Source organism: Streptococcus mitis, assembly GCF_001281025.1.
In the GTDB taxonomy this organism is placed as follows: domain Bacteria; phylum Bacillota; class Bacilli; order Lactobacillales; family Streptococcaceae; genus Streptococcus; species Streptococcus mitis_AK.
This window is the reverse complement of record NZ_CP012646.1, coordinates 215,001-445,686: the sequence shown is the minus strand read 5'-3', so window position 1 is coordinate 445,686 and position 230,686 is coordinate 215,001. Positions and strand designations below refer to the sequence as shown.

Here is a 230,686-nt window from a genome sequence, read left to right as displayed (position 1 = left end):
GTCCAGTCATAGAATCGTCCCATTTCATCCAAAACTGGCTCAACGATGCTATCCAAACTATCACGCATAAAGAGCATGTGGTTGGTACGACGAAGGAGGAAGTCAACTGGGCTCAGAGCCAACTCATTGCGCATTGCATAGTGAAGGGACAAGGTATCTGCCAAGCTGAGTCCTGGTGCTTGTTCTAAACTATGAGCAAGAGCAAAGACTTTCGGTGCATTTGAACCATAAAGATTTGCTAGGTAATGAGCTTCCTTGCTATCCAAACCACGTGACACTCCAAGTTGCGCAAAGGCTTCGATTTCTGAGTCCACATTTGCTGGGTTCAATTCCCCACCTGAAACAGGGTAAGTCTTAGAATTGATGAGTTTAAAGCTACGGTCAAATTCTGCTTTGAGGATGTCAACCACGCGCTCCATAGCTCCTTCAGCCATCTTACGGTAGTCTGTGATTTTACCACCAGCAAGGGTCAAGAGACCATTATCATCTCGGTCCAAGCTAGAACCACGAGAAACTGCAGATGGGTCCAAATGTTTCTCAGAGGTACTGCTTTCAAGCTTGCTAACAGCAGCCTCTACATCTTCACGAGTTTTTTCTTTAGAGAGATAAGATTCAACAGTCGTAATCAAGTTGTTAAAGCTTTCATCACTGATGGTTCCGTTATTTCCTCCATTGTAGTCAGAAGCGCTATTGCCTGCGATCAATGGACGAAGACCTGCCCAGCTGCTTTCGATATCATCAATAGTAATGTTGGCTTCTGGGAAGCGGTTATTGACAATGCCAAGTAGGTAATCTACATCTTCCTGCGTCACTTTTGGATGTTCCAAATCACCTGTGTAGTCTGTATCCGTTGTACCGAAGTAAGTCTTGTTTTCACGTGGGAGAACAAAGACCATACGGCCATCACCCAAACCTGTATCAAAGTAAACTGGCTGTGAAACCTTGATCTTGCTTGAATCCACTACCAAGTGAACTCCCTTAGTTGGACGCATTTGTGAGAATTGTGTTCCCTTATTAGACAAATTGCGCACCTTGTCGCTCCAAGGACCTGTTGTGTTAATAACCAGACGGGCCTTGATTTCAAAGACTTGGTCTGTCAAGAGATCACGAGCTACAACACCTGTAATCTTGCCACTTTCGTCAAATAGGAAGCCTTCTGCCTTCACGTGGTTAGCAATGAGGGCACCGTCCTGGTTGGCACGTTTGATGTTTTCGATCACGAGACGAGCATCGTTGTTACGGAAGTCAAGGTAAACCCCACCTCCTACCAAACCTTCTTTCTTCAAGTTTGGCTGGCGTTCCAAGACTTCTTCCTTACTCAAAACCTTGTTAGCAGCTGGTGTGTTGTTGACACCTGCCAAGAGGTCGTAAAGATCCATAGCTACTTTAAGACGGAAGAGGCTAAAGGTCGCTCCATCTTCATCGTAAACTGGCAAGAGCATTGGGTCTGGTTTCGGAATGTGTGGAGCGATTTGTTGAACCACTGCACGTTCAGAAACTGTATCTGATACCACTTCTACATCAAATTGCTTAAGGTAACGTAGTCCTCCGTGAACCAGTTTTGTTGAACGGCTGGATGTTCCTTCTGCGAAGTCCTGCATTTCAATCAAACCTGTATCTAGACCACTAGCTGCCGCCTGCAAGGCTACACCAGCACCAGTGATTCCTCCACCGATAATCAAGAGGTCCAAGGTACGTTCCTGCATTTTTTGAATTGATAATTCACGTGTTTTCTTTGAAAATTCCATATTTACACACTTTCTAACTGAGTCGCTTTATTCTTCCAGTATTAGTCGTCTACTTCCGCAAAGACTTGGGTTGCTTTCACAGCTTTCTTCCAGCCCTTGTAGAGTTGTTCCTTGCGAGATTCGTTCATAGATGGTTCAAAGAGTTCTCCTGTCTCGTTCAAGAGTTTCAACTCATCCAAGTCTTTCCAGTAACCTACTGACAAACCTGCTAAGAAGGCTGCTCCCAAAGCTGTTGTTTCTAAGTTTTTGGCGCGTGCGATATCGATTCCCAAAATGTCAGCTTGGAACTGCATGAGGAAGTTGTTCATAGCTGCACCACCGTCTACTTTCAAGACTTGGATAGCTGTTTGAGCATCCACTTGCATGGTGTCGATGATGTCACGCACTTGATAAGCGATAGATTGAAGAGTTGCCTTGATAAAGTCTTCTTTAGTTGTTCCACGAGTTAAGCCAAAGACAGAACCGCGAGCGTTTTGGTTCCAGTATGGAGCTCCTAGACCTGTAAAGGCTGGAACAACATAAACTTCATCGTTGTTGTGAGAATCACGGGCATATTTTTCAGATTCTGGTGAATTTTCAACCATGCGAAGACCGTCACGAAGCCATTGAATGGCACTTCCTGCGATGAAGATAGAACCTTCTAAGGCATAGTAAACCTTGCCATTGATACCGTAACCAATGGTTGTCAAAAGATTGTTCTCAGACAACTGCATCTCTTCACCAGTATTCATGATGATGAAAGAACCTGTTCCATAAGTATTCTTGACCATACCTGGTTCAAAGGCCAACTGCCCAAAGAGGGCTGCCTGTTGGTCCCCAGCCATACCTGAGATTGGAACTTCTCCACCATAGAAGTGGAATGGCGCTGTTTTACCGTAGATTTCAGAGTTAGAACGAACTTCAGGCAACATTGCTTTAGGAATATTGAGGATTTCTAAAATCTCATCATCCCATTTGAGTTCTTTAATGTTATAAAGCATGGTACGAGCTGCGTTTGAGTAGTCCGTCACGTGAGCCGCACCGTCAGTCAATTTCCAAACCAACCAAGTATCAATGGTACCAAAGAGCAATTCCCCTTTTTCTGCTCGCTCTTGAGCGCCTTCTACATGGTCCAAAATCCAACGAACCTTAGTCGCTGAGAAGTAAGCATCGATAATCAAACCAGTCTTTTCATGGAATTTTTCCACATAACCTTGGTTTTTTAGTTGCTCAGCCAAAGGGGCTGTTTGGCGAGACTGCCAAACGATAGCGTTGTAGATAGGGAGCCCTGTTTTCTTATCCCAGACAACAGTTGTTTCACGTTGGTTGGTAATTCCGATTGCTTCGATTTGACTTGGCTTGACACCACTTTCGATGAAAGCACCCGCAATAACTGACTGGACTGAGTTCCAAATTTCATTGGCATTGTGCTCTACCCAACCTGCCTGAGGGAAAATCTGGGTAAACTCTTTTTGACTCGAGCTGACCTTTTCTCCTTTTTTGTTGAAAATAATGGCACGAGAGCTTGTAGTCCCCTGGTCAATGGCCATGATGTATTTTTCTTGTGACATGTGCTGTCCTCCTGATAAAGATCTTGAGGATGTTTCCTCTTTACACTTACTAGTATACAAAATAAAGCGCTTTCTTGTTTATCAACTTTTTTTAATTTTTTAAAAAATGTGAGGAGATTGTGTGAATTTCACAAAAAAGACCTGGAACGACCAAGCCTTTTAAGTGAATAATAACTGACGAATAGCCGCCAAATCTTCCATATCCAAGTCATTTTTTAAATAATAGACTGGTGTTTGTTCCTTCTTATGAATCGGGTTATTGGTAACCAGCAAATCATAATATCGAGTTCGGTCATAGGCTTCAATGGTAATAAAACGATTGTATTCCAAATATCGTTTCAAAATGGATGCCATCCTTGAAAAGACAAGAAAACCAGATGTCAAATCCAGACCAATCCGCATATGCTGACCACCATTTTCAGCCATATATTCCATTAACTGAAGCCATTCCCAGAGAATCTTCTTATCCAAATCCGTCCCCTGATGAAAGGCAGGCAAGGCACGAAAAATCTCCTCTGCCGTTCCCCTAAAATCATGTTCCATCAGCAAATAGGGATGACGATTCTCCAACTGGTACTTGTAGCGGTCCTGTAAAATATAGCCCTTATAGAGATAGACTTGAGCACAAAGCTGACTGAGTTCATAAGTGACATGGTCCTCTGTATAGTCCCCCAATAGTTCCTCCTTCTTCATTTCTTGAATCAATTGCGTCAGCAAATCTGCCAACTGCCCTCCAAAACCAAGGATATACTCCATAGTATGAAGAGGAAGAATGCGATGAGATAGGAGGAAAGAGAAGAAAATCATCATCTCCCCATCCTCAGTTCCTAGAGGAAGGTGTTGTCCAGCGAAAAATGACGGAGCCTTTCGATGCAAACGAAGGTAGAAAATATTGTCAAAATACCCCCGCATTTTCTCTTCTATCACTTGAAACTGACAAGCATTGACCCGAAGACGCTGTTGACTAATGTGAGCCCAGAGAACCAAATCCAATTTCTGCCCCGAAGACAAACTCGCACCGCAGATTTCCTCTAAAGTGGCAATCTCCTGTTTTCTCTCTGGTTTCTGCATGTGACCTTCCCATTCCTGACTGGACCAAACCTTGCGAAAAAGACAGAAATAGAAATAGCGAATCTGATGCTCTGGACCTCGCCAACGACCATTTTGGATGGATAAGTCAAACTCTGACAAAATATGATTCAAGCTAGCTAAGTGACGACCAAGTGTAGCCTCGCTAATCATCAATTCTTGAGCCAGCTGATGGGCTAAAAACTGTTGGTGGTAGAGAAGATAGACCAAAATCTGGTATTTAACAGCATTCTCCAAAAATAAGCTTCGGATATCTCTTCCCTTGGTAGTTGCACCGATCGATAGACGCAGATTTTCATCTTCTAAGGAGATGTTTAGCTCTAAACCACTGTCCGAAGCCTTATCATTGAGCAGGGTGACATATTTGGTTAGGGTTGCTTTTGAAAATCCTGTTTCCTCCATTACAGCCTTGACAGTCGTCTGAGACTCTTGTAATAGAAAGGAAAGGATTGAAAATTGGCCAGATTCAGCCTTTTCCATCAAATCTCCTAAATACATTTGTTACCCCTTTCATTTTCTACCTTAAGCATAGCATAAATCTTACAAATGCTGAAATAATCTGTTTCTCTTTTTATTTTCATGCTGATTTCCTGGTCCATTATCCTGAAAATCAGCAAACACACGGCTCCCCCTTTGGGCATTTTTATGCTAAAATAGTAGCTATGGATAAAATTATTAAAACTATATCAGAAAGCGGAGCCTTTCGTGCTTTTGTCCTTGACAGCACAGAAACAGTCCGCACTGCTCAAGAAAAACACCAAACCCAAGCTAGCTCAACTGTAGCACTTGGTCGAACTCTTATCGCTAGCCAGATTCTCGCAGCCAATGAAAAAGGCAATACCAAACTAACAGTGAAGGTACTGGGATCTAGCTCTCTAGGTGCTATCATCACCGTTGCTGATACCAAGGGGAACGTCAAAGGCTATGTTCAAAATCCTGGTGTTGACATCAAAAAGACTGCAACTGGTGAAGTCCTAGTCGGACCTTTTGTCGGCAATGGCCAATTCCTCGTTATCACAGACTACGGTACTGGAAATCCTTACAACTCTATGACTCCCCTCATTTCTGGGGAAATCGGTGAAGACCTTGCCTTTTACCTGACTGAAAGCCAACAAACGCCTTCTGCAGTCGGCCTCAATGTCCTTTTGGACGAGGAAGACAAGGTCAAGGTTGCGGGTGGTTTCCTAGTTCAGGTCTTGCCGGGAGCCAAGGAAGAAGAGATTGCTCGCTTTGAAAAACGCATCCAAGAAATGCCAGCTATCTCAACCCTTCTGGAAAGCGACGACCATATCGAAGCCCTCCTCAAGGCAATCTACGGTGACGAGGCTTATAAGCGTCTTTCTGAAGAAGAAATCCGTTTCCAATGTGACTGTAGCCATGAGCGCTTTATGAACGCTCTTGCCAGCCTTCCAAGTTCAGACCTACAGGAAATGAAAGAGGAAGACCATGGGGCAGAAATCACTTGTCAATTCTGCCAAACAACTTATAACTTTGATGAAAACGACCTGGAGGAACTCATTCGTGACAAATCTTAATACACCCTTTATGATTGGCAATGTTGAGATTCCCAATCGTACCGTTTTAGCACCCATGGCTGGCGTGACTAACTCAGCCTTTCGTACTATCGCAAAAGAGCTCGGAGCTGGACTCGTTGTCATGGAAATGGTCTCTGACAAGGGAATCCAATACAACAATGAAAAAACCCTGCATATGCTTCATATCGATGAAGGCGAAAACCCTGTCTCTATCCAACTATTTGGTAGTGATGAAGACAGCCTAGCACGCGCAGCAGAATTCATCCAAGAAAACACCAAAACCGATATTGTTGATATCAACATGGGCTGCCCAGTTAACAAAATCGTGAAGAACGAAGCTGGCGCTATGTGGCTCAAGGATCCAGATAAGATTTACTCTATCATCAACAAGGTCCAATCTGTCCTTGATATCCCCCTTACTGTCAAAATGCGTACAGGCTGGGCTGACCCGTCTCTTGCAGTAGAAAATGCCCTCGCTGCTGAAGCTGCAGGCGTTTCTGCCCTCGCCATGCATGGTCGTACCCGTGAGCAAATGTATACAGGTCACGCAGACCTTGAGACCCTTCACAAGGTCGCTCAAGCTTTGACCAAGATTCCATTTATCGCTAACGGTGACATCCGTACGGTCCAAGAAGCCAAACAACGCATCGAAGAAGTTGGTGCTGACGCTGTCATGATTGGACGAGCTGCTATGGGCAATCCTTACCTCTTCAACCAAATCAACCATTACTTTGAAACAGGAGAAATCCTGCCTGATTTGACCTTTGAAGATAAGATGAAAATCGCCTACGAACACTTGAAACGCTTGATTAATCTCAAGGGAGAAAATGTTGCAGTACGTGAATTCCGAGGACTCGCTCCTCACTACCTCCGTGGAACATCTGGTGCTGCCAAACTTCGTGGAGCCATTTCACAAGCTAGCACCCTAGCAGAGATTGAAGCCCTCTTACAATTGGATAAGGCTTAAAATGGTTCATACTGCTCTACTGATTATCGATATGCAAAAAGCATTTAATAGACCTATCTGGGGAGAACGGAACAACCCTCAAGCTGAACAACAAGCATTGAGGGTACTGGCGTACTTTCGTAAACACGCTCTTCCAGTCTTACATGTTCAACACATATCTGACAATCCCCAGTCGCAATTTCATAACAAACAAAATCAGGTGTTTAAAAGTGGATTTGAACCGATCACCTCAGAACCTGTCTTTCAAAAAACGGTTAATAGCGCCTTTATTGGAACAAATCTTGAAACATATTTACGAAAAAAACAGATTTGTCATTTAGTCGTTGTTGGTTTGACTCTGCCTCATTGTATATCCACTACGACACGAATGGCAGCAAATCTTGGTTTTGAAGTCACTTTACTAGCAGATGCCACTGCCAGTTTTACCCTATCTAACAAAAACGGTCAGACCATCTCTCCTGAGACTATCCATGAGATTAATCTCCTTTCTCTACAAGATGAGTTTGCTCAAATTCTTACTACAGAAGAATTTTTAACCCAAGTACAAGTATAAAATAATCCGTCAACTCTTATTGAGCTGACGGATTTTGAATGCAGTAATGCAGTGAACCGAAACACAAATAGATAAATTTGGACCTTATACTCTTCGAAAATCTCTTCAAACCACGTCAGCATCGCCTTACCGTAGGTATGGTTACTGACTTCGTCAGTTCTATCCACAACCTCAAAACAGTGTTTTGAGCTGACTTCGTCAGTTCTATCTACAACCTCAAAGCAGTGCTTTGAGCAGCCTGCGGCTAGCTTCCTAGTTTGCTCTTTGATTTTCATTGAGTATTAGAACTGATGATTAACAATTATTCATAAATGTCTATAGATTCACTCATAACTGACCATACTAGTCTACCCCCTTTAGAGCACTAATCATGTCAATCTTTCTCATACGAAGACTAATAAAATAAGCAGTCCCTAAAGATGTAAACCAAACCAATAACGTAGCAGAAGCAAGGACATACATACTGACATAAGCGGTATACTCAATTCGAATCGTCGAAAATGTTGCTACATATTCTTTCAAAAACCATATGCCTAAAGGAATTCCTATTATCCACCCAATAAAGGTAGTTAGTATAGTCTCAAAAAGAGTTACCATCTGTAGATATTGATTAGAAAATCCTAATACTTGTAATGTAGCATAGTCTCTCATTCTCTCTACAAAGTTTAAAGAACCTAGATTATATAGAACAATAATAACAAGTAATAAAGCAAAGCCAATAATCATTAGAAATACACTCATCAAACTAGATACAAAATCATAGGCATTTTTTTCTTGGCTCCCTTTTTCAATGACAGATAGAACACCTTTGTCTTGCTTAATAGTATCTTCGTCCACCTCCGGCCCAACTAATAAAGTATGTGGAGTAAAATCTCCCCCTGCTTTTTCAAAGACTCTAGCATGAAGATAAGCCCCTTGATTGGTTTCACTTGTGACAATCCCTTTTACTTCAAACTTGTAAGTATGACCATCTTGATAGGGAGTCACATTTAAAAAATCTCCGACTTTAATACCTGCTAAACGGGCAAATGATCTAGTTACATACAAACCATCATCTTTCAAAGAATCAGCACTCTCTGTTTTTGCTTGAATCATATCTCCATCATCAAATATAATCAATAAACGATTGTAACCATCATCTGGATTAAAATGTGCTTGTGAAATTTGTACACCTTGCCCACCATATCTGGACTTAGAAGTGGTATAATCCGCTACGGTCAGTCGTTTTGAATAAGAAAAATCTTCATTATATGCCTTATCAACAAGATGATTCATGGACACAGGCATACCAATTCCAGCAATCAGTAACATCATACTTCCTGCAACTCCCACGATTCCCATCAAAACTCGAATACGATTAAACGAGGCATCCCGAATTGCCCATCTTGAAGGATAAGAAATCCGTTGCCAGATAGAGGAAAATCTTTCCACAAAGACAGATTTAGCAACTTTTTCTTTACCTCTTAAAAATATTGCTGGTAAGCCTCTAGCTGACTCTCTAGAAGCTAAATAGGCAGCTAAAATACAAATAATAATGACTACAATACCAACGACTATTGATGAAGATGAATAAGAGATTTGCCAATTTGGAAGTGTAAACATTGACTTTTGAGTTTCTAGTACAAACCATGACATCAAGGGAGATATAGTAAATCCTGTGAAACTTCCTAATAAACTCACTACTAAGCCAAATAAAATATAATGTAAACTGATAGCCTGATTTGAAAAACCTAAAGCCTTTAATACAGCAATCTCTTTTGTTTGGCCATCAATCAAACGCTGAATAGTTGTAAACATAGCCAAAATAGCTAACAAAATAAAGATAAAAGAAAATAAGTAAGATAAGTTTCTAATTTGCCCAACTCGATCGGTAGCTTCTGATATTTCAGTTAAACTTTTTTGATCTTGATAAGAAACTAAATCGCCCCCAAAAATAGACTCTAAATCTCCTCGCAAATCTATCTTAGAGCCATAAATTTCTAAGGCATTATCTGACGATAAACCCAGAATTCCTTTTGCAATTTCATTATCTGCAATATAACCATAGGCATCATTGTCAGGATTTGGAGCTATATATTCCATACTACCTGTAAAATAAATCTTATCTGTTGCCTGAACAAATCCTACAATTTCTAAATCTATCTGTTTCCCCCTTGATGAAATAGAAATTGAATCTCCAATCTGTAAATGATTCTTCTTCGCATAATTCCCATCAATCCAAATCGAATCTTGTTTTCCCTCAGAAAAAGGACTTCCTTCTGTTACTGTAACCAGTTGATTATCTGTAATCGTTTCAAGATTGATTCGTCCGTCAGTCTTGTCTAAACGAACAATATTAGCAAAGCCTTTCTTTTTACTGACAACTTTTTCAACAGAAGATAATTGTTCAACCTGCTTGATTTTTGATTCAGCAATCTGTCTCGCTTGAACCCAAACAACAGGAAGTTCAGATTGTTTCAAATAACTCTCTAGACTCTTTTCAAGTCCATGCCAAGCTCCTTGTAGACCTACAAAGATTAATACACTTAATAGAGACATCAGAAAAACAGAGAAAAATTGTTGCCAATTTTGCCGGAGATCTCTTAATAATTTTATATGAAGATACCTCATCCCAACACCTCTTCATTATTCTCTATTTTTTCAATACTTCCATCTTTCAAATATATAACTCGATCTGCAAATTTAGCAAACTCTCTATTGTGTGTAACCATTACAACTGCAGCATTCCCATTTCTAGAAACTTCCTTCAATAAAGTTAAAATACTATCGCCTGTCTTTGAATCTAACGCTCCTGTAGGTTCATCACACAATAATAGACTAGGCTCTTTAGCCAATGCCCTTGCAATTGATACACGTTGCATTTCACCTCCAGAAAGTTGATTAGGAAAATTATTTTTTCTATGAAGTAAACCAACTTGATCTAAATACATATCAATTTCTTTATTGTTTTTCACTAAATTTGCTGCAATACCTATATTCTCCTTGGCTGTTAAACTTGGAACTAAGTTATAAAATTGAAAAACAAAACCAATTTTATCTTTTCGATAAGCAGATAATTCCTTGTCTGTAAATTTTGTTACTAGTTCCTCATCAAATATAAAGGTTCCCGATGTCGCACGATCCATCCCACCAAGTAAATTTAGTAACGTACTTTTCCCTGAACCTGATGGACCTAAAATAACTGTAAATTTCCCTTTCTCAATGGAAAAACTAACTTGATCTAAAGCACGAACTTCTTGCTCCCCCACCTTATAAATCTTACTAACATTTTGAAACTGAATCATACATACTCCTAATATCTTGTCATAAATTTTATTTTTTCCTTTAATGTAGGCTCTTCATACTGCTCTATGATACGTTTAGATACCGCTTCCCTGTTTTCTCGTATAACCTTTTCAGCTAAGGAAATAGCCTCATCTACTGGAACAACTATTGGCAACCTATAATGTTGAATGATCTGATTTAACCGTTCTTTCTGACTACCTTTTACACAATAAGGTGTTATACCTAAATTCCTATAAGCTTCATATAATTCCTCATCTGATAAATTTCGATACTCTTCAGATACTGGTCTATGCCCATCTGGATCCATTGCAAACTCTACTGGTAAATGAACAACATCTGTATACCACAATTTCGCATGATTCTTAGAGACAACCCCATAGGCAGTCAAATATTTTTTGAAAAATCGTCGACCTGGAATACCTAAAATAGATTTCATCAATCGATGAATGAATGCTGATCCTGGGTTAATTCCTACCCTCATTCGAACAGTCCCGTAAATCCATTCATTCAATACTGAACCATCTGATAGAAAACTTCCATGTTCCTTGTATAAAATTCCTTCCGTACGAATTCTCTCTTCAAAACGCTTTAGCCCTAGTGCCATTAATTCGGTTGATGACATATCCTGAAATCTTCTGCCAGGATATAAATCTGTCAAAATTTCCCTCGCAGATAAAGCGTCAATTAAGGGAAGTCCCGTTGCAATCGAAAGAGCTGTAGCAGTTGTTGTCTTACCTGTAGAATAAGTTCCTGATATGACTAACCTTAATTCTCTATTTCCCATCACTGTCCCCCTCCATCAGGTAATTTTTGAGCTATTTTACTTTTAAAGACTACCTTATGATCTATATCATATCCGGACATTTCGTAGACTTTCCAATACTCTTCTCTAATTTTTAATAATCTATTTTTTGAAACACTACCACTAAGCTCTACTACTCCGTTCAAAATTGGTGAATTCAAGTCTGCACTCACTTGCTTCATCCACATGGTATTGCTCTCTTCTCGAGATATCTCTTCTATATGGTAGGCCAACATCTCTGCCATTTGAGAAAAAATAATCAGAAGTTCTAACAAACTATAATAATTCTTTTCTAGACTACCTACACCACTATATTCAATATCTTTGATCAATACTTGCTCTGCTTTACAAGATATACTACTATCTGAAAACTCAACATCGTATATATCATGTTGTCTATCTCTCAAATGAGTTGATAAAAAATCTCTACCTTGTTCTCCTATAGCAGCTACATTTTCCATACATTCTAATAATTGATATCCTAAACAAACTTTCATATCCATTACCAAGCAATCAAATTCAATTACTTGGTTCGTCATTTTGAAATTTTGTAATTCTAATTTTAAATTTACCAATTCTTCTATAGCTTTTATCCCTGACTTTATCTCAAAATGGCTTAACCTATACTGATTTAAGCTCACTCCCATTCTTTTCAGTATTTCACTTCCAAATAAATGTGCTAATACTATTCCATCTAATGTACTCAGGTGCTGCTGTATAATTTCAGATTGTTTACTAGACCACAAACCTTCTTGATGAAGAGACCCAACCCCTTCTAAAATATTTTTCAACTTAACTTCATAAATCGTTCTCTTATGTCCTCTACCAAAATAGCGATTTTTATTGTCTCCAAGTAAATAATCTACTGTTAGCATATCCTTCTCCAATCTGTTAAACTTACTCTATATTAAACAAAAAAAGACAAGAAAGAATCCGTAATTTACGAAAACCTTCTTGCCTTTTTAGGATAAAATTATAAAGACACTAGATTTAATCGAATAGCCTCACGTACAGCTCCAACTCTACTCGTCACTCCCAACTTTGAACAAATATTTGAAACATGGGTATCTACTGTTCTCCTGCTGACAAATAAACTATTTGCTATCTTTTCATTAGAATATTCTTTTACAATAAGTTCCAATACACTTAACTCCGTATCTGTCAATAGATTATTTTCTTGCTTTTCTAACAAACCATCTGGGATAACATGATTGCCCTTATAAACAGCATAAATTGCACTTTTAACATCCAAATAAGAACTTTCTTTGGGTAAAAAAGCTTGAATCCCAAAGTCCATCGCTCTCTTATGTAACAAAGTGTCATAAAATCCTGATAAAAGAACTATCTTGGGAACTGTATTCAGAAATCTATTTATTTGACTAATAACATCAAATGCCGTTACTCCTTTCAGCATAAAATCCATAACTAGCACATCTACCTTTTCATGCTTGAGACAAAGAAATAAATCTGCTACTTCTGTATAGGAACCAACAATTTTAAAGTCATCTTCCTTTAAAAAATAGTTCTCCAATCCTTGTAATACTAAACTGTGATCATCAATCAAAACCAAACGAATCATTTTTCTTCCCTTCTATAGGTATTCGTATCTTCACACTTGTAGGTTCTATATTTATCTGAACAGTTCCCCCCAATAAATGAACCTTCTCTACAATTCTATTTAAACCAAAATGATATTCATTAGACTGATAGTTTCCCTTAAAAATACCATCATCTATAACTACAATTGATAAAATCTTTTCTTTTGTAGATAAATCTACAGCAATTTCTCTAGCATTCCCATGAAGAATACTATTATTTACTAGTTCTTTAACTGTCCTTAATATAAACGTGCCCACTTTATCATTAACTTTTTCTTCATCTATTGAAAAAGTTGTCATAATCGAAACAGTTTCCATCTTCATGAATTGGTTTAATATGCTAGTAATAGATTCTTTCAGCCCTAATTCATGCACCATTAAGGGATAGATATTGGAACATAAATCTCTTAATTCAAAGACAATATCATCCAACATCTCTAATAAAGCTACCCTATTAATTTGTTCACTAATTTCTAACTGCTTTTTATAATAAATAACCTTCTGAATTGTAGTATCATGTATAAACGTTGCAATTTCTTCCCTCTCCAATTCAGTAGCTACAAAAGTATGAAAACTACTAAAGATTCCCTCCATTTTATGACTAATCAACATCATTTTTCTTATTTCAGGTAACAAAGCTAGCGAAAAAAGAAAAGTGTAAAGAACGAAAAAAATTGGAGAAAATTCTCTTAATAACAGACTAAAAAGAATAATTAAACTAGTAAAAAAAACGGCAAATATCAAGTTATATATGAACGGGTTCCACTTCCAAGCAACATATATCATTCGCTCTAGTATCAAGTTATTTACAATAGAGAACAAAATAAGCAACAATAGAGGAATACTATAAATAAACGAAACTTCCTTACCAATCGGAAAAATATATCCAAAAAATAGAGGAAATAAGGCAAGAACTGCTAAAAATAAGGTATGAATTGGCAACATTTCTCTTATCTGAGAGTAACTTATAAGCATCTTTAACAGCAGGATAACTAAAAAGAAAAATACTAAATAAAATACCCCCCTAGAAAAAAAGATAGTCAAAAAATCAATGGGCTGTATAAGATTATAAACAAACAAAAGTTGAGTGATGAGTGAATAGCCCAGTATAATACGAGAAAAGTTAGAAATGGTTGAACCTTTTATCTTCAGGACTAACACTCTAATGAAAATATCCATGAATAATGGAAATAAAGTCAAGTATGAAATTAATAGACTACGACCAAATACATCTCCTATACTTGATGGAATAATCGATAATAACATCAGACTAGTATAAATAATAAAATAAAAATATCGTTTTCCAGTTTTTCCTCTACTTCTCCCTTTTATGTATAAGCGAAATAACAGTAGAATCAGAAAAGCAATGATTGATAAAACAAGAAAGATAATTTGGCTTGATTTCCCAGATTCTATTATTAAATTCTTTGAAATTCCTCTATCTAACACTGTCACAGAATGAAGCGGTTCAACAATTAAAAATCGAGATAATAAGAAATTACTATCTGGACTCTGACCGTCTATTTGTATAATTGATGACCCTATTATCTCTTGATGATTTGCAAAGCTTCCCAGATTATGGACTTGTCTAACTATCCACTCATTATCATGTTTATCTACGGTGATTCCACTGTACGTTCGGTTAAATATTGAAAACGAAAAATAAAAAAAGAAAATAAATAACAAAACAAAATAAAATCGAAACATTTTTGACTTCATTGTTTGCAACACTCCACATTTCACTTGATATTGATGTTTATTCTACCATTTTTTCATTCAATAAAACAGGTTTTATAGTTAAATTTATTCTTTTTTCTTTCGAAATATAACTGATACAATCTTCTAGTAGGTAAAATCCTACCTGATTTGACCTTTGAAGATAAGATGAAAATCGCCTACGAACACTTGAAACGCTTGATTAACCTCAAAGGAGAAAACGTCGCAGTTCGTGAATTCCGTGGACTCGCTCCTCACTACCTTCGTGGAACATCTGGTGCAGCTAAACTCCGTGGAGCCATTTCACAAGCTAGCACTTTGGCAGAAATTGAAGCCCTCTTGCAATTGGAGAAAGCATAGTCTCACATCTACAACTCACAAAAACGGCAAAGCTCAAAAAGAATCTTGCCGTTTTTTATATGTTTTCATCTTGTAAATCTAATTGCTTCACTCTAGCTATATAGTAGGACATAATCAAAAACAAGTTGATACTGATAATCCAAACAGACCATTCATGAAGAAAATGCATCAATACAGCCAAGCTGATTGCCCCCACTATGAAACTTCCCACAACAATCCCATAATTTAAGGCTTGACGACGGTATTCTTGGATATTTCCTTCTCTTCTAGCAATGCGATACAAAGCGGTCAACATCTTTCGGTAATTTCCAGACGTCATAAAAATGACATAGGGATGATCTTCAATCAAGCTACCTGTAAATGTTAGCATCATCATTCCTGTTCCAAAAGCGATGAAAGGAACTTCTAATAGAGGAAATCGTGAAAAGAAAGGCAAAATAAGTGTCCCAATAAATAAAGGAAGCAACATCTTAACCCGCCAGTAGGCCGTTTTGCGGTATTCTTTCATGTGTAGGGCAAACAGAAATCCTAGAGAAAAGAAGATAATTGAGCAGAATCGTAGCATCGTATTAATAACATTTGAGTCATGCCAATCAGATATAAGTAGGAGAATATTCCCTGTCTGTGTCGCTACCAAACTATGGTATTGAATATGGCAAAACACATCCAAAGAACCACCTACAAATCCAAGAAATACTCCCATCAGTCGTGTGTTTTGAGGTAAGATTAATTTGTCCGCCATGTATTATCACTCGTTTTCCTTTGATTTTTTTATTATACCACTTTCTCTTGGAGAAACTAAGTGAAAAACAGTTGGCTCACTCTTTTACAGCACGATTTCTAGTAAAAGTTAAAGCACCAAATTTTATTATTGACTCAAAGCAACACTGGAAACCTTACCATCCGCTCCTGTTGTAATTTGGATGACTTTTCCTCCACCAATTTTGGCATTATACTTACCATCATCAAGAGTATAAGAATAGCCTTTGATAGAGTAATTTTCTTTCTTTCCATCTGCAGATTCTACTGTAAATTGACCACCTGATGAAACTGTGATGGTTTCGCCATTGGCTCCCTTCCAATTGCCCGCTGCAGCTGAGAAATCACCATCTACCATGGTTAAAACACCCTTGTAGCGTTTATTTTGCTCTGCTTGCTTGTCTTGAAGTTTGCGGTCAGTTGTAGGATCATAGCTTGATTGGTTAGACTGGGCTTGAGGAGCTTGTTGAGTTGAAGGAGTCTGAGCAGGAGTTTGTTGACTAGCCGCCTGTTGATTAGCCACTTCTTGACCTTGTCTTTGTTCTGGTGCCGCTTGTGATGGCGTTGCAGTTGCTGAAGATTGATCAGTAGACGCCTTGGCCTTTTCAAATGAAGCTGAACTTGAGGATTTCTGAGTCTTGCTTTCTTTGCTAGCAGAAGCTGCTTTAGAACTTGAGGATTGGCTTGTCTTAGCAGAACTGCTTGCTTGAGTTGTTTCCTTTTTATTTCCACAAGCTCCTAATAGCAAGGTTGAAGCCAATACAGTTGCTGTCATAAATTTGATATAGGTTTTCTTTTTCATTTTTCTACTCCTTTGTAATGTTTTAGAAATATAAAGAAATCTTTTTGTAATATAATTGTAACACTGGGATTTAAATATGTCAACAATTTATCTAAACTATTTTAAAAATCTTAAATACTTTAGATACATTTACTCCTCCTACTCTTCTATTCGTAATAAAACGGAAAAGCAGGAGATTTTCCTATTAAAAATTTGAATTTATTTTTGTGTAATCGCTTGCACCTTTAAGTGCAAAGGAATATAATAACATTGAAATAGAATATAGGAGGTGCACTCTTATGCTAAATAAGTATTATAAGTATCTTCCTTGGTTGATTTTGGGAGCAATTGGCTCTTATCAATCAGCCGCTTACTATGCGCAAACTGCATTTGATGTGTTTTATCTGACTACAATCTTTTTGATTGTTTATATCGCCTTGTTATTTTTACATGAGAACTATCTCAAGTATCGATACAAAGACTTCTTTACTCACATGTTGAGCAATTCTAAGAAAGATGGCCATCCCTAAAACAGTCGCAACAGCAAATCAAACTAATAAAGGCAAATAAAGAGGTCGGGAAAAGTTCCCGACCTCTTTATTTCAATCGATAGGTTTTTCTTGGTTTCTTTTTAGGCACTCGTTTGAGTCCAACTTCTTCTACATATTCTCCGTATTTTACGAGAAAGTTATTGCTGACGATTGGACGACCGGGGTTGATAAGATTGACCAGTTCAGTTCCTTCGTAGACAGTGAACTCCTCCTCCAGAAGATAAAGGAAGGTCGGATTCCAGTCGAGACGGCCTTGGATTCGTTTGATGGATTCTTGGATAATGGCATAATGATCAAAAGCGAAGGCTTGCTCCTCCAGCTCCACTCCCTCTAGATAGCATTTGCCTGTCTGAAAATCAACATCTACGAAAACGATATCCTTGGCATCATCTCCTGCCTGAACAAGGTCTAATGCACGACTAGGCAAATAAACCAAGTGGGCAATGGTCACTGTCCAGCCCCGTGGGTCACGGCCGGGAATCGATACGGTCATCAATTGCTCAATTTTTTCCAAAGGAAGATCGAGATTGACTTCTTCTCTCACCTCACGCTGACAGGCATGCGCAGCATCTTCGCCCTTGTCCATAAATCCTCCAACTAGCGCTAAACAATTTTGATATGGATGAGCCTTGCGACGAATTAATAAGAGTTTGATCTTTCCTTCGACAAAGCAGTAGGCTACCATATCCACCGTCACACTTGGTTTTTCGTATTGAGGGAGTTCCTGCTTGTAGTACCAGTCTAAAAACTCTTCCTGACTTGCATGGATTTCAAAATATTCTCTCTCTGTCATCCCTTCTGGAATCATCGTGTCCGCCATTTTATGCCTCCTTACGAACTGCCTTGGTCCATTGGTACCAACCTACTAGACTATTGAGTGTGTAAACCCAGTACATCCCTTGGATGTGGATGTTTTCACCCCACCAGAGGTAAATACTAAAGAGATTAGTTGCAATCCAGAAAATCCATTGCTCACGGTAGAGACGTGTCATCAAGAGCTGACCGACACCATTGGTCGCATCGGTAACACTATCGCGGAAAGGGCGAGCACTATGGATACTTTGGTAAGCTAAGCCCATACCAATCCAAATGATAGCAGTCAAGGCCAAGTACTTGAGCCAGTCAAGCACAGATAATTTCTTAGCTTCAAAATGAGATTCTTCTACTTTTCCTTGGTCATTGATACGGTTGGACAGCCAAGCATAGAGACCAATCGGCTGCATGACAAAGAAGTAAACTGTCGTCAAAACTTCGCCATAAAAAGTCGCATTCATGGCCAAAACCAAATAGATAGCTGAGTTAATAGCCCCAAAAAGATAGTTGCTTGCACGACCTTCTGCCACCAAGATAACACAGACAATCCCAGTCCAAGATGCAAACAAGCTAAGCCAGTCATGACTTTCCGTATTTTGCGTGAATTCCAAGATCAAGGGAACACTTGACAAGGCAATGAGATACAACCACTGGAAAAGACTGCGACCGACAAAGAGATCTTTCCATAGCAAGCGCATGATTCCTGCAAAACCAATTTTACGAGCTTCTGCATGGACATTTTTAAAGTTTTCGATAAATTGTGTGATTTTTTTAGTTAGTTTTTTCATATTTTTCTCCTAATCTGCTTGGTAAATAGCATCAATAGCCACTTTTGCTGCTTCATAATTGCCTAGGTAATCTTCAGCTAGATAAACTAGTGGAATGGTGGTTAAATATCGCTCTCTCATCTGGTCCAAATGCTGGGAAAAACTATGACGAATATGGTCTTCTGCCATAGTCATATCTCTAAATCCGTCATTGACATAGGAACCGACAGGTTGCACAAAGAGAATCAAGTCCCATTTCTCCTTAGCCAAGATTGAGGCAAAGAGATTATCAAAAGTCTCTCCTGATAAATCCCCTTGGTCCTCAGTCTCCATATAATAATCATAGTAGCCCTTGGTTACTAAGGAGTTGGTGTCTGCTATCACCAGTCCCCTATTGGCATTGCTATCAATTAACTTAGAGGTCTGGTCATACTGCCCCAACAGGAGATAATAGTAATCTTTTGGAGTCAATTCATCGTCGCGGACATTGTTTTTGATCTGGTACTCACGTGCGTATTCCAAACTAACTGGTGCATCGTAATACCTAGCCAAATCCTTAGCCAGAGTGGTCTTCCCATTGCTAGCACTTCCCATAATCAACACTTTCTTTGTAAACTGACGTCGGAAGGGTTGAGCAATATATTTCCAATATTTGCTTGGATTTTCTCGAATCATAGTCGCTGAGATACCAAACTTTCTTTCTTGCAAGACTGTCTCAAAGCCACGATTAGACAATTCTTGCTGATAGTCTGCTTCTCCTACAAAGAAGATGAGTTCCTGCTGGGTTTCATCATAGGAAATCTCCGCTAACATCTGGTCCAACCACTCCTGCCAGCCTATAGGATAACGGGGAAGGTTAGTCTCATCCAGCTTGCAGACAGAGGTTAACTCGTCATCCCGAAAAGCCTCTCGGATATAGCGAAATCGTTTTTGAAGCGTTAAGCCTACCTGCTCCCCTCGGTCTCCCTCGTAGCCTGAAACGACTACCCAGACCTGGTCACACTGACGTTTCGCTCGCTGGATCAGATCGATATGGCCTTGATGAAGCGGAGCAAAGGTTCCAAATACCACTGCTGTTTTCTTTTCATAAACGCATCACCTTTTTATATTTTTTGATATTTTTATTATCTATGTTTTTATTATAAACTATATTTTTGTTTTGTCAATAGTTTTTTATCATTTTTTATAAAAAGATTGCAAAAAAAGAATCAAGATTGCTCCTGATTCTCTTTTTTATGCAATATCAAATTTTAACTGGCCTGCTTTGACACCAATCTTAAGTGTACTACCTGCCACTAATTCTCCCTTGAGAAGAAGTTCTGCCAACTTATCCTCCACTTCTGTTTGCAGGGTTCTGCGAAGTGGACGAGCTCCCATCTCTGGGTCATATCCTTGATTTGCCAACAATTTCAGTGCTGAAGTTTGTAATTTCAAGTCAATACCTTTTTCAGCCAAACTTGCCACTAAAGGTTTAACCATAATCTTCACTACTTCCTGCATATGGTCGCTAGACAAGCTATGGAAGACCACCTTTTCATCAATACGGTTGATGAATTCCGGTCTATAAGCCTTTTTCAGCTCTTCAAACATGCGTTTTTCCATATTTTCCTGGTCAAAACGAATATCCTTAGCCCCAAAGCCGACTGTTTTATCATCACGAAGGGCTGTCGCACCCAAGTTTGACGTCATGATAATAATGGTGTTTGAGAAGTCAACCTTGCGACCTTTACTATCTGTCAAGACACCATCATCCAAGACCTGCAAGAGAACATTAAAGATGTCTGGATGGGCCTTCTCTACCTCGTCAAAGAGGAGAACAGAGTATGGTTTGTTGCGAACCTTCTCGGTCAGCTCCCCACCTTCTTCGTAACCCACATAGCCTGGAGGAGCTCCGTTGAGACGACTGGCTGCAAATTTCTCCATATACTCACTCATATCAAAGCGGATAAGGGCTGATTCGTCATCAAAGAGAACTTCTGCCAAAGCCTTGGCTAATTCGGTCTTACCGACACCTGTAGGCCCTAGGAACATAAAGGAACCAATCGGACGCTTGTGACTGCGAATCCCTGACTGGTTGCGGCGAATGGCACGGCTAATGCTTGAAACAGCTTGATCTTGACCGATGACACGTTTATGGAGTTCTGTTTCCAAGTTCAAGTATTTCTTAGCATCTGTTTGTGTCAATTTTTGAACAGGGATACCTGACAAACGACTCAAGGTGGTCAAAATATCAGACTCTGTCACCAAGTCTTTATAGACAGGCACTTCCTCTTCTTTAGCAATTAGTTGAGTAGCTTGTTTCCACTTACCATCCATTAAGGCCTTGTCAGCTGGACTCAAACCTGAATCGTCTGATTTTACATGCTTTACCTTATTTTGCACTGTTGCTGCCGCCTCATCTAAGAGATCGATAGCAGAGTCTGGCAAGTGACGACTAGTCAAGTAACGATGGGCCATCTTGACAGCTGTTTCAACCGCTTCATCTGTGATTTGCACACGATGGTGCTTCTCATAAGTCGCCTTCAAACCTTGCAAAATGATCATGCTGTCTGCAACACTTGGCTCTTCAATCGTCACTTTCGCGAAACGACGAGAAAGGGCCGCATCTTTTTCGATATGTTTTTGATATTCTTCCTGAGTAGTCGCACCAACCGTTCTCAAAGTTCCACGCGCCAAGGCTGGTTTCAAGATATTGGCCGCATCCAGAGTTGAGTCAATTCCACTACCAGAACCCATGATGGTGTGGAGTTCATCGATAAAGAGGATTACTTGGCCATCTTCTTCAATATCCTTGATGATATTATTCATGCGCTCTTCAAAGTCACCACGGAAGCGTGTCCCTGCAACGACATTCATCAAATCAAGCTCTAACACGCGCATCTTAGCCATTTCCGCAGGTACATCACCACTAGCAATACGCTGGGCAAGACCAAGCGCCAGAGCAGTTTTCCCGACACCAGCATCCCCAACCAAGACAGGATTGTTCTTGGTCTTACGACTCAAAATTTGAATCATACGCGAGATTTCCTTGTCCCGACCGATGACTGGTTCTAACTTGCCAGAACGCGCTTGCTCTGTCAAATCATGCGTATAGTCCTCGAGACCTCCGCTCGGAGTCTGGGGCATACCCATCATATTAGCCATAGAATTTTGCTTGTCAGCTACTGTACGATGGCGTTGGCGTAGAGCCTTGAGGTCTTCACGAGTCCAACCTGCTCGTTCTTCTAGATTTCGACGTAGGGCAGCAATCTTGACCTGATCTTTCTTGTCTTCATAAGAAAAACCAGCTCTCTCCAAGATACGAGTCGCCAAGGCATTGCCATCATGCAAAATCGCATAGAGGACATGCTCTGTCCCTAGCACCTTAGCATGGACCACTGACGCTACATACTCTGCTTCGTCAAAAAGGACCTGCAAACGATGAGAAAACGGCAATTCCGTAAAGGTTTCATCCTGGCTATAGTCCGTTTCAGTCAGTTCCAAAGCGACCTCTTCTAAACGGTCCATCTCATATGGATAATCATTTAAAGTCGCCCCTGCCACACTATAACTGTGATTAGACATGGCAATCAACAAGTGCCAAGACTCTAGGTAACGAGCTCCAAAATGGCCAGCCACCATGTAGGCACTTTCGATACATTCATTCAATGCTTTTGAATAGTTCATCTTACTTCCCTTTTCTATCTACCTCTTGTATGACCTGTCGTAGCATGTTTGCACGAACAACTGGAGCTTCTTCTCCTAGAACGCGATCTAAAGCTACTGCCACCAGCAAATTCATCTCCTGCTTGGTCATCAATTCCTGCTCAACCAAAAGCTGCAGAATATCCTCATAAATTTCTTGACTGACCCGCTCACCAATCGAGTAAAGCAAATCGCGGAGCATTTCATGATGACTAGAAAACTCAATCCGTCCTATGCGAATGTAGCCTCCGCCACCACGCTTACTTTCAACCAAGTAACCTCTACTTTCCGTAAAGCGTGTCTTGATCACATAGTTAATCTGACTAGGAACAACCTGAAAAGTATCTGCCAACTGACTCCGTTGCAACTCCACAATTCCAGATTGATCTAAAATCGCCTTGATGTAGGCCTCAATATGATCCGATGTATTTTTAAATCTCATTACAAACCCACCTCTCTCTTTAAACCTTGACTATCTTTGACTATTATACCGAAATTTTCTCATTTTTAAAAGAAAAAGGGCGCTGGTAAAGGATAATCTTCACCAACTCCCTATTTTTTTACTTATCTAAGCCTAATTCTACCAAAATTTGACGTTTATAGGCAATCTTTTGGACTTCTTTGTCCTCATCTTCAGACCAATCTAGTTTAATTTCTGAAACAATCTGCCCAGGGCGATTTTTCAAGATATAGATGCGATCGCTGAGACTGAGGGCCTCCTCGATACTATGCGTGATGATCAAGGTTGTTAACTGCAACTGCTTGTGAATCTCAAGATACCAAACGTGGAGTTCCATCTTGGTCATCTCATCCAAGGCGCTGAAGGCCTCGTCTAAGAGAAAGAGTTTGTGCCCGAAAAGGTAGGTTCGGAGCAAGGCTACACGCTGGCGCATCCCACCACTGAGTTCATGAGGGTATTTATCTCTTACAGCTGTCAACTGGAAGGTCGCAAGAATTTCATCTGCGCGAGCAATAGCTTCTGCCTTATCCACCTTTTGAATCAAGAGGGGCAGAATGATATTACCAAGCACCGTCTTGTGTTCCAAGAGCAGATCCTTTTGCAACATATAACTCACGCGCCCCTTGGGATTTTCTTCACCATCAAGGACAATTCTCCCTGACTGAATTTCTAAAATCCCCGCAATTAAGTTGAAAAGCGTAGTCTTACCAACACCACTTGGGCCTAAGATAGAAACCACTTCTCCTGAAGTCACCTGCAAGTTAATGTCCTCTAAAATCCTCTCCTGACCATAGGCATAACTGACGTGTTCTAGTCTAATTTCTGTCATTATTTCACAAATTCGTTGGTGAAGCCTTTGTCTGTCAAGTCTTCTTTAAGGATACCATTTTCTTTATCCCATTTGTAGAAGGCATTCCAGCGAGCTGCATCAAATTGCCCCCATTTTTCCTTGTCGCTTGCGTATTCTTTTGACAAGTATTTTTGAGATTCGATGACAAAGTCACGTTTTTCCTTGAGTTCAGGTGCATTTTTGATGAGGATATCAGCTGCTTCTTCTGGATGCTCCATGGCATATTGGTAGCCTTTTTTGATAGCTTGGATGACTTTACGAGCTTCTTCTTTATTGTCTTTAAGGTAGTCGTTGTTTGCGATGATAACTGGTGAGTAGTAGTCAAACTCCTTGACGTAGTCTTTCAAGTACATGAAGTTAGCCTCTACACCTTGAGATTTAGCAAGGATACCATCCCAACCGTAGTAGATCCAAGCAGTGTCAAAGACTCCATTAGCAATCGGTGTGATAGAGTTTGAGTCGTTATTTGGTACTTTTTCAACCTTCTCAAAATCTCCACCTTGAGATTCTACCAAAGTTTTCAACATAGCAAGTTCAGTTGGGTCATTCCAAGTTCCGTATTTCTTACCAACCAAGTCTTTTGGACTGCTTACATTGTCAGATTTACGAGAAATGATTCCTGATGTATTGTGTTCTACAATAGCTGCAACGGCAGTAATTCCTGCTCCTTTTTCCAATTTTTTAGCCATATAGTCTTGGAAATAGACTGCAAATGGTGCCTTACCGTTAATAACCAAGTCAGAAGAACTTTCTTCTGGTGGCAATTTCAAATCAACATCCACTCCAGCTTCTTTGAAATAACCTTTTTCCTTGGCAACATAAAGCCCTGTGTGGTTAGTATTTGGTGTCCAGTCTAGGATAAAGTCAATCTTCTTAAGTTCTGCCTCTTTGTTGTCTTTAGAAGCAGTTCCTTGACCACAGGCCACAAGCACAACAGCTACAAGAGCTGTTAAAACAGTTAAAAACACTTTCCATGTTTTTTTCATTTTGATTTCCTCTTTTCTTTTTCAGAAACATTCTTATTCTACGAACGTTTCCATTTAATAACATATTTTTCACTGACATCAACCAGTTTCATACCAAGAAGGCTGATAATCGATACCAGAATAATAATAGCAAACATGGTATCATACTGAAACAGTTTCTTGGACTGAATCATATAAACACCAAGACCCTCAAAGCCTCCCAGCCACTCAGATACCACTGTTGTGATGAAGGCGTAGGAGACACTGACCCTCAGACCTGCATAAAAGTAAGGTAGGCTGACTGGGATTTTAAAATGCCACAGGATTTGCCAAGGTTTGGCCCGCATCAGACTAAACAAGGTCAGCATATCCTTGTCACAATGCCTAAAACCGTCCAAAATGCTGACGATGATAGGAAAGGTTGTCGTTAAGATAATCAAGACAATCTTGGGCAAAATCCCATAACCGAGCCACAAGACCAGGATAGGAGCTATGGCAATGGTCGGAATGGTCTGAACAACCACCATCATAGGGTAAATCAGATCGTTAAGCCAAGTCAAACTGTCCATGAGCACAGCCATGAGACAGGCAATCAAGACTCCTAGAACCAACCCCAGCAAAGCCACTCTCAAGGTCGCCCAGCTATGGTGCCAGAGAAATTCTCTATCACGCACAAAGGCCTGGAGAATTTCAAGAGGTGTCGGCAGGATAAACTTGGGGAGAAGTTTAAGAAAACCTGCTAGCTGCCAGATTGACAAGACCCCTAGAAAGCCCAATAGACTAATGTGTCGTCTCAGTATACTTTTCAAGTTTCTCATCAATACTTAAAATCTCTCCTACATTTATTTTGACATTAGCAAAGACATTATCTGCCTCCTGCCCTGCCACCTCTAGCGCTTCTTTGAGAATGCGCATAAGCTCATCAAACTCCCCTTCCAAGACCGTTTCAAATGGTGTCACCACCATAGTCACTTCTTGAGCTTTCAGATAAGCAATGACTTGATCGATAACAGCAATCCGATCAATTCCCTGTGATAGGGGTAAAACTTGCAAGGCAATGCTTGCTTTCATAAGAACCTCCTCTTCTCGTTTTCCTTTGACAACAAGAAAAACCTTTACCATATATGGAAAAGGTCAATAATAGACTAAGTATCGTTCCCTACGCTGGCATTACCCAGATCAGGTGCGGTCGAAGTTTAACACTTCCTCTCAGACTGTACACAGACTCCCATATATTATATGGACATATGATAGCGTAAAACAAAAAAATGTCAAGGAAACTGCTTACAGAAAAGAGTAGGAAATTTTCCTACTCCCATTTTCTATACTCGTACTCCATCACTATTTACTCTGTAGCCATCCACTGTCGTATTGACAGCTAAGGCGCCTGAAGAGTAAGAATAATACCACTTACCAGAGACTTGATACCACCCCGTTTTCATTGCCCCTGAACTATCTAAATAATACCACAGACCATTTTCCTTTAACCAGCCTGTCTGCATTTCACCAGATGATTTCAAATAATACCAACTAGATCCGTCTTTCAGCCAACCCGTTGATTTAGACCCATTTGATTTGAAATGATACCAACTACCATTTATTTTCTTCCAACCAATAGTCAATCCATTATTGGATCCATAGTTAGAACTATTCCCTGATTGATTCTGTGAAGAGGTTACTCCCTCTAGCTGGATATAGCGACGACTTCCGTTATAAGCCGTATAACTCAACCACTTGTATCCATCTTTTTCGAGAATTTGATCATAATGAACATTCTCCCCAGGATAATAGTAATCAATCGCAGTTGCGCTAGCTAGAGGCTGATTTTTGATAGCAGCCTTAGTCTTAAAATAATGTGTTCCTCCTGTTGAAGCTGAGGATTGACTATTCCCAACACTGCCACCAGCTAAATCTTTAAAATGAATAAACCCCGTCATAGTATTTGCCTTCACGATGCGCTTGTTGTAAGATTCCCTTATTCCATAATTGTATTCTTCAATCTCAATCTCATCTCCTATTACATTTGACACCCAAGCAACATGACCATAAGTTCCTGCAGTAGACCAAGCAATAGAGCCAATCGTTGGTGTATTATCGACACGATAACCTTCACGACGAGCACGATAGCCCCATTCATTCGCATTCCCATAAGCAGCCGGAATCTCAAAACCATTGACATTACTCAAACGAAAGGCTGCAAAAGAAGTACACTGACGAGAATACATGCGCCACTTATCAATCTCCTGGCTCCCATTTTTATAATGAGCAGGATAATCATCCCCACGCGCAATCGATCCATTTCCTCCGGAATAGGCATATACACTATTACCCGCTGCTAACATCAATCCTACTACTAAAAAGGGAACAACCTTTTTAGCTGATTTTCTGAAAGAAAATCTTGTCTCTGCTACTTTAAATGGTGAAATTTTCATTCTTCCTCCTTGAAAAATAATATAAATCGAAGATTACCTTCACTTAAACTATTCGGAGAAAAAAAGAAAAAGTGAGAAAATTTCTCACTTTAGTCAAGATAATGAATCAAATTCTTTTCTGTAAGGATATCTGAGTAAGTAAAGGATTCAACGTAAACATTAGCTTGTTTATCTCCTTCAACGTTTCCAAATTCAACGATAAATAGGGATGGATAAACCTCAATTAGCTTACCCAATCTATTTTTTTGGCGCTTACGACCATTCTCCAAAGTCATTTCTACGACTTGACCCTCATGTGCCTTGATTTCTTCTTTGATTTTTTTCATCTTGGCTACATCTGTAAATGCATCTGACATCTTATGCCTCCCTCTTTGAGATACTTGAAAATTTATTGTATTCTTTTTGGAAAATTAATTCCACCGTTCCACGAGCTCCACTACGGTTTTTCTCGATAATAACTTCTACCTTATTATTCGGCATTCCTTCCTCTTCTTCACCACCACGCTCATAGTAATCGTCGCGATAAAGAAAGGCTACAATATCAGCGTCCTGCTCAATAGACCCAGATTCACGAATATCAGACAAGACCGGTCTCTTATCCTGACGTTGTTCTACACCACGAGAAAGCTGACTTAGAGCGATTACTGGAACCTTCAGTTCCTTAGCTAAAATTTTCAACTGACGTGAAATTTCTGAAACCTCTTGTTGACGATTTTCCCGACCAGTTCCCGTGATAAGCTGCAAATAGTCTATTAAAATCAAGCCAAGATTTCCAGTTTCTTGAGCCAGTTTACGAGAACGAGAACGAATCTCTGTAATCCGAATCCCTGGCGTATCATCGATATAGATACTTGCATTAGCTAGATTTCCTTGAGCAATGGTATATTTTTGCCACTCCTCATCAGTCAATTGACCCGTACGGATAGAATGCGATTCTACCAAACCTTCTGCCGCTAACATACGGTCCACTAGACTTTCCGCACCCATTTCCAGTGAAAAAATAGCAACTGTTTTGTCCAACTTAGTCCCAATATTCTGAGCAATATTCAAGGCAAAGGCTGTCTTACCAACAGCTGGACGGGCTGCTAGGATAATCAACTCCTCCTCATGAAGTCCAGTCGTCATATGATCCAAGTCACGATAGCCTGTCGCAATACCTGTAATATCGGTCGTTTGTTGCGAGCGAGCTTCCAGATTTCCGAAGTTGATATTCAACACATCTCGAATGTTCTTAAATCCACTTCGATTTGCATTTTCGCTGACATCAATCAGGCCTTTTTCTGCCTGAGCAATGATTTCATCAGCTGGTTGCGAAGCCTCGTAAGCTTGATTGACAGACTCTGTCAACTTGGAGATTAATCGACGTAGCATGGCCTTCTCTGCAACAATCTTAGCATAATACTCCGCATTAGCAGAAGTTGGCACAGAATTGACAATCTCAACCAAGTAAGACAGGCCACCAATATTCTGTAAATCACCTTGATTATCAAGAATGGTACGAACCGTTGTTGCATCTATAGCATCGCCACGATCGGATAAGTCGACCATAGCTTGGAAAATCAAACGATGGGCATACTTAAAAAAGTCCCTAGACTCAATATATTCTCGCACAAAAACAAGCTTACTCTCGTCAATAAAGATAGCCCCTAAAACGGATTGCTCAGCTAAGATATCTTGAGGTTGTACTCGTAACTCTTCTACTTCTGCCATCAGACTTCCCTTCCTTTTACAATCTTGTCAAGAAAGTGTAAATTTACCCTTCTTTCACACGAAGATTGATTACACTTGTAATATCTTGATAGATTTTCACTGGTACATCAATCAAACCAACTGCTCGAATCGGAGCTTGTACTTGGATATGACGTTTATCAATCTTAATTCCAAATTGCTTTTGCAATTCTTCTGCAATTTTCTTATTGGTAATGGAACCAAAGGTACGACCATCTGGACCAACTTTTTCAACAAATTCTACAATAGTTTCCTCTGCTTCTAGTTGAGCTTTAATTGCTTTTGCTTCTGCAATCATCTCAGCATGAGCTTTTTCTTCAGATTTTTGTTTACCACGAAGTTCACCTACAGCTTGAGCAGTCGCTTCTTTGGCTAGACTCTTTTTGATAAGAAAGTTTTGCGCATACCCTGTTGGTACTTCCTTAATTTCGCCTTTTTTACCTTTTCCTTTAACATCTGCTAAAAAGATTACTTTCATTCTTCTTTCTCCTTTTCCTTTATTTCATTTAATACAATTTCTGTCAGTTTTTCCCCTGCTTCTGACAAGGTTGAATCCTTAATTTGAGCTGCTGCCAAATTAAAGTGGCCTCCACCTCCCAGCTCTTCCATAATCCGTTGTACATTCAGCTTACTACGACTGCGAGCTGAGATAGAGATAAATCCTTGTGTATTCTTCGCAAGAACAAAACTCGCTTCAATACCTGACATAGCTAACATGGCATCTGCTGCCTTACTAATAACAACTGTATCATAGCATTTCGAGTCCTTAGCCTCTGCTATTAGTACATCTGAACCTAATTTACGCCCCTGTAAAATCAGTTCATTGACCTCACGATATTCTTCAAAATCTGTCGCAGCAATTTCTTGGATAGCAATACTATCACTTCCTCTCGTTCTGAGATAGCTAGCAACATCAAATGTCCGACTAGTCACTCGTGAGGTGAAATTTTTAGTATCCAACATCATACCAGCCATCAAGACACTTGCTTGCATACGACTCAAACGATTTTTCTTAGAATTCTGGAACTGAATCAATTCCGTTACCAACTCACTGGCACTACTTGCACCACTTTCGATATAAGTAATAACCGCATTATCTGGAAAATCCTGATCCCGTCTGTGGTGGTCGATGACGATGGTTTGGGTAAATAAATCATAAAAAGCTTTTGATAAAGTTAAGGCTGTCTTTGAATGGTCTACAAGAATCAACAAAGAACGATTGGTCACCATCCCCATTGCATCCTTAACAGACAACAACTTCGTAACTCCTTCTTTTTCTAAGAATGAAACAGCTCGTTCAATATCCGGAGACATCTGATTTTCATCATAAAGAGCATAACTATTTTCTGTCACATTACTAGCAAATAACTGCATACCTACAGCAGAACCCAAAGCATCCATATCAAGATTTTTGTGACCAACTACAAAAACCTGATCTACACTTCTAATTTTATCTGAAATAGCTGTCATCATAGCGCGCGTACGTGTCCTTGTACGCTTGATTGACGCCGCAGATCCACCACCAAAATAAACGGGATTTTTCGTTTCGTCATTCTCCTTGACAACCACCTGGTCGCCACCACGTACTTCAGCCAAGTTTAAGTTGAGCAATGCAACTTTCCCTATCTCATCATGATTTCCATCACCATAAGAAAAGCCCATACTTAAGGTCAATGGCAACTGTCTCTGTTTCGACTCTTCTCTGAAAGAATCAATAACAGAAAATTTATCGTTCATCAATCCCTCAAGCACCGTGTAGTCCGTAAATAGATAAAAGCGATCCATACTTACTCGACGGGAGAACATGGCATGTTTACCAGCAAATTCTGAAACAAAATTGGCTACAAAACTATTGATATGACTGATATCAGACTCCGATGTTTCATCTTCTAAATCATCATAGTTGTCAACGGAAACGACCCCAATCACAGGTCGACTCGTTACTAACTCAACAGTCGCTTCGTATTCTCCAGACACATCAAAGAAGTAAAGAACTCCAGACACCTTGTCCATATGAACCGAATAGCGGGTCTCACCCAAGGTAGCATAAGAACCTGGATTTCCTACCGATGCCTTGATAATTGTTTGAATTAATGCAACATCAATCTCGCCCACTTCATTAGTCAAAATCAATTCAGCATAAGGATTAAACCATTCAACTTCACCTGACGACAAGTCTAATTTAATAACTCCGACAGGCATCTGTTCTAACAAGGTTGTCAAACTTTCTTCAGCTTGGTGGTTTACATACTGGATTTGTTCTACTTCACTCTTTGAGTAGTAGTCTCTCTGATGGATGAATAATAAACTATATGAACCCAAAATAAGTAGCAAAAGAAATAGCGTTACCAGTGTATTCGTTACAAAAACAAGTTGCACAGATAGCACTCCGAACGCCACTATTCCTAATATTAAGGGGAAAATAGGACTTACATAAAATTTTTTCATTCCAAACCTCTTGGCACCCATTATACCATAATAACCACCAAAAAGCGACTTTTTAAAGGTGTAATCAGTAATTCTATCAATTATAAGAAAAAGGAGGTTTACAATTCAGTAAACCTTCCTTTACACATATTGAAATTAAGATTCTTTAACTTCTAACAAACCAATTTCGCCATCCTCACGACGATAAATCACATTGGTTGTCTGATCTTCAACATCCACATAGATAAAAAAATCATGTCCCAACAAATCCATCTGTAGAATAGCTTCTTCCAAATCCATTGGTTTTAAATCAATTTGTTTTGAACGAACCACTCTAGATTGGACAACATTTGTATCTTCCACCAAAGCATCTGTAAATAATTGACTAGTTGCTACCTTGTTTTTATTTTTACGCTCGATTTTTGTTTTATTTTTACGAATCTGACGTTCAATTTTATCAGTTACAAGGTCAATTGAACCATACATATCTTGAGACACATCTTCTGCACGAAGAGTAATTGAGCCAAGCGGAATCGTCACCTCCACTTTAGCCGTTTTTTCACGATACACCTTCAAGTTAACTCGAGCATCCAACTCTTGTTCAGCTTGAAAATACTTTTCGATCTTTTCGAGTTTAGAAACTACATAATCACGAATTGCTTCTGTTACTTCTAGGTTTTCACCACGGATACTATATTTAATCATATGAGTACCTTCTTTCTAAACATTTTTGTTTTTCTGATTTCATTATAACGCTTTCATTTTAGTTTTGCAAATTTTTTCCTCATCTTACAAGGGAAAATGTTTTTACATCTTCAGCACCAGCCTCTTCCAACAGTTTCTTCACACGATTTATAGTTGTTCCAGTAGTGTAAATGTCATCTATAAGTAGGATTTTTTTAGGAATAGTGACTCCCCTTTTAATAAAGAAAGGAAGTTCTGTCCCCAAGCGTTCTGAACGATTTTTAGAAGAACTGGCCCGCTCTTCTCTCTTCTCTAGTAAGTCTTGAAAAGAGAACCCTGCTGCTTCAACTAAACCTTCAACCTGGTTAAATCCCCTCTCAAGTAATCTTTCAGGACTTAGGGGAATTACGACAAATTGATACTCTTTGTACTTTTTCAACTCCTCACTTAAAAATGAAGCAAAAACTTTTCTTAAAAGGAAGTCTCCATCAAACTTATACCGACTGAAAAAATCCTTCATAGCTTGATTGTAAGTAAAAATCCCTCTATGACTGACTTCAATTCCTTCTTTACACCAAAATTGACAATCTTGACACTTTGTTGACAATCCTGTTTTCATACAGTTTGGACAGTACTCTTCTCCAATTTTCTCAAAAGTAGAATCACAATCTAAACAAAGACATGAGACATCATTCCTCAGAAGTAAGAGACTACTAAAAGTTAAAACAGCCTTCATAGTCTGCCCGCACAATAAGCACCTCATAGACCCGCTTCCTTATTCATCTGCTGAATTTCCTTAATTGCCTTCTTGATTGAAGTATTTAACCCATCATGGAAGAAAAGCAAATCTCCTGTCGGTCTGTCCATACTCCGACCGACACGTCCTCCAATCTGTATTAAACTAGACTTGGTAAAAAGACGATGATTGGCCTCTACTACAAAAACATCCACACAAGGGAAGGTAACTCCACGCTCCAATATTGTCGTACTGATAAGTATTGTCAGTTCTCCATCTCGAAAAGCTTGTACCTGTTCTAATCTATCTTCTGTTACAGAAGATACAAAGCCAATTTTCTCATTTGGAAATTGCTCCTGTAAGATTTCTTTTAACTGCTCCCCTTTCTTAATTTCTGAAGCAAAAATGAGTAACGGATAAGCTGTCTTTCTCTGCTTCTCAATATAGGACTTTAACTTTGGTGACAACCGATTTTTCTCTAAACAGTGATTAAAATCGGATAACCAGACAGGTTTAGGAATAATCAACGGATTTCCATGAAATCGTCTTGGCAAACTCAATCGTTTTAGTTCTCCTATGCGAACCTTTCTATCTAACTCATCAGTCGAAGTCGCTGTTAAAAAGATTCTCAGTCCATTCTCCTTTACACTATTCTTGACAGCATGGTAAAGCTTGGGATTGTCAACATAAGGAAAGGCATCTACTTCATCCACTATCAGCAAATCAAAAGCTTGATAAAACTTCAATAACTGATGGGTCGTCGCAACAACTAGTGGTGTTCGAAAATACGGCTCTGATTCTCCGTGTAGTAAAGATATCTCGCAAGCAAAATCATCTTGCAGGCGCTTGTACAGCTCCAAACAAACATCTATGCGAGGACTAGCCAAGCATACTGCACCACCCGCATTGATCACTTTAGCTACTACTTGATAAATCATTTCTGTCTTTCCAGCTCCTGTTACAGCGTGAACCAAGGTTGGTTCCTGCTTGTCTACAGCTTGAATTAGTCCCTCTGACACCTTCTCTTGAAAAGGAGTTAATTGACCGCGCCATTTGAGAATATCTTGCTTCGCAAAATCCTCCTGCGGAAAATAGTATAAAGCTTGATCACTCCTGACTCGCTTCATCAGTAAACACTCCCTACAATAATAAGCACCGATGGGCAAATACCATTCATCTAAAATAGCACTATCACAACGTTGACAGAAAAGTTTCCCTTTCTCCTTTCTCATTGCTGGAAGTTTCTCCGCCAACTGACGTTCCTCTTTTGTTAATTCATTCTCAGTAAACAAACGACCGAGATAATTTGGATTTACTTTCATACTTCTTTATTCGTAAAAACCTAGCGCTTTAGATGATTTTTTAGTACAATTAAATCATGGAATTTAGAACAATTAAAGAGGACGGTCAAGTCCAAGAAGAAATCAAAAAATCACGCTTTATCTGTCATGCCAAGCGTGTTTATAGCGAAGAAGAGGCTCGAGACTTTATTACTACCATCAAAAAAAAACACTACAAAGCTACGCATAACTGCTCTGCCTTCATTATTGGGGAACGTAGTGAAATCAAACGTACAAGTGATGATGGTGAGCCCAGTGGGACTGCTGGCGTTCCCATGCTTGGGGTACTAGAAAATCACAACCTCACCAATGTCTGTGTGGTCGTGACACGCTACTTTGGTGGTATAAAACTAGGCGCTGGAGGACTGATTCGTGCTTACGCCGGCAGTGTTGCCTTAGCCGTCAAAGAAATTGGCATCATTGAAATAAAGGAACAGGCGGGCATTGCTATTCAAATGTCTTACGCTCAGTATCAAGAGTACAGTAACTTCCTTAAAGAACATAATCTCATGGAACTGGATACAAACTTTACAGATCAAGTCGATACGATGATTTATGTTGATAAAGAAGAAAAAGAAAATATTAAAGCTGCACTGGTGGAGTTTTTTAATGGAAAAGTTACTTTAACTGATCAAGGTTTACGAGAAGTTGAAGTTCCTGTAAATTTAGTGTAAACAAAGGAGAAAAATATGGCATTTGGTAAATTCATTCAAGGACTTGCTGGTAACTTTAGCGAGCAAAACAAAGAAACTCTTATCAAAGAATATGGACAATATCTACTAGAAAATGAAGAAATTCAAAGTGGATATAAACTGATTCGTGACTCAATTATATTTACAAATATCCGCATTATCTTTACAGATAAACAAGGCGCTACCGGTCGTAAGATGTCTATTAAATCAATCTTTTTGATGAACATTGTTAACGTTGAAATGGAAACTGCAGGAGCAGGTATAGATGATAGTGAAATTACTATTACTTATTTAGAGAATGTCTTTCTAAAAGCACATAATGAACATTTTAGTTCTCATAAATTTGAATTTCCTAAGAAAACGGATATCGTTCCACTTTATACCTATTTATTAGAATTAGCTTATCACAATCGCTTGAAAATTAATGACTTGGACCTGTGATATAAAAAAATCCTATCACTTCGATAGGATTTCTATATTTTACAAATGATATAGATAGCGTTATACTAGAAATATCTTATACAAAGAGGTATTCATATGTCTATTTATAACAATATTACTGAATTAATCGGTCAAACTCCGATTGTTAAACTCAACAACATCGTACCAGAAGGGGCTGCGGACGTCTATGTAAAGCTTGAAGCATTCAACCCTGGTTCTTCTGTAAAAGATCGTATTGCTCTTAGCATGATTGAAAAAGCTGAACAAGACGGTATTCTGAAACCAGGTTCTACAATTGTTGAAGCAACAAGTGGAAACACTGGTATTGGACTTTCATGGGTAGGTGCTGCTAAAGGGTATAAAGTCGTCATCGTTATGCCTGAAACTATGAGTGTAGAACGACGTAAGATTATCCAAGCTTATGGTGCTGAACTCGTCCTAACTCCTGGTAGTGAGGGAATGAAAGGCGCTATTGCTAAGGCTCAAGAAATCGCTGCTGAACGTGATGGTTTCCTTCCTCTTCAATTTGACAATCCAGCTAATCCAGAAGTACACGAAAGAACAACAGGAGCTGAAATACTAGCTGCTTTCGGTAAAGATGGACTAGATGCCTTTGTTGCTGGAGTGGGTACCGGTGGAACGATTTCTGGTGTTTCTCATGCACTCAAATCAGCAAATTCTAACATTCAAGTTTTTGCGGTAGAAGCAGATGAATCTGCTATTCTATCTGGTGAAAAACCTGGCCCTCACAAAATTCAAGGTATCTCAGCTGGATTTATTCCTGATACACTTGATACAAAAGCCTATGATGGTATCGTTCGTGTAACATCAGACGATGCTCTCGCACTCGGCCGTGAAATTGGTGGAAAAGAAGGATTTCTTGTAGGGATTTCTTCAGCTGCAGCTATCTACGGAGCCATCGAGGTTGCCAAGAAATTAGGTACAGGTAAAAAGGTTCTTGCTCTAGCACCAGATAACGGTGAACGTTATCTCTCTACAGCACTTTATGAATTTGAAGTGTAGTCTCCTAAATGCACTTAGCCCTTTTTATAGGGCTTTTTATTTATATCTTGAAAAGTAGAATTCTTTCCCTATAGGAATCTACTGCATAGAAAAAAGGAAGCACTTCAGCTTCCTTTTTATTATTAGTTATTCAAGGCTGCTGCCATTGTAGCTGCAACTTCAGCTTCGAAGTCGTTTGCAGCTTTTTCGATACCTTCACCAACTTCAAAGCGAGCGAACTCAACTACTGAAGCGTTAACTGATTCAAGATATGCTTCAACTGTCTTGCTGTCATCCATGATGTATACTTGTGCAAGAAGTGTGTAAGCTTGGTCAACTTTAGTGTTGTCAAGCATGAAGCGGTCCATTTTACCTGGGATGATTTTGTCCCAGATTTTTTCTGGTTTGCCTTCTGCAGCCAATTCAGCTTTGATGTCAGCTTCAGCTTGGGCAATCACTTCATCAGTCAATTGAGCTTTTGATCCATACTTCAAGTGTGGAAGAGCTGGTTTGTTAACCATTGCACGACTTTCGTTGTCTTGGTCGATAACGTGGTTCAATTGTGCCAACTCATCTTTAACGAATTGCTCATCCAATTCTTTATAAGAAAGAACTGTTGGTTTCATCGCTGCGATATGCATTGACAATTGTTTAGCAAGTGCTTCGTCTCCACCTTCAATAACTGAAATAACACCGATACGTCCACCGTTATGTTGGTAAGCTCCGAAGTGTTGTGCGTCTGTTTTTTCAATCAAAGCAAAGCGACGGAATGAGATTTTTTCTCCGATAGTTGCTGTTGCAGATACATATGCAGCTTCAAGAGTTTCACCTGAAGGCATTGTCAAAGCAAGTGCTTCTTCATTATTAGCAGGTTTTCCTTCAGCAATAACTTTAGCTGTAGTATTTACCAATTCAACGAATTGAGCGTTTTTCGCAACGAAGTCAGTTTCAGCATTTACTTCAATAACTGCTGCAACATTACCGTTAACATAAACACCAGTCAAACCTTCTGCAGCAACACGGTCAGCCTTCTTAGCTGCCTTAGCCATACCTTTTTCACGAAGCAATTCAATCGCTTTTTCGATGTCACCGTCTGTTTCTACAAGCGCTTTTTTAGCGTCCATAACTCCGGCACCAGATTTTTCACGCAACTCTTTTACAAGTTTAGCTGTAATTTCTGCCATTTTGATTCTCCTATATTTTTTAAAAATAGGAGAGCTGGGCTAAGCCCCGCCCTCCTAGGTAATTACTATTTATATGAATTAAGCGTTGTCGCCTTCTACAACTTCAACGATTTCTTCAATTGAATCGGCTTGAGCTTCAGAAGCTGCAAATTCTGCTTCAACTGCTACTGCATCTTCACCTTGACGTCCTTCGATGATAGCATCAGCCAATTTAGCTGTAATCAATTTAACAGCGCGGATAGCGTCATCGTTAGCTGGGATGATTACATCGATATCATCTGGATCAGTATTTGTGTCAACCATCGCTACAACTGGGATTCCCAATTTCTTAGCTTCTTTAACAGCGATTTGCTCTTTATGTGGGTCAACTACGTACATAACATCTGGGATACGAGGCATATCTTCGATACCACCCAAGAATTTTTCAAGACGTGCGCGTTGTTTGTTAAGAAGTGCAACTTCTTTCTTAGGAAGAACTTCGAAAGTTCCATCTTCTTCCATACGTTTGATTTCTTTCAAACGAGCGATACGTTTTTGGATTGTTCCCCAGTTTGTAAGAGTTCCACCCAACCAACGGTGGTTGATGAAGTATTGACCTGAACGTACTGCTTCTTCAGCAACTGCATCAGCCGCTTGTTTCTTAGTACCAACGAACAATACAACTGCATCGTTAGCTGCTGCATCACGCATGAAGTCGTATGCTTGGTCAGCGTATTTTACAGTTTGTTGCAAGTCGATAACGTGGATTCCGTTACGCTCAGTGAAGATGTACTTAGCCATCTTAGGGTTCCAGCGACGAGTTTGGTGACCAAAGTGTACACCAGCCTCAAGAAGTTGTTTCATTGAAATTACTGCCATGAGTATTTCTCCTTTTTGTTTTTTTCCTCTTCTTGACTTCAACTCGCAAAACGACCCAAAGGCAACTGTTTCACAATTCATCAAGAATGAGTATTATCGTTCACACGACAGTTTTCATTTTACCATACTTTTTCAATATTTTCAAGCGATTTTAGTAGATTTTTAAAGTAAGTTAACTATATAAATCATAAAAGAGACTCAAATCGAGCCTCTTCGTTTTATTCATTAGTTTGGATAGATATATGTTACAAAACCTTCTGAAGTTGTAGTAGGATTGAACCAACCACGTTTATTTCCGATTGTACGATTTCCACCATAGTTTGATTCAGATACTTGGATACTTGTTGATGATGAAACAGCTGTAACCACGGCTACGTGTCCATATCCACCATCATTCCAACATGCAATAGCACCAACTTGAGGTGTAGATCCTGTACGGAATCCTGCTGCAGCTGCACTTGTAGCCCACTGTGCCCCATTACCCCAGTAATCTCCAGCCCAAGGTGCCAATGTTTTAGCTCCCCATGTACACTCACCAGTTGGATAACTTGAAGCGTTTGTACTGTATGTTGGACGATGTTTTACTGGTGCAGGAGTGTAGTTTGAAGATGATTCAGATGAACTAGATACTGCTTGAACTTCTGCTGTAAAAGTTGTATTTCCAGAAGCAACTACTGTTTGTTGTTGACTTGCTTGTTTAGCTTTGTAGGCTGCTTCTGCTTCTGCAGCTGCTTTAGCTTCTGCTTCCGCTGCAGCTTTTTTATCAAGTAAACTTGCTTTTTCATCCTCTGCAGTAGCCTTTTCAGCAGCAAGATTCAATTCTGCAGCTTTCAACTCAGCTTGTTTTGTAGTTAATGATTGAGCATCATCAGCTAGTTTTTGCTGATTTGCAATAACTGTATTAATCGCATCATTGTTTGCTACTTGTTTTTCAGAAATAGCTTTTTTATCTGCTTTTTGTTGTTCCAACATTTTGTTGTTTGCAGATACGATTTCACTCATTGCAGCAACACGTGAAATAGCTTCTGTAATTGATTTTGAGTTTACAATTGTATTGATGTAATTTGTTGCAGCTCCATTTGTTTGAGCACTACGAGCTTGTTTTTGCAATGAATCATTGCGAGATACAATATTCTTAGAAAGTTCTGTAATTTCACCCTCAAGCTTTTTAGATTCTGCTTGTAGTCTATCATTTTCAGATTGCAAGTTTGATTGCTCTGTTTGAATAGCAGATACTTGCTCCTGAATTTGATCAACTTGTTTTTGGGCTTCTTGTTGTTGTGCTGTTAAGTTACTAATTTTATTATCTTGAGCAGCAATTTTGTCATCAGTCGTTTCTGCATGCGCAGTTGTTAAAACAGCTACTTGAGAAACCATTACTGTACTTAGTAAAAGTGACGCTAAGATTTTTTTCTTCATATTTCGTAGATACTCCTTCTTTTAAAGACACTACTAGTATACCAAAAAAAGGCCTAATGAATATTACGCCTTTGTTACATTTTTATTTCTTTCTTATAGGTAAATCTTTTCAAAAATAAGCTGAAAAATAATCATCCATATAAGGTTCAAAATCATTGATGGTACTAAACTATAGACTATAAATAAAGACATACCATCCACAGTTAAACCTACCACTAATGCAAGTATATAAGCTCCCATCTCAAATAGAAAAGTCATGACAATAATTGCCAACATTCTCGTCCAACGATTCAATAAAATAACACTATTAAATTTATGGAGAAATACTCCCAACAAGACGAACAACAAAGTTGCAATCCCTATCAAGTGGAAAAAGTAAATGTCATAAACCAAACCCACTACAAAACAATAAGCTAAATAGAAATACTCTGATACTTCAATCGTCTCAAATAAGAGAAACAGAAATAGAAAATGACTAGCCAACTGAACGTGGGGGAAAAATGAGCCCAGAAGCTGGCTAATATGGGCATCAATTAGAACAAAGAAAGGAAGCAATAAAAATACTCCAACTCGCTTCAACTGTCTCATTATGAATTCCCCACTAATTCTATCACACTCATATTATGAGTATCTGCACTCAATTTAACTGTTACTTCTCGTGTCAAGTAGTCTGTACTATGCGTTGTGGCAACCACTTCACCAACAGTAATATCAGCAACGTTAAAGTTTCCTAATCCACCAGTGGTCACCTTATCTCCCGCACTAATATCGCTATTACTATTTAATTGGCTAATTTTAAGAACTTCATTTTCTTTGTCATAGCCAACAATAATCCCATAAATTGTAGTAGAACCATGTTGAATTTTAACAGAAATCTTATCAGCATTTTCCGTATTTGTCAGAAGGTTGACCATAGTAGAGTTCTCCTCCACTTTTGAGACACTCCCAATCAAGCCACCATTTGCAATGGCTAACATGTTCTCAGAAGCCCCTTTTGATTTACCTGCATCCAGAGTCAATTCCTGCTTCCAAGATACCGGAGAACGCATAATAACATCTGCTGCTAAAGTCTTTGTGGCTTGCAACTTGGACTTCATATCAAGCAATTGACGCAGTTGTTCATTTTCCGTCTTTAAACTTTCCGCCTCATTTGATTTAACTTCTAATTGGTAAATCTGTTTCTTCAAACTTTCATTTTCATTATAAGTTCGTGTCAAATGAGCCAAATCTGATTTGACAGAATCAAACCACTGAAAAGGTTTTTGTACAACCCTATCAACCAATGAGATTCCATCTCCTAATTTTGTCACAATTGTACTTGAATAAGTCGTCGCTAAGAGAGCTGAGACAAGCAGAACAGTGACAAAAACAATAATGACATATTTTGATTTTTTAAAACGGTTCATATCCCTACCTTTATATCAAAAACTGTTACAGTAACTTTTTTATCAATTCCTGAAATCTACTAAGATTTTAAGAAAAATAAACAACAACCAAGTACGAGAACAACAAGAATGGTCAGCGTATCCTTTCGAGTCCATTTCAATTGTCTGTATTGACTTCTGCCTTTTCCCCCCTGATAACCACGCGCTTCCATAGCGATAGCCAAGGAATCCGCACGTTTTAAACTTGTTGCAAAAAGAGGAATCAAAATAGGAATCATCGCCTTTACTTTTTGAACAATGCTTCCTTCTCCAAAATCCACTCCACGCGCTTTCTGCGCATTCATAATCCGCGTCGTATCATCCATCAAGGTCGGGACAAAACGCAAACTCATGGACAGCATTAAGCCAATTTCATGAACCGGAACTTTCACACGCTTTAAAGGTGCTAATAAAGCTTCGACAGCTGATGCCAAACTTAAGGGCATGGTCGTTAAGGTTAACAAAGTTGAAAAGAAAATAATCAATACGAAGCGACAAAAAATAATTCCAGCTTGTTGCAAAGCATAATCCGTGATTCTCACAAACGAAAACTCAAATAAAACATTCCCATTAGAAATGAAAAACAGTTGGAAAATAGTTGTGAAGGCAATCAAGAAAAACATAGATTTCAAGCCCTGAATAAAGAATGAAAGAGATACTCCTGACAAGGCAATAAATATTCCTGTCGCTATAAAAAGAATTAGATTCGTCAAGGGATTATTAGCCCAAAAAACGATCAAAATCAGTAGCATCATGGCAAGCAATTTGCTGCGTGGATCCAATCGGTGAACTATCGAATCCCCTGGGATATAACGCCCCAAAATCATACTATCCATTTAGTGACTCCTTGAACTCATCTATCTTAATCGGTAATCGTTTAAATGACACGCCTCTATCAGCCAATCGTTTACAAAAGGCTGTAATTTTAGGTACTCCCAACTGCACTTCTTCCATAAAGACAACATCTTGAAAGACATCACTTGGTTTACCACCCTTAACTAAACGTCCCTTTTCCATCACATAGACTTGATTTGCATATTCAGCAACATCATCCATCAAATGCGTTACCAAGACAATGGTCATCCCTGACTGGTGGAGTTTTTTGAACAAATTCATCAGCTCTTTTCTTCCCAGGGGATCTAGGCCTGCTGTGGGCTCATCTAAGACTAATATGGCTGGTTCCATGGCAAGTATGCCTGCAATGGCGACACGTCTCATTTGTCCACCTGATAGCTCAAACGGACTACGATTAAAAAGTGATTCATCAATTCCAACTAGAGCCAGTTTCTCACGCGCAATCTTCTCCGCATCTTCTTCAGAAACTCCAAAATTTTGCGGTCCAAAAGCAACGTCTTTCAAAACCGTTTCTTCAAAAATCTGATTTTCAGCAAACTGAAATACCAAGCCAACCTGTTTTCTAATTTGACGAATATCTTTATTTTTAGAAGTCGAGGTGATTAAGGTATCAAAAACTCGCACACTCCCTTGACTTGGCACCAATAAACCATTTAATAGTTGCAAAATGGTTGATTTACCACTACCTGTGTGGCCAATTAAAGCCGTATAAGAACCATCTTTAATCGTCAAAGAAACATCCGACAAAGCTGCTGAAGCTAAGGGAGTCCCTTCTTGATATGTAAAACTCACATTTTCTAGAGCAATTCCCATAGCTTATCCTCTAGCTCACTTTCTGTCAAATAATTTTCAGGCAAATCATAGCCATTCTGGCTCAAAGAATGTTTTAATTGATTAGCAAAAGGATCGTCTAATCCAATTTGATCCAAATCATTTCGAGAGAAAAGCTCCCTTGGACTACTAGTTGATTCAATTGACCCTTTTTTCATAATCAACACACGATCACTCATGGCAACTTCTTCCAAATCATGTGTAATGGAAATGACCGTCATATCATAGTCTTTCCGAATTCCTTTTACTGTCTCAATCAATTCTCTACGTCCCTCAGGATCCAACATACTCGTTGCTTCATCTAAGATTAAAATAGCTGGTCTTAGGGCTACAACACCTGCAATAGCCACACGTTGCTTTTGGCCACCTGATAGACGCGCTGGCTCTCTCTTTTTAAAGTCCAACATGCCAACCAAATCCAGAGCTTCTTCCACTCTCTTTTTCATTTCTTGACGAGAAAGTCCCTGATTTTCCAAACCAAAGGCAACATCATCTTCAACAGTCGCTCCAACAAATTGATTGTCTGGATTTTGAAAAACCATACCGATTTGACGACGTATATTCCAAACATTTTCCTCAGTCAAACGTTGACCATCAATTACAATCTCTCCAGATTCTGCTTCCAGTAAGCCATCAATTAATCGAACCGTCGTTGATTTACCACTACCATTATGACCTACAATCGAAAGCCATTCTCCACGTTTCACGTGAAACGTAATATCCTTCACATCGTAGTATTCCTGACTTTCCTTATAACGAAAAGAAAGATTTTTTACATCAATTATTGATTTCATTTCGAACCAAATGTCCCTTTAAATACATAGGCACTACCCTTGAAATAATCATAGCCAGAGTAGATAGTGAAAAACAAGGCTACATAAAGTAGAACTTGACCAAGCAAAGTCCAATGTAATAGCAAGAAAATAATCGCAAACATCTGACTGAAAGTTTTAATTTTTCCAGGCATGGCTGCTGCTAAAACTGTTCCACCAGTTTCAACTAATAAAAGTCTTAAACCTGTCACAGCCAACTCACGACAGATGATCACTGCAACAATCCAAGCTGGAGCCATACCTAACTCAATCAGCATAATAAAAGCAGACATAACTAGTAGCTTATCCGCCATAGGATCTGCAAATTTACCAAAATTACTGACCACATTCCATTTACGAGCTAAATATCCATCTAAGTAGTCTGTGATACTGGCAATAGCAAAGATAATAGCTGCCACAATATGACTCTCTATCGAATTTCCTATCGTTAAAATAAAGATAAAAATAGGTATAAAGAGAATTCGACCTATTGTTAAGAGATTTGGAATTTGTTCTTTTTTCATTCGTTTTTCCTTAATTTTTAGTAAAGGTTACAGTGATTTTTCCAGTCTGAGCTGTTAATTTCGATAAGTCAACAGTCTGATTATCTACTGTTAAAGCGACACCTTTGACAACACCTAAAGTAATGATTACAGAATTTTTAGTTGAAACTGTTGTTTCCGCACTTTTATTATCCGGTGATAAGGTCACACCACCCTCAAGCTCACTTTCTGAAACACTAACCCAACTTCTAGCATCTGAGACTGATAATTGCAATTTTGCAGTTTCCTTGCTCGTTTTATAAGCAACTTCTACTCTATTTCCTTCACCTGATACCGTTATAGCTGGTTCCATATTCGAAGAACTACTGCTTGAAGATGAAGTTACAGAACTAGTCGAGCTTATTGCTTGGACCACACTATAACTAGACGCAGACGAACGCTCCGGTTGAGTCTGGAGATAATTCCAAACATAATAAGTCACAAATATTACAATCGATAGGGCAAAGAGTAAAAAATAAAATAAAGGTAAAAATGATGTCTTATTTTTCTTACTTGAACGTCTCCTACCTGTCAACTCCTCTTCATCAACATCTACTTCCTCATAAGTAATCATGCTCCCAGAATCATAAGCATCCAAGACAATTCGCTCATCAAGTTCAACTGCCCACGCATACTTTCTCAAAAAAGAACGAGTATAAAATGGACTAGGAAGTTGATCAAAATCATCATTTTCCATTGCCTCCAACATATCCAACTGAATTTCTGTTTTTTTATGCAATTCATCTAAACTCAATCCCTGATTGATTCTAGCTAATCGTAAAACCTCACCAATTGTTTTTTTCCTCATACTTGTCATCCCTTCTTTCTAGTGTCTATTATGATAGGTTACTACGATGGGAATATTGTAAAATCAACTATGTCACCATCATCTATTAAATGATGTCCAGCATCAAGGACATCCTCTAAAGTAATTTCCTGTAAAATCTTTGGTAAATCAAAAATTGTCTCACCTTGTCCAAAAGCATCATATTGCGTTGCAATAAATTCAAGAGAGTTCATGCTACTGAAAAATTCTCCAAACATCTCTCTTTTGATAATGTCTAAATGATCCTCTGTAATATCTAAATCCTTTGTAAAATTACGAATAGCCTTTTTAAACTGATGGGATAAAGCAACTGGCTCTTTTGTATCCATTGTCAACATAACAAAATGAAAGCGACTTGTTACTTCAACTTCCAGAGATAAGGAAGCATCTATCTTACCTGATTCATATAATTTTTGAAAACGATTCGAAGTCCAACCAAACATCATTGCAAACAATAATTTTAATAAAATATGATGTCGATAGCAATCCGCCTCAGCAACTTCTCGCTTACCTCTAATCCCAATCGCTAGTTTGGGAGAAGATACTTCCATTCTCATACTGTCTGTTGACTTCACATTTTGTAAAAGTAACTTTTCTTTTGATACTTCCTGAACATCTGAATCTTTCAGTTCTTTTCTTTCGAAATAGTCCTGTACTCGCTCCACATCAAAATTACCAACTAAAAACAGAGACATATTTACAGGTTTGTAAAACTTTGTAAAATTTTCTTGCAAATTAGTTAAATTTATTTGGGAAATCGATTTCTCACTTCCAACTATATCAGTTGCTAAAGATGTACCAGGATACAAATTCGCTAAAGTCGAAAAGAATAAACACGAATCTGGATCATCTTGATACATTTCTCGTTCTTGCTGAATAATATCCTGCTCTCTTAAAATGGAATCTTCAGTAAAATGTGCCGATGTTACCAATTCATCAAGTAAATCTAAATTCTCTAAGAGATAATCCGTAGATGAAAAAAGATAGTTTGTTTTTGTAAAGCTTGTAAAGGCATTGCTATCTGCACCTAGACTCGTAAAAGCCGACATCAAATCGCTAGAATCTTCTCTCTCAAATAATTTATGTTCAAGAAAATGAGCAATTCCCGCAGGATATTCTTTTACATCTCTGTCAACTTCTGTGACAAGCGTATCCACCGAACCAAACTGAACAGTGACACTCCCGTAAACCTCTTTAAATTCCTTTTTAGGTAGAAGAGCTACTGTCAATCCGTTTGCCAAACGAGTTCGATAAACCATTTCTTTTACAGCTGGATAGTATTTTTCTTCAAAAATAACCTTTGTCATTCTATTCCTTCCATAAAGTAAATTGCCTGTAGCTTCACATTATTAGCTGCTCTACAAATAGCGTCTTTGTCAATTTGTTCGAGTTTTTCAATCCAACTTTTAAAGTCTGTTGAAGATTTTCCAAGTAAGGCATTTTGATAAGCACGTTCAATCAATGAAGATTGATTATCTTGAGAAAGCAACAAAGACCGACGAATCATTTCCTTGGTCTGTTCTAACTCAAAGTCTGTAAAATAACCTTTTTTTAAATCAAGCAGTTGATTATTCATCATTTTTCGAGCCTGATTCCGATTTTCTCGATCAATGCCAGCATACATCCTTAAAAATCCACTAAATAAATCAAGCTGACTTGAAATGGTATAAGCTAATCCAGCATTTTCACGGACATTTGTAAAGAGCTTAGAATGAGCAAATCCACCCAGTAAACCATTCATTACAATCATGGGTAAATGTTGCTCATCACCATATTCAGCAGAGCAATGATAGCCCAACTCTAAAATAGACTGTCCCACATTTTTCCGAACCATGCCTTCCTGAAGGATATTGGAATAAGGTTGGCAATATTGAATCTTCACATCCACTTCTCGACCTTTAAAACCAAATGATTCTAATACATTTAGAATTTCAACCTCATTAAAATCACCTAGGAAAAAGAAATCTATTCGATCATTGGCCAAAAATTCTTGGAAACAAGAATAAGAACTTTGTGGAGTTTCAGCTAAAATACGATTTCGTAAATCACTATACTCCAATTGGAGACATTCGTCATGAAAAAATAATTTGTCTAATTCTTTATGTGAAAAATAAAAAGAATCATCCATATCAGCTGCTAAACTTGCTAGCAATTGCTTTTTCTCAATTTCAAATAAGGCCGGATCAAATCCATTATCAACTACCACGGGTGAAAAAAGAGTTTCTTTTACTAGTCCCAAAACCTGAGCAGTTAGCACATTTTTCCTACTTAAAAACTCATCACAAACATAAGTAAATGTCAATTCTACAATGTGACTTTGCCCTCTTCTGAAACAATTGGTTGACATATCTGTACCGTATAGACTGGCCAAATGTCTTCTCAAATCTTGAGAAGTGGGGTACATCTGATTAGCAGTCTCTAGCATACTCGTACTCAACATGCGACCTGCAATCGTATCAAGAGATAATGGAGCTGTAAAACGCACGGTTATTTTGTTCGTTTTAAACTTTTTTGATTGGATAAAATGTGTTGAAATTCCATGCACTAACTCCATGATTTACCTCCTTATATACAGAATTCTATTATATCACGAAAACCTGAAATTTTCTTGTTCCCTGTAACACTTTTGAAATAAAAATCGCTTACATTTTTCCCAGTTTCTCTCACTATTTTTAGGAAAATATGGTATAATACCAAAGATTGAGGTGAATTATGGAATACAAATTATTTGAAGAATTTATTACCCTCCAAGCACTACTCAAAGAACTTGGAATTACACATAGCGGAGGAGCTATCAAATCATTTCTCTCTGAACATTCTGTTTACTTTAATGGGGAGTTAGAAAGTCGTCGTGGTAAAAAACTTCGCATTGGTGATAAAATTGACATCCCTGACATGAATATTGACATCTTGTTGACACAACCTACTTCTGAAGAACAAGATGAATACCAAGCTGATAAAGTTGAAAAAGAACGGATCGCTAAACTTGTAAAGGAGATGAATAAGGGAGTTAAAAAAGACAAATCCAAACCTACTTCATTACCCAAAAGCAAACAAGCTCCACGATTCCCTGGTAGATAATCATGTGGCTACAACACCTATCTCTCAAGACTTTTCGTAACTATAAAGAGACGAAAATAGACTTTAATCCTAAATTAAATGTCTTTTTAGGACGCAATGCGCAAGGTAAAACAAATATGTTAGAGGCTATCTATTTTTTAGCCTTAACACGTAGTCATCGGACTCGGACAGATAAAAATCTTATTCATTTTGACGAGGAACAACTTCATCTTTCAGGTCTTGTTCAGAAACAAACGGGATCCATTCCTCTCGAAATCGAACTAACACAAAAAGGGCGTGTGACAAAAGTTAATCACTTAAAACAGGCACGACTTTCAGATTACGTAGGACACATGAATGTTGTCTTATTTGCTCCGGAAGATTTACAACTAATTAAAGGAGCACCTTCAGTTCGACGAAAATTCATTGATATGGAGCTTGGACAAATTAAGCCCATCTATCTATCAGATTTAACCAATTATAACCATATCCTTAAGCAAAGAAATACCTATCTAAAATCAGCTCAAAAAATAGATGAAACCTTCCTTTCAGTTTTAGATGATCAGCTAATTGATTATGGATGTCGTGTAATGAATCACCGCTTAGATTTCATAAAAAAACTAGAATCATTTGGTCGTAAGAAACATTTTGAACTCTCTAATCAGATTGAAGAGTTGTCAATATCCTATCAATCTTCTGTCAATATAACTGACAAAGAAGACTTATCAGAATCTTTCAAAATTGCTTTAGAAAAAAGTAGGTCCAGAGATTTATTTAAAAAGAACACTGGTGTTGGTCCTCATCGGGATGACATTTCTTTTTATATAAATGGGATGGATGCTAGTTTCGGAAGTCAAGGCCAACATCGTAGTCTCGTCCTTTCTATAAAATTAGCAGAAATCGAGTTAATGGAAAGTATTACTACAGAATCTCCGATATTATTGCTTGACGATGTCATGAGTGAACTTGACAACACTAGACAACTAAAATTATTAGAAACGATTTCTCACTCAATCCAAACCTTTATTACAACAACAAGCTTAGATCATCTTCAAAATCTGCCAGAAAATCTAAGTATCTTTACTATTCAGGATGGTAAAGTTTCTGTAAATCAAAATTGACAACATCGTAAAAGAACTCCTGTTTTCACGGGAGTTCTTTCTATTGTTTTTACATAGAATAATTTGGTGCCTCATTAGTAATTTGTACATCATGAGGATGGCTTTCTTTCAAACCAGCACCAGACATTTCAATAAATTGAGCATTATCGTGTAGTTCTTTAAGGTTAGCTGCACCACAGTAACCCATACCAGAGCGAATACCACCAATCATTTGGAAGACAATATCAGCTGCCGCACCTTTATAAGCAACACGACCTTCAATTCCTTCTGGAACAAGTTTGTTTGCTTCATTGACAGAACCTTGGAAGTAACGATCGCTTGAACCTTTCTTCATAGCAGCAATTGATCCCATACCACGGTAAGTCTTAAACTTACGTCCTTGGAAGATTTCAGTTTCGCCTGGAGCTTCATCAGTTCCAGCAAACATTGATCCAAGCATAACAGCATTTCCACCAGCCGCAAGTGCTTTTACAATATCTCCAGAATACTTGATTCCACCGTCAGCAATGATCGTTTTACCATATTCACGCGCAACAGCTGCAGCATCATAGATAGCTGTTACTTGTGGAACACCAACACCTGCAATCACACGAGTAGTACAGATAGAACCTGGCCCAATACCAACCTTGACAACGTCTACACCTGCTTCATAAAGGGCACGTGCACCTTCAGCAGTAGCAATATTTCCAGCAATCAATGTACGGTCTGGGAAATGAGCACGAATCTCAGCAATTTTACGCAAGACACCTGCAGAATGACCATGCGCAGTATCAATAACAATCGCATCCGCTCCTGCCTCAAAAAGAGCCTCTGCACGTTCAAATGTATCTGAAGTAACCCCTACTGCACCTGCAACTAGAAGACGACCAAACTCATCTTTAGCAGCATTTGGAAACTCAATAACTTTTTCAATATCTTTGATAGTAATCAAACCAGAAAGACGACCTTCTTCATCTACCAAAGGAAGCTTTTCAATACGGTGTTCTTGAAGAATACTCTCAGCTGTTGCAAGATCTGTACCCACAGGAGCAGTAACAAGATTTTCACTAGTCATATGGTTTGAGATTGGTTGGTTATAGTCTGAAATAAAACGAAGATCTCGGTTTGTCAAAATACCAACCAATTTGCGATTTTCAAGTGTTTCAACAACTGGAACACCACTGATGCGGTAACGACCCATAAGCTCATCTGCTTCAGCAATTGTATGTTCAGGCGTCAAGAAGAACGGATCAATAATAACTCCATTTTCAGAACGTTTTACCTTACGAACCTCTTCTGCTTGTTGAGCAATTGACATGTTTTTATGGATAACTCCGAGACCACCTGCACGAGCAATAGCAATGGCCATTTGACTCTCTGTAACTGTGTCCATGGCAGCGGTAATAATTGGGATATTTAAAGTCAAATTATCTGCCAATTTAGTTGTTAAATCTGCATCGTTAGGCAACACATGACTTTCAGCTGGAATAAGCAATACATCATCAAAGGTAAAACCTTTTTTCAAAAATTTAGTGTCCCAATTAGACATTCGAAGTTTCCTCTTTTCTTTATTTTTGAGCTTGACTCTTTTTATATTGTATCTATCATACCATTCTATAAAAATTTGTCAAATGTTACAGGGGTAAATAAAAAACTATCTTTTCTTCGAGATAGAAATGATAGTTTCTTGTAAAATAAACTTAGTTAAAGTAATGAAGTCCCATTGCTCCTTTAACCTCAGATAGGGTTTGACCTGCAACTTCACGCGCTCTTTCACTACCTTTTTGAAGCATATTATAAACTTCTCCCATATCCTTAGCAAATTCAATACGGCGCTCACGAATAGGACCAAGTTCACGTTCTAATATTTCAAGTAGATAACGCTTGGTCTTCACATCACCAAGACCACCTCGTTGATAATGTTCTTTCATGTCAGCAATTTCTTGAGCATCTTCTGGACGACCAAAAACATCTAGATAATGGAAAACCATATTTCCTTCAATTTTACCTGGATCCTCAACGCGGATATGATCTGGATCTGTATACATACTCATCACTTTTTTACGCAAAGTATCCGCATCATCAGCTAAATAAATACCATTATTGAGTGATTTAGACATTTTAGCATTTCCATCTAAACCAGGCAAACGCCCTGCTCTCTCATTTTCTGGATAAATACCTTCCGGCTCTACCAAGACATCACAGTTATATGCGTTGTTAAAAGAGCGAACAATTTCACGAGTTTGCTCAATCATTGGTTTCTGATCTGTCCCAACAGGAACATAATTAGCCTTGAAAGCTGTGATGTCAGCTGCTTGAGCAATTGGATAGACTAAGAATCCTGTCGGAATACTCTCTCCAAAGCCTTTCTGAGCAATTTCTGTCTTGACTGTTGGATTGCGCTCCAAACGTGCTAATGAAACTAGATTCATATAGTACATAGATAGTTCAGCCAATTCTGGAATTTGGCTTTGAATAAAAATAGTTGATTTACTCGGATCCAATCCAACTGCAAGATAATCCAAAGCAACATTTCCGATAGACTCTACAATTGTTTGAGGGTCTTTAGCATGATCTGTCAAAGCTTGTTGGTCAGCCAAGAACACAAACATATCATACTTATCCTCTTCCTGTAATAAAACTCTATTTTTGAGACTTCCAACATAATGTCCAATATGCAATTTTCCTGTTGGACGGTCTCCTGTTAAAATAATGGGTTTAATCATTTTATTCTCCTTCGATATAGTCCCTTCAATTATAGCATTTTTTTAATGAAATAACCGTAATTTATCAAAATAAATCAGTCTTGCTATTTACGGATTCGTGTAAAGTATACTGTAAATCTAATTTACACAAAATTGACAGATAAAAATTTGAATATTTCCGTATTTTCTAGTAGAATAAATATATTACACATATAGGAGAAAAACATTGCTTACAGTATCTGATGTTTCACTACGTTTTAGTGATCGCAAACTTTTTGATGATGTCAATATCAAATTTACAGAAGGAAATACTTACGGATTAATCGGTGCTAATGGTGCCGGAAAATCAACCTTTTTAAAAATTTTAGCTGGAGATATTGAACCTACTACTGGTCACATCTCTCTTGGTCCAGATGAACGTCTCTCTGTTCTTCGTCAAAATCACTTTGACTATGAAGACGAACGTGCCATTGATGTCGTTATCATGGGAAATGAAAAACTTTATAGCATCATGAAGGAGAAAGATGCCATCTACATGAAGGAAAATTTCTCAGATGAGGATGGAGTGCGTGCTGCCGAACTCGAAGGAGAGTTTGCCGAGCTTGGAGGTTGGGAAGCAGAAAGTGAAGCCTCTCAACTCCTTCAAAACCTAAACATTCCAGAAGAATTGCACTATCAAAACATGAGCGAATTGGCCAACGGTGAAAAAGTAAAAGTTCTCCTTGCCAAAGCACTTTTTGGTAAACCAGATGTGCTTCTATTGGACGAGCCTACCAACGGTTTGGACATCCAATCGATTACTTGGTTAGAAGACTTCTTGATTGACTTTGATAACACCGTTATCGTAGTATCCCACGACCGTCACTTCTTAAACAAAGTATGCACTCACATGGCCGACCTTGACTTTGGAAAAATCAAACTCTATGTCGGAAACTATGACTTCTGGAAGGAATCTTCTGAGCTCGCTGCTAAATTGCTAGCAGACCGTAATGCTAAAGCAGAAGAAAAAATTAAGCAATTGCAAGAATTCGTAGCTCGTTTCTCTGCTAATGCTTCCAAATCAAGACAAGCAACATCACGTAAAAAAATGCTTGATAAGATTGAGCTAGAAGAGATTGTGCCATCTAGTCGTAAATATCCATTTATCAACTTTAAAGCGGAGCGTGAGATTGGTAATGATCTCCTGACAGTAGAAAATCTAACTGTAAAGATTGATGGTGAGACTATTTTAGATAATATCAGTTTTATCTTGCGTCCAGGTGATAAGACAGCTCTTATTGGTCAAAATGACATCCAAACGACTGCATTAATTCGTGCAATCATGGGGGACATTGACTATGAAGGAACTGTCAAGTGGGGAGTTACTACTAGCCGTTCTTACTTGCCAAAAGATAACTCGGCCGATTTTGCAGGGGGAGAGTCAATCCTTGATTGGTTGCGTCAATTCGCAAGTAAAGAAGAAGATGACAATACTTTCCTACGTGGCTTCCTTGGCCGTATGCTCTTCTCTGGAGATGAGGTTAACAAACCTGTAAATGTCTTGTCAGGGGGAGAAAAAGTTCGTGTCATGCTTTCAAAACTCATGCTCTTAAAATCAAATGTCCTTGTACTTGATGATCCAACCAATCACTTGGACTTGGAATCTATCTCAAGCTTGAATGATGGATTGAAAAACTTTAAAGAATCAATCATCTTTGCTAGCCATGACCACGAGTTTATTCAAACTCTAGCTAACCATATCATTGTCTTGTCTAAAAATGGCGTCATTGACCGTATCGATGAAACCTATGATGAATTCCTAGAGAATGCAGAAGTACAAGCAAAAGTTAAAGAACTTTGGAAAGACTAAAATCTTCAAAACTCAGTTGGGTTAACCAGCTGAGTTTTCTAACATTTTATGAGGTAACATGAAATTATTTTTTAAAACATATTGGACCTATTTTGTTTCTTTCATCATTCCCATAATCATTATGATAGGAGTATATCTATCTCAAGGTATCTACTGGAATAGCGATACATCTCCACTATTAGGAGATGGGTTTCATCAATACGTTATTTTTGATATAGCTCTAAGAAATATCCTACATGGAAATGGTAGTCTGTTTTACACCTTTACAAGTGGCCTCGGATTGAATTTCTATGCCCTATCTAGTTATTACTTGGGTAGTTTCCTTTCACCACTAGTTTACTTTTTTGATCTAACGAATATGCCAGATGCTTTCTATCTGACAACTCTCTTAAAATTTGGATTGATTGGTTTGTCAACTTACTTTAGTTTAAATAAATTATTTCAATCGATTCTTAAACCTTTAAAAATAGCTTTATCTACTTCCTATGCTCTGATGAGTTTCACTGTCAGTCAATTAGAGATAAAAACCTGGCTAGATGTTTTTATCTTGATTCCTTTAATTATAACTGGTTTACATCTGCTTATCACTGAAAAAAAAATCCTATTATACTTTACAAGTCTGTCAATTTTGTTTATTCAAAATTATTATTTTGGCTATATGACAGTATTGTTTCTTATTCTCTGGTATGTCTGTCAAATTTCTTGGGACTTTAAAACTCGAAAATCATCTTTTCTTGATTTCATAATCACCTCCGTTTTAGCTGGTATGGCTAGTTTGATTCTGACTCTTCCTACTCTATTTGATTTACAGACACATGGGGAAAAATTAACTGAAATTACAAAGTTTCAAACTGAAAGTAGCTGGTATCTTGATCTCTTTGCTAAACAATTCATCGGTTCCTTTGACACAACAAAGTATGGGGCCATCCCAATGATTTTTGTTGGACTACTTCCCTTTATTTTGACCATTTTATTTTTTACGCTGAAATCTATTAAGTTTCACGTGAAACTTATCTATGCAATCTTCTTTGCATTTCTAATTGCCAGCTTTTATATAGAAGCTCTTGATTTATTTTGGCAAGGTATGCATACTCCAAATATGTTTTTACATCGCTATTCTTGGATTTTCTCTACCTTGTTAATTTACACAGCAGCGGAAGTCTTAAAGCGTCTGAAAGAACTTAAAGTCTGGAATTTTTTAGTTTCACTTTTTCTTCTAGTAACAGGGGTTTTAACTACCATCTATCTAAAATCGCATTATTCTTTTTTAACAGATTTGAATATTCTACTTACTCTTGAATTTTTGGTTGTCTATTCGCTTTTACTCCTTGCAGTTATCAAAAAGTTTATCTCTGTAAAACTGTTTGCCATTCTAATCTCTTTATTTATAATGGTTGAAATAAGTTTAAATGCTTCATCTCAAATGGACGGAATTGCTAAAGAATGGGGCTTTGCTTCTCGAAGTGCATATAATCGAGATATCCCAGCTATGGAATCTTTCTCAATATATATTGGAAATCAATTTACTCGTACTGAAAAACTACAAACTCAGACAGGAAATGACAGTATGAAATTCAACTACAATGGAATCTCTCAATTTTCATCTGTTCGAAATCGTTCAGCAAGCTCTACTTTGGATAAACTTGGGTTTAAATCCTCTGGGACCAATCTCAATCTCCGTTATGCCAATAATAGTATTTTGGCTGATAGTTTATTTGGAATCCAATACAATATCTCAGAAAGTCCTATTGATAAGTATGGTTTCCAAGATGTATATCAAAAAGATAATCTTACCCTATATGAAAATCAATTCTCTCTTCCGATTGCATTTGCTAGTCAATCTGTTTACAATGATGTCAAGTTCAATGAACACACTTTAGATAATCAAGCCTCGTTTTTAAATCAACTTGCTAACGTCGATTTTGATTATTTTTCTCCAATCCCTTATGAAAAAACTGAAAATACTAATGATTTGATTAGTGTCACAAGTTCTTCAAATGAGGATGCAGCAATCCAGTATCAAATTGAGGTTCCCGAAAACAGTCAAGTTTATCTTTCTTTCACAAACCTTCACTTTTCTAATGACAAACAAAAGAAGGTTGACATCCTTGTCAATGGAAAAAAGAAAACTTTTACAACTGATAATGTCTTCTCCTTCTTTAATCTAGGCTATACAAAAGAGAAAAAAACTTTCAATATCAATGTTAGTTTCCCTGGAAATTCACAAGTATCATTTGAATCTCCTACCTTCTATCGTTTAGATACTAAAACTTTCACCGACGCAATTCAAAAAATTAAAGAACAACCTGTCACAGTATCAACTTCTAAAAACAAGGTCTTTGCTAGATATGATGTCCAACAAGATACATCTATTTTCTTCACCATTCCTTATGACAAAGGTTGGTCTGCCTACCAAGATGGTAAGAAAATAGAAATTAAACAAGCTCAAACTGGCTTTATGAAAGTTGATGTTCCTAAGGGGAAAGGAACTATTACACTTTCCTTCATTCCCAATGGTTTTATTACTGGAGCAATCTGTTCCTTTACTTCTCTCTTACTATTTGGAATCTATAATCACAGACGAAAGTTATCTAAGGCTTAAAAAATCGACCGGTTGGTCGATTTTTTTAATATTCTTCCATTTTCTTAGGTTGATAGGCTAGCATACCTAAACCAATAAATAGGGCTAATATCACAACAAGGAAAATGACTTGATGATGAATATTTCCTGTCATAGAGATTGTTTGTCGTAATCCCGAAACTGAATAACTCATTGGTAACCAAGGATTGATGGCTCTAAAGAAATCATTTGTCAAAGCAAGTGGGTAAGTACCTGCACTTGATGCTAACTGTAATAAAAGCAAAATAAGAGAAAAGAAAGCTCCTATACGGCTATTCCATGTTGTTAAAGCGGTCACCATAGACATGAATACTAAACTTGTTAGGATAATGAGAATAAATGTTCGCATTTCATGATTAGCAGTTAGACCAATAAGATGAACTCCTCCATATACCAAAATCCCTGCTAAAACAGCTATAATACCATTTATTTCAGCTCGAGATTTCAACCAAGCCCAACGGCTCTCTGGATGACGCCCTGAAGGCAACTTCGCAAAGATCATATTCGTTGATATTGCTGCAACAAAGAGAGCAACTGATATCATATAAGGAGCCATTGCAATTCCATTTACAGGAACTTGGTCATTGTCAGTTTTGGAGAGACTGAGAGGATTTGACAAAATCTCTGCATTTTTAGATTCTGTTGATGCTGACTTGAGTTGATCACTAGCATTACTTAGTCCTTGTCCTAAAGAAGCAACTCCTGTCTGTAAACCTTCCAATCCAGAAGTTAACTTTGTTCCACCTTCTGCTAGTTTCCCAGCTCCATCTGCCAATTTATTAGCTCCACTTTCTAATTGAGAAGCACCTGAAATTAACTGACTGGATTTGTCAGCTAGTTGGCTAGAGCCTGACTGCAATTTATCAACTCCTGCTATCAATTCTTGACTCTTTTGATTCAATTGGTTAGAGCCAGTTGATAATTTTTCAATACTAGACACTAATTCTGGAGTTTTTTCAACTAATTGACCAACTCCTGCTGTCAAGTTAGAAGATTTTTGTGTCAAGGTAGTTGAGCCTGAAACTAATTGGTTCAAACTACCTGTCAAGGTGGAATTCTTTTCACTTAGTTGACTTGCGCCTTGAGAAACTTTATCAACACCTGCAGTATATGCATTTACCCCCGATGTAATCGACTGACTAGCAGGAACTAATTTGCTAGAAACAGCTCCTTGTATCTCTGTTAATCCATTTGACAATCCTGTCAAAGAAGTAGAAGCAATAGGTAATACTTGATTAGCTTGATTTTTTAATGTCGAAAGATTTGAAGATTGATTTTGTAAGTTTTCCAAACTTCCCTGTAAACCTTGTACTAAAGCTACAATTGACTGAGCCGATTGAATACTATCAGTCGAATTTTGAGATACAGAGGCACTTATTTCAGCTTGTTGCTCACTTGTCAAAGATTGATAAGCTACTGTCGATTGAATATTGGCTAATGTAGTCGCTTTATCAGACTGAGCACTTGCTAACATTTGATTAGAAAGAGATACTATACTTGATAAAACAGAATCTAATTGTTTTGTATCTCCAACATCAATATTTTGAATAGCTTGATTTAACTGATTCAAACCAGAAGATAATTGATTAATTTGATCTTTTTGCTCAGACGAAGCATCTAACTTGCTAGAAAGTTGTTGAATTCCTTCACTTAATTGCTCCACACCCATTCGAAGTGTAGCTGATTGATTAGATAACTGATTAGCACCTGCTGCAAGACTTCCCACTCCATTAGTGTAGGAACTAACACCAGATGAAAATTGATTAAGACCAGCATTAAGCTTAGAAACACCGTCAGTATAGGACTCTACACCAGTATATAACTGATTGATTCCCCTTACTAATTCAGGACTTTTAGAAGATAATTGACCTAATCCGCTATCTAATTGACTCACTGCACCAGTATATGTAACTAAACCACTATTAAAATTCCCTAAGCCAAGATGAAGTTGTTCAACACCAGAGACATAAGAGAATAATCCTTTAGTAAACTGCTCCGTTCCATTTGAAAATGTTAAACTTGAATCGGCTAAAGAGTTTAGGTTAGTAGTTAATGTTTGACTTCCTGCCACTAACTGATTCGCTCCATCAGTTAATTTTTCACTACCAGAAGCTGCTTGACTCATACCATCCTTTAAATCGACCATTTTGTTGAATAAAGCTTTAGTATAAGTCTCGGTTACATTGGTAGAAACATTCTGCTTTAATTGTGTCATTGCAGAATCACTCATCTTGCTTGCAATAAAGCTATGACCACTTGAAGTCTGATAATCGATTTGCATTTGCTCTGGATGCTCCGTTAAAATAGAAGCTGCTTTTTCAGATAAATCACTTGGTAAAGTTACTACCATATAGTAATCGCCATTTTCTAAACCCTTCTTACCTTCTTCTTCATCTACAAAATGAAAATCCAAAGTTTTATTTTCTTTTAAATTGGACACCATGTCTTTTCCTATAGACATGCTATTACCATTATAGGAAGCCTCTTTATCATTATTGACAACTGCCACAGGTAAGTCAGACACTTGACCATATGGATCCCACATTGAGGATAAAAATATGATGTTATACAGAGCTGGAATAAGAGAAATCCCTATCATGACAATAATAAAGGTTGGTTTTTTAAAAATTGCTTTCCATTCTTTAAACATAGTTTCTCCTTTTTTAAACATATTGTCTAAAATTTTGATATAATAGATTATACAATAAAAAATCTAAATTACAAGATAAAAAATCTATTTTTAGACATATAGTCTAATTTGTTTACAAGGAGGAAGTATGCAAGAAAGTAATAAACGATTAAAAACAAAGCGAACTATTGAAAATGCTATGGTACAATTACTAATGGAACAGCCATTTGATCAAATTTCTACTGTCAAGTTAGCAGAAAAAGCCGGAATTAGTCGTTCCAGCTTCTATACTCACTATAAGGATAAGTATGATATGATTGAGCACTATCAAAGCAAGCTATTTCATACATTTGAATATATTTTCCAAAAACATGCTCATCACAAAAAAGATGCTATTTTAGAAGTCTTTGAATATCTAGAGTCAGAACCACTTCTGGCTGCCCTTCTTTCTGAAAATGGGACTAAAGAAATCCAAAATTTCTTACGAAATAAACTTCATATCATGCTCAGCACAGATTTACAAAAACGCTTTATGCAACTGAATCTCAATACCACTGAATTAGAATATAGTAGCATCTATCTAACTCACGCACTTTTTGGTGTCTGCCAAACTTGGATTGCACATGGAAAAAAAGAAAGTCCTCAAGAAATAACAGACTTCCTTATGAAAATGCTTGGTGATACAAATTGATACAAAAAGAGGAACACAGTTGTGTTCCCTTTTACCTATACTCCGCCAGTAGGACTCGAACCTACGACATCATGATTAACAGTCATGCGCTACTACCAACTGAGCTATGGCGGATAAAATAGTCCGTACGGGATTCGAACCCGTGTTACCGCCGTGAAAAGGCGGTGTCTTAACCCCTTGACCAACGGACCTTCTATCTGTAGCAGATATAACCATTATATCAATTTCTTGCTAATTGTCAATTACTTTTGAGATTTTTTCTCTAGAATATCTTTCAATTTTCTAATTTTTAATCTTGAAATAGGACAACGATGGTCTTCATAGAAAACAATTTCTAGGTTTTTTCGATCAATTTCTCTGATATTGCCTATATTTACCAAAAATGACTTATGAGGAGAATAAAATCGCTGAGTATGTTTGTCCTTTTCCTGAATATCTGTCATGGTACCATAAAATTCTTTTGCAAAATTCTTACCAATAATGCGCAATTTATGAGAAACTCCTGTCGTTTCAATATACAGAATGTCATGATAAGGAATTTTTAAATCATTTCCCTTGTAATTGTAGTCAAAATAATCTACCACATCTTCATTTTCAAGTAACATACTCTTCGTGTAGAAGATATTTTGCTCAATTCTCTTCTTAAATAACTCATCATTAATATCCTTATCAACAAAATCTAGAGCTGATACCTGGTATTTATAGGTTAGAGTAGCAAACTCTGATCGACTTGTGATAAAGACGATAATAGCGTAAGGATTGTGATGACGAATAAACTGAGCAACTTCAAACCCTTTTTTCTCAATTCCATGAATATCAATATCTAGAAAATAAAGCTGGTTTACTTCATCATTTTCGATATATTCCTTAAATTCACGAACTTTTCCCGTTGTCTTGTATGATATTGGAATATTCGATTCTTTCGAAATTTCATCCAATATTCTCTCTAGTCTCACTTGATGTTCAATAACATCTTCTAAAATCAAAACTTTCATTCAAATTCCCTCTTAAATCTAATGATTTGTCTAAATGTACTGCCTTCCATCTCTGTTTCTAAAATAATATTATTGTACTTATCTAGTAGTTCTTTCACATTATTTAATCCTACTCCGCGATTTCTTCCCTTAGTAGAGAATCCTAAAGCAAATAGATCTCCTGAAGGAGTCATCGTCATTTTACATGAATTCTGAATCACAATCACTGTTTCAGTTTCCATCTTAATAACTGCTACTTCCATCTGCTTTTTATAACTATCAGCCGATCCTTCGACAGCATTGTTCAATAAAACGCTCATGATACGAACCAAATCCAATAATTCAATTGGGAGCTTGGTAATCGTATCTTTTACTTCCAGTGTAAACTCTACACCATTATTTCGAGCATAGACAATGGACTGAGCAACCAAACTTCGTAAAGCTGAATCTTCTATATTGTTTAAATCAAAGTAAGTGTACTTATCTGAACGCAATTTGTGATTTGCTTTGACCAAAACTTCATTGTAAACTCTGTCAATTTCCTGTAAATCACCACTGTCAATTGCCATTTGCATACTGACAAGCATCCCAGCATAATCATGTCGAAAACCACGGATTTCATTATACAGACCGACAATTTCATCTGTATAATTCTGTAAATGTTTCTGTTCAAATTTCTTCTGCTTCAAAGCAATCTCTTTCTCCATTTGAACTTTATGAGAATTCATTGCAAAGAAGGTCAAAAGTAAAGAGATAAAGACAATAGATGATAAAATACTTCCAAAGCTATTCAAATGTTTAATCGTACTTACCATATTTGAAACGAAAGATACAATATGGAGCAGTAGTAAAGCAAAAAATACTTTTTTCAAGAAAGGATAAAGGTAGTCCTTGTCAAAATAGGCTAGTTCCAAATGGAAATAATGAATGATTGTTACGATAACGACATAAGTCAATACCGTTACAACGAAAAAGAATAGGCCATAATATTGTAAAACAAAATTGTCTCCTGTTATAGAGGAGAACGTTACGGACAGAAAGTTATGAGTGCTCTCATATAAAAGAGATAGTAGTAAACTTAGGAATAGTCCTCTATCCCTCTCATACTGTTTAATCCATCGAAAATAGGAATATAAGCCCAAAGGAAATAAAAATCTTGCAATCCCTAACCCATCTAAATTTAGAAGATAGAAGGGAAGGCCAAGTACTACTTCTACTAGTAATGTATAAGCACCAAAAAAGAATAATTCTTTTCTATTTATTTGACCTTTACAAATTAAATGGTAACTGTGACTAATAATAAAAAAATATAATATAAAATCTACTACTAAGAAAAAATTCATTCTGCTACTCCTTTATATTCTTCTTAAGAAATTAAAGAAATTATTATTTGATTTCCTCATCTCCCCACCTTGAATCTTTTGCAAGTCTTTTTCCTTCAAGGCTACAAACTGTTCCAATTTAACTGTGTTTTTCATAATAAAATCTCCTCAATGTTTTTTTCTTGTAAGCTAACTTACAAAAACTATTATACAAAATGGAATTTCGTTTTAGATAAAATTCTCTCAACTGTCATTTTTTTCTCCCAAAGTGTACTTTTTTAAGAAAAAAGCCGGGAAAATTCCCAGCTTTGCTATTATATTGATCCCAGCAGGATTCGAACCTGCGACCGTTCGCTTAGAAGGCGAATGCTCTATCCAGCTGAGCTATGAGACCTAATACAATTATTCTACCAAAAATTCAATTGAAAGTCAATTTTCTATTTATGATAGGGCGAGCCCTGCTGTATTGTAAAAGCCCGATAGATTTGTTCAACAAGGACTAGTCTCATTAACTGATGGGGCAAGGTTAAACGGCCAAAACTAACAGAGAGATTGGCTCTCTTTTTTACATCCTGTGCTAATCCCAGACTCCCCCCAATAATAAATGTAAGAGTAGAAAATCCTTTTATAGAAGCTTCTTCTAGCTGCTTACTAAATTCTTCTGAGGAGAAAGTTCTCCCTTCGATAGCCAACACAATCACGAAATCACGGTCACCAACTTTTGATAAAATTCTCTGACCTTCTATTTCTAAAATCTTTTGATTTTCTGATTCACTGGCCTTATCTGGTGTTTTTTCATCTGCTAGCTCTATCATTTCAAGCTTAGCAAATCGAGAAATTCGTTTTGAATACTCTGCAATACCATCTTTTAAATACTTTTCTTTCAGTTTCCCAACTGTTACAACTTTAATTTTCATGACTCTATTCTAACATATTCTCTATTTTTTCACATCTTATTCACAAAATAAAAGGTTAATTTTAGCCGAGAAAACCACAGATTTTTGAAAGTTATCCACAATCTGTGAAAAACTTTTTGTGTTTAAGTTATAATTAAGTTAGTCAGTTTATACTTTCAGTAATTCAAAAATATGGAGGCAAATATGAAACATTTAAAAACATTTTACAAAAAAGGGTTTCAATTATTAGTCGTTATCGTCATTAGCTTTATTAGTGGAGCCTTGGGTAGCTTTTCAATAAACCAACTAACTCAAAAAAGTACTGTAAGTACCTCTAACAACAATAGTACTATTACACAGACTGCCTATAAGAATGAAAATTCAACAACACAGGCTGTTAACAAAGTAAAAGATGCTGTTGTTTCAGTTATTACTTATTCAGCAAACAGACAAAATAGCGTATTTGGTAATGATGATACTGACACAGATTCTCAGCAGATCTCTAGTGAAGGATCTGGGGTTATTTATAAAAAGAATGATAAAGAAGCTTATATTGTCACCAATAATCACGTTATAAATGGCGCCAGCAAAGTAGATATTCGTTTGTCAGATGGAACTAAAGTACCTGGAGAAATCGTCGGAGCTGATACTTTCTCTGATATTGCTGTCGTCAAAATCTCTTCAGAAAAAGTGACAACAGTAGCTGAATTTGGTGATTCTAGTAAGCTAACCGTAGGAGAAACTGCTATTGCCATTGGTAGCCCGTTAGGTTCTGAATATGCTAATACTGTCACTCAAGGTATCGTATCTAGTCTTAATCGAAATGTGTCCTTAAAATCTGAAGATGGACAAGCCATTTCTACAAAAGCCATCCAAACTGATACTGCTATTAACCCAGGTAACTCTGGTGGTCCACTAATCAATATTCAAGGACAGGTTATCGGAATTACCTCAAGTAAAATTGCCACAAATGGAGGAACATCTGTAGAAGGTCTTGGTTTTGCAATCCCTGCAAATGATGCTATCAATATTATTGAACAGTTAGAAAAGAACGGAAAAGTAACGCGTCCAGCTTTGGGAATTCAAATGGTCAATCTCTCAAATATTAATACAAGTGATATTAGAAGACTGAATATTCCAAGCAATGTAACATCTGGTGTAGTTGTTCGTTCTGTGCAGAGCAATATGCCTGCCAATGGTCACCTTGAAAAATACGATGTTATTACAAAAATAGATGATAAGGAGATTGCTTCATCAACAGATTTACAAAGTGCTCTTTACAATCATTCTATCGGAGACACCATTAAGATAACTTACTATCGTAACGGTAAAGAAGAAACTACATCTATTAAACTTGACAAGAGTTCAGGTGATTTAGAATCTTAATTGACATCTATGTAAAGAAAGCTTTACATAAGTGAAAAGATGTGTTAGTGTAGAATCATGGAAAAATTTGAAATGATTTCTATCACAGATATACAAAAAAATCCCTATCAACCTCGAAAAGAATTTGATGGAGAAAAACTACATGAACTAGCACAGTCTATCAAAGAAAATGGGGTCATTCAACCGATTATTGTTCGTCAATCTCCTGTTATTGGTTATGAAATCCTTGCAGGAGAGAGACGCTATCGGGCTTCACTTTTAGCTGGTCTAAGGTCTATCCCAGCTGTTGTTAAACAGCTTTCAGATCAAGAGATGATGGTCCAGTCCATCATTGAAAATTTGCAAAGAGAAAATTTAAATCCAATAGAAGAAGCACGCGCCTATGAATCTCTTGTAGAGAAAGGATTTACCCATGCTGAAATTGCAGATAAAATGGGCAAGTCTCGTCCTTATATCAGCAACTCTATTCGCTTGCTGTCCTTGCCAGAACAGATCCTCTCAGAAGTAGAAAATGGCAAACTATCACAAGCCCATGCGCGTTCTCTAGTTGGGTTAAATAAGGAACAACAAGACTATTTCTTTCAACGGATTATATATGAAGACATTTCTGTAAGGAAATTAGAATCTCTTCTGACAGAGAAAAAACAAAAGAAACTTCAAAAAACGAATCATTTCATACAAAATGAAGAAGAACAGTTAAAAAAACTACTCGGATTAGATATAGAAATAAAATTGTCTAAAAAAGACAATGGAAAAATTATTATTTCTTTTTCAAATCAAGAAGAATACAGTAGAATTATCAACAGCCTGAAATAAGGCTGTTCTTTTATTTTCTTATCTCACAAGGTTATCCACTATTTTTTCCAATAAAAAGCTTAATAAATCAATAGTTTCTGATTTTATCCCCAATCTGTGGATAATACTTGATAACATTGTGGATTATTTTTCACAGCTTGTGGAAAAATCTTTCTATCTATGGTAAAATAAGTCTAGCATTAAACTTTTAGATAGTAAAGGAGGAAAAAGAATTGAAAGAAAAACAATTTTGGAATCGTATATTAGAATTTGCACAAGAAAGACTGACTCGATCCATGTATGATTTCTATGCTATTCAAGCTGAACTCATTAAGGTAGAGGAAAATGTTGCCACTATATTTTTACCACGATCTGAAATGGAAATGGTCTGGGAAAAACAACTAAAAGATATCATTGTAGTAGCTGGTTTTGAGATTTATGATGCTGAAATAACTCCCCACTATATTTTTACCAAGCCTCAAGATACGATTATCCCACAAGTTGAAGAAGCTCCAAATTCAACTCTCTATGACTATAGTCCAAAGTTAGCATCTATTCCTTATTCGGATACTGGATTAAAAGAAAAGTATACCTTTGATAATTTTATCCAAGGGGATGGAAATGTTTGGGCAGTATCAGCCGCCTTAGCTGTCTCTGAAGATTTGGCCTTGACCTATAATCCTCTTTTTATCTATGGAGGACCTGGGCTTGGTAAGACTCACTTACTCAATGCCATTGGGAATGAGATTTTGAAAAATATTCCTGATGCGCGTGTGAAGTACATTCCTGCTGAAAGCTTTATAAACGACTTTCTTGAACACCTGAGACTGGGTGAAATGGATAAGTTCAAAAAAACCTACCGTAGCCTCGATCTCTTGTTAATTGATGATATTCAATCGCTGAGTGGAAAAAAAGTTGCAACTCAAGAAGAATTTTTTAATACTTTCAATGTTCTCCATAGCAATCAAAAACAAATTGTTCTGACTAGTGATCGTAGTCCTAAACACTTAGAAGGCCTTGAAGAAAGACTTGTCACGCGCTTTAGCTGGGGCTTGACGCAAAACATCACACCACCTGACTTTGAAACACGTATTGCCATTTTACAAAGTAAAACAGAGCATTTAGACTACCATTTCCAAAGTGATACCCTAGAATACCTAGCTGGCCAATTTGATTCAAACGTTCGAGAACTTGAAGGAGCAATCAACGACATCACTTTAATTGCCAGAGTGAAGAAGATTAAGGATATCACTATCGATATCGCTGCAGAAGCCATTAGAGCTCGCAAACAAGATGTTAGCCAAATGCTCATCATCCCAATTGATAAAATCCAAAATGAAGTTGGTAACTTTTATGGTGTCAGTGTCAAAGAAATGAAGGGAAGTAGACGCCTTCAAAATATTGTTTTAGCCCGTCAAGTAGCCATGTATTTATCTAGAGAACTAACAGATAATAGTCTTCCAAAAATTGGGAAGGAATTTGGTGGAAAAGACCATACAACAGTTATTCATGCCCATGCCAAAATTAAATCTTTGATTGATGAAGACGATAATTTACGTTTAGAAATTGAATCCATCAAAAAGAAAATTAAATAACTTGTGGATAACTTTTACTTTATTATCTTTTTTATCCACATTTTTTAAACAAGCCAAAAAACTTGATATGACTTGTTTAAAGTCTGTTTTCCACAGATTTCACAGACTCTATTATTACTATTATCCTTCTAATACTAAAAATAAATAAAGGAGAATCCATGATTCATTTTTCAATTAATAAAAATTTATTTCTACAAGCATTAAATATTACTAAGAGAGCTATTAGTTCTAAAAATGCCATTCCTATTTTATCAACTGTCAAAATTGACGTGACCAATGAAGGTGTTACTTTAATTGGTTCAAATGGTCAAATTTCAATTGAAAATTTTATTTCTCAAAAAAATGAAGATGCTGGTCTATTAATTACTTCTTTAGGTTCGATTCTTCTTGAAGCTTCTTTCTTCATCAATGTGGTATCTAGTCTACCTGATGTGACTCTTGATTTTAAAGAAATTGAACAAAATCAAATTGTTTTAACCAGTGGAAAATCAGAAATTACCCTAAAAGGAAAAGATAGCGAACAGTATCCACGAATCCAAGAAATTTCAGCAAGCACTCCTTTGGTTCTTGAAACAAAATTACTCAAGAAAATTATCAATGAAACAGCATTTGCTGCAAGTACACAAGAGAGTCGTCCAATTTTGACAGGTGTTCATTTTGTATTGAGTCAACACAAAGAGTTAAAAACAGTTGCAACAGACTCTCATCGTCTAAGCCAGAAAAAATTAACGCTTGAGAAAAATAGTGATGATTTTGATGTCGTGATTCCTAGCCGTTCTCTACGCGAATTTTCAGCGGTATTTACAGATGATATCGAAACTGTAGAGATTTTCTTTGCCAATAACCAAATCCTCTTTAGAAGCGAAAATATTAGCTTCTATACTCGTCTCCTCGAAGGAAACTATCCTGATACAGATCGTTTGATTCCAACAGACTTTAATACTACTATTACTTTTGATGTTGTAAACTTACGCCAGTCAATGGAACGTGCTCGTCTTTTATCAAGTGCTACTCAAAATGGTACTGTGAAACTTGAAATAAAAGATGGGGTTGTTAGCGCTCATGTTAACTCGCCAGAAGTTGGTAAAGTAAACGAAGAAATCGATACTGATCAGGTTACTGGTGAAGATTTGACAATTAGTTTCAACCCAACTTACTTGATTGATTCTCTTAAAGCTTTAAATAGCGAAAAAGTGACCATTAGTTTTATCTCAGCTGTTCGTCCATTTACTCTTGTGCCAGCAGACACTGATGAGGACTTCATGCAGCTCATTACACCAGTTCGTACAAATTAAGTGAAAGAGGTTGAGCCTGGCTCGCCTCTTTTATGATATAATCGAAAAAGAAAAGGAGAGTAGTATGTATCAAGTTGGAAATTTTGTTGAAATGAAAAAACCACATGCTTGCACAATCAAGTCAACAGGAAAAAAAGCTAATCGTTGGGAAATTACACGTGTAGGAGCAGATATCAAAATCAAATGTAGCAATTGTGACCATGTTGTCATGATGGGACGCTATGATTTTGATCGAAAAATGAATAAAATTATTGACTGAAAACCCTTAGTTAGAGGGTTAGCAAGTTTTCCCTTTTTGTGTTATAATATTAGGGATTGAAATGAAAACGGAGAATGAGAAAATATGGCTTTAACAGCAGGTATCGTTGGTTTGCCAAACGTTGGTAAATCAACACTATTTAATGCAATTACAAAAGCAGGAGCAGAGGCAGCAAATTACCCATTTGCGACGATTGATCCAAATGTTGGAATGGTAGAAGTTCCAGATGAACGCCTACAAAAACTAACGGAAATGATTACTCCTAAAAAGACAGTTCCAACAACATTTGAATTTACAGATATCGCAGGAATTGTAAAAGGAGCTTCAAAAGGAGAAGGGCTAGGGAATAAATTCTTGGCCAATATTCGTGAAGTAGACGCGATTGTTCACGTAGTTCGTGCTTTTGATGATGAAAATGTCATGCGCGAGCAAGGACGTGAAGACGCCTTTGTGGATCCACTGGCAGATATTGATACTATTAACCTAGAGTTGATTCTTGCTGACTTAGAATCAGTTAATAAGCGCTATATGCGTGTAGAAAAGATGGCACGTACGCAAAAAGATAAAGAATCAGTAGCAGAATTTAATGTTCTTCAAAAGATTAAACCTGTTCTTGAAGATGGAAAATCAGCTCGAACTATTGAATTTACAGATGAGGAACAAAAGGTTGTCAAAGGTCTCTTCCTGTTAACGACTAAACCAGTGCTCTATGTTGCTAATGTGGACGAGGATGTAGTTTCAGAACCTGACTCTATCGACTATGTTAAACAAATTCGTGAATTCGCAGCGACAGAAAATGCTGAAGTAGTCGTTATTTCTGCGCGTGCTGAGGAAGAAATTTCTGAGTTAGACGAAGAAGACAAGCAAGAGTTTCTTGAAGCACTTGGGTTGACAGAATCAGGCGTTGACAAGTTGACTCGTGCAGCTTACCACTTGCTTGGACTGGGAACTTACTTCACAGCTGGCGAAAAAGAAGTTCGCGCTTGGACCTTCAAACGTGGTATGAAGGCTCCTCAAGCAGCTGGTATTATCCACTCAGACTTTGAAAAAGGATTTATTCGTGCAGTAACTATGTCATATGAGGATCTAGTGAAATACGGATCTGAAAAGGCTGTAAAAGAAGCTGGACGCTTGCGTGAAGAAGGAAAAGAATATATCGTTCAAGACGGCGATATCATGGAATTCCGCTTTAATGTCTAAAAAAATTAATGAATAGTGTCAATTAGGTTGGAAAAAAATTCCAACCCTTTTGGCTTTTGAAAGGAAAAATAAATGACCAAATTACTTGTAGGCTTGGGAAATCCAGGAGATAAATATTTTGAAACAAAACACAATGTTGGCTTTATGTTGATTGACCAACTAGCGAAGAAACAGAATGTCACTTTTACACACGATAAGATATTTCAAGCTGACCTAGCATCCTTTTTCCTAAATGGAGAAAAAATTTATCTTGTCAAACCAACGACATTTATGAATGAAAGTGGAAAAGCGGTTCATGCTTTATTGACTTACTATGGTTTGGATATTGAAGATTTACTCATCATTTATGATGATCTTGACATGGAAGTTGGAAAGATTCGTTTAAGAGCAAAGGGATCCGCAGGTGGTCATAATGGTATCAAGTCTATTATTCAACATATTGGAACCCAAACCTTTAATCGTGTTAAGATTGGAATCGGAAGACCTAAAAATGGAATGTCAGTTGTTAACCATGTTTTGAGTACCTTTGACAAGGATGATTATATTGGTATTTTACAGTCTATTGACAAAGTTGACGATTCTGTAAACTACTATTTACAAGAGAAAAATTTTGAGAAAACAATGCAGAGGTATAACGGATAAATGTTAACCTTATTAGATTTATTCTCAGAAAATAATCAGATAAAAAAATGGCATCGAAATCTGACAGATAAGAAAAGACAATTAATGTTAGGCTTGTCAACTTCTACAAAAGCTTTAGCAATTGCTAGTAGTTTGAGACAGGAAGATAAGATTGTGTTATTGACGTCAACTTATGGAGAAGCAGAAGGACTTGTTAGTGATCTTATATCTGTCTTGGGTGAGGAACTTGTCTATCCATTTTTAGTAGATGACTCCCCTATGGTCGAGTTTTTGATGTCTTCACAAGAAAAAATCATTTCACGGGTTGAAGCCTTGCGTTTTTTGACTGATTCATTTAAGAAAGGGATTTTAGTTTGTAATATCGCAGCAAGTCGATTGATTTTACCGTCTCCCAATATATTCAAAGATAGTATTGTAAAAATAACAGTTGGTGAAGAATATGATCAACACACGTTTATCCATCAGTTAAAGGAAATAGGTTATCGCAAAGTTACGCAAGTACAAACTCAAGGTGAGTTTAGTATTCGAGGAGATATTTTAGATATTTTTGAGATGTCTCAGTTAGAACCTTTCCGAATCGAGTTTTTTGGTGATGAAGTAGATGGAATTCGGACTTTTGAAGTAGAAACACAATTATCAAAAGAAAATCAAACAGAACTCACTATCTTTCCAGCAAGTGATATACTTTTGAGGGAAAAGGACTATCTACGAGGGCAGTCAGCTTTAGAAAAGCAAATTTCAAAGACCTTATCACCAATTTTAAAATCATACTTGGAAGAGATTTTGTCAAGTTTTCATCAAAAACAAGTACATTCAGATAGTCGAAAGTTTTTATCTTTATGTTACGATAAAACATGGACTATATTTGATTATATTGAAAAAGATACACCAATATTCTTTGATGATTACCAAAAATTGATGAATCATTATGAAGCCTTTGAAAGAGAGTTAGCGCAATACTTTACAGAAGATTTACAGAATGGTAAATCATTTTCTGATATGCAGTATTTTGCAGATACAGAACAAACCTATAAAAAACAAAGTCCAGTTACCTTTTTCTCCAATCTCCAAAAAGGGTTAGGAAATCTCAAGTTTGATCACATTTATCAATTTAATCAATTTCCCATGCAGGAGTTTTTCAATCAATTTTCTTTTCTTAAAGAAGAAATTGAGCGATATAAAAAAATGGACTACACCATTATTCTGCAGTCTAGCAATTCAATGGGAAGTAAAACATTGGAGGATGTTTTAGAGGAATATCAGATTAAATTGGATTCCAGAAATAAGTCAAGCGTTTGTAAAGAATCTGTAAACTTAATCGAGGGTAACCTCAGACATGGTTTTCATTTTGTAGATGAAAAAATTCTCTTGATCACTGAACATGAGATTTTTCAAAAGAAATTAAAACGTCGTTTTCGAAGACAACATGTTTCAAATGCAGAGCGATTAAAAGATTATAATGAACTTGAAAAAGGGGACTACGTTGTTCACCATATTCATGGAATTGGTCAATATCTAGGCATTGAAACAATTGAAATCAAAGAGATTCACCGTGATTATGTCAGTGTTAAATATCAAAATGGGGATCAAATCTCCATCCCAGTTGAGCAGATTCAGTTACTGTCAAAATATGTTTCAAGTGATGGGAAAGCTCCAAAACTTAATAAATTAAATGATGGTCATTTTAAAAAGGCTAAGCAAAAAGTTAAGAACCAGGTAGAGGATATAGCTGACGATTTAATCAAGCTTTATTCTGAGCGTAGTCAGTTGAAGGGGGTTGCTTTCTCAGCTGATGATGAGGATCAACATGCTTTTGATGATGCCTTCCCTTATGTTGAAACGGATGATCAACTTCGTAGTATTGAGGAAATCAAGAGAGATATGCAGGATTCTCATCCCATGGATCGACTTCTAGTTGGAGATGTTGGTTTTGGGAAGACTGAAGTTGCAATGCGTGCAGCCTTTAAGGCGGTCAATGATCATAAACAAGTTGTCGTTCTAGTTCCGACGACGGTTTTAGCGCAACAACACTATACAAATTTTAAAGAGAGATTCCAAAATTTTGCAGTTAATATTGATGTGTTGAGTCGTTTTAGAAGTAAAAAAGAGCAGACTGAAACACTTGAAAAATTGAAAAAGGGTCAAGTTGATATTTTGATTGGAACCCATCGTGTTTTGTCAAAAGATGTTGTGTTTGCTGATTTAGGCTTGATGATTATTGATGAGGAACAGCGATTTGGTGTCAAGCATAAGGAAACCTTGAAAGAACTGAAGAAACAAGTGGATGTCCTAACTTTGACCGCTACTCCAATCCCTCGTACCCTCCATATGTCTATGCTGGGAATCAGAGATTTGTCTGTTATTGAAACTCCGCCGACTAATCGCTATCCTGTTCAGACCTATGTTTTGGAAAAGAATGATAGTGTGATTCGTGATGCTGTTTTACGTGAAATGGACCGTGGAGGTCAAGTTTACTATCTTTACAATAAAGTTGACACAATTGATCAGAAGGTTTCAGAATTACAGGAGTTGATTCCAGAGGCTTCGATTGGGTATGTTCATGGGCAAATGAGTGAGATTCAGTTAGAAAATACTCTACTGGGTTTCATTGAAGGTCAGTATGATATCTTGGTGACAACTACCATTATTGAGACAGGGGTGGACATTCCAAATGCCAATACTTTATTTATTGAAAATGCGGACCATATGGGCTTGTCAACCTTGTATCAGTTAAGAGGAAGAGTCGGTCGTAGTAATCGTATTGCTTATGCCTATCTCATGTATCGTCCAGAAAAATCAATCAGTGAAGTCTCCGAGAAGAGATTAGAAGCGATTAAAGGATTTACAGAATTGGGCTCTGGATTTAAGATTGCAATGCGAGATCTTTCGATTCGCGGAGCAGGAAATCTTTTAGGAAAATCCCAGTCTGGTTTCATTGATTCTGTTGGTTTTGAATTGTATTCGCAGTTATTGGAGGAAGCTATTGCTAAACGACATGGTAATGGGAACACAAGAACCAAAGGAAATACCGAATTGATTTTACAAATTGATGCCTATCTTCCTGATACCTATATTTCTGATCAACGACATAAGATTGAAATTTACAAGAAAATTCGTCAAATTGACAATCGTGTCAACTACGAAGAATTACAAGAAGAGTTGATGGACCGCTTTGGAGAGTACCCAGACGTGGTAGCCTATCTTTTAGAGATTGGTTTGGTTAAGTCTTATCTTGATAAGGTCTTTGTTCAACGTGTGGAACGAAAAGAAAATAAGATTACAGTTCAATTTGAAAAAATTACTCAGCGATTGTTTTTGGCTCAAGATTATTTTAAATCTTTATCCGCAACGAATTTAAAAGCAGCCATAACTGAGAATAAGGGATTAATGGAAGTTGTATTTGATGTCCAAAATAAGAAGGACTATGAAATTTTAGAAGGTCTGCTCATTTTTGGAGAAAGTTTATTAGAGATAAAAGTATCGAAAGAAGGCAATTCCCTTTAACATTTTTCTTCTATAAAATAGATAAAAATGATACAATAATAATTTGAGGTAATAAAAATGAGATTAGACAAATATTTAAAAGTATCACGAATTATCAAGCGTCGTACAGTCGCAAAAGAAGTAGCAGATAAAGGAAGAATCAAGGTAAATGGAATCTTGGCCAAAAGTTCAACGGATTTGAAAGTTAATGACCAAGTTGAAATTCGCTTTGGCAATAAGTTGCTACTTGTAAAAGTACTAGAGATGAAGGATAGTACAAAAAAAGAAGATGCAGCAGGAATGTATGAAATTATCAGTGAAACACGGGTAGAAGAAAATGTCTAAAAATATCGTACAATTGAATAATTCTTTTATTCAAAATGAACACCAACGTCGTCGCTATCTGATGAAAGAACGACAAAAACGTAATCGTTTCATGGGTTGGGTTCTTATTTTGATGATTTTATTGTTCATTTTACCAACTTATAATCTTGCTCAAAGCTATCATCAATTACTCCAAAGACGTCAACAGTTATCAGACTTGCAAACTCAGTATCAAACCTTGAGTGAGGAAAAGGAGAAAGAGACAGCTTTTGCCACAAAGTTGAAAGATGAAGATTATGCTGCTAAATACATGCGTGCAAAATATTATTATTCTAAGAATCGGGAAGCTGTTTATACGATTCCTGACTTGCTCCCAAGGTGATAAAATGGAAAATTTATTAGATGTAATAGAGCAATTTTTGAGTCTATCGGAAGAAAAGCTGGAAGAGTTGGCTGATAAAAATCAATTATTGCGTTTACAAGAAGAAAAGGAAAGGAAGAATGCGTAAATTCTTAATTATTTTGTTGTTACCGAGTTTTTTGACCATTTCAAAAGTCGTTAGCACAGAAAAAGAAGTAGTCTATACTTCGAAAGAAATTTATTACCTTTCACAATCTAACTTTGGTATTTATTTTAGAGAAAAATTAAGTTCTCCCATGGTTTATGGAGAGGTTCCTGTTTATGCGAATGAAGATTTAGTAGTGGAATCTGGAAAATTGACTCCCCAAACAAGTTTTCAAATAACCGAGTGGCGCTTAAATAAACAAGGAATTCCGGTATTTAAGCTATCAAATCATCAATTTATAGCTGCGGACAAACGATTTTTATATGATCAATCAGAGATAACTCCAACAATAAAAAAAGTATGGTTAGAATTTGATTTTAAACTGTACAATAGTCCTTATGACTTAAAAGAAGTGAAATCATCCTTATCAGCTTATTCTCAGGTATCAATCGATAAGACCATGTTTGTAGAAGGAAGAGAATTTCTACATATTGATCAGACTGGATGGGTAGCTAAAGAATCAACTTCTGAAGAAGATAATCGGATGAGTAAAGTCCAAGAAATGTTATCGGAAAAATATCAGAAGGATTCATTTTCTATTTATGTTAAGCAACTGACTACTGGAAAAGAAGCTGGTATCAATCAAGATGAAAAGATGTATGCAGCTAGTGTTTTGAAACTCCCTTATCTTTATTATACGCAAGAAAAAATAAATGAGGGGATTTATCAGTTAGACACGACTGTAAAATACGTATCTGCAGTCAATGATTTTCCAGGTTCTTATAAACCAGAGGGAAGTGGTAGCCTCCCTAAAAAAGAGGATAATAAAGAGTATTCTCTCAAGGACTTAATAACGAAAGTATCAAAAGAATCGGATAACGTAGCTCATAATCTGTTGGGATATTACATTTCAAACCAATCTGATGCCACATTTAAATCCAAGATGTCTGCTATTATGGGAGATAATTGGGATCCAAAAGAAAAATTGATTTCTTCTAAAATGGCTGGGAATGTTATGGAAGCTATTTATAATCAAAACGGATTTGTATTGGAGTCCTTGACCAAAACAGATTTTGATAATGAGCGCATTGCCAAAGGTGTTTCTGTGAAGGTAGCTCATAAAATTGGAGATGCGGATGAATTTAAGCATGATACAGGTGTTGTCTATGCAGATTCTCCATTTATTCTTTCTATTTTCACTAAAAATTCTGATTATGATACGATTTCTAAGATAGCCAAAGATGTTTATGAGGTTCTAAAATGAGGGAACAAGATTTTTTAAATCATTTTCTCAAGAAGGGATATTTCAAAAAGCATGCTAAGGTGGTTCTAGCTCTTTCTGGTGGATTAGATTCTATGTTTCTATTTAAGGTGTTATCTACGTATCAAAAAGAGTTAGAAATTGAATTGATTCTAGCTCATGTGAATCATAAGCAGAGAGTAGAATCAGATTGGGAAGAACAGGAATTAAGGAAGTTAGCTGCTGAAGCAGAGTTTCCTATTTATATCAGCAATTTTTCAGGAAAATTTTCAGAAGCGCGGGCTCGACATTTTCGTTATGATTTTTTTAAAGAGGTCATGATAAAGACTGGTGCGACAGCCTTGGTAACTGCCCACCATGCTGATGATCAGGTGGAAACTATTTTAATGCGTTTGATTAGAGGAACTCGTTTGCGCTATCTATCAGGAATTAAGGAGAAGCAAGTAGTCGGAGAGATAGAAATCATTCGGCCCTTCTTGCATTTTCAGAAAAAAGACTTTCCATCAATTTTTCACTTTGAAGATATATCAAATCAGGAAAATCATTATTTTCGCAATCGTATTCGAAATTCTTATTTACCAGAATTAGAGAAAGAAAATCCTAGATTTAGAGATGCAATCTTAAGCATCGGCAATGAAATTTTAGATTATGATTTAGCTATAGCTGAATTATCAAAGAATATTGATGTAGAAAATTTAGATCAGCTATTATCTTACTCTGAGTCGACACAAAGAGTTTTACTTCAAACTTATCTGAATCGTTTTTCAGATTTGAATCTTACAAAATCTCAGTTTGCTGAAGTTAGACAAATTTTAAAAACTAAAAGCCAGTATTGTCATACGCTTAAAAATGGTTATGAATTAGTAAAAGAGTATCAACAGTTTCGGATTTGTAAAATCAGTCCTCAGTCTGATGAAAAGGAAGATGAACTTGTGTTACACTATCAAAATCAGGTATCTTACCAAGGTTATTTATTTTCCTTTGGAATTCCATTAGAAGGTGAATCAATTCAACAAATACCTGTTTCACGCGAAACATCCATACACATTCGTCATAGAAAACCAAGAGATTTTTTGATTCAAAATGGGCATAGAAAAAAACTCAGACGTCTATTTATTGATTTGAAAATCCCTATGGAAAAGCGAAAATCAGCTCTGATTATTGAGCAATTTGGTGAAATTGTCTCAATTTTGGGAATTGCGACCAGTAATTTGAGTAAAAACACGAAAAATGATATAATGAACACTGTACTTTATATAGAAAAAATAGATAGGTAAAAAAATGTTAGAAAACGATATTAAAAAAATCCTTGTTTCACACGATGAAATTACAGAAGTTGCTAAAAAATTAGGTGCCCAACTAACTAAAGACTATGCAGGAAAAAATCCGATTTTAATTGGGATTTTAAAAGGATCTATCCCTTTTATGGCTGAATTGGTTAAACATATTGATACACATATTGAAATGGACTTCATGATGGTTTCTAGCTACCATGGTGGAACAGCAAGTAGTGGTGTCATTAATATCAAGCAAGATGTGACTCAAGATATCAAAGGAAGACATGTTCTGTTTATAGAAGATATCATTGATACAGGTCAAACTTTGAAGAGTTTAAGAGATATGTTTAAAGCAAGAGAGGCTGCTTCTGTTAAAATTGCAACCTTGTTGGATAAACCAGAGGGACGTGTTGTAGAAATTGAGGCAGACTATACCTGCTTTACTATCCCAAATGAGTTTGTAGTAGGTTATGGTTTAGACTACAAAGAAAACTATCGTAACCTTCCTTATGTTGGAGTATTGAAAGAAGAAGTATATTCAAATTAGAAAGAACAATTTTTAATGAAAAAACAAAATAATGGTTTAATTAAAAATCCTTTTCTATGGTTATTACTTATTTTTTTCCTAGTTACAGCTTACCAGTATTTTAGTACAGGTAGTGTTGCAGGGAAAAGTGAGCAAATTAATTATACAGAATTGGTAAAAGAAATTACCGATGACAATGTAAAAGAATTGACTTACCAACCAAATGGCAGTGTTATCGAAGTTTCAGGTGTCTATAAAAATCCTAAAACAAGTAAAGAAGAAACAGGTATCCAGTTCTTTTCTCCTTCTGCTACAACAGTAGAGAAATTTTCAAGTATTATTCTTCCTTCAGATACTACAGTATCAGAATTGCAAAAACTTGCTTCTGACCATAAGGCGGAAGTAACTGTTAAGCATGAAAGTTCAAGTGGTATGTGGATTAATATTCTTGTATCCATTGTGCCATTCGGTATTCTATTCTTCTTCCTATTCTCTATGATGGGAAATATGGGAGGAAATAATAGCCGTAACCCAATGAGTTTTGGACGTAGTAAGGCTAAAGCCGCAAATAAAGAAGATATTAAAGTAAGATTTTCAGATGTTGCTGGAGCTGAGGAAGAAAAACAAGAACTAGTTGAAGTTGTTGAATTCTTAAAAGATCCAAAACGATTTACAAAACTTGGGGCCCGTATTCCAGCAGGTGTTCTTTTAGAGGGACCTCCGGGGACAGGTAAGACCTTGCTTGCTAAGGCAGTTGCTGGAGAAGCAGGTGTTCCATTCTTTAGTATCTCAGGTTCTGACTTTGTAGAAATGTTTGTCGGAGTTGGAGCTAGTCGTGTTCGTTCTCTTTTTGAAGATGCCAAAAAAGCAGCACCAGCTATTATCTTTATCGATGAAATTGATGCTGTTGGACGTCAACGTGGAGTCGGTCTTGGCGGAGGTAATGACGAACGTGAACAAACCTTGAACCAACTCTTGATTGAGATGGACGGTTTTGAGGGAAATGAAGGGATTATTGTCATCGCTGCGACAAACCGTTCAGATGTACTTGACCCTGCCCTTTTGCGTCCAGGACGTTTTGATAGAAAAGTATTGGTTGGCCGTCCTGATGTTAAAGGTCGCGAAGCAATCTTGAAAGTTCATGCTAAGAACAAGCCTTTAGCAGAAGATGTTGATTTGAAATTAGTGGCTCAACAAACTCCAGGTTTTGTTGGTGCTGATTTAGAGAATGTATTGAATGAAGCTGCTTTAGTCGCTGCTCGTCGCAATAAATCAATAATTGATGCCTCAGATATTGATGAAGCAGAAGATAGAGTTATTGCTGGTCCTTCTAAGAAAGATAAGACAGTTTCACAAAAAGAACGTGAATTGGTTGCCTACCATGAGGCTGGACACACCATTGTTGGTCTAGTCTTATCGAATGCCCGTGTTGTTCATAAAGTTACTATCGTACCACGAGGCCGTGCAGGCGGTTATATGATTGCACTTCCTAAAGAGGATCAAATGCTTCTATCTAAAGAAGATATGAAAGAGCAATTGGCTGGCTTAATGGGTGGACGTGTAGCTGAAGAAATTATCTTTAATGTCCAAACGACAGGAGCTTCAAACGACTTTGAACAAGCTACTCAGATGGCGCGTGCAATGGTTACAGAGTACGGTATGAGTGAAAAACTTGGCCCAGTACAATATGAAGGAAACCATGCTATGTTTGGTGCACAGAGTCCTCAAAAATCAATTTCAGAACAAACAGCTTATGAAATTGACGAAGAAGTTCGTTCATTATTAAATGAAGCACGAAATAAAGCTGCTGAAATCATCCAATCAAATCGTGAAACTCACAAGTTGATTGCAGAAGCATTATTGAAATACGAAACATTGGATAGTACACAAATTAAAGCTCTTTATGAAACAGGAAAGATGCCTGAAACAGTCGAAGAGGAATCACATGCACTATCCTATGATGAAGTAAAGTCAAAAATGAATGACGAAAAATAACCCCAAGAGAGGCGTGTCCTCTCTTTTTTGTGCAGTTTAGACGGTGTAGGGAACAGAATGGGGGAAATGGGACAAAAGTGTTTCTGAATCTGTTAAACTGTATCTAGAAAGGGGAACGTTATGTTTAAAGAATTGTATAAAGAAGTCCAGGGAATTGTATATAAAAGTAGAAATGAATATTACCTTCATTTATGGGAGCTATCGGATTGGGACCAAGAGGGAATGATTTGCTTACATGAATTGATCAGTAGAGAAGAAGAGCTAGTAGAAGATATTCCTCGTTTAAGGAAATATTTTAAGACTAAGTTCCGTAATCGAATTCTAGACTATATCCGTAAGCAAGAAAGTCAAAAACGAAGATATGATAAAGAACCGTATGAAGAAGTAGGTGAGATTAGTCATCGTATCAGTGAGGGAGGTCTGTGTCTAGATGATTATTATCTCTTTCATGAGACACTAAGAGATTATAGAAGTAAACAAAGTAAAGACAAACAAGAAGAGTTAGAACGGGTCCTAAGACATGAACGCTTCCGAGGGCGTCAAAGAGTATTAAAAGACTTACGTATTGTGTTTAAGGAGTTTGATATCCGTACTCGGTAAGAAGCTATGCAAAAAAAAGAAAAAAACAGAAAAAGTAGTTGACAAAGTTTGAAAAGTCGGTATAATAGTAAGAGTTGAAAATAACAACTCTGGTCCGTTGGTCAAGGGGTTAAGACACCGCCTTTTCACGGCGGTAACACGGGTTCGAATCCCGTACGGACTATGGTATGTTGCGGTTGAGGCACTTGATGAAAAAAAGATTAAAAAAGTTTCAAAAAAGTGTTGACAAGCGAAAGCACCTGTGATATACTAATATAGTTGTCGCTTGAGAGAAGTGAGTGACAAAGACCTTTGAAAACTGAACAAGACGAACCAATGTGCAGGGCACTACAACTAAGGTTGTAGTACTGAACAATGAAAAAAACAATAAATCTGTCAGTGACAGAAATGAGTGAGAACTCAAACTTTTAATGAGAGTTTGATCCTGGCTCAGGACGAACGCTGGCGGCGTGCCTAATACATGCAAGTAGAACGCTGAAGGAGGAGCTTGCTCTTCTGGATGAGTTGCGAACGGGTGAGTAACGCGTAGGTAACCTGCCTGGTAGCGGGGGATAACTATTGGAAACGATAGCTAATACCGCATAAGAGTAGATGTTGCATGACATTTGCTTAAAAGGTGCAATTGCATCACTACCAGATGGACCTGCGTTGTATTAGCTAGTTGGTGGGGTAACGGCTCACCAAGGCGACGATACATAGCCGACCTGAGAGGGTGATCGGCCACACTGGGACTGAGACACGGCCCAGACTCCTACGGGAGGCAGCAGTAGGGAATCTTCGGCAATGGACGGAAGTCTGACCGAGCAACGCCGCGTGAGTGAAGAAGGTTTTCGGATCGTAAAGCTCTGTTGTAAGAGAAGAACGAGTGTGAGAGTGGAAAGTTCACACTGTGACGGTATCTTACCAGAAAGGGACGGCTAACTACGTGCCAGCAGCCGCGGTAATACGTAGGTCCCGAGCGTTGTCCGGATTTATTGGGCGTAAAGCGAGCGCAGGCGGTTAGATAAGTCTGAAGTTAAAGGCTGTGGCTTAACCATAGTACGCTTTGGAAACTGTTTAACTTGAGTGCAAGAGGGGAGAGTGGAATTCCATGTGTAGCGGTGAAATGCGTAGATATATGGAGGAACACCGGTGGCGAAAGCGGCTCTCTGGCTTGTAACTGACGCTGAGGCTCGAAAGCGTGGGGAGCAAACAGGATTAGATACCCTGGTAGTCCACGCCGTAAACGATGAGTGCTAGGTGTTAGACCCTTTCCGGTGTTTAGTGCCGCAGCTAACGCATTAAGCACTCCGCCTGGGGAGTACGACCGCAAGGTTGAAACTCAAAGGAATTGACGGGGGCCCGCACAAGCGGTGGAGCATGTGGTTTAATTCGAAGCAACGCGAAGAACCTTACCAGGTCTTGACATCCCTCTGACCGCTCTAGAGATAGAGTTTTCCTTCGGGACAGAGGTGACAGGTGGTGCATGGTTGTCGTCAGCTCGTGTCGTGAGATGTTGGGTTAAGTCCCGCAACGAGCGCAACCCCTATTGTTAGTTGCCATCATTCAGTTGGGCACTCTAGCGAGACTGCCGGTAATAAACCGGAGGAAGGTGGGGATGACGTCAAATCATCATGCCCCTTATGACCTGGGCTACACACGTGCTACAATGGCTGGTACAACGAGTCGCAAGCCGGTGACGGCAAGCTAATCTCTTAAAGCCAGTCTCAGTTCGGATTGTAGGCTGCAACTCGCCTACATGAAGTCGGAATCGCTAGTAATCGCGGATCAGCACGCCGCGGTGAATACGTTCCCGGGCCTTGTACACACCGCCCGTCACACCACGAGAGTTTGTAACACCCGAAGTCGGTGAGGTAACCGTAAGGAGCCAGCCGCCTAAGGTGGGATAGATGATTGGGGTGAAGTCGTAACAAGGTAGCCGTATCGGAAGGTGCGGCTGGATCACCTCCTTTCTAAGGAAAAGGAACTGCGCATTGGTCTTGTTTAGTCTTGAGAGGTCTTGTGGGGCCTTAGCTCAGCTGGGAGAGCGCCTGCTTTGCACGCAGGAGGTCAGCGGTTCGATCCCGCTAGGCTCCATTGGTGAGAGATCACCAAGTAATGCACATTGAAAATTGAATATCTATATCAAATAGTAACAAGAAAATAAACCGAAAACGCTGTAGTATTAATAAGAGTTTATGACTGAAAGGTCAGAAAAATAAGGTTAAGTTAATAAGGGCGCACGGTGGATGCCTTGGCACTAGGAGCCGAAGAAGGACGTGACAAACGACGATATGCCTTGGGTAGCTGTAAGTAAGCGATGATCCAGGGATTTCCGAATGGGGGAACCCAACAGGTACTACCTGTTACCCACATCTGTTAAGGATGTGAGGAGGAAGACGCAGTGAACTGAAACATCTAAGTAGCTGCAGGAAGAGAAAGCAAAAGCGATTGCCTTAGTAGCGGCGAGCGAAACGGCAGAAGGGCAAACCGAAGAGTTTACTCTTCGGGGTTGTAGGACTGCAATGTGGACTCAAAGATTATAGAAGAATGATTTGGGAAGATCAGCCAAAGATAGTAATAGCCTCGTATTTAAAATAGTCTTTGTACCTAGCAGTATCCTGAGTACGGCGGGACACGTGAAATCCCGTCGGAATCTGGGAGGGCCATCTCCCAACCCTAAATACTCCCTAGTGACCGATAGTGAACCAGTACCGTGAGGGAAAGGTGAAAAGCACCCCGGGAGGGGAGTGAAATAGAACCTGAAACCGTGTGCCTACAACAAGTTCGAGCCCGTTAATGGGTGAGAGCGTGCCTTTTGTAGAATGAACCGGCGAGTTACGTTATGATGCGAGGTTAAGTTGAAGAGACGGAGCCGTAGGGAAACCGAGTCTGAATAGGGCGAATTAGTATCATGACGTAGACCCGAAACCATGTGACCTACCCATGAGCCGGTTGAAGGTGCGGTAAGACGCACTGGAGGACCGAACCAGGGCACGTTGAAAAGTGCTTGGATGACTTGTGGGTAGCGGAGAAATTCCAAACGAACTTGGAGATAGCTGGTTCTCTCCGAAATAGCTTTAGGGCTAGCGTCGACATAAAGATTCTTGGAGGTAGAGCACTGTTTGGGTGAGGGGTCCATCCCGGATTACCAATCTCAGATAAACTCCGAATGCCAATGAATTATGGTCGGTAGTCAGACTGCGAGTGCTAAGATCCGTAGTCGAAAGGGAAACAGCCCAGACCACCAGCTAAGGTCCCAAAATAATTGTTAAGTGGAAAAGGATGTGGGGTTGCACAGACAACTAGGATGTTAGCTTAGAAGCAGCTATTCATTCAAAGAGTGCGTAATAGCTCACTAGTCGAGTGACCCTGCGCCGAAAATGTACCGGGGCTAAAACAATTTACCGCAGCTGTGGATACCTTTATAGGTATGGTAGGAGAGCGTTCTATGTGTGATGAAGGTGTACCGTGAGGAGTGCTGGAACGCATAGAAGTGAGAATGCCGGTATGAGTAGCGAAAGACAGGTGAGAATCCTGTCCACCGTAAGACTAAGGTTTCCAGGGGAAGGCTCGTCCGCCCTGGGTTAGTCGGGACCTAAGGAGAGACCGAAAGGTGTATCCGATGGACAACAGGTTGATATTCCTGTACTAGAGTATGTAGTGATGGAGGGACGCAGTAGGCTAACTAAAGCAGACGATTGGAAGAGTCTGTCTAAGCAGTTAGGTGTGATATGAGTCAAATGCTTATATCTGTAACATTGAGCTGTGATGGGGAGCGAAGTTTAGTAGGGAAGTTAGTGACGTCACACTGCCAAGAAAAGCTTCTAGCGTTTAAACATACTCTACCCGTACCGCAAACCGACACAGGTAGTCGAGGCGAGTAGCCTCAGGTGAGCGAGAGAACTCTCGTTAAGGAACTCGGCAAAATGACCCCGTAACTTCGGGAGAAGGGGTGCTGACTTTAAGTCGGCCGCAGTGAATAGGCCCAAGCAACTGTTTATCAAAAACACAGCTCTCTGCTAAATCGTAAGATGATGTATAGGGGGTGACGCCTGCCCGGTGCTGGAAGGTTAAGAGGAGTGCTTAGCGCAAGCGAAGGTATGAATTGAAGCCCCAGTAAACGGCGGCCGTAACTATAACGGTCCTAAGGTAGCGAAATTCCTTGTCGGGTAAGTTCCGACCCGCACGAAAGGCGTAATGATTTGGGCACTGTCTCAACGAGAGACTCGGTGAAATTTTAGTACCTGTGAAGATGCAGGTTACCCGCGACAGGACGGAAAGACCCCATGGAGCTTTACTGCAGTTTGATATTGAGTGTCTGTACCACATGTACAGGATAGGTAGGAGTCTATGAGATCGGGACGCCAGTTTCGAAGGAGACGATGTTGGGATACTACCCTTGTGTTATGGCCACTCTAACCCAGATAGGTGATCCCTATCGGAGACAGTGTCTGACGGGCAGTTTGACTGGGGCGGTCGCCTCCTAAAAGGTAACGGAGGCGCCCAAAGGTTCCCTCAGAATGGTTGGAAATCATTCGCAGAGTGTAAAGGTATAAGGGAGCTTGACTGCGAGAGCTACAACTCGAGCAGGGACGAAAGTCGGGCTTAGTGATCCGGTGGTTCCGTATGGAAGGGCCATCGCTCAACGGATAAAAGCTACCCTGGGGATAACAGGCTTATCTCCCCCAAGAGTTCACATCGACGGGGAGGTTTGGCACCTCGATGTCGGCTCGTCGCATCCTGGGGCTGTAGTCGGTCCCAAGGGTTGGGCTGTTCGCCCATTAAAGCGGCACGCGAGCTGGGTTCAGAACGTCGTGAGACAGTTCGGTCCCTATCCGTCGCGGGCGTAGGAAATTTGAGAGGATCTGCTCCTAGTACGAGAGGACCAGAGTGGACTTACCGCTGGTGTACCAGTTGTCTTGCCAAAGGCATCGCTGGGTAGCTATGTAGGGAAGGGATAAACGCTGAAAGCATCTAAGTGTGAAACCCACCTCAAGATGAGATTTCCCATGATTTTATATCAGTAAGAGCCCTGAGAGATGATCAGGTAGATAGGTTAGAAGTGGAAGTGTGGCGACACATGTAGCGGACTAATACTAATAGCTCGAGGACTTATCCAAAGTAACTGAGAATATGAAAGCGAATGGTTTTCTTGATTTGAATAGATATTCAATTTTGAGTAGGTATTACTCAGAGTTAAGTGACGATAGCCTAGGAGATACACCTGTACCCATGCCGAACACAGAAGTTAAGCCCTAGAACGCCGGAAGTAGTTGGGGGTTGCCCCCTGTGAGATATGGAAGTCGCTTAGCTTTAATCCGCCATAGCTCAGTTGGTAGTAGCGCATGACTGTTAATCATGATGTCGTAGGTTCGAGTCCTACTGGCGGAGTAGTTAAGAAAAAGAGGTTTAGGCCTCTTTTTTTATATAATTAATAATCTATTTTGAGTTATTTGGTGTGAGATATTTTTTGCTGAGTAAAGTTTCATAGCCCTCCGTTTTCGAGCAAGGAGATCTTTTTAGTACTTTAATCGAGGGTAGCGAAGAGGCTAAACGTGACGGACTGTAAATACGCTCCTTCGAGGGTTCGCATCCTTCCGCTTCCATTATCTTAATTTTTGAAATTTAGGTAGTAGATTTCTTCCTATTCTGTCAACTTTTCCTATTTATTATCTTTTTGAGGTTAGTATTTGAGCAATTCAGGATTTAATAATAACTGTTTATAATTTTTTGTTAGAATAAGCTTATAAAAAGTAAAGGAGTGTATGCTTATGCTACAAAATATTTATGATCAGATGACTGATTTCTATGACAGTATCGAAGAAGAGTATGCTACTTTCTTTGGTAATAGTTGGGACTGGGAACATTTTCATTTTAAGTTTTTGATTTATTATCTTGTCCGATATCGTATTGTGAGCTATCGGGATTTTATTGTTTACCATTATCGTGTTGCTTATCGTTTGTATCTTGAAAAATTGATAATGAAACAAGGTTTTGTTGCTTGTTGAGACAGTATGAGTTAATTTCCGAACAAATTTAACTTTTTGTAGGAATATAATGATAAATAGCCGGAATTATTTCTAAATCATTTTTTAATAGTTGGAAATAGCAAATCTTTCTATTGTTTCTTCTTGATAAAAAGGCGATTTTTTCTTATAATAAATTGTAAGATATAATTGCAGGTGAGAGTCCTGCCATGTATGTGAGAAAGGAAGAGCCTGAGGGCTCAGACAAGATTATGACTTCAGTTGTTGTTGTAGGTACCCAATGGGGTGATGAAGGTAAAGGGAAGATTACAGACTTCCTTTCAGCGAATGCAGAAGTGATTGCACGTTACCAAGGTGGTGATAATGCAGGTCACACGATTGTGATTGATGGTAAGAAATTTAAGTTGCACTTGATTCCATCTGGAATTTTCTTCCCTGAAAAAATCTCTGTTATTGGGAATGGTATGGTTGTAAATCCTAAATCTCTTGTAAAAGAGTTGAGCTATCTTCATGAGGAAGGTGTTACAACTGATAACTTGCGTATTTCTGATCGCGCGCATGTCATTTTGCCTTATCATATCGAGTTGGATCGTTTGCAAGAAGAAGCTAAGGGCGATAATAAGATTGGCACTACAATCAAGGGAATTGGTCCAGCTTATATGGACAAGGCTGCTCGTGTTGGGATTCGTATCGCCGATCTTTTAGATAAAGATATTTTCCGTGAGCGCTTAGAACGTAACCTTGCTGAAAAGAATCGTCTTTTTGAAAAATTGTATGACAGTAAAGCGATTGCTTTCGATGATATTTTTGAAGAATATTATGAATATGGTCAACAAATCAAGAAGTATGTGACAGATACATCTGTCATTTTGAATGATGCGCTTGATAATGGAAAACGTGTGCTTTTTGAAGGTGCACAAGGTGTTATGCTAGATATCGACCAAGGTACGTATCCATTTGTTACGTCATCAAACCCTGTGGCTGGTGGTGTTACGATTGGTTCTGGTGTTGGTCCAAGTAAGATTGACAAGGTTGTTGGTGTATGTAAAGCCTATACGAGTCGTGTAGGAGACGGTCCTTTCCCAACTGAGTTGTTTGATGAAGTGGGAGAACGCATTCGTGAAGTAGGTCATGAGTATGGTACAACAACTGGTCGTCCACGTCGTGTGGGTTGGTTTGACTCAGTTGTGATGCGTCATAGTCGTCGTGTTTCTGGTATCACTAACCTTTCATTGAACTCTATCGATGTTTTGAGTGGTTTAGATACAGTGAAAATCTGTGTGGCCTATGATCTTGATGGTCAACGTATTGACTACTATCCAGCTAGTCTTGAGCAATTGAAACGTTGCAAGCCTATTTATGAAGAGTTACCAGGTTGGTCAGAAGATATTACTGGAGTTCGTAATTTGGAAGATCTTCCGGAGAATGCGCGTAACTATGTTCGTCGTGTGAGTGAATTGGTTGGCGTTCGTATTTCTACTTTCTCAGTAGGTCCTGGTCGTGAACAAACAAATATTTTAGAAAGTGTTTGGTCCTAAGAGATTTTTAAGATTTGTTTAAGATAGGTCGGGTATACTATAGACAGTTACAAGAAGACCTCCTAACTTGTTGTAACAAATATCCTAAACTTTTCTTTTTCATAATAATCTCCCTATAAAGTCACCGCATTCGGTGGCTTTTTTTGTCTTGGGATTCATGATATAATAATAAAATCGACAAGTAGGAAAAGGGAAATTGATGAATTATACAGTTGAAGAAAAAGAAGTCTTTATGAGAGAGGCATTGAAAGAGGCTGAGATTGCTCTTGAACACGATGAAATTCCAATTGGTTGTGTGATTGTCAAAGATGGCAAAATCATTGGCCGTGGGCATAATGCGCGTGAGGAACTGCAGCGAGCGGTTATGCATGCGGAGATTATGGCCATAGAGAATGCGAACCTGAGTGAGGAGAGCTGGCGCTTGCTTGATTGCACGCTTTTTGTGACCATTGAGCCTTGTGTCATGTGTAGTGGGGCGATTGGACTTGCCCGTATTCCAAACGTGGTCTATGGGGCTAAAAACCAGAAATTTGGCGCTGCTGGGAGTTTGTACGATATCTTGACAGATGAGCGTCTCAATCATCGTGTGGAGGTTGAAACGGGAATTTTGGAAGATGAATGCGCAGCTATTATGCAGGACTTTTTTAGAAATAGACGGAAAAAATAATTTTGCTTTTAAAATGAATAGGAATGTGATATAATAAATAGTGGAGCAACAGTTCTGCGTGAAGCGGGTCAGGGGAGGAATCCAGCAGCCCTAAGCGATTTGAATTGTGTGCTCTTTTTTTCGTGCTTTTTCCGAATAAATAAGATAGAATAATCTAGAATGAATGATAATAGAAAAGAGAAGATGATGAAAATTCGTGGTTTTGAATTGGTTTCTAGTTTTACAGATGAAAATTTATTGCCCAAGCGTGAGACAGCGCATGCGGCTGGTTACGACTTAAAGGTTGCTGTGCGTACAGTTATTGCACCAGGAGAGATTGTCTTGGTTCCGACAGGGGTTAAGGCTTATATGCAACCGACTGAGGTTCTTTACCTTTATGATCGTTCTTCAAACCCTCGTAAGAAGGGTTTGGTTTTAATTAATTCAGTTGGGGTCATTGATGGGGATTATTATGGAAATCCTGGGAATGAAGGACATATTTTTGCGCAGATGAAGAATATCACAGACCAAGAGGTTGTTCTTGAAGTTGGGGAACGTGTTGTCCAGGCTGTCTTTGCTCCTTTCTTAATTGCAGATGGAGATGCAGCTGATGGCGTGCGAACTGGTGGATTTGGATCGACAGGGCACTAGAATGAAGATTATCTTTGTACGTCACGGGGAGCCAGATTATTGTGAGTTAGAGGAGCGTTCTTATACGGGATTTGGGATAGATTTGGCACCCTTGTCTGAGAAGGGACGGCAACAAGCCCAGAAACTGAGCACCAATCCTTTACTCCCTTCAGCTGAAATAATCATATCTTCTGCAGTCACAAGAGCTTTAGAGACGGCTTTTTATGTGGCTTGTGTTACTGAACTTCCTTTGAGAGTGGAGCCATTATTGCATGAATGGCAGGTCTATGAAAGTGGCACAGATAATTTTGAAAAAGCTCGTACTATGTTTCTAGAAAATAAGGGGGAGTTACTTCCTAATAGTACTATTCAATATGAGACAGCTACGGAGATGAAGTCTCGTTTTCTAGAATGCATGGCTAAGTATCGAGATTACCAGACCGTGATAGTGGTAACTCACAACATGCTCATGCGCCAGTTTGTGCCAAATGAGAAGATTGATTTTTGCCAAGTAATTGAGTGTGAGTTAGAGATATAGAAAGAGGTTTATCATCGCAAAGAAAAAAGCGACATTTGTATGTCAAAATTGTGGGTATAATTCCCCTAAATATCTGGGACGATGTCCTAACTGTGGGTCTTGGTCTTCCTTTGTAGAAGAGGTTGAGGTTGCCGAGGTCAAAAATGCGCGTGTGTCTTTAACAGGTGAGAAAACCAAGCCCATGAAACTGGCTGAGGTGACTTCTATCAACGTCAATCGAACCAAGACGGACATGGAGGAATTCAACCGTGTACTTGGAGGCGGAGTGGTACCGGGAAGTCTCGTTCTTATCGGTGGGGATCCTGGAATCGGGAAATCAACCCTTCTCCTACAAGTTTCAACCCAGCTGTCTCAAGTTGGGACTGTTCTCTACGTCAGTGGGGAGGAGTCTGCCCAGCAGATTAAACTACGTGCAGAGCGTTTGGGTGATATTGATAGCGAGTTTTATCTCTATGCAGAGACCAATATGCAGAGTGTTCGAGCTGAGGTGGAGCGCATCCAACCAGACTTCCTCATTATTGACTCTATCCAGACCATTATGTCTCCTGAGATTTCAGGGGTGCAGGGGTCTGTTTCTCAGGTGCGTGAAGTGACAGCTGAACTTATGCAGCTGGCCAAAACCAATAACATTGCCATATTTATCGTAGGGCATGTAACCAAGGAAGGAACCTTGGCTGGGCCTCGTATGTTGGAGCATATGGTGGATACGGTGCTTTACTTTGAAGGGGAGCGTCATCATACCTTCCGTATTTTGAGGGCGGTCAAAAATCGTTTTGGTTCTACCAATGAGATTGGGATTTTTGAGATGCAGTCGGGCGGTTTGGTTGAGGTTCTCAATCCGAGTCAAGTTTTCTTAGAAGAGCGTTTGGATGGGGCGACTGGTTCTTCTATCGTTGTGACTATGGAGGGGACGCGTCCGATTTTGGCGGAGGTTCAGGCTTTGGTTACACCGACTATGTTTGGAAATGCCAAGCGTACGACGACAGGACTTGATTTTAACCGTGCTAGTCTGATTATGGCTGTTTTGGAAAAACGGGCAGGTCTTCTCTTGCAAAATCAGGATGCTTACCTAAAATCTGCTGGCGGTGTCAAATTGGATGAACCTGCCATTGACTTAGCTGTTGCTGTTGCCATTGCTTCGAGTTATAAAGACAAGCCTACCAATCCTCAGGAATGTTTTGTAGGAGAACTAGGTTTGACTGGAGAAATTCGGCGCGTGAATCGTATCGAGCAGCGCATCAATGAAGCTGCTAAACTGGGTTTTACTAAAATTTATGTACCTAAGAATTCCTTGACAGGAATCACTTCGCCTAAGGAAATTCAGGTTATTGGCGTGACAACGATTCAGGAAGTTTTGAAAAAGGTCTTTGCATAATCCGTGACAAATCTTCTTAAAAATGATAAGATAGGAGAAATATTTGACTATCAAATTTTCAAGGAGGGAATCGTGTCGTATTTTGAACAGTTTATGCAAGCCAATCAGGCTTATGTTGCCCTACATGGGCAGTTAAATCTGCCACTTAAACCCAAAACAAGAGTGGCTATTGTGACCTGTATGGATTCACGTTTGCACGTGGCGCAAGCTCTGGGCTTGGCACTTGGGGATGCTCATATCTTGCGGAATGCAGGTGGTCGAGTGACTGAGGACATGATTCGTTCGCTAGTTATTTCCCAGCAACAAATGGGGACAAGAGAGATTGTGGTATTGCACCATACAGACTGTGGTGCTCAGACCTTTGAAAATGGGCCTTTTCAGGAGTATTTAAAAGAGGAACTAGGTGTCGATGTGTCAGACCAGGACTTCTTGCCCTTTCAAGATATAGAGGAGAGTGTACGTGAGGACATGCAACTCCTTATCGATTCTCCCCTAATACCAGATGATGTCATTATCTCTGGTGCTATTTACGATGTGGATACAGGAAGTATGACAGTCGTAGAATTATAAATACTTCATATAGAAAGAAAGTGTATGAAGAAAAACAGCATTTTATTTATTTTTATTTTATTGCTATGTATTGGTTTGCAGTATGAAACAATCTACTATACGGATGGTTCGATGTCAGGTGCAGAATATGGCCTAATGGGAGTTTCTATCTTTCTAGCTCTCTTTTACATGATTCCGGCTCTTTATTTCCTTTTCCGTATTGGGAAAAAATGGGAATTGTCAAAGAATGCCTTGATTCTGTCTTTATTGGGTGGGATGTTCCTTTCAGGTTGGTTGTCTAGCTTTGCTAATACCTATATCCATGATTTATTGGAGGTTCTTTTCCCAGATAGTGCATTTTTAAATGCCTTTGAAAGTGCGATTGTGGCTCCTTTGGTAGAAGAACCCTTGAAATTGTTGCCACTTGTCTTTGTTTTAGCTTTGATTCCTGTGCGAAAATTAAAATCTTTGTTTTTACTTGGGATTGCTTCTGGTTTGGGATTCCAAATGATTGAGGATATTGGCTACATTCGTACAGATTTGCCAGAGGGCTTTGACTTTACTATTTCGAGAATTTTAGAGCGTATCATCTCAGGAATTGCCTCTCACTGGACTTTTTCAGGTTTGGCGGTAGTAGGTGTTTACTTGCTTTACAGAGCCTATAAAGGACAGAAGGTTGGCAAGAAACAGGGGCTTATTTTCCTAGGTTTGGCCTTGGGAACTCATTTCTTGTTTAACTCTCCTTTTGTAGAATTAGAGACAGAGTTGCCACTAGCGATTCCAGTGGTTACGGCTATTGCTCTCTATGGTTTTTATCAGGCTTATCGCTTTGTTGAGAAGCACAATGAGTTGATGAACTAGAATATTTTTCAAAAGAATGATGCAAGGGTACAAATATGGTACCCTTCTTTTATTTTTGATTGAAAAATAGTGCAAAAAGCGCTACAATGGTAGATGGAAAAATCTTGTGAAAAGCACAAGCGATACATATATACCGGAGGAAATCATGTCTTTTTCTGATTTAAAGCTGTTTGCCCTTTCTTCTAATCAAGAATTGGCAAAACGTGTAGCGCAGGAGATTGGGATAGAGTTGGGGAAATCAAGTGTTCGCCAATTTTCAGATGGAGAGATTCAGGTCAACATCGAAGAATCAATCCGTGGGAAACACGTCTTTATCCTACAATCAACTAGCTCGCCTGTAAATGACAATCTGCTTGAAATTTTGATTATGGTGGATGCTTTGAAGCGTGCGAGTGCAGAATCTGTCAATGTTGTCATGCCTTACTATGGGTATGCACGTCAGGATAGAAAGGCGAGAGCGCGTGAGCCAATCACTTCAAAACTTGTCGCAAATATGCTTGAAGTAGCTGGAGTGGATCGTCTATTGACCATCGACTTGCATGCTGCGCAGATTCAAGGGTTCTTTGATATTCCTGTGGATCATTTGATGGGAGCTCCTCTGATTGCGGATTATTTTGAGCGTCGTGGCATGGTTGGTTCTGACTATGTGGTTGTCAGCCCAGACCATGGAGGGGTGACTCGTGCCCGTAAGTTGGCAGAATTTTTGAAAACATCTATTGCTATCATTGACAAACGTCGTAGTGTTGATAAGATGAATACCAGTGAAGTCATGAACATCATCGGTAAGGTCGAAGGCAAGACTTGTATCTTGATTGATGATATGATTGATACTGCTGGAACGATTTGTCATGCGGCAGATGCCCTTGCAGAAGCTGGTGCTGTTGAAGTCTATGCGAGCTGTACGCACCCAGTTCTTTCTGGTCCTGCTATGGACAATATCCAAAAATCAGCTATTAAGAAATTGGTTGTTTTGGATACCATCTATCTGCCAGAAGAGCGTTTGATTGATAAGATTGAGCAAATTTCAATCGCTCATCTCCTAGGAGATGCTATTGTACGTATCCATGAAAAACGCCCACTTTCTCCACTTTTCAGTATTGAGAAAAAGATTTAATGACCAAGCCTGAGATGATTCTCAGGTTTTTTTCATCTCTTTTCCGAATAAATAGATAGAACCAGAGAATCTAGGAAACCTAGATTTAAAACTGTGGTATAATAAAAGGAGGAAGAGGATGATTCTAAGACATCCGGGCATTAGCCCGACCAATGATTTGGTTGCTAAGAAAATCTTTAGCAATCCAGAAATCACTTGTCAATTTATTCGCGATATGCTGGATTTACCAGCAAAAAATGTGACCATTTTGGAGGGAAGCAATATTCACGTATTACCCTCCATCCCTTATTCAGCGCAGGATTTCTATACCAGTATAGACGTCTTGGCAGAGTTGGACAATGGCACGCAGGTTATTATCGAAATCCAAGTTCATCATCAGAATTTTTTCATCAATCGCCTGTGGGCTTACCTGTGTAGTCAGGTCAATCAAAATCTTGAAAAAATTCGCCAGTAAGAAGGCAATACTCATCGAAGTTACAAACACATCGCACCAGTATATGCTATCGCAATCGTGGATAGCAATTACTTCTCAGATGATTTGGCTTTCCATAGCTTTAGTATGCGCGAGGACACAACAGGTGAGGCTTTAACAATTACAAACAATGGACAAGAAAACCATCTGGTCAAGATGGCGTTCTTAGAACTAAAAAAATACAGAGAAACCAGCAAAGACGAGGTTCGCAAACCGTGGTTGGAGTTTTTTGGGAATAAACCCTTTACCCAAGAACCAGAGCGAGCTATCAGCCAAGCAGACCAACTGCTAGACTACAAAAGCTGGTCCGAGGAGGACAGGAAAATGTTTAGTCAACTACGTATGCGAGAAGAACAAGCCTTGTTAGCACAGGACTATGCCTTGGAAACCGCTAGAGCCGAAGGTATTGAACAAGGTTTAGAACGTGGTCTTGAACGTGGTCGCGCAGAGGGCATTGAACAGGGACTGGAGCGTGGGAAAGTTGAAGGAAGTTTGTCTATGCTACTAAATCTCGTTCGCCAAGGTCTTCTGACACCTGAGGTTGCCAGCCAGCAATTAGGTATGACGGTCGCAGAGTTTGAGGACTTGCTATAAGGTCACATTTTAAATAGTAGAAAGTTTATAAAATGGCAAGTTATTATCAAAAAACTTGTCATTTTTGCTTGACATTTCGAAGGGGTTATAGGATAATACTACAGAAGTGAGTTCTGTCCAACTGTCTATGTGGATTAGATATGAATGATTTTACTCAAGGATCAAAAAATTGTGAGATTTTCACTTGAATATAGGATATTTTAAGCGTATTCACTCTCGCAAAGTTGTTTTTTTCACCTTTTTTTCTAAAAATGGGTAAAAACTTTAAAAAGTAGAAGAAAACCCTTGACAAATCCTGCAAATATTTATATACTGTATGGTAGTAAGATAGTCTTACGAAAAATATTTTAAAGAAAAACAAAGGAGATAAAACGATGAAAAAAGTTTTATTGACAAGCGCAGTCGCTCTTGCAGCATTTGGTGCTGTACAAGCTGTTTCAGCTGATGGTAACAACGGTTATAGTACTGGTCGTGTAAACCCACTTACTGGTAAAATCGACCAAGCTAACTATAGCGGAAACACAGTTGTTTCAGCTCACACTGGTGTAGTTGCTGATGCTGACCAATACAAACCAGCAACTCCAGCTACAAACCCATACGCTGTAAGAAATCGTATCGGTAAAGATGGTAAGGTTTTACCAGATGTATTTGGTAATGGTACTCATGTTCGTGTACATGTTAAAGATGTCCAAGGTAACCCTGTAGCAGGTGTTAAAGTAGCTGCTTTAGTATACAAAACACCAGAAGACTTTGACAACTACAAAAAACCAGCTTTAATTGAAGGAACTACTGACGCAGCAGGTGATGTTGAGTTTGCTGTTGAAAACGGTGGTTATGTAGTTTACCGTGTTGATCAAGCTCCAAAAGGTTACTTTGTTCCTGCTAATCTTACAGTAGGTACTCTACTTGATGCAGAAGAAGTTGTACGTGAAGGTTCAGACATGTTTGTTAACGGTGAGTTGACAATCGAAAAAACTGACACTTATAACGTTGCTCGTACTGAGTGGGTTCAAGGTGAAAACGGATGGCACTACTTCGACAACAACAAACAAGCTACTGGTTGGAAACAAGTTGACGGTAAATGGTACTTCTTTAACGCTGAAGGCGTAATGCAAAAATGGTGGGTTAAAGATGGTAACACTTGGTACTACCTAAACGGTTCAGGTGCTATGGAAACTGGTTGGTTGCAAGACGGTGGCAAATGGTACTTCCTTGAAGCATCAGGTGCTATGAAAGCTAGCCAATGGTTTGAAGTTGCTGGTAAATGGTACTACGTTGACGGTTCAGGTGCCCTTGCAGTTAACACAACTGTAGGTGGATACACTGTAAACGGAAACGGTGAATGGGTTAAATAATCTAGTTTAATCAAAAAAGCAGAAGATTTCTTCTGCTTTTTATTTTTTACATAAAAAGTTCAGTTTTTCTTAGAATTTTTTTAAAAAATAAGATACAATAAAGCTAGGTTTATCACCTAAATTTTTAAAAATGGAGAATATTCAAATGAAGAATAAAAAAGCTTTAGCTCTAGCATTAGCTAGTCTAACAATGGCAAGTGCAGCAGTTTTGACAAGTTATTCTGCTACTACTGCTAGTCCAGTAAGTGCGGAAGAAGTTGTTTATAGAACTGAGTGGGTCACAGTGATTAATGGGCGCTCACAGGAGCGTAAGACAGTTTTTTATGAAGATGGTAATCAACCTATTTCAAAACATCCATCAATTGATGGTTTTGAATACCAACGTACTTTTGTTGAAGGTGGGAGAAAATATTACCTATTTGTTGAAAAAGGAACAAAGATTGAAGATCATGTAAATGATCCAGATGCTCCAGTTAGTGAATTAAATACTCAGGGTTATAAGACGTCTGACAAGGATGTAAAATGGCGTGAGTCAGCTGGGAATCGTTATCTTTACTATAAAGGAAACCCTGTAAAAGGTTGGGCAAATGTTGATGGTAAAACTTACTATTTTGATAGTGAAGGTGTTATGGCTCACGGAGTACTTGAAAACACCTCTGAACGTTACTATCTAGATGGACAAGGTGTTAAGAAAACTGGTTTCATTAAAGTAGGAGAAAAAACCTATTATTTTGTGTCAGATGGAGCTCGTAAGACAGAAGTTGTTACCGATAATGGTAAAACTTATTTTGTCAAAGATGGTGTTGTGACAACTGGAGCTCATAAAGTTGGGGCAAAATGGTACTTCTTTGCTGAAGATGGCACAACCAAGTCAGGTATTGTAAAAGACAGTGCTGGTAAATGGTATTACATCACAGCAGAAGGTGAACGTAAGACTGGTCTTATCAAGGATGCTGGAGATAAGTATTACTATGTTACTGAAGAAGGTGAGCGTAAGTTCGGTGAAATCACTGTTGATGGTAAAACGTACTTCTTGACAGATGATTCTGATACTAAAGCTGGCTGGAACAAAGTTGACAATCATTGGATTTATGTAAATAAAGAAGGTAAACGTCAAGTTGGTTGGCTTAAAGATGGTGGTAAATGGTACTATTTTAACGCTGAAGGCATCATGCAAAAATGGTGGGTTAAAGATGGCAACACTTGGTACTATCTAAATGGTTCAGGTGAGATGCAAACTGGCTGGTTGCAAGATGGTGGCACTTGGTACTACCTAAATAGTTCAGGTGCTATGCAAACAGGTTGGGCTAAAGTAGGTGATTCATGGTACTACCTCAAAGGCTCAGGTGCTATGGTAACTGGTTGGTTCCAAGTTGGTGGTAAATGGTACTATGCTTATAGTTCAGGTGCCCTTGCAGTAAGTACTACAGTCGATGGCTACTATGTAAATGCCAACGGTGAATGGGTATAAAATAACAAAGAGAGTGGTTTGAACTGCTCTCTTTTTGTTACTCTTAAATATTTCTACACTTTTTATGTTTTTTATTGCATTTATTATAGGAAAGGGATATAATTTAGATAAATTTATTATCTTAATACAGGAGGATTTTTTCTATGAGAAAAACACTAACAGGTATCTTGCTAGCTACTTCAGTGCTAGCGATGGCTACGGTCCAACAAGTAAAAGCTGCTGAAACAGGGGCAACAACGACTTCAACAACTTCTACGGTTAAAGAAGTCCACTATGCAACATTTAAAAATGGTGGACCTGTAGATATCAAAACTGCACTAACAGGATCTGCTGTGACAGCTGCATCTATTGAGAATCACCCTGAAATTGCAAATTATATCTATACTTCTAGTAGAGAAGAGAATGGTATTATGTATCATATGTATGCGCCAACTGCTACAACAGGTACTACGAATTCTGGTACTCAGACCAATCCATACCATAGAGATAACAACCAAAACAATGGTAGCACTAGTAATACTAATGGGAACAATAACCAAAATGGTACTGGTACAAACAATAATAGTGGCTCAACAACTTCTAACTCTTCTGTCAAAGCAGTTCGTTTTGTAGAATATAAACCTGGTAGTGATGTTCCAGTTGATATTAAAGATCCACGTACAGGATCTGCAGCTTCTGATACCAGTCGTCTGGATATTGCCAACTATACTTATGTTAATGGTGAATTAAAAGGTGATACACTTTACCATATTTATCGTTCAAATTCAACGACTAATACTAACCAAAATAATAGTAATAATCAAAACCAGTCTACTTCTGCAGGTCAATTCAAAACGGAGAACGGGAAGGTCTACTATATTAAGGACGGCAAAAAGGTTACCGGCTGGCAAAAAATTGATGGTAAGACTTACTACTTTGAAGCTGATGGAGCTATGAAAAAAGGTCTATTGACTGCAGGTGATAAGCAATACTACCTAGATGAAAAAGATGGTTTCAAACAGTTAGGATTTGTAAAAGTTGCTGATAAGGTTTACTATTTTGTTGAAAATGGTGATAAGAAAACTGGCTTTATCAAAATTGATGATAAAACTTACTATCTAAAAGAAGGTGTTCGTCTAACAGGGGATATTACAGTAGACGGGAAACATTATTTCTTAGATGAGGAAGGTGTCCTTAAACCAGGTATTGTTTTAATTGATGGTAAAAAATTCTTCATCGATGATGAGGGAAATCGTCATGTTGGATGGAAGAAAATTGGACTGGATTGGTATTATTTCTCTAAAGAAGATGGAATGAAGACAGGTTGGGTCAAAGATGGGTCATGGTATTACTTGGATGAAACTGGTGTGATGAAAACTGGCTGGAAACAAGTTGATGGTAATTGGTACTATCTTAACGGCTCAGGTGCTATGGAAACTGGCTGGAAATTTATAAATGGCAGCTGGTATCATTTTGATAGTTTAGGTAAAATGGGTACTAGATGGATAAAAGACAATGGTACATGGTATTATCTTGACGGTTCAGGTGCTATGCAGACAGGCTGGAAATTTGTAGATGGCAATTGGTATTACCTCAATGCTTCAGGTGCTATGCAGACAGGTTGGTTGAACCAAGGTGGAACATGGTATTATCTTGCTAGTTCAGGCGCTATGAAGACAGGTTGGTTCCAAGTAGCTGGTAAATGGTATTATTCATATTCTTCAGGAGCTTTGGCAGTTAATACTACAATTAATGGGTATACTGTGAATGCTAATGGTGAATGGGTTTAATTTTAAGTAATTAAATCAAAGCAGGGGAGAAATCTCCTGCTTTTTAGCTTTTTTGGCTCTTTGTCAACTGTAGTGGATTGAAGAAAAGATAAGATTTAGAAAGGATAAATTTTTCCAGTTTAAATGAATTAAAAGGGTTTATTTATATTGCTTGCTTATGACATTAAGAAACGTTATAATGGAAAGGAATATATTATAAAAAAGAGGTTTTTAAAATGGATAAAAAGAAAATAATTTTAACTAGCTTGGCTAGTGTTGCTATGTTGGGATCCGCATTTATTGCTTCTCAACCGTCAGTTGTAAAAGCTGCAGAAGAAACTACAGCTCAAAATGAAATTTTAGCTAATTTTGATCAAGCTTTAGAAGAAACTATTAAAGAATTAGAAGAAGAAGCAAAAAATGATCCAGGATCAGCTGAAAGTATTAAAGAGACAATTGCAAAATTAAAAGCAGAAGCAGCTAAAGAGAGAGCTAAAATCGAGGATGGGTTCAAGACAGGGAAAACCGCAGAAGCTACTGAAAATGAAATAGAAGAAATTGCTAAAAAAGAGGAAGCAGAAGAGGAAGAAGCAGCTAAAGCAGAGGAAGCAGCTCAAAAAGAATTTTTAGCGAATTTTGATAAAGCGTTAGAAGACGCAATTGCAGAATTAAAAAAAGCGGATACTCAAAATAATCCTGAATTAGCAAAACAAGTTGCAGAGGCCATTACAAAATTAAAAGCAGAAGCAGCTAAACAGAAAAAAGAAATCGAGGATGGTTTCAAAAATGGTTTAACTGTAGAAGAAGCTGAAAAAGCAATTGATGATGCAAATAAAAAAGCTGCGGAAGAAGCAAAAGCAGAAGCAGAAGCAAAAGCAAAACAAGACGAGTTCTTAGCAAATTATGATAAAGCATTAGAAGAGGCTGTCAAAGAATTAGAAAAAGCTGAAACGAATAGTCCAGAAGAAGCAAAAGCAAAAGCTGACACAATTGCAGCGTTAAAAGCAGCATCAGACGCAACAAGAAAACAAATCGTAGAAGGCTTCAAAAAAGGCTTAACTGCAAAACAAGCCGAAGAATTAATCGATAAAGCGAATGAGAAGGCTGCAGAAGAAGATAAAGAAGCGGCAGCTAAAGAAGAAGCAGCGCAAAAAGAATTCTTAGCTAATTATGATGCGGCATTAAAAGCAGCAATTGCAGAATTAGAAAAAGCTGATACGAAGAATGATCCTGAATTAGAAAAACAAAAACAGGAAGTAATTGAAAAATTAAAGGAAGAAGCAGCTAAAAAGAGATCTGACTTTGTGAAACGATTCAAAGAAGGCTTAACTGCAAAAGAAGCAGAAAAAGAATTAGATGCGGCAAATAAAAAAGCTGAAGAAACTACAAATCCCGCTCCTGCTGAGGAAAATAAACCAGCTGAACAACCTAAATCAGAAAAAGGTGAAGCTTTAGTTCAAGAAGAACTTCCAGAGTATCCTGAAATTAAAAAAGTAGGTGATAGTACTGGTAGCCCAACTAAAGAAGAAGGTAGACAAAGTGATAACACAGCTGTAAATGAACCTGCACTTGTATCAAAAACACCATCAGCTTCTGGAACAGATGCTCCAGCAGCAACACCAGCAGATGCTCCAGCAACTCCTGCGGTTGCACCAACTGTAGCAGGAACTAGCCAAGACAATACTTATCAAGCCCCAGCTGCAAAAGCAGATGATAAGAAAGAACTTCCAAATACTGGTGGAAAAGATAATGTTGCAATTGCATCATTAGGATTCCTTGGATTGCTCCTTGGTGCCCTTCCATTTGTGAAACGCAAAAACTAATTAGTTGAAGATATAAAAGAGAAGGATTTATGACCTTCTCTTTTTGTGATATGGCCGATAATGAGAGTTCTATTGGAAGAAGAAAAAAGTAAACAAAACGATGTTTCAGCTTTGTTCACTTTTATGTTATTCTATAAACTTACAATAGTTCTTCAAATTCAGAGACAGTTATTCCCAACTGCTGACTGGCAACCTCGGAAGTCAGAATACCTTGGTGGACCATGTCTAAGAAGGCAAAAAGTTTCCCTTCTTCCCTTCCTTCAACTTTCCCACGCTCTAAGCCTTTTTCTTCAGCTTGTTCCAAGGCATAATCCTGTGCTAACAAGGCTTGTTCTTCACGCATACGTAGTTCACTAAACATCTTCCTGTCCTCCTCGGACCAGCTCTTGTAGTCCAGCAGTTGGTCTGCTTAGCTGATAGCTCGCTCTGGTTCTTGGGTAAAGGGTTTATTCCCAAAAAACTCCAACCACGGTTTGCGAACCTCGTCTTTGCTGGTTTCTCTGTATTTTTTTAGTTCTAAGAACGCCATCTTGACCAGATGGTTTTCTTGTCCATTGTTTGTAATTGTTAAAGCCTCACCTGTTGTGTCCTCGCGCATACTAAAGCTATGGAAAGCCAAATCATCTGAGAAGTAATTGCTATCCACGATTGCGATAGCATATACTGGTGCGATGTGTTTGTAACTTCGATGAGTATTGCCTTCTTACTGGCGAATTTTTTCAAGATTTTGATTGACCTGACTACACAGGTAAGCCCACAGGCGATTGATGAAAAAATTCTGATGATGAACTTGGATTTCGATAATAACCTGCGTGCCATTGTCCAACTCTGCCAAGACGTCTATACTGGTATAGAAATCCTGCGCTGAATAAGGGATGGAGGGTAATACGTGAATATTGCTTCCCTCCAAAATGGTCACATTTTTTGCTGGTAAATCCAGCATATCGCGAATAAATTGACAAGTGATTTCTGGATTGCTAAAGATTTTCTTAGCAACCAAATCATTGGTTGGGCTGATGCCCGGATGACTTAGAATCATCCTTTTCTTCCTTTTATTATACCACAGTTTTAAATCTAGGTTTCCTAGATTCTCTGGCTCTATCTATTTATTCGGACAAAGGATGAAAAATATTGGGTATGGCTCTTCCCAATGGTATTTTTTGGTGCTTTCCTTTATAATGGGTGTATGGATAAGAAAAAATTATTATTGATTGATGGGTCTTCTGTTGCTTTTCGGGCGTTTTTTGCGCTCTATCAGCAGTTGGACCGTTTTAAGAACGCGGCTGGCTTGCATACCAATGCGATTTATGGCTTTCAGTTGATGTTGAGCCATTTATTGGAGCGGGTTGAGCCGAGTCATATTTTGGTGGCTTTTGATGCGGGCAAGACGACCTTCCGTACAGAGATGTATGCGGATTATAAGGGTGGTCGGGCTAAGACTCCTGATGAGTTTCGTGAGCAATTTCCTTTCATTCGTGAGTTGCTGGATCATATGGGGATTCGTCATTATGAGTTGGCTCAGTATGAGGCGGATGACATCATTGGGACGCTGGATAAACTAGCTGAGCAGGATGGTTTTGATATTACCATTGTCAGTGGGGACAAGGACTTGATTCAGCTGACGGATGAGCATACGGTGGTTGAGATTTCCAAGAAAGGTGTGGCTGAGTTTGAGGCCTTTACGCCAGAATATCTTATGGAAAAGATGGGCATTACACCGACTCAGTTTATCGATCTCAAGGCGCTCATGGGTGATAAGTCGGATAATATCCCTGGAGTAACCAAAATTGGTGAAAAGACGGGTATCAAGCTCTTGCTGGAGCATGGCTCACTCGAGGGGATTTATGAGAATATCGATGGGATGAAGGTTTCTAAGATGAAGGAAAATCTCATCAATGATAAGGAACAGGCCTTTTTGTCAAAAACACTGGCGACCATTGATACCAAGGCACCGATTGAGATTGGTTTGAAGGATTTGGTCTATAGTGGTCCAGATGTGGAAAATCTTGGGAAATTCTACGATGAGATGGGCTTCAAACAGCTCAAACAGGCTTTAAATGTGTCGTCAGCCGATGTGGCTGAAAGTTTGGATTTTACTATTGTTGACCAAATTAGTCAAGATATGCTGAGTGAAGAGTCTATCTTCCATTTTGAGCTTTTTGGTGAGAATTACCATACGGATGATTTGGTTGGTTTTGCTTGGTCTTATGGGGATAAACTTTACGCTACAGATAAACTTGAGCTTTTGCAAGAGCCTATTTTCAAGGATTTTCTAGAAAAAACACCTCTGAGAGTTTATGACTTTAAGAAGGCCAAAGTTCTCTTGAATCGTTTGGGTGTGGATTTACAGGCGCCTGCTTTTGATAGCCGTTTGGCTAAATACCTCCTTTCGACTGTGGAGGACAATGAAATTGCGACTATTGCTAGTCTTTATGGTCAGACTTACTTGGTCGATGATGAGACTTTCTATGGTAAGGGAGTCAAGAAGGCCCTTCCTGAACGTGAGAAATTCTTGGAGCATTTAGCTCGTAAGCTTGCTGTTTTGGTCGAAACAGAACCTGTTTTACTTGAAAAACTCAGCGAAAATGGGCAATTAGAGCTTCTTTATGATATGGAGCAACCTCTGGCTTTTGTCCTTGCCAAGATGGAAATTGCTGGGATTACGGTCAAGAAAGAGACCTTGCTTGAGATGCAGGCTGAAAATGAGCTTGTTATTGAAAAACTGACTCAGGAGATTTACGAACTGGCTGGTGAGGAGTTTAATATCAACTCGCCTAAGCAGTTGGGCGTACTTCTCTTTGAAAAATTGGGGCTACCTCTAGAATACACTAAGAAAACCAAAACTGGATACTCGACTGCGGTGGATGTCTTGGAACGTTTGGCTCCTATTGCTCCGATTGTTAAAAAAATTCTTGACTACCGTCAGATTGCTAAGATTCAATCCACTTATGTAATTGGCTTGCAGGACTGGATTTTGGCTGATGGCAAGATTCATACTCGCTATGTGCAGGATTTGACTCAGACTGGGCGTCTGTCTAGTGTGGATCCAAACTTGCAAAATATTCCTGTGCGTTTGGAGCAGGGCCGTCTCATTCGTAAGGCTTTTGTGCCTGAGTGGGAGGATAGTGTGCTACTCAGCTCGGACTACTCGCAGATTGAATTGCGCGTTTTGGCGCATATCTCTAAGGATGAGCACTTGATTAAGGCCTTCCAAGAGGGGGCAGATATTCATACTTCGACAGCCATGCGGGTCTTTGGCATTGAACGTCCTGAGGATGTGACTGCAAATGATCGTCGCAATGCTAAGGCGGTTAACTTTGGAGTGGTTTACGGGATTTCAGACTTTGGTTTGTCTAATAATTTGGGCATTAGCCGTAAGGAAGCCAAAGCCTATATTGATACCTACTTTGAACGCTTCCCAGGTATTAAAAACTACATGGATGAAGTAGTGCGTGAGGCGCGTGATAAGGGCTATGTAGAGACACTTTTCAAGCGTCGTCGTGAGTTGCCAGATATCAATTCGCGCAACTTCAATATTCGTGGTTTTGCAGAGCGGACAGCTATCAACTCTCCTATCCAGGGGTCGGCGGCAGATATTCTCAAGATTGCTATGATTCAGCTGGATAAAGCCTTGGTTGCAGGTGGTTATCAGACTAAGATGCTGTTACAAGTGCACGATGAAATCGTCCTTGAAGTTCCTAAATCGGAGCTGGCAGATATGAAAAAATTGGTCAAACAAACCATGGAAGAAGCCATTCAACTCAGTGTTCCCCTTATCGCAGATGAAAATGAAGGGGCAACCTGGTACGAGGCTAAATAAAAAGGGGGCTAGTCCTCCTTTTTGTAGTAGAATTATGCAAGCCTTTTCAAATTGTGCTATACTGATGAAAAAGGAGGATTTCTATGAGTCAAGAATTTATTAATCCAAGTGATGGCGTGATTCGTCAGTATCTCGCAACGAGTAAAACCCTTGCTGTGGTGGGCTTGTCTGACCGTGAGGAAACAACTAGCAATCGAGTGACCAAGGAAATGCAGGCTCGGGGTTATAAAATCATCCCAGTCAATCCCAAGGCGGCGGGTGGCGAAATCTTGGGTGAAAAGGCTTATGCTAGCCTAGCGGAGATTCCTTTTCCTGTAGATATTGTCAATGTTTACCGTCGCAGCGAGTTTTTGCCTGATGTGGCGCGTGATTTTCTCAAAGCTGATGCTAATATTTTTTGGGCACAGCTGGGACTTGAAAGTCTAGAGGCGGAAGAAATCTTGCGTGCTGGTGGATGCGATGATATTGTGATGAATCGTTGCATCAAGAGAGAACATACACGCTTGATTGAGGAAGCATAAGAAAAAGGTAGCTGGTGGGCTACCTTTTGTGTTATACTCAATGAAAATCAAAGAGCAAACTAGGAAACTAGCCGCAGGTTGCTCAAAAGACTGTTTTTGAGGTTGCAGATAGAACTGACGAAGTCAGCTCAAAACACAGTTTTGAGGTTGTGGATAGAACTGACGAAGTCAGTAACCATACCTATGGCAAGGCGACGTTGACGTGGTTTGAAGAGATTTTCGAAGAGTTTAGAAAATGCCGATAAGGGTCTGCATACCAAGACTAGTGAGGATGATGGCAATCCAGCAGATGGCTCCGAGGATAATAGATTTTCCGCTGGATTTGACCATAGCTACCAGATTGGTTTTGAGACCGATAGCACTCATGGCCATGATAATGAGGAATTTGGAGAGTTGTTTGAGTGGGGTAAAGAAACTACTGGACACACCGAGAGAGGTTAGGATGGTAGTTAGGAGAGATGCAAGGATAAAGTAAAGGATAAACAGCGGGAAGACTTTTTTCAGTTGCAAACCTTGCTTATTTTTTTGCTCGCGACTTTGCCAGTAGGAGAGAAAGAGAGTGATGGGGATAATAGCCAGAGTACGTGTGAGTTTGACAATGGTTGCGGATTCGAGGGTATTGGTCTGGTAGAGACTGTCCCAGGCGCTGGCTGTGGCGGTTACAGAGGAAGTATCATTGACCGCAGTTCCTGCAAAGAGGGCGAAGCCTTCATTGGATAGATGAAGCCAGGTGCCGAGGGTTGGAAAGATGAGTGCAGCCAAGACATTGAAGAAAAAGATAACGGAGATGGCTTGGGCTACTTCCTTTTCCTTGGCATGGATAACGGGCGCTGTCGCCGCAATGGCAGAACCACCACAGATAGAAGAACCCACTCCAATCAAGGTAGCCAGTTTTGTGTCCAGTGCAAAGAAGCGCTGGAAGAGGTAGGCAACAATCAAGGCTATTGAGATGGTGGACAGGATGACAGGGAGTGAAGATTGTCCGACTGCAAAGACCTGCGAGATATTGAGACCAAAACCAAGCAAGATAACGGCATACTGGAGCAATTTTTTGGAACTAAAGGTCAATCCAGCATCCAGTTGTTTATGAGACGAGAGAAAGGGATGTAGGAGCATGCCTATGAAAATCGCAAAGACGGGTGCGCCAATCACAGGGAAGAATCCGCCTAGATACCAAGCAAGTAGTGAAATCAGAAGGCAGGCCAAGATGCCTGCTCCATTTTTTGATAGAAATGACATAAAAACCTCCAAATAGAATCTGTTACCATTATAGACCTGTAAAGAGGAAAAGTAAAATAGAAAGTGGAAAGCTATTCTATCATGTATTTTTGCGGTCGGGGGGCTTTTGTAGTATAATAGAGATACGTTTTGAAAGTAGGAGGTATCTATGGACTTAACTAAGCGCTTTAATAAACAGTTAGATAAGATTCAAGTTTCGTTGATTCGTCAGTTTGACCAGGCTATTTCGGAGATTCCTGGGGTCTTGCGTTTGACCTTGGGGGAGCCTGATTTTACAACGCCAGATCATGTCAAGGAGGCGGCCAAGCGAGCGATTGATCAGAACCAATCCTACTATACAGGGATGAGTGGTCTGCTGACTCTACGTCAGGCGGCCAGTGACTTTGTTAAGGAAAAGTACCAACTGGACTATGCTCCTGAAAATGAAATCTTGGTTACAATTGGGGCGACAGAGGCTTTATCTGCTACTTTGACAGCTATTTTGGAAGAGGGAGACAAGGTGCTCTTGCCAGCTCCTGCTTATCCGGGTTATGAACCGATTGTCAATCTAGTTGGGGCAGAGATTGTCGAGATTGACACGACTGAAAATGGGTTTGTCTTGACTCCTGAAATGTTGGAGAAGGCCATTTTGGATCAAGGTGACAAGCTCAAGGCAGTTATTCTCAACTATCCAGCTAATCCGACAGGAATTACCTACAGTCGGGAGCAGTTGGAAGCTTTGGCAGCTGTTTTACGCAAGTACGAAATTTTCGTTGTCTGTGATGAGGTTTACTCAGAATTGACCTATACAGGGGAAGCCCATGTATCTCTGGGAACTATGTTGAGAGATCAGGCTATTATTATCAATGGTCTATCTAAATCACATGCCATGACAGGTTGGCGTTTGGGTCTGATTTTCGCTCCTGCGGCCTTTACAGCCCAGTTGATTAAGAGTCACCAGTACTTGGTCACTGCCGCAAATACCATGGCTCAACACGCTGCGGTGGAAGCCTTGACGGCGGGTAAAAACGATGCGGAGCCTATGAAGAAGGAATACATCCAGCGTCGAGATTATATCATCGAGAAAATGACTGCTCTTGGTTTTGAGATTATCAAACCAGACGGTGCCTTCTATATCTTTGCTAAGATTCCAGCGGGCTACAATCAAGATTCTTTTGCTTTTCTGAAGGATTTTGCTCAGAAGAAGGCCGTTGCCTTTATTCCTGGTGCTGCCTTTGGACGTTATGGTGAAGGCTATGTTCGCCTATCTTATGCAGCTAGTATGGAGACTATCAAAGAAGCCATGAAACGACTTGAGGAGTATATGAGAGAAGCATGATTCAGTCTATCACGAGTCAAGGCTTGGTGCTCTACAATCGCAATTTTCGGGAGGATGATAAGCTAGTCAAGATTTTTACAGAGCAGGCTGGCAAACGCATGTTTTTTGTCAAACACGCTGGTCAGTCTAAGCTGGCTCCAGTTATTCAGCCCTTGGTGCTGGCTCGGTTTCTCTTACGAATCAATGATGACGGGCTTAGCTACATTGAGGACTATCATGAGGTGATGACTTTTCCCAAGATTAATAGTGATCTCTTTGTCATGGCTTATGCGACCTATGTGGCAGCTCTTGCAGATGCTAGTTTGCAGGACAATCAGCAGGATGCTCCCTTGTTTGCTTTTTTGCAAAAGACTTTGGAATTGATGGAAGCAGGCTTGGATTATCAGGTTTTGACCAATATTTTTGAAATTCAAATCTTGACCAGATTTGGAATCAGCCTCAATTTTAATGAGTGTGTCTTTTGCCATCGGGTCGGTCAGGCTTTTGATTTTTCTTTCAAATATGGAGCCTGCCTCTGCCCAGAGCATTATCATGAGGATGAGAGACGTTGCCATCTCAATCCCAATATCCCTTATCTGCTCAATCAGTTTCAAGCCATTGATTTTGAGACTTTGGAGACCATTTCGCTCAAGCCTGAAATCAAGCAAGAGTTACGCCAATTTATGGATCAACTCTACGAAGAATACGTTGGGATTCACCTAAAATCAAAGAAATTTATTGATTCCCTAGCAGACTGGGGACAATTACTAAAAGAGGAAAAGAAATGAAAAAAATCGCAGTAGATGCCATGGGGGGCGATTACGCACCTCAGGCCATCGTTGAGGGTGTCAATCAAGCCCTAGCTGACTTTTCAGATATCGAGGTTCAACTCTACGGAGATGAAGCTAAAATCAAGCAATATCTGACAGCGACAGAGCGCGTCAGCATTATCCATACGGATGAAAAGATTGATTCAGACGATGAACCTACGAGAGCTATTCGGAAGAAGAAAAATGCCAGTATGGTCTTGGCAGCTAAGGCTGTCAAAGAGGGCGAAGCAGATGCTGTCCTATCGGCTGGGAATACAGGTGCTTTACTAGCAGCAGGATTTTTCATCGTGGGTCGTATCAAGAACATCGATCGTCCTGGGCTTATGTCGACTTTGCCGACTGTAGATGGGAGAGGTTTTGACATGCTGGACCTCGGTGCTAATGCGGAAAATACAGCACAGCACCTCCATCAATATGCGGTTCTGGGTTCCTTCTATGCTAAAAATGTCCGTGGCATTACGCAACCACGTGTTGGCTTGCTCAACAACGGAACAGAGAGTAGTAAGGGAGACCCGCTTCGTAAGGAAACCTATGAATTACTGGCGACTGATGAAAGTTTGAACTTTATCGGAAACGTGGAAGCACGTGATTTGATGAATGGCGTCGCGGATGTTGTTGTGGCAGATGGTTTCACGGGAAACGCTGTGCTCAAATCCATTGAAGGGACAGCTATGGGAATCATGGGTTTGCTCAAGACAGCTATTACAGGTGGTGGTCTTCGAGCGAAACTAGGTGCCCTCCTTCTCAAGGATAGCCTCAGAGGTTTGAAAAAACAACTCAACTATTCAGATGTTGGTGGAGCAGTCTTGTTTGGTGTCAAGGCACCGGTTGTCAAGACCCATGGCTCAAGTGATGCCAAGGCTGTGTATAGTACGATTCGCCAGATTCGTACCATGCTAGAAACAGACGTAGTTGCCCAGACTGCGCGTGAATTTTCAGGAGAATAAAAGAGATGACAGAAAAAGAAATTTTTGACCGTATTGTGACCATTATCCAAGAGCGACAGGGAGAGGACTTTGTCGTGACAGAATCCTTGAGTCTGAAAGACGATTTGGATGCCGACTCAGTGGACTTGATGGAGTTTATCTTGACTCTGGAAGATGAATTTAATATCGAAATCAGTGATGAGGAAATTGACCAACTCCAAAGTGTAGGAGATGTGGTTAAAATCATTCAAGGAAAATAAAGATAAGAAGTTCCAAGGCATTTGCTTTGGAATTTTTCTTTGGTTCAAGTGACCGTTTAGGAACAGATTTAGTCTTTCTAGGGACAGGAGAGATATGAAAACAAATAAAGGATATAATGGAGTCAGAAAAATCAATCTCCAAAAAGGAGCTAAGAAATGAAGATCAAATGAAAATATCAATTGATTTCTGCTAGAACAAAAATGTTAATATAGTCACAATTTTAATTGACTTTCCTTTTTTACAGGACTATAATGTAGATATAAAAAAGGATTTATTTTATAGTTGGGGGAAGGTGATGGCTATGTACTTTTGATAAACTAGTCTCTATCTTATATTCTTGGAAATGTTAGGAGATCTTATGGTTCAGGTTCATGAACCTGACATCTATTTTGACTTCGTTTCTATTGGATTTTCTTGCTTTGGATTTATCTATTTTAGGAGGAAATGGCTATGAAAAAATCTAAACTACTTACACTTGGTTTACTTGCAGGTGCTGGTCTACTTTTGTCTATCAATCAAGCACAGGCTGCAGATACTTGGGTTAAAAATGGATCTGACTGGAATCTTTCACAAGATGGCAGTCTCGCTAAAAACAAATGGGTACAAAACGCAGGTTCTTGGTACCACTTTGACGGTTCTGGTAATATGCAGACAGGCTGGCTCAAAGATGGTAACACCTGGTATTCACTAGCAGATAGTGGTGCTATGCGCACAGGCTGGTACAAGGAAGGTAACACCTGGTATTCACTAGCAGATAGTGGTGCTATGCGCACAGGTTGGTACAAAGAAGGGTCTACATGGTATTACCTCAAAGACAGTGGCGCTATGGCAACAGGATGGGCGACTGCAAATGGTCAATGGTCTTACTTTGAAAAATCAGGTGCTATGGTCGCAGATAGAGCTGTTCCAGCAAGCGATGGGGAAAGTTATGTCATTGGTAAGGATGGTTATATGTTAACCAAACTCCCTAGTCAGGTTGAACAAGATCCTTTTGATGATACAGTTATTACAGATATCGTTACTTTGTCTGATGGTTATGACTATCACCTTGTTCATAAGAAAGATGGAGTTGTTATCGAAAAGAATGCCTGGTATATCAAACCTATTGTTGAACGTTTTTCTTATCAAAAGATTGGCGATATAAAACGAAATACTTTAGATGCCATTACTGATAATAAAAAACCAGGGGAAGAAATTGATCCTAAAGCTGTCATAAAGAATTTCCAAAACTTACCAAATAAGTATTACTTTGGAGCAGATGGACGTAAGGTTGCGAATCTACCAGAATTCACTACTCACTTCCCTATTCAAAAAGTTGGGGCTGAACTTTATCTTAAAAACTCAAGTCCAGTTATTAGTCTAGATTCATCTGGATTAACAATTAATGACAATAAACTTTATCTAAGAGTTGCCAATGATCATAATGGTAAACTTGTAACTGGATATTTTACAATGTTTATGGACGGATTATTATCTAAAGATCACCATATTTTGGGCTATGCAGATGAATCTGGTGAAATCGTGAAGATGAAAGTTTTGCCTAATGATTTCCGTGATTATATTGAAAAAGGAATTTCCGGTTTTTATGGAGAAACTGTTCGATACGACAGTTCAACAGGAAATGTTTCTGTTGTGAAATAAACTATCTGACAGAGTAAAACGAAAAAGCGAACAGCTTTGTATACTAGGAAGTCATGTTCGCTTTTATTCATAAAGTAATAGTTACTGTTTGGTCTCTGTTTCAAAAAAATCTACTTGATAATAATCACAAACTTCTTTTTTCATTTCCTCTAGTAATCGACTTTCATCTGTTGATTCGAGTAAGGATAGTCCTTTATTAATCATAGCATGTTCCTCAGTAATGATTCCCAGACGTACTTGAGCTACACCCAATAAATCGTATCGCTTCATTTCTTTTGATAAATCAAGACATTCTTGAATTAAGCATAGACAGTCATCTTTCTTCCCTGCTTCAAGGTACATTCGTGTCATATTGGCTAGAATGGAGTAATGAATACTTTGAATTGGACGATAATCTGTGTATTTATTTAGAGATTTTACAAGCCTCTGACGTAGCATTTCTAGTGAATCAATAGGGAAATGAAAGATGATAATCACTAATAATCGCAAATCTGAAAGAAACCACTGATCTCTTTTTTCCAATTCTTTCCATAACTCTTCAGCCAAGGCTTGGGCTTTATCGGAAAACTGATTTTCAATCACTTCTATAAAAATGGTTAGTTCTTTCACAGCATGTTCTATTGGGATATCATTCTGCACTTCATCTAGATAAATTTGACATTTTGATAGCAGTGTCTTCATTTCTTCTAGATTAGGTGAAGAAATGACTTGATAATATTCTGAAAATAATTTCTTACGAGAATCCATTTGGTAATGTTGACAAATATAATGAAATTCATCGAAACTCATATCAATTTGCCTCAAAAGCAACTCCATAGTATCATACCTAGGAGTAGAATGATTATTTTCAAACTTCGATAAGTTAGAATGAGTAATGTAGTCACCACAGACCTCATTTTGTGTAATCCCTTTTGACTTACGAATGTATTTATAAACTGAACCAATATCCCACCGCATATTTTTACCTCCAAAAATGTTCCAAAAGTAGAAGTTTTAGGAAAATATTTATATTTAGTATATCATAAAGGTGTGGGGTGGGCAATGATGATAGAAAGAAGGTGTTGGTTGACTCTTAAGGATTATTAGGAGTTATGTAGAATGTTTATGATGGAAAAATATTTTTTGATAACTATTCAATAAAGGAGGAAATGGCTATGAAAAAATCTAAACTACTCACACTTGGTTTGCTTGCAGGTTCTGGTCTACTATTGTCTATCAATCAAGTACATGCTGCAGATACTTGGGTTAAAAATGGTTCTGACTGGAATCTTTCACAAGATGGCAGTCTCGCTAAAAACAAATGGGTACAAAACGCAGGTTCTTGGTACCACTTTGACGGTTCTGGTAAAATGCAGACAGGCTGGCTCAAAGACGGCAATACTTGGTATTCACTAGCAAATAGTGGCGCTATGCGTACTGGCTGGTACAAGGAAGGTAGCACCTGGTACTCACTTGCAAATAGTGGGGCTATGCGTACAGGTTGGTACAAAGAAGGGTCTACATGGTATTACCTCAAAGACAGTGGCGCTATGGCAACAGGATGGGCGACTGCAAATGGTCAATGGTCTTACTTTGAAAAATCAGGTGCTATGGTAGCAGATAGAGCTGTTCCAGCAAGCGATGGGGAAAGTTATGTCATTGGTAAGGATGGTTATATGTTAACCAAACTCCCAAGTCAGGTTGAACAATCTCAAGCGGATGATACAATTATCACAAATATTGTTACTTTGTCTGATGGGTATGATTATCATCTTATTCATAGAAAAGATGGAGTCATTGTTGAAAAAAATGCTTGGTACATAAAACCTGAATTTAAGAAGTTTTCTGATAAATATGGAGATAAAGTTTCCAATACGATGTTGGCTTTAGTAGATAATACGGAAGAAGGACAAGAAATTAATCCTAAAGCTGTCGTGAAAAATTTCCAAAACTTACCAAACAGGTATTACTTTGGGGCAGATGGTCGTCGCGTAACAAATTTACCAGAAATGACCACCTATTCAGAGATTAAAAAAGTTGGAAATGATGTCTATCTAGAAAATCCGGGTGCACGACTTTTTCTTGGAGCTACCAGCTTCACAATCAATAATAATAAACTATACTATTTAGATGGTGATAATGGCAAACTCAAAACAGGTTATTTTGCATTGATTGATGATAGACCAAGCTATCATCACTATCATATTCTTGTTTATGCAGACCAATCTGGTGAAATTCTTAAAATGAAACGATTGCCAACAGGAATTTCAGATTATCTTAATAAAGAAATTGACGGTTTCTACGGTCAAACTGTTAAAATCGATAGTAAGACAGGAAATGTTTCTGTTGTGAAATAAGACGTCTGACAGAGTAAAACGAAAAAGCGAACAGCTTTGTATACTAGGAAGTCATGTTCATTTCGCTATAGAATAGGAGAAAATGGCTATGAAAAAATCTAAACTACTTACACTTGGTTTGCTTGTAGGTGCTGGTCTACTTTTATCTATCAACCAAGCACAGGCTGCAGATACTTGGGTTAAAAATGGCGCTGACTGGAATCTTTCTCAAGATGGCAGTCTCGCTAAAAACAAATGGGTGCAAAATGCTGGCTCTTGGTACCACTTTGACGCTTCTGGTAAAATGCAGACAGGCTGGCTCAAAGATGGCAACACATGGTATTCACTAGCAGATAGTGGCGCTATGCGCACAGGTTGGTACAAGGAGGGCAACACTTGGTACTCACTAGCAGATAGTGGCGCCATGCGTACAGGTTGGTACAAAGAAGGGTCTACTTGGTACTATCTTCATTTTAGTGGTTCTATGATGACAGGTTGGGTGTTCATAGGTGGTAATTGGTATTATTTTGAACAATCAGGTGCAATGGCCTCTGATAGAGTTGTAAATTCTAGTGATGGGACAGGCTATATTCTCGGCAAGGATGGCCATATGTTCACTTTACGAAATAGCCCTTATAAAAATGGTGACATTGTTCGTTTAGGTGATGGATATGAATATCTGATTACAGCAAAATTTGACGGAAATAACTTTACTGATGTTATCGTGGATAAAAACACTTGGTATATCAAGCCTGAAATCAAGAAGTTTTCCGACAAATATGGGGATGAAGTTTCAAATACAATCTTAGCTTTAGTAGATAATAAAGAAGAAGGACAAGAAATTGATCCTAAAGCTGTTATTCGTAATTTCCAAAATCTACCAGGTCGATATTACTTTGGAGCAGATGGTCGTAGAGTATTACCACTTCCAGAGATGACAACTAGATCAGAAATCAAAAAAGTTGGCAATGATCTTTATCTAGAAGACCCAGGTGTACGACTTAGACTTCCATCTACTAACTTCACAATCAATAACAATAAACTATACCATTTAGATAATGGACAAGGTAAGCTCAAAACAGGTTACTTTGTATTGATCGATGATGGTATGTCTAAAACCCACTATCATTTCCTTGTATATGCAGACCAATCTGGAGAAGTTCTTAAGATGAAACGCTTGCCATCAGGATTTTCAGATTATTTTGACAAAGAAATCGATGGTTTCTATGGTCAAAAAATTAAGATTACACAGCCAAATAAGTATGAATATTACAAGGTTCTTGTGGTAAAATAAATAGATAAGCAATCTTCACAACGAATATAAAAAATAAAACGTGCAAATCATTTTCAAGAGGCTTTAGATTTCTTGTATTTAAAAGAAACTAGGGCCTTTTGTAGATGTATCGTTTTTCAGAAAGTATGAAAAACTAGAGAGTTGTATCGGGGAGATAAATATTATTTCGCTTAAATAAATTAGGAGTCGTTTTATTCTATGATTATTTTAGAATTCTTAGTTTCTGTGCTATATATTCTGTTGGTAGTCGTTTCAACCATGGTGCCTACTATTTATTTGGGCGCTCAAATTTCCCCAGAATTTTATAAAAAACGTTATTGGATACTTATATTTTTAATTAGTTTATCTGCTCGTCAAACATTTGGAGAATTATTTCATATAGGAGTTCTTATCTACTTTTACTGTATTTTTTTATTAGTATTGCACAAGGGAAAAGGGGAATCTCTTTTTCTTTCTCTGTATCTTTTTCTCTTCTTTCAAAGTATTCGTTATTTATTTTTGACAATTTGGATTCGTGTATTATCTGGTGAGCATTGTTGTTTCGTAGATTCGTTTTCTACTTTATATATATCTATATTTGATTTATTATCAATCTTTCTATGTTGTAAAATTATGAAGCGTTGGTCTTTGGATTTGGATTTATTCTTTTCAGATACTTTTAAAACCCACTATCGTAAGAGTTTTTTCATTATCCTACCTCTGACTGGATTTAGGATATTCTCTTCGTTCATGACCAATAGAAATAGTTCTTTTTACGTTCGCTTTGACACGACCATTTCTCTCCTGATTTTCATTCTCTTTTTCTCCTGGCTCTTTTATATCAGACACTTAGAGCAGGTTTATCGTGATGAGCAAACCATTCAGAGACAGGAAGAAGAAAATCGTTCCTTGCAAGGGATGGTGGACAAGCTGGGTCATCTCTATGATGAGGTTCGAGGTTTCCGTCATGATTTTGCGGGAATTGTCGCCAGTATGGAGCCTGCTATAGCTAATCAAGATATGGCTGAGGTGTCTACCATTTATCAAGATGTCTTTCTAAAGACCAATGAAAAGCTGAGGAAGGCAGATTACACAGCTTTTAATCTCCACAATATCCATGATATAGCCATTCGAAATACCTTGGCAAAAGCCATGATTGTGGCAGATAAGCAAGGAATTCATTTTAGTTTGGAGACGGTGGGGGTCGTAGAAGAGCTGGCTTTGCCGATGTTGGAGGCTATCCGTATCCTCTCTATCCTCACGACCAATGCCTTAGAGGCAGCCAGTGAGGCAGAAAATCCGCAGATTCGGGTTGCTTTGTTGGCAAGTGATAGGAGTGTCCGTTTTATCATTGAAAACACTCGTAAGAAAGAAGAACTGAATCCCAGCATTCTCAGTCAAAAGGGGTATTCGACCAAGGGAAACCACAGTGGACTGGGCTTAGCGACCTTAGAGGACATGGTTTTTCATTATGATTTAAACTTAGATACCCAGCTAGGAGAGACGACTTTTAGACAAGATTTAGAATTGCCATTTAAGGATGAGAAACGAGGGGGAGAGGAATGAGAATTTTAGTTTTGGAAGACGATAGAGTCCAGCAAGGACGGATAGAGCAGACTTTACTAGATATTGGTCGCTCTCGCAATTTAAGATTGGAAATTGATATTGCTAAAAACTATGGAGATGTTGAAAAGTATGCTCAGTATTTTGACCATTATCAACTCTATTTATTGGATTTAGAGATTGATGGAGAGCGTGAACGGGGCTTTCAGGTTGCTCAACAGGTTCGGGAGCGGGATCCTTTTACAAGCATTGTCTTTGTGTCCACGCACTCGGAGGCCTTGCCTCTAGCTTTTCGCTATCACTTGTCTGCCTTGGATTTTATTTCCAAGGATCAGCCAGAGGAAGATTACCGTCATCAGTTGGAGCGCTGTCTGGACTATGTACTGGCAGTGGACAAGAGGGAAAATATGCGTCTCTTCACCTATAGTTTTGAGGGAAGACGGGGCTTTACTCTGCCCTACCATGAGATTTTAGCCTTTGAAACCTCAGTGGAATCCCATCGTATCAAGGTCTATTATGCCAATCATTCTATCAAGACCATTTACGGCAGTCTTAAGGATATCGCTGCCAAGGCTGAAAAAGATTACTTTGTCTATGCCAATCGCAATACTTTAGTCAGTTTACAGGCCATTGAAGAGATGACTGCCACAGAAGTGACCTTGTTAGAAGGCTTGCACTTCCCCGTATCACGAACAGCCAGAAGAACCCTTAAAAAACATCTCAATGCCTAATATCTGTTAGACTTGGATGAGTTTATCAATAAGAATGTCGGAAAATTTTCTGATATTCTTATTTTTTTGACTTTTTTTCGAATAGATAAGTAAGAGGAAAAGGAAGGAGACTACGCGATGTATTTACCAATCTTATTGCCATGGTTTATCAAATGGTATTTAAAATAAATGAGATCTACCTGTTCATTTTAAATCACTTCTCAAATAGATAAGTGAGACGAAAAGGAATTCAGTAATTTATCTATTCTGGTTTTTAAAATGGTTTAAGAGCCAGAAATCGTAAACTAAAAAATAGAAATAAAGGAGAAAAAAGATGACAAATTTTGACAAAATGGAACAGAACTTTGTAGCTCTTACAGAAGAAGAGTTGATGAATGTAGATGGAGGAATTGCACCAATTATTATTGGTGGTGTAGTTATTGGTTGGAAATTAATTGGAGGTGTAGCTGCGCTTGCTACAGTTTCAGCAGGTGCGGGTATAGCTGCAGGATATTATGCTAATCGACCATAATTTTGTAGATATATATGAAATTTGTTAAATTAATGTTGAAGATTTGGCCTGAGCTTATGGTATTACTTAGTTCAATATCTTATACAATTATCAGGTTGGTAGCTGATGTGAATAAGCTACCCTTACCTACATGGTTTGATGATTTTAATATACCAACAATTTCATTGTTTTTAATGGTATTCATTTTATTATATAGAAGTAAAGGAGAAAAGAATGGATAAATTTCAAGTAGTTGATGAGAAAGATTTGCAAGTAATTGAAGGAGGAATTGAACCTATTTCGATTATATTTGGCCTAAGTGCTATTGCATTTGGCGCATTTGGGGCTGGTTACACATTTGGTTCAGATTTGGCTCGTCGTGGGCGTTAGATAATGAATAATCGCAACCTTAATCTCAATACATTGTTACCTAAACTAGCCACGATATTTCCTTTGTTGGGAATAACTCTTAATGTCGCGCTTCATGTGATTCGTACAGGTTCGTTAGTATCCTTTAATTGGCAATGGACTTTGGTTGGTTTGCTTTTCGCAGGATATTTTGGTATTTTTCGCAAAGATTTGTCAAAAAATAATCAAAGATATAAATGATGAATCTGAATCAAAGGGATTTTGTGCATGTGAATGGCAGAACTTTCCGCCATTTCTTATCAGGTAAATAGGAGTCTAACATGAAAACATTTTTATTAGGTTTTGCTGAGGGTTATTTTACCGTATCGCTCATAATCTACATCACAACGTATTTGATTTTGAAAAATCCAATCAATACCCTATTTTATCCAGAAATTTACCCTGTTTTATTTGGGCTCTTTTATCTAGGATATAAGGTCAATAAAAAGCAAGTAGAGTGAGCAGTTAAGAATGACTTGTTAGTCTGCACTGAAAATGGTTAGGGTAGAATCTAAGAATGCATCACATTGAAATTTAAAAGGAGTAACTATGAATCGTAATTTAGAACGGTGTTATCTATTCTGACTAGGAATAGGTCATACCAGAGGTGGCTTAGAAATAGCAGGGACATTAGAAATTGTAGTAATAAATAGGATGTCGTAAATGTTACTATCAATGATTTATTTGTTCCAAGATTGCCTAGGATGACAGTAAAACATCAATTTCCTTTCATACCATATTTTTAGTAGGTAGGACGTTTGTTCTGCCTATTTTTTTATCCAAAAAGTGCAGTTGGGAGGGAGATAGGGGCATTTGGGGAGGAAGTCCAGTTTTTGTTTGGGGATTGGGGTAAGATAGTTGTTATCAGATGAGTTTATACTCTTCGAAAATCAAATTCAAACCACGTCAACGTCGCCTTGCCGTATAGATGTTACTGACTTCGTCAGTTCTATCTGCAACCTCAAAACAGTGTTTTGAGCAACCTGCGGCTAGTTTCCTAGTTTGCTCTTTGATTTTCATTGAGTATTAGGAAAAAGGAGATGAATATGAAATTTGGGAAACGTCACTATCGTCCGCAGGTGGATCAGATGGACTGCGGTGTAGCTTCATTAGCCATGGTTTTTGGCTACTATGGTAGCTATTATTCTTTGGCACACTTACGAGAATTGGCCAAGACGACCATGGATGGGACGACGGCTTTGGGCTTGGTCAAGGTGGCAGAGGAGATTGGTTTTGAGACGCGGGCCATTAAGGCGGATATGACGCTCTTTGACTTGCCAGATTTGACTTTTCCTTTTGTTGCTCATGTGCTTAAGGAAGGGAAATTGCTCCACTACTATGTGGTGACTGGGCAGGATAAGGATAGCATTCATATTGCTGATCCAGATCCTGGGGTGAAGTTGACTAAACTGCCACGTGAGCGTTTTGCGGAAGAATGGACAGGAGTGACTCTTTTTATGGCACCGAGTCCAGACTATAAGCCTCATAAGGATCAAAAGAATGGTCTGCTCTCTTTTATCCCTATATTAGTGAAGCAGCGTGGCTTGATTGCTAATATCGTTTTGGCGACCCTCTTGGTGACCTTGATTAACATTGTGGGTTCTTATTATCTGCAGTCTATCATTGATACCTATGTGCCAGATCAGATGCGTTCGACGCTGGGGATTATTTCTATTGGTTTGGTCATTGTTTATATTCTCCAGCAGATCTTGTCTTATGCTCAGGAGTATCTCTTACTTGTTTTGGGGCAACGCTTGTCTATTGATGTGATTTTGTCCTATATCAAGCATGTTTTTCACCTGCCTATGTCCTTTTTTGCGACACGCAGGACAGGGGAAATCGTGTCTCGTTTCACGGATGCTAATAGTATCATCGATGCGCTGGCTTCGACCATTCTTTCGATTTTCCTAGATGTGTCAACGGTTGTCATTATTTCCCTTGTTTTATTTTCGCAAAATACCAATCTCTTTTTCATGACCTTATTGGCACTACCTATCTACACAGTGATTATCTTTGCTTTTATGAAGCCGTTTGAAAAGATGAATCGGGATACCATGGAAGCCAATGCGGTTCTGTCTTCTTCTATCATTGAGGACATCAACGGTATTGAGACTATCAAGTCCTTGACCAGTGAAAGTCAGCGTTACCAAAAAATTGACAAGGAATTTGTGGATTATCTGAAGAAATCCTTTACCTATAGTCGGGCAGAGAGTCAGCAAAAGGCTCTGAAAAAAGTTGCCCATCTCTTACTCAATGTCGGCATTCTCTGGATGGGAGCTGTTCTGGTCATGGATGGCAAGATGAGTTTGGGGCAGTTGATTACCTATAATACCTTGCTTGTTTACTTTACCAATCCTTTGGAAAATATCATCAATCTGCAAACCAAGCTTCAGACAGCGCAGGTTGCCAATAACCGTCTGAATGAGGTTTATCTGGTAGCTTCTGAGTTTGAGGAGAAGAAAACAGTTGAGGATCTGAGCTTGATGAAGGGAGAGATGACCTTCAAGCAGGTTTCCTACAAGTATGGCTATGGTCGAGATGTCTTGTCGGATATCAATTTGACCATTCCCCAAGGGTCTAAGGTGGCTTTTGTGGGGATTTCAGGGTCAGGTAAGACGACATTGGCCAAGATGATGGTTAATTTTTATGATCCAAGTCAGGGAGAGATTAGTCTGGGTGGTGTCAATCTCAATCAGATTGATAAAAAAGCCCTGCGCCAGTATATCAACTATCTGCCTCAACAGCCCTATGTCTTTAACGGAACGATTTTGGACAATCTTCTTTTGGGAGCCAAGGAGGGGACGACTCAGGAGGATATCTTGCGGGCGGTCGAATTGGCAGAGATTCGGGAGGATATCGAGCGCATGCCTCTGAATTACCAGACGGAATTGACTTCGGATGGAGCAGGGATTTCAGGTGGTCAACGTCAGAGAATCGCTCTGGCGCGTGCTCTCTTGACAGATGCGCCGGTCTTGATTTTGGATGAGGCGACCAGCAGTTTGGATATTCTGACAGAGAAGCGAATTGTCGATAATCTTATGGCTTTAGACAAGACCTTGATTTTCATTGCTCACCGCTTGACCATTGCTGAGCGGACAGAGAAGGTTGTTGTCTTGGATCAGGGCAAGATTGTTGAAGAAGGAAAGCATACTGATTTGCTTGCACAGGGTGGCTTTTACGCCCATTTGGTGAATAGCTAGAAAGAGGAGAGGATGAAACCAGAATTTTTAGAAAGTGCGGAGTTTTATAATCGTCGTTACCATAATTTTTCCAGTCGGGTGATTGTCCCCATGTCCCTTCTGCTCGTGTTTTTACTTGGCTTTGCAATATTTGCAGAGAAGGAGATGAGTTTGTCTACTAGAGCTACTATCGAACCTAGCCGTATCCTTGCAAATATCCAGTCAACTAGCAACAATCGTATTCTTGTCAATCATTTGGAAGAAAATAAGCTGGTTAAGAAGGGGGAGCTTCTTGTTCAATATCAGGAAGGGGCAGAGGGTGTCCAAGCGGAGTCTTATGCCAGTCAGTTGGACATGCTCAAGGATCAAAAAAAGCAATTGGAGTATTTGCAAAAGAGCCTGCAAGAAGGGACGGATTACTTTCCAGAGGAGGATAAGTTTGGCTACCAAGCCACCTTTCGCGACTACATCAGTCAAGCAGGCAGTCTTAGGGCTAGTACATCGCAACAAAACGAGACCATCGCGTCCCAGAATGCAGCAGCTAGCCAAACCCAAGTCGAAATCGGCAACCTCATCAGCCAAACAGAGGCTAAAATTCGCGATTACCAGACAGCTAAGTCAGCTATTGAAACAGGTGCTTCCTTGGCCAGTCAGAATCTAGCCTACTCTCTCTACCAGTCCTACAAGTCTCAGAGTGAGGAAAATCCCCAAGCTAAATTCCAGGCAGTTGCGCAAGTTGAAGCACAGCTTTCTCAGTTAGAATCCAGTCTTGCTACTTACCGTGTCCAGTATGCGGGTTCAGGTACCCAGCAAGCCTATGCGTCAGGCTTAAGCAGTCAATTGGAGTCCCTTAAATCCCAACACTTAGCAAAGGTTGGTCAGGAATTGACCCTTCTAGACCAGAAAATCTTGGAGGCAGAGTCGGGTAAGAAGGTTCAGGGGAATCTTCTAGACAAGGGGAAAATTACGGCGAGTGAGGATGGGGTTCTTCATCTTAATCCTGAGACCAGTGATTCTACCATGGTAGCAGAGGGGACTCTACTAGCCCAACTCTATCCGTCCTTGGAAAAAGAAGGGAAAGCCAAACTAACAGCTTATCTTAGTTCAAAGGATGTAGCAAGAATCAAGGTCGGTGATTCTGTTTGCTATACTACGACTCATGATGCCAAGAATCAAATTTTCCTAGATTCTACTATTACAAGTATTGATGCGACAGCTACCAAGACTGAAAAAGGGAATTTCTTTAAAATCGAGGTGGAGACTAATCTAACTTCGGAGCAGGCTGAAAAACTTCGATATGGGGTGGAAGGTCGTCTGCAGATGATTACGGGCAAGAAAAGTTATCTACGTTATTATTTGGATCAATTTTTGAACAAAGAGTAATGTTCGTGTTTTTAGAGTTAAATGATTTTAAAACTGTGAGAAATCTTTTTCTTGCAGTTTTTTTCTTTATGATTTTTGAGATTACTACGTTATTTATTCGGTTAAATTCTTGTAATTTTAGGTTTTTTATGGTAGAATGTGCTCAAGTAATACGAAAGGCGAACTTTAAAATGTCAAAACAATTGATCTATTCGGGAAAAGCTAAAGATATCTATACAACTGAGGATGAAAATCTTATTATTTCAACTTACAAGGACCAGGCGACTGCTTTCAATGGTGTTAAGAAGGAGCAGATTGCAGGTAAGGGAGTGTTGAATAATCAGATTTCATCTTTTATTTTTGAGAAATTAAATGCGGCTGGTGTGGCGACTCACTTTGTGGAGAAGCTTTCAGACACGGAACAACTCAATAAAAAGGTTAAGATTATTCCTTTGGAAGTCGTGCTCCGCAACTATACTGCTGGTTCCTTTTCAAAACGTTTTGGTGTAGACGAAGGTATCGCATTTGAGACTCCGATTGTCGAATTTTACTATAAAAATGATGATTTGGATGATCCCTTTATCAATGATGAGCATGTGAAATTCCTACAGATTGCGGATGACCAGCAGATTGCTTACTTGAAGGAAGAAACCCGTCGTATCAATGAACTTTTGAAGGCCTGGTTTGCTGAGATTGGTTTGAAATTGATTGACTTTAAGTTAGAGTTCGGTTTTGATAAGGATGGCAAGATTATCTTGGCAGATGAATTTTCACCAGATAACTGTCGCTTGTGGGATGCGGATGGCAACCACATGGATAAGGATGTTTTCCGCCGTGGTTTGGGTGAATTGACCGACGTATACGAGATTGTCTGGGAAAAGTTGCAGGGGTTGAAATAATCTGTTTGCAACGGAAAACCTTCGTCTCTCAACTAAAAGGACTCAGGCTGAAAAGGTCCCCCAGACCTTTTCACTCTGTAGGGGATTGGTAGAACTAACAGATGTTTATGAGATTGTCTGGGAAAAGTTGCAGGAATTGAAATAACAACCTCAAGGTCGTTGGGAACATTGTAAGAGCTGAAATAAAGGAATAAGGATTGATGGATAAACGTATTTTTGTTGAAAAAAAGGCTGATTTTCAGGTCAAGTCAGAGAGTTTGGTTAGAGAACTCCAGCATAACTTGGGACTTTCAAGCTTGAAAAGTATTCGCATCGTGCAAGTTTATGATGTATTTGACTTGGCAGAGGACCTGTTTGCACCTGCAGAGAAACACATTTTCTCTGAGCAGGTGACAGACCATGTTTTGGACGAAGCGGCTGTGCAGGCGGATCTTGCCAACTATGCTTTCTTTGCGATTGAAAGCCTACCAGGGCAGTTTGACCAGCGTGCAGCATCTTCACAGGAAGCCTTGCTTTTACTAGGAAGTTCGAGTGATGTAACGGTTAATACTGCTCAACTTTACTTGGTCAATAAAGATATTGACGCGACGGAGTTAGAAGCAGTCAAAAACTACTTGCTTAATCCAGTTGATTCTCGTTTCAAGGATATCACGACAGGGATTGCCAAGCAGGAATTTTCAGAGTCAGACAAGACTATTCCGAAATTGACTTTCTTTGAAAGCTATACAGCAGAAGATTTTGCCCGCTACAAAGCCGAGCAAGGGATGGCAATGGAAGTGGATGATTTGCTCTTTATCCAAGACTACTTCAAGTCAATCGGGCGCGTGCCGACTGAGACGGAACTCAAGGTTTTGGACACTTACTGGTCTGACCACTGTCGTCATACGACTTTTGAGACACAGTTGAAACACATCGACTTTTCAGCTTCTAAATTCCAAAAACAATTGCAGTCAACCTATGACAAGTATATTGCTATGCGCGATGAGTTGGGGCGTTCTGAAAAACCACAAACCTTGATGGATATGGCAACTATTTTCGGTCGTTATGAGCGTGCTAATGGGCGGTTGGACGATATGGAAGTGTCAGACGAGATTAACGCTTGCTCTGTTGAAATTGAAGTGGACGTTAATGGTGTGAAAGAGCCATGGCTCCTCATGTTCAAAAATGAAACCCACAACCACCCAACTGAGATTGAACCATTTGGTGGGGCTGCTACCTGTATCGGTGGAGCCATTCGTGATCCATTGTCAGGTCGCTCGTATGTCTACCAAGCCATGCGTATCTCGGGTGCTGGAGATATTACCACACCGATTTCGGAAACGCGTGCTGGTAAATTGCCACAACAGGTTATTTCTAAAACAGCGGCTCATGGTTATTCTTCATATGGTAACCAGATTGGGCTTGCGACGACCTACGTTCGTGAGTATTTCCACCCAGGCTTTGTAGCTAAGCGTATGGAGTTAGGCGCAGTTGTCGGTGCAGCTCCTAAGGGCAATGTTGTTCGTGAAAAACCGGAAGCGGGCGATGTGATTATTCTCCTCGGTGGGAAGACTGGACGTGATGGTGTCGGTGGTGCGACAGGCTCTTCTAAGGTTCAAACAGTTGAGTCTGTAGAGACTGCTGGAGCTGAGGTTCAAAAAGGGAATGCCATCGAAGAACGTAAGATTCAACGTCTTTTCCGTAATGGCAATGTCACTCGTCTTATCAAGAAATCTAACGACTTTGGTGCTGGTGGAGTTTGTGTGGCTATCGGTGAATTGGCAGACGGTCTTGAAATCGACCTCAACAAGGTGCCTCTTAAATACCAAGGCTTGAATGGTACCGAAATTGCCATCTCTGAATCACAAGAACGGATGGCGGTTGTGGTGCGTCCTGAAGATGTGGATGCCTTTGTTGAAGAATGTAACAAAGAGAATATTGATGCTGTTGTCGTGGCGACAGTGACGGAAAAACCAAATCTAGTCATGCACTGGAATGGTGAAACCATTGTCGACTTGGAACGTCGTTTCCTTGACACCAATGGTGTGCGCGTGGTCGTCGATGCCAAAGTTGTGGACAAGGATGTCACACTCCCAGAAGAACGTCAAACATCTGCTGACACACTTGAAGCAGATACCCTTACGGTTCTATCTGACCTCAACCATGCGAGTCAAAAAGGATTACAGACTATCTTTGACTGCTCTGTTGGACGCTCAACGATTAATCACCCACTTGGCGGTCGATATCAACTCACTCCAACTGAGGCATCTGTACAGAAATTGCCAGTTCAACACGGTGTGACTCATACTGCTTCAGTCATTGCTCAAGGTTTCAACCCATATGTAGCTGAATGGTCTCCATACCACGGTGCTGCTTATGCGGTGATCGAAGCGACTGCTCGTTTGGTAGCTGCTGGTGCAAACTGGTCTAAGGCTCGCTTCTCTTACCAAGAGTATTTCGAGCGCATGGATAAACAAGCTGAGCGTTTTGGTCAGCCAGTAGCAGCTCTCCTAGGCTCTATCGAGGCACAAATTCAGCTTGGTTTGCCATCTATCGGTGGTAAGGACTCCATGTCTGGTACCTTTGAAGAACTGACGGTGCCACCAACCTTGGTTGCCTTTGGGGTGACGACGGCAGATAGCCGTAAGGTCCTCTCTCCAGAGTTCAAAACTGCTGGTGAAAACATCTATTACATCCCCGGTCAAGCCCTTTCAGTAGAGATTGATTTTGACTTGATTAAGTCTAACTTTGCTCAGTTTGAAGCCCTTAAAAAGGCTCACAAAGTAACAGCAGCTTCAGCTGTTAAATACGGCGGTGTGGTTGAAAGTTTGGCTCTAGCTACCTTTGGAAATCATATTGGTGCAGAGGTAATCTTGCCTGAACTTGAAAGTTCTTTGACAGCACAATTGGGCGGATTTGTTTTCACCTCTCCTGAAGAAATTACTGGAGTAGAGAAGATTGGACAAACAAAAGAAGACTTTACACTGACTGTCAATGGTGTGAAGCTAGATGGAAACAAACTTGACAGTGCCTTCCAAGGAAAACTGGAAGAAGTTTACCCAACAGAATTTGCCCAAGCCAAAGAACTAGCTGAAGTACCAGCTGTGGCATCAGATGTTGTGATTAAAGCAAAAGAAAAGGTTGAAAAACCTGTGGTTTATATCCCAGTCTTCCCGGGCACCAACTCGGAATATGACTCAGCCAAGGCCTTCGAAAAAGAAGGTGCAGAGGTCAACTTGGTGCCATTTGTGACCTTGAATGAAGAGGCTATTGTCAAGTCAGTTGAAACCATGGTTGACAACATCGGCAAGGCTAACATTCTCTTCTTTGCAGGTGGTTTCTCAGCTGCGGACGAGCCAGATGGTTCAGCTAAGTTTATCGTCAACATCCTGCTCAATGAAAAAGTCCGTGTGGCTATTGATAGCTTTATCGCCCGTGGTGGCTTGATTATCGGTATCTGTAATGGATTCCAGGCCTTGGTCAAATCAGGTCTTCTTCCCTACGGGAACTTTGAAGATGCCAAAAGTACGAGCCCAACCCTCTTCTACAATGATGCCAACCAACACGTGGCCAAGATGGTAGAAACTCGCATTGCCAATACCAACTCACCATGGTTAGCTGCGGTGCAAGTGGGCGATATCCACGCTATTCCTGTTTCACACGGTGAAGGGAAATTTGTCGTGACGGCTGAGGAATTTGCGGAACTCCGTGACAATGGACAAATTTTCAGCCAATACGTGGACTTCGAAGGCAAACCAAGTATGGATTCTAAGTACAATCCAAATGGTTCTGTAAATGCTATAGAGGGAATTACTAGCAAGAACGGCCAAATCATTGGTAAAATGGGACACTCAGAACGTTATGAGGATGGTCTTTTCCAAAATATCCCAGGAAATAAAGACCAGCACCTGTTTACGTCGGCGGTTAAATACTTTACTGGAAAATAAGACTTACAGATTTTCTAATAGATAGTATCAGTAATGTAAAAGTCATGTAGATTTAGCTCTTGGTGCTACACAAATAAAAATTAGGTATATAAAATGACATACGAAGTAAAATCTCTTAATGAAGAATGTGGTGTTTTCGGTATCTGGGGACATCCAGATGCTGCTAAATTGACCTATTTTGGACTCCACAGTCTTCAGCACCGTGGTCAAGAGGGGGCAGGAATCCTCTCCAATGACCAAGGGAAACTACAGCGGCATCGCGATATGGGTCTTCTATCAGAAGTCTTCAGAAATCCTGCTAACTTAGATAAATTGACAGGAGCTGGTGCGATTGGGCATGTTCGTTACGCGACTGCTGGCGAAGCTTCTGTAGATAACATTCAGCCCTTCCTCTTCCGTTTTCACGATATGCAGTTTGGATTGGCTCATAATGGAAATCTGACCAATGCAGCCTCTCTCAAGAAAGAACTGGAACAAAGAGGAGCGATTTTCAGCGCGACTTCGGACTCAGAAATCTTGGCTCACCTCATTCGTCGCAGTCACAATCCGAACTTGATGGGCAAAATCAAGGAAGCGCTCAGCCTTGTCAAAGGTGGTTTTGCCTATATCTTGCTGTTTGAGGACAAGTTGATTGCGGCTCTTGACCCCAATGGTTTCCGTCCACTTTCTATCGGGAAAATGGCCAACGGAGCGGTGGTGGTTTCCTCTGAAACCTGTGCTTTTGAGGTTATTGGTGCTGAATGGATTCGTGATTTGAAGCCAGGTGAGATTGTGATCATTGATGACAAGGGCATCCAGTATGATAGCTATACAGATGATACTCAGTTAGCAATCTGTTCCATGGAGTATATCTACTTTGCTCGCCCTGATTCTAATATTCATGGTGTCAATGTCCATACGGCTCGTAAACGTATGGGTGCCCAATTGGCGCGTGAATTCAAGCATGAGGCAGATATTGTGGTAGGTGTGCCCAATTCTTCCCTCAGCGCGGCTATGGGATTTGCGGAAGAATCTGGGCTACCAAATGAAATGGGCCTTATCAAGAACCAATACACCCAACGGACCTTTATCCAACCGACTCAAGAATTGCGGGAGCAAGGGGTGCGGATGAAACTATCTGCTGTTTCTGGTGTTGTAAAAGGCAAGCGTGTGGTTATGATTGATGACTCTATTGTACGTGGAACAACCTCTCGTCGTATCGTTCAGCTCTTGAAAGAAGCGGGTGCAACTGAGGTTCACGTGGCTATTGGCAGTCCAGCGCTAGCTTATCCATGTTTCTACGGGATTGATATCCAGACCCGTCAGGAACTGATTGCGGCCAATCATACGGTTGAAGAAACTCGCCAAATCATTGGTGCGGACAGTCTGACCTATCTGTCTGTTGAAGGTTTGATTGAGTCAATTGGTATTGAAACGGATGCGCCAAATGGTGGTCTATGTGTCGCTTACTTTGACGGTGACTACCCAACACCTCTCTATGACTATGAGGAAGACTATCGTCGAAGTTTGGAAGAAAAGACCAGTTTTTACAAATAGACGGATAAAGATTCTCCATTAAAGGAAAGGAAGAGGAGACAAAATGACAAATAAGAATGCTTATGCCCAGTCGGGTGTAGATGTTGAAGCGGGTTATGAAGTTGTTGAACGAATCAAAAAGCACGTGGCACGTACGGAGCGTGCAGGTGTCATGGGAGCTCTGGGTGGCTTTGGTGGTATGTTTGACCTTTCAAAGACTGGGGTTAAAGAACCCGTCTTGATTTCAGGAACTGATGGTGTCGGAACCAAGCTCATGCTGGCTATCAAGTACGACAAGCACGATACCATCGGTCAGGACTGTGTGGCCATGTGTGTCAATGATATCATCGCTACAGGTGCGGAGCCCCTCTATTTCCTTGACTACGTCGCAACTGGCAAGAATGAACCAGCTAAGCTAGAACAAGTAGTCGCTGGTGTGGCAGAAGGTTGTGTAAAGGCAGGTGCCGCCCTCATTGGTGGAGAAACGGCTGAAATGCCTGGTATGTATGGTGCAGATGACTATGACTTGGCTGGTTTTGCAGTCGGTGTGGCTGAAAAATCTCAAATTATTGACGGCTCCAAGGTGGCAGAAGGAGATGTTCTTCTTGGACTTGCTTCAAGTGGGATTCACTCCAATGGTTACTCTCTGGTTCGTCGTGTCTTTGCAGACTACACAGGTGAGGAAGTTTTGCCAGAATTGGAAGGCAAGAAACTCAAGGAAGTTTTGCTTGAGCCGACTCGTATCTATGTCAAGGCTGTTTTGCCACTTATCAAGGAAGGCTTGGTCAACGGTATTGCCCACATCACAGGTGGTGGCTTCATTGAGAATGTCCCTCGTATGTTTGCAGCTGACCTAGCAGCTGAGATTGAAGAAAGCAAGGTACCAGTTTTGCCAATCTTCAAAGCCCTTGAAAAATACGGTGAAATCAAGCATGAAGAAATGTTTGAAATCTTCAATATGGGTGTGGGGCTCATGTTGGCTGTCAGCCCTGAAAATGTAGAGCGTGTCAAAGAATTATTGGATGAACCAGTCTATGAAATTGGTCGCATCGTCAAGAAAGAAAACGAAAGTGTCATCATCAAATGAAAAAAATAGCGGTTTTTGCCTCTGGTAATGGCTCAAATTTTCAGGTGATTGCTGAAGAGTTTCCGGTGGAGTTTGTCTTTTCAGACCATCGTGACGCTTATGTGCTCGAGCGGGCGGACAGGCTCGGCGTTCTGTCCTATGCTTTTGAACTCAAAGAGTTTGAGAGTAAGGCAGACTACGAAGCAGCCCTTGTCGAACTTTTGGAAGAACACCAGATTGACTTGGTTTGCCTAGCAGGCTACATGAAAATCGTTGGGCCAACCTTATTGGCGGCTTATGAAGGTCGGATTATCAACATTCATCCAGCCTACCTGCCAGAGTTTCCAGGAGCTCATGGGATTGAGGATGCTTGGAATGCTGGAGTTGCTGAGAGCGGCGTGACCATTCATTGGGTGGATTCAGGTGTGGATACAGGAAAGATTATCAAACAAGTGCGTGTGCCACGGCTTGAAGGGGATACCCTAGATACTTTCGAGACTCGCATACACGAAACAGAGTACAAACTGTATCCAGAATTGTTGGATATTTTGGGAGTGGAGAGGAAGAAATGATTATGGACCAATACTATATGGAGTTAAAGAATAAGTTATCTAACAGACCAATCCTACTGGATAATACTAATGATTTTCTTTTTGTTTTAGTAAATACAGTGAAAGCTATGATAGAAAATACTGATAAAAGTCAGCTTTCAGAGTTAGATAAAATTTTAGACGGTGTCACAAGTCAAGAATTGAAACTTGCCTATGATTTTTGTCAAGGGAAATTCGGTCAAGCAGGTTTTTCTTATCGTAGGCACCCGAATTATTTTTATTTGTCCAGTTTAATTGCGACTTTTCCAGAATTTGAGTTGTCTAAAGCAGACCGAGATTACCTCAAAGGAATCATAAATTTTGATAACTACCTTTTATATGAGTTAGATTAGTCTTTAATCACCTCAAAACCCTATTTATTCAAAAGGAGAAAAAATGATTGAACTGAAATTAGTAGATGAGAGCAGTTTTCAGGCAGTGCTGGATTTGAAAATATCTGAAGCTGATGAACGAGCACGTTTCGTGGCTCCAAATGTACGCTCTTTAGCTGATGCATGGCTCTACCGGAAAAACGAAGATGTGTTTCCGATGGCGATCTATTGGGATAAGCAAGTGGTTGGCTTTCTCCTGCTGGAAATAGACAAGGATGAAGCGGAATACTTTATCTGGCGGATAATGATTGGCCAACAGTACCAAGGAAGAGGTTATGGACGAAAAGCTGTGGAAGTTCTGATCAAAAAGGCTCAGATGGATAGCACTTGCAATCATATTATCGCAGATTATGTGGTTGGAAATGAAAAAATGAAGCACCTGTTGACTAGTTTGGGTTTTCAGGAAACAGGATTTATAGAAGAAAATAACGAAGTCGCTATGCGCTTGGACCTAAAGAAAGAGGAATAGAATGACGAAAAAAGCTTTAATCAGCGTCTCAGATAAAGCGGGCATTGTTGAATTTGCCCAAGAACTCAAAAAACTTGGTTGGGAGATTATCTCGACAGGTGGGACCAAGGTTGCCCTTGATAATGCTGGGGTGAAGACCATTGCCATCGATGATGTGACTGGTTTTCCAGAGATGATGGATGGCCGTGTCAAGACCCTTCATCCAAATATCCACGGGGGACTTTTGGCTCGTCGTGACTTGGATAGTCACTTGGAAGCAGCTAAGGAGAACCAGATTGAGCTCATTGATCTTGTTGTGGTAAACCTTTACCCATTTAAGGAAACCATCCTCAAACCAGACGTGATTTACGCTGATGCGGTGGAGAATATCGATATCGGCGGGCCATCTATGCTTCGTTCAGCAGCGAAAAATCATGCCAGTGTTACAGTTGTGGTAGATCCTGCTGACTACGCTGTGGTTTTGGACGAGTTGTCAGCCAATGGTGAAACGACTTATGAAACTCGCCAACGTTTGGCAGCCAAGGTTTTCCGTCATACAGCGGCTTATGACGCCTTGATTGCAGAGTATTTCACAGCTCAAGTGGGGGAAAGCAAACCTGAAAAGCTCACTTTGACCTATGACCTCAAACAAGCTATGCGTTACGGTGAGAACCCTCAACAAGACGCGGACTTCTACCAAAAAGCCTTGCCGACTGACTACTCGATTGCTTCAGCGAAACAGCTCAACGGGAAAGAATTGTCATTTAATAATATCCGTGACGCTGATGCGGCCATTCGTATCATCCGTGATTTTAAAGACCGTCCAACCGTTGTGGCTCTCAAACACATGAACCCATGTGGAATTGGTCAAGCTGATGATATCGAAACAGCTTGGGACTACGCTTATGAGTCTGACCCAGTTTCTATCTTTGGTGGTATCGTCGTTCTCAACCGTGAGGTGGATGCTGCGACAGCTGAGAAGATGCACGGCGTTTTCCTTGAAATCATTATCGCACCAAGCTATACCGATGAGGCGCTAGCCATTTTGACCAATAAAAAGAAAAACTTGCGTATCCTTTCCTTGCCATTTGATGCTCAAGAGGCTAGCGAAGTGGAAGCAGAATACACAGGCGTAGTAGGTGGACTTCTGGTGCAAAACCAAGACGTGGTCAAGGAAAGCCCAGCTGACTGGCAAGTGGTGACCAAACGCCAACCAACTGAGACAGAAGCGACAGCTCTTGAGTTTGCTTGGAAGGCTATCAAGTATGTCAAATCAAACGGTATCATCGTGACCAACGACCATATGACACTTGGTGTTGGCCCAGGTCAAACCAATCGTGTGGCTTCAGTCCGTATTGCCATTGACCAAGCTAAAGACCGTCTGGACGGCGCTGTGCTTGCTTCTGATGCCTTCTTCCCATTTGCGGATAACGTGGAAGAAATCGCCAAAGCAGGTATCAAGGCCATCATCCAGCCAGGTGGGTCTGTCCGTGACCAAGAGTCTATCGAAGCTGCGGATAAATATGGCTTGACTATGGTCTTTACAGGCGTGAGACATTTTAGACATTAAGAAGGTAAAGGGAAGAAAACAGTTTCTTTCCTTTTTTGCGTAAAAACGCGGAGTGAAACAAGATTAAAACGAACGTTTGTGGTATAATATTAGTAAATAATTCGCAAAAGAGGTTGAGGAATGAAGCTGTTAGTTGTCGGTTCGGGTGGTCGTGAACATGCGATTGCTAAGAAATTGCTTGAGTCAAAAGAAGTAGAAAAGGTTTTTGTTGCTCCTGGGAATGATGGGATGACTCTGGATGGTTTGGAATTGGTAAATATCTCTATTTCCGAACATTCTAAATTGATTGAGTTTGCAAAAGCCAATGATATCGCTTGGTCCTTTATCGGGCCAGATGACGCTCTTGCGGCTGGGATTGTGGATGATTTTAACAAAGCTGGGCTCAAAGCCTTTGGTCCGACAAGATTGGCAGCAGAGCTGGAGTGGTCCAAGGATTTTGCCAAGGAAATCATGGTCAAATACGACGTTCCGACAGCAGCCTACGGCACATTTTCAGATTTTGAGGAAGCCAAGGCTTATATCGAGGAGAAAGACGCTCCTATCGTCGTTAAGGCAGATGGTTTGGCACTTGGGAAGGGTGTCGTCGTTGCCGAGACGGTTGAGCAAGCAGTAGAAGCCGCTCACGAGATGCTCTTAGACAATAAATTCGGTGATTCAGGTGCGCGTGTGGTTATCGAGGAATTCCTTGACGGGGAGGAGTTCTCTCTCTTTGCCTTTGTCAATGGTGACAAGTTCTACATCATGCCAACGGCTCAGGACCACAAACGTGCCTACGATGGCGATAAGGGTCCTAACACGGGAGGTATGGGTGCCTATGCACCAGTTCCTCACTTGCCACAGAGTGTAGTTGATACAGCGGTGGAGACTATTGTCAAGCTAGTCCTAGAGGGCATGATCCAAGAAGGGCGTCCATATCTGGGAGTTCTTTACGCAGGGCTTATCTTGACAGCTGATGGACCTAAGGTCATCGAGTTTAATGCTCGCTTCGGAGATCCAGAAACTCAGATTATCTTGCCTCGTCTGACCTCTGATTTTGCCCAAAATATCACAGATATTCTGGATAGCAAGGAGCCAAACATCACCTGGACGGACAAGGGTGTGACTCTGGGTGTGGTTGTCGCATCCAATGGTTATCCGCTAGACTATGAAAAAGGTGTCAAGTTGCCAGCCAAGACAGAAGGCGACATTATCACCTATTATGCAGGGGCTAAGTTTGCGGAAAATAGCAGAGCACTGCTATCAAACGGTGGACGTGTTTATATGCTAGTTACCACAGCAGACACCGTCAAAGAAGCCCAAAACACCATCTACAGCCAACTCGACAAACAAAACACAGAAGGGCTCTTCTACCGAACCGATATCGGAAGCAAGGCGATTAAGTAAAGATATAAGAATAACGCGACGAAGTCGCCAAATACGATAATGGTCGCCGTGGTGAAAAGACCAGAACAGTGAATGTTCTGGTCGGGGGAAACTTTGAGACCTTAGGCTCCAAGTTTAGGAATGAAACCGAAGGTTTGCTTCCGTCCCCACCACCTAAGACCATTATCAAAAAAGAAGAAAAGGAAAAATTATGACTAAACCAGTAATTTCCATCATCATGGGCTCAAAATCCGACTGGGCAACCATGAAAAAAACAGCAGAAGTCCTAGACCGCTTCGGTGTAGCTTACGAAAAGAAGGTTGTCTCTGCCCATCGCACACCTGACCTTATGTTCAAGCATGCCGAAGAAGCGCGTAGTCGTGGTATCAAGGTCATCATCGCAGGTGCAGGTGGCGCAGCTCATTTGCCAGGTATGGTCGCAGCTAAAACAACCCTTCCAGTCATTGGTGTGCCCGTAAAATCGCGTGCCCTTAGTGGTGTGGACTCGCTCTACTCTATCGTCCAGATGCCAGGTGGAGTGCCTGTCGCAACTATGGCTATCGGTGAAGCAGGTGCGACCAATGCGGCTCTCTTCGCCCTTCGTCTCCTATCAGTAGAGGATCAGTCTATCGCGACAGCACTGGCAGATTTCGCAGAGGAGCAAGGAAAAATCGCAGAGGAGTCGTCAAATGAGCTCATCTAAAACAATCGGAATTATCGGTGGCGGCCAGCTGGGTCAAATGATGGCCATTTCTGCTATCTACATGGGCCACAAGGTTATCGCGCTGGATCCTGCGGCTGATTGCCCAGCCTCTCGCGTGGCGGAAATCATTGTGGCGCCTTATAATGACGTGGCTGCTCTGCGTCAGTTGGCTGAGCGTTGCGATGTCCTCACCTATGAGTTTGAAAATGTCGATGCTGACGGTTTGGATGCTGTCATCAAGGATGGTCAACTTCCTCAAGGAACCGACCTCCTTCGCATCTCCCAAAATCGGATTTTTGAAAAGGACTTTCTCTCAAATAAGGCTCAAGTCACTGTAGCACCATACAAGGTTGTGAATTCTAGCCAAGACTTGGCGGAGATTGATCTGTCCAAAAACTATGTCCTCAAGACGGCGACTGGTGGCTACGATGGGCATGGGCAAAAGGTCATTCGCTCGGCAGAGGACTTGGAAGAAGCTTATGCGCTAGCGGATTCAGCAGACTGTGTCTTGGAAGAATTTGTCAACTTTGACCTCGAAATTTCCGTCATCGTGTCAGGAAATGGCAAGGACGTGACAGTTTTCCCAGTTCAGGAAAATATCCACCGAAACAACATTCTGTCTAAGACCATTGTGCCAGCCCGCATTTCTGAGAGTCTAGCTGACAAGGCTAAAGCTATGGCAGTGCGAATCGCTGAACAGCTCAACCTGTCTGGAACCCTTTGCGTGGAAATGTTTGCGACAGCTGACGACATCATTGTCAACGAGATTGCTCCACGTCCACACAACTCGGGCCACTACTCGATTGAAGCCTGCGACTTCTCCCAATTTGATACCCATATTCTAGGTGTTCTGGGGGCACCATTGCCAGCCATCAAACTACATGCACCAGCAGTCATGCTCAATGTCCTCGGCCAGCATGTCGAAGCTGCTGAAAAATATGTCACAGAAAATCCAAGCGCCCACCTCCACATGTATGGTAAAATAGAAGCGAAGCACAACCGCAAGATGGGACATGTGACTTTGTTTAGTAATGTGCCAGATGAGTTTGGGAAAGGGATTGATTTTTAGGACAAGTCTATGATACAAATTATTGTTAATGCATTTATTGAAAAGGATAAGACTGGGGCAGTTGTCGAAGTCTTGTTTGCTAGTGCTGACCAGTATAACGTACAAGCTAAATATGAAGAACTAGCTACACAATACCCTGAAAACTATTTAGCTATCTATGATCTACCGATGGATACGGATTTGAATACACTAGATCATTACCCATCTGTGTTTATTGGAAAAGAGGATTTTGAATAGCATGTATGAAAAGCATGGTGGTTTTCAGTTTCGATTTATAATTGATAGTGTATTGAAATATAGGAATGAGAATATTAACAGATTTGATAGTTGGAGAAGGTAATATATCGTGGAAGTACGGAATGAATTAATGAGTGTAGAAAGTGATATTTTTGTCTCTAGGTATATTATGGACGCAGTTCCGTTTATATTTAACGATTCATTTATGGAATTTATTGAGTGGAAGCATAGAATTGCTAAGGCTTTAAAAATTGATCCAAGAGATATAATAATAACAGGATCGGCTTGTCTGGGAGTGAGTTTAAATCCTCAAAAAAATTTTAAAAAATTTGATGCAACTTCAGATATCGATATTGGGATTATCTCTCCTCATTACTTTGGTATTGCATGGCATGAAATTAGAAATTTAGATTTGACAAACTTAGATACAAGGAGCAGGACGAAAATTAATGATCATAAAAATCGACTTATTTTCTATGGAACAATTGCGATGGATCAAATTTGGGAAAAAATTTCATTTGGTATTCAGTGGAATAATGCTTTAACAGAAATAAAATTAAAGTATGATGACGGCGATGAAGATATTGGTAACAGAGAATGGCATTACAGAATCTATATGGATCACAAGGCGTTTCGAGATTATCAGATAAATAGTATAAAAACAGCTAAAGAAAAAATGTTGGAGAGTAATAATGGTTGAATATTTAAATTTCACAAGTCAAAATATAGGGTGGTTCAATCAGAGAAGAATCGATAATACTCTGATAGTTAGGCCAAAATTTCAAAGAAATGTAGTATGGACAGATAAACAGAGAAGTTTCTTGATTGATTCTATTTTAAATGGATATCCAATTCCAGAGTTGTATATACAAGAAGTGACTAACGCAGAAGGATTTTCGGAATATATTGTGGTTGATGGTCAGCAGAGAATAACTTCCTTTCTAAAATTTATTGATGGTGAGTTTCCAATTGATGAATCAGAGACTGTTCCAAAATGGGCTGGGCTATATTTCTCAGATTTATCTGAGGATGATAAGAAAAAGTTTTATGGATATAAATTTATTGTGCGAGAGCTTCCAGAAATGTCAGAATCAGACCTCAGAAGCATTTTTACTAGAATTAATAAGAATAATGTTACCTTAAATGCACAGGAGTTAAGACAAGCATTGTATACAGGTGATTTCATTACAACAATCAATAAAATTGCTGATAAATCTTATTGGGGGAAAATGGGAATATTTACCTCAACTAAAGTTCGAAGAATGCTAGATGCTGAATATATTAGCGAGTTAGCGATTGCTATGTTAAATGGCTATCAAAATAAAAAAGATAATCTGGATAGGTATTATGAAGCTTATGAAAGAAGTTTTGACCAGAGCGAAATATTAGAAGAGAACTTTGACTTAATATCAAAAGAGATAACTTCAATTTTTCCTTCTTTAAGTGGCTTGAGGTGGAAAAATGTTACGGATTTCTATACTTTATTTCTAACATTTTATGAGTTAAGGGATTCTATACCATTTTCGTCAGATAATAGAGAGAAAATAAGAGAACAATTAGAAAAATTTGCTAACGCTGTAACTAAAATATTAAGTTTTGAGGACTTAGAAGTTACAGAAGATGAGGGACTTTCAGAGGATGCTAATTTATATTTGTACAAAAAATATGCTACTGGTGTTCGAGCATCAACTGATATCAGAAGTAGAAAAAATAGACAAGAAGCATTAACTGAGTATTTGAAACAGAATTTAGATATTTAGAATTAATCTTCTAAATTAAGGAGAAACAACATGATCGACCGTTACTCTCGCCCTGAGATGGCGAACATTTGGACTGAAGAAAATAAATACCGTGCTTGGCTCGAGGTGGAAATCTTGGCTGACGAGGCATGGGCTGAGTTGGGGGAAATCCCTAAGGAAGATGTGGCTTTGATTCGCGAGAAGGCGGACTTTGACATCGACCGTATTTTGGAGATTGAGCAAGAGACTCGCCACGATGTGGTGGCCTTCACACGTGCGGTTTCTGAGACTCTTGGCGAAGAGCGCAAGTGGGTCCACTATGGCTTGACTTCTACCGACGTGGTGGATACAGCCTACGGTTACCTCTACAAGCAGGCCAACGATATCATCCGTCGTGACCTTGAAAACTTCACCAACATCATTGCTGATAAGGCTAAGGAGCACAAGTTCACCATCATGATGGGTCGTACCCACGGGGTGCACGCTGAGCCTACAACTTTTGGTCTTAAATTGGCGACTTGGTACAGCGAAATGAAGCGCAACATCGAACGTTTCGAGCATGCGGCTGCTGGAGTGGAAGCTGGTAAGATTTCTGGTGCGGTTGGAAACTTCGCCAACATCCCACCATTCGTAGAGCAATATGTCTGCGACAAATTGGGTATCCGTGCTCAAGAAATCTCTACACAGGTGCTTCCTCGTGACCTTCACGCTGAGTACTTTGCAGTTCTTGCTAGTATCGCGACTTCTATCGAGCGTATGGCGACTGAAATCCGTGGTCTGCAAAAATCAGAACAACGAGAAGTAGAAGAATTCTTTGCCAAAGGGCAAAAAGGGTCTTCAGCAATGCCTCACAAACGTAACCCTATCGGTTCTGAGAACATGACAGGTTTGGCGCGTGTTATCCGTGGTCACATGGTTACAGCTTATGAGAATGTTGCTCTCTGGCATGAACGTGATATCTCTCACTCATCAGCAGAGCGTATCATCACGCCAGATACGACTATTTTGATTGACTACATGCTCAACCGTTTTGGAAATATCGTCAAGAACTTGACGGTCTTCCCAGAAAATATGATCCGCAACATGAACTCAACTTTCGGTTTGATTTTCAGTCAACGTGCCATGTTGACCTTGATTGAGAAAGGTATGACCCGTGAGCAAGCCTATGACCTGGTGCAACCAAAAACAGCCTACTCTTGGGACAACCAAGTAGACTTTAAACCACTTCTTGAGGCAGATCCAGAGGTGACATCACGCCTCACACAAGAAGAAATCGATGAGATCTTTAACCCAGTTTATTACACTAAACGAGTGGATGATATCTTTGAACGTCTTGGTTTAGGATAATTAAAATAAAATCGAAGTTCTATTACTCTATTTACTGGAGTAGAAGAACTTCGATTTTTATTTTGTCTTCAAGTACTTTTGATAAAAATTACCTATATTTTAGTAAAATTTAAACAAATTTAGTCTATCTTAATTGACATATAGAAAATACATTTTTAATGTCATATAATAAGCATAGAAAAAGCCCAAGCGATTAGGCTTAGACTTTCTTCTTAGTGATCACGGTCACATGAAATGAATTTGATTTTGTAGTAATCTGCGCGTTTATATGTTTCGCTGTATGCGAGAACTTGACCAGTAGACTCTAGTTTAGTAGTCTTGGTTTGTAAAACGGTTGGGAATTGTTCATCGACTCCGAGGACCGAAGCCACATGTTCTGGAGTTGGAAATGCTATTTCATTGATTTCTTCAAAATGTTCATCATTCATGTGAATGTGGTAATCCAATTTGAAACGGTTATAGATAGAGCTATAATATTCAAGATTTGGATAATTTGCGTTGACGTATTGTTCTGGGATGTAAGATGTATGGTAGATGTACACAACACCACCTGTTTCGCGTACGCGTTCAATCTTGTAGTAGAACTGATCTCCGCGTAGTCCAAGTTTTTCTAAGTAGCTTAGTTTGTTTCCACGCTCAATAGAAAGGACGGTAACTTTATCATCTTTAGTTTCAAAAACTTCTACATCTGAAAACTCTACGAGTTTGTGTTTACGTGCGCGTGAAACGAATGTACCCTTTCCTTGTTGACGGACAATATAGCCATCCTTGGCAAGGTCGTTTAAGGCGCGTACAACTGTGATAGAACTCACATCATACATTGCAATCAATTCAGCTTCAGTGTAGAATTTATCTCCACTGGCAAATTGACCAGAAATGATTTTGTTCTTTAACTCATCTTTAATATATTGATACTTTGGAATTGCCATATTTTCACCTCGATTTTCCTTCTCCGTTAAAGATTTTACCATAAAACTGGAAAGAATAGTAGCCTTTTGAATAAAAAAATTAGAATAATAGGCTATAAGGTTAATTTACATAGGAATAAATAGAAAAATCTACATTTTTATACATGGTACTAAAATGTTGTTATGCCTATAGATTACAAGATTTTTATAAGTTTTTTGTGTAAAATTTAGTGAAAAATGAAAAAAATTGTGAAAACCTATTGACAAATGTAAGATATTGAGTTATATTTACTATATCAACAAATGAAAGCGTAAACTTTAGTTGTCAGAAGGTAAGAATATGACACGATTTGAGATACGAGATGATTTTTATCTCGATGGAAAATCATTTAAGATTTTATCTGGCGCCATTCATTATTTTAGGGTTCCTCCAGAAGATTGGTATCATTCGCTCTATAACTTGAAGGCTCTTGGTTTTAATACAGTAGAGACTTATGTGGCTTGGAATTTACATGAGCCTCGTGAGGGTGAGTTTCACTTTGAAGGAGCTCTGGATTTGGAGCGATTTCTCCAAACAGCACAAGATTTGGGTCTCTACGCTATCGTTCGTCCCTCTCCCTTCATCTGTGCGGAGTGGGAATTCGGTGGCTTACCAGCTTGGCTTTTAACCAAAGATATGAGGCTTCGTTCCTCAGATCCTGCTTATATTGAAGCTGTCGGTCGCTACTATGACCAGCTCTTGTCACGATTGGTTCCACATTTGTTGGACAATGGTGGCAATATCCTCATGATGCAGGTTGAAAATGAGTATGGTTCTTATGGAGAAGATAAGGCTTATCTGAGAGCCATTCGACAGCTGATGGAAGAGCGTGGCGTAACCTGTCCTCTCTTTACATCAGATGGTCCATGGAGAGCTACTCTGAAAGCTGGAACCTTAATCGAAGATGACCTCTTTGTAACAGGAAACTTTGGTTCTAAAGCTCCGTACAACTTTTCACAGATGCAGGAATTCTTTGATGAACATGGCAAGAAATGGCCGCTCATGTGTATGGAGTTCTGGGATGGCTGGTTCAATCGTTGGAAAGAGCCGATTATCACACGGGATCCGAAAGAGTTGGCAGATGCAGTTCGAGAGGTTTTGGAACAAGGCTCTATCAATCTCTACATGTTCCATGGTGGTACAAACTTTGGTTTCATGAATGGTTGCTCAGCTCGAGGGACTTTGGACCTGCCACAAGTTACATCTTATGATTACGATGCCCTTCTGGATGAAGAAGGAAATCCAACTGCCAAATATTTGGCAGTCAAGAAGATGATGGCAACACATTTCCCAGAGTATCCCCAGTTGGAACCACTCTACAAAGAGAGTATGGAGTTGGATGCTATTCCACTAGTTGAAAAAGTTTCCTTGTTTGAAACCTTGGATAGCTTGTCAAGTCCTGTAGAAAGCCTCTATCCTAAAAAGATGGAGGAGTTGGGACAAAGTTATGGCTACCTACTCTATCGAACAGAAACAAACTGGGATGCAGAAGAAGAAAGACTTCGTATCATTGACGGTCGAGATAGAGCTCAGCTTTATGTCGATGGTCAGTGGGTCGAAACCCAATATCAGACAGAGATTGGGGAAGATATTTTTTATCAAGGCGAAAAGAAAGCGCTATCTAGATTGGATATCTTGGTAGAAAATATGGGGCGTGTCAACTATGGACATAAGTTCTTAGCAGATACGCAACGTAAGGGAATTCGGACAGGGGTTTGTAAGGATTTGCACTTCTTACTAAACTGGAAACACTATCCACTCCCACTAGATAATCCTGAGAAAATTGATTTTTCAAAAGGATGGACTCAAGGACAACCAGGCTTTTACGCTTATGACTTTATGGTCGAAGAGCCAAAAGATACTTACCTAGACTTGTCTGAGTTTGGTAAGGGAGTTGCCTTTGTCAATGGGCAAAACCTAGGACGTTTTTGGAACGTCGGCCCGACCCTCTCACTTTATATCCCTCATAGCTACCTCAAGGAAGGTGCAAACCGCATCATCATCTTTGAAACAGAAGGTGAATATAAAGAAGAGATTCATTTAACTCGAAAACCTACACTAAAACACATAAAGGGGGAAAACTTATGACAATTGTAGGATGCCGTATCGATGGACGTTTGATCCACGGACAAGTAGCCAATCTTTGGGCTGGAAAACTAAATGTTTCACGTATTATGGTTGTAGATGACGAAGTTGTCAACAACGACGTTGAAAAGAGTGGTTTGAAACTCGCGACACCACCAGGTGTGAAATTGAGTATTTTGCCAATTGAAAAAGCGGCAGCCAATATTCTTGCTGGTAAATATGATAGCCAACGTCTCTTTATCGTGGCTCGTAAACCAGACCGCTTCCTTGGTTTGGTAGAAGCAGGTGTACCACTTGAAACCCTTAATGTTGGGAATATGTCTCAAACACCAGAAACTCGCCCCATCACACGTTCTATCAACGTAGTGGACAAGGATGTGGAAGATTTCCATAAACTGGCAGAAAAAGGTGTTAAACTTACTGCTCAAATGGTTCCAAATGATCCAATTTCAGACTTTTTGAGCTTATTAAAATAGGAAAAAATTTTTAGGAGGTCATTGTTATGATACAATGGTGGCAAATTTTACTTCTCACTTTGTACTCAGCTTATCAAATCTGTGATGAGTTGACGATCGTTTCATCTGCAGGTTCCCCTGTATTTGCTGGTTTCATTACTGGTTTAATTATGGGAGATGTGACTACTGGTCTGCTTATCGGTGGTAACTTGCAACTGTTCGTTCTTGGGGTTGGTACCTTCGGTGGTGCTTCTCGTATCGACGCAACTTCTGGTGCGGTTCTTGCGACAGCCTTCTCTGTTTCACAAGGAATTGATGCATCACTGGCGATTACAACAATCGCTGTGCCAGTAGCAGCTCTCTTGACTTACTTCGACGTTCTTGGACGTATGACAACTACTTTCTTCGCTCACCGTGTGGATGCTGCAATCGAACGCTTTGACTATAAAGGTATTGAACGCAACTACTTGCTTGGTGCGATTCCTTGGGCTCTATCTCGTGCCCTTCCAGTCTTCTTTGCCCTTGCTTTTGGTGGTGCCTTCGTACAATCAGTGGTAGACTTCGTTGAAGCCTACAAATGGGTTGCAGATGGCTTGACACTTGCAGGACGTATGCTTCCAGGTCTTGGATTTGCAATCTTGCTTCGTTACCTTCCAGTTAAACGTAACCTTCACTACCTTGCTATGGGATTTGGTTTGACAGCTATGTTGACTGTTCTTTACTCATATGTAACAGGTCTTGGTGGCGCTGTTGCAGGTATTATCGGTACTCTACCTAAAGATGTTGCTGAAAAAATTGGTTTCGTGAACAACTTCAAAGGATTGTCTATGATTGGTATCTCTATCGTAGGTATCTTCTTAGCAGTGCTTCACTTCAAAAATAGCCAAAAAGTAGCTGTAGCAGCACCTTCTACACCATCAGAAAGTGGGGAAATCGAAGATGACGAATTCTAATTACAAACTTACAAAAGAAGATTTTAATCAAATCAACAAACGTAGCTTGTTTACTTTCCAATTGGGTTGGAACTATGAACGTATGCAAGCTTCTGGTTACCTTTACATGATCCTGCCTCAGTTGCGTAAAATGTATGGGGATGGCACTCCTGAATTGAAAGAAATGATGAAAGTTCATACTCAATTCTTCAATACTTCACCATTCTTCCACACTATTATCGCTGGTTTTGACCTTGCCATGGAAGAAAAAGATGGTGTGGGTGCAAAAGACGCCGTTAACGGTATCAAGACAGGTTTGATGGGACCATTCGCTCCTCTTGGAGATACAATCTTTGGTTCACTTGTACCTGCTATCATGGGGTCAGTCGCAGCAACTATGGCTATCGCTGGCCAACCTTGGGGTATCTTCCTTTGGATTGCAGTTGCAGTAGCTTATGACATCTTCCGTTGGAAACAATTGGAATTTGCTTACAAAGAAGGGGTTAACCTTATCAACAACATGCAAAGTACTTTGACAGCTTTGATTGACGCTGCATCTGTACTTGGTGTCTTCATGATGGGTGCTCTTGTAGCAACAATGATCAACTTTGAAGTTTCTTATAAATTGCCAATTGGTGAAAAAATGATTGACTTCCAAGATATCTTGAACTCAATCTTCCCACGCTTGCTTCCAGCAATCTTTACTGCCTTTATCTTCTGGTTGCTTGGTAAGAAAGGTATGACTTCTACTAAAGCTATCGGTATCATTATCGCTCTTGCAGTAGGTCTTTCATTCATCGGTAAATTCTTGCTTGGAATGGGCGCATAATCTATGGCTAAATCATTAATTTTGGTGAGCCATGGTCGCTTCTGTGAAGAACTTAAAGGTAGCACAGAAATGATTATGGGTCCACAAGACAATATTTATACAGTAGCTCTTCTTCCAGAAGATGGCCCAGAAGACTTTACTGCTAAATTTGAAGCTGCTATTGAAGGATTGGATGATTTCCTAGTCTTTGCGGACCTTCTCGGTGGTACACCATGTAACGTGGTAAGCCGTTTGATCATGGAAGGTCGCGACATTGAACTCTACGCAGGGATGAATCTTCCAATGGTGATTGAATTTATCAATGCGAGCCTTACAGGCGCAGATGCGGACTACAAGAGCCGTGCTGCAGAAAGCATTGTGAAAGTCAACGACTTATTAGCTGGCTTTGATGATGACGAAGATGAATAAGATGTGACAACGTGAAAATCGTTAGAGCATTTTATATAGAATATACATGGGAATGGGGCTTACTCCCATTCCCATATTTAATAGAAAAAGAGGGAATCAATGCTACATTATACAAAAGAAGACTTGCTCGAATTGGGTGCAGAAATCACTACGCGTGAAATCTACCAACAACCTGATGTATGGAAAGAAGCTTTTGAATCTTATCAAGCACAACGTGAAAAAATTGCAGCTTTCCTGCAAGGGATTGCTGATAAACATGATTATATCAAGGTTATCTTGACAGGTGCTGGGACTTCTGCTTATGTGGGAGATACCTTGGTACCTTACTTTAAGGAAGTCTATGACGAACGCAAATGGAATTTCAATGCTATTGCAACAACAGATATCGTTGCCAATCCAGAAACTTATTTGAAAAAAGATGTGGCGACTGTCCTTGTATCTTTTGCTCGTAGTGGAAATTCGCCTGAAAGTGTGGCGACTGTTGATTTGGCCAAAGCCTTGGTGGATGAGCTTTACCAAGTGACGATTACTTGTGCAGCGGACGGTAAATTGGCTCTTCAAGCCCACGGCGATGACCGTAATCTCTTGCTCTTGCAACCAGCTGCTTCTAATGACGCTGGATTTGCCATGACTTCTAGCTTTACCTCTATGATGCTAACAGCTCTCTTGGTCTTTGATCCTACAGAATTTGCTGTGAAAGCTGAACGTTTTGAAGTTGTATCTAGTCTTGCCCGTAAAGTTCTAGACAAGGCAGAAGATGTCAAAGAGCTTGTTGACCTAGACTTTAACCGTGTCATCTACCTTGGTGCTGGTCCTTTCTTCGGACTTGCTCATGAAGCTCAGCTCAAGATTTTGGAATTAACAGCTGGTCAGGTTGCGACCATGTATGAAAGCCCAGTTGGCTTCCGTCACGGTCCAAAATCTCTTATCAACGAAGATACAGTTGTTTTGGTCTTTGGTACAACGACAGACTACACTCGTAAGTACGACTTGGACTTGGTTCGTGAAGTTGCTGGTGACCAGATTGCTCGTCGTATCGTGCTTTTGAGTGATCAAGCCTTTGGTCTTGAAAATGTCAAAGAAGTGGCCCTTGGTTGTGGCGGTGTCTTGAATGATATTTACCGTGTCTTCCCTTACATCGTTTATGCCCAACTCTTTGCCCTATTGACTTCGCTTAAAGTGGAAAACAAACCAGATACACCGTCTCCTACAGGTACAGTAAACCGTGTGGTACAAGGTGTTATCATCCACGAATATCAAAAGTAATACTCTTCGAAAATCAAATTCAAACCACGTCAGCTTCGCCTTGCCGTACTCAAGTACAGCCTGCGGCTAGCTTCCTAGTTTGCTCTTTGATTTTCATTGAGTATAAGACAGTGTTTATGAATTCTTGACAAGAGGATTTGTAAATCATCAGATAAACCATAGATTGTCAAGGCGCTTTCTATGGTTTGTTTGCTTGAGAGAAATAGTAAAAGGAGAACAGAATGAAAGCATACACAGAGCGTGTGTTTGGAAATGTTGAGGGACAAGATGCTTTGGCCTATCGATTTGAGACGAACGGTGGCTACCAACTTGAGGTCATGACTTATGGTGCGACCATCTTGCGCTACGTCACACCTGATAAGGCTGGAAATTTTGCAAATATTATCTTGGGATTTGATGATTTTGAAAGCTATGTGGGAAATAGTCCCAAGCATGGAGCTAGCGTAGGCCCTGTTGCAGGTCGTATTGCTGGTGCGACATTTGAGCTTAATGGCAAGACCTATGACCTTGAAGTCAACAATGCTAGCAACTGTAACCACAGTGGTTCAACAGGTTGGGATTCGAGCTTGTTTGAACTAGTTGAGGTGAGCGATCATGGCTTGACCCTCTACACAGAGCGTACAGATGAGACAGGAGGATTTCCTGGAAATCTCAAGATTTGGATCAGTTACCACTTAGAAGAAACTGGTGCCTATGAAATCAGCTACAAGGTAACGACCGATCAGGATACGCTGGTCAATCCAACTAATCACAGCTACTTCAACTTGTCTGGTGATTTCACGCAGACGATTGACCGTCATGTCTTCCAACTAAACACAGAGGGCATTTATCCAATCGCTCCCGACGGTGTTCCTGTCAAAACTCCAGATGCTACTCGTGATGTGGTTAAACACATCTACAATGGAGCTTTGTTGAAGGATATCTTTGCAGAAGAAGATGAGCAAATCCAGCTGGTGTCTGGTTTGGACCACCCATTTGCCCTTCCTGCAGGTCATGACAATGCTGGTTTTCTTTATGACCAAAACTCAGGTCGCTTCCTGCTCTTCAAGACAGAGGCTCCTTGCTTTGTAGTCTACACAGCAAACTTTGTGGATGAAAGTGTCATCATAGGAGGTCGGCCAATGGTACAGCACAATGGGATTGCCCTTGAAGCGCAAGCTTTACCAGATGCCATTCACAGTGACCTCAAAGACCAAGTCATTCTCAAAGCCGGTCAAACCTTTACAAGCAAGACACGTTATGAGCTTGTTGTGAAATAAAAGGATAGGAATTTCTACTTTTTGGGGAATAGTATTTACCTTATAACATTAGTAGAAATGGGTAAAGAATAGGAAAATATGATATAATTTAATATTGAAAATACCTGTCCTATCTAAAGGATAAAAGGAGAAAAAATGAAGAAAATTGTATTTGCTAGCGCCTTGGCTTTGACTTTAGCTGGAGCAGTTTTGACAAATGATGTTTTTGCCAACGACAGACTTGTGGCAACACAATCTGCAGATGGTAGAAATGAAAATGTCTTGAGCTCAGAAGTGCTAAATCCTTCTAGTGGCAATGTTTTGGTTGGGATTAAGGGAGAATTTTTAACCCCAAATAAACAAACTATTTTGTATGCGATTAATAAGATTCGTAAGGAAGCAGCTGATGAAGGTTTGGTAGATAAGTATGTCCCTATCAAATGGTCTACTGATCTTGAGAAAACTGCTTTTGTACGAGCTACTGAGGTGTCAGTAACTCTGAAACCTGAGCGTCTTTCTACGAAAGAAATCTGGACTGCTTTTCCATCTAGTAATAGTATAAGAGGAGAAGCTTTAGATGTGAACTATGAAGGTTTTCTAAAAGCAATTGAAAACTGGCATGCTGAGAAGGCGAATTATGTAGCGAAAAAGAAGGGTGAAACATCTAAAGAATTTACAGGTTATTATGAGGCTTTGATCAATTCTAAATTTACCTATGTGGGGCTCGCTGCTTTTAAAAATGCAGCTAGTTCTCAGAAAGTAGCAACGATTTCTCTAGCTTTAGGTGATGATGCTTCTTCAGAGGAATTGGCTGGTGGATATGGTCCTGCTATTCAGTATACAGAAGTGACCTCCTCAAACCTTTCAACAGTTAAAAGTAAAGCAGTCGTTGTAGAAAAAGCGCTGAAAGAATTTAGAACTTCTAGTTCAGACCAATCTGGTTGGGTGCAATCTAATGGAAAATGGTATTTCTATGAGTCTGGTGATCTGAAGACAGGCTGGGTGAAAACGGATGGTAAATGGTACTACTTGGATGACCTAGGTGTCATGCAAACTGGATTTGTAAAAGTAGATGGTAGCTGGTATTACTTGAGTAGCTCAGGTGCTATGTTTACAGGCTGGGGTACAGACGGAAATAGATGGTTCTACTTTGATGGCTCAGGAGCTATGAAGACAGGCTGGTACAAGGAAAATGGCACTTGGTATTACCTTGACGAAGCAGGTATCATGAAGACAGGTTGGTTTAAAGTCGGACCGCACTGGTACTATGCCTACGATTCTGGAGCTTTGGCTGTGAGCACAACAACACCAGATGGTTACCGTGTAAATGGTAATGGTGAATGGGTAAACTAGGCAACTAATGAACAAATAGTCTGTTTCAATAGCTTTTTACAACAAAGTTGCAAAATGATATAACCTTAAAATGGGGAAGGCTAGTTTACCTTCTCCATTTTCTTGAAAGTTGTAAACAAAAAATCTACAATGCCTACCTACGTAGCACAGATGATTTCAGAGAATCGATTTATAAACAATAAGAAAACTCCCCCAAGCTATCCTGTCTAAGGCAGTCTATCTTGCAGATGGTCGGTCTTTGTGATAGAATAGCATAAAGTCCTTTTGAGGGGGAACTTGCTAGGAAATCCCCGAGCATTGTAACGGATGAACCACCCTCGCCTTTTTGTGAGGGTGGTTTTTCCTTTGTAAGCAGAAAATAAGAGAGAAAGAGTCTACATCATGTCGAGAATTGTCACCATTCATCCAGTCAAGGAAATCCATCGCTATGGTTTTGAGAGTACCCAAGTCTATCGATCGCGTATCGCACGACATCTAGGCTTAGACTACGTCCACCTCATGTCAAGTCCCCAGCTACGACCTGATTGGAAGAAAGATTTAATCAAGTTAGGATTTTTAGAAAAATAACTGATTTGCGTCCCTCATAGTTTTTCAGATATAGGCCATGCAGATTTATCAGTGAAACCAGAAAGTTTAACGCTAGCAGATGGAGATCAGGTTGAACTCAATGAAGACGGTTTTGTGGCCTCAGTTACCCTAGGAGATGGCTCGGGCAGATATTACTATACCAAGGGGCCCTTCTTGTTTGAAGATTTCAAGGAAAAGGAACTTCGTTGGTATCATGAAAATGGAGAATTGGCTCTGGAAGGACGCTTTATCGATCCCTTCAAAGACCCCTCTCCTGTAACCATCTTTTATCCAGAGTATATCTACCGCATAGGAGGAGAAATCCGTTCTGAAGAGGACTTGTTGGTTAAATTCCTAGCCAGATGGGCAAAACAAACTGACCTCTTCATCCGTGACCAACAAATCGTTCCCAAACCCAGCCTCTGGCGTTACATGGAAAACACGGACAAAAATTACTATGAAGTCGTCCATGAAAATGTCATGCGAGACTTACGCCTCGCCAATCTGCGCAAGGCAAACAAATATCTAGTCGCCAGTGAAGTGTTGACTGATACCTTGGCGAAACAAGGGTATGACACCAAGTTTTTACCACCAATGTTTATAGAAAAATTAGGTCAGCTAAGAAAAATCGGACCTGTTTTGGACTATTGCCTAGTGGGTCATATGGGAGAAGGCAAGAACGTTGAACTTGTCATTGAAGCCTTTATCGAACTCTACAAACGTGGCTCCAAGGCCCAGATTACCTTTTATGGTGGCTCAGAGGAACGTCTAGCAGAATTACAGAATCAATATGATCTTCCGCCAACCATTCACTTTAAAGGTATTGTCGATGAGGTGCCTTATCATCTGCACCAATGCTATCTGTCTGCAAGTTATACAGAGTTATTTGCTAATGCCTGTGTTGAAGCCTTGAGTCAAGGTTTGTTAGCCTTATTATCGGATGTGGATATCGCTCATGATTTCTATGCTAGCCAGTGCAATGCCATCAATTTGTTTAAAACCAAATCAGAGTTGATTCAAAAGATAGAAGAGATGGAACAGCCTGATTTTTATCTATTTAAATGAAAAAAATCCAGCCTCTCGCTATTCTCTGGAAAAAGTAGCTCAAATATACCGCGAACTATTAGATAGGAACTTCTAGGATGTTGTAAGTTGATCAATCTAGCTTTTCTTACTAGTCCAATACAATAGAAAATTAAAGGAATACTATATGAAAGCAAAATCTAAACCCACAGCCGTCATTTTGATTCGTTCGGGTTCACGCGGCTTAGTGGATAAAAATATCAAACCGCTTGCAGGCAAACCCTTGGTTTTCTATACCATAGAAGTCGCTCTAGCCTCCAAGCTATTTAGTGAAATCTGGGTTTCCTCAGACTCTCTAGCCTATCTAGAACTCTGTCGTCAAGCTTATCCAGAGATTTGTTGTGTCCATAGACCAAAAGAATTAGCCCTGGCAACAACCTCTAGCTTAGAAACCTTACGCGACTTTTTACAGCCCTTTGAGGAAGATCAGGTCTTTGTGAATCTACAGGTGACCTCACCCTTGAGAGAGGTGGAGCACCTCGTTGAGTCCTATCAACTCTACTGTCAGTCTGGGGCCGACCATCTGATTTCCTGTGTTAAAGCGGACAAGAGTCGTAGTCTTTACTTGCAGTTGGCGGAGTCGTCATTTATCCGTCCGCCTCAAGTTTCCAAGCACTATGCTCGGCAGAAAGAGCCTGTCTATTATTATCCCAACGGGAGTATCTGGATTTCTCGCAAGGACCTTTACCTACGAGATGAGACCTTTTACACAGATAAGACAGTAGCCTATGAAATGCCCAAACTCTATTCTTATGATATCGACGATGCCTTGGACTTTGAAGTCGTTGAGACCTTGCTACACCATCACCACCTAGGAGAATCAAAGAGATGAAACACCTCATCATTGCCACAACGCCCTTGCAGGCCAAGATTGCACAGCATATCAAAGGACTCTATCCTGATCAGGACTTTGTTAGCCTTTATGTCAGTCCTGTAAAAAATGCTCGTCAGGAGCATTATGCAAAGGATTTTGACCATGTTCATTATCCTCAGACGACAGAGGACTTGGCTCAGATTTGTCAGGAGCTGGCCGGCGACTATGACACCATCTTTTATGCTAGCTTTGACAATAGCTTGATTCTGGACTTGGTTGCTAGTTCAAACTACCAACACCTCATGAGTTTTGATGATGGCTATGCGGATATTTACCCTTTGGGAATGTATGCTCTCCCTCTTCAACCCAGTCAGGTGGGGCCTTTGGGTTTGACTAGAGATGACTTGATTGAGCGGACGGAAAAGCACTTTACTCTCTATCGCAGCGACTACCATGTCGTAGCTAGAGAAAAGCTTGTTTATCTGGAGCATTTTTTTGACCTGCCCCAAGCACCCGTTTCAAATGGTAAGACGGTTAAGGTCTTGTTGGGTCAAAAGTTCTCTGAAGAGGATGACCAAATCTCCATCCGCTTTATTAGTACCTATGCCAAGGCCTTAGCCATTGACCTCTATCTGCCTCATCCCAAGGAAACCTTCACTATTCCAAACGTGACTTACTTGGAGACGGAGCTGATCTTTGAAGATGTCCTAGCCCAACTCTTTCAAGAATACGAGTTCGTCCAGGTCTATCATTTTACTTCATCAGTCAGCCTCCACTTACAAGACCTGCCCCATGTGACCATCACAGGTATTTCCCTCCCCTACTATGAGGACCGTCAAAAAGAATTGCGACGCTTAGGTTGTCAGTTTGAAAGGGTTTCACTTGGCTGGTAGCATAAATATATATATTAGGAAATGTAAATCCATGCACTAGCTTGGATTTTTTATTGGGGTATTAAGTAGATGTTAGGTATATTGATAGAATCTAGTAAAAGTATGATTCATATGATATAATTCAGATTAGTAAATCTTTCTGATAAACAAGTACAGATAAATGAGTCGCGAAGGTTACCGTATATGATAGGAGATTGTTATGACTAAAATGGTTACAATACATCCAGGGCTCTGGCAAAGAGAGGTTAGAAAATATGGATTTGAATCATCCCAATTATCTAGAAAGAAAATTGCAGATTATTTAGGTTGGGGACATCTATATATTTTAACCCATCCTCAAGTTCGACCCGATTGGAAGGCTGGCTATGAACAAATAGGTTTTGAAAGGGATGAATTAGTGAGTGTAAGCCATTATCAATCAGATATTGGTCATGATGAATTAAGTATTCGCCCTTCTGATATCATTGATAGGTATCCTAATGGAAAAATGACTGTTGTTAATGGATTTGTGGCTAGCATTGAATTAGAAGATGAAACCCTATATTTTACTTCCGGATTATATTTAAAGAAAAATAAAAAAGAAGAACTGGAATGGTTAAATCGAGATGGTTCGACAGCAATGCGGGCACGGTACTATAAGCCAAGAGAAGAACCAAGTCCCATTTATATGATGGAGGACAATTATTTATATTATAAAGATGGAGAATGGTTAACCTATGAAGACTTATTGATTCAGGTATTAATCAGTCTTACAGATAAGAAAGACATCTTAATTCGAGATCAACATAACGTGGTGACTCCCAAATTATGGCGCTTTGTAGAAAATACAAACCGTCTCTATTGGGAATATATCCATGATAATGTATTGCTAAATCCAGCTCATAATCTAAGAAGAAAAACTAGATATTTAGTAGCGTCAGAAGTATTAACATCAATCTTGCAAGATTTAGGGTATCACGCACAATTTATGCCACCGATTTTTGCACCTCAAGTTTCCTCAGTAGTATTACAAAGAAGAAAGCCTAGTTCCTATTGTTATGTAGGGAATATGAGTAAGGTAAAAAGGGTAGAATGGATTATAGAAGCCTTTAGGAAGTTAGAACAAGAAGACCTACCTGTAGAGGTATTCTTATATGGTGGAGATATTGACAAATTGAAGAAAGAGTATCCGACTTTGCCATCTACCATTCATGTTGTTGGATATGTAGATGAGGTACCTTATTGGGAACATGATGGCTATATTTCAACTTCCCAAAAGGAATTATTTGCCAATGCCTGCGTTGAAGCCATGAGTTTTGGATTGATTCCCTTGCTTTCTAATGTTGAAATTGCTCATCAATATTATGCATCTAAGAACTCAGATATTTGCTTATATGATACACCAGAGGATTTAGCGCATCTTATCAAGTGTTTATATGAGACTGATAAAGAAATCGAGCTAGAAAATACAAGTAAGTTTGTGAATCGCTATTCAAAAGAACAAGTTTCTAAGAGATATTTATCACTCATGAACGCCTAAAAATGAAATAGATAATGAGATTTTATTGGATATCTTATTATCTATTTTTTTTAATTTCCTTTATGTATAATTGTTTGATAAAGGAAACTAAGAGTGATATACTAGTATAGTTAGTATAATTTTTTATAATGAGTAGAAAGAAATAAAAGGGAAAAGACCTTATGAAAAAAGATACAATTCAAAAATATTCATTACGTAAATATAAAGGAATTGGTGCAGCGTCTGTTTTATTAGGGATGATGGTTGTTGGAGCTAGTCCGGTATTGGCTGAAGAAACTACAAATACAGCTAATGAAACTACAGTAACACCTGCAAAAGATAATGTGAAAATGGAAACATTGAGTAATGGTGTGGGTAGTTATACAATGCCGAAAATGCATGTGTTTGATGGTTTGAATTATCATGCAACGGGGACAGAAGATGGATATGAAAGAAATCATCGCGAGAATGAAGGTAGAGCCAAATATAATTTAGACAGAGTTGAAAAGGAAACTATAAAAAAACAAGGAGAAGATAACTTTAAGGATTCAAAAATTTCTTATGTCACAAAAGAAGGCGAAGTGCTGAAAGAAGAATCTGATGTAGAAATTCCTGTTGGTGATAAACACCTTTCTAGTACTACTATGGATTATAAAATTCGTGGACTTTTTGGCAAACGTTATGAAGGAAATGTAGCAAATTTAACTAATGATGTTTTAAGTAAAATCAAAGAAGCTGATAAAGTTTTAGAAAAGAACGGAGAAAAATATCATAAGATTGATACAGAAGTAGATAAACATGAGGGGACTGCTAAGGAAACAACTTTCAATGATATTACAGTACATGCAAATCCTGGAAACTTGCATAATGAAGATGGAAGTATTCGCTATAACAATATTAAAGAAGGTAGTCGAGTTTGGTTAGTTTCTGAAACTGATGAAGGAAAATATGGGAAGTATGTTTTAGCCACAAAACCAACTACAGCCAATGATTCTTGGGCTGTTGAAACATTTAAACAAGGTGAAAATGATGCTAAAGATTTTACAAAAGAAAATATAACAACTGATGGTGGAATTAAGGAAGGAGATACTATATTAGTTGTTGAAAAAAATGAGGTAGCATTAAAAGAATCTGTTTCTACAGCAACGGAACAAGAAGCGTATACGGCGGGTGCATTTTTTAATGAGAAAGCATTAGAGGAAGGCTTAAATAATCTTTTAGATGAGAGATTAAGAGATTTAAAAGACGAAGATGTCACTAACTCTGAAAAAGAAAAGACATGGGAAGAAATCTATAAGGTTACATTAACAAATAAAAATGCAGTAGATAATAAGAATCGTCCTACTTATTCTGTACATCAGGAGTTTAATGGTTATATAAGAGAAAACGGAAAGTTTGTAAAATATAACGATGTGACAGAATATATAACTAAGCTAAAAGAAATGTTTGGCGAAAAAGAAATTACAGTAGGATGGAAAAATTCTCGAGATAAAGTAGAACCAAAATTTGTTGGAAATATTGAAGAGTTTAAAGACACTGCTAACTACGAGAGTGAAAAAGCAAATGTCACGAAGTTTAAAGAGGCTCATAAAGCAATTCAGTATGTCGACCAAGTTCCAACAAATGCAAATTTTGTAAAAAATGTGTTTGAAGTAAATGTAGATTTTAAACTAGGAGATAAGAGTACAGATTCTTATTATCCTAGTGAAGATCATGATTCTAATCAACCAGAAAAAACTTATTTAGCTTATAGATTTGGCTATTTTGGTTCGAAATATTATAGTGAAGATACTAGATATCAATATGGATTAGGCCAATTATATAAAGAATATGAAAAAGATGGAGTTCGATATAGAATTGCCGCACCTACGAAATATGAACAACATGCGTCAATATCTGAGCCTATTTATAGTGAAATTCATTATTACGACTTATACCAACCAACCCGTGCTTACCATATTAGTGATCAACTAACTAATGTTAAAAACATCTACGCTAAGGAAGAAACAGAAACTACTGAGAGTAAAGGTAGTGTCATTGTTAAGTATGAATTAGCAGATGGAACTTCTATTAAAGAAAGTACAGATGTTGTTAAAGATGCAGTGATATCTTCTACAGAAACTAAATATTACTTAAATAAGGATAATCAAAAAGTAGTAGTAGGAACACCAACGACAACAAACAAAGAGGTTTCATATGATGCTACAACGGTAAAACTACAAGAAATAACCAAAGATGGTAAAAAATATAAACTAGTAGGACTGAAAACAGGCTCTCCTACAGAAACAGGGAAAGTTGTTTCAGGAACTACTGAAATTACCTATGTCTATAAACTAGCAACTGGTGGAAATGTATTTGCAAAATACATGTTAGAAGGAACAACTACTGAAATAGCAGAAGGGAAAGTCTTAAAACAAGATGCTTCTATCGGGGATGAATATACGTCTGTTGCTCCTAAAGTAGGGACACTGCTTCAAAAAGATGGGAAAATTTATTTCTATAAAGGACATCGTGCTACTTCAGCGCCTGAAATAGGTACAGTTGATGAAAATGAAAAAACAGTTATTTATGACTTTTTAGAATACTTTAGTGAAAAAGGTGAACCAGAAGTACAGCCAGAGTTACCAGAAGGAGTTGTAAGTGAGAAGGGTGAACCGGAAGTACGACCAACATTACCAGAAGGAGTTGTAAGCGAGAAGGGCGAACCAGCGATTCATCCTGTAGCTCCATTATTGATTACTCGTCATATTATTATTGAATCGAATGAAGAACTCGTTCCAATTCAAATTGGTAAATTGGCTCCTAAATCTGATATCATATCGAAAAATGGTAAGAAATATCGATATACAATGACCCATGAAAAAGATGGCATTGTTACCCATTTGTATACTGAGTTAATAGGTGATGATGTAACGAAACCACAGAATCAAGAATACCTTCAGTCAAATTCTGTTAAGATTGATGAACCTACAAAACAAGAAGGTTCTCATCAAGATGAAGCGGTTGCCCAAGAAGAGGACAAGTCATCTTATGGGAAACACTCAGAATCTGGGGAAGAGTTACCTCAAACAGGACAAGCTGAACTTCCTAACACTGGTACAGAAGCCAACGCTAGCTTAGCAACATTTGGACTTTTAGGTGTCTTGAGTGGATTTGGACTTGTTGCTCGCAAGAAAAAAGAAGACTAATTCTAATTAGATTTTCTGACAAGAAAAAGGAGTAGGATATCATATCCGCTCCTTTTCTTTTTGGGTTGAGATGAGAGTCATCTTAGAGTTGGTAAAAATTTTCAATGGTTTGATTGTCAATTCTCTGTAGATTTTCTTGGTTTAGTGTCATATAGGCAAGATGACAGAATTATAATCTATAAGTTGCCTAGCTTGACTTTCTTGATGGAAATTATATAATAATTGTAATAAAAAATATTACAACAAGAAGAGGACCATTTATGACATATGAATACAAGAGCCACATTTATCTGGCAGAGGCAGTTTTGAATGTAAAGGATTTGGCAAGTCAAACTGCCTTTTATCAGCAAGTTATTGGTTTAGAAATCTTATCTCAGACTGAGACAGAGGTTATTCTAGGTCTTGGTGGAAAAGCCTTGGTTCAGCTGATTCAAACACAAGAGATCGGAGAAGTAAGGGAACATTATGGCCTTTACCATCTGGCTATTCTCTTGCCCACACGCAAGACTTTGGCTGATGTCTTGAAACACTTGACTGATTTACAGATTCCTCTTGTCGGCGGTGCAGACCATGGTTACAGTGAGGCCATTTACTTGGAAGATTTGGAGGGAAACGGCATTGAACTCTATCGAGATAAACCAGTTTCCAAATGGGACATTCGAGAAGATGGGCGTATTATCGGGGTGACGGAGGCTCTTGCGGCGCAGGACATCTATGAGTTGGGGGAAAGAGTAGAGCCCTTTTTCCTAGCAGAAGGTACGAGAATGGGGCATATTCATCTTTCCGTCAAGGATAGTCGAAAGTCCAGCCAGTTTTATCAAAAGGTGTTAGGGCTAGAGGATAAATTTAGTGTGCCTAGCGCTAGTTGGATTGCAGCTGGGGACTACCATCATCATTTAGCAGTCAACGAATGGGGTGGAAAAAATCTGGCTCCACGTAAGCAAGGCTTGCCAGGCTTAGCCTATTATGTCATTGAAGTCGCACATAAAGAAGAACTGTTAACGATTGCCCAGCGAGCACAAGAAGTTGATGCACCAGTTAAGTGGCTGACATCTAGCCAGCTGGAAGTTACAGATCCAGACGGAATTGTGACCCGTATTCGTTTAGCAAGATAGGCAAGATGTGATGAAAATCAAAGCATAAACTGTAGAAAGTACCCCTTATTCTAGTCAGATATGTAGAAAATTTGATATGATAGTAGGGAATAAGGAGAAGAATACAATGACCAGTGAATACCAGAAAATGATAGCAGGCGAATCCTATCATCCGTTTGACTCTGAGTTGCGGACCTTGGCTCAGGCTTCTCGCCAAAAACAGGCTGCCTTTAACAAGGAAGAAGATCCCTTGAAGGGGGCGGAGATTATCAAGACTTGGCTTGGTTCGACTGGGAAAAATCTCTATATCAATCCACGCCTGGTGGTCGATTATGGGGTTAATATCCATCTAGGAGAAAATTTTTATTCTAATTGGAACTTGACCATGCTGGATGTTTGCCCGATTCGCATCGGAGACAATGCTATGATTGGCCCCAACTGTCAGTTCTTGACTCCCCCCATCCACTAGATCCGCAGGAACGCAATTCAGGGGTTGAATACGGCAAACCTATTACTATCGGTGACAATTTCTGGGCAGGAGGTGGTGTCATTGTCCTTCCGGGAGTGACACTGGGAAATAACGTAGTGGCTGGAGCGGGGGCTGTGATTACCAAGTCCTTTGGAGACAATGTTGTTCTAGCTGGTAATCCCGCGCGCGTGATTAAGGAGATACCTGTGGAATAGAAGTAGAAAGGAACAGGGGGGTGTTATTTCTTTTTATAGGTTCCATTATCTTTTACCCAGCTCACATTTACCTACTCTATATTTTAGCAAGTTTGTTTCATTAAGCAATTTTAAAGCATCTCTAACTGAGATGCTTTTTTCTCCTCAGTTCATCAGTTTCCTCCTTGACACTCGGTCAGTTTTTGATACAATAGTACAAAATTAGAGGAGGTAGCCTATGATTCAGAAACATGCGATTCCTATTTTAGAGTTTGATGACAATTCTCAGGCTGTCATCATGCCTGATCACGAGGGGCTGGATATGCACTTGCCAAAGAAGTGTGTCTATGCTTTTTTAGGTGAGGAGATTGACCGCTATGCGAGGGAAGTCGGGGCGGACTGTGTCGGAGAATTCATTTCTGCCACCAAGTCCTATCCAGTCTATGTTATCAACTACAAGGGTGAGGAGATCTGTCTGGCTCAGGCTCCTGTCGGCTCCGCTCCAGCAGCCCAGTTTATGGATTGGTTGATTGGCTATGGTGTGGAGCAGATTATCTCTACAGGTACCTGTGGTGTGTTGGCTGATATAGAAGAAAATGCCTTTTTAGTCCCTGTTCGTGCTCTGCGAGATGAAGGAGCCAGTTATCACTATGTGGCACCTTCTCGTTATATGGAAATTCAGACAGAGGCTATTACTGCTATTGAGCGAGTTTTGGAGGCCAGAGGGATTCCCTATGAAGAAGTCATGACCTGGACGACAGATGGTTTTTACCGAGAAACGGCTGAAAAGGTGGCTTATCGCAAGGAAGAAGGCTGTGCTGTTGTGGAGATGGAGTGTTCGGCGCTTGCGGCAGTAGCCCAACTGCGAGGGGTTCTCTGGGGTGAATTGTTGTTCACAGCTGACTCCTTAGCAGACTTGAATCAGTACGATAGTCGTGACTGGGGTTCAGAAGCTTTCGAGAAGGCCTTGGAACTCTGTCTTGAGATAGCCTTTCAGTTCTAGCTACTCTCCTTCTTTTTATGGTACAATGGATGTATGTTATTCAAATTATTTGTGAAAAAAATTGAGAGAGCCTTAGGTGGACTTTCGCCAGCTCGTCGGATTTTTTTAAGTTTCGCTGGAGTTATTTTTATAGGCTCTCTTCTTTTGAGTTTGCCTTTTGTTCAGGCAAATGGTTCTCAGGCCACTTATTTTGACCATCTTTTTACGACGGTGTCCATGGTCTGTGTGACTGGCCTCTTTACGCAACCGGTGGCTACGACCTATAATGTCTGGGGCCAGCTGATTTGTATGCTCTTGATACAGATTGGTGGTCTGGGGCTCATGACCTTTATCGGGGTCTTTTATATTCAGGGGAAGCAAAAGCTCAGTCTTCGCAGTCGTGAAACTATTCAGGAAAGCTTCAGTTACGGGGAGACTCGGTCGTTGAGGGCTTTTATACGATCCATCTTTTTGACGACTTTTCTGGTGGAGGGCTTGGGCGCCTTTCTGCTAAGTTTCCGTTTTATTCCTGAGTTCGGCTGGGGACGGGGCATTTTTACCTCTATCTTCTTAGCTATTTCAGCCTTTTGTAATGCTGGCTTTGATAATTTTGGCAGTAGCAGTTTAGTGGCTTTTCAGACAGATCCCTTGATCAATCTGGTCATTGCTTGCTTGATTATCACAGGTGGTCTTGGCTTTATGGTCTGGTTTGACTTGGCAACCCAGTTTGACAATAAGAAAAAACGCCGTCTGCGTTTCCACACCAAGTTGGTCCTCTTCTTGACTGCAGGGATTTTACTGTTTGGGACAGTATCCACACTCTTTACGGAGTGGCACAATCCAGGAACTATTGGCAATCTCAGTGTTCCAGAGAAAGTGCTGGTTAGCTTTTTCCAAACCGTCAGCATGAGAACGGCTGGTTTTGCTTCTATTGACTATACCCAAGCTCGGCCTGTGACCTTATTTATCTATATCCTACAGATGTTTCTGGGTGGGGCGCCTGGTGGGACGGCTGGGGGTCTCAAGATTACGACTTTCTTTGTCTTGTTGGTCTTTGCGCGTAGTGAATTGCTGGGCTTACCTCATGCCAATGTGGCGCAGAGAACCATTGAGACTCGCACAGTCCAAAAATCCTTTAGTGTCTTCATTATCTTTTTGATGACCTTCTTGTTGGGCTTGATGTTGTTGGGAATTACAGCAGAAGGAACACCGCGATTTATCTACCTCATGTTTGAGACCATTTCAGCTCTTGCGACAGTTGGGGTAACGGCAAATCTGACGCCAGAATTGGGCAAGCTAGCTCTTAGCATTGTCATGGTGCTCATGTTTATTGGCCGTATCGGTCCCTTGACCTTGCTGGTTAGTCTAGCGGATTACCAGCCTGATAAGAAAGATTTGATTCAGTATATGAAGGCATATATTAGTATTGGATAAGAAAGGAAGAACTATGTCAGATCGTACGATTGGAATTTTAGGTTTGGGGATTTTCGGGAGTAGTGTCCTGACGGCCCTAGCCAAGCAAGATATGAATATCATTGCCATCGATGACCACGCCGAGCACATCAATCAATTTGAGCCTGTTTTGGCGCGTGGTGTAGTTGGCGATATTACAGATGAGGAACTCCTCAGAACGGCAGGAATTGATACCTGTGATACAGTTGTAGTGGCAACAGGGGAAAATCTGGAGTCGAGTGTGCTTGCAGTCATGCACTGTAAGAGTTTGGGGGTACCAAGGGTTATTGCCAAGGTCAAAAGCCAGACAGCTAAGAAGGTGCTGGAAAAAATCGGTGCTGACTCGGTGATTTCGCCTGAGTATGAAATGGGGCAGTCTCTAGCGCAGACCATTCTCTTTCATAATAATGTTGATGTCTTTCAGCTGGATAAAAATGTGTCTATCGTGGAGATGAAAATTCCGAGTGTCTGGGCAGGTCAAAGCCTGAGCCAGCTAGGTCTACGTGGCAAATACAATCTCAATGTCCTAGGATTTCGTGAACAAGAAAATTCACCGCTGGATGTCCAGTTTGGACCTAATGACCTCTTGAAGGCAGGTGCCTATATCTTGGCAGTCATTAACAACCAGTATCTAGATGACTTAGCAGAATTAAATTCGTAAGGAGGGGATTCCCCTCTTTTTTGATGTCCAAGATAGCAGATAGAGAGAAACCTGTATTCCAAATGAGACCAGAACCCCTTGTATTCTAGTAAAAGTCCTTCAAAAACGGGACTTTATGGTAAAATAGAGAGAAGTGACAAGAGAGAGTAATACTCTTCGAAAATCTCTTCAAACCACGTCAACGTCGCCTTGCCGTAGATATCATAGGTATAGGTAACTGACTTCGTCAGTCTTATCCACAACCTCAAAACCGTGTTTTAGCTGACTTCGTCAGTTCTATCTGCAACCTCAAAGCAGTGCTTTGAGCAACCTTCGGCTAGTTTCCTAGTTTGCTCTTTGATTTTCATTGAGTATAAGAAAAAATCAGTCCCCTAAAGGAGTAGATCATGAAATTATTGTCTATCGCCATCCCTAGCTATAATGCCGCAGCCTATCTTCATTACTGTGTGGAGTCGCTAGTGATTGGTGGTGAGCAAGTTGAGATTTTGATTATCAATGACGGGTCTCAGGACCAGACTCAGGAAATAGCTGAGCGTTTAGCTAGCAAGTACCCTAGCATTGTTAGAGCCATCTATCAGGAAAATAAAGGCCATGGCGGTGCGGTCAATCGCGGCTTGGCGGAGGCTTCTGGACGTTATTTTAAAGTAGTTGACAGTGATGACTGGGTAGATCCTCGTGCTTACCTAAAAATTCTTGAAACCTTGCAAGAACTAGAGAGCGAGGGTCAGGAAGTTGATGCCTTTGTGACTAATTTTGTCTATGAAAAGGAAGGTCAGTCTCGTAAGAAGAGTATGAGTTACGAGTCAGTTTTACCTATCCAGCAGATTTTTGGTTGGGACCAGGTCGGAAATTTCTCAAAAGGCCAGTATATCATGATGCACTCGCTGATTTACCGGACAGATTTGTTGCGAGCGAGTCAGTTCCAACTACCTGAGCATACCTTTTATGTCGATAATCTCTTCGTCTTTACCCCCCTTCAGCAGGTCAAGACCATGTACTATCTACCTGTCGATTTCTATCGTTATTTGATTGGACGTGAGGACCAGTCTGTCAATGAGCAAGTGATGATTAAGCGCATTGACCAGCAACTCAAGGTTAATCGACTCTTGGTAGACCAGCTTGATTTGTCCCAAGTGAGCCATCCCAAAATGCGAGAATATCTGCTGAATCATATTGAAATCACGACGGTAATTTCCAGTGCCTTGCTCAACCGAGCAGGCACAGCAGAGCATCTTGCCAAAAAACGGGAGCTGTGGACCTATATTCAGCAGGAAAATCCAGAGGTCTTTCAGGCCATTCGCAAGACCATGCTCAGCCGTTTGACCAAACATTCGGTCTTGCCAGCCCGCAAACTTTCCAATGTTGTCTATCAAATCACCAAGTCTGTTTATGGATTTAATTAATATAAGTATTTTATAAGAGGGATTTAAGAAAAATTTTAACTTTTTCTTAATCCTTTTTAATTTTAGGAGATTATACTAGAGTCATCAAATAAAGAAAAACTCTAAGGAGAATCCTATGAAATTCAATCCAAATCAAAGATATACTCGCTGGTCTATTCGCCGTCTTAGTGTCGGTGTTGCCTCAGTTGTTGTAGCCAGTGGCTTCTTTGTCCTAGTTGGCCAACCAAGTTCGGTACGTGCTGATGTGGTCAATCCAACCCCTGCTCAAGTTGTGCCAGACGCTGCTTCAGTGAGTGAAAAGAGTGACTTACCAGCAGAACTTCTCAAAGAAGCAGTCGATACAGCTCTCCCTTCAGAACAGGCAGACTCAACATCTAAAGCAAGCTTGGATACTACAAACTCTCCAGAGAAAGCGGATGTGGCTGCTAAAGACCAAGTAGTGGCACCAAAAGAAGAAGGGCAAGCAAAACCAGAGTCTAAGAAAGAAACAGAAGATGCGGTTAAACCTGCGACAAATCCTGCGCCTGCAGTTATTGGACAAGACCGTGAAGCAAGTGAAGCTCAACCAGCAACTACCCCAGCTGAAGTACAAAAAGGCGTGGCCGACAATACCAAAGACACGGTAGACGTCCCAGCCACTTACTTGGACAAAGCCAATTTCCCTGGTCCATTCACAGCTGGCGTCAATCAAGTTATTCCATACGAATTCTTCGCTGGTGATGGTATGTTGACTCGTCTTATCTTGAAAGCATCCGACAAGGCTCCATGGTCAGACAACGGTTCAGCTAAAAATCCAGCCCTTCCACCAGTAGAGAAGTTGGGCAAAGGCCTTTACTTCTATGAAGTAGATTTGGCAGGTACCCAAGGAAAATCTGATAAAGAGCTTCTAGATCTCTTGAAAAAAAACGGCACTCAAAGCTATAAAGCTACCATCAAAGTGTACGGTGCTAAAGACGGCAAGGCAGATTTGAACAATCTTGTAGCGACTAAAAATTTGGATGTCAACTTGAACGGCTTAACCACTCCAGCCGAAGTACAAAAAGGCGTAGCCGACAATACCAAAGATACGGTAGACGTTCCAGCATCTTACCTGGACAAGGCCAACTTCCCAGGCCCATTCACAGCTGGCGTTAACCAAGTTATTCCATACGAATTCTTCGCTGGTGACGGTATGTTGACTCGCCTCATCTTGAAAGCCTCTGATAAGGCTCCATGGTCAGACAACGGAACAGCTAAAAATCCCGCTCTTCCACCAGTAGAAAAATTGGGCAAAGGCCTTTACTTCTATGAAGTGGACTTAGCAGGTACTCAAGGCAAATCAGATAAAGACTTGTTAGACTTGTTGAAACAAAATGGCACACAAAGCTATAAAGCTACTATCAAAGTGTACGGTGCGAAAGATGGCAAGGCTGATTTGACTAATCTTGTAGCGACTAAAAATTTGGATGTCAACTTGAATGGTTTAACTACCCCAGCTGAAGTACAAAAGGGTGTAGCCGATAATACTAAAGACACGGTAGACGTTCCAGCTACATACTTGGACAAAGCCAACTTCCCTGGTCCGTTCACAGCTGGCGTTAACCAAGTCATTCCATATGAATTCTTCGCTGGTGACGGTATGTTGACTCGTCTTATCTTGAAGGCCTCAGACAAGGCTCCATGGTCCGACAATGGTTCAGCTAAAAATCCAGCTCTCCCACCAGTAGAGAAATTGGGCAAAGGCCTTTACTTCTACGAAGTGGATTTGGCTGGCACTCAAGGCAAATCAGACAAAGACTTACTTGACCTCTTGAAACAAAACGGCACTCAAAGCTACAAGGCAACCATCAAAGTGTATGGTGCAAAAGATGGCAAGGCCGATTTGAGCAATCTCGTAGCGACTAAGAATTTGACAGTGAACTTGAATGGACATCAGTCTCTTACTCCGATGCAATCAGGCTTCGTCCCATCTTCTAATGGTTCAGCTATGCCGGCCCCAATGATGAATAGTCATCAAGATGCGTCTAAGATGAACGCTCAAATGCCAAGTGCCAATCAAGATGAGATGAAATCTAAAATGTCAGCTGCTAGCCAGGATAAGATGATGCCTAGCAAAGAGCAGGACAAAACCATGAATGCTAGTCAGCCTATGGCAACACCAAGCATGAAACAAGATCAAGCTACAGCAACCTCAAGCAAAATGTCTGATGAAGGCAAGGTAGCATCTAATAACAAGGTGTCAAGTCCAATGATGGCTGATCAAATGAAAGACCAAAAAGACATGCTTCCATATACTGGTGAAGCCCAAACATCAATGGCTACTCTTGGATTCTTTGGACTCGCCTTGGCAGGACTATTAGGTGGACTCGGTTTGAAAGCTAAAAAAGAGGAAAATGACTAGTCTAGCTACAGACTTTCTATCTAGGATTTGAAAAATCCAGATAGCGATTAGAATGTTCGTAAAGAGATTAAAATAGTGTTATACTATTGTGGTATAGCACTGTTTTTTTCAAAGGAGAGACAGATGGGAAAGACAATTTTACTCGTTGACGACGAGGTAGAAATCACAGATATTCATCAACGCTATCTGGTTCAGGCAGGATATCAGGTTTTGGTGGCCCATGATGGGGTAGAGGCTTTAGAAATCTTCCAGCGAAAACCAATTGATTTGATTATTACAGATATCATGATGCCTCGGATGGATGGTTATGATTTGATTAGTGAGGTTCAGTATCAATCTCCAGATCAGCCTTTTCTCTTTATCACGGCTAAGACCAGTGAGCAGGATAAGATTTATGGCCTGAGCTTAGGGGCAGATGACTTTATTGCCAAGCCCTTTAGCCCTCGTGAGCTGGTTTTGCGTGTCCACAATATCTTGCGTCGCCTTCATCGTGGAGGTGAGACAGAGGTCGTCAGTCTCGGGGATTTACGGATGAATCACGGTAGTCATGAGGTTCAAGTCGGAGATGTGGCGCTTGATTTGACAGTCAAATCCTTCGAACTTCTATGGCTTTTAGCCAGCAATCCAGAGCGCGTTTTCTCTAAGACAGACCTCTATGAAAAGGTCTGGCAGGAAGACTATGTAGATGATACCAATACCTTGAATGTTCATATTCATGCTCTGCGACAGGAGTTGGCTAAACATGCCAGCGCAGAAACGCCTACTATAAAAACTGTCTGGGGTTTGGGCTACAAAATTGAGAAAGCACGAGGTAGTCAATGAAATTAAAAAGTTATATTTTAGTGGGGTATGTCATTTCAACACTCCTAACGATTATCGTGGTTTTTTGGGCTATCCAGCGAATGCTAATTGAAGAAAGAGAGATTTATTTCCTAGTGGGTATGACTTTCGTGGCTAGTTTTGTTGGTGCTGGGATTAGTCTCTTTCTTCTGTCGCCAGTCTTTACATCATTGGCTAAACTTAAGGAACATGCCAAGCGGGTAGCAGACAAGGACTTCCCCTCAAATCTGGAGGTTCAAGGCCCTGTAGAATTTCAGCAATTAGGCCAAGCTTTTAATGAAATGTCCCATGATTTGCAGGCGACATTTGATTCCTTGGAAGAAAGCGAACGAGAAAAGGGCTTGATGATTGCCCAGCTATCGCATGATATCAAGACTCCCATTACTTCGATTCAAGCGACGGTAGAAGGGATTTTGGACGGAGTTATCAAGGAAGGAGAGCAAGCTCATTATCTAGCAACTATTGGACGTCAGACGGAAAGACTCAATAAACTGGTTGAAGAGTTGAATTTTTTGACCCTAAACACAGCTAGAAATCAGGTGGAAACTGCCAGCAAGGACAGTATTTTTCTGGATCAGCTCTTGATTGAGTGCATGAGTGAATTTCAGTTCTTGATTGAGCAGGAGGAGCGAGATGTCCATTTGCAGGTAATCCCAGAGTCTGCTCGGATTGAGGGGGATTATGCTAAACTTTCTCGTATCTTGGTGAATCTGGTCAATAATGCTTTTAAATACTCAGCTCCTGGAACTAAGTTGGAAGTGGTAGCTAAGCTGGAAAATAACCAGCTTTCAATCAGTGTGACCGATGAAGGACAGGGGATTGCCCCAGAGGATTTGGAGAATATTTTCAAACGCCTTTATCGTGTAGAAACTTCGCGTAATATGAAGACAGGTGGTCATGGCTTAGGACTTGCGATTGCGCGTGAATTGGTCCATCAATTGGGTGGGGAAATTACAGTCAGTAGCCAGTACGGCCTAGGAAGCACCTTTACCCTCCTTCTCAATCTCTCTGGCAGTGAAAATAAAGCTTAAAACCCCTTTACAAATCTAGCCATTCATGGTAGAATGGATTTTGTGCGAAATATCAGCAGGAAAGCATGAAGCTCGTCAACAGGTGTCTTATGATAAGTAACCTTGGCTGTTTAGGCGAAGGGCATCTGCACGAATCAGGGCTTTCTAAGTGACTATTTCCACCGAAATATTATTTATATCAGGAGGACATTCACATGTCACGTTATACAGGACCATCTTGGAAACAAGCTCGTCGCCTTGGCCTTTCACTTACAGGTACAGGTAAAGAATTGGCACGTCGTAACTACGTACCAGGACAACACGGACCAAACAACCGTTCGAAATTGTCAGAATACGGTTTGCAATTGGCTGAAAAACAAAAACTTCGTTTCACTTACGGTGTAGGTGAAAAACAATTCCGTAACTTGTTCGTACAAGCTACAAAAATCAAAGGCGGAATCCTAGGTTTCAACTTCATGCTTCTTTTGGAACGTCGTTTGGATAACGTTGTTTACCGTCTTGGTCTTGCGACTACTCGTCGTCAAGCTCGTCAATTCGTAAACCACGGTCACATCCTTGTTGACGGAAAACGCGTTGATATCCCATCATACCGTGTAACTCCAGGTCAAGTGATCTCAGTTCGTGAAAAATCATTGAAAGTTCCAGCTATCCTTGAAGCAGTAGAAGCTACTCTTGGACGTCCAGCATTCGTATCATTCGACGCTGAAAAATTGGAAGGTTCATTGACTCGCCTGCCAGAACGCGACGAAATCAACCCAGAAATCAACGAAGCACTTGTCGTTGAATTCTACAACAAAATGCTTTAATTTTAAGAAATATCTTACAGAAAGCCTACAACAGTGGGCTTTTTGCTTTGTCTTAAAATGTTGATTTCTGGGTTTGTCATCATTTTTGTCCCCCCTTTATAAAGAAATGAAGTAGCGTTGATGATATGAATTCGGTGTAATCTAATGCTTTTGCTCTCTTAACTTAAAGTAGTCTAGTGTTAATATGCTAGAAGTATTATCTTCCCTTTATAATCGATTTGTCTATATCTTATTTCAATCTACTATATTATTTCTTGAATGTTTTATATTCTTGACTTTTAAGCCTAGATTTATTATCGAAGGAATATTTATTAATTTTGTCAACCTAGCTTCTTGTCAATATTGAATAAAAGTACTATAATATAGGCTGGGATATTTTATTCTGAGTAGTATCATTAAAATTATAGTATCCCTTATCTTGTACACAATATTCTTAGAAGATGAAGGAAAAAGGAGTTTCTATAGATGGGAAAGAAGAAATCTATGAGTCGTGTTGAGCGTTTGCATCGTGAGAAGGTGACGCGTTATTCTATTCGTAAGGTCAGCTTTGGTGCAGCTAGTGTAGCAGTGGCTGCCTTGTTTATGTTTTTAGGAAATGGGGCAGTAGCTGCGGCAGAGCTAAGTGTGACTCCGGATACTAGCGGAAAGGAAATTCTAAACCTTCCATCTGAAGCAGAGACTCTGAACAAGGAAGCTTTAACAAACTTGATTGAAGAAATTGAAGGAAAGTTTGCTAAAGGCATATACGCTAGTAAAACAGAAGATAGTGTGAATCAATTAAAAACAGCCTTAGATGAAGCTAAGTCTGTATTAAACAATGCAAAAACACAAGAAGAGTTAACTAGAGCCTATAATAAGCTTGTTACAGTAACTACACAGCTAAAAACAAAACCAGAAGAGAAAAAAGAAGCACCAGCTGTAGATACAACAAATGGTAAAGCTACTGTAAGTAAAGTAGCAACAAATACTGAGAAATCTTCAGAATCTAACTCGATTGCAAACTCAGGTTCTAGAGATGAACGTAATGGAAAAGAAATTAATAAAGCAAATGCTTTCCGTACAGATGCGGCTACAACGGATACAGATCCTGCTGCGAACCAAACTTATACAGCGCCTACAGCAGATGCAGATTTAAATACTTTAGTTAAAGCATTATTAGCATTAGATCCTACAGTTGAAAATAATTCAAAACTTTCACAAAATATGGATAGTTTAGGTGATAGTAAGGAAGTAGCAAAAGGTACTGTAAAAGAAATTACTGAGTTCGGAGGATGGACAGCAGTAGATGGAGGAGTATTCGCTATTGCTAGAAGAACCGAAGAAGGTGTATACCCTCTTGAGACTATCAATTCAACACTAGACGATACTGTTTGGTTGCAAGAACAAGCATTTGATAGAGATACTGAGTATACTTTATTATTATCAAAGAGTAGAACTAGAAGCAATAGAGATGAAGTTGTTTATGATAATAGCGTTTATAAACCAACTGGTGAAGGTGGAGGAATTACAAAAAATCTTGCGAGATATAAAGGGATTGAAAAAACATTTACAGCCTATTCTACTAAAGAAGGTTCAGATGTAATTGTTAAGTTTAAACCTGGTTATGTTGGAGATAGTGAAGGTAAAAAAGCTAGATATAAAGTAGAAGTGTATAGTATCGAAGGTACTACAGAAACAAAGATTTATGAGACGACTTTTGATCCTTCTAAAAATATAAATGATGCTAAACAGATTGTAACAGCAGCTAAAGATGGAACGAATAGAGCAAAAATTAAAATTTCAGATAGTAGTAATTCGACTACAATAGATTCAGGTGTTGATCATACTGTACGTAAGAATTTCATTGGTAAAAGGGAAGCTGAAAAATTAATGGCACAACCTGGGAATAAACCAAATGGAACTGCTGGAACATTTACGAGTAAGCCTATTGCATTACCTCAAGGTGCAGACCATTACAAGGTTAGAGTAAGTTTAGCAGACCAAGATAAAACAGGGATGAGTTATCAAGCTTGGGATGATAAATATTCAGTGCCTGTTACAGGAGCTGACTTCTCAATTGCGCAAGATACAAGTAATGTAGCAAGAAATCTTTTACAAAGAATTTATGATAAATTAAAAGCTACAGAATCAGCAGATAAAAATGGTAAAACTTCTCAAACCATTCAAGACTATGAAGCAGAATTAGAAAAAGTTAAAACACTATTAGCAAATCCTGCTGCTAGAACACCTAATTTCAAGCAAGCTTTACAAGATTTGTTAGCTAAACAATCAGGTTTGAAAACTGATAAAACAGGATTAACGAATTCAAAAGCTGAATTAGATGCCTTAGTGAATGAAGATCCAACACCTGGAAAAACAACTGATACTGCAAAAGCATATAATGCTGCAAAAGAAGCAGCAAAAACTGAAATAGCAGCAGCTTTAACAGTTATTAATGATGAAAATGCAACACCAGAACAAGTATCTGCAGCTTTAGAGAAAGTAAATGCCAAAAAAACAGCTTTACAACAAGCTAAAGATGGCTTAATCGAAGCAGCAACAGCAGAAGAAAAAGCTAAATTAAAAGAAGATGCAGATTCATTAGTAAAAGCTGATACTACAGGTAAAACGCCAAAAAGCATTGAAGCTTACAATACAAAATATGAAGCGATAAAAGCACAATTAGAAGCAGCAAAAACAGAAGCTGCCGCAGTGTTAGTAAAAGAAAATAATGCATCTAAAGCAGAAGCAAAAGCAGCTCAAGCGAAAGTAGATGCAGCAAAAGCGGAATTAACAAAAGCCGCAGAATTATTAGTTAATAAAGCTGATAAAACAGAGTTAACACAAGCAAAAGAAGCGTTAAGCACTTTAACAACAGAAACAGATCCAACAACAGGAAAAACTGCAGATAGTGCAAAAGCCTATAACGATGCGAAAACAGCTGCACAAGAAGCGATTAAAGAAGCAGAAACAGTAATTGCTGACGAAAACGCAACACCAGAACAAGTGACAGCAGCTTTAAACAAAGTAAACGAGAAAAAAACAGCTTTACAACAAGCTAAAGATGGTTTAATTGAAGCAGCAACAGCAGAAGAAAAAGCTAAATTAAAAGAAGATGCAGATCTATTAACAAAAGCTGATGAAACAGGTAAAACACCAGATAGTATCGCAGCTTATGAAAGAAAATATGAAGAATTAAAAGCACAATTAGAAGCAGCAAAAGCGGAAGCAGACAAAGTTTTAGCAAAAGGCAATAATGCAACAAAAGAGGAAGTTAAAGTCGCTCAAGCAAAAGTAGATGCAGTGAAAACGGAATTAGAAACTGCTAAAAATCTTCTTGTAGAAGCTGCAACTACAGAAGAAAAAACAAAATTAAAAACAGACTCTGATGCATTGAAAAAAGCTGATACAACTGGTAAAACAGCAGATAGTATTAAAGCATATGAAGCAGAATTTGAAAAATTAAAAGCTCAATTAGAAGAGGCAAAAGCAGAAGCAGACAAAGTTTTAGCAAAAGGCAATAATGCAACAAAAGAAGAAGTTAAAGCTGCTCAAGCAAAAGTGGATGCAGCGAAAACAGCTTTAGATAAAGCAGCAGAATCATTGAAAGATCTTGATAGAGATGCTGCTAAAAAAGAAATTGCAGATGCTGCTAAAAAAGCGACGGATGCTATTGAAGCTAGTACAAGCTTAACGCCAGAACAAAAGGCAGACGAAAAAGCAAAAGTAGCTAAAGAAGCAACAGATGCAACAGATGCTATTGATAATGCAACAACTGAAGAGGGTATCAACTCTGCAAAAGAAAATGGAAAACTAGCTATCGAAAAAGAAGCAGCAATTACAGCTATTAGTGCTGAAAAAGCAGCAAAAGAACAAGAAATCGATAATAATACTAAGTTATCCGATGAAGAAAAAGCTGCAGCCAAAGCAGAAGTAGCCAAAGCCGCAATCGAAGCAGTAGAAGCCATCCAAAAAGCAGATACACAAGACGCAGTGGACGCAGCAAAAGCAAAAGGTGAAGCAGCGATTAAAGCAGTGAATCCAGTTGGAAAAGAAAAAGCATTAGATGCGATTCAAAAAGCAGCAGAAGAAAAAATTGCAGAAATCGATAAGAATGATAAATTATCAGCTGACGAAAAAGCCGCAGCCAAAGCAGAGGTAGCTAAGGCAGCAATCGAAGCAGTAGAAGCTATCCAAAAGGCAGATACACAAGACGCAGTAGAAGCAGCTAAAACAAAAGGCGAAACAGCGATCAAATCAGTAAATCCAGTTGGCAAAGAAAAAGCATTAGATGCGATTCAAAAAGTAGCAGAAGAAAAAATTGCAGAAATCGATAAGAATGATAAATTATCAGCTGACGAAAAAGCCGCAGCCAAAGCAGAGGTAGCTAAGGTAGCAATTGAAGCAGTAGAAGCCATCCAAAAGGCAGAAACGCAAGAAGCTGTAAATGCTGCACAAACAAAAGGCGAAACAGCGATCAAATCAGTAAATCCAGTTGGCAAAGAAAAAGCCTTGGAAGCAATCAAAGCGACAAGAGATGCCAAGTTAGCAGAAATTGCTAAGGCTACTGGTTTATCAGCTGAGGAAAAAGCTGCAGCCAAAGCAGAGGTAGCAAAAGCCGCTATCGAAGCAGTAGAAGCCATCCAAAAAGCAGCAACGCAAGAAGCTATAAATGCTGCACAAGCAAAAGGTGAAGCAGCAATTAAAGCAGTGAATTCAATTGGCAAAGAAGCTGTAAATGAAGCCAAAGCAGCGGTAGAAGCTGCTGCAGCTGAAAAAATTGCAAGTATTAAAGCAAATCCAAACTTATCAGCTGAAGAAAAAGCAAAAGCAATTGCTGAAGTTGAACGCTTAAAACAAGCAGCATTAAATGCCATTGATAAAGCAACAACAAAAGCTGAACTTGATAAAGCTTTACGTACTTTCTTATATCAGTTAGATTTAGAATCATTAGTTTATGATCGCCCAACTTTCGACCTTGAAGCATACATCCAAGCATCTATTACTGGAGTTGTAAAAGTTGAACGTGGGAAAGCCATTACTCAAGCTGATATCATTACTAAACTAAGCTTACCAGAGAATGTTACAGTGATTAGTATAGACTTACCTGATACAAATACATTAGGTGATAAGTTTGCTAAAGTAATGTTAAGATTACCAGATGGAACAGAAGTAACTGTAAAGGTACCGGTTAGAGTTGTTGCTTCACAAAATGGGGATTCTAAACCAGAAACTGCTCTTCCAGATTATGGTAGAAATAACGGATCTACTAACACTGAAGCGACAGTGGATAAAGCGAAGTTAGAAGGCGCTATTCGTCAATTAGATGAACTAATCATCCAAGAGTCAGCTAAGCTTGATGCAGAAACTGCACAAGAAGCGACTGCATTATTAGCAGAAGTTAAAGCAGTATTTGCAAATGCAAAAGCAAGTCAAGCAGAAGTGGATGCAATGGTGAAACGTATCGAAGACTTCATGGCGAAAGTTGCTTCATCGACTAATCATGCAACGCCAGCTAATGACCAAGCTACTCAAACATCAGCTGTAGCTCCAGCTACCGCTCAATCAGCAAATGCTAGTCAAACAGCATCAGCACAAACAAATACACGCACAGTGGCTAAAGAATTGCCAAATACAGGTACAGCAGATTCTACTGTAGCTATGGTAGCAGCTACAGCAAGTGCATTACTTGGTCTTGGTCTTGCAGGCCGTCGTCGTAAAGAAGATGAAGAAGCTTAATTGGTATATCGTTTGAGAATTAGCAAATAATAAGTCTGATTTTTAGAGTTTAAATAGGTATCTCTCATCAGAAATATCTTACAAAAAGCCCAAAATAGTGGGCTTTTTGCTTTGTCTTAAAATGTTGATTTCTGGGTTTGTTTAGAAATTTGCTAGTAAGGTTATTTGTGGATCTAAGTCTATCTATGTCAAGAATTAAGAGATGTTGATGATATAATGTTTTGGCCCCCTCGATTCAAGGAAGGGAGGTGTTACATATGTTAGAAACTTTACTCACAGTGTTTCTAGCTCCTTTACTTATTAACGTTTTATCTGAGCATTTCAAGTTATGGCTTAAGAAACGTAAGAAGTAATGGTTAACCCTTTTAGAGGGTAGCAAAAAACCCCATCGGTGGCACGGTGGGGCTTTTTTAGTTACATATGCTGTAACTTTACTCACATTGTAAGTTCATTCTAATACAACTCCCCCGATTTTTCAAGATTTTGTTTTGATAGCGTCACACAAAACCAAGGTATCGTTGCTGCCATTGAATTGGAGCACCCAAAACGTGCCCAACTAGAAACCACCATCGTCAAGTCCGCGGAAATGATCAACGATTCTGTCAAACTACGCGATGAGAAAATCGTCCAAGCCCTTCTAGACCAAGGCAAGGCTGCTCAGAAAGAAGTACAAGAATAAAAATAAATCCTCTGTAATGTAGATTTGCAGGGGATTTTATTCGTTTTTATGGACAAGCCAGGTGGAATACTTTTTCCCAAGCCAGAGAGCAAAAAGGAGATTGATGACGACGATGCCTGAACCGACCAGTGAAAATAGGAAAAATTCGCTAGCCGAAACTCGCCATAAATGCACGATGCCTGTAATCAAATAAGCACTGATAGGAAAACAAATGGTAGAAGTAATCAGAGCAGGGATATACTTGCGAAGAAGGATTGATTGTCCAATATGGAGCAAGAGATGAAGTGCAAAGGCCACAAATCCTCCTAACCAAACTAATTCGAGCGCTCTAGATTGAGTAAAATACGCTAATAAAGTGATGGATAAGACAAGAATAAACTCCTCAAAAACAGCAAGGGCAAATCCCTCTGTTGTAATTCCTTTGTGAATCTTGAGAATAGCAGGAGCCTTTTTAGCCAGCAAGGTTTCGTTGAGACGGATCCAAGGGACAAGACCGATAATTTCTTCCATATCGTGAAAGATAAAAAGTAGAGGAAACATCCAAAGATAAAATGCCATAAATCTCTCCTGAAAAGCTATAGATTGCTAACTAATAAAGCAAAAAACGCCCAGTAAGGCGTTTTGAGTTAGGTGTGCTTATTTAACTTCTGTAAACACAACGTGTTTGCGAAGTTTTGGTGAGTATTTCTTCAATTGAAGACGGTCTGGAGTGTTACGTTTGTTTTTAGAAGTAAGGTACAAGCGTTCACCAGATTCTTTGTGTTCAAGTGTAATATTTACGCGCATGGTATCTCCCTTCTATTATTCAGCTGATGTAGCTTTAGCGATTTTACGTCCTTTGTAGTATCCTTTAAGTGATACACGGTGAGAACGTGAGTAATCTCCAGTAGTTTCGTCAAAGTTTACAGATGGAGCTGTTACTTTGTAGTGTGTGCGACGTTTGTTTTTCTTCGCTTTTGAAGTGCGACGTGCAGGTACTGCCATTTTGAATTCTCCTTTAGGTATTTATATTCGATTCAATCTACTGATTTTCATCAACCATACTAGAATAACACATTTTTTTTGTAAAGTAAAGTTACTTGACAAAAAAAGATGAAAAAATTAGAAGTCATTCAACCAAATTAATCGAAATTTTCTGAAAATTCAAGAATTTTCTTCTGTTCATTGCTTTTAAAATGTGCTATAATAGTAAAAACTGAAATGGGAGGGAACAAATGACTGAATTAGATAAACGTCACCGCAGTAGCATTTATGACAGCATGGTTAAATCACCAAACCGTGCCATGCTTCGTGCGACTGGTATGACAGATAAGGACTTTGAAACACCGATTGTTGGGGTTATTTCGACTTGGGCGGAAAATACACCATGTAACATTCACTTGCATGATTTTGGGAAATTGGCTAAAGAAGGTGTCAAATCAGCAGGTGCTTGGCCTGTGCAATTTGGGACTATCACGGTAGCGGATGGGATTGCCATGGGAACGCCTGGTATGCGTTTCTCTTTGACATCTCGTGATATCATTGCGGACTCAATCGAAGCGGCTATGGGTGGTCATAACGTCGATGCCTTCGTCGCTATCGGTGGCTGTGACAAGAACATGCCTGGTTCTATGATTGCCATTGCTAATATGGATATTCCAGCTATTTTCGCCTATGGTGGAACTATTGCACCTGGAAATCTTGATGGCAAAGACATCGATTTGGTTTCTGTGTTTGAAGGTATCGGAAAATGGAACCACGGTGATATGACGGCTGAGGACGTGAAACGTCTTGAATGTAATGCCTGCCCTGGCCCTGGTGGCTGTGGTGGTATGTATACTGCTAATACCATGGCGACTGCTATCGAAGTTCTCGGTATGAGTTTGCCAGGGTCATCATCTCACCCAGCTGAATCAGCTGATAAGAAAGAAGATATCGAAGCAGCAGGACGTGCTGTTGTTAAGATGTTGGAGCTTGGTCTCAAGCCATCAGATATCTTGACTCGTGAAGCCTTTGAAGATGCCATTACTGTAACTATGGCTCTCGGTGGTTCTACAAACGCCACTCTTCACTTGCTTGCTATTGCCCATGCTGCCAATGTTGACTTGTCACTTGAGGACTTCAATACAATCCAAGAACGCGTTCCTCACTTGGCAGACTTAAAACCATCTGGTCAGTATGTCTTCCAAGACCTCTACGAAGTCGGTGGTGTGCCTGCGGTTATGAAGTACCTCTTGGCGAATGGTTTCCTTCACGGGGACCGCATTACATGTACTGGTAAGACAGTTGCTGAGAACTTGTCTGACTTTGCAGACCTCACACCAGGTCAAAAAGTTATCATGCCACTTGAAAATCCAAAACGTGCAGATGGTCCGCTTATCATCTTGAACGGGAACCTTGCCCCTGACGGTGCAGTTGCCAAGGTATCAGGTGTGAAAGTTCGTCGTCACGTTGGACCAGCTAAGGTCTTTGACTCAGAAGAAGATGCTATTCAGGCCGTTCTGACAGATGAAATCGTCGATGGCGATGTAGTCGTTGTTCGTTTCGTTGGACCTAAGGGTGGTCCTGGTATGCCTGAGATGCTGTCACTTTCATCCATGATTGTCGGTAAAGGTCAAGGAGACAAGGTTGCCCTCTTGACGGACGGACGTTTCTCTGGTGGTACTTATGGTCTGGTTGTTGGACATATCGCTCCTGAAGCTCAGGATGGTGGACCAATTGCCTACCTTCGTACAGGCGATATCGTTACAGTTGATCAAGATACCAAAGAAATTTCCATGGCCGTATCCGAAGAAGAACTTGAAAAACGTAAGGCAGAAACAACCTTGCCACCACTTTACAGTCGTGGTGTCCTCGGTAAATACGCTCATATCGTATCATCTGCTTCACGTGGAGCCGTGACAGACTTCTGGAATATGGACAAGTCAGGTAAAAAATAAACTCAAAAAGCAAGCCAACTTCGGCTTGCTTTTTTTCATCTTCAAAAGTGATTTGCCTGCTTATACTCAATAAAAATCAAAGAGCAAACTAGAAAGCTAGGCGCAGGTTGCTCAAAGCACTGCTTTGAGGTTGTGGATAGAACTGACGAAGTCAGCTCAAAACACCGTTTTGAGGTTGCAGATAGAACTGACGAAGTCAGTAACATATACCTACGACAAGCCGACGCTGACGTGGTTTGAAGAGATTTTTGAAGAGTATTAACGAGGTGGTAGTCCAAGGGCAATGCGGCCGTAGCGACTGATTCGTGTGATTTTCCAAGCAGGCGACCAAGTAACTTCAACCTTGACATCTTCGATACCCTCGATTTGTTTCAGACCTGCCACGATTTCGATAGGCAGGCTTTCGGCGCAATCGCAGGCAGTATCGGTGAAGGTCATGACAATCTTGCAGAGGCCTGTTTCGTCCAGATTGATTTCATAAATCAACCCTAGATTGTAAACATCCAATTCCACATCTGTGTCAAAAACCTTCTCTAGTTTTTCGATAATTTGGTCTTGTAAGGCCAAAGCGCGGTCATTGATTTTGATATCCTCTCTCATTACAGTCCCTCCACGTGATAAATATCCTCTATTTTCTCATAATTCTGACAATTTGGCAAGTTTTTGATGATTTTTCTGAAAAAATATGATAATATAAAGAAAATAGGGAATCAAGGGGAAGTTTATGGAGCAGATTGGAAAAGTCTTTAGACAACTACGAGAGTCAAGACATATCTCGCTGAGACAAGCAACTGGGGGACAATTTTCGCCGTCCATGTTATCCCGCTTTGAAACTGGTCAGAGTGAACTTTCGGTGGAAAAGTTTCTATTTGCTCTGGGAAATATATCTGCCAGTGTGGAGGAAATCCTCTTTCTGGCGAGAGGTTTTCAGTATGATACGGATTCTAAGTTGAGAAAAGAAATCATAGATGTCTTGGATCCAAAGAATATAGCACCTCTTGAAGACTTGTATCGCAAGGAGTATCAAAAGCATGCCCATTCTCAAAACAAACAGAAACATATTCTAAATGCCATTCTTATCAAGTCTTATATGAAGAGCATGGACGAAAGGGTAGAGTTAACGGCAGAGGAGGGGAAAGTCCTTCATGATTATTTGTTTTCTACCGAAATCTGGGGAATCTATGAACTCAATTTATTTTCAGTCAGTTCACCATTTCTATCTGTTTCTCTTTTCACTAGGTATGTTAGAGAGATGGTACGAAAATCTGATTTTCTAATGGAAATGTCTGGCAATCGAAACCTTTTTCACACTATACTATTGAATGGCTTTTTAGCTAGTATTGAATGTGAAGAATTTACCAATGCCTATTATTTTAAACGTGTTATCGAAGAGCATTTCTACAATGAAAATGAAACCTATTTCCGAATTGTCTATTTGTGGGCGGAAGGTCTCCTTGATAGCAAGCAAGGCAGAGTCAAGGAAGGTCAGAAAAAGATGGAAGATGCTGTCCGTATTTTTGAGATGCTTGGCTGTAATAAATCTGCTGAATACTATAGAAAAACGATCGATTGTTGAATATCTGCAAACTAAGAAAATAATTTGAAATTTGAAGCGATAGAACTGTTGGGCTCTCTCGTGCCACTGGAGAAGTTCTCTCGATTCTTTTTGATCATTTCATTTGTTGCATATATTCAAAAGTTCTTCCTCTAAAATTTCTAAGTGCTATACTATAGTCATACTTCACATAAAACTTATACTCTTCGAAAATCAAATTCAAACCACGTCAGCTTCACCTTGCCGTACTCAAGTACAGCCTTCGGCTAGCTTCCTAGTTTGCTCTTTGATTTTCATTAAGTATTTGAACAAGAAGGGAGATTACCTATGAAACTATTGTTTAGAAATCAAGCTTATCGACTCTTGACTTTGTCACGTTTCTTCAATGCTTTTGGTGCTTCGATTTTCAACCTGGTCTTTATCGTCTATGCATCGATCTTGCCACAAGCCTCGTTTGCTGTTGCGATGGCGAATATTGTCATGCTTCTTCCGACTCTCTTTACAGTTTTTGTAGGGATTCGGGCAGATTACACAAGGGACAAGGTCAAATGGATGGTTTATAGCGGTTTGTTTCAGGCAGTTTTATTTTTTCTGGCAGCCCTAGTTGTTCAGCAAGCTAGTCTCTTTGCCTTTTCTAGCCTGTGTTTGATCAATGTCATTAGTGATGTCATCAGTGATTTTGCAGGTGGCCTGCGCATGCCTCTTATTAAGGAGAAAGTAGCTGAAGATGATCTGATGGAGGCTTATTCTTTTTCACAGTTCATCACCTATATTTCAGCTATTGGTGGTCAAGCTTTTGGAGTCTGGCTCTTAGGTCTATCGGTCAACAATTTTTCCCTAGTTGCGGGAATCAATGCCTGTTTTTTCCTAGTATCAGCCTTTATTCTCTTTTTGGGAAAAAGCAAATTGAGCCTGTCAATGTCATCTGCTGATGGTGAAAATCTAAAAAATGAGAAGCTTTCTATCAAAGATCAATTTCTAACGATTTATCGAAATTTACGCCTCGTTTTTCTTAAAGGTGGACAAAAAAACTTTGGATTCATGATCTTTGCTGTCTTGCTTATCAATGCCTTGGGTGGTTCCTTAGGAGGCATCTACAATATCTTCTTGTTGAGCCATTCTCTCTTGAATTTTTCTTACACAGAGGCGTTATTTATCAGTCAAGTCGGCGCTTTAGTAGCAGTCATCATCAGTAGCCTTACGGGCAATGATTATTTTGGGAAGCAGTCCTTGCCTAGATTGATGATGTGGGTGACCGTAGGACTCAGTCTAGTTGGTCTAGCTAATTTATTCAATCAAGTCGTACTTGGTTTGCTATTTCTCTTTTTAACTCTGTATGTGTCTGGTAAAGTTCAACCAAAGATTAGTGCCATGCTCATGAAAAATCTAGCTCCAGAGGTTCTAGCTCGTACCAGTAATTTTTTAGGTCTATTGTTTACCTTATCCATACCTGTGGGAACAGCCTGTTTTTCACTTATAGCTGTATGGAATATACAGTTGACTTGGATGCTATTTATTGGTCTCTCCTTGATAGCTATTCTTTTGACAGGTCTTAATCTCAAAAATGATATCTAATACTCTTCGAAAATCTCTTCAAACCACGTCAACGTCGCCTTACCGTAGATATGGTTACTGACTTCGTCAGTTCTATCCACAACCTCAAAACACTGTTTTGAGCAACCTGCGGCTAACTTCCTAGTTTGCTTTTTGATTTTCATTGAGTATAAATCCTAATTTTTTTCTTACTGTTTTAATCCCTCTATTTATGGTAAAATAAGACTATTAAGTTTAAAGAGGATTCCCTATGAAATTACAAAAACCAAAAGGAACACAGGATATTTTACCTGCTGAGTCTGCCAAATGGCAGTACGTTGAGGGCTTTGCCCGTGAGATTTTCAAGCGTTATAACTATGCAGAAGTGCGTACGCCTATTTTTGAGCATTACGAGGTCATCAGTCGCTCTGTCGGAGATACAACGGATATCGTAACCAAGGAAATGTACGATTTCTATGACAAGGGTGACCGTCATATCACCCTCCGTCCAGAAGGAACTGCGCCTGTTGTTCGTTCCTATGTGGAAAATAAACTCTTCGCCCCAGAAGTGCAAAAGCCAAGCAAGTTCTACTACATGGGCCCTATGTTCCGCTATGAGCGTCCACAGGCAGGGCGTTTGCGCCAGTTCCACCAGATTGGTGTTGAGTGTTTTGGATCTAGCAATCCAGCTACCGATGTGGAAACCATCGCGATGGCAGCCCATTTCTTGAAAGAAATCGGTATTCAAGGTGTCAAATTGCACCTCAACACTCTTGGAAATCCTGAGAGCCGTGCGGCCTACCGTCAAGCCTTGATTGACTATTTGACACCGCTCAAGGAGACCTTGTCTAAGGATAGCCAACGCCGTTTGGAGGAAAATCCTCTCCGTGTCTTGGACTCTAAGGAAAAAGAAGACAAGGTAGCAGTAGAGAATGCGCCTTCTATCTTGGACTTCCTTGATGAAGAAAGCCAAGCTCATTTTGATGCTGTGCGTCAGATGTTGGAAAATCTTGGAGTAGACTATATCATCGATACCAATATGGTGCGTGGTCTGGACTACTACAATCACACTATTTTCGAGTTTATCACTGAAATTGAGGGCAATGACCTGACAGTCTGTGCGGGTGGCCGTTACGATGGTTTGGTTTCTTACTTTGGAGGCCCTGAAACTGCTGGATTTGGTTTTGGACTTGGTGTAGAGCGCCTGCTTCTCATTCTTGAAAAGCAAGGTGTGGCCCTCCCTATCGAAAACGCCCTAGATGTCTATATCGCAGTCTTGGGTGATGGAGCAAATGTCAAAGCTCTAGAACTAGTACAAGCCCTTCGCCAACAAGGTTTCAAAGCAGAGCGTGATTACCTCAACCGTAAGCTCAAAGCTCAATTCAAGTCAGCCGATGTCTTTGCGGCTAAGATCCTCATCACCCTAGGAGAGAGCGAAGTCGAAAGCGGACAAGTAACGGTCAAGAACAACCAAACCCGAGAAGAAGTGCAAGTGTCACTTGAGGCAATCAGCCAAAACTTCTCAGAAATCTTTGAAAAACTAGGATTTTAATGATAGATAAACTGGTCAGGAACCCACTCCTGACCTTTTTCTTTTGCAAAATGACAAAAATCGTAAACTTTTTGACAAATATGCTTGTCAAAAAGAAAAAGATGTGTTACAATAAATTCAAGTTAAGAAATAGAAAGCAGAAAGGAGCTATGATGTGGGTAGTATTTATACTATTTATGATTTTCTTTTATTCTAATAATTCTAAAAAAATCAAGAAACTAGAGAATAAAATCAAAAAGCTTGAGCGAAAAGAGAAAGGAAATATAGAAATGTCAAGATTATTGCAAGAATTAATTGGGAAAAATCCAACAATCGTTGGACAAGTGTTTGGAACATCTTTATGGGAAGTTGTGGATGTTGATGAGGAATGGGTCAAACTACGTAGTGTTGATAAAGAGGGGAAAGAAAAATTCAAGTTGCAACGTATTGAGGATATCCAAACCGTTGAATTTGACGGAGAGTAGGTGTGTAACATGCAACTAAAAAATCGTCTAAAAGAGCTTCGGGCTCGCGATAGTCTCAATCAAACCGACCTAGCCAAACTGGCAGGGGTTTCCAGACAGACCATTAGCCTACTAGAACGGGATGAGTACACCCCATCCATTATCATTGCCCTGAAAATATCTCACATTTTCAACGAAACAGTCGAATCGGTATTTCGCTTGGAGGAGGATGAGTGATGAACAAGTATAAAGTGATTTATTATGTAGTGGCCATAGCTCTATTAGTCAGCGTATTTCTACTGATTGGGATAGACTTAGGTTGGTTTAGTCCCTATCAAAGTGACCAATTTATTTGGGCCTACTTTGCTCTTATCCCAGTCGTTGACTGGATTGAAAAGAAAGCAAACAATTTAGCAAGTGAAAAAGGAGAATGAATATGAAAAAGAAAAAGAAAGGTGGATTGTTATTTTTGATGTCTATTGTCTTGGGAGGTTTCTTGGGCATGTTTGTAGGGATGTTTAAGGCACGTGCCGAATCCAACGGAATTATGTTAGATGTAAAACCCTTGATACCATGGCTATCAGCTATCAGCTTACTACTAGCCGTCATTATTCTTTTTTTGACTTTCAATTTCCTAAAGAAAAGCAGAAAATTTCATTCCTTGTATCAAGAGGAAATGGATGATGATCTGAATGAAACCTATTATGTGCAAATGTATCGGAATCTCGAGTTTGGAACCATTGCTTTTAATATTGCAAGTGTAGCGATTTTATTAGCTCTCTTCATTTCAGCAAGTGAAATGGTTGTACTAAATGGAAGCCATATAACCTTACCTCTTTCTTTTTTGGCATTAGTGCTGATTTTCAGTGTTCAAAAATATCTTTTTAAGACCATTGCGATTGTTCGTCAGTTTGATTTGGTATTTTTCTCTACACCAAAGGATATCTTAGAGCATTTCGATTCTTACGATGAAGGGGAGCGCAAGGCTAATTTGGAACAGAGTTTTCGGATTTTATTCCAATTAAATCAGTATGTCTTGCCAGGTCTCTACTTTCTAATTGCTCTCTTTTCTTTACTGACAGGAGAGATTCAGCTACTAGCTTTCTTGCTTGTCGGAGCTATCCATGTTTATATTAATGTGATGCAGTTACCTATGGTAAAACGCTATTTCAAATAAAGGAGTTTCTATGATTCGTGTTGAAAATGTAAGCAAAAGTTTTGGGAGCAAAAAAGCTCTTCACCAGATTTCTTTTGAGATTAAGGAGGGCGAAATCTTTGGTTTTCTTGGTCCTTCTGGCTCAGGTAAAACAACCATGATCAATGTCTTGACAGGTCAGTTGGCTGCAGATCAAGGTAAAACAGTTTTGTTAGGCAAGAATTCTCAAGATTTAACCTCAAATGATTTGGAACAAATTGGTATTGTTAGTGATGGCAGTGGTTTTTATGAAAAGATGAGTCTTTACAAAAATCTTCTCATCTATGCTAAGTTATATGGTCTCAAGTCAGATAGAGTAGTTCAGGTGCTCCAACAGGTTGGATTGGCAGATGCTAAAGATATTATCGCAGAAAAACTATCTACTGGAATGAAACAACGAATGTTCTTGGCTCGTGCCCTTCTTAATGCTCCTAAGATTCTCTTTCTAGATGAGCCAACCAGTGGCTTAGACCCTACAACATCTAAGATGATTCATACCCTACTTCAAGAATTAAAGCAGGCGGGGACAACTATCTTTCTGACCACGCATGATATGAATGAAGCAACTCTGCTTTGTGATCGCTTATCTCTTTTGAATAAGGGAACTTTAATAGAGTATGGAAGTCCGCAAGATATCATCCAGAAGTACCATGTGGATAAGAAAGTACGTGTGGTTTATAACGATGGACGAGAACAGATCGTTCCATTTGAAGAATTGCCACATTTAGACACGACAGATTTGATGGTGGTCCACTCTTGTGAGCCAACTTTAGAAGAAATCTTTATCAGATTGACAGGAGAAAAGTTAGATGTTTAGAAAATTAAATGCCCTACTATGGTTAAGATTACAAGTTCTTATCAGCAATTCAACTTTGTTGGCGACTCTATTGATGCCTTTTGGAGCGACTGTTCTATATAATGAGTTCTTAAACAAGAGTGGAGAATTGAGTACGTATTTCCTTTCTATGAGTTTGACGATGGTCTTGAGCATGGGAAGTGGTTATATGGTATCGATTATGATGGCAGAAGATAAGGAAAAACGAAATCTTAAATCACTCATCCTAAGTGGTGTGACAGCAACAGAATATACTTTCAGTATGCTTGTTCTCCCTATTCTGATAATGTTACTTGCTATGATTGTACTTCCCATCTATCTTAAAGTAGATGTATCTGGTTATTTATTTGCCTACGTTATCTATTTGGTCTTAGCAGCTATTAGTGTTATTTTTCTCAACCTTCTAATCGGTGCAGTGTCAGATACTCAATCTAAAGCGCAAGTTTATAGTATCTTCCCTATGTTAATTATCTCTTTTTTACCTATAATTGCTCTTCAAAATGATACGGCTCAAAAAGTGTTGGATTATTCGTTCATCGGTCCTATTGTAAATCTTTTAAATAAAAAAGGTGGGGAAATATCTTTTTCTAATATTGGTATGTTACTTGCCTGGGTACTTGTGTTAGGAATAGCAAATCTCTTTGTATTGAAAAACAGCTATAAAGCAAGATAGGAGTTCTTTATGAAATTACTTAAAAATTTTGGCTGGTTTCTTCTAGCCTTTCTATCCTTTCTGTTTATCTATGGTATCGTTCTGAGTATGGCTGTAGAAGCTTTGAAACTAGGCGCTTCAGCTTATGCTGTTACCTTACTCTATGTGGCCTTGGCTGGAGTTTATGTATACTATGTTTACAAATGGTATCGAAAGACTCCTGTCAGCATTGCAGTGAGTGGTTTTAACCGATTTATTTGGCTTCCTGCCTTAGTTTGGTTCTTATCTATTGTCGTTCAATTTTTCTTGCCAAACGATCCTTCGGTAAATCAGCAAACAGCGACAGACCTGACCTTGACTCAGCCACTTTTCTCATTCTTTGCCACTGTTATTTTTGCTCCTTTGACAGAAGAACTGATCTTTAGAGGGATGTTAGCACGCTACCTCTTTCCTAAGCAGGACAGTAGTAAACAAACCCTGATTTTTCTTTTGGTATCTAGTGCTCTGTTTGCCTTGATTCATTTTCCAGGTGATGTGCAACAATTTTTTGTCTATTTTAGCCTAGGTTTTAGTTTGGGCTTGGCTTATATTAGTAGAAAAGGTTTGGTCTATAGTATTTCTCTCCACGCTTTGAATAATTTAGTCGCCTTTTTGATGATTCTCATGCTATAATAGAGTCAGGAGGTCACATGAAACGAGTAATTTTATTAGCAGTGATTCAAGCAGTTGTTCTGTTTTTCATTATCGGGGCGCTAGCTTATGCCTTCAAAGGTGATTTCTTCTACAGCCATCTAGCAGTAGTCTTTGCCCCTATTGCCGGTATCTGGCGTTTTGGGACAGCTTATACAACGGAAATTGTCTTGCCTAGAAAGGCAGCTGAAATCGCTGAAAAGCGTAAAGCAGGCAAAAATTCAAAATAAAAGAGTCCGGTGAACTTCATCGGATTTTTGTATTAGCTCTAATTTTTAGGGCCTTCGCTTGATTTTTAAAGACAGGCAAACTTTTCTGCTGATTTTCATGAAGAGCCTGCGCTTTTATGGTAAAATAGTAACAGAATAAAAGAGGAGAGAAAACATGAAACGTAGTATGTATGCTGGTCGTGTTCGTGAGGAACACATCGGACAAGAAATGACCTTGAAAGGATGGGTTGGCCGTCGTCGTGACCTTGGTGGTTTGATCTTTATCGACCTTCGTGACCGTGAAGGAATCATGCAGTTGGTTATCAACCCTGAAAAAGTATCTGCAGAGATCATGGCAACAGCTGAAAGCCTTCGTAGCGAATTTGTTATCGAGGTGACTGGACAGGTCGCTGCGCGTGAGCAAGCCAATGATAAGTTACCAACTGGTGCGGTTGAGTTAAACGTGACAGCTCTGACAGTACTTAATACAGCTAAGACAACCCCATTTGAGATTAAGGATGGTATTGAGGCCAATGACGATACACGTTTGCGTTACCGTTACCTTGACCTTCGTCGTCCAGAAATGTTGGAAAATCTCAAACTTCGTGCCAAGGTGACCCACTCTATCCGCAACTACTTGGATGAGCTCGAGTTTATCGATGTGGAGACACCATTCCTTTCTAAGTCAACGCCTGAAGGGGCGCGTGACTACTTGGTGCCATCGCGTGTCAATAAAGGACATTTTTACGCGCTTCCTCAAAGTCCACAAATCACTAAGCAATTGTTGATGAATGCTGGTTTTGACCGTTACTACCAAATCGTTAAATGTTTCCGTGATGAGGACTTGCGTGGAGACCGCCAGCCTGAGTTTACCCAGGTCGACTTGGAAACATCCTTCCTTACTGAGCAAGAAATCCAAGATATCACAGAAGGTTTGATTGCGCGCGTCATGAAAGAAACTAAAGGCATTGAAGTGACGCTTCCATTCCCTCGTATGAAATACGATGACGCTATGGCTCTTTACGGTTCTGACAAGCCAGATACCCGTTTTGACATGTTGCTTCAAGACTTGACAGAAGTGGTCAAAGGTGTTGACTTCAAAGTCTTTTCAGAAGCACCTGCTGTAAAAGCCATTGTGGTCAAAGGAGCTGCGGACAACTATTCACGTAAAGACATCGACAAGATGACAGAAGTAGCCAAACAATATGGTGCCAAAGGTCTTGCTTGGGTCAAGGTAGTTGATGGAGAATTAAACGGACCAGTTGCTAAGTTCTTGACTAGCATTCAAGCAGAATTGACAGCAGCGCTTGCGCTTGAGGATAAGGATTTGGTTCTCTTTGTGGCAGATACACTTGAAGTGGCCAATGCAACTCTTGGTGCCCTTCGTGGACGTATTGCTAAAGATCTTGGCTTGATTGATAACGATAAATTTAACTTCCTTTGGGTAGTTGACTGGCCAATGTTTGAATGGTCTGAAGAAGAAGGCCGCTACATGAGTGCCCACCATCCGTTCACCCTTCCACAGGAAGAGACAGCTCACGAATTAGAAGGTGATTTGGCTAAGGTTCGTGCCATTGCTTACGATATTGTCTTGAACGGTTATGAGCTTGGTGGTGGTAGCCTTCGTATCAATCAAAAAGACCTTCAAGAACGCATGTTCAAGGCTCTTGGTTTCTCAGCTGAAGAAGCAAATGACCAGTTTGGCTTCCTTCTTGAAGCCATGGACTATGGTTTCCCACCACACGGTGGCTTGGCTATCGGGCTTGACCGATTTGTTATGTTGCTTGCTGGAGAAGAAAATATCCGTGAAGTCATTGCCTTTCCTAAGAACAATAAGGCAAGTGACCCAATGACACAAGCTCCTTCAACAGTAGCTCTCAAACAACTAGAGGAACTCAGCTTACAAGTAGAAGAAGATGAAACAAGCAAAACGAATTAAGCGGTGGCGCTATTATCTGCGCCGCTTTGCTCATCAGATAAAAATTTTACGTGTCTTACAAAGCATCTCTAGGGAAAAATATGATGAGAAGATTTCGGCCTCTTTGGTCTATGGTTTTCTATCAGCAGTAGCCGTCAATTTCTTTTTCCAACCAGGGCATGTGTATTCGAGTGGTGCGACAGGTCTGGCACAGATTATCTCTGCTTTGAGTAATCACTGGTTTGGTTTTCACATTCCGATTTCGCTGACCTTTTACGCTATTAATTTTCCTTTGATGGTCTTGGCTTGGTATCAGATTGGGCATAAGTTCACGGTCTTTACCTTTATAACGGTATCCATGAGTTCCTTCTTTATCCAGTTTGTCCCTGTGGCGACCTTGACGGAGGATCCGATTATCAATGCCCTTTTTGGGGGTGTTGTCATGGGCTTGGGGATTGGTTTTGCTCTTCGCAACAATATCTCCAGTGGTGGGACGGATATCGTCAGTCTGACCATTCGCAAGAAAACAGGTAAGAATGTCGGTAGTATTTCTTTCTTGGTAAATGGGACCATCATGCTGATAGCAGGCTTGACCTTTGGTTGGAAATACGCTCTTTACTCTATGATTACCATCTTTGTCTCTAGCCGTGTGACAGACGCTGTCTTTACCAAGCAAAAACGCATGCAGGCCATGATTGTGACCAATCATCCAGACAAGGTAATTGAAAAAATACATAAAAAATTGCACCGCGGAGCAACCATGATTCACGATGCAGAAGGAACCTATAATCACGAAAGAAAGGCAGTTTTAATCACTGTCATTACACGTGCAGAGTTTAATGAATTTAAACAGATTATGAAACAGGTGGATCCAAGCGCCTTTGTCTCTGTCTCGGAGAATGTTCATATTTTGGGACGGTTCGTTGAAACAGATAATTAGTAACCAAAAAAACCAGCTCGAGCTGGTTTTTATTTTTCAATAATTTTGTGGGCAATTAACTGACGGTAACAAATCTGTTTATTGCTTTTAGCATCGTTGATAATCTGGAGGATGGTTTCAAGGGAAACACGACCCAGTTCTAGACTATTGATATCGACATAGGCTGCCAAGTTGAGTTTGGGATTGACAGAATCAAAACTTAGGATAGGAACATCTAGTTGGTGTTGGGCGATATAGTCACAGACCCCTTCTGCTAGGAGGCTATCAGTTGTAATGATAGCATCAATCTGAGGATCATGCTGAAAGAGGAGTTTACTAAATTGATATCCTTTTTCCTCTAAGAACTCCGTTGCAAAATAGGTCAAATTTCCGTCAATAGGCAGTTGGTATTGTTTGAGTGCTGACTCATAGCCTGTTAAACGGTCTTGTGTTACGAAGAGTCGCTTAGTACCTCCGATAAAGGCAATTCGTTTGCAGCCTTTTTTGATGAAATATTCGGTTGCATCAAAACCAGCTTGGACATTGTCGTTGTCAACAAGAGGGATAAAGGGTGAAATGGATTTTCCTAGGATGAGGAAGGGAAACTGCTCATCAGCGACCAGCTTGACTAAGGGATCTTCCTCTTCGGCATAAAGGAAGATTAAACCATCCACACGTTTGCCGTAAACCATCTGTGAGATCGCTTTAAGGCGCTCTTTTTCATCTTTACCTGTTGCAATCTGAATGGCATAGTGGTTTTCAGATGCGACTTGGGCGATACCACGGAGGACAGATGGGAAGAAAGGATTTTGATAGAAGGCGTCTGAGTCGTCAGGAAGAACCAAGCCGATAACTTGGGTATAACTGCTTACCAAACTACGAGCGTTGAGGTTGGGGTGGTAATTGAGCTCCTTCATAGCCTTACGAACACGTTTTTTTGTTTCGTCGCTAATGGTTGATTTGTTTTGAATAACACGGGTTACGGTTGAAGGCGAAACACCAGCAGCCTTGGCCACGTCTTTAATCGTAACGGGCATAAAAATCTCCTATTTATGGTAATCTGGATCACGGAAATGCGTTTTATAAAAGATAGTGACCAGATACAGAACAAAAAGAATGTTTTGTACAGTGATGAGAGTTGTCATATTTTGGCCAAAGAGTCCCAAAATAAGCGTAATTAGAGTAGGTAATCCTAAACAGTTCAAGATAAAATGGTAGCACTCTTTAAAGGTCCTAAATGAAAAGAGGCGTGATTTCTTAGTGATATAAAGGAGAAGACTAGCTCCTAGAGAGACAATGAAGAAATTCAAACCAAAGAGGAAGCTCGCACCGAGAACTAGGAAGAGACTGATATAGACACGATTCTGCTGGTACCAGTCTTTAGAAATGGCTTGGGTCAAGCTGTCCTTACTTTTGAAACTCTCAGTCTGAATCGCTCGGTAAGAGATACGGGTCAGCTCTTTACTTTCCTTGCTGATGACTAGCTCATTCGTATCGAAATGCAGTTGCAAGTTCTTAGGTAATTCCTTGCTTTGACTTGGACCGATCACAATAGAAGGGGCTTGACTAGCTGTTCCTGTATAAGTTAATTTGCCATCAACAATTGTAGCGTGTTCAGAGAGATCCTGTACAACCTTATCTGTCAATGGTTCATAGACATTATCGATAAAGGTTTCTAGCGGATAAGTCTCCTGTGAGCTGTTTTGGATGGCAATAGGTACCATAGATAAGCTGATAAGGAAGATACTGGTAAAGAGAAGCTGAAACCAGTTGAGTCCGAAACGTTTGGACAGGGGCTTACGAAATCCCCAAATACTTGAAAAATATGAAAATGGATATGGAAGCATTTGTATCTTTCTAAAAGGTGTTTTCTATATGAGTATTATTATATAGAGAAATGTACTTTATTTCAAGTCTAGGAGACAAATTGCTTGCTACAAGGATATTTTTACAGTAACAAGTTTTAAAATGAAAAAGGGTGGCGGGGATATATTATCCCTTGTCGCCACCACTTGTAAGTCCTGAAACAAAGTTCTTTTGTAGGAAGAAGAAGAGAATACAGATTGGAAGGGCGATGAGGATAGCACCTGCTGAGAAGTAGGCAATCTTCAAGTTCTTCGCATTGTTGACGAAGGTTTGGAGACCAACGGCAACAGTAAAGTATTCTTTCTCACGAAGCAAGAAACTAGAGAGGATGTAGTCCCCGAAAGGTCCCATGAAGGCCCAGAGAGCTTGTACGGCAACCATTGGGCGAACAAGTGGAAGAACAATTTGCCAGAAGCGACGGAAGTGTCCTGCACCGTCTAGTTTTGCAGATTCGTCTAGAGACATTGGCACTGTATCGAAGTAGCCTTTCATGAGCCAAGCATTCATCGGGATACCACCACCAACGTATAGGAAGATGAGGAACCAGCTGTGGTTAAGGGCGTTCAACATAAGCGCCATAACGAAGAAGGCTGTCAAAGCGGCCATGGTTGGCACCATTTGGATAATCAAGAAGAAGACCAAACTTTGTTTACGAGCCAAGAAGTTGTAACGGCTGTAGGCATAACCAGCAAGTACGATGATACTTGTTTGAACCGCCATGGTAACCAAGGCGATGATCAAGGTATTGAGATACCAAGTACCGTATAGAGTTTCAGTAAAGAGTCCTTTAAAGTTATCAAAATTGAAGTCGATGTTAGTATCGAGTTTAAAGGCTGCGACGTTACCTGCTTTAAAGGCTGACATGATGGTGATCAACAGTGGATAGATAATCACGATTGATAGGCCAATCAAGTAGAGGTAAGTAAGGGTTTGAGTCAGTCTACGTTTGAGTTTAATTGAGTTATTCATCTTAGACGTCCTCCATATCAAATGCGTGTAGTTTCTTGAATGCGATCATAGAGATTGAGATGACAATGATAGAGATAATCAAGGTAACAGCTGCCGCCATTGAGTATTGAGGAGATGTACCTGTTGTCAAACGGTAGATCCATGAGATCAAGATATCAGTTGAACCAGCTCCCCCTCCGACACTACCAGGACCTCCACCATTGAAGAGGTACATGATAGAGAAGTTGTTAAAGTTGAAGGTGTATTGGCTAATCAAAGTAGGTGCAGCAACAGCCAAGATCATTGGGAAAGTGATGTTGCGGAATTTTTGCCAAGCATTGGCACCGTCAATATAAGCTGCTTCGTAAAGGTCGTTAGGAATAGATTGCAAGATACCCAAGGTCAAAACGTAGATATATGGGAATCCAAGCCAACCTTGCATCATAATCAAGGCAATCTTAGTCCAAGTTGGGTCTGTTTTCCAAGGAATAAGAGCACCATCAAGGAAAGGAAGGAATTTAGCCAAGATTGGCAATACTTGAGTGTTGATGGCTCCGACACTATCGTTAAACATGTTTGAGAATGTCAAGATAGTGATGAAGGCTGGGACAGCCCAAGGAAGAAGGAAAATAACACCGAAGATACGTTTTCCTTTGATAAATGGTTGGTTAGCAATGATAGCTGTGAAGATACCAATGACGATCTGTAAAGTTGAGGCAGATAAAGCCCAGATGATAGTCCAAGAAAGGACGGCACCAAAGGCAGAACGGAAGGTACTCAAGCTCCAAATGTTTGTAAAGTTGGTCAAACCAACCCAGTCCAACAATTTGTTTGGTGGCAAGTGTTGGAAGTCGTAGTTGGTAAAGGCGATCATCAAGGTTACGATAACTGGGAAGATAATCGCAAAAGTCATGGCAATGTAAGATGGAATGATTAAGAGGTAAGGGAAGCCATTTTCATAGATTCCTTTGACCATTTCTTTAAAGGTAAGTGCTACTGGTATGCCATTGTTAATGTGTTTGGCAGTTGTATGTGCGTCTTTGATATTTGCGAAATAAAAGAGTACATAAACAACTACAAAGATTAAATGGAAGGCACCACGAATCAGCATAAAGAGGGAATTATCACGACCTGGTTTGTCACCAAGAGTGATGAGATTGCTCAATTCAGGGGCTGCAAGTGCTAGGAAGTAAAGGACGAATACGATGGTTACACCAAGGAAGATAAAACCTTTGGCTTTTTGTTTATTGTAAATCTGTCCTAACCCAGGAATGATAGACAGCAGAGCTGCTTTACTAGGTTGTTGCTTTTCCATAATAACTCCTTTCATAGGATACTGGTTTCTAATTAAAACCTAAACTATATATGTTTTTGATTGATAAATTCAAAGGGGGATTTGATTTCCACCCCCCTTGAACAAATTTTTTATTCACCAAATTTTTGTTTGATTGTTTCTTTGATCAATGTTACAGCGTCGTTAGCAGCTGTTTTCGCATCTTTCTTACCACTTACAGCATCAAAGAGCATAGTTTTCGCTGGATCCCAAACTGCAGACATTTGAGAGATGTTTGGCATTGGTTGAGCGTTCTTGAACTGTTTGATAACAGCTGTTGTCAACTCATCATTTTTACCTTCAGCATATGTACGAGCTTCAGTGTTAGCTGGGATTTCGTTAGTTGTATCGTAGAAGGCTTTTTGTTCTTCAGTTGAAACAAGGAAGTCTACAAATTTTTGAGCGCCTTCAAGGTTCTTAGTGCTTGATGGGATAATCCAAGCTTTACCACCACCGAATGCAGCATATTCTTTTCCATTTGGAAGAGTTGGGATAGTTGCAACACCGTAGTTTACTTTAGCATCTTTAAAGGCTTGAGCTTTCCAAGGTCCGTCGATGATAGCAGCTGTTTTACCTTCTTGGAATTGAGTTTGGATTAAGTTGCCAGCACCTTCAGTATCTTGCATACCTTTAGGCCATTTTTCATACCAAGATTTAGCGTAGTTGATACCTGCGATAGAACCGTCGTTTGCAAGACCGATATCTTTAGCGTCTTTACCGTTTTGTCCGAATACGTAAGCACCGTTACCAGCAAGAAGTCCATATGCATAGTAGAAGTTTGTCCAGTCAGCTAGGAAAGCAGAAGTTTTTCCATCTTCTCCAGCGAAGGCATATTTGCTATCTTTAGCAAGGTTTTCTAAGTCAGCAAAAGTTTTTGGAGCTTCTTTTACCAAGTCTTTGTTGTAGTACATAACAAGTGACTCGATAACAGCAGGAGCACCGTAAACTTTACCATCAGCAGCTGTCACAAGAGATTTAGTTTTATCATCTGTTTTAGCACCGTCGCTCAATTTCACTTCTGAGAGTTGTCCGTCAGTACCAAGACTACCTACACGGTCGTATGGAGCCATCATAACGTCAGCAGCTTGACCTGATTGGTTGTCAAGAGAAAGTTTGTCAAGCCCACCCATTTGGTCTCCTGTTTTGATGGTAACTTTTACGCCAGCTTCTTTTTCGTAAGCTTTTGCAGCTGATTCAGCAAAGGCTTTATATTGGTCTTCAACGTAGAAAGTGAGTTCTTTCGCTTCAGATGAACCAGAATCAGCAGGCTTATCAGCAGTTTTGCTTCCGCAAGCTACCAAAAGCAAGCTAGCAAGTGTAACAGTTCCAAGCACAGCAGCGCTCTTCATGAATTTAGATGACATAGTGTATTCCTCCTAAAGAATAACAAATTTTATAATGAGGAAACGCAAACGTTTTCCTTTATGGGACTAGTATAACACAATCAGAAAGCGGTTGCAAGTGTTTTTTGTAAAAATTTTTAAAAAAATTGTGAAAAAAGTAAACGCTTCATCGTCATATAATAGTAGAAAATACCAAAAATCGGTTTTGTTTTAAATTTAAAAAAAGTTGAGAAAACGATTGCCTAATTTACAAATGGAAAGCAGGGAGGATTCTCACTTTATTTTTGCTTAATGAGATAAGTGAAACCCTTATTCCTATTTTGTTTGTTTCCTGAAAGAATATATATACGAGTAAGAAGAAAAAATTTTTAAAAAATAATCAAAAAAGTTATCTAAAACCGCTTGCATTTATCAAGAAAATGAGCTATACTAGTAATAGCGCAAACGTTTGCGTTCATAAAAATGTAATATCTAACTATAAACACATGAGGTGCTTATTATGAAAAAACGTCAAAGTGGTGTGTTGATGCACATTTCTTCTCTTCCAGGAGCATACGGAATCGGATCATTTGGTAAAAGTGCTTACGACTTCGTTGATTTCTTGGTTCGCACAAAACAACGTTACTGGCAAATCCTTCCACTAGGAACAACTAGTTACGGAGACTCTCCTTACCAATCTTTCTCAGCCTTCGCAGGGAACACTCATTTTATCGATTTAGATATCTTGGTGGAACAAGGCTTGTTGCAAGCAAGTGACCTTGAAGGGGTTGACTTTGGTAGTGATGCGTCTGAAGTTGATTATGCGAAAATCTACTATGCACGTCGTCCTCTTTTAGAAAAAGCGGTAAAACGTTTCTTGGAAGTAGGAGATGTTAAAGATTTTGAGAAATTTGCTCAAGACAACCAATCATGGCTTGAACTCTTTGCAGAGTATATGGCTATCAAAGAGCATTTTGACAATCTTGCTTGGACTGAGTGGCCAGATGCAGATGCTCGTGCTCGTAAAGCTTCAGCGCTTGAAAGCTACCGTGAGCAATTGGCAGACAAGTTGGTTTACCACCGTGTGACTCAATACTTCTTCTTCCAACAATGGTTGAAATTGAAAGCTTACGCGAACGACAACCACATCGAAATCGTTGGGGACATGCCAATCTATGTAGCGGAAGATTCAAGCGATATGTGGGCAAATCCACATCTCTTTAAGACAGATGTCAACGGTAAGGCGACTTGCATCGCAGGATGCCCACCAGATGAATTTTCTGCAACTGGTCAGCTTTGGGGTAATCCAATCTATGACTGGGAAGCAATGGACAAAGACGGTTACAAATGGTGGATTGAGCGCTTGCGTGAAAGCTTCAAAATCTACGACATCGTTCGTATCGACCACTTCCGTGGTTTCGAATCTTACTGGGAAATCCCTGCTGGTTCCGATACAGCAGCACCTGGTGAGTGGGTCAAAGGTCCTGGCTACAAGCTTTTTGCAGCTGTTAAGGAAGAACTTGGTGAGCTAAACATCATCGCAGAAGACCTTGGCTTCATGACTGATGAAGTTATCGAATTACGTGAACGTACTGGGTTCCCAGGAATGAAGATTCTTCAATTTGCTTTCAACCCAGAAGATGAAAGTATCGATAGCCCACACTTGGCACCTGCTAACTCAGTTATGTACACAGGAACACACGATAACAATACGGTCCTTGGTTGGTACCGTAACGAGATCGATGATGCGACTCGTGAATACATGGCTCGCTACACGAACCGTAAAGAATACGAAACAGTGCCACATGCTATGCTTCGTACAGTCTTTTCATCAGTTAGCTTCATGGCAATTGCAACTATGCAAGATTTGCTAGAATTGGATGAGGCAGCTCGTATGAACTTCCCATCTACCCTTGGTGGAAACTGGTCTTGGCGTATGACTGAAGATCAATTGACACCAGCTGTCGAGGAAGGCTTGCTTGACTTGACAACAATCTATCGCCGAATCAATGAAAATTTGGTAGATTTAAAGAAATAATACAATATCAGGAGACACCTTAAACATGTTATCACTACAAGAATTTGTACAAAATCGTTACAATAAGACCATTGCAGAATGTAGCAATGAAGAGCTTTACCTGGCTCTTCTTAACTACAGCAAGCTTGCAAGCAGTCAAAAACCAGTTAACACTGGTAAGAAAAAAGTTTACTACATCTCAGCTGAGTTCTTGATTGGTAAGCTCTTGTCAAACAACTTGATCAACCTTGGTCTTTACGACGATGTCAAAAAAGAACTTGCAGCTGCAGGTAAAGACTTGATCGAAGTTGAAGAAGTTGAACTGGAACCATCTCTTGGTAATGGTGGTTTGGGACGTTTGGCTGCCTGCTTTATCGACTCAATTGCTACTCTTGGTTTGAACGGTGACGGTGTTGGTCTTAACTACCACTACGGTCTTTTCCAACAAGTTCTTAAAAACAACCAACAAGAAACAATTCCAAATGCATGGTTGACAGAGCAAAACTGGTTGGTTCGCTCAAGCCGTAGCTACCAAGTGCCATTTGCTCACTTCACATTGACATCAACTCTTTACGATATCGATGTACCTGGTTACAAGACAGAAACGAAGAACCGCTTGCGTTTGTTTGACTTGGATTCAGTTGATTCTTCTATTATTAAAGATGGTATCAACTTTGATAAAACAGACATCGCTCGCAACTTGACTCTTTTCCTTTACCCAGATGATAGTGACCGTCAAGGTGAATTGCTCCGTATCTTCCAACAATACTTCATGGTTTCAAACGGTGCACAATTGATTATCGACGAAGCAATCGAAAAAGGAAGCAACTTGCATGACCTTGCTGACTACGCAGTTGTACAAATCAACGATACTCACCCATCAATGGTTATCCCTGAATTGATCCGTCTTTTGACTGCTCGTGGTATCGAGCTTGACGAAGCAATCTCAATCGTTCGTAGCATGACTGCCTACACTAACCACACAATCCTTGCTGAAGCCCTTGAAAAATGGCCTCTTGAATTCTTGCAAGAAGTGGTTCCTCACTTGGTACCAATCATCGAAGAATTGGACCGTCGTGTGAAAGCAGAAGTGAAAGATCCAGCTGTTCAAATTATTGACGAGAGTGGACGTGTTCACATGGCTCACATGGATATCCACTACGGATACAGTGTTAACGGAGTAGCAGCACTTCACACTGAAATCTTGAAGAACTCTGAGTTGAAAGCTTTCTACGACCTTTACCCAGAAAAATTCAACAACAAAACAAACGGTATCACTTTCCGTCGTTGGCTCATGCATGCTAACCCAAGCTTGTCTCACTACTTGGATGAGATTCTTGGAGAAGGTTGGCACCATGAAGCAGATGAGCTTGAAAAACTCTTGTCTTATGAAGACAAAGCAGCTGTCAAAGAAAAATTGGAAAGCATCAAGGCTCACAACAAACGTAAATTGGCTCGTCACTTGAAAGAACACCAAGGTGTGGAAATCAATCCAAACTCTATCTTTGATATCCAAATCAAACGTCTTCACGAGTACAAACGCCAACAAATGAACGCCTTGTACGTAATCCACAAATATCTTGACATCAAAGCTGGGAACATCCCTGCTCGCCCAATCACAATCTTCTTTGGTGGTAAAGCAGCTCCAGCCTACACAATTGCTCAAGACATCATCCACTTGATCCTTTGCATGTCAGAAGTTATTGCTAACGATCCAGCAGTAGCTCCACACCTGCAAGTAGTTATGGTTGAAAACTACAACGTTACTGCAGCAAGCTTCCTTATCCCAGCATGTGATATCTCAGAACAAATCTCACTTGCTTCTAAAGAAGCTTCAGGTACTGGTAACATGAAATTCATGTTGAACGGAGCTTTGACACTTGGTACTATGGACGGTGCTAACGTGGAAATCGCTGAGTTGGTTGGCGACGAAAACATCTACATCTTTGGTGAAGATTCAGAAACTGTTATCGACCTTTACGCAAAAGCAGCTTACAAATCAAGCGAATTCTACGCCCGTAAAGCTATCAAACCATTGGTTGACTTCATCGTTAGCGATGCAGTTCTTGCAGCTGGAAACAAAGAGCGCTTGGAACGTCTTTACAAGGAATTGATCAACAAAGACTGGTTCATGACTCTTCTTGACTTGGAAGACTACATCAAAGTCAAAGAGCAAATGTTGGCTGACTACGAAGACCGTGACGCATGGTTGGATAAAGTTATCGTTAACATTTCTAAAGCAGGGTTCTTCTCATCTGACCGTACAATCGCTCAGTACAACGAAGATATCTGGCACTTGAACTAAGATACAAGATTTATACTAATACACTTTCCTATAAAGCGAATTTCGATTGAAATTCGCTTTTTTGAATGCTGTGGATTTGAGTCAATCTTGAATTAAAAAGAGAGAAATCATAGACACATTGAACGCTTAAAATGCTGTTTTTACAACCTTTAAGGCTCGAAATCTATTTAAAAATTACCTCATACCTCTTGTACTCGCTTACATAAAGTATTATAATATGATTATAGGAAAGAAGGTGTTTTTATGTGGAAAAAATATTTTTCAAAATATAGATGGACTGATTTATTTTGGATTTTATTTATCATTTTGACCTGCCTCTATATTGGTAACCATGATTTGTTTCCTCTCAATCATCAAGAAATCTCTCTTCGAGGTAGTTTCTGGGGATCTGTACTCGCCTTATATCAATTGCTATTTATTGATAAATTTATTATTTCGAATCGAAAATAAATGGAGAAGCTAAAAGCTTTAAATGTTTTAGACTTTTGGGATAGATAGTTTAAAAATTGAAATTTAAAACCGCAGATCTTCTTGAAATGCGGTTTTTTGTGTTAATTATAGTACTTTCCCAACCAGAATCTCAGCCTCAATAGTAATCTCTGTCAAGTCGCTCCAGTCAATCTTACTCTGGTTAACATGAAAGAGTAGAGGAGTCATGCTGAGTAGGGCTTGGAGTTGCTCTGCTGTGATAGGCTTGGTTAGTGAGGCAGTTTTACTGGATAAGATAGTGAAGTTGTTTTGGAAATGATTTTTGATATCTTGGTTGGAATAGTCCTTGTTTGTCAGCTGGTCTTGTACCTTCTGACGGATTTCCTTGAGGTGATTTTTAGTTGGAATAACCTTTATCAAGATACCGTCTTTGGATAAAACGCGACGAAATTCTCCGTAATTGGCAGGGGAAAAGAGATCAAGTAAGATATCCATACTGGCATCTTGCAGAGGAAGGCGAGAAAGGTCCCCAACGAACCAATTGACTGCCCAGTTGGGTTCACTCTTGGCAGCGATTTGGACGGAATCTTTGGAAATATCAAAGGCATAGAAGGTTTTGTCAGGATGACTTTCTTGGAGTTTGCGAGAATAGAATCCTTCGCCACAACCGATATCTAAAATTGTTTTGGCATTTTTTGAGTTTGAAAGTAAATCAGAGACGGCCTCTAAAATAGCTTGATAAAAGCCAGCTTCTAGGATTCGTTGACGGTTTTGAAAATTTTCCTTGTCGTAATTAGCGGATTGCTTGATTTGGGGCGCCAGATTGACATAGCCGAATTTTGACAGATCAAAAGAATGGTGATTGCTACACTTGAGACTGCTAGCTACTAGAGTTAGCTTTTCTTGACAGATGGGACAGGCAAAGGCAGTAGCAGAAGCAAAACGTTGAAGTTTGGGTTTGAGATTTGTATTCATAGTTTAAGTGTATCAAAAGAGGCAAATGAAAGCAACTTTAGGAATAAGTAGATGGGAGATTCAGTAGAAATAAAACTAATACTCTTCGAAAATCAAATTCAAACCACGTCAACGTCGCCTTGCCGTACTCAAGTACAGCCTGCGGCTAGTTTCCTAGTTTGCTCTTTGATTTTCATTGAGTATAATTCTCCAATTTATGAAATGACATTGCTTTTATATCTAAATTGCTATATAATAATGATAAGGAGGAAATAAGTATGTTAAAAGAAGTACTAACCGTCGCAAAAGTTGCGAAAAAATCATCACTCTTTTTGGGTGGTGTCGCATTTGGTACCCTTGGCTTGAAAATCTTAGCAAGTAAGGAAGCTAAAAAAGGTTATTCTAAAGCTTTGGCTAAGGCTTACAAGTTGAAAGACGAGCTAGATGCATCTGTTTCTGTTGTGAAGCAACATGGAGACGATGTCTTGCAAGATGCCAAATATTTGTACGAGCAAGAGAAAAAAGAAGAGCAATTAGATAGCCTTATAGGGGAATAATATGTCTTTTAAAGTGCTACATAGAGGATACCAACATATCCGACTATCATCTTCTTTTTCACTCACCTTGGATATTCAAGACTATCTTCGTTCCTTGGCGAGAGATGAAAAGGGGATTGAGTCTATCCAGTTTTACATGGATCAACAGCACTTTACTCTACGTATAAAAGAAGGCTTTTCTGTATTAGATAATGCAGAAGCCTTTTTAAAAAGAATTGATAAAGGGAAAGTTTCTGAGTTGATGACTCTTCCCATTCGTAGAGAAGAGAGTGCTTATTCTATTGTTTCAGGTGCAGCGGTTAAGCGTGTACTTTTTCGTAGTTTTGTGCCGTATCCTATTCGCTATATATGGACTTGTTATCAGGCCTTTGGCTATATTAGAGAAGCCTATCAAACACTAGCGCGTAAGGAACTAACGATGGAGGTCTTGGACTGTTCGGCGATTTTATTGTCCTTGTTTATGAACCAATCCAAGACAGCTAGCAATATCATGTTTATGCTTGATTTGGGGAATCATTTAGATCAGTGGTCCTTGAAAAAAACTGCAACAGACTTAGAACAAAGCCTTCTTGCAAAAGAGAGCGATGTATTCCTAGTACAGGGGGATACGGTCGTTAGTATCAAGAGTTCCGATGTTCAAATAGGAGATGTTTTGGTCCTATCTCAAGGAAATGAAATTCTGTTTGATGGACAAGTAGTTTCAGGTTTAGGTATGGTCAACGAAAGTTCCTTGACGGGAGAGAGTTTTCCAGTTGAAAAAAGAGAGTCTGATTTGGTTTGTGCAAATACAGTATTAGAAACTGGAGAGTTACGCATTCGTGTAACCGATAATCAGATGAACAGCCGGATTTTACAACTGATTGAGTTGATGAAGAAATCTGAAGAAAATAAGAAAACGAAACAACGCTATTTCATCAAGATGGCGGATAAGGTCGTCAAATATAATTTCTTGGGGGCTGGTCTGACTTACCTATTAACAGGTTCTTTTTCTAAGGCTATTTCTTTCCTATTGGTCGATTTCTCCTGCGCTTTGAAAATCTCTACTCCTGTAGCTTATTTAACAGCTATCAAGGAGGGGTTGAATCGTGAAATGGTGATTAAGGATGGAGATATTCTGGAGAAATATCTGGAAGTTGATACTTTCTTGTTTGATAAGACGGGAACAATCACAACTAGTTATCCTATAGTTGAAAAGGTGTTACCTTTTGGGGACTATAGTGAGGAAGATATTCTCAGAATCAGTGCCTGTCTTGAGGAACACATTTATCATCCTATTGCTAATGCCATCGTCAAGCAAGCTGAGATAGAGGGAATTGAACATGAGGAAATGCATGGGAAACTCCAATATATCGCAAGCAAGGGGATTAAATCTCATATAGATGGGCAACCAGTTCTTATTGGGAATTATGTTTTGATGCAGGATGAGCAAATTCATATCAGTTCAGAACAAAATGCTTTAATTGAAGAGTACAAGAGTCGCTATAATCTCTTATTCTTGGCTTATCAGAATGAATTGATTGGAATGTTCTGCATTCATACTCCTTTGAGAAAAGAAGCAAAAGCAGCCTTGGAGAAACTTAAGGCACAAGGGAAAAAATTGATTCTGGCAACAGGGGACACCTTGGTTAGAACAGAGGAATTAGTCAAAGATTTGCCCTTTGATCAGGTCTATACAGACTTGAAACCTGATGGGAAATTTGAGTTAGTAGAGGAACTGCAGAAAGCAGGTCACACTATTTTGATGGTTGGAGATGGCTTGAATGACTCAGCTGCTCTAACCCTATCAGATATCGGTGTTGTGATGAATGAGAGTGCAGATATTTCTAAGCAGATGAGCGATATCTTATTGTTAGATAATCGTTTGGATTTCTTCCAAGAGTTGGATTCGCTATCATCATCTTTGCAAACACTCATCAAGAAGAATATTCAAGATACCGTTGTCGTAAATAGTAGTTTGATTGGCTTTGGCTTGTTTAATTGGCTCAGTCCTTCAAATCTCTCTATCTTACATAATCTAACAACCTTACGTATTGTACTGCGTAGCCTGTCTATTAAGGGATAGGTGGGGACTATTAACAGCAAAAAGGAGTTACCTTTCTCGAGGTTAACTCCTTTTTTTATAGGTAAATGTTGAACAGTTTAGTAAGTCAATACAAAATATTTTTTCTTTCCACGACGGATAACAGTCAGCTCATTCTCTAACTTATCTGTGTCACTCAAGACATAGTCAAGGTCTTGGATGCGGTCGCCGTTGACGTAGATAGCTCCGTTTTGGACGTCTTCACGGGCTTGGCGTTTTGAGTTAACCACACCAGATGAGACGAGTAGTTCCACGATATTGTGGTTTTCGTCTGCTTGCACTTGGTAGTTTGGTACACCACGAAGTCCTTGTTTGAGCTCTTTGACAGAAAGGTTTTTGATATTTCCTGCAAAGAGTTGTTCAGTGATGTTAAGGGCTTCTTTGTAGGCTTCTTCGCCGTGAACAAGTGTAACGACTTCACGAGCCAAGACTTTTTGAGCTAAGCGTTCGTGTGGAGCCGCTTCAAATTGTTTACGGATGTCTTCAATCTCATCAAGTGACAAGAAAGTAAAGATTTTCAAGAAGCGAACAGCGTCAGCGTCCATAACGTTCATCCAGAATTGGTACATTTCGTATGGAGAAGTCTTTTCAGGATTGAGCCAGACGGCATTTCCTTCTGATTTACCAAACTTCTTACCAGTTGCATCGGTAATCAGTGGAACAGTGATTACGTGGCCTGTCTTGTCAGCCTTACGACGAAGCAATTCGGTACCAGCTGTCATATTTCCCCACTGGTCAGAACCACCGATTTGTAGCGTTACGTTGTGGTCTTGGTTAAGAACGAAGAAGTCGTAACCTTGCATGATTTGGTAGGCAAACTCAGTGTAAGAAATTCCTGTTTCAATCCGTTTTTTCACAGACTCCTTGCTCATCATGTAGTTGACAGTGAAGTATTTTCCGATATCACGGAGGAAGTCAATGAAGCTGATGCTGCCAAACCAGTCGTAGTTGTTGACCATGACAGCCTTGTTTTCACCATTTTCAAAGTCAAGAAAACGAGAAAGTTGTCCTTGGATAGACTTGACCCAGCCATCTACTGTGTCTTTTGTTTGGAGACTACGTTCAGCATCTTTGAAGGACGGATCTCCGATGAGACCTGTAGCACCGCCAACGAGCGCATAAGGTTTGTGACCTGCTAGCTGCAAGCGACGACTTGTCAAGATTGCGACAAGGTGGCCTAAGTGAAGGCTGTCAGCAGTTGGATCGTAGCCAGTATAATAAGAAACTTGACCTTCTTCTAGGGCTTTACGCAAAGCTTCTTCATCAGTCGTTTGAAAAATCAAACCACGCTCTTTTAGCTCATCAAAAATGTGCATGTGTCTTTTCTCCTTTTTAAAAATATTGTTTCTACCTATTGTATCACAAACTTGGGTAATAGCCTAGTAGAATAGGGAAGAAAGTGGCTATTTTATTGAAAGTTTACCTTTTATGGTATAATAGATAGAGTGAGGAAATCCATGCAAAATCAATTAAATGAATTAAAACAAAGAATGCTGGAATTTTTCCAGCTAGTAAAATCAAACATAAATCATAAAAAATCAGAGAAAGTCTCAGAAGAGAAGCAGTCGGATGGGACAGGTGGGAAAGTTCTGGCTATCCTAGGTAGCATTTTAGTTGCTATTAAGGGAATTTTGAATACTCTCTTTATTCTAGGCTTTATCGGTGGACTTTTTGGTGCTGGTGTAGCTCTTGGTTATGGAGTTGCTTTGTTTGACAAGGCCAAGGTTCCCCAATCGGAGGACTTGGTCAAACAGGTTAAAAATATTTCTTCCATCTCAGAAATTGTTTACGCAGATGGGAGTGTCATTGCTTCTATCGAGAGTGATCTACTGAGAACCTCTGTTTCATCTGAGGAAATATCGGACAATCTCAAAAAGGCGATCATTGCTACTGAGGACGAACATTTTCTTGAACATAAAGGGGTTGTGCCCAAAGCTGTGATTCGGGCGACTTTGGGAACTTTTGCAGGTTTGGGCTCGTCTAGTGGGGGCTCGACCTTGACCCAACAGTTAATCAAACAACAAGTGGTCGGAGATGCTCCGACTTTGGCTCGTAAGGCTACAGAAATTGTCGATGCCCTTGCCTTGGAACGCAGCATGAGCAAGGATGAAATCTTGACCACCTATCTCAATGTTGCTCCCTTTGGTCGAAATCATAAAGGACAAAATATTGCAGGTGCCCAGCAAGCTGCTGAAGGAATTTTCGGTATCGATGCCAACAAGTTGAGTATTCCTCAAGCCGCTTTCTTAGCAGGTTTGCCACAGAGTCCGATTACTTATTCCCCTTATGAAAATACTGGAGAGTTAAAGAGTGATGAAGACTTAGAACTTGGTTTGAAGCGGGGCAAGGATGTTCTCTACAACATGTACCGTACGGGTGCTCTGACTCAGGAGGAATATGACCAGTACAAGGATTATAATCTCAAGCAAGATTTCTTGCCATCAGGATCTATCAATGCTGTTTCGAGGGATTACCTTTACTTTACGGCTATGGCTGAAGCGACAGACCGTATGTATGATTACTTAGTTCAACAGGACAATGTCTCTAGCCAAGAGTTGAAAAAGGAAGTAGTTCAAAAGGCCTATCATGAGCGAGCTGAGCAGGAACTAAGTAACGGTGGCTATAAAATCACGACAACAATCAATAAAAAAATCCATACTGCCATGCAAAATGCAGTTGCTAACTACGGTCGTTTGGTAGATGATTCGACTGGGCAGCCTGAAGTAGGGAATGTTTTGATGGACAATAAAACGGGGGCTGTTTTAGGCTTTGTTGGTGGTCGTAATTACCAGACTAACCAAAACAATCACGCCTTTGACACTAAGCGCTCGCCAGCCTCTACAACCAAGCCTTTATTGGCCTACGGTATTGCCATTGACCAAGGTTTGATGGGAAGCGCTAGTATCTTGTCCAATTATCCGACAAAATTCTCTAATGGAAATCCTATCATGTATGTGAACAGTCCAGGTACAGGCATGATGACTTTGGGTGAAGCCTTGAACTATTCGTGGAATATCCCAGCCTATTGGACCTATCGAATGCTGCGTGAGAAGGGTGTGGATGTCAAGGGTTACATGGAGAAAATGGGTTACGAGATTCCGGAGTACGGTATCGAAAGTCTGCCTATGGGTGGTGGGATTGAAGTCACAGTTGCCCAGCATACCAATGGTTATCAAACAATTGCCAATAACGGTGTCTACCATCAGAAACATGTGATTTCTAAGATTGAATCACCTGACGGTAGAGCAATTTATGAATTCCAAGACAAGCCAGTTCAAGTGTATTCGAAGGCAACAGCAACGATTATGCAGAGTTTGCTTCGTGAGGTGATTTCATCTCGGATCACTTCAAGTTTCCAAACGGATTTGGCTTCTATCAATTCAAGCTTAGCTCGTGCAGACTGGATTGGTAAGACTGGGACAACCAATGAAGATGAAAATATGTGGCTCATGCTGTCAACACCAAGATTGACTCTAGGTGGTTGGCTAGGGCATGATGACAACCGCCCAATGGCTAAGGGGGCTGGGCATTATCGAAATGCCAAATATATGGCTTACTTGGTCAATGCCATCCAACAGGCTGAGCCTGGTGTTTGGGGCAATGAACGCTTTAATCTTGATTCTAGTGTGACCCAATCTCAGGTCCTCAGATCTACAGGACAGAAGCCAGGCAAAGTATCCGTTAATGGAAAAACAGTGGATCTTTCAGGTTCTACTGTAACGAGCTATTGGGCTAATAAGGCGGGAGCTCCTACTACAAGCTATCACTTTGCTATTGGAGGAAGTGAAGCAGATTATCAAAACGCTTGGTCAAGTATCGTTAGTACATTGCCAACTCCTTCTAGCTCAAGTACTAGTTCGAATAGCAGTTCAAGTGGTAGTTCAAGTGCTAGCTCTAGCAGTACATCAAGTTCATCATCTACGCAATCAAATAGTAGAAGATAGGAAAGTGGTATTGATTGCCACTTTTTTCTTTTTTCCTTTCGTGTTACAATAAAGGTATGAATCAGTATCAGAAAAAGATTGTTAAAGGAACCATTTATTCACTCCTATCTGGCTTAATCTGGGGAATCTGTGGAATTTTAGGAGAGTATTTCTTTACTCATTACCAGGTGTCTTCGGGCTGGATTACCTCTATGCGTTTGACACTGGCAGGGAGTCTTGTGCTCATTTGGTCTGCAGTGCAATTAAAATCGCAAGTGTTAGATATTTGGCGAGATAAGAAAAATTACCTACCCTTTTTAGCCTATGCTATTTTGGGGATTTTTTCAGTTCAGTATTTTTTCTACCTCTGCGTAGAATATTCTAATGCAGCGACAGCAACTATTTTACAGTTTATTAGCCCTGTCTTTATCCTCTTTTACAATCGCTTGGTTTATCAAAAACGAGCGTCAAAAAGTGCTATTCTTTATGTTTTGGTTGCCATGTTGGGTGTTTGCCTGATGGCGACAAAGGGAGATCTCTCTCAATTATCCATGACACCACTAGCACTTGTGACGGGTTTGCTGAGTGCCATGGGGGTCATGTTTAATGTTATCTTGCCTCAACCTTTTGCGAAGCGCTATGGTTTTGTACCCACGGTTGGGTGGGGGATGATTTTAGCAGGTTTATTTAGCAATGTCCTCTCACCAGTTTATCAACTTTCCTTTACTCTTGATATTTGGAGTATCTTGATTTGCCTCATTATCGCTTTTTTCGGGACGGCTTTTGCCTTTTTCATTTCCATGAAGGCAGTGTCCTTGGTTTCTCCTTTAGTGGTTTCTGTTATCAGTGCCAGTGAACCTCTCTCTTCTGCCCTTTTGAGTGTTTTATTTTTAGGCTTGGTAGTGGATTGGTCCCTTCTTCTAGCTATGGCCTTGATTATTTTGCCCATGATTTTCCTATCGATAGAAGAAGCGAAAGAAAGTAAATAAAAAGTCTTTTCTTAATTCTAAAAGTGTGCTATACTAGAATAGTCAATAAAACACGGGGAGATAGTTGTGAAGAGTGTTTTTAGGTTGTATCGGTAGGGGCTTGCTTTTACCGACAGCACGTTTTATCTCACATCCCTAAAAATCATACCTAAAAACAAACAAAAAGGCTTCAAATTTGAGGCCTTTTTTGGTAGAATAGGTATCATTAAAATGAACTAGGAGGCGCTTATGACTGCTACAAAAATGAACGCTCAAGAAATTATCCAATTTATCGCCAATGCCGAAAAGAGAACCAGTGTTAAAGTAACCTTTGAAGGACAACTTGCAACTGCTGTACCAAGCTCTGTTGTCAAACTAGGGAATGTACTATTTGGAGACTGGAAAGATGTGGCTCCGCTTCTCGATGGTTTGGTAGAAAATCAAGACTATGTTGTTGAGCAAGATGCTCGTAATTCTGCAGTTCCCTTGCTAGACAAACGTGCTATCAATGCTCGTATCGAGCCAGGTGCTATTATCCGTGATCAGGTTGAAATTGGTGACAATGCTGTTATCATGATGGGAGCTGTTATCAATATCGGTGCTGAAATCGGTGCAGGAACCATGATTGACATGGGGGCTATCCTTGGTGGCCGTGCTATCGTTGGGAAAAACAGTCACGTTGGTGCAGGTGCCGTTCTTGCAGGTGTGATTGAGCCAGCTAGCGCAGAACCAGTCCGTGTTGGAGATAATGTTCTTATCGGCGCTAATGCAGTGGTTATCGAAGGAGTCCAAATCGGTAGTGGTTCAGTTGTCGCAGCAGGAGCTATTGTTACCCAAGATGTCCCAGAAAACGTGGTGGTAGCAGGTGTTCCAGCTCGTATCATCAAAGAGATTGATGCCCAAACCCAACAAAAAACAGCGCTAGAGGATGCGCTTCGTACCTTATAATTGTAAAAGTAATAAAGAGGCGGAACCCTTCTTCCAGCCTCTTTCTGCTATATCGGAGGATAGATAGATGTTAGATTTGATTCAGACTAGACGAGATTTGCACCAGATTCCAGAGATTGGCTTGGAGGAGTTCAAAACTCAGGCTTATCTGCTGGATGTGATTGAGAAATTGACTGCGGTCAAGAATTTTGTTCAAGTTCGTACTTGGCGGACAGGGATTTTGGTTTACTTGCAGGGAAGTCAGCCAGAGCGTACCATTGGTTGGCGAACAGACATTGATGGTCTGCCTATCGTCGAACAAACAGGACTATCTTTTTCTTCCCAACACCAAGGTCGCATGCATGCTTGTGGACATGATTTCCACATGACTATTGCTTTAGGCTGTCTTGAGCGAGCCCTTGAGGAGCAACCAAAGAACAATCTGCTCTTTCTGTTTCAACCTGCTGAAGAAAATGAAGCTGGTGGCATGCTCATGTATGAGGATGGCGCTTTTGGAGACTGGTTGCCAGACCAGTTTTATGGGCTTCATGTTCGGCCAGATTTGAAGGTTGGACAGATTGCGACCAATACTCATACACTCTTTGCAGGTACTTGCGAGGTGAAGATCCGTTTCAAAGGTAAAGGAGGACATGCAGCCTTTCCGCATGAAGCCAATGACGCCTTGGTGGCGGCTAGTTACTTTGTGACCCAGGTGCAGTCAGTTGTCAGCCGCAATGTTAACCCAATCGAGGGAGCGGTGGTGACCTTTGGTCTTTTCCAAGCCGGAACCACCAACAATGTCATAACGGACACAGCCTTTTTGCATGGAACTATTCGGGCCTTGACACAGGACATGAGTCTCTTGGTGCAAAAGAGGGTCAAAACAGTTGCAGAAGGAGTTGCTGCTGCCTTTGATATGGAAGTCGAAGTGGAACTCAAACAAGGTGGATACCTACCTGTTGAGAACCATCCAGCTTTGGCGCGTGAACTGATGGATTTCTTTGAAGAAAAAGAGGGAATTGAGTTGATTGATATCGAACCTGCTATGACAGGTGAAGACTTTGGTTATCTCCTTTCAAAAGTTGATGGTGTTATGTTCTGGCTAGGTATTGATAGTCCCTACGCCCTTCATCACCCTCAGATGAGTCCTAAGGAAGAAGCCTTAGCTATTGGGGTGGATGCGGTCTCTAGTTTCCTGAAAAAGAAGGCAGCAGAGTAGAGGGGTTGTCTATGAAATCGGAATTACGTAAGCAAGTCTTGCAAGAAATGAAGGCTTTACCTCGAGAGCAAAAACAGTTTATAGACCAAGCTTTAACTGAGCGACTTTTACAACACCCCTTTTACCAAGAAGCTAAGGTCATCGCAAGCTACCTTTCTTTTTCTCATGAGTTTCAAACGCAGGAACTGATTGAGCAGGCGCTGAAGGATGGCAAGAAGGTTCTGATACCTAAAACCTATCCCAAGGGTCACATGGAGTTTGTAGTTTATGATCCGCAGCAGTTGGTAAAAACTGCCTTTGGCTTACTGGAACCACAGGGAGATTTGGAAGTGGTGGATGCCTCTCAGATTGATTTGATTCATGTTCCTGGTCTGGCTTTTACGACGAAAGGATATCGGATAGGATACGGTGGAGGCTATTATGACCGTTATCTGGAACATTTTTCTGGTCATACTTTGAGTACGATATATCCTTGTCAAATTCAGGACTTTATCCCTGAAAAGCATGATATTCCTGTTCAGGAGGTATTAATTGATGAAGGAAATCTTTGATAGACGTTATCCTGTGACGAGTTTCTTCCTTTTTGTGACGGCCTTGGTGTTTCCACTAATGTTGGTGACTGCAGGCGGAAACTTTGATAGGGCAGATACCTTATTTCGATTTGGAGCCATGTATGGGCCAGCTATTCGCCTCTTTCCTGAGCAAGTTTGGCGTCTCTTCTCTGCCATTTTTGTTCATATTGGGTGGGAGCATTTTATTGTCAATATGCTTTCGCTCTATTATCTTGGTAGGCAAGTAGAGGAAATTTTCGGATCCAAGCAGTTTTTCTTTCTCTATCTATTATCTGGAATGATGGGCAATCTCTTTGTTTTTGTATTTAGTCCCAAATCCTTAGCAGCAGGAGCCTCTACCTCTCTTTATGGGCTATTTGCCGCGATTATTGTTCTTCGCTATGCTACTCGGAACCCCTATATCCAGCAGCTAGGCCAATCTTATCTGACACTTTTTGTGGTTAACATTATTGGAAGTGTTCTGATTCCAGGAATCAGCCTAGCAGGCCATATCGGTGGTGCAGTCGGCGGAGCATTTCTAGCAGTTATCTTTCCAGTTCGAGGAGAAAGAAGGATGTATGGTACCAGCCAGAGGTTAGGAGCGGTAGTGTTATTCGTAGGACTCGCAGTTTTGCTTTTCTACAAGGGAATGGGGTTGTGACGACTAATATGTAAACTTGAATAAGAAAAAAGCTACTTAAAAAATGAGTAGCTTTTAATGGTTTTGGAACTATTCGAACCAACACAGCTCTAAAAATAAGTCTTTGTGTGTAGATGATTTGAGAAAGTGAGCGCCCATTCTATCGCGAAGAAGTCATTTGTAAATAAGTTTTTTTGCAGAAAATTGAGAATGGTGTGCTTTTTTATTTCTTTTGTATCGTAAGTTTCTAGAATATAATGTTGTATCAGTCTTATTATATATTTTAAAAATAGAAAATGTTATAATATTAGAAATTGATTGAAGAATTATTAGAATAAAAGAGGTATAAAGTTGGAAAATTGTGTTTACATTATTTCAGGCCCCCCAGGCGTTGGGAAAAGTACTGTTAGTAAAGAGTTAGCTTATTCTTTTGATAAGAGTGCAGTTATAGAGGGGGATTTGATTTACTTAATGATTAAAGGTGGCATAGTGGCTCCCTGGGAAGATGAGGGCTATTACATGGATTTGTTTTGGGACAATATCATCAGCTTGACCAATAATTTTATAACTCGAGGCATCTCTGTCGTAATAGAGTATGTCATTTTTGAATACCAACTGAAGAAAATTGCTTCTTTCTTAAAAGAAAAACAAATTGGTCTAAAATATTGTGTCTTAATGGCCGAAGAAAAAACCTTGAAAGATAGGGATGGTTCTCGAAAAGAAATTGAAAGAGTGGGCAACTTATCAATACAAGCAAGAAGTGAGTTTCTAGCTAAAAATAAGGAGAAGGAAAAACATTTTCTGTATACAGATGATTTAGACGTCCCCAAAATAGCAAATATCATTAAAACTTCAAATCGATTTTTGATTGAAAATCTGTAATCCATCATTAAGGACCGAAGTTGAGTTAGTAGATTTAGAGACATATCTCATAAATCTTTAAATTGTATGTAAATTTGTAAAATAATTAAGTCTCCAGAGTCAACTTACTGGAGACTTAATTTATTAACTGGAAACTAATTCTATTCCTTCTCAGCCAATTCTTTTCCCAGTTGGATGAGGTAATCTTTTAAGTCATCTTTGACTTGTGGGTGCTTGAGGGCGTAGTCAATAGATGTTTTCATAAAGCCAAACTTATCCCCAACGTCGTAACGAGCTCCTGTAAATTTACGGGCGAAAACACGTTGTGTTTTATTAAGCGTATCGATAGCATCGGTAAGCTGGATTTCATTTCCAGCACCAGGAGCTTGCTTTTCGAGGATATCAAAAATTTCTGGTGTCAGAAGATAGCGACCGATAATTGCTAAATCACTTGGTGCATCTTCGGGAGCTGGTTTTTCAACGAAAGTTTCGACACTGTAGAGACCATTAATCCCTTCACCTTGAGGAGCGATAACTCCATATGATGAAACGTCTTCGTGTGGTACGGGCATGACAGCAATGGTTGATGCATGTGTCTTTTCGTAATCATTCATCAGTTGTTTTGTCAATGGGATAGCCTTGTCGTTAGTAATGTCCATAAGGTCATCACCCAGCATAACAACAAAAGGTTCATTTCCTACAAAAGCTTTGGCTTGTAAGACAGCGTCTCCAAGACCACGAGGGTGAGTTTGGCGGATGAAATGAAGGCGCATACCAGTTGTTTCGTCTACCAATTTTAGCAAGTCGTGTTTGCCTTTTTCTTTGAGGTTGTACTCAAGCTCAAAGTTTGAGTCAAAGTGGTCTTCAATAGAACGTTTTGATTTACCAGTGACAACCAGAATATCTTCAATGCCTGATTTGAGAGCCTCTTCCACGATAAACTGGATAGTTGGTTTATCTACAATTGGCAACATTTCTTTAGCAAGTGCTTTGGTTGCTGGTAAAAATCGAGTCCCGAGTCCAGCGGCAGGGATGACTGCCTTTCTAACTTTTGATGTCATAAGAATCCTTTCTTTAGAGAGTTAAGACCACTCATTTTCTGCTTTAAATTCATTGTTCATGATGTCATAAATGGCATCTTTGATATTGGTTCCGTGGTAAATAACTTGGTAAATGGCTTGTGTAATGGGCATATAGACTCCAAGTTCTTGCGCTAGTTCATAGGCTGCTCGAGTCGTTGAGATTCCTTCGATTACCATGCCCATATTGGCTTCGATATCAGCTAGGGATTCTCCACGTCCGAGAGCATCGCCAGCTCTCCAGTTACGAGAGTGGATGGAGGTTCCCGTTACAATCAAATCTCCCACACCAGATAAGCCACTATAGGTCAATGGACTGGCACCGAGTGCTACTCCTAGGCGGGTAATTTCTGCCAAGCCTCGAGCGATGATGGCTGCCTTGGCATTGTCACCAAATCCCAAACCATGTAAAGCTCCAGCACCGACAGCAATAATATTTTTAAGAGCACCAGCAGTTTCGACTCCGATAACATCCGTATTGGTATAAAGTCGGAAGTAGTGATTACTAAATAGTTCCTGAACGTATTGAGCTGTTTGTAAATCTTTAGAAGCAGCAGTGATTAAGGTCAGGTCACGCACAATGGTTTCTTCCGCATGACTAGGTCCTGAAACAACGACAATATCACTGCGGAGATGTTCAGGAATTTCTTCTTCAAGGATGGTTGATAATCGTTTATGGCTATCAGGTTCTAATCCCTTTGATGCGTGCATGATGATAGCCTTATGGTCCAAGGTTTGTGCAACTTGCTGGGCAACAAGTCGTGTCACTTTTGTTGGGACAACAAACAAAATCGCATCTACATCTTTCAATGCCTCTGCTAAGTCGGTGTAGGCAATGATATTTTCATCTAGAACGACATCTTTAAAGTAGTGTTTGTTAGTATGATTGGTATTAATTTCATTGATTTGCTCAGGCAGATTTCCCCAAATACGTACCTCGTGTCCATTGTCATTTAAGACTTGTGAAAGGGCAGTTCCCCAAGAACCAGGTCCCAAGACGGCGACGGTTTGTTTTTCCATGATTTCCTCCTTAATAGAGTCCTTTTCATTATTCTATCATATTCTAGAGGATTTTGCACTTGCATTGCTGGGGGAGTGGTGGCTTTGTTGCTTGAAAAATATATAAAAACCGAGGCTAAGTATTAAACTCTTAGTCCCGGTTTTGATATTCCTTAAAGAATAGCTAGGTTTATTTCAATTGATCTGTAATGTCTTTTGATAGCAACATTCCCAGATGATAAGTTTTATTGATGTAAGCAATGACATCATTGATATTTTCAGTCGTGTGAATTTTCTCTTTGATATCAGTCCTAAATGTTTCATCCTTTAAAAGTTGTTCTTGGTAGAGTTTTTGTAGTCTCTCCTTCTCGTACTTATTAAGCAGAAAAAGGAAAACCAAGCTAATCACAACGAGGATATAAGCATATTGGCTCATAGAATATCTCCCTGTATGATAAAGAAGTAATAGTGAATAAATCGATTTAGTGGATCTAAAATAGCAGAACAAGTCAGCAAAACTTGATAAGATTTTTGATAGACCTCTAAACAAAATCCCGTATAGGATTGGACGTCAGTTACTTAGATTGCTTTACAATCAAGTAATTAAAAGATTACGACATGAACCAAACCAAATCGATATTATTGGGTTAGATGAATTAGTAAAGCGTTTAGACAAGTATCTTTGGTTACGACGTTTTAGGACATAAATCAATCATATTTATGTCCTAAAACTAGTGAAGCGCCTAGCCAAAGTCCGAATAGGATTTGGCGTTAGTTACTTAGATTGCTCCGCAATCAAGTAACTTTGGCGATTTACATCTTCTCTGGCGTTTCTACTCCAAGCAAGCGAAGGGCTTCTTTGAGAACGACTGCAGTTGCGTAGCTGAGAGCTAGACGGCTGTCGCGTTCTGGGCTATCATCCAAGATACGTGTATGTGCATAGTACTTGTTGAAGGCTTGAGCCAGGCTAATTGCAAATTTAGCAATGATAGAAGGTTCAAAGTTATCCGCCGCACGGTTGATAATACGTGGGAAGTCTTGGATTAGTTTGATGATTTCCCAACTTTCAGCATCATTCAAGCTATAGTTGCCAACTGTTTCTGGTTTGAAATCCGCTTTGCGTAAGATAGATTGGATACGAGCGTAGGCGTATTGAACATAAGGTCCAGTTTCACCCTCGAAGGATACCATAGCTTCTAGGTCGAAGTCGTATCCATTTGTACGGTCGGTCTTAAGGTCATAGAATTTAATGGCTCCAACCCCAACAGCATGTGCTACCTGATCTTTATTTTCAAGTTCAGGATTTTTTGCTTCAATTTGGGCTTTGGCACGACTAACGGCCTCTGCAACAGTAGGCTCTAGCAAGATGACATTCCCTTTACGAGTAGAGAGTTTTTTCCCTTCTTTTGTAACTAAACCAAAAGGAACGTGAGTAATGTCGTCACTCCAATCGTAGCCCATCTCTTGCAAGACAGCTTTGAGCTGTTTAAAGTGGGCAGATTGCTCTTGACCAACTACGTAGATAGATTTAGCAAATTGGTATTCGTTTTTACGGTAAAGGGCTGCAGCCAAGTCACGTGTGATATAGAGAGTTGCACCATCAGACTTCTTGATGAGGGCTGGATGTTCAATTCCGTATTTCTCAAGATTGACAACTTGGGCACCTTCTGATTCAACAAGGAGGCCTTTTTCAGAAAGAATGTCTACAACTGCATCCATCTTATCGTTGTAGAAGGCTTCTCCGTTGTAGCTGTCAAATTCAACCTTCAGTTCATTGTAAAGGCGGTTAAATTCCACTAAGCTTTCATCACGGAACCATTGCCAAAGAGCGAGAGCTTCCTCGTCACCATTTTCAAGTTTACGGAACCATTCGCGTGCTTCTTCATCCAAGCTTGGGTCATTTTCAGCCTCAGCATTGATGCGGACGTAGAGTTTAAGGAGTTCATCAATTGGATGAGCTTTTACAGCTTCTTCGTCTCCCCATTTTTTGTAGGCAACAATCAACATCCCAAATTGTTTACCCCAGTCTCCCAAATGGTTGACCTTGACCGTTTGATAACCGATTTTTTGGAAAATATGTGACAAGCTATCTCCGATAACAGTTGAGCGCAGGTGACCAATAGAGAATGGTTTAGCGATATTTGGACTAGACATATCGATAACAACATTTTCTTGTTTGCCAATATTTTGGTCAGCATAGTGTTCTTTTTCAGTGATAACAGCTTGCAATACTTGAGCAGAGATGGCAGATTTATCAAGGAAAAAGTTGACGTAAGGTCCTGTTGCAACAACTTTTTCAAAGGCTTGGCTGTTAATTTTTTCAGCCAGTTCAGCCGCAATCATTTGAGGTGCTTTACGTTCGACTTTTGCAAGAGAAAAAGCAGGGAAAGCGATGTCTCCCATTTCTGAGTTTTTAGGGGTTTCCAGTAAATTTAAAATAGCCTCTTGGTCCAGGCTATCAATGACGCTAGCCAACTCGCTAGCAATCAATTCTTTTGTATTCATTAAGAGCTCCTTTTTGGACTTTTCTACTATTTTATCACAATTTTAAAGAAAGAAGAAAAAATTTTTGAAATCTCCTATTTTTTTGGTATAATATAGTTATAAAATTAGTTATAAATATGCATATAAGAGGATTTTATGAGAAAAAGAGATCGTCATCAGTTAATAAAAAAAATGATTACTGAGGAGAAATTAAGTACACAAAAAGAAATTCAAGATCGGTTGGAGGCGCACAATGTCTTTGTGACGCAGACAACCCTGTCTCGTGATTTGCGCGAAATCGGCTTGACCAAGGTCAAGAAAAATGATATGGTGTATTATGTACTAGCAAATGAGACAGAAAAGATTGATTTGGTGGAATTTTTGTCTCATCATTTAGAAGGTGTTGCAAGAGCAGAGTTTACCTTGGTGCTTCATACCAAACTGGGAGAAGCCTCTGTTTTAGCAAATATTGTAGATGCAAACAAGGATGAATGGATTTTAGGAACAGTTGCTGGTGCCAATACCTTATTGGTCATTTGTCGAGACCAGCACGTTGCCAAACTCATGGAAGATCGTTTGCTAGATTTGATGAAAGATAAGTAAGGTCTTGGGAGTTGCTCTCAAGACTTATTTTTAACAAGGAGAGACGGAAAATGGCGACAGAAAAGCTATCACCCGGCATGCAACAGTATGTGGATATTAAAAAGCAATATCCAGATGCTTTTTTGCTCTTTCGTATGGGTGATTTTTATGAATTATTTTATGAGGATGCGGTCAATGCTGCGCAGATTCTGGAAATTTCCTTAACGAGTCGCAACAAGAATGCCGACAATCCGATCCCTATGGCGGGTGTTCCCTATCATTCTGCCCAACAGTATATCGATGTCTTGATTGAGCAGGGCTATAAGGTAGCCATTGCTGAACAGATGGAAGATCCTAAACAGGCAGTTGGGGTTGTGAAACGAGAGGTTGTTCAGGTCATTACGCCAGGGACAGTGGTCGACAGTAGTAAGCCGGACAGTCAGAACAATTTCTTGGTTGCCATAGACCGTGATGGCAGTCAATTTGGCCTCGCTTATATGGACTTGGTGACGGGTGACTTTTATGTGACAGGTCTTTTGGATTTTACGCTGGTTTGTGGGGAAATTCGTAACCTCAAGGCTCGAGAAGTGGTGCTGGGTTATGACTTGTCTGAGGAAGAAGAACAAATCCTCAGTCGTCAGATGAATCTGGTACTTTCCTATGAAAAAGAAGGTTTTGAAGACCTTCATTTACTAGATTCACGATTGGCAACTGTGGAGCAAGCGGCATCTAGTAAGCTACTCCAGTATGTTCATCGGACTCAGATGAGAGAATTGAACCACCTCAAGCCTGTTATCCGCTATGAAATCAAGGATTTCTTGCAGATGGATTATGCGACAAAGGCTAGTCTGGATTTGGTTGAGAATGCTCGTTCAGGCAAGAAGCAAGGCAGTCTTTTCTGGCTTTTGGATGAAACCAAAACGGCTATGGGGATGCGTCTTTTGCGGTCTTGGATCCATCGTCCTTTGATTGGTAAGGAACGAATCATCCAACGTCAAGAAGTGGTGCAGGTCTTCCTCGACCATTTCTTTGAGCGCAGTGATTTGACAGACAGTCTCAAGGGAGTTTATGATATCGAACGATTGGCTAGTCGTGTTTCTTTTGGTAAAACCAATCCCAAGGATCTCTTGCAGTTGGCGACCACCTTATCTAGTGTGCCACGGATTCGTGCGATTTTAGAAGGGATGGAGCAACCTGCTCTAGCCTATCTCATCGTACAACTGGATGGAATCCCTGAGTTGGAGAGTTTGATTAGCGCAGCGATTGCTCCTGAAGCTCCTCATGTGATTACGGAAGGTGGTATTATCCGCACTGGATTTGATGAAACCTTAGACAAGTACCGTCGTGTGCTCAGAGAAGGGACTAGCTGGATTGCTGAGATTGAGGCTAAGGAGCGAGAAAACTCTGGTATCAGTACCCTCAAGATTGACTACAATAAGAAGGATGGCTACTATTTCCATGTGACCAATTCGCAACTGGGAAATGTGCCTGCTCACTTTTTCCGCAAGGCGACGCTGAAAAACTCAGAACGTTTTGGAACCGAAGAATTGGCCCGTATCGAGGGAGATATGCTGGAGGCGCGTGAGAAGTCAGCTAACCTCGAATACGAAATCTTTATGCGTATTCGTGAAGAAGTCAGCAAGTACATCCAACGTATACAAGCTCTAGCCCAAGGAATTGCGACAGTTGATGTCTTACAGAGTCTGGCGGTTGTGGCTGAAACCCAGCATTTGATTCGACCTGAATTCGGAGATGATTCGCGAATTGATATCCAGAAAGGGCGCCATGCTGTCGTTGAAAAGGTTATGGGGGCTCAGACCTATATTCCCAATACGATTCAGATGGCAGAAGATACCAGTATTCAACTGATTACAGGGCCCAACATGAGTGGGAAGTCTACCTACATGCGTCAGTTAGCCATGACGGCGATAATGGCCCAGATGGGTTCCTATGTACCGGCTGAAAGCGCCTATTTACCGATTTTTGATGCGATTTTTACCCGTATCGGAGCAGCAGATGACTTGGTTTCAGGTCAATCAACTTTCATGGTGGAGATGATGGAGGCTAATAATGCCATTTCGCATGCGACCAAAAATTCCTTGATTCTTTTTGATGAATTGGGACGAGGAACTGCAACTTATGACGGGATGGCTCTTGCTCAGTCTATCATCGAATATATCCATGAGCACATCGGAGCTAAGACCCTCTTTGCGACCCACTACCATGAGTTGACTAGTCTGGAGTCTAGTTTACAACACTTGGTTAATGTCCACGTGGCAACTTTGGAGCAGGATGGGCAGGTCACCTTCCTTCACAAGATTGAACCAGGTCCAGCTGATAAATCCTATGGTATCCATGTTGCAAAGATTGCTGGCTTGCCAGCAGACCTTTTAGCAAGGGCGGATAAGATTTTGACTCAGTTAGAGAATCAAGAGACAGAAAGTCCTGCTCCCATGAGGCAAACAAGTACTGTCTCAGAACAAATTTCACTCTTTGACACGCCTGCAGTGCATCCTGTCCTAGCAGAATTGTCTAAACTGGACATTTACAACATGACACCCATGCAAGCTATGAATGTCTTGGTCGAGTTAAAACAGAAACTATAAAGAGAAAATTACTAGTCATTCTAGCTGTATCAAGGAGACTTCTTTGACAAGTTCCCACTTTTTTGCTAGAATAACATCACACAAACAGAATGAGAAGGAGCTGACGCATTGTCGCTCCCTTTTGTCTATTTTTTAAGGAGAAAGTATGCTGATTCAGAAAATAAAAACCTACAAGTGGCAGGCCTTGGCTTCGCTCCTGATGACAGGCTTGATGGTTGCTAGTTCACTTCTGCAACCGCGTTATCTGCAGGAAGTGTTAGACGCTCTCCTTGCTGGGAAATATGAAGCTATCTATAGTATAGGGGCTTGGTTGATTGGTGTGGCCGTGGTCGGTCTGGTTGCTGGTGGGCTCAATGTTGTCCTTGCATCCTATATTGCCCAAGGAGTTTCATCTGACCTTCGAGAGGATGCCTTCCGTAAAATCCAAACTTTTTCTTATGCTAATATTGAACAATTTAATGCGGGAAATCTAGTCGTTCGCATGACAAATGATATCAACCAGATTCAGAACGTCGTCATGATGACCTTCCAAATTCTTTTCAGACTTCCCCTCTTGTTCATCGGTTCGTTTATCTTGGCGGTTCAAACCCTACCTTCTCTGTGGTGGGTGATTGTTCTCATGGTAGTCTTGATTTTTGGTTTGACTGCTGTCATGATGGGTATGATGGGGCCTCGTTTTGCCAAGTTTCAAACCCTGCTTGAACGCATCAATGCCATTGCCAAGGAAAATCTGCGTGGCGTTCGCGTGGTCAAGTCCTTTGTCCAAGAAAAAGAGCAGTTTGCTAAGTTTACGGAGGTTTCAGACGAGCTTCTCGGTCAAAATCTTTACATCGGTTATGCCTTTTCAGTAGTGGAACCTTTCATGATGTTGGTCGGTTATGGGGCGGTATTCCTCTCTATTTGGCTAGTTGCAGGGATGGTTCAGTCGAATCCGTCAGTTGTTGGCTCCATTGCTTCCTTTGTCAATTACCTAAGCCAGATTATCTTTACCATTGTCATGGTTGGATTTTTGGGAAATTCTGTCAGTCGTGCTATGATTTCTATGCGTCGTATTCGAGAAATTCTTGACGCAGAGCCAGCTATGACCTTCAAGGATGTGCCAGATGAAGAGTTGGTCGGAAGTCTTAGCTTTGAAAATGTAACCTTTACCTATCCAATGGACAAGGAACCAATGCTGAAAGATGTGAGCTTTACTATCGAACCTGGTCAAATGGTTGGTGTAGTTGGAGCGACTGGCGCAGGAAAGTCAACCTTAGCTCAATTGATTCCACGTCTCTTTGACCCACAGGAAGGGGCTATCAAAATCGGAGGTAAGGATATTCGAGAAGTTAGTGAAGGGACCCTGCGTAAAACAGTTTCTATCGTTCTTCAACGTGCCATTCTCTTCAGTGGAACGATTGCAGATAACTTGAGACAGGGTAAGGGAGATGCTACTCTATTTGAAATGGAGCGAGCAGCCAATATTGCCCAGGCTAGTGAATTCATTCATCGTATGGAGAAAACCTTTGAAAGTCCGGTTGAGGAACGGGGAACCAATTTCTCTGGTGGGCAAAAGCAAAGGATGTCGATTGCGCGTGGAATTGTCAGCAATCCACGTATTCTGATTTTTGACGATTCGACCTCGGCCTTGGATGCCAAGTCAGAGCGCCTAGTGCAAGAAGCCTTGAATAAGGACTTGAAGGGAACAACAACCATTATCATCGCGCAAAAGATTAGCTCGGTTGTCCATGCAGACAAGATCTTAGTACTGGATCAAGGACGATTGATTGGTCAAGGCACGCATGCAGACTTGGTTGCCAACAATGCTGTTTACCGTGAAATCTATGAAACACAGAAAGGAAAGGAGGAGTAAAATGAAGACAGTTCAATTTTTTTGGAATTATTTTAAAGTCTATAAGCTATCATTTGTAGTTGTTATCCTGATGATTGTTCTGGCAACTCTTGCCCAAGCCCTCTTTCCGGTCTTTTCTGGACAAGCAGTGACGCAGCTAGCTAATTTAGTTCAAGCTTATCAAGATGGCAATCCAGAACTTGTTTGGCAAAGCCTATCAGGAATCATGGTCAATCTTGGTCTGCTGGTTTTGGTTCTATTTATCTCCAGTGTCATATACATGTGTCTCATGACGCGCGTGATTGCAGAGTCGACCAACGAGATGCGAAAAGGCCTCTTCGGTAAGCTTGCTCGCTTGACGGTTTCTTTCTTTGACCGCCGACAAGATGGCGATATCTTGTCTCGTTTTACCAGCGATTTGGATAATATCCTTCAAGCCTTTAACGAAAGCTTGATTCAGGTCATGAGCAATATTGTTTTATATATCGGTCTGATTCTTGTCATGTTTTCGAGAAATGTGACGCTGGCCCTCATCACCATTGCCAGCACACCAGTTGCCTTCCTCATGCTGATTTTTATTGTAAAAATGGCACGCAAATACACCAACCTCCAGCAAAAAGAGGTAGGGAAACTCAACGCCTATATGGACGAGAGTATTTCAGGCCAAAAAGCCGTGATTGTGCAAGGAATTCAAGAGGATATGATGGCAGGATTTCTTGAACAAAATGAGCGCGTGCGCAAGGCAACCTTTAAAGGAAGGATGTTCTCAGGAATTCTTTTCCCTGTCATGAATGGGATGAGTCTGGTTAATACAGCCGTCGTCATCTTTGCGGGTTCAGCTGTACTTTTAAATGATAAGACTATTGAAACTAGTACAGCCCTCGGTTTGATTGTTATGTTTGCCCAATTTTCACAGCAGTACTACCAGCCTATTATCCAAGTTGCAGCGAGTTGGGGAAGTCTTCAGTTGGCCTTTACAGGTGCTGAACGGATTCAGGAAATGTTTGACGCAGAGGAAGAAATTCGACCCGAAAAGGCTCCAACCTTCACTAAGTTGCAAGAAGGTGTTGAAATCAGTCGTATTGATTTTTCATACTTGCCTGATAAACCTATTTTGAAAGATGTCAGCATTTCTGCCCCTAAAGGTCAGATGACAGCGGTTGTTGGGCCGACGGGTTCAGGGAAAACGACTATTATGAACCTCATCAATCGCTTTTATGATGTTGATGCTGGTGGTATTTATTTTGACGGAAAAGACATTCGTGACTATGACTTGGATAGTCTCAGAAGTAAGGTGGGAATTGTCTTGCAAGATTCGGTCTTATTTAGCGGAACCATTCGAGACAATATCCGTTTTGGTGTGCCAGATGCTAGTCAAGAAATGGTTGAGGCAACAGCCAAGGCAACCCACATTCACGACTATATCGAAAGTTTGCCTGATAAGTACGATACCCTTATCGATGATGACCAGAGCATCTTCTCAACAGGACAGAAACAATTGATTTCTATCGCTCGAACCCTGATGACAGATCCAGAAGTTCTCATTCTAGATGAAGCCACTTCGAACGTAGATACGGTGACAGAAAGTAAGATTCAGCATGCCATGGAGGCGGTTGTAGCAGGTAGAACTAGTTTCGTCATTGCCCACCGTTTGAAGACCATTCTCAATGCTGATCAGATTATTGTCCTTAAAGATGGAGAAGTCATTGAATGCGGTAACCACCATGAACTCTTGAAACTAGGTGGATTCTACTCAGAACTCTATCACAATCAATTTGTTTTTGAATAAGAAAAAGTTGTCACTTTGGGCAGCTTTTTCTTGTTCATAAAAAATATTTATCACGGACTTTAAAAAAACATATTAGACGAAAGGCGTTTTGAGTGATATGATAGGACTATCGTTATACTCAATGAAAATCAAAGAGCAAACTAGCAGACTAGGAAGCTAGCCGCAAGCTGGACTTGAGTACGGTAAGGCGACGCTGACGTGGTTTGAAGAGATTTTCGAAGAGTATTAACATTCGAAAGGAGAGGCATCATGGCTAGAACGGTTGTAGGAGTTGCTGCAAATCTATGTCCCGTAGACGCAGAAGGCAAAAACATTCATTCATCTGTATCTTGTAGATTCGCAGAGAGCATTCGTCAAGTCGGTGGTCTCCCTTTAGTCATTCCTGTTGGTGATGAGTCAGTTGTACGCGATTATGTGGAAATGATTGACAAGCTTATTTTGACAGGCGGTCAAAATGTCCATCCTCAGTTTTATGGAGAGAAAAAGACCATCGAGAGCGATGATTATAATCTGGTCCGTGACGAATTTGAATTGGCACTCTTGAAAGAAGCGCTTCGTCAGAATAAACCAATTATGGCAATCTGTCGCGGTGTCCAACTTGTCAATGTTGCCTTTGGTGGAACGCTCAATCAAGAAATCGAAGGTCACTGGCAAGGCCTACCTTTCGGAACATCTCACTCTATTGAGACAGTAGAAGGAAGCGTGGTGGCCAAGCTGTTTGGAAAAAAAAGTCAGGTCAACTCCGTCCATCGTCAAAGTATTAAAGATTTGGCACCTAATTTCCGTGTAACTGCTATTGATCCAAGAGACCAAACCATCGAAGCGATTGAGTCTATCGATGAGCACCGCATTATCGGTTTGCAGTGGCATCCAGAGTTTCTGGTCAATGAAGAAGATGGCAATTTAGAATTATTTGAATATTTATTGAATGAACTGTAACGACTGGAACATCTAGTCGTTCTTTCTTTTATTTTTTCAAAATTTTTGGAATGCGACATTTTTACGCAAACGTTTGAATTCTGATAAAAATTGGAGAAATTCGACAAAAAAACTTGAAAAAAACGAAGGTAAGCGTTATGATAGAAAAGAAGAAATATTGGAGGAATAACATGTCACATATTAAATTTGATTATTCAAAAGTTTTAGACAAATTTGTTGCACCACATGAAGTGGAATACATGCAATCACAAGTAACAGCAGCAGATGAATTGATCCGTAAAGGAACTGGTGCTGGTAGCGACTTCTTGGGATGGTTGGACCTTCCTGAAAACTATGACCGCGAAGAATTTGACCGCATCTTGAAAGCTGCTGAGCAAATCAAATCAGACAGCGATGTTTTGGTTGTAATCGGTATCGGTGGCTCTTACCTTGGTGCCAAAGCAGCAATCGACTTCTTGAACCACCACTTTGCTAACTTGCAAACAAAAGAAGAACGCAAAGCTCCACAAATCCTTTACGCAGGAAACTCAATCTCATCTACTTACCTTGCTGACTTGGTAGAGTACGTAGCTGATAAAGACTTCTCAGTAAACGTGATTTCTAAATCAGGTACAACAACTGAACCAGCGATTGCTTTTCGTGTCTTCAAAGAACTCTTGGTTAAGAAATACGGTCAAGAAGAAGCCAACAAACGTATCTATGCAACAACTGACCGCCAAAAAGGTGCTGTTAAGGTTGAAGCAGACGCTAACGGTTGGGAAACATTTGTTGTTCCAGATGATATCGGTGGACGCTTCTCAGTATTGACAGCCGTTGGTTTGCTTCCAATCGCAGCATCAGGAGCTGACATCAAAGCCCTTATGGAAGGTGCGAATGCAGCTCGCAAAGACTACACTTCAGATAAAATCTCTGAAAACGAAGCTTACCAATACGCAGCAGTTCGTAACATCCTTTACCGTAAAGGTTATGCAACTGAGATCTTGGTAAATTACGAGCCATCACTTCAATACTTCTCAGAGTGGTGGAAACAATTGGCTGGTGAATCAGAAGGGAAAGACCAAAAAGGTATCTACCCAACTTCAGCCAACTTCTCAACTGACTTGCACTCATTGGGTCAATTTATCCAAGAAGGAACTCGTATCATGTTTGAAACAGTTGTCCGTGTTGACAAACCTCGTAAAAACGTGATTATCCCTAGCTTGGAAGAAGACCTTGATGGACTTGGTTACCTTCAAGGAAAAGACGTTGACTTTGTAAACAAAAAAGCGACTGATGGTGTTCTTCTTGCCCACACAGATGGTGATGTACCAAACATGTACGTGACTCTTCCAGAGCAAGACGCTTTCACTCTTGGTTACACTATCTACTTCTTCGAATTGGCTATCGCTCTTTCAGGTTACTTGAATGCTATCAACCCATTTGACCAACCAGGTGTTGAAGCCTACAAACGTAACATGTTCGCCCTTCTTGGAAAACCAGGATTTGAAGAATTAAGCAAAGAACTTAACGCACGTCTATAATAGAAGAAAAGAGTGGTTTGTCCACTCTTTTTACTCTCTTTATCCATAGAAATTGGACTCAGCCAAGACTTGTGATATAATATAGAGAGCAAAAAGGCAGACGCCTAGAGACTTTATAGGAGAAACTATGTCAAAAGATATCCGTGTACGTTACGCACCAAGTCCAACAGGACTACTACACATCGGGAATGCCCGTACAGCATTGTTCAACTACTTGTATGCACGTCATCATGGTGGAACTTTTATCATTCGTATCGAAGATACTGACCGTAAACGTCATGTCGAGGATGGTGAACGTTCACAGCTTGAAAACCTTCGTTGGTTAGGTATGGATTGGGATGAAAGTCCAGAAACACATGAAAATTACCGCCAGTCTGAACGTTTGGACTTGTATCAAAAATACATCGACCAACTGTTAGCTGAAGGAAAAGCCTACAAATCTTACGTTACAGAAGAAGAGTTGGCAGCTGAACGCGAACGCCAAGAAGCAGCTGGCGAAACACCACGCTACATCAATGAATACCTTGGTATGAGTGAAGAAGAAAAAGCAGCTTACATCGCAGAACGTGAAGCAGCAGGGATTATCCCAACTGTTCGTTTGGCTGTCAATGAGTCAGGTATCTACAAGTGGCATGATATGGTCAAAGGTGATATCGAATTTGAAGGTGGCAATATCGGCGGTGACTGGGTTATCCAAAAGAAAGACGGTTACCCAACATACAACTTTGCCGTTGTCATCGATGATCATGATATGCAAATTTCTCACGTAATCCGTGGAGACGACCACATTGCAAATACACCAAAACAGCTCATGGTTTATGAAGCACTTGGTTGGGAAGCTCCAGAGTTTGGTCACATGACCTTGATTATCAACTCTGAAACTGGGAAAAAATTGTCTAAACGCGATACTAACACCCTTCAGTTTATCGAAGACTACCGTAAAAAAGGTTATTTACCAGAAGCAGTCTTTAACTTTATTGCTCTTCTTGGTTGGAACCCAGGTGGCGAAGATGAAATCTTCTCTCGTGAAGAACTCATTAAACTTTTCGATGAAAACCGCCTCAGCAAGTCACCAGCAGCCTTTGATCAGAAGAAACTAGACTGGATGAGCAACGACTACATCAAGAGAGCAGAACTTGCTACTATCTTTGAAATGGCTAAACCTTATCTAGAAGAAGCAGGACGCTTGACTGACAAGGCTGAAAAATTGGTTGAACTCTATAAACCACAAATGAAGTCAGTGGATGAAATCGTTCCATTGACAGACCTTTTCTTCTCAGATTTCCCAGAATTGACAGAAGCAGAGCGCGAAGTCATGGCGGGGGAAACAGTCCCAACAGTTCTTGAAGCCTTCAAAGCAAAACTTGAAGCAATGACAGATGATGAATTTGTAACAGAGAATATCTTCCCACAAATCAAAGCTGTTCAAAAAGAAACAGGTATTAAAGGAAAAAATCTTTTCATGCCTATTCGTATCGCAGTTTCAGGTGAAATGCATGGGCCAGAATTGCCAGATACAATTTTCTTGCTTGGACGTGAAAAATCAATCCAGCATATCGAAAATATGTTAAAGGAAATCTCTAAATAAGGAGGATGTAACAATGGACATCTGGGAAAAGATGTACGAAGAAGCACAGAAATTGTATAATCCACATGAAGTATCTGATTTTGTTTATGCTAATCATGTTGTTGCCGCAGTAGAAGCAGAAGATGGACAAATATTTACAGGATTCTGTATGGAGGGAACCTGTGGTGTTTTCCATCTCTGCGCAGAACGGGCGGCACTCTTTAATATGTACCAATTTTCAGGACAAACTAAGGTTAAGAAAGTATTAGCCTTTCGAGATAAAACACCTTATGGTGGAAGTTCAGGAATGCCCTGTGGAGCTTGCAGAGAGTTCCTCTTAGAGTTGAACGCTGAAAATAAGGATGCAGAATTCATGATGGACTACAATAGAAGAAAGACTGTGAAAGTCGCAGAACTAATCCCCTATTGGTGGGGAGAAGAACGTGCTTCTAAGTTTAATGAACAATAGAAGAGTCAGTACAACTCTGGCTCTTTTTACTTAATTTGAAAAAAGCAGAAAAAGTAGTTGACAAAGTTTGAAAAGCCTGTATAATAGTAAGAGTTGAAAATAACAGCTCAGGTCCGTTGGTCAAGGGGTTAAGACACCGCCTTTTCACGGCGGTAACACGGGTTCGAATCCCGTACGGACTATGGTATGTTGTGGTTGAGGCACTTGATGAAAAAAGATTAAAAAAGTTTCAAAAAAGTGTTGACAAGCGAAAGCGACTGTGATATACTAATATAGTTGTCACTTGAGAGAAGTAAGTGACAAAGACCTTTGAAAACTGAACAAGACGAACCAATGTGCAGGGCACTACAACTAAGGTTGTAGTACTGAACAATGAAAAAACAATAAATCTGTCAGTGACAGAAATGAGTGAGAACTCAAACTTTTAATGAGAGTTTGATCCTGGCTCAGGACGAACGCTGGCGGCGTGCCTAATACATGCAAGTAGAACGCTGAAGGAGGAGCTTGCTCTTCTGGATGAGTTGCGAACGGGTGAGTAACGCGTAGGTAACCTGCCTGGTAGCGGGGGATAACTATTGGAAACGATAGCTAATACCGCATAAGAGTAGATGTTGCATGACATTTGCTTAAAAGGTGCAATTGCATCACTACCAGATGGACCTGCGTTGTATTAGCTAGTTGGTGGGGTAACGGCTCACCAAGGCGACGATACATAGCCGACCTGAGAGGGTGATCGGCCACACTGGGACTGAGACACGGCCCAGACTCCTACGGGAGGCAGCAGTAGGGAATCTTCGGCAATGGACGGAAGTCTGACCGAGCAACGCCGCGTGAGTGAAGAAGGTTTTCGGATCGTAAAGCTCTGTTGTAAGAGAAGAACGAGTGTGAGAGTGGAAAGTTCACACTGTGACGGTATCTTACCAGAAAGGGACGGCTAACTACGTGCCAGCAGCCGCGGTAATACGTAGGTCCCGAGCGTTGTCCGGATTTATTGGGCGTAAAGCGAGCGCAGGCGGTTAGATAAGTCTGAAGTTAAAGGCTGTGGCTTAACCATAGTACGCTTTGGAAACTGTTTAACTTGAGTGCAAGAGGGGAGAGTGGAATTCCATGTGTAGCGGTGAAATGCGTAGATATATGGAGGAACACCGGTGGCGAAAGCGGCTCTCTGGCTTGTAACTGACGCTGAGGCTCGAAAGCGTGGGGAGCAAACAGGATTAGATACCCTGGTAGTCCACGCCGTAAACGATGAGTGCTAGGTGTTAGACCCTTTCCGGGGTTTAGTGCCGCAGCTAACGCATTAAGCACTCCGCCTGGGGAGTACGACCGCAAGGTTGAAACTCAAAGGAATTGACGGGGGCCCGCACAAGCGGTGGAGCATGTGGTTTAATTCGAAGCAACGCGAAGAACCTTACCAGGTCTTGACATCCCTCTGACCGCTCTAGAGATAGAGTTTTCCTTCGGGACAGAGGTGACAGGTGGTGCATGGTTGTCGTCAGCTCGTGTCGTGAGATGTTGGGTTAAGTCCCGCAACGAGCGCAACCCCTATTGTTAGTTGCCATCATTCAGTTGGGCACTCTAGCGAGACTGCCGGTAATAAACCGGAGGAAGGTGGGGATGACGTCAAATCATCATGCCCCTTATGACCTGGGCTACACACGTGCTACAATGGCTGGTACAACGAGTCGCAAGCCGGTGACGGCAAGCTAATCTCTTAAAGCCAGTCTCAGTTCGGATTGTAGGCTGCAACTCGCCTACATGAAGTCGGAATCGCTAGTAATCGCGGATCAGCACGCCGCGGTGAATACGTTCCCGGGCCTTGTACACACCGCCCGTCACACCACGAGAGTTTGTAACACCCGAAGTCGGTGAGGTAACCGTAAGGAGCCAGCCGCCTAAGGTGGGATAGATGATTGGGGTGAAGTCGTAACAAGGTAGCCGTATCGGAAGGTGCGGCTGGATCACCTCCTTTCTAAGGAAAAGGAACTGCGCATTGGTCTTGTTTAGTCTTGAGAGGTCTTGTGGGGCCTTAGCTCAGCTGGGAGAGCGCCTGCTTTGCACGCAGGAGGTCAGCGGTTCGATCCCGCTAGGCTCCATTGGTGAGAGATCACCAAGTAATGCACATTGAAAATTGAATATCTATATCAAATAGTAACAAGAAAATAAACCGAAAACGCTGTAGTATTAATAAGAGTTTATGACTGAAAGGTCAGAAAAATAAGGTTAAGTTAATAAGGGCGCACGGTGGATGCCTTGGCACTAGGAGCCGAAGAAGGACGTGACAAACGACGATATGCCTTGGGTAGCTGTAAGTAAGCGATGATCCAGGGATTTCCGAATGGGGGAACCCAACAGGTACTACCTGTTACCCACATCTGTTAAGGATGTGAGGAGGAAGACGCAGTGAACTGAAACATCTAAGTAGCTGCAGGAAGAGAAAGCAAAAGCGATTGCCTTAGTAGCGGCGAGCGAAACGGCAGAAGGGCAAACCGAAGAGTTTACTCTTCGGGGTTGTAGGACTGCAATGTGGACTCAAAGATTATAGAAGAATGATTTGGGAAGATCAGCCAAAGAGAGTAATAGCCTCGTATTTAAAATAGTCTTTGTACCTAGCAGTATCCTGAGTACGGCGGGACACGTGAAATCCCGTCGGAATCTGGGAGGACCATCTCCCAACCCTAAATACTCCCTAGTGACCGATAGTGAACCAGTACCGTGAGGGAAAGGTGAAAAGCACCCCGGGAGGGGAGTGAAATAGAACCTGAAACCGTGTGCCTACAA

At 40.0% G+C, this 230,686-nt stretch carries 197 protein-coding genes, 8 tRNA genes, 5 rRNA genes, 1 other RNA gene, 5 pseudogenes and 1 riboswitch (2 of these 217 only partly in view); of the genes and pseudogenes, 147 read left to right on the top strand and 69 right to left on the bottom strand.

Annotated features, from left to right (window positions below; genetic code table 11):
- The 3 genes from glpO to RN80_RS02330 all read right to left on the bottom strand — a co-directional run.
- A protein-coding gene (glpO, locus tag RN80_RS02340) for a type 1 glycerol-3-phosphate oxidase (RefSeq protein ID WP_060627351.1) crosses the window boundary here: on the bottom strand, positions 1 to 1,748 show its 5' portion. Its footprint begins 79 nt before the window's first position; the window shows 1,748 of its 1,827 coding nt (coding positions 1-1,748); its start codon is at positions 1,746 to 1,748; the stop codon falls past the left edge of the window.
- 41 nt (positions 1,749 to 1,789) lie between these two features.
- Positions 1,790 to 3,298: a glycerol kinase GlpK gene (gene glpK / locus RN80_RS02335; RefSeq protein WP_060627350.1), complete on the bottom strand. Its 1,509-nt coding sequence runs from the start codon at positions 3,296 to 3,298 to the stop codon at positions 1,790 to 1,792.
- Positions 3,299 to 3,457: 159 nt separating this feature from the next.
- Complete coding sequence (locus RN80_RS02330) at positions 3,458 to 4,885, bottom strand: AcpB/EbpR/MafR family transcriptional regulator (RefSeq protein ID WP_060627349.1); 1,428 nt, start codon at positions 4,883 to 4,885, stop codon at positions 3,458 to 3,460.
- Positions 4,886 to 5,049: 164 nt separating this feature from the next.
- Between RN80_RS02330 and hslO the strand changes: the two genes are divergently transcribed.
- Genes hslO through RN80_RS02315 form a run of 3 tightly spaced genes read left to right on the top strand, consistent with a single transcriptional unit; the run spans position 5,050 to position 7,442 of the window.
- Positions 5,050 to 5,922, top strand: a complete 873-nt coding sequence (gene hslO / locus RN80_RS02325; protein ID WP_031227923.1) for an Hsp33 family molecular chaperone HslO — start codon at positions 5,050 to 5,052, stop codon at positions 5,920 to 5,922.
- Positions 5,909 to 6,889: a tRNA dihydrouridine synthase DusB gene (gene dusB / locus RN80_RS02320; RefSeq protein ID WP_000183308.1), complete on the top strand. Its 981-nt coding sequence runs from the start codon at positions 5,909 to 5,911 to the stop codon at positions 6,887 to 6,889. The genes hslO and dusB overlap by 14 nt, the downstream gene beginning before the upstream one ends.
- 1 nt (position 6,890) lies before the next feature.
- On the top strand, positions 6,891 to 7,442 hold the full coding sequence (locus RN80_RS02315; protein ID WP_033689549.1) for a cysteine hydrolase family protein: 552 nt from the start codon (positions 6,891 to 6,893) through the stop codon (positions 7,440 to 7,442).
- A 342-nt stretch (positions 7,443 to 7,784) separates the two neighbouring features.
- Here RN80_RS02315 and RN80_RS02305 read toward each other — a convergent pair whose 3' ends face one another.
- From RN80_RS02305 to RN80_RS02280, 6 genes are all read right to left on the bottom strand, one after another.
- Positions 7,785 to 10,052 (bottom strand): ABC transporter permease, encoded by a 2,268-nt coding sequence (locus RN80_RS02305; RefSeq protein ID WP_060627348.1) that lies wholly within the window; start codon positions 10,050 to 10,052, stop codon positions 7,785 to 7,787.
- Positions 10,049 to 10,726, bottom strand: coding sequence for an ABC transporter ATP-binding protein (locus tag RN80_RS02300; RefSeq protein WP_033689553.1), 678 nt, complete (start codon positions 10,724 to 10,726; stop codon positions 10,049 to 10,051). The genes RN80_RS02305 and RN80_RS02300 overlap by 4 nt, the downstream gene beginning before the upstream one ends.
- An 8-nt stretch (positions 10,727 to 10,734) precedes the next feature.
- Positions 10,735 to 11,511, bottom strand: coding sequence for an AAA family ATPase (locus RN80_RS02295; protein WP_033689554.1), 777 nt, complete (start codon positions 11,509 to 11,511; stop codon positions 10,735 to 10,737).
- Positions 11,511 to 12,404 carry an AvrD family protein gene (locus RN80_RS02290; RefSeq protein ID WP_049543232.1) on the bottom strand — a complete coding sequence of 298 codons (894 nt, stop codon included), beginning with the start codon at positions 12,402 to 12,404 and terminating at the stop codon, positions 11,511 to 11,513. Before RN80_RS02290 ends, RN80_RS02295 begins: the two co-directional genes overlap by 1 nt.
- Positions 12,405 to 12,502: 98 nt before the next feature.
- Positions 12,503 to 13,108: a response regulator transcription factor gene (locus RN80_RS02285; RefSeq protein ID WP_049543233.1), complete on the bottom strand. Its 606-nt coding sequence runs from the start codon at positions 13,106 to 13,108 to the stop codon at positions 12,503 to 12,505.
- Entirely contained in the window at positions 13,086 to 14,846 is a 1,761-nt protein-coding gene (locus RN80_RS02280) for a sensor histidine kinase (RefSeq protein ID WP_060627347.1), read from the bottom strand. The genes RN80_RS02285 and RN80_RS02280 overlap by 23 nt, the downstream gene beginning before the upstream one ends.
- Positions 14,847 to 14,975: 129 nt before the next feature.
- Between RN80_RS02280 and RN80_RS02275 the strand changes: the two are divergent.
- Positions 14,976 to 15,203, top strand: a pseudogene (locus RN80_RS02275) (tRNA dihydrouridine synthase DusB); the annotation flags it as partial.
- Between the two features lie 55 nt (positions 15,204 to 15,258).
- On the opposite strand, the gene RN80_RS02270 reads toward RN80_RS02275, so the two are convergent.
- Complete coding sequence (locus RN80_RS02270; RefSeq protein WP_060627346.1) at positions 15,259 to 15,945, bottom strand: YoaK family protein; 687 nt, start codon at positions 15,943 to 15,945, stop codon at positions 15,259 to 15,261.
- 126 nt (positions 15,946 to 16,071) lie between these two features.
- Positions 16,072 to 16,764 carry a hypothetical protein gene (locus tag RN80_RS02265; RefSeq protein ID WP_060627345.1) on the bottom strand — a complete coding sequence of 231 codons (693 nt, stop codon included), beginning with the start codon at positions 16,762 to 16,764 and terminating at the stop codon, positions 16,072 to 16,074.
- 278 nt (positions 16,765 to 17,042) lie between these two features.
- On the opposite strand from RN80_RS02265, the gene RN80_RS02260 reads away from it, so the two are divergent.
- Positions 17,043 to 17,273, top strand: coding sequence for a hypothetical protein (locus tag RN80_RS02260; RefSeq protein ID WP_049543241.1), 231 nt, complete (start codon positions 17,043 to 17,045; stop codon positions 17,271 to 17,273).
- 67 nt (positions 17,274 to 17,340) lie between these two features.
- On the opposite strand, the gene RN80_RS02255 is transcribed toward RN80_RS02260, so the two are convergent.
- The 17 genes from RN80_RS02255 to RN80_RS02175 form a co-directional block, all read right to left on the bottom strand.
- A complete protein-coding gene (locus tag RN80_RS02255) occupies positions 17,341 to 18,114 on the bottom strand; it encodes an NUDIX domain-containing protein (RefSeq protein ID WP_060627344.1) in 774 nt (257 codons plus the stop codon).
- A 1-nt stretch (position 18,115) separates the two neighbouring features.
- On the bottom strand, positions 18,116 to 18,895 hold the full coding sequence (gene pnuC, locus RN80_RS02250) for a nicotinamide riboside transporter PnuC (RefSeq protein ID WP_060627343.1): 780 nt from the start codon (positions 18,893 to 18,895) through the stop codon (positions 18,116 to 18,118).
- Positions 18,896 to 18,904: 9 nt separating this feature from the next.
- Positions 18,905 to 19,945: an AAA family ATPase gene (locus RN80_RS02245; protein ID WP_060627342.1), complete on the bottom strand. Its 1,041-nt coding sequence runs from the start codon at positions 19,943 to 19,945 to the stop codon at positions 18,905 to 18,907.
- A 162-nt stretch (positions 19,946 to 20,107) separates the two neighbouring features.
- Positions 20,108 to 22,540 carry an ATP-dependent Clp protease ATP-binding subunit gene (locus RN80_RS02240; RefSeq protein ID WP_060627341.1) on the bottom strand — a complete coding sequence of 811 codons (2,433 nt, stop codon included), beginning with the start codon at positions 22,538 to 22,540 and terminating at the stop codon, positions 20,108 to 20,110.
- Position 22,541: 1 nt separating this feature from the next.
- On the bottom strand, positions 22,542 to 23,000 hold the full coding sequence (locus RN80_RS02235; protein WP_001211265.1) for a CtsR family transcriptional regulator: 459 nt from the start codon (positions 22,998 to 23,000) through the stop codon (positions 22,542 to 22,544).
- Between the two features lie 118 nt (positions 23,001 to 23,118).
- Complete coding sequence (locus RN80_RS02230; RefSeq protein WP_060627340.1) at positions 23,119 to 23,847, bottom strand: ABC transporter ATP-binding protein; 729 nt, start codon at positions 23,845 to 23,847, stop codon at positions 23,119 to 23,121.
- Positions 23,847 to 24,854 carry an ABC transporter substrate-binding protein gene (locus RN80_RS02225; protein ID WP_060627339.1) on the bottom strand — a complete coding sequence of 336 codons (1,008 nt, stop codon included), beginning with the start codon at positions 24,852 to 24,854 and terminating at the stop codon, positions 23,847 to 23,849. Before RN80_RS02225 ends, RN80_RS02230 begins: the two co-directional genes overlap by 1 nt.
- 38 nt (positions 24,855 to 24,892) lie before the next feature.
- Positions 24,893 to 25,651, bottom strand: coding sequence for an ABC transporter permease (locus tag RN80_RS02220; RefSeq protein WP_161970147.1), 759 nt, complete (start codon positions 25,649 to 25,651; stop codon positions 24,893 to 24,895).
- A complete protein-coding gene (locus RN80_RS02215; RefSeq protein ID WP_045612468.1) occupies positions 25,614 to 25,904 on the bottom strand; it encodes a thiamine-binding protein in 291 nt (96 codons plus the stop codon). Before RN80_RS02215 ends, RN80_RS02220 begins: the two co-directional genes overlap by 38 nt.
- A gap of 68 nt (positions 25,905 to 25,972) precedes the next feature.
- Positions 25,973 to 26,075, bottom strand: a riboswitch (TPP riboswitch).
- Positions 26,076 to 26,155: 80 nt separating this feature from the next.
- Positions 26,156 to 27,265 (bottom strand): choline binding-anchored murein hydrolase CbpD, encoded by a 1,110-nt coding sequence (gene cbpD, locus RN80_RS02210; protein WP_060627338.1) that lies wholly within the window; start codon positions 27,263 to 27,265, stop codon positions 26,156 to 26,158.
- Between the two features lie 89 nt (positions 27,266 to 27,354).
- Positions 27,355 to 27,621, bottom strand: coding sequence for a Veg family protein (locus RN80_RS02205; protein WP_001278169.1), 267 nt, complete (start codon positions 27,619 to 27,621; stop codon positions 27,355 to 27,357).
- 1 nt (position 27,622) lies between these two features.
- A complete protein-coding gene (gene dnaB / locus RN80_RS02200; RefSeq protein ID WP_060627337.1) occupies positions 27,623 to 28,975 on the bottom strand; it encodes a replicative DNA helicase in 1,353 nt (450 codons plus the stop codon).
- Between the two features lie 43 nt (positions 28,976 to 29,018).
- Positions 29,019 to 29,471 (bottom strand): 50S ribosomal protein L9, encoded by a 453-nt coding sequence (gene rplI, locus RN80_RS02195; protein ID WP_060627336.1) that lies wholly within the window; start codon positions 29,469 to 29,471, stop codon positions 29,019 to 29,021.
- On the bottom strand, positions 29,468 to 31,441 hold the full coding sequence (locus RN80_RS02190) for a DHH family phosphoesterase (RefSeq protein ID WP_000715142.1): 1,974 nt from the start codon (positions 31,439 to 31,441) through the stop codon (positions 29,468 to 29,470). The genes rplI and RN80_RS02190 overlap by 4 nt, the downstream gene beginning before the upstream one ends.
- Positions 31,442 to 31,576: 135 nt before the next feature.
- Positions 31,577 to 32,125 carry a ribosome hibernation-promoting factor, HPF/YfiA family gene (gene hpf, locus RN80_RS02185; RefSeq protein WP_004255322.1) on the bottom strand — a complete coding sequence of 183 codons (549 nt, stop codon included), beginning with the start codon at positions 32,123 to 32,125 and terminating at the stop codon, positions 31,577 to 31,579.
- Positions 32,126 to 32,204: 79 nt separating this feature from the next.
- Positions 32,205 to 32,867, bottom strand: a complete 663-nt coding sequence (locus RN80_RS02180) for a ComF family protein (RefSeq protein WP_045612472.1) — start codon at positions 32,865 to 32,867, stop codon at positions 32,205 to 32,207.
- A complete protein-coding gene (locus tag RN80_RS02175; protein WP_045612473.1) occupies positions 32,864 to 34,162 on the bottom strand; it encodes an ATP-dependent helicase ComFA in 1,299 nt (432 codons plus the stop codon). The genes RN80_RS02180 and RN80_RS02175 overlap by 4 nt, the downstream gene beginning before the upstream one ends.
- A 56-nt stretch (positions 34,163 to 34,218) precedes the next feature.
- Here RN80_RS02175 and RN80_RS02170 point away from each other — a divergent pair, with 56 nt between their 5' ends.
- The 3 genes from RN80_RS02170 to cysK all read left to right on the top strand — a co-directional run bounded on the left by RN80_RS02170 (position 34,219) and on the right by cysK (position 36,336).
- On the top strand, positions 34,219 to 34,854 hold the full coding sequence (locus RN80_RS02170) for a YigZ family protein (RefSeq protein ID WP_060627335.1): 636 nt from the start codon (positions 34,219 to 34,221) through the stop codon (positions 34,852 to 34,854).
- Positions 34,855 to 34,869: 15 nt separating this feature from the next.
- A complete protein-coding gene (locus RN80_RS02165; protein ID WP_060627334.1) occupies positions 34,870 to 35,313 on the top strand; it encodes a PH domain-containing protein in 444 nt (147 codons plus the stop codon).
- Between the two features lie 96 nt (positions 35,314 to 35,409).
- The gene (gene cysK / locus RN80_RS02160) at positions 35,410 to 36,336 is read left to right on the top strand and encodes a cysteine synthase A (RefSeq protein ID WP_049521100.1); all 927 of its coding nucleotides are present in this window, start codon (positions 35,410 to 35,412) and stop codon (positions 36,334 to 36,336) included.
- 122 nt (positions 36,337 to 36,458) lie between these two features.
- Here the strand turns inward: cysK and tsf are convergent, their stop codons facing one another.
- The 12 genes from tsf to yfmF form a co-directional block, all read right to left on the bottom strand.
- Positions 36,459 to 37,499, bottom strand: coding sequence for a translation elongation factor Ts (gene tsf, locus RN80_RS02155; protein ID WP_060627333.1), 1,041 nt, complete (start codon positions 37,497 to 37,499; stop codon positions 36,459 to 36,461).
- Between the two features lie 78 nt (positions 37,500 to 37,577).
- On the bottom strand, positions 37,578 to 38,357 hold the full coding sequence (gene rpsB / locus RN80_RS02150) for a 30S ribosomal protein S2 (protein WP_007556349.1): 780 nt from the start codon (positions 38,355 to 38,357) through the stop codon (positions 37,578 to 37,580).
- Between the two features lie 225 nt (positions 38,358 to 38,582).
- Positions 38,583 to 39,776, bottom strand: a complete 1,194-nt coding sequence (gene pcsB / locus RN80_RS02145; protein WP_060627332.1) for a peptidoglycan hydrolase PcsB — start codon at positions 39,774 to 39,776, stop codon at positions 38,583 to 38,585.
- A 93-nt stretch (positions 39,777 to 39,869) separates the two neighbouring features.
- Positions 39,870 to 40,364: a rod shape-determining protein MreD gene (gene mreD, locus RN80_RS02140; protein WP_060627331.1), complete on the bottom strand. Its 495-nt coding sequence runs from the start codon at positions 40,362 to 40,364 to the stop codon at positions 39,870 to 39,872.
- Positions 40,364 to 41,182 carry a rod shape-determining protein MreC gene (mreC, locus tag RN80_RS02135; RefSeq protein ID WP_060627330.1) on the bottom strand — a complete coding sequence of 273 codons (819 nt, stop codon included), beginning with the start codon at positions 41,180 to 41,182 and terminating at the stop codon, positions 40,364 to 40,366. The genes mreD and mreC overlap by 1 nt, the downstream gene beginning before the upstream one ends.
- Before the next feature lie 59 nt (positions 41,183 to 41,241).
- The gene (locus RN80_RS02130) at positions 41,242 to 42,036 is read right to left on the bottom strand and encodes an energy-coupling factor transporter transmembrane component T family protein (RefSeq protein ID WP_050242842.1); all 795 of its coding nucleotides are present in this window, start codon (positions 42,034 to 42,036) and stop codon (positions 41,242 to 41,244) included.
- The gene (locus RN80_RS02125; protein ID WP_060627329.1) at positions 42,029 to 42,868 is read right to left on the bottom strand and encodes an energy-coupling factor transporter ATPase; all 840 of its coding nucleotides are present in this window, start codon (positions 42,866 to 42,868) and stop codon (positions 42,029 to 42,031) included. The genes RN80_RS02130 and RN80_RS02125 overlap by 8 nt, the downstream gene beginning before the upstream one ends.
- Positions 42,853 to 43,680 (bottom strand): energy-coupling factor ABC transporter ATP-binding protein, encoded by an 828-nt coding sequence (locus RN80_RS02120; protein ID WP_045612486.1) that lies wholly within the window; start codon positions 43,678 to 43,680, stop codon positions 42,853 to 42,855. The genes RN80_RS02125 and RN80_RS02120 overlap by 16 nt, the downstream gene beginning before the upstream one ends.
- On the bottom strand, positions 43,677 to 44,222 hold the full coding sequence (gene pgsA, locus RN80_RS02115; protein ID WP_000712127.1) for a CDP-diacylglycerol--glycerol-3-phosphate 3-phosphatidyltransferase: 546 nt from the start codon (positions 44,220 to 44,222) through the stop codon (positions 43,677 to 43,679). The genes RN80_RS02120 and pgsA overlap by 4 nt, the downstream gene beginning before the upstream one ends.
- A gap of 10 nt (positions 44,223 to 44,232) precedes the next feature.
- Positions 44,233 to 45,048, bottom strand: a complete 816-nt coding sequence (gene rodZ, locus RN80_RS02110) for a cytoskeleton protein RodZ (RefSeq protein ID WP_045612488.1) — start codon at positions 45,046 to 45,048, stop codon at positions 44,233 to 44,235.
- Positions 45,049 to 45,089: 41 nt separating this feature from the next.
- Positions 45,090 to 46,373 carry an EF-P 5-aminopentanol modification-associated protein YfmH gene (gene yfmH / locus RN80_RS02105; protein WP_060627328.1) on the bottom strand — a complete coding sequence of 428 codons (1,284 nt, stop codon included), beginning with the start codon at positions 46,371 to 46,373 and terminating at the stop codon, positions 45,090 to 45,092.
- Positions 46,370 to 47,620 carry an EF-P 5-aminopentanol modification-associated protein YfmF gene (yfmF, locus tag RN80_RS02100; protein ID WP_045612492.1) on the bottom strand — a complete coding sequence of 417 codons (1,251 nt, stop codon included), beginning with the start codon at positions 47,618 to 47,620 and terminating at the stop codon, positions 46,370 to 46,372. The genes yfmH and yfmF overlap by 4 nt, the downstream gene beginning before the upstream one ends.
- Positions 47,621 to 47,778: 158 nt before the next feature.
- On the opposite strand from yfmF, the gene yaaA reads away from it, so the two are divergent.
- The gene (yaaA, locus tag RN80_RS02095) at positions 47,779 to 48,147 is read left to right on the top strand and encodes a S4 domain-containing protein YaaA (protein WP_045612493.1); all 369 of its coding nucleotides are present in this window, start codon (positions 47,779 to 47,781) and stop codon (positions 48,145 to 48,147) included.
- Positions 48,148 to 48,149: 2 nt separating this feature from the next.
- The gene (gene recF / locus RN80_RS02090; protein WP_000266678.1) at positions 48,150 to 49,247 is read left to right on the top strand and encodes a DNA replication/repair protein RecF; all 1,098 of its coding nucleotides are present in this window, start codon (positions 48,150 to 48,152) and stop codon (positions 49,245 to 49,247) included.
- 49 nt (positions 49,248 to 49,296) lie between these two features.
- Here recF and guaB read toward each other — a convergent pair whose 3' ends face one another.
- Complete coding sequence (gene guaB / locus RN80_RS02085; RefSeq protein WP_049521113.1) at positions 49,297 to 50,775, bottom strand: IMP dehydrogenase; 1,479 nt, start codon at positions 50,773 to 50,775, stop codon at positions 49,297 to 49,299.
- A 151-nt stretch (positions 50,776 to 50,926) separates the two neighbouring features.
- Positions 50,927 to 51,952 carry a tryptophan--tRNA ligase gene (gene trpS / locus RN80_RS02080; protein ID WP_060627327.1) on the bottom strand — a complete coding sequence of 342 codons (1,026 nt, stop codon included), beginning with the start codon at positions 51,950 to 51,952 and terminating at the stop codon, positions 50,927 to 50,929.
- A 205-nt stretch (positions 51,953 to 52,157) separates the two neighbouring features.
- On the opposite strand from trpS, the gene RN80_RS02075 reads away from it, so the two are divergent.
- Both RN80_RS02075 and RN80_RS02070 read left to right on the top strand, forming a co-directional pair.
- Positions 52,158 to 53,780: an ATP-binding cassette domain-containing protein gene (locus RN80_RS02075; RefSeq protein WP_000958782.1), complete on the top strand. Its 1,623-nt coding sequence runs from the start codon at positions 52,158 to 52,160 to the stop codon at positions 53,778 to 53,780.
- Between the two features lie 58 nt (positions 53,781 to 53,838).
- Complete coding sequence (locus tag RN80_RS02070) at positions 53,839 to 56,382, top strand: YfhO family protein (protein WP_060627326.1); 2,544 nt, start codon at positions 53,839 to 53,841, stop codon at positions 56,380 to 56,382.
- Between the two features lie 25 nt (positions 56,383 to 56,407).
- Here the strand turns inward: RN80_RS02070 and RN80_RS02065 are convergent, their stop codons facing one another.
- Positions 56,408 to 59,050, bottom strand: a complete 2,643-nt coding sequence (locus tag RN80_RS02065; RefSeq protein ID WP_060627325.1) for a YhgE/Pip domain-containing protein — start codon at positions 59,048 to 59,050, stop codon at positions 56,408 to 56,410.
- Between the two features lie 127 nt (positions 59,051 to 59,177).
- Between RN80_RS02065 and RN80_RS02060 the strand changes: the two genes are divergently transcribed.
- Positions 59,178 to 59,720, top strand: coding sequence for a TetR/AcrR family transcriptional regulator (locus tag RN80_RS02060; RefSeq protein ID WP_001158273.1), 543 nt, complete (start codon positions 59,178 to 59,180; stop codon positions 59,718 to 59,720).
- 40 nt (positions 59,721 to 59,760) lie between these two features.
- Here RN80_RS02060 and RN80_RS02055 read toward each other — a convergent pair.
- From RN80_RS02055 to rlmH, 7 genes are all read right to left on the bottom strand, one after another.
- Positions 59,761 to 59,834: transfer RNA gene (locus RN80_RS02055), tRNA-Asn, on the bottom strand.
- 5 nt (positions 59,835 to 59,839) lie between these two features.
- A tRNA-Glu gene (locus RN80_RS02050) sits at positions 59,840 to 59,911 on the bottom strand.
- Positions 59,912 to 59,962: 51 nt separating this feature from the next.
- Positions 59,963 to 60,715, bottom strand: coding sequence for a competence system response regulator transcription factor ComE (gene comE / locus RN80_RS02045; RefSeq protein WP_000866073.1), 753 nt, complete (start codon positions 60,713 to 60,715; stop codon positions 59,963 to 59,965).
- On the bottom strand, positions 60,712 to 62,037 hold the full coding sequence (comD, locus tag RN80_RS02040; RefSeq protein WP_060627324.1) for a competence system sensor histidine kinase ComD: 1,326 nt from the start codon (positions 62,035 to 62,037) through the stop codon (positions 60,712 to 60,714). The genes comE and comD overlap by 4 nt, the downstream gene beginning before the upstream one ends.
- Positions 62,038 to 62,049: 12 nt before the next feature.
- The gene (gene comC / locus RN80_RS02035; RefSeq protein WP_060627323.1) at positions 62,050 to 62,172 is read right to left on the bottom strand and encodes a competence-stimulating peptide ComC; all 123 of its coding nucleotides are present in this window, start codon (positions 62,170 to 62,172) and stop codon (positions 62,050 to 62,052) included.
- Positions 62,173 to 62,336: 164 nt separating this feature from the next.
- A tRNA-Arg gene (locus tag RN80_RS02030) sits at positions 62,337 to 62,410 on the bottom strand.
- A gap of 43 nt (positions 62,411 to 62,453) precedes the next feature.
- Entirely contained in the window at positions 62,454 to 62,933 is a 480-nt protein-coding gene (gene rlmH, locus RN80_RS02025; RefSeq protein WP_060627322.1) for a 23S rRNA (pseudouridine(1915)-N(3))-methyltransferase RlmH, read from the bottom strand.
- A gap of 183 nt (positions 62,934 to 63,116) precedes the next feature.
- Here rlmH and htrA point away from each other — a divergent pair, with 183 nt between their 5' ends.
- The 37 genes and pseudogenes from htrA to RN80_RS10080 all read left to right on the top strand — a co-directional run bounded on the left by htrA (position 63,117) and on the right by RN80_RS10080 (position 100,739).
- Positions 63,117 to 64,298 (top strand): serine protease HtrA, encoded by a 1,182-nt coding sequence (gene htrA, locus RN80_RS02020; RefSeq protein ID WP_060627321.1) that lies wholly within the window; start codon positions 63,117 to 63,119, stop codon positions 64,296 to 64,298.
- A 57-nt stretch (positions 64,299 to 64,355) separates the two neighbouring features.
- Entirely contained in the window at positions 64,356 to 65,114 is a 759-nt protein-coding gene (locus RN80_RS02015; RefSeq protein WP_060627320.1) for a ParB/RepB/Spo0J family partition protein, read from the top strand.
- A gap of 212 nt (positions 65,115 to 65,326) precedes the next feature.
- Positions 65,327 to 66,688, top strand: coding sequence for a chromosomal replication initiator protein DnaA (dnaA, locus tag RN80_RS02010; protein ID WP_060627319.1), 1,362 nt, complete (start codon positions 65,327 to 65,329; stop codon positions 66,686 to 66,688).
- A gap of 158 nt (positions 66,689 to 66,846) precedes the next feature.
- Complete coding sequence (gene dnaN, locus RN80_RS02005) at positions 66,847 to 67,983, top strand: DNA polymerase III subunit beta (RefSeq protein WP_060627318.1); 1,137 nt, start codon at positions 66,847 to 66,849, stop codon at positions 67,981 to 67,983.
- A 64-nt stretch (positions 67,984 to 68,047) separates the two neighbouring features.
- Positions 68,048 to 68,242 (top strand): DUF951 domain-containing protein, encoded by a 195-nt coding sequence (locus tag RN80_RS02000; RefSeq protein WP_000285186.1) that lies wholly within the window; start codon positions 68,048 to 68,050, stop codon positions 68,240 to 68,242.
- An 84-nt stretch (positions 68,243 to 68,326) separates the two neighbouring features.
- On the top strand, positions 68,327 to 69,442 hold the full coding sequence (ychF, locus tag RN80_RS01995; protein WP_001218721.1) for a redox-regulated ATPase YchF: 1,116 nt from the start codon (positions 68,327 to 68,329) through the stop codon (positions 69,440 to 69,442).
- A 72-nt stretch (positions 69,443 to 69,514) separates the two neighbouring features.
- Positions 69,515 to 70,084: an aminoacyl-tRNA hydrolase gene (pth, locus tag RN80_RS01990; protein WP_000163938.1), complete on the top strand. Its 570-nt coding sequence runs from the start codon at positions 69,515 to 69,517 to the stop codon at positions 70,082 to 70,084.
- Positions 70,085 to 73,588, top strand: coding sequence for a transcription-repair coupling factor (gene mfd / locus RN80_RS01985; protein ID WP_060627317.1), 3,504 nt, complete (start codon positions 70,085 to 70,087; stop codon positions 73,586 to 73,588).
- Between the two features lie 57 nt (positions 73,589 to 73,645).
- A complete protein-coding gene (locus RN80_RS01980; protein ID WP_001234978.1) occupies positions 73,646 to 73,912 on the top strand; it encodes an RNA-binding S4 domain-containing protein in 267 nt (88 codons plus the stop codon).
- Positions 73,905 to 74,273 carry a septum formation initiator family protein gene (locus RN80_RS01975; RefSeq protein ID WP_000041905.1) on the top strand — a complete coding sequence of 123 codons (369 nt, stop codon included), beginning with the start codon at positions 73,905 to 73,907 and terminating at the stop codon, positions 74,271 to 74,273. The genes RN80_RS01980 and RN80_RS01975 overlap by 8 nt, the downstream gene beginning before the upstream one ends.
- A 4-nt stretch (positions 74,274 to 74,277) precedes the next feature.
- Complete coding sequence (locus RN80_RS10085; protein ID WP_000429339.1) at positions 74,278 to 74,400, top strand: SP_0009 family protein; 123 nt, start codon at positions 74,278 to 74,280, stop codon at positions 74,398 to 74,400.
- On the top strand, positions 74,393 to 75,661 hold the full coding sequence (locus RN80_RS01965; protein ID WP_060627316.1) for a serine hydrolase: 1,269 nt from the start codon (positions 74,393 to 74,395) through the stop codon (positions 75,659 to 75,661). Before RN80_RS10085 ends, RN80_RS01965 begins: the two co-directional genes overlap by 8 nt.
- Positions 75,658 to 76,935: a tRNA lysidine(34) synthetase TilS gene (gene tilS / locus RN80_RS01960; RefSeq protein WP_060627315.1), complete on the top strand. Its 1,278-nt coding sequence runs from the start codon at positions 75,658 to 75,660 to the stop codon at positions 76,933 to 76,935. The genes RN80_RS01965 and tilS overlap by 4 nt, the downstream gene beginning before the upstream one ends.
- A 4-nt stretch (positions 76,936 to 76,939) precedes the next feature.
- The gene (gene hpt / locus RN80_RS01955) at positions 76,940 to 77,482 is read left to right on the top strand and encodes a hypoxanthine phosphoribosyltransferase (RefSeq protein WP_060627314.1); all 543 of its coding nucleotides are present in this window, start codon (positions 76,940 to 76,942) and stop codon (positions 77,480 to 77,482) included.
- Between the two features lie 15 nt (positions 77,483 to 77,497).
- Positions 77,498 to 79,456 carry an ATP-dependent zinc metalloprotease FtsH gene (gene ftsH / locus RN80_RS01950; RefSeq protein WP_033684689.1) on the top strand — a complete coding sequence of 653 codons (1,959 nt, stop codon included), beginning with the start codon at positions 77,498 to 77,500 and terminating at the stop codon, positions 79,454 to 79,456.
- A gap of 120 nt (positions 79,457 to 79,576) precedes the next feature.
- Positions 79,577 to 80,056, top strand: a complete 480-nt coding sequence (locus tag RN80_RS01945; RefSeq protein WP_060627313.1) for a transcriptional regulator — start codon at positions 79,577 to 79,579, stop codon at positions 80,054 to 80,056.
- Between the two features lie 91 nt (positions 80,057 to 80,147).
- Positions 80,148 to 80,219, top strand: a tRNA-Glu gene (locus tag RN80_RS01940).
- Positions 80,220 to 80,462: 243 nt separating this feature from the next.
- Positions 80,463 to 82,008: ribosomal RNA gene (locus RN80_RS01935) — 16S ribosomal RNA — on the top strand.
- Between the two features lie 51 nt (positions 82,009 to 82,059).
- Positions 82,060 to 82,132, top strand: a tRNA-Ala gene (locus tag RN80_RS01930).
- Positions 82,133 to 82,257: 125 nt separating this feature from the next.
- A 23S ribosomal RNA gene (locus RN80_RS01925) occupies positions 82,258 to 85,158 on the top strand.
- Positions 85,159 to 85,234: 76 nt separating this feature from the next.
- Positions 85,235 to 85,350: ribosomal RNA gene (gene rrf, locus RN80_RS01920) — 5S ribosomal RNA — on the top strand.
- Together the 16S, 23S and 5S rRNA genes with 3 tRNA genes alongside form the textbook arrangement of a ribosomal RNA operon.
- A gap of 5 nt (positions 85,351 to 85,355) precedes the next feature.
- Positions 85,356 to 85,429 (top strand) — tRNA-Asn (locus tag RN80_RS01915).
- 380 nt (positions 85,430 to 85,809) lie between these two features.
- Positions 85,810 to 86,046 (top strand): sigma(X)-activator ComW, encoded by a 237-nt coding sequence (comW, locus tag RN80_RS01910; protein WP_060627312.1) that lies wholly within the window; start codon positions 85,810 to 85,812, stop codon positions 86,044 to 86,046.
- Positions 86,047 to 86,276: 230 nt separating this feature from the next.
- A complete protein-coding gene (locus tag RN80_RS01905) occupies positions 86,277 to 87,563 on the top strand; it encodes an adenylosuccinate synthase (protein ID WP_001832534.1) in 1,287 nt (428 codons plus the stop codon).
- A 199-nt stretch (positions 87,564 to 87,762) separates the two neighbouring features.
- Positions 87,763 to 88,230, top strand: coding sequence for a tRNA adenosine(34) deaminase TadA (tadA, locus tag RN80_RS01900; protein WP_060627311.1), 468 nt, complete (start codon positions 87,763 to 87,765; stop codon positions 88,228 to 88,230).
- Positions 88,231 to 88,262: 32 nt separating this feature from the next.
- An RNA gene (gene ffs / locus RN80_RS01895) (signal recognition particle sRNA small type) lies at positions 88,263 to 88,360 on the top strand.
- 56 nt (positions 88,361 to 88,416) lie between these two features.
- Positions 88,417 to 88,860, top strand: a complete 444-nt coding sequence (locus tag RN80_RS01890) for a dUTP diphosphatase (protein WP_000701987.1) — start codon at positions 88,417 to 88,419, stop codon at positions 88,858 to 88,860.
- Positions 88,820 to 89,377, top strand: coding sequence for a histidine phosphatase family protein (locus RN80_RS01885; RefSeq protein WP_172672628.1), 558 nt, complete (start codon positions 88,820 to 88,822; stop codon positions 89,375 to 89,377). Before RN80_RS01890 ends, RN80_RS01885 begins: the two co-directional genes overlap by 41 nt.
- 13 nt (positions 89,378 to 89,390) lie before the next feature.
- Positions 89,391 to 90,752 carry a DNA repair protein RadA gene (gene radA / locus RN80_RS01880; protein WP_080998473.1) on the top strand — a complete coding sequence of 454 codons (1,362 nt, stop codon included), beginning with the start codon at positions 89,391 to 89,393 and terminating at the stop codon, positions 90,750 to 90,752.
- Positions 90,753 to 90,824: 72 nt separating this feature from the next.
- Positions 90,825 to 91,322: a beta-class carbonic anhydrase gene (locus RN80_RS01875; RefSeq protein ID WP_004240973.1), complete on the top strand. Its 498-nt coding sequence runs from the start codon at positions 90,825 to 90,827 to the stop codon at positions 91,320 to 91,322.
- 24 nt (positions 91,323 to 91,346) lie between these two features.
- Positions 91,347 to 92,162, top strand: a complete 816-nt coding sequence (locus RN80_RS01870) for a PrsW family intramembrane metalloprotease (protein WP_060627309.1) — start codon at positions 91,347 to 91,349, stop codon at positions 92,160 to 92,162.
- A 145-nt stretch (positions 92,163 to 92,307) separates the two neighbouring features.
- Entirely contained in the window at positions 92,308 to 93,276 is a 969-nt protein-coding gene (locus tag RN80_RS01865; RefSeq protein ID WP_033682853.1) for a ribose-phosphate diphosphokinase, read from the top strand.
- A 118-nt stretch (positions 93,277 to 93,394) separates the two neighbouring features.
- A pseudogene (locus RN80_RS09900) lies at positions 93,395 to 94,342 on the top strand (Rpn family recombination-promoting nuclease/putative transposase).
- A gap of 374 nt (positions 94,343 to 94,716) precedes the next feature.
- Positions 94,717 to 95,697 carry an N-acetylmuramoyl-L-alanine amidase family protein gene (locus RN80_RS10200; protein ID WP_049544006.1) on the top strand — a complete coding sequence of 327 codons (981 nt, stop codon included), beginning with the start codon at positions 94,717 to 94,719 and terminating at the stop codon, positions 95,695 to 95,697.
- Between the two features lie 145 nt (positions 95,698 to 95,842).
- Positions 95,843 to 97,168: an N-acetylmuramoyl-L-alanine amidase family protein gene (locus tag RN80_RS01850; RefSeq protein ID WP_049544004.1), complete on the top strand. Its 1,326-nt coding sequence runs from the start codon at positions 95,843 to 95,845 to the stop codon at positions 97,166 to 97,168.
- A gap of 143 nt (positions 97,169 to 97,311) precedes the next feature.
- Positions 97,312 to 98,937 carry an N-acetylmuramoyl-L-alanine amidase family protein gene (locus RN80_RS01845; RefSeq protein WP_060627308.1) on the top strand — a complete coding sequence of 542 codons (1,626 nt, stop codon included), beginning with the start codon at positions 97,312 to 97,314 and terminating at the stop codon, positions 98,935 to 98,937.
- Positions 98,938 to 99,152: 215 nt separating this feature from the next.
- The gene (locus tag RN80_RS10080) at positions 99,153 to 100,739 is read left to right on the top strand and encodes an LPXTG cell wall anchor domain-containing protein (protein ID WP_253275440.1); all 1,587 of its coding nucleotides are present in this window, start codon (positions 99,153 to 99,155) and stop codon (positions 100,737 to 100,739) included.
- 139 nt (positions 100,740 to 100,878) lie between these two features.
- Here the strand turns inward: RN80_RS10080 and RN80_RS10030 are convergent.
- Positions 100,879 to 101,778 (bottom strand): annotated as a pseudogene (locus RN80_RS10030) (Rpn family recombination-promoting nuclease/putative transposase).
- A gap of 147 nt (positions 101,779 to 101,925) precedes the next feature.
- Here RN80_RS10030 and polA point away from each other — a divergent pair.
- Positions 101,926 to 104,559, top strand: a complete 2,634-nt coding sequence (gene polA / locus RN80_RS01820; RefSeq protein ID WP_060628743.1) for a DNA polymerase I — start codon at positions 101,926 to 101,928, stop codon at positions 104,557 to 104,559.
- 83 nt (positions 104,560 to 104,642) lie between these two features.
- Positions 104,643 to 105,080: a CoA-binding protein gene (locus RN80_RS01815; RefSeq protein ID WP_060627304.1), complete on the top strand. Its 438-nt coding sequence runs from the start codon at positions 104,643 to 104,645 to the stop codon at positions 105,078 to 105,080.
- Between the two features lie 228 nt (positions 105,081 to 105,308).
- On the opposite strand, the gene RN80_RS01805 is transcribed toward RN80_RS01815, so the two are convergent.
- Positions 105,309 to 106,319: a YeiH family protein gene (locus RN80_RS01805; protein WP_060627303.1), complete on the bottom strand. Its 1,011-nt coding sequence runs from the start codon at positions 106,317 to 106,319 to the stop codon at positions 105,309 to 105,311.
- A gap of 148 nt (positions 106,320 to 106,467) precedes the next feature.
- Between RN80_RS01805 and RN80_RS01800 the strand changes: the two genes are divergently transcribed.
- From RN80_RS01800 to RN80_RS01780, 5 genes are all read left to right on the top strand, one after another.
- Positions 106,468 to 107,637 (top strand): pyridoxal phosphate-dependent aminotransferase, encoded by a 1,170-nt coding sequence (locus RN80_RS01800; RefSeq protein ID WP_060627302.1) that lies wholly within the window; start codon positions 106,468 to 106,470, stop codon positions 107,635 to 107,637.
- Complete coding sequence (gene recO, locus RN80_RS01795; RefSeq protein WP_000616135.1) at positions 107,634 to 108,404, top strand: DNA repair protein RecO; 771 nt, start codon at positions 107,634 to 107,636, stop codon at positions 108,402 to 108,404. The genes RN80_RS01800 and recO overlap by 4 nt, the downstream gene beginning before the upstream one ends.
- Positions 108,401 to 109,393 (top strand): phosphate acyltransferase PlsX, encoded by a 993-nt coding sequence (gene plsX, locus RN80_RS01790; protein WP_060627301.1) that lies wholly within the window; start codon positions 108,401 to 108,403, stop codon positions 109,391 to 109,393. Before recO ends, plsX begins: the two co-directional genes overlap by 4 nt.
- A gap of 5 nt (positions 109,394 to 109,398) precedes the next feature.
- Positions 109,399 to 109,632, top strand: a complete 234-nt coding sequence (locus RN80_RS01785) for an acyl carrier protein (RefSeq protein WP_000136446.1) — start codon at positions 109,399 to 109,401, stop codon at positions 109,630 to 109,632.
- Positions 109,633 to 110,083: 451 nt separating this feature from the next.
- Positions 110,084 to 111,274, top strand: coding sequence for an N-acetylmuramoyl-L-alanine amidase family protein (locus RN80_RS01780; protein ID WP_060627300.1), 1,191 nt, complete (start codon positions 110,084 to 110,086; stop codon positions 111,272 to 111,274).
- Between the two features lie 81 nt (positions 111,275 to 111,355).
- Here RN80_RS01780 and RN80_RS01775 read toward each other — a convergent pair whose 3' ends face one another.
- Positions 111,356 to 112,231 (bottom strand): helix-turn-helix domain-containing protein, encoded by an 876-nt coding sequence (locus RN80_RS01775; protein WP_060627299.1) that lies wholly within the window; start codon positions 112,229 to 112,231, stop codon positions 111,356 to 111,358.
- Positions 112,232 to 112,428: 197 nt separating this feature from the next.
- Between RN80_RS01775 and RN80_RS01770 the strand changes: the two genes are divergently transcribed.
- The 26 genes from RN80_RS01770 (at position 112,429) to purB (ending at position 139,458) form a co-directional block, all read left to right on the top strand.
- The gene (locus RN80_RS01770; protein WP_060627298.1) at positions 112,429 to 113,610 is read left to right on the top strand and encodes an N-acetylmuramoyl-L-alanine amidase family protein; all 1,182 of its coding nucleotides are present in this window, start codon (positions 112,429 to 112,431) and stop codon (positions 113,608 to 113,610) included.
- 88 nt (positions 113,611 to 113,698) lie between these two features.
- Positions 113,699 to 114,883 carry a cell wall-binding repeat-containing protein gene (locus RN80_RS01765; RefSeq protein ID WP_060627297.1) on the top strand — a complete coding sequence of 395 codons (1,185 nt, stop codon included), beginning with the start codon at positions 113,699 to 113,701 and terminating at the stop codon, positions 114,881 to 114,883.
- A 729-nt stretch (positions 114,884 to 115,612) separates the two neighbouring features.
- A complete protein-coding gene (locus RN80_RS10075; protein ID WP_253275439.1) occupies positions 115,613 to 116,428 on the top strand; it encodes a GHKL domain-containing protein in 816 nt (271 codons plus the stop codon).
- Positions 116,425 to 117,156 (top strand): response regulator transcription factor, encoded by a 732-nt coding sequence (locus RN80_RS01755; protein WP_060627295.1) that lies wholly within the window; start codon positions 116,425 to 116,427, stop codon positions 117,154 to 117,156. The genes RN80_RS10075 and RN80_RS01755 overlap by 4 nt, the downstream gene beginning before the upstream one ends.
- Before the next feature lie 313 nt (positions 117,157 to 117,469).
- Positions 117,470 to 117,667 carry a class IIb bacteriocin, lactobin A/cerein 7B family gene (locus RN80_RS01750; protein WP_000180825.1) on the top strand — a complete coding sequence of 66 codons (198 nt, stop codon included), beginning with the start codon at positions 117,470 to 117,472 and terminating at the stop codon, positions 117,665 to 117,667.
- A 213-nt stretch (positions 117,668 to 117,880) separates the two neighbouring features.
- On the top strand, positions 117,881 to 118,036 hold the full coding sequence (locus RN80_RS01740) for a smi_0061 family bacteriocin-like peptide (RefSeq protein ID WP_000357248.1): 156 nt from the start codon (positions 117,881 to 117,883) through the stop codon (positions 118,034 to 118,036).
- 3 nt (positions 118,037 to 118,039) lie between these two features.
- On the top strand, positions 118,040 to 118,255 hold the full coding sequence (locus RN80_RS10065) for a bacteriocin immunity protein (protein WP_080550793.1): 216 nt from the start codon (positions 118,040 to 118,042) through the stop codon (positions 118,253 to 118,255).
- Between the two features lie 80 nt (positions 118,256 to 118,335).
- Entirely contained in the window at positions 118,336 to 118,515 is a 180-nt protein-coding gene (locus RN80_RS01735) for a hypothetical protein (RefSeq protein WP_060627294.1), read from the top strand.
- 585 nt (positions 118,516 to 119,100) lie between these two features.
- Entirely contained in the window at positions 119,101 to 121,254 is a 2,154-nt protein-coding gene (comA, locus tag RN80_RS01725) for a peptide cleavage/export ABC transporter ComA (protein WP_060627293.1), read from the top strand.
- Between the two features lie 12 nt (positions 121,255 to 121,266).
- A complete protein-coding gene (gene comB / locus RN80_RS01720; RefSeq protein WP_060627292.1) occupies positions 121,267 to 122,616 on the top strand; it encodes a competence pheromone export protein ComB in 1,350 nt (449 codons plus the stop codon).
- A 170-nt stretch (positions 122,617 to 122,786) separates the two neighbouring features.
- The gene (purC, locus tag RN80_RS01715; protein WP_060627291.1) at positions 122,787 to 123,494 is read left to right on the top strand and encodes a phosphoribosylaminoimidazolesuccinocarboxamide synthase; all 708 of its coding nucleotides are present in this window, start codon (positions 122,787 to 122,789) and stop codon (positions 123,492 to 123,494) included.
- A gap of 1 nt (position 123,495) precedes the next feature.
- Positions 123,496 to 123,639: a phosphoribosylaminoimidazolesuccinocarboxamide synthase gene (locus RN80_RS10195; protein WP_080998552.1), complete on the top strand. Its 144-nt coding sequence runs from the start codon at positions 123,496 to 123,498 to the stop codon at positions 123,637 to 123,639.
- Positions 123,640 to 123,694: 55 nt separating this feature from the next.
- Positions 123,695 to 127,420, top strand: a complete 3,726-nt coding sequence (locus tag RN80_RS01710; RefSeq protein WP_060627290.1) for a phosphoribosylformylglycinamidine synthase — start codon at positions 123,695 to 123,697, stop codon at positions 127,418 to 127,420.
- Between the two features lie 93 nt (positions 127,421 to 127,513).
- Entirely contained in the window at positions 127,514 to 128,956 is a 1,443-nt protein-coding gene (gene purF, locus RN80_RS01705; protein WP_060627289.1) for an amidophosphoribosyltransferase, read from the top strand.
- A 43-nt stretch (positions 128,957 to 128,999) separates the two neighbouring features.
- The gene (gene purM / locus RN80_RS01700; protein ID WP_060627288.1) at positions 129,000 to 130,022 is read left to right on the top strand and encodes a phosphoribosylformylglycinamidine cyclo-ligase; all 1,023 of its coding nucleotides are present in this window, start codon (positions 129,000 to 129,002) and stop codon (positions 130,020 to 130,022) included.
- Complete coding sequence (purN, locus tag RN80_RS01695; protein ID WP_060627287.1) at positions 130,019 to 130,573, top strand: phosphoribosylglycinamide formyltransferase; 555 nt, start codon at positions 130,019 to 130,021, stop codon at positions 130,571 to 130,573. The genes purM and purN overlap by 4 nt, the downstream gene beginning before the upstream one ends.
- 2 nt (positions 130,574 to 130,575) lie before the next feature.
- On the top strand, positions 130,576 to 130,944 hold the full coding sequence (locus tag RN80_RS01690; protein WP_002224354.1) for a hypothetical protein: 369 nt from the start codon (positions 130,576 to 130,578) through the stop codon (positions 130,942 to 130,944).
- Between the two features lie 43 nt (positions 130,945 to 130,987).
- Positions 130,988 to 131,452 carry a GNAT family N-acetyltransferase gene (locus RN80_RS01685; protein ID WP_060627286.1) on the top strand — a complete coding sequence of 155 codons (465 nt, stop codon included), beginning with the start codon at positions 130,988 to 130,990 and terminating at the stop codon, positions 131,450 to 131,452.
- Position 131,453: 1 nt separating this feature from the next.
- The gene (gene purH, locus RN80_RS01680; protein WP_060627285.1) at positions 131,454 to 133,001 is read left to right on the top strand and encodes a bifunctional phosphoribosylaminoimidazolecarboxamide formyltransferase/IMP cyclohydrolase; all 1,548 of its coding nucleotides are present in this window, start codon (positions 131,454 to 131,456) and stop codon (positions 132,999 to 133,001) included.
- A gap of 120 nt (positions 133,002 to 133,121) precedes the next feature.
- Positions 133,122 to 134,384 carry a phosphoribosylamine--glycine ligase gene (gene purD / locus RN80_RS01675; protein ID WP_060627284.1) on the top strand — a complete coding sequence of 421 codons (1,263 nt, stop codon included), beginning with the start codon at positions 133,122 to 133,124 and terminating at the stop codon, positions 134,382 to 134,384.
- 190 nt (positions 134,385 to 134,574) lie between these two features.
- Positions 134,575 to 135,066 carry a 5-(carboxyamino)imidazole ribonucleotide mutase gene (gene purE / locus RN80_RS01670; protein WP_060627283.1) on the top strand — a complete coding sequence of 164 codons (492 nt, stop codon included), beginning with the start codon at positions 134,575 to 134,577 and terminating at the stop codon, positions 135,064 to 135,066.
- Positions 135,053 to 136,135, top strand: coding sequence for a 5-(carboxyamino)imidazole ribonucleotide synthase (purK, locus tag RN80_RS01665; protein WP_060627282.1), 1,083 nt, complete (start codon positions 135,053 to 135,055; stop codon positions 136,133 to 136,135). Before purE ends, purK begins: the two co-directional genes overlap by 14 nt.
- Before the next feature lie 9 nt (positions 136,136 to 136,144).
- Positions 136,145 to 136,372: a hypothetical protein gene (locus RN80_RS01660; protein WP_060627281.1), complete on the top strand. Its 228-nt coding sequence runs from the start codon at positions 136,145 to 136,147 to the stop codon at positions 136,370 to 136,372.
- A gap of 109 nt (positions 136,373 to 136,481) precedes the next feature.
- Positions 136,482 to 137,072 (top strand): hypothetical protein, encoded by a 591-nt coding sequence (locus RN80_RS01655; RefSeq protein WP_155455661.1) that lies wholly within the window; start codon positions 136,482 to 136,484, stop codon positions 137,070 to 137,072.
- Complete coding sequence (locus tag RN80_RS01650) at positions 137,065 to 138,132, top strand: DUF262 domain-containing protein (protein ID WP_060627279.1); 1,068 nt, start codon at positions 137,065 to 137,067, stop codon at positions 138,130 to 138,132. The genes RN80_RS01655 and RN80_RS01650 overlap by 8 nt, the downstream gene beginning before the upstream one ends.
- A 30-nt stretch (positions 138,133 to 138,162) precedes the next feature.
- Positions 138,163 to 139,458, top strand: coding sequence for an adenylosuccinate lyase (purB, locus tag RN80_RS01645; protein ID WP_060627278.1), 1,296 nt, complete (start codon positions 138,163 to 138,165; stop codon positions 139,456 to 139,458).
- A 212-nt stretch (positions 139,459 to 139,670) separates the two neighbouring features.
- On the opposite strand, the gene RN80_RS01640 is transcribed toward purB, so the two are convergent.
- Positions 139,671 to 140,387 (bottom strand): GntR family transcriptional regulator, encoded by a 717-nt coding sequence (locus RN80_RS01640; protein WP_045610828.1) that lies wholly within the window; start codon positions 140,385 to 140,387, stop codon positions 139,671 to 139,673.
- A gap of 319 nt (positions 140,388 to 140,706) precedes the next feature.
- Here RN80_RS01640 and RN80_RS01635 point away from each other — a divergent pair, with 319 nt between their 5' ends.
- The 26 genes and pseudogenes from RN80_RS01635 to RN80_RS09515 all read left to right on the top strand — a co-directional run.
- Complete coding sequence (locus RN80_RS01635) at positions 140,707 to 142,494, top strand: glycoside hydrolase family 35 protein (protein ID WP_060627277.1); 1,788 nt, start codon at positions 140,707 to 140,709, stop codon at positions 142,492 to 142,494.
- Entirely contained in the window at positions 142,491 to 142,967 is a 477-nt protein-coding gene (locus RN80_RS01630) for a PTS sugar transporter subunit IIB (protein ID WP_000156972.1), read from the top strand. The genes RN80_RS01635 and RN80_RS01630 overlap by 4 nt, the downstream gene beginning before the upstream one ends.
- Positions 142,968 to 142,993: 26 nt before the next feature.
- A complete protein-coding gene (locus tag RN80_RS01625) occupies positions 142,994 to 143,899 on the top strand; it encodes a PTS mannose/fructose/sorbose/N-acetylgalactosamine transporter subunit IIC (RefSeq protein ID WP_000617009.1) in 906 nt (301 codons plus the stop codon).
- Positions 143,886 to 144,707 (top strand): PTS system mannose/fructose/sorbose family transporter subunit IID, encoded by an 822-nt coding sequence (locus tag RN80_RS01620; RefSeq protein WP_060627276.1) that lies wholly within the window; start codon positions 143,886 to 143,888, stop codon positions 144,705 to 144,707. The genes RN80_RS01625 and RN80_RS01620 overlap by 14 nt, the downstream gene beginning before the upstream one ends.
- Before the next feature lie 3 nt (positions 144,708 to 144,710).
- The gene (locus RN80_RS01615; RefSeq protein WP_079164010.1) at positions 144,711 to 145,115 is read left to right on the top strand and encodes a PTS sugar transporter subunit IIA; all 405 of its coding nucleotides are present in this window, start codon (positions 144,711 to 144,713) and stop codon (positions 145,113 to 145,115) included.
- A gap of 99 nt (positions 145,116 to 145,214) precedes the next feature.
- Positions 145,215 to 146,381: an SIS domain-containing protein gene (locus RN80_RS01610; RefSeq protein WP_060627275.1), complete on the top strand. Its 1,167-nt coding sequence runs from the start codon at positions 145,215 to 145,217 to the stop codon at positions 146,379 to 146,381.
- 221 nt (positions 146,382 to 146,602) lie between these two features.
- Positions 146,603 to 147,640: an aldose epimerase family protein gene (locus RN80_RS01605; RefSeq protein ID WP_060627274.1), complete on the top strand. Its 1,038-nt coding sequence runs from the start codon at positions 146,603 to 146,605 to the stop codon at positions 147,638 to 147,640.
- A 135-nt stretch (positions 147,641 to 147,775) separates the two neighbouring features.
- Positions 147,776 to 148,972, top strand: a complete 1,197-nt coding sequence (locus RN80_RS01600) for a CAP domain-containing protein (protein WP_060627273.1) — start codon at positions 147,776 to 147,778, stop codon at positions 148,970 to 148,972.
- A gap of 381 nt (positions 148,973 to 149,353) precedes the next feature.
- Positions 149,354 to 149,539 carry a hypothetical protein gene (locus RN80_RS09890; protein ID WP_125443489.1) on the top strand — a complete coding sequence of 62 codons (186 nt, stop codon included), beginning with the start codon at positions 149,354 to 149,356 and terminating at the stop codon, positions 149,537 to 149,539.
- Positions 149,540 to 149,590: 51 nt separating this feature from the next.
- The gene (locus RN80_RS01595) at positions 149,591 to 150,604 is read left to right on the top strand and encodes a glycosyltransferase (RefSeq protein WP_253275438.1); all 1,014 of its coding nucleotides are present in this window, start codon (positions 149,591 to 149,593) and stop codon (positions 150,602 to 150,604) included.
- A gap of 145 nt (positions 150,605 to 150,749) precedes the next feature.
- Positions 150,750 to 151,454, top strand: coding sequence for an acylneuraminate cytidylyltransferase family protein (locus RN80_RS01590; protein ID WP_060627272.1), 705 nt, complete (start codon positions 150,750 to 150,752; stop codon positions 151,452 to 151,454).
- Positions 151,451 to 152,329 carry a glycosyltransferase family 52 gene (locus tag RN80_RS01585; protein ID WP_060627271.1) on the top strand — a complete coding sequence of 293 codons (879 nt, stop codon included), beginning with the start codon at positions 151,451 to 151,453 and terminating at the stop codon, positions 152,327 to 152,329. Before RN80_RS01590 ends, RN80_RS01585 begins: the two co-directional genes overlap by 4 nt.
- A gap of 199 nt (positions 152,330 to 152,528) precedes the next feature.
- On the top strand, positions 152,529 to 153,848 hold the full coding sequence (locus tag RN80_RS01580) for a glycosyltransferase (RefSeq protein WP_060627270.1): 1,320 nt from the start codon (positions 152,529 to 152,531) through the stop codon (positions 153,846 to 153,848).
- Positions 153,849 to 154,009: 161 nt separating this feature from the next.
- Positions 154,010 to 157,015, top strand: a complete 3,006-nt coding sequence (locus tag RN80_RS01575) for an LPXTG cell wall anchor domain-containing protein (protein ID WP_060627269.1) — start codon at positions 154,010 to 154,012, stop codon at positions 157,013 to 157,015.
- 260 nt (positions 157,016 to 157,275) lie between these two features.
- Positions 157,276 to 158,130: a VOC family protein gene (locus tag RN80_RS01570; RefSeq protein WP_060627268.1), complete on the top strand. Its 855-nt coding sequence runs from the start codon at positions 157,276 to 157,278 to the stop codon at positions 158,128 to 158,130.
- Between the two features lie 106 nt (positions 158,131 to 158,236).
- Positions 158,237 to 158,793 (top strand): annotated as a pseudogene (locus RN80_RS01565) (sugar O-acetyltransferase).
- Positions 158,794 to 159,010: 217 nt separating this feature from the next.
- On the top strand, positions 159,011 to 159,775 hold the full coding sequence (locus tag RN80_RS01560; RefSeq protein WP_060627267.1) for a nucleoside phosphorylase: 765 nt from the start codon (positions 159,011 to 159,013) through the stop codon (positions 159,773 to 159,775).
- A 33-nt stretch (positions 159,776 to 159,808) separates the two neighbouring features.
- A complete protein-coding gene (locus RN80_RS01555; protein WP_060627266.1) occupies positions 159,809 to 161,188 on the top strand; it encodes a TrkH family potassium uptake protein in 1,380 nt (459 codons plus the stop codon).
- Positions 161,189 to 161,201: 13 nt separating this feature from the next.
- Positions 161,202 to 161,867, top strand: coding sequence for a potassium channel family protein (locus tag RN80_RS01550; protein ID WP_060627265.1), 666 nt, complete (start codon positions 161,202 to 161,204; stop codon positions 161,865 to 161,867).
- 386 nt (positions 161,868 to 162,253) lie between these two features.
- A complete protein-coding gene (locus RN80_RS01545) occupies positions 162,254 to 163,270 on the top strand; it encodes a glycosyltransferase family 2 protein (RefSeq protein WP_060627264.1) in 1,017 nt (338 codons plus the stop codon).
- A gap of 115 nt (positions 163,271 to 163,385) precedes the next feature.
- A complete protein-coding gene (locus RN80_RS01540; RefSeq protein ID WP_060627263.1) occupies positions 163,386 to 165,650 on the top strand; it encodes an SSURE domain-containing protein in 2,265 nt (754 codons plus the stop codon).
- 123 nt (positions 165,651 to 165,773) lie between these two features.
- Positions 165,774 to 166,472 (top strand): response regulator transcription factor, encoded by a 699-nt coding sequence (locus tag RN80_RS01535; RefSeq protein ID WP_060627262.1) that lies wholly within the window; start codon positions 165,774 to 165,776, stop codon positions 166,470 to 166,472.
- The gene (locus RN80_RS01530) at positions 166,469 to 167,521 is read left to right on the top strand and encodes a sensor histidine kinase (protein WP_060627261.1); all 1,053 of its coding nucleotides are present in this window, start codon (positions 166,469 to 166,471) and stop codon (positions 167,519 to 167,521) included. The genes RN80_RS01535 and RN80_RS01530 overlap by 4 nt, the downstream gene beginning before the upstream one ends.
- A gap of 194 nt (positions 167,522 to 167,715) precedes the next feature.
- Complete coding sequence (gene rpsD / locus RN80_RS01525) at positions 167,716 to 168,327, top strand: 30S ribosomal protein S4 (RefSeq protein ID WP_000092756.1); 612 nt, start codon at positions 167,716 to 167,718, stop codon at positions 168,325 to 168,327.
- A gap of 465 nt (positions 168,328 to 168,792) precedes the next feature.
- Entirely contained in the window at positions 168,793 to 174,045 is a 5,253-nt protein-coding gene (locus tag RN80_RS01520; RefSeq protein WP_080998470.1) for a DUF1542 domain-containing protein, read from the top strand.
- A gap of 496 nt (positions 174,046 to 174,541) precedes the next feature.
- Positions 174,542 to 174,724, top strand: a pseudogene (locus RN80_RS09515) (toxic anion resistance protein); the annotation flags it as partial.
- A 36-nt stretch (positions 174,725 to 174,760) separates the two neighbouring features.
- Here the strand turns inward: RN80_RS09515 and RN80_RS01515 are convergent.
- From RN80_RS01515 to rpmF, 3 genes are all read right to left on the bottom strand, one after another.
- Positions 174,761 to 175,282 carry an HXXEE domain-containing protein gene (locus tag RN80_RS01515; RefSeq protein ID WP_060627260.1) on the bottom strand — a complete coding sequence of 174 codons (522 nt, stop codon included), beginning with the start codon at positions 175,280 to 175,282 and terminating at the stop codon, positions 174,761 to 174,763.
- Between the two features lie 78 nt (positions 175,283 to 175,360).
- Entirely contained in the window at positions 175,361 to 175,510 is a 150-nt protein-coding gene (gene rpmG, locus RN80_RS01510) for a 50S ribosomal protein L33 (protein ID WP_001265622.1), read from the bottom strand.
- A gap of 15 nt (positions 175,511 to 175,525) precedes the next feature.
- Entirely contained in the window at positions 175,526 to 175,708 is a 183-nt protein-coding gene (rpmF, locus tag RN80_RS01505; RefSeq protein WP_045618073.1) for a 50S ribosomal protein L32, read from the bottom strand.
- A gap of 230 nt (positions 175,709 to 175,938) precedes the next feature.
- Between rpmF and ilvD the strand changes: the two genes are divergently transcribed.
- Positions 175,939 to 177,642 (top strand): dihydroxy-acid dehydratase, encoded by a 1,704-nt coding sequence (gene ilvD, locus RN80_RS01500; protein ID WP_060627259.1) that lies wholly within the window; start codon positions 175,939 to 175,941, stop codon positions 177,640 to 177,642.
- Positions 177,643 to 177,900: 258 nt separating this feature from the next.
- Here the strand turns inward: ilvD and RN80_RS01495 are convergent, their stop codons facing one another.
- On the bottom strand, positions 177,901 to 178,242 hold the full coding sequence (locus RN80_RS01495; protein ID WP_001206380.1) for a metal-sulfur cluster assembly factor: 342 nt from the start codon (positions 178,240 to 178,242) through the stop codon (positions 177,901 to 177,903).
- Between the two features lie 124 nt (positions 178,243 to 178,366).
- On the opposite strand from RN80_RS01495, the gene RN80_RS01490 reads away from it, so the two are divergent.
- The 13 genes from RN80_RS01490 (at position 178,367) to RN80_RS01425 (ending at position 189,164) form a co-directional block, all read left to right on the top strand.
- Positions 178,367 to 179,218, top strand: a complete 852-nt coding sequence (locus RN80_RS01490; protein ID WP_060627258.1) for a helix-turn-helix domain-containing protein — start codon at positions 178,367 to 178,369, stop codon at positions 179,216 to 179,218.
- Between the two features lie 306 nt (positions 179,219 to 179,524).
- On the top strand, positions 179,525 to 180,772 hold the full coding sequence (locus RN80_RS01485) for an MFS transporter (protein ID WP_060627257.1): 1,248 nt from the start codon (positions 179,525 to 179,527) through the stop codon (positions 180,770 to 180,772).
- Between the two features lie 229 nt (positions 180,773 to 181,001).
- Positions 181,002 to 182,282, top strand: a complete 1,281-nt coding sequence (hisS, locus tag RN80_RS01475) for a histidine--tRNA ligase (RefSeq protein ID WP_060627256.1) — start codon at positions 181,002 to 181,004, stop codon at positions 182,280 to 182,282.
- Positions 182,282 to 182,746, top strand: a complete 465-nt coding sequence (locus RN80_RS01470; protein WP_060627255.1) for a hypothetical protein — start codon at positions 182,282 to 182,284, stop codon at positions 182,744 to 182,746. Before hisS ends, RN80_RS01470 begins: the two co-directional genes overlap by 1 nt.
- Positions 182,747 to 182,755: 9 nt before the next feature.
- Entirely contained in the window at positions 182,756 to 182,962 is a 207-nt protein-coding gene (locus RN80_RS01465) for a helix-turn-helix transcriptional regulator (protein WP_060627254.1), read from the top strand.
- A complete protein-coding gene (locus tag RN80_RS01460) occupies positions 182,962 to 183,159 on the top strand; it encodes a hypothetical protein (protein ID WP_042900140.1) in 198 nt (65 codons plus the stop codon). The genes RN80_RS01465 and RN80_RS01460 overlap by 1 nt, the downstream gene beginning before the upstream one ends.
- A 2-nt stretch (positions 183,160 to 183,161) precedes the next feature.
- Positions 183,162 to 183,902: a DUF3169 family protein gene (locus RN80_RS01455; protein ID WP_060627253.1), complete on the top strand. Its 741-nt coding sequence runs from the start codon at positions 183,162 to 183,164 to the stop codon at positions 183,900 to 183,902.
- Between the two features lie 10 nt (positions 183,903 to 183,912).
- Complete coding sequence (locus tag RN80_RS01450; protein WP_060627252.1) at positions 183,913 to 184,737, top strand: ABC transporter ATP-binding protein; 825 nt, start codon at positions 183,913 to 183,915, stop codon at positions 184,735 to 184,737.
- Positions 184,730 to 185,428: an ABC transporter permease gene (locus RN80_RS01445; protein ID WP_060627251.1), complete on the top strand. Its 699-nt coding sequence runs from the start codon at positions 184,730 to 184,732 to the stop codon at positions 185,426 to 185,428. The genes RN80_RS01450 and RN80_RS01445 overlap by 8 nt, the downstream gene beginning before the upstream one ends.
- A 9-nt stretch (positions 185,429 to 185,437) precedes the next feature.
- Entirely contained in the window at positions 185,438 to 186,079 is a 642-nt protein-coding gene (locus RN80_RS01440) for a CPBP family intramembrane glutamic endopeptidase (protein ID WP_060627250.1), read from the top strand.
- A gap of 17 nt (positions 186,080 to 186,096) precedes the next feature.
- The gene (locus RN80_RS01435; protein WP_033682917.1) at positions 186,097 to 186,327 is read left to right on the top strand and encodes a hypothetical protein; all 231 of its coding nucleotides are present in this window, start codon (positions 186,097 to 186,099) and stop codon (positions 186,325 to 186,327) included.
- A 154-nt stretch (positions 186,328 to 186,481) separates the two neighbouring features.
- The gene (aspS, locus tag RN80_RS01430) at positions 186,482 to 188,245 is read left to right on the top strand and encodes an aspartate--tRNA ligase (protein ID WP_060627249.1); all 1,764 of its coding nucleotides are present in this window, start codon (positions 186,482 to 186,484) and stop codon (positions 188,243 to 188,245) included.
- Positions 188,223 to 189,164, top strand: a complete 942-nt coding sequence (locus tag RN80_RS01425; RefSeq protein WP_033685321.1) for a YitT family protein — start codon at positions 188,223 to 188,225, stop codon at positions 189,162 to 189,164. The genes aspS and RN80_RS01425 overlap by 23 nt, the downstream gene beginning before the upstream one ends.
- A 29-nt stretch (positions 189,165 to 189,193) precedes the next feature.
- Here the strand turns inward: RN80_RS01425 and RN80_RS01420 are convergent, their stop codons facing one another.
- The 5 genes from RN80_RS01420 to RN80_RS01400 form a co-directional block, all read right to left on the bottom strand.
- On the bottom strand, positions 189,194 to 190,180 hold the full coding sequence (locus tag RN80_RS01420; protein WP_060627248.1) for a LacI family DNA-binding transcriptional regulator: 987 nt from the start codon (positions 190,178 to 190,180) through the stop codon (positions 189,194 to 189,196).
- A 9-nt stretch (positions 190,181 to 190,189) separates the two neighbouring features.
- Positions 190,190 to 190,990 (bottom strand): DUF1189 domain-containing protein, encoded by an 801-nt coding sequence (locus RN80_RS01415; RefSeq protein ID WP_060627247.1) that lies wholly within the window; start codon positions 190,988 to 190,990, stop codon positions 190,190 to 190,192.
- Between the two features lie 145 nt (positions 190,991 to 191,135).
- Positions 191,136 to 191,978: a sugar ABC transporter permease gene (locus RN80_RS01410; protein ID WP_001065642.1), complete on the bottom strand. Its 843-nt coding sequence runs from the start codon at positions 191,976 to 191,978 to the stop codon at positions 191,136 to 191,138.
- Between the two features lies 1 nt (position 191,979).
- Entirely contained in the window at positions 191,980 to 193,272 is a 1,293-nt protein-coding gene (locus RN80_RS01405) for a sugar ABC transporter permease (RefSeq protein ID WP_031237127.1), read from the bottom strand.
- A gap of 110 nt (positions 193,273 to 193,382) precedes the next feature.
- Complete coding sequence (locus RN80_RS01400; RefSeq protein WP_004259122.1) at positions 193,383 to 194,654, bottom strand: extracellular solute-binding protein; 1,272 nt, start codon at positions 194,652 to 194,654, stop codon at positions 193,383 to 193,385.
- 478 nt (positions 194,655 to 195,132) lie between these two features.
- Between RN80_RS01400 and malQ the strand changes: the two genes are divergently transcribed.
- The 3 genes from malQ (at position 195,133) to RN80_RS10190 (ending at position 199,384) form a co-directional block, all read left to right on the top strand.
- Positions 195,133 to 196,650 (top strand): 4-alpha-glucanotransferase, encoded by a 1,518-nt coding sequence (malQ, locus tag RN80_RS01395; protein WP_045606606.1) that lies wholly within the window; start codon positions 195,133 to 195,135, stop codon positions 196,648 to 196,650.
- A 25-nt stretch (positions 196,651 to 196,675) separates the two neighbouring features.
- The gene (gene glgP / locus RN80_RS01390; RefSeq protein ID WP_060627246.1) at positions 196,676 to 198,934 is read left to right on the top strand and encodes a glycogen/starch/alpha-glucan family phosphorylase; all 2,259 of its coding nucleotides are present in this window, start codon (positions 196,676 to 196,678) and stop codon (positions 198,932 to 198,934) included.
- Positions 198,935 to 199,177: 243 nt separating this feature from the next.
- Positions 199,178 to 199,384, top strand: coding sequence for a hypothetical protein (locus RN80_RS10190; protein WP_000265681.1), 207 nt, complete (start codon positions 199,178 to 199,180; stop codon positions 199,382 to 199,384).
- A 105-nt stretch (positions 199,385 to 199,489) separates the two neighbouring features.
- Here the strand turns inward: RN80_RS10190 and RN80_RS01380 are convergent, their stop codons facing one another.
- Entirely contained in the window at positions 199,490 to 200,338 is an 849-nt protein-coding gene (locus RN80_RS01380; RefSeq protein WP_060627245.1) for a putative RNA methyltransferase, read from the bottom strand.
- Between the two features lie 257 nt (positions 200,339 to 200,595).
- Here RN80_RS01380 and RN80_RS01375 point away from each other — a divergent pair, with 257 nt between their 5' ends.
- Both RN80_RS01375 and RN80_RS01370 read left to right on the top strand, forming a co-directional pair.
- The gene (locus tag RN80_RS01375) at positions 200,596 to 200,874 is read left to right on the top strand and encodes a DUF6110 family protein (protein ID WP_000910909.1); all 279 of its coding nucleotides are present in this window, start codon (positions 200,596 to 200,598) and stop codon (positions 200,872 to 200,874) included.
- 1 nt (position 200,875) lies between these two features.
- Positions 200,876 to 202,936 (top strand): heavy metal translocating P-type ATPase, encoded by a 2,061-nt coding sequence (locus RN80_RS01370; RefSeq protein ID WP_060627244.1) that lies wholly within the window; start codon positions 200,876 to 200,878, stop codon positions 202,934 to 202,936.
- A gap of 77 nt (positions 202,937 to 203,013) precedes the next feature.
- Here RN80_RS01370 and tyrS read toward each other — a convergent pair whose 3' ends face one another.
- Positions 203,014 to 204,270 carry a tyrosine--tRNA ligase gene (gene tyrS, locus RN80_RS01365; RefSeq protein ID WP_060627243.1) on the bottom strand — a complete coding sequence of 419 codons (1,257 nt, stop codon included), beginning with the start codon at positions 204,268 to 204,270 and terminating at the stop codon, positions 203,014 to 203,016.
- A gap of 141 nt (positions 204,271 to 204,411) precedes the next feature.
- On the opposite strand from tyrS, the gene pbp1b reads away from it, so the two are divergent.
- From pbp1b to RN80_RS01330, 7 genes are all read left to right on the top strand, one after another.
- Entirely contained in the window at positions 204,412 to 206,898 is a 2,487-nt protein-coding gene (gene pbp1b / locus RN80_RS01360) for a penicillin-binding protein PBP1B (protein WP_060627242.1), read from the top strand.
- Positions 206,899 to 206,954: 56 nt separating this feature from the next.
- Positions 206,955 to 207,866, top strand: coding sequence for a DMT family transporter (locus RN80_RS01355; protein ID WP_060627241.1), 912 nt, complete (start codon positions 206,955 to 206,957; stop codon positions 207,864 to 207,866).
- Positions 207,867 to 208,094: 228 nt separating this feature from the next.
- Positions 208,095 to 208,793, top strand: a complete 699-nt coding sequence (gene dapD / locus RN80_RS01350) for a 2,3,4,5-tetrahydropyridine-2,6-dicarboxylate N-acetyltransferase (protein ID WP_049493502.1) — start codon at positions 208,095 to 208,097, stop codon at positions 208,791 to 208,793.
- 67 nt (positions 208,794 to 208,860) lie between these two features.
- Positions 208,861 to 209,991 (top strand): N-acetyldiaminopimelate deacetylase, encoded by a 1,131-nt coding sequence (locus tag RN80_RS01345; RefSeq protein ID WP_060627240.1) that lies wholly within the window; start codon positions 208,861 to 208,863, stop codon positions 209,989 to 209,991.
- A gap of 11 nt (positions 209,992 to 210,002) precedes the next feature.
- Complete coding sequence (locus RN80_RS01340; RefSeq protein ID WP_060627239.1) at positions 210,003 to 210,542, top strand: 5-formyltetrahydrofolate cyclo-ligase; 540 nt, start codon at positions 210,003 to 210,005, stop codon at positions 210,540 to 210,542.
- Entirely contained in the window at positions 210,526 to 211,203 is a 678-nt protein-coding gene (locus tag RN80_RS01335; RefSeq protein WP_060627238.1) for a rhomboid family intramembrane serine protease, read from the top strand. The genes RN80_RS01340 and RN80_RS01335 overlap by 17 nt, the downstream gene beginning before the upstream one ends.
- 330 nt (positions 211,204 to 211,533) lie before the next feature.
- Entirely contained in the window at positions 211,534 to 212,064 is a 531-nt protein-coding gene (locus RN80_RS01330) for an ATP-binding protein (RefSeq protein WP_060627237.1), read from the top strand.
- Between the two features lie 140 nt (positions 212,065 to 212,204).
- Here RN80_RS01330 and galU read toward each other — a convergent pair whose 3' ends face one another.
- The 4 genes from galU to argS form a co-directional block, all read right to left on the bottom strand.
- Positions 212,205 to 213,104, bottom strand: coding sequence for a UTP--glucose-1-phosphate uridylyltransferase GalU (gene galU, locus RN80_RS01325; protein ID WP_060627236.1), 900 nt, complete (start codon positions 213,102 to 213,104; stop codon positions 212,205 to 212,207).
- 21 nt (positions 213,105 to 213,125) lie between these two features.
- Entirely contained in the window at positions 213,126 to 214,142 is a 1,017-nt protein-coding gene (locus RN80_RS01320) for an NAD(P)H-dependent glycerol-3-phosphate dehydrogenase (protein WP_045610961.1), read from the bottom strand.
- 169 nt (positions 214,143 to 214,311) lie between these two features.
- Positions 214,312 to 214,557 carry a hypothetical protein gene (locus RN80_RS01315; RefSeq protein ID WP_000084858.1) on the bottom strand — a complete coding sequence of 82 codons (246 nt, stop codon included), beginning with the start codon at positions 214,555 to 214,557 and terminating at the stop codon, positions 214,312 to 214,314.
- Positions 214,558 to 214,934: 377 nt separating this feature from the next.
- Positions 214,935 to 216,626, bottom strand: a complete 1,692-nt coding sequence (argS, locus tag RN80_RS01310) for an arginine--tRNA ligase (protein WP_060627235.1) — start codon at positions 216,624 to 216,626, stop codon at positions 214,935 to 214,937.
- 135 nt (positions 216,627 to 216,761) lie between these two features.
- Here argS and argR point away from each other — a divergent pair, with 135 nt between their 5' ends.
- From argR to RN80_RS01245, 12 genes are all read left to right on the top strand, one after another.
- The gene (gene argR / locus RN80_RS01305; RefSeq protein ID WP_001231476.1) at positions 216,762 to 217,208 is read left to right on the top strand and encodes an arginine repressor; all 447 of its coding nucleotides are present in this window, start codon (positions 216,762 to 216,764) and stop codon (positions 217,206 to 217,208) included.
- A gap of 50 nt (positions 217,209 to 217,258) precedes the next feature.
- A complete protein-coding gene (mutS, locus tag RN80_RS01300; protein WP_060627234.1) occupies positions 217,259 to 219,793 on the top strand; it encodes a DNA mismatch repair protein MutS in 2,535 nt (844 codons plus the stop codon).
- Positions 219,794 to 219,938: 145 nt separating this feature from the next.
- A complete protein-coding gene (patA, locus tag RN80_RS01295; protein WP_060627233.1) occupies positions 219,939 to 221,645 on the top strand; it encodes a multidrug efflux ABC transporter subunit PatA in 1,707 nt (568 codons plus the stop codon).
- A gap of 1 nt (position 221,646) precedes the next feature.
- A complete protein-coding gene (patB, locus tag RN80_RS01290; RefSeq protein WP_060627232.1) occupies positions 221,647 to 223,413 on the top strand; it encodes a multidrug efflux ABC transporter subunit PatB in 1,767 nt (588 codons plus the stop codon).
- Between the two features lie 249 nt (positions 223,414 to 223,662).
- Positions 223,663 to 224,352: a gamma-glutamyl-gamma-aminobutyrate hydrolase family protein gene (locus tag RN80_RS01285; protein WP_060627231.1), complete on the top strand. Its 690-nt coding sequence runs from the start codon at positions 223,663 to 223,665 to the stop codon at positions 224,350 to 224,352.
- Between the two features lie 170 nt (positions 224,353 to 224,522).
- Positions 224,523 to 225,872, top strand: a complete 1,350-nt coding sequence (locus tag RN80_RS01275) for a glucose-6-phosphate isomerase (protein ID WP_000018268.1) — start codon at positions 224,523 to 224,525, stop codon at positions 225,870 to 225,872.
- Between the two features lie 127 nt (positions 225,873 to 225,999).
- A complete protein-coding gene (gene gltX / locus RN80_RS01270; RefSeq protein ID WP_060627230.1) occupies positions 226,000 to 227,460 on the top strand; it encodes a glutamate--tRNA ligase in 1,461 nt (486 codons plus the stop codon).
- A 13-nt stretch (positions 227,461 to 227,473) separates the two neighbouring features.
- Positions 227,474 to 227,908, top strand: coding sequence for a cytidine deaminase family protein (locus RN80_RS01265; protein WP_060627229.1), 435 nt, complete (start codon positions 227,474 to 227,476; stop codon positions 227,906 to 227,908).
- A gap of 110 nt (positions 227,909 to 228,018) precedes the next feature.
- Positions 228,019 to 228,090: transfer RNA gene (locus RN80_RS01260), tRNA-Glu, on the top strand.
- A 241-nt stretch (positions 228,091 to 228,331) separates the two neighbouring features.
- Positions 228,332 to 229,877, top strand: a 16S ribosomal RNA gene (locus tag RN80_RS01255).
- Between the two features lie 51 nt (positions 229,878 to 229,928).
- Positions 229,929 to 230,001: transfer RNA gene (locus RN80_RS01250), tRNA-Ala, on the top strand.
- A gap of 125 nt (positions 230,002 to 230,126) precedes the next feature.
- Positions 230,127 to 230,686, top strand: a 23S ribosomal RNA gene (locus tag RN80_RS01245) (it continues 2,342 nt past the right edge of the window).

Coding starts and splice junctions, on each gene's coding strand:
- glpK (WP_060627350.1), bottom strand. CDS start 3,298: ATGTCACAAGAAAAATACATCATGGCCATTGACCAGGGGACTACAAGC.
- RN80_RS02330 (WP_060627349.1), bottom strand. CDS start 4,885: ATGTATTTAGGAGATTTGATGGAAAAGGCTGAATCTGGCCAATTTTCA.
- hslO (WP_031227923.1), top strand. CDS start 5,050: ATGGATAAAATTATTAAAACTATATCAGAAAGCGGAGCCTTTCGTGCT.
- RN80_RS02315 (WP_033689549.1), top strand. CDS start 6,891: ATGGTTCATACTGCTCTACTGATTATCGATATGCAAAAAGCATTTAAT.
- RN80_RS02305 (WP_060627348.1), bottom strand. CDS start 10,052: ATGAGGTATCTTCATATAAAATTATTAAGAGATCTCCGGCAAAATTGG.
- RN80_RS02300 (WP_033689553.1), bottom strand. CDS start 10,726: ATGATTCAGTTTCAAAATGTTAGTAAGATTTATAAGGTGGGGGAGCAA.
- RN80_RS02295 (WP_033689554.1), bottom strand. CDS start 11,511: ATGGGAAATAGAGAATTAAGGTTAGTCATATCAGGAACTTATTCTACA.
- RN80_RS02290 (WP_049543232.1), bottom strand. CDS start 12,404: ATGCTAACAGTAGATTATTTACTTGGAGACAATAAAAATCGCTATTTT.
- RN80_RS02285 (WP_049543233.1), bottom strand. CDS start 13,108: ATGATTCGTTTGGTTTTGATTGATGATCACAGTTTAGTATTACAAGGA.
- RN80_RS02280 (WP_060627347.1), bottom strand. CDS start 14,846: ATGAAGTCAAAAATGTTTCGATTTTATTTTGTTTTGTTATTTATTTTC.
- RN80_RS02270 (WP_060627346.1), bottom strand. CDS start 15,945: ATGGCGGACAAATTAATCTTACCTCAAAACACACGACTGATGGGAGTA.
- RN80_RS02265 (WP_060627345.1), bottom strand. CDS start 16,764: ATGAAAAAGAAAACCTATATCAAATTTATGACAGCAACTGTATTGGCT.
- RN80_RS02260 (WP_049543241.1), top strand. CDS start 17,043: ATGCTAAATAAGTATTATAAGTATCTTCCTTGGTTGATTTTGGGAGCA.
- RN80_RS02255 (WP_060627344.1), bottom strand. CDS start 18,114: ATGGCGGACACGATGATTCCAGAAGGGATGACAGAGAGAGAATATTTT.
- pnuC (WP_060627343.1), bottom strand. CDS start 18,895: ATGAAAAAACTAACTAAAAAAATCACACAATTTATCGAAAACTTTAAA.
- RN80_RS02240 (WP_060627341.1), bottom strand. CDS start 22,540: ATGAACTATTCAAAAGCATTGAATGAATGTATCGAAAGTGCCTACATG.
- RN80_RS02235 (WP_001211265.1), bottom strand. CDS start 23,000: ATGAGATTTAAAAATACATCGGATCATATTGAGGCCTACATCAAGGCG.
- RN80_RS02230 (WP_060627340.1), bottom strand. CDS start 23,847: ATGACAGAAATTAGACTAGAACACGTCAGTTATGCCTATGGTCAGGAG.
- RN80_RS02225 (WP_060627339.1), bottom strand. CDS start 24,854: ATGAAAAAAACATGGAAAGTGTTTTTAACTGTTTTAACAGCTCTTGTA.
- RN80_RS02220 (WP_161970147.1), bottom strand. CDS start 25,651: ATGAGAAACTTGAAAAGTATACTGAGACGACACATTAGTCTATTGGGC.
- RN80_RS02215 (WP_045612468.1), bottom strand. CDS start 25,904: ATGAAAGCAAGCATTGCCTTGCAAGTTTTACCCCTATCACAGGGAATT.
- cbpD (WP_060627338.1), bottom strand. CDS start 27,265: ATGAAAATTTCACCATTTAAAGTAGCAGAGACAAGATTTTCTTTCAGA.
- RN80_RS02205 (WP_001278169.1), bottom strand. CDS start 27,621: ATGTCAGATGCATTTACAGATGTAGCCAAGATGAAAAAAATCAAAGAA.
- dnaB (WP_060627337.1), bottom strand. CDS start 28,975: ATGGCAGAAGTAGAAGAGTTACGAGTACAACCTCAAGATATCTTAGCT.
- rplI (WP_060627336.1), bottom strand. CDS start 29,471: ATGAAAGTAATCTTTTTAGCAGATGTTAAAGGAAAAGGTAAAAAAGGC.
- RN80_RS02190 (WP_000715142.1), bottom strand. CDS start 31,441: ATGAAAAAATTTTATGTAAGTCCTATTTTCCCCTTAATATTAGGAATA.
- hpf (WP_004255322.1), bottom strand. CDS start 32,125: ATGATTAAATATAGTATCCGTGGTGAAAACCTAGAAGTAACAGAAGCA.
- RN80_RS02180 (WP_045612472.1), bottom strand. CDS start 32,867: ATGAGGTGCTTATTGTGCGGGCAGACTATGAAGGCTGTTTTAACTTTT.
- RN80_RS02175 (WP_045612473.1), bottom strand. CDS start 34,162: ATGAAAGTAAATCCAAATTATCTCGGTCGTTTGTTTACTGAGAATGAA.
- RN80_RS02170 (WP_060627335.1), top strand. CDS start 34,219: ATGGAATTTAGAACAATTAAAGAGGACGGTCAAGTCCAAGAAGAAATC.
- RN80_RS02165 (WP_060627334.1), top strand. CDS start 34,870: ATGGCATTTGGTAAATTCATTCAAGGACTTGCTGGTAACTTTAGCGAG.
- cysK (WP_049521100.1), top strand. CDS start 35,410: ATGTCTATTTATAACAATATTACTGAATTAATCGGTCAAACTCCGATT.
- tsf (WP_060627333.1), bottom strand. CDS start 37,499: ATGGCAGAAATTACAGCTAAACTTGTAAAAGAGTTGCGTGAAAAATCT.
- rpsB (WP_007556349.1), bottom strand. CDS start 38,357: ATGGCAGTAATTTCAATGAAACAACTTCTTGAGGCTGGTGTACACTTT.
- pcsB (WP_060627332.1), bottom strand. CDS start 39,776: ATGAAGAAAAAAATCTTAGCGTCACTTTTACTAAGTACAGTAATGGTT.
- mreD (WP_060627331.1), bottom strand. CDS start 40,364: ATGAGACAGTTGAAGCGAGTTGGAGTATTTTTATTGCTTCCTTTCTTT.
- mreC (WP_060627330.1), bottom strand. CDS start 41,182: ATGAACCGTTTTAAAAAATCAAAATATGTCATTATTGTTTTTGTCACT.
- RN80_RS02130 (WP_050242842.1), bottom strand. CDS start 42,036: ATGGATAGTATGATTTTGGGGCGTTATATCCCAGGGGATTCGATAGTT.
- RN80_RS02125 (WP_060627329.1), bottom strand. CDS start 42,868: ATGGGAATTGCTCTAGAAAATGTGAGTTTTACATATCAAGAAGGGACT.
- RN80_RS02120 (WP_045612486.1), bottom strand. CDS start 43,680: ATGAAATCAATAATTGATGTAAAAAATCTTTCTTTTCGTTATAAGGAA.
- pgsA (WP_000712127.1), bottom strand. CDS start 44,222: ATGAAAAAAGAACAAATTCCAAATCTCTTAACAATAGGTCGAATTCTC.
- rodZ (WP_045612488.1), bottom strand. CDS start 45,048: ATGAGGAAAAAAACAATTGGTGAGGTTTTACGATTAGCTAGAATCAAT.
- yfmH (WP_060627328.1), bottom strand. CDS start 46,373: ATGACAAAGGTTATTTTTGAAGAAAAATACTATCCAGCTGTAAAAGAA.
- yfmF (WP_045612492.1), bottom strand. CDS start 47,620: ATGGAGTTAGTGCATGGAATTTCAACACATTTTATCCAATCAAAAAAG.
- yaaA (WP_045612493.1), top strand. CDS start 47,779: ATGGAATACAAATTATTTGAAGAATTTATTACCCTCCAAGCACTACTC.
- recF (WP_000266678.1), top strand. CDS start 48,150: ATGTGGCTACAACACCTATCTCTCAAGACTTTTCGTAACTATAAAGAG.
- guaB (WP_049521113.1), bottom strand. CDS start 50,775: ATGTCTAATTGGGACACTAAATTTTTGAAAAAAGGTTTTACCTTTGAT.
- trpS (WP_060627327.1), bottom strand. CDS start 51,952: ATGATTAAACCCATTATTTTAACAGGAGACCGTCCAACAGGAAAATTG.
- RN80_RS02070 (WP_060627326.1), top strand. CDS start 53,839: ATGAAATTATTTTTTAAAACATATTGGACCTATTTTGTTTCTTTCATC.
- RN80_RS02065 (WP_060627325.1), bottom strand. CDS start 59,050: ATGTTTAAAGAATGGAAAGCAATTTTTAAAAAACCAACCTTTATTATT.
- RN80_RS02060 (WP_001158273.1), top strand. CDS start 59,178: ATGCAAGAAAGTAATAAACGATTAAAAACAAAGCGAACTATTGAAAAT.
- comE (WP_000866073.1), bottom strand. CDS start 60,715: ATGAAAGTTTTGATTTTAGAAGATGTTATTGAACATCAAGTGAGACTA.
- comD (WP_060627324.1), bottom strand. CDS start 62,037: ATGAATTTTTTCTTAGTAGTAGATTTTATATTATATTTTTTTATTATT.
- comC (WP_060627323.1), bottom strand. CDS start 62,172: ATGAAAAACACAGTTAAATTGGAACAGTTTGTAGCCTTGAAGGAAAAA.
- rlmH (WP_060627322.1), bottom strand. CDS start 62,933: ATGAAAATTAAAGTTGTAACAGTTGGGAAACTGAAAGAAAAGTATTTA.
- htrA (WP_060627321.1), top strand. CDS start 63,117: ATGAAACATTTAAAAACATTTTACAAAAAAGGGTTTCAATTATTAGTC.
- RN80_RS02015 (WP_060627320.1), top strand. CDS start 64,356: ATGGAAAAATTTGAAATGATTTCTATCACAGATATACAAAAAAATCCC.
- dnaN (WP_060627318.1), top strand. CDS start 66,847: ATGATTCATTTTTCAATTAATAAAAATTTATTTCTACAAGCATTAAAT.
- RN80_RS02000 (WP_000285186.1), top strand. CDS start 68,048: ATGTATCAAGTTGGAAATTTTGTTGAAATGAAAAAACCACATGCTTGC.
- ychF (WP_001218721.1), top strand. CDS start 68,327: ATGGCTTTAACAGCAGGTATCGTTGGTTTGCCAAACGTTGGTAAATCA.
- pth (WP_000163938.1), top strand. CDS start 69,515: ATGACCAAATTACTTGTAGGCTTGGGAAATCCAGGAGATAAATATTTT.
- mfd (WP_060627317.1), top strand. CDS start 70,085: ATGTTAACCTTATTAGATTTATTCTCAGAAAATAATCAGATAAAAAAA.
- RN80_RS01980 (WP_001234978.1), top strand. CDS start 73,646: ATGAGATTAGACAAATATTTAAAAGTATCACGAATTATCAAGCGTCGT.
- RN80_RS01975 (WP_000041905.1), top strand. CDS start 73,905: ATGTCTAAAAATATCGTACAATTGAATAATTCTTTTATTCAAAATGAA.
- RN80_RS10085 (WP_000429339.1), top strand. CDS start 74,278: ATGGAAAATTTATTAGATGTAATAGAGCAATTTTTGAGTCTATCGGAA.
- RN80_RS01965 (WP_060627316.1), top strand. CDS start 74,393: ATGCGTAAATTCTTAATTATTTTGTTGTTACCGAGTTTTTTGACCATT.
- tilS (WP_060627315.1), top strand. CDS start 75,658: ATGAGGGAACAAGATTTTTTAAATCATTTTCTCAAGAAGGGATATTTC.
- hpt (WP_060627314.1), top strand. CDS start 76,940: ATGTTAGAAAACGATATTAAAAAAATCCTTGTTTCACACGATGAAATT.
- ftsH (WP_033684689.1), top strand. CDS start 77,498: ATGAAAAAACAAAATAATGGTTTAATTAAAAATCCTTTTCTATGGTTA.
- RN80_RS01945 (WP_060627313.1), top strand. CDS start 79,577: ATGTTTAAAGAATTGTATAAAGAAGTCCAGGGAATTGTATATAAAAGT.
- comW (WP_060627312.1), top strand. CDS start 85,810: ATGCTACAAAATATTTATGATCAGATGACTGATTTCTATGACAGTATC.
- RN80_RS01905 (WP_001832534.1), top strand. CDS start 86,277: ATGACTTCAGTTGTTGTTGTAGGTACCCAATGGGGTGATGAAGGTAAA.
- tadA (WP_060627311.1), top strand. CDS start 87,763: ATGAATTATACAGTTGAAGAAAAAGAAGTCTTTATGAGAGAGGCATTG.
- RN80_RS01890 (WP_000701987.1), top strand. CDS start 88,417: ATGAAAATTCGTGGTTTTGAATTGGTTTCTAGTTTTACAGATGAAAAT.
- RN80_RS01885 (WP_172672628.1), top strand. CDS start 88,820: ATGGCGTGCGAACTGGTGGATTTGGATCGACAGGGCACTAGAATGAAG.
- RN80_RS01870 (WP_060627309.1), top strand. CDS start 91,347: ATGAAGAAAAACAGCATTTTATTTATTTTTATTTTATTGCTATGTATT.
- RN80_RS01865 (WP_033682853.1), top strand. CDS start 92,308: ATGTCTTTTTCTGATTTAAAGCTGTTTGCCCTTTCTTCTAATCAAGAA.
- RN80_RS10200 (WP_049544006.1), top strand. CDS start 94,717: ATGAAAAAAGTTTTATTGACAAGCGCAGTCGCTCTTGCAGCATTTGGT.
- RN80_RS01850 (WP_049544004.1), top strand. CDS start 95,843: ATGAAGAATAAAAAAGCTTTAGCTCTAGCATTAGCTAGTCTAACAATG.
- RN80_RS01845 (WP_060627308.1), top strand. CDS start 97,312: ATGAGAAAAACACTAACAGGTATCTTGCTAGCTACTTCAGTGCTAGCG.
- RN80_RS10080 (WP_253275440.1), top strand. CDS start 99,153: ATGGATAAAAAGAAAATAATTTTAACTAGCTTGGCTAGTGTTGCTATG.
- polA (WP_060628743.1), top strand. CDS start 101,926: ATGGATAAGAAAAAATTATTATTGATTGATGGGTCTTCTGTTGCTTTT.
- RN80_RS01815 (WP_060627304.1), top strand. CDS start 104,643: ATGAGTCAAGAATTTATTAATCCAAGTGATGGCGTGATTCGTCAGTAT.
- RN80_RS01805 (WP_060627303.1), bottom strand. CDS start 106,319: ATGTCATTTCTATCAAAAAATGGAGCAGGCATCTTGGCCTGCCTTCTG.
- RN80_RS01800 (WP_060627302.1), top strand. CDS start 106,468: ATGGACTTAACTAAGCGCTTTAATAAACAGTTAGATAAGATTCAAGTT.
- recO (WP_000616135.1), top strand. CDS start 107,634: ATGATTCAGTCTATCACGAGTCAAGGCTTGGTGCTCTACAATCGCAAT.
- plsX (WP_060627301.1), top strand. CDS start 108,401: ATGAAAAAAATCGCAGTAGATGCCATGGGGGGCGATTACGCACCTCAG.
- RN80_RS01785 (WP_000136446.1), top strand. CDS start 109,399: ATGACAGAAAAAGAAATTTTTGACCGTATTGTGACCATTATCCAAGAG.
- RN80_RS01780 (WP_060627300.1), top strand. CDS start 110,084: ATGAAAAAATCTAAACTACTTACACTTGGTTTACTTGCAGGTGCTGGT.
- RN80_RS01775 (WP_060627299.1), bottom strand. CDS start 112,231: ATGCGGTGGGATATTGGTTCAGTTTATAAATACATTCGTAAGTCAAAA.
- RN80_RS01770 (WP_060627298.1), top strand. CDS start 112,429: ATGAAAAAATCTAAACTACTCACACTTGGTTTGCTTGCAGGTTCTGGT.
- RN80_RS01765 (WP_060627297.1), top strand. CDS start 113,699: ATGAAAAAATCTAAACTACTTACACTTGGTTTGCTTGTAGGTGCTGGT.
- RN80_RS10075 (WP_253275439.1), top strand. CDS start 115,613: ATGACCAATAGAAATAGTTCTTTTTACGTTCGCTTTGACACGACCATT.
- RN80_RS01755 (WP_060627295.1), top strand. CDS start 116,425: ATGAGAATTTTAGTTTTGGAAGACGATAGAGTCCAGCAAGGACGGATA.
- RN80_RS01750 (WP_000180825.1), top strand. CDS start 117,470: ATGACAAATTTTGACAAAATGGAACAGAACTTTGTAGCTCTTACAGAA.
- RN80_RS01740 (WP_000357248.1), top strand. CDS start 117,881: ATGGATAAATTTCAAGTAGTTGATGAGAAAGATTTGCAAGTAATTGAA.
- RN80_RS10065 (WP_080550793.1), top strand. CDS start 118,040: ATGAATAATCGCAACCTTAATCTCAATACATTGTTACCTAAACTAGCC.
- RN80_RS01735 (WP_060627294.1), top strand. CDS start 118,336: ATGAAAACATTTTTATTAGGTTTTGCTGAGGGTTATTTTACCGTATCG.
- comA (WP_060627293.1), top strand. CDS start 119,101: ATGAAATTTGGGAAACGTCACTATCGTCCGCAGGTGGATCAGATGGAC.
- comB (WP_060627292.1), top strand. CDS start 121,267: ATGAAACCAGAATTTTTAGAAAGTGCGGAGTTTTATAATCGTCGTTAC.
- purC (WP_060627291.1), top strand. CDS start 122,787: ATGTCAAAACAATTGATCTATTCGGGAAAAGCTAAAGATATCTATACA.
- RN80_RS01710 (WP_060627290.1), top strand. CDS start 123,695: ATGGATAAACGTATTTTTGTTGAAAAAAAGGCTGATTTTCAGGTCAAG.
- purF (WP_060627289.1), top strand. CDS start 127,514: ATGACATACGAAGTAAAATCTCTTAATGAAGAATGTGGTGTTTTCGGT.
- purM (WP_060627288.1), top strand. CDS start 129,000: ATGACAAATAAGAATGCTTATGCCCAGTCGGGTGTAGATGTTGAAGCG.
- purN (WP_060627287.1), top strand. CDS start 130,019: ATGAAAAAAATAGCGGTTTTTGCCTCTGGTAATGGCTCAAATTTTCAG.
- RN80_RS01690 (WP_002224354.1), top strand. CDS start 130,576: ATGGACCAATACTATATGGAGTTAAAGAATAAGTTATCTAACAGACCA.
- RN80_RS01685 (WP_060627286.1), top strand. CDS start 130,988: ATGATTGAACTGAAATTAGTAGATGAGAGCAGTTTTCAGGCAGTGCTG.
- purH (WP_060627285.1), top strand. CDS start 131,454: ATGACGAAAAAAGCTTTAATCAGCGTCTCAGATAAAGCGGGCATTGTT.
- purD (WP_060627284.1), top strand. CDS start 133,122: ATGAAGCTGTTAGTTGTCGGTTCGGGTGGTCGTGAACATGCGATTGCT.
- purE (WP_060627283.1), top strand. CDS start 134,575: ATGACTAAACCAGTAATTTCCATCATCATGGGCTCAAAATCCGACTGG.
- purK (WP_060627282.1), top strand. CDS start 135,053: ATGAGCTCATCTAAAACAATCGGAATTATCGGTGGCGGCCAGCTGGGT.
- RN80_RS01660 (WP_060627281.1), top strand. CDS start 136,145: ATGATACAAATTATTGTTAATGCATTTATTGAAAAGGATAAGACTGGG.
- RN80_RS01650 (WP_060627279.1), top strand. CDS start 137,065: ATGGTTGAATATTTAAATTTCACAAGTCAAAATATAGGGTGGTTCAAT.
- purB (WP_060627278.1), top strand. CDS start 138,163: ATGATCGACCGTTACTCTCGCCCTGAGATGGCGAACATTTGGACTGAA.
- RN80_RS01640 (WP_045610828.1), bottom strand. CDS start 140,387: ATGGCAATTCCAAAGTATCAATATATTAAAGATGAGTTAAAGAACAAA.
- RN80_RS01635 (WP_060627277.1), top strand. CDS start 140,707: ATGACACGATTTGAGATACGAGATGATTTTTATCTCGATGGAAAATCA.
- RN80_RS01630 (WP_000156972.1), top strand. CDS start 142,491: ATGACAATTGTAGGATGCCGTATCGATGGACGTTTGATCCACGGACAA.
- RN80_RS01625 (WP_000617009.1), top strand. CDS start 142,994: ATGATACAATGGTGGCAAATTTTACTTCTCACTTTGTACTCAGCTTAT.
- RN80_RS01620 (WP_060627276.1), top strand. CDS start 143,886: ATGACGAATTCTAATTACAAACTTACAAAAGAAGATTTTAATCAAATC.
- RN80_RS01615 (WP_079164010.1), top strand. CDS start 144,711: ATGGCTAAATCATTAATTTTGGTGAGCCATGGTCGCTTCTGTGAAGAA.
- RN80_RS01610 (WP_060627275.1), top strand. CDS start 145,215: ATGCTACATTATACAAAAGAAGACTTGCTCGAATTGGGTGCAGAAATC.
- RN80_RS01605 (WP_060627274.1), top strand. CDS start 146,603: ATGAAAGCATACACAGAGCGTGTGTTTGGAAATGTTGAGGGACAAGAT.
- RN80_RS01600 (WP_060627273.1), top strand. CDS start 147,776: ATGAAGAAAATTGTATTTGCTAGCGCCTTGGCTTTGACTTTAGCTGGA.
- RN80_RS09890 (WP_125443489.1), top strand. CDS start 149,354: ATGTCGAGAATTGTCACCATTCATCCAGTCAAGGAAATCCATCGCTAT.
- RN80_RS01590 (WP_060627272.1), top strand. CDS start 150,750: ATGAAAGCAAAATCTAAACCCACAGCCGTCATTTTGATTCGTTCGGGT.
- RN80_RS01585 (WP_060627271.1), top strand. CDS start 151,451: ATGAAACACCTCATCATTGCCACAACGCCCTTGCAGGCCAAGATTGCA.
- RN80_RS01580 (WP_060627270.1), top strand. CDS start 152,529: ATGACTAAAATGGTTACAATACATCCAGGGCTCTGGCAAAGAGAGGTT.
- RN80_RS01575 (WP_060627269.1), top strand. CDS start 154,010: ATGAAAAAAGATACAATTCAAAAATATTCATTACGTAAATATAAAGGA.
- RN80_RS01570 (WP_060627268.1), top strand. CDS start 157,276: ATGACATATGAATACAAGAGCCACATTTATCTGGCAGAGGCAGTTTTG.
- RN80_RS01560 (WP_060627267.1), top strand. CDS start 159,011: ATGATTCAGAAACATGCGATTCCTATTTTAGAGTTTGATGACAATTCT.
- RN80_RS01555 (WP_060627266.1), top strand. CDS start 159,809: ATGTTATTCAAATTATTTGTGAAAAAAATTGAGAGAGCCTTAGGTGGA.
- RN80_RS01550 (WP_060627265.1), top strand. CDS start 161,202: ATGTCAGATCGTACGATTGGAATTTTAGGTTTGGGGATTTTCGGGAGT.
- RN80_RS01545 (WP_060627264.1), top strand. CDS start 162,254: ATGAAATTATTGTCTATCGCCATCCCTAGCTATAATGCCGCAGCCTAT.
- RN80_RS01540 (WP_060627263.1), top strand. CDS start 163,386: ATGAAATTCAATCCAAATCAAAGATATACTCGCTGGTCTATTCGCCGT.
- RN80_RS01535 (WP_060627262.1), top strand. CDS start 165,774: ATGGGAAAGACAATTTTACTCGTTGACGACGAGGTAGAAATCACAGAT.
- RN80_RS01530 (WP_060627261.1), top strand. CDS start 166,469: ATGAAATTAAAAAGTTATATTTTAGTGGGGTATGTCATTTCAACACTC.
- rpsD (WP_000092756.1), top strand. CDS start 167,716: ATGTCACGTTATACAGGACCATCTTGGAAACAAGCTCGTCGCCTTGGC.
- RN80_RS01520 (WP_080998470.1), top strand. CDS start 168,793: ATGGGAAAGAAGAAATCTATGAGTCGTGTTGAGCGTTTGCATCGTGAG.
- RN80_RS01515 (WP_060627260.1), bottom strand. CDS start 175,282: ATGGCATTTTATCTTTGGATGTTTCCTCTACTTTTTATCTTTCACGAT.
- rpmG (WP_001265622.1), bottom strand. CDS start 175,510: ATGCGCGTAAATATTACACTTGAACACAAAGAATCTGGTGAACGCTTG.
- rpmF (WP_045618073.1), bottom strand. CDS start 175,708: ATGGCAGTACCTGCACGTCGCACTTCAAAAGCGAAGAAAAACAAACGT.
- ilvD (WP_060627259.1), top strand. CDS start 175,939: ATGACTGAATTAGATAAACGTCACCGCAGTAGCATTTATGACAGCATG.
- RN80_RS01495 (WP_001206380.1), bottom strand. CDS start 178,242: ATGAGAGAGGATATCAAAATCAATGACCGCGCTTTGGCCTTACAAGAC.
- RN80_RS01490 (WP_060627258.1), top strand. CDS start 178,367: ATGGAGCAGATTGGAAAAGTCTTTAGACAACTACGAGAGTCAAGACAT.
- RN80_RS01485 (WP_060627257.1), top strand. CDS start 179,525: ATGAAACTATTGTTTAGAAATCAAGCTTATCGACTCTTGACTTTGTCA.
- hisS (WP_060627256.1), top strand. CDS start 181,002: ATGAAATTACAAAAACCAAAAGGAACACAGGATATTTTACCTGCTGAG.
- RN80_RS01470 (WP_060627255.1), top strand. CDS start 182,282: ATGATAGATAAACTGGTCAGGAACCCACTCCTGACCTTTTTCTTTTGC.
- RN80_RS01465 (WP_060627254.1), top strand. CDS start 182,756: ATGCAACTAAAAAATCGTCTAAAAGAGCTTCGGGCTCGCGATAGTCTC.
- RN80_RS01460 (WP_042900140.1), top strand. CDS start 182,962: ATGAACAAGTATAAAGTGATTTATTATGTAGTGGCCATAGCTCTATTA.
- RN80_RS01455 (WP_060627253.1), top strand. CDS start 183,162: ATGAAAAAGAAAAAGAAAGGTGGATTGTTATTTTTGATGTCTATTGTC.
- RN80_RS01450 (WP_060627252.1), top strand. CDS start 183,913: ATGATTCGTGTTGAAAATGTAAGCAAAAGTTTTGGGAGCAAAAAAGCT.
- RN80_RS01445 (WP_060627251.1), top strand. CDS start 184,730: ATGTTTAGAAAATTAAATGCCCTACTATGGTTAAGATTACAAGTTCTT.
- RN80_RS01440 (WP_060627250.1), top strand. CDS start 185,438: ATGAAATTACTTAAAAATTTTGGCTGGTTTCTTCTAGCCTTTCTATCC.
- RN80_RS01435 (WP_033682917.1), top strand. CDS start 186,097: ATGAAACGAGTAATTTTATTAGCAGTGATTCAAGCAGTTGTTCTGTTT.
- aspS (WP_060627249.1), top strand. CDS start 186,482: ATGAAACGTAGTATGTATGCTGGTCGTGTTCGTGAGGAACACATCGGA.
- RN80_RS01425 (WP_033685321.1), top strand. CDS start 188,223: ATGAAACAAGCAAAACGAATTAAGCGGTGGCGCTATTATCTGCGCCGC.
- RN80_RS01420 (WP_060627248.1), bottom strand. CDS start 190,180: ATGCCCGTTACGATTAAAGACGTGGCCAAGGCTGCTGGTGTTTCGCCT.
- RN80_RS01415 (WP_060627247.1), bottom strand. CDS start 190,990: ATGCTTCCATATCCATTTTCATATTTTTCAAGTATTTGGGGATTTCGT.
- RN80_RS01410 (WP_001065642.1), bottom strand. CDS start 191,978: ATGAATAACTCAATTAAACTCAAACGTAGACTGACTCAAACCCTTACT.
- RN80_RS01405 (WP_031237127.1), bottom strand. CDS start 193,272: ATGGAAAAGCAACAACCTAGTAAAGCAGCTCTGCTGTCTATCATTCCT.
- RN80_RS01400 (WP_004259122.1), bottom strand. CDS start 194,654: ATGTCATCTAAATTCATGAAGAGCGCTGCTGTGCTTGGAACTGTTACA.
- malQ (WP_045606606.1), top strand. CDS start 195,133: ATGAAAAAACGTCAAAGTGGTGTGTTGATGCACATTTCTTCTCTTCCA.
- glgP (WP_060627246.1), top strand. CDS start 196,676: ATGTTATCACTACAAGAATTTGTACAAAATCGTTACAATAAGACCATT.
- RN80_RS10190 (WP_000265681.1), top strand. CDS start 199,178: ATGTGGAAAAAATATTTTTCAAAATATAGATGGACTGATTTATTTTGG.
- RN80_RS01380 (WP_060627245.1), bottom strand. CDS start 200,338: ATGAATACAAATCTCAAACCCAAACTTCAACGTTTTGCTTCTGCTACT.
- RN80_RS01375 (WP_000910909.1), top strand. CDS start 200,596: ATGTTAAAAGAAGTACTAACCGTCGCAAAAGTTGCGAAAAAATCATCA.
- RN80_RS01370 (WP_060627244.1), top strand. CDS start 200,876: ATGTCTTTTAAAGTGCTACATAGAGGATACCAACATATCCGACTATCA.
- tyrS (WP_060627243.1), bottom strand. CDS start 204,270: ATGCACATTTTTGATGAGCTAAAAGAGCGTGGTTTGATTTTTCAAACG.
- pbp1b (WP_060627242.1), top strand. CDS start 204,412: ATGCAAAATCAATTAAATGAATTAAAACAAAGAATGCTGGAATTTTTC.
- RN80_RS01355 (WP_060627241.1), top strand. CDS start 206,955: ATGAATCAGTATCAGAAAAAGATTGTTAAAGGAACCATTTATTCACTC.
- dapD (WP_049493502.1), top strand. CDS start 208,095: ATGACTGCTACAAAAATGAACGCTCAAGAAATTATCCAATTTATCGCC.
- RN80_RS01345 (WP_060627240.1), top strand. CDS start 208,861: ATGTTAGATTTGATTCAGACTAGACGAGATTTGCACCAGATTCCAGAG.
- RN80_RS01340 (WP_060627239.1), top strand. CDS start 210,003: ATGAAATCGGAATTACGTAAGCAAGTCTTGCAAGAAATGAAGGCTTTA.
- RN80_RS01335 (WP_060627238.1), top strand. CDS start 210,526: ATGAAGGAAATCTTTGATAGACGTTATCCTGTGACGAGTTTCTTCCTT.
- galU (WP_060627236.1), bottom strand. CDS start 213,104: ATGACATCAAAAGTTAGAAAGGCAGTCATCCCTGCCGCTGGACTCGGG.
- RN80_RS01320 (WP_045610961.1), bottom strand. CDS start 214,142: ATGGAAAAACAAACCGTCGCCGTCTTGGGACCTGGTTCTTGGGGAACT.
- RN80_RS01315 (WP_000084858.1), bottom strand. CDS start 214,557: ATGAGCCAATATGCTTATATCCTCGTTGTGATTAGCTTGGTTTTCCTT.
- argS (WP_060627235.1), bottom strand. CDS start 216,626: ATGAATACAAAAGAATTGATTGCTAGCGAGTTGGCTAGCGTCATTGAT.
- argR (WP_001231476.1), top strand. CDS start 216,762: ATGAGAAAAAGAGATCGTCATCAGTTAATAAAAAAAATGATTACTGAG.
- mutS (WP_060627234.1), top strand. CDS start 217,259: ATGGCGACAGAAAAGCTATCACCCGGCATGCAACAGTATGTGGATATT.
- patA (WP_060627233.1), top strand. CDS start 219,939: ATGCTGATTCAGAAAATAAAAACCTACAAGTGGCAGGCCTTGGCTTCG.
- patB (WP_060627232.1), top strand. CDS start 221,647: ATGAAGACAGTTCAATTTTTTTGGAATTATTTTAAAGTCTATAAGCTA.
- RN80_RS01285 (WP_060627231.1), top strand. CDS start 223,663: ATGGCTAGAACGGTTGTAGGAGTTGCTGCAAATCTATGTCCCGTAGAC.
- RN80_RS01275 (WP_000018268.1), top strand. CDS start 224,523: ATGTCACATATTAAATTTGATTATTCAAAAGTTTTAGACAAATTTGTT.
- gltX (WP_060627230.1), top strand. CDS start 226,000: ATGTCAAAAGATATCCGTGTACGTTACGCACCAAGTCCAACAGGACTA.
- RN80_RS01265 (WP_060627229.1), top strand. CDS start 227,474: ATGGACATCTGGGAAAAGATGTACGAAGAAGCACAGAAATTGTATAAT.